The sequence below is a fragment of the Bacillus sp. N447-1 genome, from assembly GCF_022701035.1.
GTDB lineage: Bacteria > Bacillota > Bacilli > Bacillales > Bacillaceae_G > Bacillus_A > Bacillus_A cereus.
On record NZ_CP065509.1, the window covers coordinates 3222481 to 3453166 of the forward strand.

Here is a 230686-nt window from a genome sequence, read left to right on the forward strand (position 1 = left end):
TGTACGTGATGGTTAAAGTTTTATCCATATTAGACTTATAACTACCAGCTAGTGTTACTTTGAATCCGTCAGCTGTTACATCAAGTGTGTAATCAGAGTCTAATTTCAGTTCAGTTGATCCATCAGTAATTTTGAAACTATCTTTTTGTAATGTAAGTCCACTATAGTCAAACGTATCAGTGATAACAGCATCATTTAACACGTAATTGTTATCATTTACAATAATTGTCCATTTCGTTGTTTTCTTATTGTAATCTGTATCGTTTGCATTTTTATTATGTTTCTTTATGATGTTTTGTTGTTGTAATGTAACTTTGTTTGTTTTACTCCATTTTCCATCTGCAATAATTGTATTTTCGATTTCGCCATCTTGTATAACATCATTCTTGGCTTTCGATGTATAAGTAATCACATAGGCACTATTAATATCTTCATTAAATTGTAAATCAAATCCCTCATCGGTTTCTTTTACAGTAAAGTTTGTGGCGTTGTCACCTGTAACAAGTTTTCCGTTATTATCATAAGAAGCATTTTTAACCACGATAGAACTTGCATCAACTTTATGAGATTTGTCCAAGATGTCTTTTAAAAGCGCATCAGATTGTTTAATATCTCTTTGGTCACCGTTGAAAGTAATTGTCCATTCAATTGTTTGTGTTTTTGGATTATATTTACTAGTTTTCTCTAGATGTGTACCGCGTGAAACAGTTACAGTTGCATTTGCGGATACATCTCCTTGATTCTTGCTGGATACTTTTGCTTCATTTTTGAAACTAGTAACACTTTCGTCAGTAATTTTTGTCGCATATTCAATTTGATATGCTTTTTTCGTTTCATTTTTAAAAGCGATATTTAATTTATCGGAGGATGAAGTGAGTGTATATTCTTCTTTACTAACTTCGGCTCCACGAGTCGTTTTCCCGTTAATATCTACTTCTAACTCATAAACCTTAATAGAATCTTCATTGAGACTGGCTCCATTTGGAATATTGTCTTGGAAGACAGCGTTTGTAAGAATGTCTTTTGTTTTGTTCATTTCGACTGTCCAATTGATTTGATTCGTATTAATCGGTCTATCAGGTATACCTTTTTTATTCATAGATTTCTTTACATTAGGTTTGAAATCAAGCTCGATAATAACGTCTTGTTCTTTAATTGGGAAAGGAATTTTTTGTTCCGTAGTCCCTTTAATTTTTGTTTTATTGAATTCCGTACCAACTTTTAAATGACCATCTATATTAGGATTGTCTTCAACGTACTCGTTAAAAGTCATAGTTACTTTTCCGTTTAAGTCAACAACGAACGTCCCAATTTCATGTCCTGTTCCATCAACTAAAGGCTGTGTAATGGTGTTGTGGACGATAAAATATTCCGGAAGTTGGAAAATATAGTAATCTCCCTTTTTTACTTTTAATGATTCTAAAACTTCCCATGTAAAATCGATATTGGCAGCAGAATCAGGATTTGGACGATTATCTGTATCATTAAATGGTTTTCCGTCTTTATCTGTTAATTTTACGCTTGTTAAAATATTTTCTTTAATTTGCTTAGGTGATGGGTCTGGATTTTCAACAGGTTGCCCTGTTGTGTTATCACCAGGGTTCTCAGTAGGTTGCTGTGTCCCGCCATCTTTTGGCTGTTCAGTAGGCTGCTGAGGATTCCCGTCTTTCGGCTGTTCCGCAGGTTGCTGAGTGTTCCCGTCTTTTGGTTGTTCCGCAGGTTTCTGCTGTGTCTCACCATCTTTTGACTGTTTCGCAGGCTGCTGAGGATTCCCATCTTTTGGTTGTTCCGCAGGTTTCTGCTGTGTTTCACCATCTTTTGGCTGTTCAGTAGGTTGCTGTGCGTCACCGTTCTTTTGCTCTTCGGTAGTCTGCTTAGCATCATCACTATTAATAGTAGGTGAAGTAGGGTTATCTACTTGAACAGGAACTGAGATAGTCTTAGCTACTGTACCTAGAGGGAAAGTGAGTGGGACGGCTTTTATGCCAGGTTTTAAATCTGGATTGAATACAGTGTCAAATTTAATTTTTCCCTTAACACCTTTTGAATCTTTTACTGAATTGTTAAAGACTATTTTCATTTTGTTATCGTTTGCCGTAACAAAATATTGACCAATAATTTGTTGATCTGCCATCAAGTTTCCTTGTTGGTCATTTTTTACTTTTAATGCGTTAGGTATTTGAAGAACTGTTGCATCTTTTTCTTGTGCAATTTGATGATCTTTTATTGACCAAGCATATTCTAGGTGAATGATTGATCCTGCATTTATTAAGTTTTTAGGATTTAATGCTTCGTCAATAATATGATTCGTTGCATCTTTCATTTCAACAGTGTCAAATAAGGAATCTCCTGTTAAGGTTTCCGCTTTTACTTGATTGTATGGAAAACTAGCAAGTTGCGAAAATAGTACGAATACAATTAAACATACATTGAAAAGTTTTTTCATTTTTCCTCCTCTGAACATTCATTTGTCCATTGGGGACTTATTCCACATGAACAAATGGAATATTAAAAGTATTTGTTATAAGCTATTTATTTTTGCTATCCCTCCGTTTCTATACGCGTTCTCAGACAAACAGGATTATGTTCAAAGTAAAATTGTTTAACGTAAAACAAAATGTATATTTACACAGTTCTATGGAAATATACACAATTCGACAAAAAATGTCGAAAAAAATACTGATATAAAGAATGATATCAGACCTTTATATGTGAGATAGTTTTCATGTATATCTAGTAAAAAAGAATGGTTATAAAGGTAAGTTTTACGATACATACTAACCAATGTAGTGTATCCCTTTGTGAAGGCTTATTTTTGCCTTAAAGTTATGTGGAGATAAAAAGCTAGATAGGGTTGGTTTTGGTCAGAATGAAGACAATACGTACTTTGAAAATAGTCATTTATTTTGTCTAAAGAGAGTTGTGCGATTAGTGGACCGAAGTTGAAAGATGATAGTTTCTTACATTGTTAGAGGAATATAAGGATTACAGAATATTCGACTAACACGTTACTACGGTCATTTTTGAGACTGTTTAAACAATAAGAAAGAAGGTGTTTTTAGTTACAATATCTTTTTAGTAAAGATAAGCTTAAGTAACCTCCGCTAAAGATTATATACTTAAATGATAAAGAGTTCAACAGTAGTTCACATATTTTCCCAAAAATAAAAACGGCTGTTTTATGTGGAATAAATCTACAAAACAGCCGTTTTTGGTATTAGATTTCTGTTAAAATTATTGGTTCGCCGCGCGTTACGACAACCGTATGTTCACATTGTGCAACAAGACTTTTATCGGGTGTAACGAATGTCCAGCCGTCGTCACCACGTTCAATAATATGATCAGCTTTCATAGAGATGAACGGTTCTACAGCGATAACAAGACCGTCTTTTAGAAGCGCATTATCCATTGGATCATAGTAACTTAAAATGTGATTTGGTGCTTCATGTAAGCTAAGACCAATGCCGTGACCAGTTAAGTTTTGAATAACATTGTATCCACTTTTATGTGCGAAGTTTGAAACAGCACGACCAATTTGATTTTGTTTTGAGCCAGCTCTAACCTTTTTCATTGCTGCCCAAAATGCATCAACCGCTGCTTGGCAAAGCTTTTCTTTTGCTTCGTCTTCTCCAAGAACAAATGAGATACCTGTATCTGCATAATAGCCATCAAGTGCAGCAGATACATCGACGTTTACTAAGTCGCCTTCTTTTAATACGCGATCTCCTGGAATACCATGAGCAACTTCCTCATTTACACTAATGCAAGTTACACCTGGGAAATCATATTCTTTTTCAGGTGCAGAAATAGCACCATGCTCATCTAATACTTTTTTACCGATCAAATCAAGCTCTTTCGTTGTCATACCTGGCTTCGCTTGTTTTTTCATTTCTTCACGTGCAAGCGCAACGATGCGGCCGATTTTTCGTAAGCCTTCTAAATCTTGTTCATTACGAATAATCATGAAAACCACTGTCCTTCCTCGAATATATATCTTATCCGATTGTATCATGTTTATTTTCGTCCTGCTACTCGCTTGCGGTATGCGGGTTGATTCCTCTCATAAAGAATACATGACAATTGTCATATCGATGTCATGACGCATCATACTGTTTCCTAAGTTTTCCAAGTAATACAATGTAAATATAAGAAACAGCGGGGGTGGAGAGATGGAAAAGATTATTGAAGTAAATGGTGTTTCTAAAACATTTAAACATAAAAACGCAGTAAATAATGTTTCATTTCATGTAAATAAAGGGGAAATAGTAGCGTTACTTGGTCCGAATGGTGCGGGGAAAACAACGACGATGTCGATGATGCTTGGATTAAAGGACCCGACAGAAGGTAAGGTCTTTATATTTGGAAAGAGTCCAAAGCATAGAGATGTTCGTAATAGCCTCGGTGCGATGCTGCAAGAAGTAAGTGTCATTGATAGTATTACGGTGGAAGAGGCAATCGAGTTATTCCGTAGTTATTATACGAATCCTATAGCGAAAGAAACGTTACTGCAGTTATCAAATTTAGAACCAGAGCGAAAGCAAAGATGTGAGAAGTTATCAGGTGGGCAAAAAAGAAGGTTGAATTTTGCGCTTGCACTTGCGGGAAATCCAGATTTGTTATTTTTAGATGAGCCGACAGTCGGAATGGATATTACGTCTCGAAGAATGTTTTGGGAAACGATTCGAAAGTTAGCAAGTGAAGGGAAAACAATTATTTTAACGACGCATTATTTAGAAGAAGCAGATGCTTTAGCAAATCGTATCTTATTATTTGCGAACGGAAAGATTATCGCAGATGGTACACCAGACGAAATGAAAGCGACGATTTCGCGAAAAACAATCACATTTTACTCGAAGGAAAGCATTCCTACAAAATTACTAAAGGAATTACCAAATGTAACAGAAGTAAAGTCAAGCGAAGGACGCTTCATTTTAACAACGGAGGATACGGATGCAACTTTAAAAGCCATTTATCAAAAGAGTTTACCTGTAACAGATGTTTCAGTTGAACGTGGAAGTCTTGATGAAGCATTCGAACAGTTTGTCGCAAATCAGAAGGAGGAAATCGCATGAGAGCATTATGGATGCAATGCAAAATAGAAATTTTACGTACATTCCGCAATAAATTATTTATCTTTTTCTCATTATTAATGCCTGTTATGTTTTACTACATTTTCACAAATGTTGTTCAAGTACCACAAAACGGAGATGCGTGGAAAGCACATTATTTAATTTCGATGGCAACTTTCAGTATTGTAGGGACTGCACTCTTTAGTTTCGGTGTGAGACTTTCTCAGGAAAGAGGGCAAGGATGGACACATCTTCTAAAAATTACACCGCTTCCAGAGGGAGCATATTTAACAGCAAAAATTATCGCTCAAACAGTAGTAAATGCTTTTTCAATATTAGTTATTTTTATTGCAGGAATACTAATTAATCATGTTGAGTTAACGGTAGGGCAATGGATAGGTGCGGGATTATGGTTATTGTTAGGGGTAACACCATTTTTAGCGTTAGGAACAGTAATAGGTTCCATTAAGAAGGCGGACGCAGCTGCTGGCTTAGCAAATATTTTAAATATGAGTTTAGCTATAGTTGGCGGGTTATGGATGCCGATTGAAGTATTCCCCAAAATATTAAGAACGATTGGTGAATGGACACCGACATACCATTTCGGAAGTGGTGCGTGGGATATTGTAGCTGGAAAATCAATTGGATGGGAAAATATCGCGGTATTAGGAGGTTATTTCCTTATATTTGTTGTAGTATCAATATATATAAGAAAAAGACAGGAAGCGGTATAAATGATAGAGAAGAAGAGGATTGAGATTTTTCCGAAACATATGGGATTCTTCCCGTATATGTGGTTTGTTTATCTGTTATTTCCAATTTATCACTTAGCGCAGGCATCAGGATGGAAGCTTGTAATAGGAAGCGGTATGTTGATAATTTTTATCGTCACATACCGTCAGCTTTATTTTGTTCAGAGGACGTTTGTTTTTTGGGCGTGTATTCAAATGGTACTCATCTTTTTATTTGCTTTATTTTATAATCCTTTTATGATATTTTTTGGCTTTTTCACAGCAAGTGCGATGGGATTTGCGCCAAATAAGAAAGTATTTCGAGTGCTGTTATGTTCGTTAGTTATCATGCTTGGAGCATTTTTATTTGTAAATATGAATCAACTAACAACTACAAGTTTAGTAAATATCGTTCCAATGTTTATTTTAATGCTTCTTACGCCATTTGGTATGCGCAATTTTAATCAGAAAAAGATGTTAAGAAATCAATTGGATCAGGCGAACGAGCAAATTAAAGACTTAGTAAAACGTGAAGAACGGCAGCGGATTGCAAGAGATCTTCATGACACATTAGGGCATACGTTATCTCTTATTACTTTGAAAAGCCAGCTTGTAGAGAAGTTAATTGTGAAAAATCCAGAGCGTGCAAGTGCGGAAGCGAAGGAAATTACACAAACGTCTCGTACAGCCTTAAAACAGCTGAGAGAATTAATTTCTGATATGCGTATGATTACGGTAGAAGAAGAGCTAGAGCAAATAAAAGCGATCTTACAAGCAGCTAATATTGAATTAGAAGTGAGGCAAGAAGCAAGATCGAGCTCGTTATCACCAATTGAACAAAATATTGTCGGGATGTGTTTACGTGAGGCCGTTACAAATGTTGTAAAACATAGTAAGGCAACGCGGTGCGCAGTTTCTGTATTAGAATCACAAGGTGAACTGATTTTGAAAGTAGAAGATAACGGAATCGGTTTAACAGATCAAAATCATGATGGAAATGGTATTCGCGGCATGAAAGAACGAATTGCTCTTATTGATGGATTTGTTGAACTAGGTACAATCAATCCAGGGACGTTATTAACGGTAAAAGTTCCAGTTGTTATTAGAACAGGAAAAGATGAGGTGAGGGCATGATTCGAATTATTATTGCAGAAGACCAGCGGATGCTTCGTGGTGCATTAGGGGCCCTGCTTGATCTAGAAGATGATATCGAAGTAATTGGGCAAGCTGCGAACGGGGAAGAGGCGTTAGAATTAATTGAATCGTTAAAGCCAGATGTAAGTATTATGGATATTGAAATGCCGATTCAAAGTGGATTGGATGTCGCTGAGACTTTAAAGAAAGAAAAATCATCATGCAAAGTAATGATTTTAACAACATTTGCACGGCCGGGATATTTTGAAAGAGCAATGAAAGCTGGTGTGCACGGCTATTTATTAAAGGATAGCCCAAGTGAAGATTTAGCGGCAGCAATTCGTAATGTAATGAAGGGGAAACGAGAGGTCTCCCAAGATTTAATGTTTGGCTTATGGCAGGAGCAAAATCCGTTGTCAGATCGCGAAAAGGAAGTATTGTTGCTTGCGAAAGAAGGAAAGACGGCAAACGAAATTGCGAAGGCACTTTATCTTTCGCCGGGTACAGTACGTAATTATATTTCTGAAGTATTAGCGAAGCTTGATGCGAAAAATAGAATTGAGGCAATTACAATTGCGGAAGAAAAGGGTTGGATATAAAAAGAAGGTTACCTATGAGAGGTAACCTTCTTTTTATAATTATTGTACTTCTATTACTTGATTTACTTTTTGTAACGGTTTGTAACCGTGTGCTTCAAATGCCTTTGCAAATTCATTTGATACGGCAGTGCCATATAAATCTTTTGCAGCTTGTACGATATGAGATTGAAGTGATTCAAAGTCTTCAGCGGAAGTTGCATAATTTTGCAATGCACGCATAACAACTTTACTTACTTTTTCATTTCCTTGTTTTTGAACAGCAACACCGTTATATGTTTTACCTTCAGCTAATTGATATAATACGTGACTGATAATACCAGAATTCACGTGTGATTCTTGATTATTACCATCGTTATAGAAATCTTGTAAATTTGTATATAGTTTATGACCGCCGTCACCAATTTCCCTTGGGATATCACGAATTGTTAGGCCACCTAATGTATCGCCCATAATCCAGTTTCCTTTATCTTTCTTTACGTAATATTCGATTTGTGTACCCCAGAAATCCGCTAATCCCTCGTTTAGTGCAGATGTTTCAGCGCTTGGATATCTCACGACTTTATTTTTCGTCGTGCCACTGAATACAGCATGTCCAAATTCATGAGCTGTTACATCAAGAGCGGATGTTAGTTTTCCGTCTAAACCATCACCAAATACCATTTGGTTCCAAGCGGGATGCCAAAATGCATTTACATAGTCTTCTTTTACACCATCACTAACTTCAGTAGAATCAAAACCGTGTACACTAGCAACAACTTTTGAATCTTTATTGTCGTAACTTTTTAGATTATGTTCTTTCTTAAAGTAATCGTAAATATCACTCATGTTCTTCATAGCGCCCGCGGCTTCTTTATCTGCAAAATTAGGAGTACTACTTGAAATTAGTGTCCCTGGATAACCAGCTTGACTATATCCTCCAAGGGAATCGGCGTAGTTTGCATTATAAATATAAATACCATTTCCGCGTGATAAATCCGCTAAATAAAATTTTCCATCAGTTCCTTTGGCAATATTGAAAGAGATGTTTTCTTGAAGTGCATTTTTCCCAGTTCCTTGCTCACTTGCAGGGGATAATCTAGGTGATGTTACTTGATTTATAGTCTTATTCTCTTTGTTTTTAATGAACTTTTCTTGGAAAAGTACTTCTCCAGTTTTTAAATCAACGATAGCATTGCCGTTTATAATTTGTTCATTGTTTTCATAAGTAAATGTAATAACAGTTGCGAATGTATAATAGCCATCTTTTTTCTTATAAACAACGGTTTCGCTAGAGAATTCTGTCTCAACTGCATCGCTTGGAATTTGAACTATATCGCGTAATTTAGATTTTACTTCATTTTTCGACAAAAAATTTGTTATAGTAAGATTAGGTTGTTGATTTAAATTTTGAACAACTTTACCACTAACAGTTGTGATTACTCCATTTTTATCTACTTTTACAATGAGATCTTGGCCATATACTTTATAGTTTTTATATGTTTGTGCAAGGCGAACTTCGGTTTGATTTTCTTTGGTTTCTTTATTTGTAGGTTGGAAATCTACATTTTTTTCAGTAGTGACTTGTTCTTGTTGAGCTTTCGCCCCATTTACCTCACCTTTTAAATACTTTTTAGCAATATTTTCTTTCGTATCATTTTGAGGTTGTGTTAATTTCCCGATTGTTAAACCAGGCTGAGCAATTTCAACTTTGACTGCACTTTTGTCTAATTCTTGAGCATGAATAGCTTCTGTTGATAAAGGGCAAAGAAGACCGAATGTAACGAAAGCACTAGCAAGTTTTCTATAATTCATCTATAACACTCCTAATCTATTATTGTATGTGAGATGAATTGTATGAAAAATTTGCCGAATTTTATATATATTATGCATTATTTCATATCAAAAATTGTCGAATTCACATTATTGTAGTGGTATGACAACTCAAAAAATTAGATTGTTCTAATGGGATGGTGAGTAAGTATGCACGCAGAAAAATTAGGAAGTGAAATTAAGAAAATTAGGGTGATGAGAGGATTAACACAGAAACAGTTATCCGATAATATATGTCATCAATCGGAAGTGAGTAGAATTGAATCGGGTGCGGTATACCCAAGTATGGATATATTGCAAGGTATCGCAGCAAAATTACAAGTTCCTATTATTCATTTTTATGAGGTACTCATTTATTCCGATATTGAAAGAAAAAAACAGTTTAAAGATCAAATCATTATGCTTTGTAAGCAAAAAAGATATAAAGAAATTTATAATAAAGTATGGAATGAGCTGAAAAAGGAAGAATATCATCCTGAATTCCAGCAATTTCTTCAATGGCAATATCATGTAGCAGCTACATATTAAAGAAAATCGATTACGAATATTGTATTTTAGAATTAAAAAATTGTTAAATCAACAGTTAGCTGGAATAGACGTATACCAAAATCTTTATATAGAAAATGCGATTGCAAATATTTATGCTGAAAATAGCTATTTTAAGAAGAGTATTGAGTTATTTGAAGATATATTAAAACAATTAGAGGTATTGCATGATAATGAAGAATTTGAAGTGAAGGTAAGATATAATCATGCGAAAGCATTATATTTAGATAATCAATATGAAGAGTCACTTTATCAAGTAAATAAAGCGATTGAAATATCATGCCGAATTAATAGTATGGCATTAATTGGACAGCTATATTATCAAAGAGGTGAATGCCTAGGGAAGTTGGAGTACGATGGGGCAGAGGTTGAAGATGCATATAAAAAGGCAAGCTTCTTTTTTGATATATTAGAAATGCATACATATAAAGAAGCTCTCGTAAATAAAATCAGTAGATAAATATCCTAAAAAATGGGTATGCATAATTGCATATAATAGAGATAAATTTTCATGATATATTAAAATAAAAAATGTGGGTGATGGAATATGAAGAAATTACTTATTGGTAGTTTATTAACGTTAGCGATGGCATGGGGTATTTCATTAGGCGATACGGCATTAGAGAAAAGCCATATAATTTCTCATAACGATCAAGAGGTACAATTAGCTAAAGATTTACCTTTTGAATATTAAAAAACAACCGTCTTACTTAGGCGGTTGTTTTTTTATGGAGTAACATCCAAACGTCTTTACTAGAAACAGGTTTGCTAATAAAGAATCCTTGAATGTGATCACAATTTTGTTTATGTAAAAATTCCCATTCTTCTTCCGTTTCTACACCTTCTGCAATCACTTCTAAATTTAGTTGTTTTGATAGTGTAATAATGGAAGAGACAATTGCTTCTTCTAAAGGGCTAGTTGTAATTCCACAAATAAACTCTCGAGCGATTTTTAATGTGTTGATTGGATATTTTGTTAAATAAGCTAAAGAACTATAACCAGTTCCAAAGTCGTCGATTGAAATTTGAATACCGAGATTTTGAAGTTGTTCTAGTTTTGCAACTACAGATTGATTTTGATTAATTGCGATGCTTTCCGTAATTTCAATATCTAGTGCTTCTGGTTTCAGTTCTGTTTCTTCCAATACCTTTGAAATAGTTGGAATTAAATCTGCATGGTTAAATTGAACAACAGATAAATTTACACCAACTTTTAAATGAGAGAAACCTTGATTATGCCATCTTTTTGCCTCTAAACAAGCAGTACGTAAAATCCAATTGCCAAGTTCAATAATAAAACCAGTTTCCTCTGCTAGAGGGATAAATTGGGCAGGAGATACGATACCGAGTTTTGGATGCTTCCAACGTATTAATGCTTCAAAACCGATAATTTGTTTTGTTTTTGTGCTTACTTGTGGCTGGTATTCAAGGAAAAATTCATTTTGTTGTAATGCTTTTGAAAGTTCACCTTCTAAGAATTGAATTTCATTTTGAGCGATACTCATTTCTTTTGAGAAGAAAACAAATCTGTTTTTTCCATTTGCTTTCGCACGATACATAGCCATATCAGCATTTTTCATTAACTCATTTACATCAGTTCCATAATCAGGGTACATCGCAATTCCGATACTTGGTGTAATAGAGAGTTCTTCGCCTTGAATGAAGAATGGTTTGTTTAAAATAGTTAAAATCTGTTCAGCTATAAAAATTGCACTTTTTTCTGAGTACATTTCTGGTAATAGAATTGTAAACTCATCTCCACCTTGGCGAGCGACGATATCTTTTGAACGCAAGCAACCGCGTAATCTTTTTGCTACTTCAATTAATAATAAATCTCCGACGTCATGACCAAGTCTATCGTTAATTTTTTTAAATCGATCTAAATCAAGGAATATGACGGCGACATCATTTGCGTTAGTTTGAGCTGTATTTAAAATGGCTTTTAAATCTTTTTCGAACTTTCGACGATTTGGTAATCCAGTAAGTGCATCGTGAAAGGCTAAATGTTCTACTTGTTTTTGTTTTTCATATAAAGTGGTAATATCACGCGCTATCCCAAACATTCCGACCACTTCTTTGTTTATAAAAGTAGGGATAAGTGTAATATGGAGATAATAATAATAGCCTTCTTGTTCTTTTGTACGAACTTCTAACGTTTGTGGCCTACCTTCCTTTGTAATTTGTAAAGCCTTCTTTAGTAGTTCGTGGTCTTTTGAATCAATGAAGTGTACCAGAGAATAGCTTGCCACTTCGCAATAATAGGCAGTAAATAAGCTTTCGCACGCCTTATTAGATTGTTGAAAAATGCCATTCATATTTAAAGAGAAAACGGCATCGGGATGGTCCTCGAATAAAGATTTATAACGTTGTTCACTTTTTGATAATGCAAATGCACCTTCTTCAACTTCGTCCTCTAGTTGTGTAGTCAACTGTTCATATGTATGAATTAGTGCTTGATTATCTTTCCACATGTAAAGTTGCCGCAAGAATAACAAAATAAGTGATAATACGAGACCGATTAACATGAATTTATCATCCCAAGGTTGAATGATAATAAAGGCAAAAGTAATAATTATACTAAAATAAGGTAGTATAAAACGTACATAATCGAATCGGTAATATTTTGCTTTCGTTTCATGCTGCATTGGTTTATCTAAAATATATAGTATGGAAGAAAGTCCAATTAATAAAATAGAAGCAGTGTGTATTAAATAATTAATTTCAGCAGAAGTTTTCATCCCAAAATTCAATTGAAACAGATGAATGTAACCGTATACGAGTATAATAGTGAAACCGATAATTAATGCAATTCTACTAGAAGAATATTGTTCTCTTCTATATAGGCTAATAACGGCGTAAATTACTAATGATTGTGCAATGAAATACCCAATTAAAATCCAAGTATCCTTTGTTAACATGCGGAAGCTTGAAAGGTCTAAGATAAAAGTTAAGGTGAAATAAATGTTCATAATAATAATAAAGATGCTATCGAATGAAAATTGAGAAAGCCCCTTAATAGAATAATTTTTATAAACTTTATAGCAAATCCAACAAAGAGCAAAATATATTGTATGATAAAAAAGGTAATGCTTTATATGAAAATATAGATTGATCATGTATAGAAAGTGAACTAAGAAATAGGGTTATCTCCATAACTAACCCACATAGGCAAGTACATAGTAATAAAATCCAAAATAGTTTATCACTGCGTTTCATTCTCTTAATAGCTTTATATAAACAGTGACAAGAAAAAGTGCAGCGAAACAGAATAAGAAAAGAATTCCAATCTCCTTTATATGCGACTCATTTGGAATAAAGAGTATCCAAAGAGCAAATATAGATATGTATATTATGACAAATTGTACATATTTTTTTGATTAATCATATTATGACTCTGTTTCAATAAAGTTGAATCTTGAGGAATGCTAATTTAAATAATAGCATATAAAATAGGATGTTTTTACTATAAAATTACTTTTTTGAAAAAATGGTGCAAAGTTACAATTTACCACTGTAACATTGCACCACTTATTCTTTTAATTCCTCTTATAGCAGAAAGTTCATCTATTAATTGGAATAATGCTAAGTCTTTTTGTTTACTTTCAATCATAATATCGAAATTATGATTGTGTTTTTTTGCAATGTGTAAGAAAGGCTTAATAAACTCTAAATCGATATATTCAGCATGAGCCCTAAATTCTTTTTCCGATCTCGGGGAGGAAATGTGAACTTTAGGAGAGATATTTGTATGTGACCAAGTTTCAAAAATTGCAGGAAGCAACTCTTCTAGTGGTTCCTCGCAAAGATTGGCCATATGATGATGATAATCAAATACAAATGGAATATTTTCTTTTTGGCAAATTGATAAAGTTTCAGCGGTTGTATAGGTTTTATCATCATTTTCAAGAGTCATTTGTTTTTTTATATGTGTAGGAAGTTTTTTTATGTTTTCATGGAAGCGCTCAATTGCCTTTTCTTTATTTCCATAGGCTCCACCTACATGAATATTAATGTAAGAAGAATCTGCAATGCCTATAGCATCCAATATTTTATAATGATAAGTCATATCCGTAATAGCGTTAGTAGTAATATGTGGCTTGTCGCTTGTAAATAGCGTAAATTGATTTGGATGAAAACTTATTCGTAAATTGTGTTCTTTAATTAAAGCCCCTATTTTACGCCAAAGTGGTGTGAATACCCCAATATAGTCAAACTCGACTTCGGGATGTGTTGCAAGTGGGACGATGGAAGACGATAGGCGATATAGTGGGATTTCATGCGCTATATTGTAATGAAGGATACGTATTGTGTGCTCTAAATTTTGCCTTATAACATGGTACAGTTTGTCTTCTCGCTCTTGCTTGCTGAGTTTCTTAAAGCTTGTAAACGTCATTGTTTTGGCAGGAGAACAGTCCCAGAGTGCCATTGCATGTGAGACATATCCAAACCGTATAAGCATATGAGATACACCTCTTTTATTCATTGTCTTTCCTATAAAAAGAAAGCAAACATTGTTCCAATCCATTCCTTTCCTCTATCGATAAGAGAAGGCGGGTTTACATCGCTATAGGAAAGTACAGATGCATTCTCTAGATCTTCATGGAATTTCTTTTTTACTGTTTGAATGAAATGTTTATTATATAACAGGCAGTTTATTTCATGGTTAATATATAAACTTCTCATATCAAAGTTTGCTGTTCCGATATCGCAAATATCATCGTCTACTATAATAATTTTGGCGTGAAAAAAACCTTGTTGAAATGCATAAATATTGCAACCAGCCTGTATTAATTTTCGGCAGTACGGAAATTTGGCTTCTCGAACAAGAGGGTGATCAGCTTTTTCTGGAACAAGAATTGTGATTTGAACCCCTCTTTCTCTTGCTTTTAATAAGGCATTCATAATTTTTTTTCCAGGAATGAAATATGGTGTACCGATACAGATTTCTTTTTTTGCCGCGTTAATTAAATGTAAAAAAGTATGCTGTAAATAAGCCCCATCAGTCGGAATAAATTGATGCAGGATGGTACCTGGGTTTTGTTTTGGAAAATAAAGAGAAGCATCTAATACATTTTGTTTCGTATCATCAAACCAGTCATGCAAAAATTGCTTTTGTAAATCTTGAACCCCTTCTCCTGTAAGACGTAAATGGTAGTCTCGCCATAATCCTAAATATTCATTATGCCCTAGATACTCTTCACCGATATTAAATCCCCCGATATAGCCGGTTTTCCCATCAATCACTGTAATTTTCCTATGATTTCGTTGATTGGCAGAAAAGAAAGGCAGAGGAAATTTTACCTTATGACAAAATGAAAAAGATACACCATGTTTTTGCAGGGAGCGAATAGCTTCGTTTGATAAAGAATGGCTGCCAAATCGATCAAGTAAAAGTCGTACTTCAATTCCTTCCTGAGCCTTATCAATCAGCAATTTTAAAAATTCACGACTGATTTTATCGTTTTTTACAATGAAGAATAAAATATGAATGTGATGCTGTGCTTGTTTTATATCAGTAAATAAAGCGTCATACAAATCTTTCCCGTATGTATAAAGGTGAAAATCACTTTGACGTAAAGGGAAAGTGCGAGAGCTTACTCGTTTTAAATGAAGAAGTCTCCCGTATGAAAGGTCAATTGTAATCCAAAGAGCAATGGATATTAACAAAAGAGATAAGTAGAGCATTAGTGAATTCCCTCCTTCGCATTCTTTTCACCTTCAGTGTGTTACAAATGATACGGGTAGCACGGCTGTTATTATAAATTTCTTTAGAGGATAGATCTTGTACTGGTTAAAGTTTCACTTTATCCCGTTTTAACGGGCAGTAAGCTTCCTATTTCAAAAATTGATGAATAAGCAGAAGCTAGTTTGGAAATCAACTGCCCGTAAAAGCCCGATTGGTTCAACTAATAATCAGCGGGGGATGAACCACCCCTGCTGATTAAAGTTTCACTTTATAGTTTCACCGAAATAAACAGCTTTATGAAAAAATGTGTTGTTCTATAACAAAAAACTGTTGACTGAATGCTCACTCATTATATAATGGGGATAGGGGATATAATTCAGAAAATTATATATTTTTGAAGATTCAAAAAAGAAAGAGGGCTTACAAAGAGAGGGGTAGCATAAAAATGAATAGCTTACTGATCATTAATTGGCTGGCTGCCATTGCTGTTATTGCTTATGCAGGATATTTGTTTGTATATCTTATACGGACGAGAATGGCCTACATACAATTAGGAAAAAAAATTGAATTTGACCGTCGTTTTAAAGAGCGTTGGGATCTCCTTAAGGTCAATGTTTTCGGTCAAAAAAAGCTGCTGAAAGATAAGAAAAGCGGCATCATTCACGTTATGTTCTTTTACGGATTTATTCTTGTCCAATTTGGAGCAATTGACTTCGTTTGGAAAGGACTCGCACCAGGATCACATCTTCCACTTGGACCACTATACCCTGCATTTACATTCTTCCAGGAAATTGTCACACTTGTTATTTTAATTGCAGTATTTTGGGCTTTTCATAGACGTTATGTAGAAAAGCTTGTTCGTTTAAAACGTAACTTCAAATCAGGTCTTGTTCTTATCTTTATCGGTGGCTTAATGATTTCTGTGCTACTTGGTAACGGTATGGGACTTATATGGCATGGCGAGGAGCTTTCATGGAGTGAACCAATTGCTTCTGCAATCGCTTACGTTTTTAGCGGGATAAATGAAACCGTAGCCATTTCAGTGTTCTATTTTTCTTGGTGGGTGCATTTACTAATTTTGTTAACGTTTTTAGTGTATGTTCCACAATCAAAACATGCGCATTTAATTGCAGGACCAGCTAATGTATTCTTCGGTCGTCTTTCAAACCCAGGGAAGCTTGAAAAGATTGATTTTGAAGATGAAACGCAAGAAACATTTGGTGTTGGTAAAATTGAAGACTTTAGACAAAATCAACTTATTGACTTATACGCTTGTGTAGAGTGTGGCCGTTGTACAAATATGTGTCCGGCAACAGGAACAGGAAAAATGTTATCGCCGATGGACTTAATTTTAAAACTTCGCGATCATTTAACTGATAAAGGAGCTGCGGTAACATCAAAAGCACCGTGGGTTCCAGTAGTTGCCTTCAATAATACACAAGGAAATCAGTTAGCGATGATGGCAGCTGGAAAAGGACAACAAGAATCAGCGTCTACAACGCTCGCTTACGATCCGAGTTTAATCGGAGATGTTATTACAGAAGAAGAGATTTGGGCATGTACAACGTGTCGTAACTGTGAAGATCAATGCCCAGTTATGAATGAGCATGTTGACAAAATTATTGATTTACGTCGATATCTCGTTTTAACAGAAGGAAAAATGGACGCGGAAGCACAACGCGCGATGACAAATATCGAGCGTCAAGGGAATCCGTGGGGTCTGAACCGTAAAGAGCGTGAAACATGGCGCCAAGGTGATGACGAAGTAACAGTTCCAACTGTAAAAGAAAAATCAAAAGCTGGGGAGGAATTCGAGTATTTATTCTGGGTTGGTTCAATGGGATCATACGACAATCGTAGTCAGAAGATTGCGATATCGTTTGCGAAGTTAATGAACGAAGCAGGTATTTCATTCGCAATTCTCGGTAATAAAGAAAAGAATTCTGGAGATACACCACGCCGCCTCGGAAATGAATTTGTATTCCAAGAGATGGCGACAAAGAATATCGAAGAATTTGAAAAGGCAGGAGTGAAGAAAATCGTTACGATTGATCCTCATGCTTATAACACATTTAAAAATGAGTATCCGGACTTTGGCTTGCAAGCAGAAGTCTATCATCATACAGAATTGTTAGCTCAGTGGGTGAAAGAAGGGCGCTTAAAGCCTGTTCACGCTATTGAAGAAACAGTTACGTACCATGATTCCTGTTATTTAGGAAGATACAACGAAGTGTACGAAGCGCCACGTGACATTTTGAAAGCGATTCCTGGAGTGAATCTTGTAGAAATGGCACGTAACCGTGAAACTGGAATGTGCTGTGGCGCAGGTGGTGGCTTAATGTGGATGGAAGAAACAACAGGTTCTCGTATTAACGTTGCTCGTACAGAACAAGCATTAGCTGTACAGCCATCCATTATCGGTACAGGTTGTCCATATTGCTTAACGATGATCAGTGATGGAACGAAAGCGAAAGAGGTAGAAGAGAAAGTTCAAACTCTTGATGTGACAGAGATTTTAGAACGATCTGTTATCGGACAGAAAAAAGAAGCAATGTAGTTTGTAAGAATGTATACAACTTTAGAAGGAGGTGCAATGATTGCACCTCTTCTCAACGTAGGGATACCGAGCGAGCGCTCAGTGTTAAAAAATGAAATGGGGGAAAGAAACATGAGTAAAACAGTTATTTTAAGTGCTGCAAGAACACCAGTTGGAAAATTTGGAGGATCTTTAAAGGATGTAAAAGCGACGGAACTTGGAGGAATTGCAATTAAAGCAGCACTTGAAAGAGCAAATGTTGCGGCTAGTGATGTTGAAGAAGTTATATTTGGAACGGTTATTCAAGGTGGGCAGGGACAAATTCCATCGCGCCAAGCTGCGAGGGCTGCTGGAATCCCTTGGGAAGTGCAAACGGAAACAGTGAATAAAGTTTGTGCATCAGGGCTTCGTGCGGTTACGTTAGCGGATCAGATTATTCGTACTGGCGATCAATCACTGATTGTAGCTGGCGGTATGGAGTCGATGAGTAACAGTCCTTACATTTTACGTGGAGCAAGATGGGGATACAGAATGGGCAACAACGAAGTTATTGATTTAAACGTTGCTGACGGTTTAACATGCGCATTTTCAGGTACACACATGGGCGTTTATGGTGGAGAAGTTGCAAAGGAAGATGGAATTTCTCGTGAAGCACAAGATGAATGGGCATATCGTAGCCATCAGCGTGCGGTTTCAGCGCATAAAGAAGGGCGTTTTGAAGAGGAAATCGTGCCAGTAACGATTCCGCAAAGAAAAGGCGATCCTATTGTCGTTGCAAAGGATGAGGCGCCACGTGAAGATACAACGATTGAAAAGTTAGCAAAGTTAAAACCTGTATTTGATAAGACAGCGACGGTGACAGCTGGTAATGCGCCGGGACTAAACGATGGTGGTGCCGCACTTGTATTAATGAGCGAAGACAGAGCGAAGCAAGAAGGAAGAAAGCCATTAGCGACAATTTTGGCGCATACAGCAATTGCAGTGGAATCTAAAGATTTCCCAAGAACTCCAGGTTATGCAATTAACGCATTGCTTGAAAAAACAGGAAAGACAATTGAAGACATTGATTTATTCGAGATTAATGAAGCCTTTGCAGCGGTAGCAATTGCAAGTACAGAAATCGCAGGAATTGATCCGGAAAAATTGAATGTAAATGGCGGCGCGGTAGCGATGGGACATCCAATTGGAGCAAGCGGAGCGCGCATTATCGTTACACTAATCCATGCACTTAAGCAGCGCGGCGGCGGAATTGGAATTGCTTCGATTTGTAGCGGTGGCGGTCAAGGGGACGCAGTGATGATTGAAGTTCACTAATTAAAGTTCGAGGGTATAAAATTTATTAACAATTAAGGGGGAAGAAAAAATGGGTGTACAAAACATTGTTGTAATTGGTGCAGGGCAAATGGGATCAGGAATTGCACAAGTATGTGCAATGGCAGGATATGACGTGAAGGTACAAGATTTAAAGCAAGAGCAATTAGATAGAGGATTGGCTATCATTACGAAAAACTTAGCACGGCAAGTAGAAAAAGGACGTATGAAGGAAGAAGAGAAGGAAGCCATATTAAATCGTCTTACAGTAACGCTTGATTTAGATTGTGTGAAAGAAGCGGATCTTATTATTGAAGCAGCTGTTGAGAAAATGGATATTAAAAAGAAAATCTTTGCGAATCTAGATGAAATTGCTCCAGAACACGCAATTTTAGCAACGAATACGTCATCTCTGCCAATTACAGAAATTGCAGCGGTAACGAAGCGTCCGGAAAAAGTAATCGGTATGCACTTTATGAATCCAGTTCCAGTTATGAAGCTTGTTGAGATTATTCGTGGTTTGGCTACCGATGATGCGGTATATGAAGCAATTGAAGATATTACGAAAAAAATTGGGAAAGTACCAGTTGAAGTGAATGATTTCCCAGGTTTTGTATCAAATCGTATTTTGCTACCGATGATTAACGAAGCAATTTATACGTTATATGAAGGTGTAGCGACGAAAGAAGCAATTGATGAAGTCATGAAGCTTGGTATGAACCATCCGATGGGGCCTTTGACACTCGCCGATTTTATCGGTTTAGATACGTGTTTATACATTATGGAAGTGTTGCATGAAGGATTAGGAGATAGTAAATATCGCCCATGTCCGTTATTACGTAAGTATGTGAATGCAGGATGGTTAGGGCGTAAAACAGGTCGTGGATTCTACGTTTACGAATAAATGCCCCCTTTGTTACAACATAGTGGTCTTACCAAATTATTTAAAGGATATATAGCAAATGGAGGCGGAATATATGAACTTTCGTTTTAATGAAGAGCAGCAAATGATGAGGAAAATGGTTCGGGATTTTGCACAGAAGGAAATAGCTCCCTTTGTTCCTAGTATGGAACAAGGGGTGTTCCCGAAAGAGATTTTGCAAAAGATGGGTGAGCTTGGATTAATGGGTATTCCAGCGCCTGCAAAATACGGTGGGGCAGAAATGGACTTTATATCTTACATTCTAACAATTGAGGAAATCTCAAAGGTAAGTGCAACAGTTGGTGTAATTTTAGCTGTACATACGTCAGTTGGAATGAATCCGATTTTATATTTCGGAACAGAAGAACAGAAGAAAAAATATGTTTCTAAACTTGCAACTGGGGAATATTTAGGTGCATTTGCTTTAACAGAGCCAAATGCAGGATCAGATGCAGGGAGTTTGAAATCAAGAGCTGTGAAAAAAGGTGATCATTATATTATTAATGGATCGAAAGTGTTTATTACAAATGGTGGTGAAGCAAGTACATACATTGTATTCGCTTCTACAAATCCAGAGGCAGGAAAAAGTGGTATTTCTGCATTTATAGTAGAGAAAGATACACCTGGTTTAATCATCGGAAAAGATGAACATAAGATGGGACTTCTCGGTTCTCGTACAGTACAACTTACTTTTGAAGATATGAAAGTACCAGCTGAGAATTTACTTGGGGAAGAAGGACAAGGATTTAAGGTGGCAATGGCGAATTTAGATGTTGGGCGAATTGGAATCGGTGCGCAGGCGTTAGGAATTGCTGAAGCGGCGCTTGGCTGTGCAATTGATTATGCAAAAGAAAGAGAGCAATTCGGGAAGCCAATTGCGGCGCAGCAAGGGATTGGCTTCAAGCTTGCAGATATGGCAACAAGTGTCGAAGCAGCAAGGTTACTCGTATATAGAGCGGCATCTCTTAGGGCACAGGGATTACCATGCGGTAAAGAAGCATCTATTGCGAAATTATTTGCTTCTAAGACAGCGGTTGAAGTCGCGATTGAGGCGGTGCAAGTGTTCGGTGGTTACGGTTATACGAAAGACTATCCAGTAGAACGATTTTTCCGTGATGCGAAAATCACGCAAATATATGAAGGAACAAGTGAAATACAGAAACTTGTTATTAGCCGTGCTTTATAAAAGGGCGAGGGGGAGACGGAGATGCATTTTAAACTATCAGAAGAACATGAAATGATAAGAAAAATGGTTCGAGATTTTGCTAAAAATGAAGTGGCACCAACAGCAGCTGAGCGTGATGAGGAAGAGCGATTTGATCGAGAATTATTTGATCAAATGGCAGAGCTTGGTTTAACCGGTATTCCGTGGCCTGAAGAGTACGGTGGAATTGGAAGCGATTACTTAGCGTACGTAATCGCTATTGAAGAATTATCCCGCGTTTGTGCTTCAACAGGCGTAACACTGTCCGCGCATACTTCACTTGCGGGATGGCCAATTTTTAAATTTGGGACGGAAGAGCAAAAGCAAAAGTTTTTACGACCGATGGCTGAAGGAAAGAAAATTGGTGCATACGGCTTAACGGAGCCAGGATCTGGATCGGATGCTGGTGGAATGAAGACAATCGCAAAGAGAGATGGAGACCATTATATTTTAAATGGATCAAAAATTTTCATTACAAATGGCGGTATTGCTGATATTTACGTTGTTTTTGCGCTAACTGATCCTGAATCAAAGCAGCGCGGTACGAGTGCATTTATTGTAGAAAGTGATACACCGGGATTTTCAGTTGGGAAGAAGGAGAGCAAGCTAGGGATTCGCTCTTCACCAACGACTGAAATTATGTTTGAAGATTGCCGTATTCCTGTAGAGAATCTACTTGGAGAAGAGGGGCAAGGGTTTAAAGTTGCGATGCAAACATTAGATGGAGGTCGTAACGGTATTGCGGCGCAAGCTGTTGGTATTGCACAAGGGGCTTTAGATGCTTCTGTAGAATATGCAAGGGAGCGCCATCAATTTGGAAAACCAATTGCGGCGCAGCAAGGGATTGGCTTTAAACTTGCGGATATGGCAACAGATGTAGAAGCGGCACGCCTTTTAACATATCAAGCGGCTTGGCTTGAATCAGAAGGGCTTCCGTATGGAAAAGAGTCAGCGATGTCAAAAGTATTTGCAGGAGATACAGCGATGAGGGTGACGACTGAAGCGGTGCAAGTATTTGGTGGTTACGGTTATACGAAAGATTATCCAGTAGAGCGTTATATGCGAGATGCAAAAATTACACAAATATATGAAGGAACACAAGAGATTCAGAGGCTTGTAATTTCTCGTATGTTAACGAAGTAGGAACGAAAGCGTAGGTATTTTCCTACGCTTTTTCCTTCCAAAAAATAATAGAGAGAGGTGAAGGGAATGGTTAAACATAATGTACATGCATCGGTGAAAGATGAAAAATTAGTTGCGTTAAGACGTGAGCAAATGATTAAAGGTGCGGTGCAACTGTTTAAACAAAAAGGATTTCCGCGTACAACAACGAGAGAAATTGCAAAAGCGGCTGGATTTAGTATAGGGACACTTTATGAGTACATTCGTACAAAAGATGATGTTTTGTATTTAGTTTGTGATAGTATTTATGAACATGTAAAAGAAAGATTAGAGGAAGTAGTTTGTACAGAAAAAGGGAGTGTAGAAAGTTTAAAGATAGCAATAACGAATTACTTTAAAGTGATGGATGAATTACAGGAAGAAGTATTGATAATGTATCAAGAGGTACGCTTTTTACCGAAAGAATCACTTCCGTATGTATTAGAAAAGGAGTTTCAAATGGTAGGAATGTTCGAGAATATTTTAGAACAGTGTACGGAAAATGGAACATTTACATTAAATAAAAAAGAAATACAGCTTCTTGCCCATAATATTTTTATACAAGGACAGATGTGGGGATTTAGACGCTGGGCGCTGCAAAAACTGTATACGCTCGAAGAATATACAGAAATGCAAATTAGGTATGTATTGCAAGGGGCCCATATGCTTCCGAAATAAGGAACAGACAAATTATAATTTTACTACCCTATAAAAGTTTCCCGTTTTTTTTGTAGCATATTTGTGCGACTTTTGTTTATAATGAATAGTATGGATTTTTTTAAGCAGGCCGTTATATATAAGGTTATATTTGATGAAAGGAAGTGCCGCATAAGTGGATTTTAAGCAATATTCACCAGAAGAGCTAAAAGAATGTTCAATGATTGAAGTTGTACATAGCGTTTTAGGGGATAAAAAACAAGCAACGACATTCAACGAGTTGGTTCAAGAAATCGCTCAAGTGCTGGGACTATCTCAAGAGCAAGTTAATGCGAAAATCGCACAATTTTATACAGACTTAAACATCGATGGACGTTTCATTAATTTAGGAGAAAATCGTTGGGGGCTACGCAGCTGGTACCCATACGAGCAAATTGATGAAGAAATCTTGCCTCAACCAAAACCGAAGAAGAAACGTAAAGTTGAAGAAGACGGTTTTGATGACTACATTGAAGAAGATGAAGATGACTTCGACGATGCAGATGTAAATGAAGACGAAGATGATGATGTAGAAGATTTGGACAAGGTTCTTGAAGAAGAAGACGGAGATGACGACGATCTTGATGATTTAGACGAAGATGACGACGACTTCGCTGAAGAAGAACTTGAGTATGACGAAACTGAAGAAGAAGAAGAGGAAGAACTGTAGTTCTTGACTTTTCATTATCGTCCATGTAGAATCATTTTTGGGCTCTTTAAAAAAGGACGATAATACTTTTAAAGTGTAAATATAAAAGAAAATTGCTCCCTACTTATTACTTTTTGTGATGAGGGGAGCAATTTTCTTTTTTGTTTTTTGTTTAGAAAATAAAAAGAGTCTAACAATAAGATGGATACAGTGTTATCTACATACGTTGCGCTTTGCAACGGTGATTATATAACAGCAAAATAGAAGGGAGCTTTTTCATGACTAAGTATATTTTTGTAACAGGCGGTGTAGTATCGTCTTTAGGAAAAGGTATTACAGCAGCATCTCTTGGAAGACTTTTAAAAAATCGTGGTTTAAACGTAACGATTCAAAAGTTTGATCCATACATTAACGTAGACCCAGGGACTATGAGCCCATATCAACACGGTGAGGTATTCGTAACAGATGATGGCGCAGAAACTGACTTAGACCTTGGTCACTATGAGCGTTTTATCGACATTAACTTAAACAAATACAGCAACGTAACAACAGGTAAAATTTACTCTTCAGTTCTTCAAAAAGAGCGTCGCGGTGAATATTTAGGAGGAACAGTTCAAGTTATTCCTCACATTACTAACGAAATTAAAGAACGCGTATATCGTTCTGGTCGTGAAACAAATGCCGATGTTGTTATTACAGAAATCGGTGGAACTGTTGGTGACATCGAGTCTCTACCATTCTTAGAAGCAATCCGTCAAATTAAGAGCGACATCGGTCGTGACAATGTAATGTACATTCACTGTACGTTAATCCCGTACTTAAAAGCAGCGGGTGAAATGAAGACAAAACCAACACAACATAGTGTTAAAGAACTTCGTAGCTTAGGTATTCAACCAAACATTATCGTTGTTCGTACAGAAATGCCTGTTTCTCAAGATATGAAAGACAAGCTTGCATTATTCTGTGACATTGATACAAAAGCGGTTATCGAAGCTCGCGATGCAGATACTTTATATGCGGTTCCATTATCTCTTCAAGAACAAAATATGGACCAAATCGTTTGTGACCACTTAAAATTAGACAATCCAGCTGCAGATATGACAGAGTGGACTGCTCTAGTTAACAAAGTGCGTAATCTTTCTAAGAAAACAAAAATCGCTCTTGTTGGTAAATATGTAGAACTTCAAGATGCTTATATTTCTGTTGTAGAAGCACTTCGTCATGCTGGTTACTCATTCGACACAGATGTAGAAGTAAAATGGGTAAATGCTGAGCACGTAACAGCAGAAAACGTAAAAGAATTAGTTGGCGATACAGACGGTATCCTTGTACCAGGTGGCTTCGGCGATCGTGGTGTAGAAGGTAAAATCGTTGCGATTCAATATGCTCGTGAAAACAAAGTTCCATTCTTAGGAATTTGCTTAGGTATGCAACTTGCATCAATCGAATTCGCACGTAATGTATTAGGTTTAGAAGGTGCTAACTCTTCTGAAATCAACCCTGACACACCATATGCAATCATCGACTTATTACCAGAACAAAAAGATGTAGAGGACCTAGGTGGTACACTTCGTCTTGGTCTATACCCATGTAAGCTTGCTGAAGAAACAAATGCTTACAATGCTTATAATGAGCCGGTTGTATATGAGCGTCATCGTCATCGTTATGAGTTCAACAATCAGTTCCGTCCGGATATGGAAAAAGAAGGATTTGTATTCTCTGGTACAAGCCCAGACGGTCGTCTAGTTGAAATCATTGAATTAAAAGATCATCCTTGGTTCGTGGCAGCACAGTTCCACCCAGAACTTGTTTCTCGTCCAAACCGTCCACAACCATTGTTCCATGACTTCGTAAGAGCTTCTATTACGAATAAAGAGAGCAAGTAATAAAAAAAGCGCCTGAAATAAGGCGCTTTTTTTAATATTCATTTAACATTTCATCGATTGTAAATTTAATCCCGTGATAAGCAAATAAAGCTACTATTAAACTTGGGAATCCGTAGCGATTACCTTCATCGTCTGGAATAAGACCTTTTAACAGTTTTGTATCAATATGTACGTCTGTATATCGTTCCAGTGATTCTGTCCCTTCTTGAAGAGCAGAAATGCCCACAATAGAGTGTCCCTCTTCTTGTAGTTTTTTTGCAATTTCTACAACCGCTTCATCTGTTGAAAAACGGCTAATAAGAAGTACACGATCCGCAGAGGTTACTTCTGCTTCTTTACCATTTTCAAATAAGCGTTTTGCTTGCTTCATTGGTTCAGCACCGAATAGTGCCTCGGCAACAACGCCCTCCATTTCATTTGTACCATGTAAATAAATGAAACCATCGCCAACTAGTGCTTGAGCAAGTAAACGAGCGCTATCTTCTATATTCATTTCTTCTTTTTGAGAAACTCTGGAGAAATAACCACTTAATTGAGTTGAAAAAATTTTTAACATAATGTTACTCCCTTCGTACGTGTTTGCCGGCTTTCATTATAATTTATTTTTTTAGAAAGGTGAAATCGTAGGGTAGCATAACAAAATAGGAAACGGTAAAATAAGAAAGAATAGGAAGGAATTTGCCAAAGAATAGCGAAATTAAATCGTTAAGATATAAGAAGCTTTAAATCTTGTACTTACACAGAAAGGTTGGGAATTATGGAAGGTAAAATTTTAATCGTTGATGATCAATATGGGATTCGTGTGTTATTACATGAAGTGTTCCAAAAAGAAGGTTATCAGACATTCCAAGCAGCGAATGGATTTCAAGCTTTAGATATCGTGAAAAAAGATAATCCAGATTTAGTAGTGTTAGATATGAAAATTCCAGGCATGGATGGTATAGAGATTTTAAAGCATGTAAAAGAAATTGATGAGAGTATTAAAGTAATTTTAATGACTGCTTATGGAGAGCTTGATATGATCCAAGAAGCAAAAGATTTAGGAGCTTTAATGCATTTTGCTAAACCATTTGATATTGATGAAATTCGTCAAGCTGTGAGAAATGAGCTCGCTGTAGAGGCATAAAAATGAATTTTTTATAAAAAATATGGAAAAAAGCGTTTACATGGACTATTGTGCAGGTGAATACGGTTGAGTTTTTGAGTACAAGTTGTTATCCTATTGAGTGTAGAAAAAAGTCCGGTATGTAGATATACATATTTTACCTTATTCTGGTCATACTACCAGCGATAAGAACTTATCGGATACAAAAAACGTTTTTTAGGAGGATTCACCATGCCTTTAGTTTCTATGAAAGAAATGCTAAACAAAGCACTAGAAGGAAAATACGCAGTTGGTCAATTCAACATGAACAACTTAGAGTGGACTCAAGCTATCTTAGCTGCTGCGGAAGAAGAAAAATCTCCTGTAATCCTAGGTGTATCTGAGGGTGCAGCTCGTCATATGACTGGTTTCAAAACAGTTGTAGCTATGGTTAAAGCTTTAATCGAAGAAATGAACATCACTGTTCCTGTAGCGATTCACCTTGACCATGGTTCAAGCTTCGAAAAATGTAAAGAAGCAATTGATGCAGGTTTCACATCTGTAATGATCGACGCTTCTCACCACCCATTCGAAGAAAACGTTGAAACTACTAAACAAGTAGTAGAATACGCACACGCTCGTAACGTATCTGTTGAAGCTGAGCTTGGAACAGTTGGCGGACAAGAAGACGACGTAATCGCTGAAGGCGTAATTTACGCTGACCCAGCAGAGTGTAAGCACCTTGTTGAAGCAACAGGTATCGATTGCCTAGCTCCAGCTTTAGGTTCTGTACACGGTCCTTACAAAGGTGAGCCTAACTTAGGATTCGCTGAAATGGAACAAGTTCGTGACTTCACTGGCGTACCTTTAGTATTACATGGTGGTACTGGTATCCCAACTGCTGATATCGAAAAAGCTATCTCTTTAGGTACTTCAAAAATCAACGTAAACACTGAGAACCAAATCGAGTTTACAAAAGCTGTTCGTGAAGTATTAAACAAAGACCAAGAAGTTTACGATCCTCGTAAATTTATCGGACCTGGCCGCGACGCTATCAAAGCAACTGTTATTGGTAAAATTCGCGAATTCGGTTCTAACGGTAAAGCGTAAGAATAAAATTCCGTTTTGGAAACCGTCTAGTCTTTTAGACGGTTTCCTTTCGTTGTATAATGAAAGCGTGAACAAGTCTAAAGATTTTATCATTTTTGGTTTTTAAATAGAAAATAATGTGCATAGTCCTATTAATAAATGTGATAACGTATCTAAATTGATAAAGTAAATTCGATGAATAGTTGATCTTTATCTATTCGTGCTACAGGAGAAATGAAGATAATGGTTTCCTATTTATTGAGTTTTGGGATGGAAAGAGTAATTGAGATTCTTAAGGGGAGCTTTCTATAAAAAGATAGAAAGTAAATACATTCACAAGAAGGGAGCTCAATATGGAAAAATTGCTAATTGAAGGCGGAAGAGCTTTAAATGGAACAATTCGAGTAAGTGGTGCAAAGAACAGTGCCGTTGCATTAATTCCAGCGACAATTTTAGCAGATACTCCAGTAACTATTGGTGGTGTCCCTAATATTTCGGACGTGAAAATGTTAGGAGACTTACTAGAGGAAATTGGAGGGAAAGTAACTTATGGACAGGAGGAAGAGATGGTAGTCGATCCTTCTAACATGGTTGCAATGCCTTTGCCAAATGGAAAAGTGAAAAAATTGCGCGCTTCTTATTATTTAATGGGTGCAATGCTTGGCCGTTTTAAAAAAGCTGTTATTGGGCTTCCGGGTGGATGTCATTTAGGACCGAGGCCGATTGATCAGCATATTAAAGGGTTTGAAGCGCTAGGTGCACATGTTACGAATGAACAAGGTGCCATCTATTTAAGAGCAGATGAGCTACGCGGGGCACGTATTTATTTAGATGTTGTTAGTGTAGGAGCTACGATTAATATTATGCTAGCAGCTGTACGAGCGAAAGGTAGAACTGTTATTGAAAATGCAGCGAAAGAGCCTGAGATCATTGATGTAGCTACATTGTTAACAAGCATGGGAGCACGTATTAAAGGTGCTGGTACTGACGTAATCCGAATAGATGGTGTTGACTCTTTACATGGTTGTCACCATACTATCATCCCAGATCGTATTGAAGCTGGTACGTATATGATTCTAGGAGCTGCATCAGGAGGAGAAGTAACGGTTGATAACGTTATTCCTCAGCATTTAGAATCAGTTACTGCAAAGCTAAGAGAAGCTGGTGTTCAAGTTGAAACGAACGATGATCAAATTACGGTAAACGGTAATAGAAAGTTAAAAGTAGTTGATATCAAAACGCTTGTATATCCAGGTTTTCCAACGGATTTACAACAGCCGTTTACGACGCTTTTAACAAAGGCACACGGGACGGGAGTTGTAACAGATACAATTTACGGTGCCCGTTTTAAACACATTGATGAATTACGTCGTATGAATGCTCAAATTAAAGTAGAGGGTCGTTCGGCAATTGTAACTGGTCCTGTGTTACTGCAAGGTGCAAAAGTGAAGGCGAGTGATTTACGAGCAGGAGCGGCACTTGTTATTGCAGGGTTAATGGCAGATGGAATTACAGAAGTAACAGGACTTGAGCATATTGATCGAGGTTATGAGAATATAGTGGACAAGCTTAAAGGGCTTGGTGCAAACATTTGGCGAGAACAAATGACAAAGCAAGAAATTGAAGAAATGAAGAACGCATAAGTGATACTTCCGCAAGGGGGAAGCGAAGCATCACTACTTGCGGAAGTACACTTTATAGAAAAACACGGTTCACAAAATACGGCAGAAATATAAAGGCTTAAAGGAGAGGGATTATCGTGGAAAGAAGTTTATCTATGGAGTTAGTACGTGTAACAGAGGCTGCAGCTTTATCATCAGCGCGTTGGATGGGGCGCGGGAAAAAGGATGAGGCAGACGGTGCAGCAACATCAGCTATGCGTGATGTATTTGATACAATTCCGATGAAAGGTACAGTTGTAATTGGTGAAGGTGAGATGGATGAAGCACCAATGCTATATATCGGAGAGAAATTAGGTACAGGATATGGACCACGTGTAGACGTTGCGGTTGATCCTTTAGAAGGGACAAACATCGTAGCAGCTGGTGGCTGGAATGCTCTTGCTGTCATTGCAATTGCAGACCACGGTAATTTGTTACATGCCCCTGACATGTACATGGATAAAATCGCGGTTGGCCCAGAAGCAGTTGGGGCGGTCGACATTGATGCGCCTATTATTGATAACTTACGTGCAGTTGCGAAAGCGAAAAATAAAGATATTGAAGATGTTGTAGCGACAGTTTTAAATCGTCCACGTCATCAAGAAATTATTGAAGAAATTCGTAAAGCTGGTGCGCGCATTAAATTGATTAATGATGGAGATGTAGCTGGAGCGATTAATACAGCGTTTGATCGTACAGGTGTAGATATTTTATTTGGATCTGGTGGAGCACCTGAAGGTGTATTAGCAGCAGTTGCTTTAAAATGTTTAGGTGGAGAAATTCACGGAAAACTATTGCCACAAAACGAAGCTGAATTAGCACGTTGTAAAAAAATGGGCATAGAAGACATTAATCGTATCCTTCGCATGGAGGACTTAGTAAAAGGTGACGATGCAATCTTTGCAGCAACAGGCGTAACAGATGGAGAACTATTACGCGGTGTTCAATTTAAAGGTAGCGTAGGAACAACGCAATCCCTTGTTATGCGCGCAAAATCAGGCACAGTTCGCTTCGTAGATGGTCGTCATAGCTTAAATAAAAAACCGAACTTGGTTATTAAGTAAAAGGTGGAAGCGGCTCGCTCAGAATCGCAGGAAACTTTCAACTCTCGACCTTGAAGCGCTCTTTGCTTCGAGTGAGAGAGTAAAATGACCGGAGCTGGATTAAATAAAAAGCGTAAGCAGCTCCTTCAGAAAGGTTAAAATGGTCGATCTTTCTAACTATCGGAGCTGGAACTAAATTAAATAAGAAGCGAAGACAAATTTTCTTGTCTTCGCTTCTTGTATTTGTGTTCCAACGTATTGATTAAAACTAGATAAAAGGGTTACAATAGTGAATATTACCCTACTTGAACTTATTGCCTTTCATTATTAATTATTTGCCTTCCGTATTTTTTCCCTTTACCCATGAAAAAAGAGAATAACGTTAAAGTGTGGTGTCTGAATGAATTTGTCAATTGCAGCATTAGAAAACATGAAATTAAAAGAGTTATACGAGCTTGCGAAAGAATTTAAGATTTCGTATTATAGCAAGTTAACGAAAAAAGAGCTGATTTTTTCTATTTTGAAAGCTCGAGCAGAAAAAGAAGGTTTCTTTTTCATGGAAGGCGTATTAGAAATTATTCAATCAGAAGGATTTGGATTCCTACGTCCTATCAACTATTCTCCAAGCTCAGAAGATATTTATATCTCAGCTTCGCAAATTCGTCGTTTCGATTTACGTAATGGAGATAAGGTTTCTGGTAAAGTACGACCTCCGAAAGAAAATGAACGCTATTTTGGGTTATTACAAGTTGAAGCTGTAAACGGAGATGATCCAGATTCAGCAAAAGAGCGTGTGCATTTCCCTGCATTAACACCATTATACCCAGATCGCCAAATGAAATTGGAAACGGAACCGAAAAAGTTACCGACACGCATCATGGATTTAATCGCACCAGTTGGATTTGGACAACGTGGTTTAATTGTTGCGCCTCCAAAGGCTGGTAAAACAAGTCTATTAAAAGAAATCGCGCACAGTGTTACAACAAATCATCCGGAAGCAGAACTAATTGTACTTTTAATTGATGAGCGTCCAGAGGAAGTAACAGACATTGAACGTTCTGTTAAAGGAGATGTTGTAAGTTCTACTTTTGATGAAGTACCAGAAAATCATATTAAAGTAGCTGAGCTTGTGTTAGAACGTGCGATGCGTCTTGTAGAGCACAAGAAAGATGTTATCATTTTAATGGATAGTATTACCCGTTTAGCTCGAGCTTACAACCTCGTTATTCCACCAAGTGGTAGAACATTATCAGGTGGTATCGATCCAGCTGCCTTCCATAGACCGAAGCGTTTCTTTGGAGCTGCACGTAATATTGAAGAAGGCGGTAGCTTAACAATTTTAGCAACAGCCCTTGTTGATACAGGATCACGTATGGACGATGTTATTTACGAGGAATTTAAAGGAACTGGAAATATGGAACTTCACTTAGATCGTTCATTAGCTGAACGTCGTATCTTCCCAGCGATTGATATTCGTCGTTCTGGTACACGTAAAGAAGATCTATTAATTCCAAAAGAACATTTAGACAAGTTATGGGGCATTCGTAAGACAATGCGTGATACACCAGACTTTGTTGAAAGTTTCTTACGTAAGCTTCGTCAAACGAAGACAAATGAAGAGTTTTTACAAAACATTGTTGCAGACTCGAAAAGGTATGTAACAACTAAGTAAAGGGAAAAAATCAAGACTCGCTTATTTTATAGTAAGCGAGTTTTTTATGCTGTTTAGGTGATATTAAAGAGAGAAATAAGTGAAAGAACCTGAGTTAGTCAGAGCTGGATGAGCTCCCTCCAGCGGCTAGAATGGTCGGTGGCTTCGCGTCTTCCTACAAGGTAAAAAGCACCTCTACGTCAGAAGCTCCATCCCCTCCCATTCTGAACGAGCCGCTTCTGCTTTTAAATTGTATCTAGTTCCGACGGCTAGCTCTTCGTGTCTAAGAACCTCTCGCCCTAAAGGTAAAAAGCACCTTTAGGGCGAGAGAACCTTAGCCGGTCAGAGCTAAACGAGCCGTCTACACTTTTAATTTCAAAAGACAAAAACAGGTAGTTGCAAAATGAAGTTAGCCTTGTTATAATTTCATCATATGTGTTTCATCAATATAGTTGTGTATGCAGCTGAAGATGAAAAACTCTGTTTCGAAAATGATTCAGGGCGGAAGGAGATGAAAAGAATGAAAGCAGGAATTCACCCAGATTACAAGAAAGTTGTATTCATGGACACAAACACAGGCTTCAAATTCTTAAGCGGATCTACTAAAGGATCTAACGAAACTGTTGAGTGGGAAGATGGTAACACTTATCCATTACTAAAAGTTGAGATCAGTTCTGATTCTCACCCATTCTACACTGGACGTCAGAAGTTTGCTACTGCAGACGGACGCGTTGACCGCTTCAATAAGAAATACGGTCTTAAGTAATAAAAACATAAAACAGGCAAGTGTATGTATTCGCTTGTCTGTTTTTTTTGCGAAAATATTATACCTTTACCCTACTTTTAACTGAAAAGTAGATGAAAGGAGAGCTTCATGTACTTAATAAATCAAAATGGCTGGATTGAAGTGATTTGCGGTAGTATGTTTTCTGGCAAGTCAGAAGAGCTAATCCGCCGTGTGCGCCGTACGCAATTTGCAAAACAACATGCAATTGTATTTAAACCATGTATTGATAATCGATATAGTGAAGAAGATGTTGTATCACATAACGGATTAAAGGTAAAAGCAGTTCCTGTTTCAGCTTCAAAGGATATATTTGAACATATTACAGAAGAGCTGGATGTTATTGCAATCGATGAGGTGCAATTTTTTGATGGGGACATTGTGGAAGTGGTGCAAGTATTGGCAAATCGTGGCTATCGTGTCATTGTAGCTGGTTTAGACCAAGATTTCCGTGGTCTACCATTTGGACAAGTTCCTCAGCTGATGGCGATTGCTGAACATGTGACAAAACTACAAGCAGTATGTTCTGTATGTGGATCTCCAGCAAGTCGTACACAACGATTAATTGATGGAGAACCAGCGGCATTTGATGATCCAATTATTTTAGTTGGAGCTTCAGAATCGTATGAACCACGTTGTCGTCATTGTCATGCAGTACCTGCAAACAAAGATAAGTAAAACTCGCTGCGCAAGGCGGGTTTTTTTCAAAATAGAGAGAATGAGCGGTGTGAGCCGCTTGCGCTTTTAAATATATCTAGTTCCGGTGGCTAGCTCTTCGCATCTAAGAACCTTCCGCCCGAAAGGTAAAAAGCACCTTTAGGTCGAAAGAACCTTAGTTGGTCAGAGCTGAAAGAGCCACCGCCACTTTTAAATATATTATCTAGCTCCAGCGGCTAGAATCTCCGGCCATTTCGCTCTCTCGCTCGAAGCAAAAAGCGCTTCAAGGTCGAGAGCTCCAATGGCCTGCGATTCTGAGCGAGCCGCTTACGCTTTTAAATATAATTTGCGTTTTTTTGAGTAAGTACCATATACTATTTGTATTAGATACTAGGATGTAGAGGTGAATGATGTGTTAGATCGTTTGCAAGCTGTAGAAAATCGTTATGAGAAGTTAAATGAATTGTTAAGTGATCCAGCGATTATTAGTGATTCAAATAAGCTTCGTGAATATTCAAAGGAACAGTCTGATATACAGGAAACGGTAGAGGTGTATCGTGAGTATAAGGATGTTCGTGAGCAATTAAAAGATGCGAAAGCAATGTTAGAAGATAAGTTAGACGCAGAAATGCGTGAAATGGTAAAAGAAGAAGTTTCTGAGTTAGAATCACAAGATAAAACATTATCAGAGCGTCTGAAAATTTTACTTGTTCCAAAAGACCCTAATGATGATAAGAACGTTATCGTTGAGGTTCGTGGAGCTGCTGGTGGAGACGAGGCAGCTTTATTTGCTGGTGACTTATACCGTATGTATAGCCGTTACGCTGAGGTACAGGGCTGGAAAACGGAGATTATTGAGGCTAGCTATACAGAGTTAGGTGGATATAAAGAGATTATCTTTATGATTAATGGTAAAGGTGCTTTCGCGAAGCTGAAATTCGAGAATGGTGCTCACCGTGTACAACGTGTTCCTGAAACGGAATCTGGTGGACGTATTCATACATCTACAGCAACTGTAGCTGTATTACCAGAGGCAGAAGAAGTAGAAATTGATATTCATGAGAAAGATGTTCGTGTTGATACATTCGCTTCTAGTGGACCTGGTGGACAGAGCGTTAATACAACGATGTCAGCGGTGCGTTTAACGCATTTACCGACTGGTGTAGTTGTATCTTGTCAGGATGAGAAATCACAGATCAAGAATAAAGAAAAAGCGATGAAAGTATTACGCGCACGTGTTTATGATAAGTTTAGACAAGAAGCGCAAGCTGAGTATGATCAAAACCGTAAACAAGCTGTTGGTACGGGAGATCGTTCAGAGCGTATTCGTACGTATAACTTCCCGCAAAACCGTGTTACAGACCATCGAATCGGTTTAACGATTCAAAAGCTAGATCAAATCTTACAAGGTAAGTTAGATGATTTCATCAATGCCTTAGTGATGGAAGATCAGGCTCAAAAGATGGAGGCAGCTGAGTAATGCGTGTCTATGAAGCCCTGAAATGGGCTTCTTCTTTTTTACAGGAAAATGGACGAGATGAAAATGCGGGAGAAATTGTCCTTTGTCATGTATTAAAGGTGAACAGAACAGGATTACTTATGAATATGCGTGAAGAAATAACTGAGGAACAAGAGAAAAGCTTTACGGAGTTTATCCATAAGCATGTAGAAGGTATTCCTATTCAATATATGATTGGTTATGAAATATTTTATGGACGGTCTTTCTTTGTGAATGAAGAAGTATTAATACCAAGGCCGGAAACAGAAGAGCTTATAGTGGGAGTATTAGAAAGAATCGAGCGCCATTTTGGTGATGAGAAACTATATGTAGCAGATATAGGTACAGGTAGTGGAGCGATTTCTATTACGCTTGCTTTAGAAAATAAAAATCTTCATGTGTATACAGTAGATATTGCACAAGAGTCGATTGAAGTTGCAAAAGAAAATGCAAAAGCTTTAGGTGCAGAAGTAACGTTCTATCACGGTGATTTATTGTCACCATTTCATAAAACGGGTCAAAAGCTAGATGTTGTTGTTTCAAATCCTCCATATATACCGGAAGAGGATTGGCGTGGTCTTTCTCCTGTTGTGAAAGAGCATGAGCCGAAGAGAGCACTTGTTGGTGGTGAAGACGGATTAGATTTCTATCGCCGTTTTATGGAAGAATTGCCGAATGTGTTGCAGAAGAAAGCGATTGTGGCGTTTGAAATTGGAGTAGGACAAGGTGAGGATGTAAAAAGATTGTTACAACAAGCTTTTCCACATGCTCATGTTGAGGTTGTTTTCGATATTAACGGAAAAGATCGTATGGTATTTGCAGAGATGGAGTAAGGTTCACACCTTACTCTATTTTTTTGTGGGAAAATTCATATAGATTTTGAATTTAATAGTTTAGAAAGATGAAAGTCTGTCCACACTGTTTGTAGAAGGGACGGTGGAGGAAATGAAAAAACAAGTTATTGCTTATCTTCTTATACTATTAATTGGTGCACAGTTACTTGTGCAGTTTGGATATATGAAAGCTGATGCGAAAGGGCCTTCAGTTATTCCGAAAGAGGCCGTTCGATTACGAATTTTAGCAAATAGTGATTCAGATAAAGACCAGGCATTGAAGCGTAAAGTGCGTGATGAAGTAAAAGCACAAATTGATGGATGGGTAGCGGATTTAACTTCATTTGAAGAGGCACGCAAAGTAATTCAAAGTCATATTCCAGAAATCGAGAAAACGGTGGAAAATACGTTAAAAAGAGAGGGAAGTAAAGAATCATTTCAAGTGAAATTTAGTAAGAATGTAAAGTTTCCTACAAAGGTATATGGGAATTTTATTTATCCGGCAGGGGAATATGAAGCAGTCTTAATTACAATTGGGGAAGGTGAAGGGGCGAACTGGTGGTGTGTATTATTTCCACCGATGTGTTTCTTAGATTTTTCGAGCGGGACAGCTGTAAGAAAAGAAGAGCACGTTGTGAAGGCGGAATCTCCTGAAGAGGAGCAAGTAAAACAAATAGATAATGAAGAAGTAGTAAATGTAGAAGAGAAAAAAGAGGATGAGGTAAAAGAAACGAAAGTTGTAAAACAGGAAGTAGTAAAAAAAGTAACATCTTCTGAAAAGAAAGTAGTAAAAAATGAAACAAAAGTCGAAGAGCAGCCTGTAAGTAAAGAAGAAACAAAAAATGTGGAAAAAGTGGAGAAACCTGTGGAGAAAAAACAAGAACAGCAAAACGAGTATGTAAAAGTAGAAGAGGAAGAAGAAAAGCCAGAAGTTAAATTGTTTATTGTAGAAGCTTTTACATCTTTATTCTCTAAATAGTACTATTAATAAATCCCTCCTCATATATAAAAATGAGGAGGGATTTATTATGAAGAAAGTGTATTTTGCTACGAAAGCAGATGTGGAAAGATTACATTCTTTTTTCGGACAAGCTAATAAAAAAGATGATAAAATAAATGAGTTGTACGCACAATTTATGATTTTGGAAGAGGCGGAAGAAATACGAGCTGTAATTGGTTATGAACAAAGTGGGGAAGATGTACTTATTCGTTCTTGTTTATTCACACCTCATGTGGATAAACAGACTTTCTTATATTTTTTTGAAATGTTTTTGCAGTATATGAAAGAAAAAAGTGTTCAACAATTGTACTTACTAACAAATCATCCACAATCTGTACCGATCTTTCAGTTCTTTGACTTTTTTACTATAGAAAAGGATGAGGTTCCAGAGGGAATTCAACAGCTAGAACATTTTTGTAAAAATATAAAAGAGCAGAATGCAATAATACTAAATTGTCAGCTATTCACAAAGTTATCCACGGATTAATTAGGTTTATCCACATTTTGTGGATAAACCTTGTTTGTCTTTTGGATAAATCTCATAGTAAACTAAAAATAGACAAGTATTTAAGGCTAGAAAAGGACGTGGAAAAAAATGCATACAAATATGTGGGTTGTGGATAATGTTGTGGAAAGAAAAAAATATTATCCACAGTTACAAGAAGCAGCAAAATTATTAAGAGAAAATGAGGCGGTTGCTTTCCCTACGGAAACAGTATATGGGTTAGGGGCAAACGCGATGGATGATGAAGCAATCGCGAAAATTTTCGAAGCGAAAGGAAGACCGAGTGATAATCCACTCATTGTCCACATAGGTACAAAATCTCAGTTAGATGGGATTGTGAAAGAAATTCCACCAGTTGCAGAGAAGTTAATGGCACATTTTTGGCCAGGACCATTAACAATTATTTTGCCGAGAAAAGAAGGAATTTCAGAGAAGGTGACGGCAGGACTTAATACGGTTGGAGTAAGAATGCCTGATCATCCAATTGCACTTGCTCTTATTGAAGAGGCGAATGTACCTGTTGCGGCACCAAGTGCGAATCGTTCAGGGCGTCCAAGTCCAACATTAGCTTCTCACGTATATGAAGATTTGAATGGGAAGATTGCAGGTATTGTTGATGGTGGTGCAACTGGAGTAGGTGTTGAATCAACTGTAATTGATTGTACAAGCACGGTTCCAACAATATTACGTCCAGGTGGGATTACGAAAGAACAATTAGAAGCGGTGATAGGTACTGTTTCTTTAGATCCAGCTTTAAAGGATGAGAAGGAAAAACCGAAATCGCCTGGAATGAAATACACACATTATGCGCCGAAAGCACCACTTAGTATTGTCGAGGGCTCACGTGAGTTTATTCAGCATCTTGTGGATGAGAAAAAGAAAGAAGGATTTAAAGTAGGCGTATTAACGACAGAAGAGTATCAGCATGTATATAGTGCAGATGTTATATTATCTTGTGGTGTTAGAAGTGACTTAGCTAGCGTTGCGACTAAATTATATGATGTACTTAGAACATTTGATGCAAGTGAAGTGGATGTTATTTTTAGTGAGTCATTCCCTAATGAAGGAATAGGGAATGCAATTATGAATCGTTTAACAAAAGCGGCAGGACATCATATTATTATTGAATGATAAGGTAAGATTAGCAAACAGAATATTTCTCCTTGGATAAGCATATTGTGAAGTAGCACGTCCAAGGAGGGGCATGAATGACGTTTGAACAGCTAATACCTTTAATAATTATGGCATTCGCCTTAGGGATGGATGCGTTCTCGGTGAGTCTTGGTATGGGGATGATGCCCCTAAAGTTAAGACAAATCCTGTATATTGGTATGACGATAGGGATATTTCATATTATTATGCCGTTTATAGGAATGGTACTAGGTCGTTTTTTATCAGAGAAATATGGAGATATCGCACATTTTGCGGGTGCTATTTTATTAATCGGACTAGGGTTTTATATCGTATATTCGACCATTTTACAAAATGAAGAGACTAGAACTGCCCCTATTGGAATTAGTTTATTCGTATTTGCATTTGGCGTCAGTATAGATAGTTTCTCAGTAGGGCTTAGTCTTGGTATTTATGGGGCACAGACAATTATTACGATTTTACTTTTTGGATTTGTTAGCATGTTATTAGCGTGGATTGGTTTATTAATTGGGAGACATGCGAAAGATATGCTCGGTACATACGGTGAGATAGTAGGTGGTATCATTTTGGTTGGGTTTGGATTATATATCCTTTTTCCTATATAATTTTATGTAGGAGGGAATTATGAACAAGCTATTGGAATGGTATGTTAAATTTTTAAACTTCTTTCCTCGATGGCTAAGAAGACTTATAATTTGGGGTATTATTTTGCAAATTTCGATGTTAGGTTGGATTAAGTTAATTCGTGAATGGTGAGATAGTTCCTTTCTGTGAATATTTTGTTTGTACTATATTTATTACGCTAAAAATTACAGATATAGAAAGGATGAGATGAATGACGAGATTGAAGCAAGTTTTTGGTATTATTATTAGTTTTTTTGTTTTTTGGTTTAGTATGCTCGGTGTACAAATGTTTGCTGAGTTTTTAGATATTGAGTCATTGAAATTTGTTGCGGGAAAGACTGAGGCGGCGCGTGCTTTTTACTCTCCGTACCCGTTTTTAATTGTTTTTCTTATTACATTGCTTTCCCTATACTTCTTCGTAATTAAGCTAGGGAAGCCGAAAAAAGAGAAAATGCCTACTTTAGAGGAAAAGAAGGAAGAATTACAATGATAAAATCCCCTGCTAAAAAGCAGGGGATTTTATATTTGAGTGATGGGAGGAATCTAGCTGCCTCCGCTTTTAGATGTTATCCAGCTCCAGCGGCTAGAATGGTCGGTGGCTTCGCGTCTTCCTACGAGGTAAAAAGCACCTTTTGTGCGAGAGAACCTTAGCTGGTCAGAGCTAAACGGGCCACTTCCACTTTTAGATATTATCCAGCTTCAGCGGCTAGAATCTCCGGTCATTTCGCTCTCTCGCATGAAGCAAAAAGCGCTTCAAGGTCGAGAGCTCCAGTGCCCTGCGATTCTGAGCGAGCCGCTTCCACTTTTAGATTGGCCTAACTAATTCAAATTGTTCTCCTAATTTTGCATAGTTGTGTCCTGCTAGGCGGCTTATTGGTTTGAGTCCTTCTGCGTGAATGCGCCCTTTTTCATATAGATGTTCGGCAACGTGGAAACGAACGACGCGTCCAATTAGTAGATCACAAGCTGGTGAGTCTTCCGTTCCGCCAAGTGGAATTGCACGTTCTAATACGCATTCCATTCGAATATTTGCTTCTTTTACACCTGGAACAGAGATGACTTCACTTTCGATTGGTGTTAGTTTTGCTAGTTCAATTTCACTTTCATTTGGCGGGAGGTTAGCTGCTGTTTCGTTAATTGCTGCTACATATGATTCGTCAGAAATATGTACGACAAATTCTCCTTTTTCAATTGCGTTTCGGGAAGTGTCCTTTCTTTCTCCTGCTTTTCGTTGTACAGATACTGAGATAAGTGGTGGATTAGCAGCGACAATATTGAAATAACTATATGGTGCTCCGTTTAGTACACCTTCTTTTGTTACAGAAGTAACGAATGCGACAGGACGAGGGATGATACTTCCGGTAAGTAATTTGTAATTATCTTTTTCAGTTTGTTCATTTGGATTAATGGATAACATGCTTGTAATCCCCTTTCTAAATATGAATACTTATTGTTTGTTTACAAGATAACGATGAGAAAATCCTGCTGGAAATAATATTTTGTTTCATAAAAAGAACTTACTTCAATTGTAATGAAGTAAGTTCTTTTTCAAGAATCTCAAATTTGAGATAAAAATTAAAGTAAGACGTATGCGCCAGGTCCAATTAAAGCTACACCAACAGCGACAGCGATTAACATTAAGTTATATTCATATCCGTTTTGTGTTACCCAGTAACCATTTTTTCCGTGAACAGTGAAGATAGCCATTAACATTGTTCCAACGATAAATAATGAACCAACTACAATGAAAATACCTGATGCGAATAAGAAACCACCTAGTAATTCAGTTGCGCCAGCCATAAATGCCATAAATACACCAGGACGTAAACCGATTGACTCCATCCAGCCACCTGTTCCTTTTAAACCGTAACCGCCGAACCAACCAAATAATTTTTGAGCGCCATGACCCATGAATGTAATTCCTATAATAAGACGAATAATAAGTAGACCGAAATCCATCATTTTTAAAACCTCCTAAAAGTTATTAACTTACCTTACGTAAGTAATAATAAAATAGTTACTTACTATAGTCAAGTGGATTTTGAAAAAAGTTTGAATTAAATTTTACAAATTAACAACAAAAAATAAAATGTAGTAAAGACCTCTAGACAAGTTGGGCAAAAAAAGAGAAAATATAAATAGAAGTTAACTTCTTATTGTTATTCAGACAATCAGAATTGACTGGAATTTTGTGAAGCGCTACAATAAGAGTCTATTAGTAATGACATAATTTATTTCGAAAGCGTTTTTACAGTATAATATTCGAAGTATGAAGTCTTACATGTATCCCGAGTTTTACTAGGGATTGCCCTATAAACTTTTAGGTAAATTATAAGGAGGACTATCCTATGTTTAAAAAATTATTCGGTCTTGGTTCAAAAACAAATGAAGAAACAATCGTAGCTCCATTAACTGGAGCAGTGAAAAATATTGAAGAAGTACCAGATCCAGTATTTGCTGGTCGTATGATGGGTGACGGTGTTGCAATTGATCCTACTGAAGGTGTAGTTGTATCTCCAGTTGATGGTGAAATCGTACAATTATTCCACACAAAACATGCTATCGGAATTAAAGCGAAAAACGGTACAGAAATTTTAATCCACGTTGGATTAGAAACTGTAAAAATGGAAGGTGAAGGTTTCGAAGCTCACGTTTCTGAAGGCCAAGCTGTAAAAGCTGGAGATAAATTAATCTCATTCGACTTAGAATTAATCCGTGAAAAAGCGAAAAGCACAATTACTCCAATTGTTATTACAAACACAGATGCAGCTGAGTCTATTAAGACAACTGTAGGCGTAGCAGCTACAAAAGGTTCAACAGAAGTAATGAAAGTTACAATGAAATAATTGCAATATAAGAGGAATCCGTTTCGTATGAAATGGATTCCTTATTTTTGTTGCGTGTTCAGTATGTATGTTAAAATACTCTAGGCACTTGGAAATAGGGTTTCACATATATGTGGATAAGGCGCATTTTTCTTAGAAAAAATATAAGAGAAATGCGCCTTTTGTATATTCACATTTCTTTTGTTCTATTCTAATGTAAGTTATGATGAATGATAAGAAATCGAATATAGGGGTGGGTTTGAATGAAACGAGTGTTATTTGTTTGTACTGGCAATACATGTCGTAGTCCAATGGCTGAGGCGTTGCTTCGTCATCACGGAGGAGATAAGTTTGAAGTGCAATCTGCTGGTGTTTTCGCCTATCCTGGGAGCGATGCATCGGTACATGCGAAGGAAGCTTTAGCTGAAAAAGGAATTTCAATTGATCATGCGGCGCAGCAAGTAAATGAAACTTTGCTTGATTGGGCTGATATTGTCGTAACGATGACAGAAAACCATAAGCAAATTGTACTTGGGCATTATCCGAGCGTTGAAAAGAAATTAAATACGTTATATGGATTAACTGAAGGTATAGGCAAGGACATTTCAGATCCATTTGGAGGCTCGCTTTCTATTTATAAAGAAACGTTAGATGAGATGGAAAAACTTGTACAAACTTTACTGAAAAAACATTCAGTAGGTTGATGTTTCGTGTATAATACGATATTGGAGATCACTTCTTCCTATATGAGGTAGCGAGTGTGAAATGAAGATAATTGATTGAAACTTTGGAGGGGTAAAAATGAAAGTAGTAATAGCATCTGATCACGGCGGTATGAATATCCGCAAAGAACTTGTAAATTTATTAGAAGAGTTAAATATTGAATATATTGATTTAGGTTGTGAATGTGAAGCTGGTTCTGTTGATTACCCTGACTTTGCGTTTCCAGCAGCTGAAATGGTAGCGAATGGTGAAGTAGATCGTGGTATCTTAGTTTGTGGGACAGGCATTGGTATGTCAATCGCAGCAAACAAAGTAAATGGTATCCGTTGTGCGTTAGTTCATGATACTTTCAGCGCGAAAGCGACGAGAGAGCATAATGACACTAACATGCTAGCAATGGGCGAGCGTGTAATTGGTGCTGGTCTAGCGCGTGATATCGCGAAAATCTGGTTAACAACTGATTATGAAGGTGGTCGTCACGAAAACCGCGTAGGAAAAATTAAAACATACGAAACAAAGTAATAGATTCTAACTATCAGTAGTGTGAAATATAATTTGGTGAACCAACCTGTGAAAGGAAGAGGCGTAATGACAGAAATCGTAAAGGTAAGAGAACAGCTACAAATGTCGCTTTCTGATTTCCAAGAACAAGCTTCATTACAAAGCGGTCAAATTTTTGTAGTGGGTTGTAGCACGAGCGAAGTGCTAGGCGAAAGAATTGGAACATCAGGAACGATGGAAGTAGCAGAGGCGATTTTCTCTGAGTTAAAACAATTTCAAGAGCAAACAGGTATTGAATTAGCGTTTCAATGTTGTGAGCATTTAAACCGTGCTTTAGTAGTTGAGAGAGAAGTAGCGATAAAATATCAATTTGAAATTGTAACAGTTACGCCTGTTAGATCAGCAGGTGGTGCATTGGGGACATATGCGTATCACAATTTGAAAGATCCGGTAGTAGTTGAGTTTATTAAAGCTGATGCAGGAATGGATATTGGTGATACATTTATCGGTATGCATTTAAAGCATGTAGCTGTTCCGGTTCGTACAAGTGTGAAGGAAATTGGAAGTGCGCATGTAACGATGGCCAAAACACGTGGAAAACTAATTGGTGGAGCACGTGCTGTCTATGCGGCAGTGGAAGAGACTACCACTTGCCGTTAAATATGAGAAATTAGAAAGTCATATAGTACCTGTTTATCATAAGGTAAAAGGTATGTTGTCTGACTTTATAATAGTAGAAAGAAAAGACCGATTTTCGGTCTTTTTTTTCTTTTATGATATAGAAAGTCATGTTAGAATGTAGTTGAAAACATGAAGGTTCGAAAGAATTACAACCTGAATTTTCGTTTTTTCTGAATAAATAAGAAAAAACTGTTGGGAATCGATGTAATTCGTTCAGAAAAGGGGGATTTTGGTGGATCATTTAAAACGTCAAGATGAAAAGGTATTTGCTGCAATTGAGGCAGAACTAGGAAGACAGCGTTCAAAGATTGAGTTAATTGCTTCGGAAAACTTTGTAAGTGAAGCAGTAATGGAGGCACAAGGTTCTGTTTTAACGAATAAGTATGCTGAAGGATATCCTGGAAAACGTTACTATGGTGGCTGTGAACACGTAGACGTAGTAGAAGATATCGCACGTGATCGCGTGAAAGAAATTTTCGGCGCAGAGCACGTAAATGTTCAACCACACTCTGGTGCACAAGCGAACATGGCAGTATACTTCACGATTTTAGAGCAAGGCGATACAGTACTTGGTATGAACTTATCTCATGGTGGTCACTTAACACACGGAAGCCCTGTTAACTTCAGTGGAGTACAATATAATTTCGTAGAATATGGCGTGGATGCTGACTCTCACCGTATTAATTACGATGATGTATTAGCAAAAGCGAAAGAACATAAACCAAAATTAATCGTTGCAGGTGCAAGTGCATACCCTCGTGTTATCGATTTCAAGCGATTCCGTGAGATTGCAGATGAAGTGGGCGCTTATTTAATGGTTGATATGGCACATATCGCAGGTTTAGTAGCTGCTGGTTTACATCCAAATCCAGTACCACATGCACATTTCGTTACAACGACAACACATAAAACGTTACGTGGTCCGCGTGGTGGTATGATTTTATGTGAAGAGCAATTTGCAAAACAAATTGATAAATCAATCTTCCCTGGTATTCAAGGTGGTCCACTTATGCACGTAATTGCTGCAAAAGCTGTTGCATTTGGTGAAGCACTTCAAGATGATTTCAAAACATATGCACAAAATATCATTAACAATGCGAACCGCTTAGCTGAAGGTCTTCAAAAAGAAGGACTTACACTTGTTTCTGGCGGAACAGACAATCACTTAATCTTGATTGATGTTCGTAACTTAGAAATCACAGGTAAAGTAGCAGAGCACGTATTAGATGAAGTTGGTATTACAGTGAACAAAAATACAATTCCATTTGAAACAGCAAGCCCATTTGTAACAAGTGGTGTACGTATCGGTACAGCAGCTGTAACATCTCGTGGTTTCGGTTTAGAAGAAATGGATGAAATTGCGTCACTTATTGCTTATACATTAAAAAATCATGAAAATGAAGCTGCGTTAGAAGAAGTACGTAAGCGTGTAGAAGCGTTAACTAGCAAATTCCCAATGTATCCAAATCTATAATAGATTGAAGAAGACTGCCGAGACTTAATTGTTTTGGCGGTCTTTTTTTTGGACATATATTATTTTTAAAGTATGTATACAAATGATGAATAAATTTTGGCGATATAATGAAGGATACAGCTCCCATAATTGGTAAAGATACTAGATAGATTCATTGTAAAATCATGATTTTGCCAAATTTGCCCTTGAATATTAGTAGCGTTTTCTTTACAATCGTAAATAGTGTAAAAAAGCGTGCAAACGCATGAATATCATCTAAAGGAGAGATTCACATGGGAAAACTGTATGTATTTGATCACCCGTTAATTCAACATAAGATTACATATATTCGCGATAAGAATACAGGTACGAAAGATTTTCGTGAATTAGTGGACGAAGTAGCAAGCTTAATGGCTTTCGAAATTACTCGCGACCTTCCACTTAAGGACATTGAAATTGAAACACCTGTAAGCAAAGCGACAACAAAAGTGATCGCTGGTAAAAAACTTGGTTTAATTCCGATTTTACGTGCAGGTTTAGGAATGGTTGATGGAATTCTGAAATTAATTCCAGCAGCAAAAGTAGGACACGTTGGTTTATACCGTGACCCTAAAACATTGCAACCGGTAGAATACTATGTGAAACTTCCAACGGATGTAGAAGAGCGTGACTTTATCGTACTAGATCCGATGCTAGCAACAGGTGGTTCTGCGGCTGAAGCAATTAACTCTCTGAAAAAGCGCGGTGCGAAACAAATTAAATTAATGTGTATCGTTGCAGCTCCAGAAGGGGTAAAAGTAGTACAAGAAGAACATCCTGATGTTGATATTTATGTAGCAGCATTAGATGAGAAATTAAATGACCACGGATATGTAGTACCAGGTCTTGGTGATGCTGGTGACCGTTTATTCGGAACGAAGTAAGACAACTGACGAGCAGGGGAGATTCCCCAGCTCGTCTTTTTTGCTGTAAGCAAGTAGGGGAGGGGGAGAGGATAAATATACATCGTATATACAACATAAGTTGCATACACCTCACATATAATATAGAAGTCTTACGTCTGAGGAACACTATATTATGGAAGAAAAGCGTTATATCTCGAAAATATAATAGTGACAAACTTGTGAACATTTCCTTCTATTATAAAGAGAAAACTGTTAGAAATTGCATATATGTAACCAGTATTTAGAAGGGGAACGTTTTCATTTTTGGGAGGAAATGCCTAATACTCAAATTTTTAGATTTTTTACGATTTCTCGTTGACACTGTTAATACCCTATTGTATGCTAACAACGGGGATAGATGGTAGGGCTTTCAGTGACAAAATTACATCTATTCCGTGACGAAAATGTAAACTTTTTGTTTTGTATAGGATTTATGCAAAAAAATGAGTTATTATTAACACATCGTGAATGAGGGTTACATATTGGAGGGATGAATCCTTGCAAAAAAACGATCGCAGCCATATAAAAGCTTATGCTTTAATGTCAGGTATTCTTGCTCAATTAGTCGGTTCTATTCTTGTTGGAATCTTTGGTGGGCAGTGGATTGATAATAAGGTTGGAACGTTTCCGTTGTTTCTTATTATAGGGTTATTACTCGGACTAGGAACAGGGGTATACGCAATGATTCGACTCATTCGACATTACTATTCGGGAGAGCAATGATGATAGACGTACATGGACTTGTCCAAAGACAAAAGAAATATATGTACTACTTGCTTGCGCTTCTAGTGCTAGGATGGGGATTTACCTCTTACAAGGATGTATTTCTTGGACTGATTATCGGTACGATTTTCAGTTTTCTTAGTTTGCGCATCATTGCACGTAGAACAGACAAGCTGCTAGATCGCGTAACAAATGGAGAAAACGTGAAGTTCAAGGCAACAGCGGTAAGTACATATTCAAGATTCGCCACGATTGGGTTATTAATTTTATTTGCAGCCAAATATCAAGAGTTAATCGCGATGTGGGGCCTAGGTGTAGGATTGCTGACAGGATACCTTGTCATGATCATAGATTTTCTTTATTTAGAGTATAAGAGCAGGGAAGAGAGGTGAATTACTAGTGGAACACGGTAAATTAGTTGAATTTCTAGGTTTAACGTTCGATTTGTCATCAGTTATGATGGTTACTGTAGCAGCAGTTATTGTTTTCTTAATCGCTGTTATCGGAACTCGCAGCTTAGCTCTTCGCCCAACCGGGATGCAAAACTTCATGGAATGGGTGTTTGACTTCGTGAAAGGGATTATCAATAGTACGATGGACTGGAAAACAGGTGGACGTTTCTTAACGCTTGGCGTTACGCTTATCATGTTTATCATCGTATCGAACTTCCTTGGTTTACCATTCATGTATTCAGCAACTGAAGCTGGCGAACATATTGCATGGTGGAGATCACCAACGTCTGATCCAGCAGTTACATTAACATTAGCCGTGATGGTAGTTACCCTCACCCATTATTATGGAATTAAGATGAAGGGTACGAAAGAGTACGTAAAAGGTTATTTCCAACCTATGAAATTCTTATTCCCATTAAAGGTTATTGAGGAGTTTGCTAACACATTAACGTTAGGTCTTCGTTTATTTGGTAACATTTATGCAGGTGAGATCTTATTAGGATTACTTGCTAAGTTGGGCGGAGCATCAGTCCTTGGGGCATTAGGTGCGCTTGTACCAATGTTAGCATGGATGGGATTCAGTGTATTCGTTGGATCAATCCAAGCATTTATTTTCGTTATGTTAACGATGGTTTATATGGCTCATAAAGTAAGCCATGACCATTAATATAATTTAAGTAAGAAAAAATTTATTTTTTTATAATACAAAGGAGGACAAATTAAATGAGTTTAGGTGTAATCGCAGCTGCAATTGCAATTGGTTTATCAGCATTAGGTGCAGGTATTGGTAACGGTCTTATCGTATCACGTACAATCGAAGGTGTTGCTCGTCAACCAGAATTAAAAGGCGCACTTCAAACAATTATGTTCATCGGGGTTGCTTTAGTTGAGGCACTTCCAATCATCGGTGTAGTTATTGCATTCATCGTAATGAACAAATAAGGGAGACTCCCCTTACATAGATGGCGAAGAGTGTTTTTCCGAACTTTCTTCGCCATTGCTTTATGAACGAAACGTATGTCTTTTTTTTTCATATGATCAATTTAGATATTTTGAAGGGAGTGAATCCTTGTGCCAACTTTATTATTAGGAGCTTCCATTCCATTTGGAACGATTGCTTATACATTGTTCATTTTCTTACTTCTATTAGTAATGCTACGCAAATTTGCGTGGGGTCCTTTAATGGGAATTATGAAAGAACGTGAAGAGCACGTTGCTAATGAAATCGACGCTGCAGAAAGAAATAATGCTGAAGCGAAGAAATTAGTAGAAGAACAACGTGAGATGTTAAAACAATCGCGTGTTGAAGCACAAGAGTTAATCGAAAGAGCGAAAAAGCAAGCTGTAGATCAAAAGGATGTTATTGTTGCTGCTGCGAAAGAAGAAGCAGAATCAATTAAAGCATCTGCTGTACAAGAAATTCAACGCGAAAAAGAGCAAGCAATTGCTGCTTTACAAGAACAAGTCGCTTCTTTATCTGTTCAAATTGCTTCTAAAGTAATTGAAAAAGAATTAAAAGAAGAAGATCAAGTGAAGTTAATTCGCGATTATATTAAAGAAGTAGGAGAAGCGCGATGAGCAATGGGATTGTAGCAAAACGTTATGCTGTCGCTCTTTTTAAAATTGCAAAAGAAAAACACGTATTAGAAATGTTTGAAGAGGAATTACGCCTTGTACAAAACGTTTATGTAAAGAACGGAGAACTACATAGCTTTTTAACGCAACCGAACATTTCAAAGGAACAAAAGAAAACGTTTCTTGCAAACGTATTCGGATCTGTTTCTGAATCTATTTTAAATACGTTATATATTTTAATTGATAACAAACGCATTGATATCTTACCTGAAATTGCAGATGAATATGTTGTTCTTGCTAATGAAGAACGTAACGTAGCGGATGCAACTGTATATTCTACTCGTCTTCTATCAGAAGAAGAGAAGCTTAACATTGCTGAAGCATTTGCAAAGAGAACGGGAAAAGATGCAATTCGCGTGAAAAATGTTGTAGATGAAGATTTACTAGGCGGAATTAAAGTACGTATTGGAAATCGCATTTATGACGGAAGTTTACAAGGAAAATTAGCACGTATTCAGCGTGAATTAATGAAGAATAGATAGGGGTGAAGCACATGAGCATCAGAGCTGAAGAAATTAGCGCACTGATAAAGCAACAAATCGAGAACTATCAGTCTGAAATCGAAGTTAGTGATGTTGGTACAGTTATCCAAGTTGGTGACGGTATCGCGCGTGCTCATGGTCTTGATAACGTTATGGCTGGTGAACTTGTAGAGTTCTCTAACGGCGTTATGGGACTAGCACAAAACTTAGAGGAAAACAACGTAGGTATTATCATTTTAGGACCTTACACAGAAATCCGTGAAGGTGACGAAGTTCGTCGTACTGGTCGCATCATGCAAGTACCAGTAGGAAAAGAACTAATTGGTCGTGTTGTAAACCCATTAGGTCAACCAGTTGATGGTTTAGGCCCAATCAATACAACAAACACTCGTCCAATCGAAAGTCCAGCACCAGGTGTAATGGATCGTAAATCTGTTCATGAGCCACTTCAAACAGGTATTAAAGCGATCGATGCTCTTGTACCAATTGGCCGTGGTCAACGTGAGTTAATCATTGGTGACCGTCAAACTGGTAAAACAGCAGTTGCACTTGATACAATCATTAACCAAAAAGATGAAGACATGATTTGTATCTACGTAGCAATTGGACAAAAAGAATCAACTGTACGTAACGTAGTAGAAACACTACGTAAGCACGGTGCATTAGAATACACAATCGTTGTAACTGCATCTGCTTCTCAACCAGCTCCATTACTATACCTAGCTCCTTATGCTGGTGTAACAATGGGTGAAGAGTTCATGTACAATGGTAAACACGTATTAGTAGTATATGATGACTTATCAAAACAAGCAGCGGCTTACCGTGAGCTGTCATTACTATTACGTCGTCCTCCAGGTCGTGAAGCTTACCCAGGGGATGTATTCTACTTACATTCTCGCTTATTAGAGCGTGCAGCAAAATTAAGTGATGCAAAAGGCGGCGGTTCTTTAACTGCACTACCTTTCATCGAAACACAAGCAGGGGACGTATCAGCATACATCCCAACAAACGTAATTTCTATTACGGATGGACAAATCTTCTTACAATCTGACCTATTCTTCTCTGGCGTACGTCCAGCGATCGATGCGGGTACTTCTGTATCTCGTGTAGGTGGATCTGCTCAGATTAAAGCAATGAGTAAAGTATCAGGTACACTTCGTCTTGACCTTGCATCTTACCGTGAGTTAGAAGCGTTCGCTCAGTTCGGTTCTGACCTTGATAAAGCAACTCAAGCGAAATTAAACCGTGGTGCTCGTACTGTTGAGGTATTAAAACAAGGATTACACAAACCGTTACGTGTAGAGAAACAAGTTATCATTCTTTACGCTTTAACACGTGGATTCCTAGATGATATCCCAGTAGTAGATATCACTCGTTTTGAAGAAGAATTCCATGCTTGGTTAGATTCTAATGCGACTGACTTATTAGAAGAAATCCGCACAACTAAGAAACTTGCGGATGACGACAAATTTGCAGCAGCAATCAATGGATTTAAAAAAGTATTCGTAGCTTCTGAATAATAAAAGCGGAAGCGGCTCATTCAAGCCGCTGGAGCTAGATAGTATATATAAAAGGCATCTCGGGCTCTGAGATTGCTAAAGGTCATGTAAAGGAAAAGAGTAGGTGCACCTATTCTTTTCCTTCAATCATGAGCAAGAATATCTTGCAACGTAGATTAGGAAGAGGATTCTTACTAATCGTGCCAACTTCCGGAAAAAAGGTGGTGAAAACCTGTGGCATCTTTACGCGATATAAAAGCGAAGATTAACTCGACAAAGAAAACGAGTCAAATTACGAAAGCGATGGAGATGGTATCTGCATCTAAGTTAAACCGTGCAGAGCAAAATGCTAAATCTTTCGTTCCGTATATGGAAAAGATTCAAGAAGTAGTAGCGAGCATTGCGCAAGGAAGCAAAGGGATTAATCATCCAATGCTAAATGCGCGTCCTGTAAAGCGTACAGGATACATCGTTATTACGTCTGATCGCGGACTAGCAGGTGGTTATAACAGTAACGTATTACGTACAGTAAGTAACGTAATTCGTGAACGTCATAATATGGATTCAAACCAATATTCTATTATTGTGCTTGGACGACTAGGACGTGATTATTTAAAACGTCGCGGCTTTAACATTATTGATGAAGTAGTTGGATTATCTGACCACCCATCATTTACTGATATTAAAGACCTTGCTTCTCGAGCAATTGCGATGTTCGCAGATGGTGCTTATGATGAGCTGTACATTTACTACAACCATTACGTAAGTAAAATTTCACAAGAGGTAACGGAAAATAAAATTTTACCGCTTACTGATGTGGCGTCTGACAAACCGACGACAGCTTATGAATTCGAACCTTCTGAAGAAGAAATTTTAAAAGTACTATTGCCACAATACGCAGAAAGCTTAGTGTACGGTGCATTACTAGACGGTAAAGCAAGTGAGCACGCAGCGCGTATGACAGCAATGAAGAGTGCTACAGACAACGCAATGGAAGTTATCGATTCACTTACACTTTCATTCAACCGTGCGCGTCAGGCAGCGATTACGCAAGAAATTACGGAAATCGTTGGTGGAGCAGCAGCGTTAGAATAGTATTAAAAAGCGGAAGCGGTTCGTTCAGAATGAGAGGGGGATGGAGCCTTTTGACGTAGAGGCGATTTGTGCCTCGTAGGAAAAAGCGAAGCCACCGAACATTCTAACCGCTGGAGCTGGATTCAATAAAAAGCGGAAGCGGCTCTTTCAGGAGAGTCGCGTAAGCTAAACTAATAAAAAATTAAAAGCTAACCTCTCTGATAGAGGTAGCTAATTAAAAGAAAGCTAGGAGGGAACCCGATGAATAAAGGGCGCGTTACGCAAATCATGGGTCCGGTTGTAGACGTTAAGTTTGATGGCGGAAAGCTACCAGAAATCTACAATGCCCTTACGGTAAAACAAAGCAACGAAAACGGAAGCATGAACTTAACATTTGAAGTTGCACTTCATTTAGGTGATGATACAGTTCGTACAGTTGCGATGTCTTCCACAGATGGACTTGTTCGTGGCACAGAAGTAGAAGATACTGGTAAAGCAATCTCTGTACCAGTTGGTGATGCAACACTTGGACGTGTATTCAACGTATTAGGTGATGCAATTGACTTAGATGGTGAACTTCCTGCGGATGTACACCGTGATCCAATTCACCGTCAAGCACCTGCATTCGAAGAATTATCTACTAAAGTAGAAATTCTTGAAACTGGTATTAAAGTAGTAGACTTACTTGCTCCTTACATTAAGGGTGGTAAGATCGGCCTATTCGGTGGTGCCGGCGTAGGTAAAACAGTATTAATTCAGGAGTTAATCAATAACATCGCACAAGAGCACGGTGGTATCTCTGTATTCGCTGGTGTAGGTGAGCGTACTCGTGAGGGTAATGACTTATACCACGAAATGAGCGATTCTGGCGTAATCAAGAAAACTGCGATGGTATTCGGACAAATGAACGAGCCACCTGGAGCACGTCAACGTGTTGCATTAACAGGTTTAACAATGGCTGAGCATTTCCGTGATGAGCAAGGACAAGACGTACTTCTGTTCATCGATAACATCTTCCGTTTCACGCAAGCGGGTTCTGAAGTATCTGCCCTTCTTGGTCGTATGCCATCTGCGGTAGGTTACCAACCAACACTTGCAACAGAAATGGGTCAATTACAAGAGCGTATTACATCTACAAATAAAGGGTCTATCACGTCTATCCAAGCGGTATATGTACCAGCCGATGACTATACTGACCCAGCACCAGCTACAACGTTCGCTCACTTAGATGCAACAACAAACTTAGAGCGTCGTTTAACGCAAATGGGTATTTACCCAGCCGTAGATCCATTAGCATCTACATCTCGTGCACTTTCTCCAGAAATCGTAGGAGAAGAGCATTATGAAGTAGCTCGTCAAGTACAGCAAACTTTACAACGTTATAAAGAGCTTCAAGATATCATCGCTATCTTAGGTATGGATGAGTTATCTGAAGAAGATAAGTTAGTTGTACATCGTGCTCGTCGTATTCAATTCTTCTTATCTCAAAACTTCCACGTAGCTGAGCAGTTTACAGGTCAAAAAGGTTCTTACGTACCTGTAAAAAATACAGTTAGTGGTTTCAAAGAAATTCTAGAAGGAAAATATGATGACCTTCCAGAAGATGCATTCCGCTTAGTAGGTGGCATTGAAGAAGTTATTGAAAACGCGAAGAAAATGATGGCGTAAGGCCTTAGGAGGGACGAAGTATGAAGACATTTCCAGTCAGTATTGTAACTCCTGATGGACCGGTTTACGAAAAAGAAGTAGAAATGGTAAGTGTAAAAGCAGAGAGTGGGGAAATGGGGATCTTACCAGGTCACATTCCAACTGTTGCACCATTAAAAATTAGTGCAGTTCGTCTGAAAAATGGTGGACACACTGATTATGTAGCAGTAAGCGGTGGCTTTATCGAAGTTCGTCCAGATAAAGTGACTGTATTATCATCATCTGCTGAAGAAGCAAACCATATCGATATCCATCGTGCAAATGAAGCGAAGCGTCGCGCTGAGCAACGTCTGCAAGATAAACAAGCACATGTTGACTTTAAACGTGCAGAAATGGCATTACAACGTGCTGTGAACCGTTTGAACGTTTCCGATATGAAGTAAAAAAATCCGTAAGGGCTTTGCCTTTACGGATTTTTTTTTGTGTATTTTATGGATAATTTTACAAAACTGGTATAATTATATTGATGCTTGTATAAGTAGAAGTGTACAACAATTTATATTTCATAAAGGGGATGGATCAATGATTGGTGAAATGAAGCGAGAAGCATTGTACTCTTTAAAGGGAAAATGGGGACTAGGTGTTGGATCAACAATTTTATATTTTATTTTAAGTTATGTTGTTTCGCTGGCTGCAATGCTTATACTATTAATTCCAGGAATTATTATATTTCTCTCAGTTGTAAGCTTAACTGGATCATTTGAAGAGGAAACGATGTCAATTGGAGCAGGTATTACCTTTGGAATTTTTTATTGCATTATGATAATTTTGAGTAACGCATCGTATGGGATTACGTCATATGGTTATACAAATGTATTTTTACAGATTAGTAAACGAGAAGATGCTAAAGTAGATTACTTATTCGAAGGATTTCGTGGCTTTAAAAGAATGATGAAAACAATGTGGGCAATGCTTGCGATTTTGTTATATACAGGTACATGGATTCCGATGCTGTTAATAGGCTTATTTGCATTGTTAGGTGAAGAAGGGAATACGTCATTTGCAATAGCTTTCTTCGTACTATTAGCAATTTCAATTGTTGGTATGATTGTGATGTATTTTTCTTATGCACTGACGTACTATGTGATGATTGAAAATCCAGAATATAGTGTTTCGCAGGCGATGAAGGAAAGTAAGAATCTTATGAAGGGTCATAAGTTAGATTTGTTTCTTTTATGGCTGAGCTTCATAGGATGGGCTATTTTAGCGCTTCTTACTTTTGGAATAGGATTTCTTTGGCTTAGTCCGTATATGAGTACGACGACAGCACACTTTTATCGCTACATTTCAAAAGGTGAATTTCAATAGGAACATGCTATACTAATAGAATTATTGTGTATAGGAGGCGAGGCTACGCATGATTAGTGATTTAAAAGGAGAAGCACTAGATTCATTAGAAGGGAAATGGGGATTAGCTGTTGGAGCTACACTACTCATTTCAATTCTTATCACGGCTTTTAGTTTTAGTGTTGATTGGGGATTTTCTTTAATTTTCGGTTGGCAAAAAACAAATGGTTCACTTTCAACGAATATTCTTTCATTTTTTGTAACTGGACCGTTAACTTTAGGTGGATATTACCTTGGTTTAAATATCCTTCGTGAAAAGCAAGCTAGTATTGGTAATGTATTCATTTGGTTTTCAGAGGGAAAGAGATTTCTAAAATCATTTTTATTATATTTATTAGTAAATCTTTATCTTTTCTTATGGACGTTATTGTTCATTATTCCAGGTATTATTAAATCATTTTCTTATGCGATGACATACTTTATTATAAACGATCATCCTGAGTATTCACTGAACCAAGCTATTACAGAAAGTCGTCGTATGATGGATGGACATAAGATGGAGTATTTCATTTTATGTTTAAGTTTTATTGGCTGGTTTATATTAAGTTGTATTACGTTAGGGATTGGATTCTTATGGTTAATTCCATATTTCTATACGACATCTGCAGCTTTTTACGAAGAGATTGCAGAAGAATATTATGAGAAAAAAATTTAGCACTATAAAACCCCCAGTATGAATTATTTGTTCATACTGGGGTTTTTTTGTAGAAATTTTATAAATTGATTACTAGTAAGTGGTTTACTGAAATAGTAACCTTGCATATATTTACAGTTATGTTTTTGCAGAAACTTAAGCTGTTTTTCGGTTTCAATTCCTTCGGCAACGACTGAAAGATTTAAAGTATTTGCGAGGGAAAGTATTGTAGAAACGATGGCTCGTTCTTCAGGACGATGATCAGCTAATTGTGTAAATTCTCTCGGTACTTTTAATGTGTCGATTGGAAAAATTGATAAATAAGCAAGAGAAGAATACCCAGTACCGAAGTCATCAATGGAAGTTTGGATACCGTACTCTTTTAATTGCTTCAGTCTCAATAACGTTTCTTTCTCGTCAATCATTGCAATTCTTTCTGTTAACTCAAGGGTTACATATTTTGGGTCGACTTGCACGTCGTTTAATATTTGTGAAATGTTTTCGATTAATTGATCTTGCCGGAATTCTTTTGCGGATAAATTAACACTTATTTTTAAATTTTGGTAGCCAAAGGTATGCCATATTTTTAATTGGAGACAAGCTTCTTGTAATACCCAATGTCCAAGTGGGACTACTTGTGGCGTCTCTTCTACAATTGGAATAAACTCACATGGTGAAATGTCACCTAATAGCGGGTGTTTCCATCGTATTAAAGCTTCAGCACCGATAATTTTATTTGTTGTCGTATCAATTTGTGGTTGATAAACGAGATAAAATTCTTTGTTTACTAAAGCGATTGGCAAATCTTTTTCAATTCGAGCTTTTCGTTCCATTTTTTTATATAGTTCTTTCGTGTAAAGAGAGCTACCGTTTTTTCCTTTATTCTTTGCTTCGTACATGGCCATATCAGCATGCTGCAAAATGGATAGCGCATCTTCACCTGCTTCAGGATATATTGCAATTCCGATGCTCGGTGAGATTTGTAAATGTTGATTTTCGATTTCAAATGGCTCATTCATGGCCGCTACAATCCTATCAGCTATTTTTTGGACATCTGGCTTTTTTTTGTAATTCTCGATAAGGATTGTGAACTCATCCCCAGCTAGCCGCGCGAGTTTCATATTTGATGTTGCTATTCTTTCGAGCCTTTTTGCTACTGCGATGAGCAATAGGTCTCCTACTCGATGACCGAGGGTATCATTAATAACTTTAAAACGGTCTAGGTCGAGAAACATAACAGCAAAAGGCTTTTTCGATATTTTTGCTCGCGCAATTGCCTGTTCTAAATGTTGATGAAATGCACGACGATTTGCAAGCTCTGTTAAAGTATCATGGTATGCTAGGAAGTTGATTTGTTCTTGTTGTTGTTTGCTTTCCGTAATATCTTTAATCATTAAATAAACCCCAGAAATTTTCTCCTTTAAAAAGATCGGTACGGCGGTAACGTGCAAGTAGTAAATATCTCTGTTTTTATGGTAAGCCCGTATTTCTAAAGAAATCGAATATCCCTTTTTCACGCGATGAAAGGCGTTAATCATTTCTTCTAAATCTTCTTCGTATATGAGTGAATAGTAAGGCTGGTTTAATAATTCATTCGTTTGATAACCGAGTAAAGTAGTACCAGCGTTATTTACTTTGAGAAAATTACCGTACAAATCTAATGTGAAAATTGGATCTGGATGATGCTCGTATAAAGATTTAAACATTTGTTGATTATGATAGAGTTCATTTTTCTGTTCTACTAAATCTTCTGTACGTAGTTTAATTTGTTTCTCGAGTTCTGAGTTGAATTGCATTTGAGCGATCAATAATATTTTATTTTGTTTTCGAACTAAACTATGACGTATGAGAACGAAAGAAAAAGTTATTATAAGTCCGATTACTATAATAGGCGCAAAAACGTATTCAACTAATATAAAAACAATAAGCATTACTACAGAAATATACGGTAATGATAATCGGATTGATTCGCCAATTTTAGGTGTTAGTAGTACTTGTTCTTGTTTTTCAGGCTTTTTTGTATGGAGAATACAGGCGATTGCTACTAGTACTAAGGTTACTTGATAGAAAGGCGTAACTGTAAACATAGAATACTCTGGTATGAAGTATTTTATATAAGCATAAATCGCATCTGTAGTAGCATATAAAATTAAAGCACTGCCAAGAAGTGCACCGACCTTTTTAGGTAATAAGGATAGTGGTTTGAATAAAAGGTTGATTCCTATTAAGAGAAAGAGTAAATCAGCCATTGGATAGGTAAGTTGAACAAATATGTCGATATAGGATGTTGTAAAGATATGAATAGTTCGTTCAATAAGTAAGTAGTAACTTAAAGTAAATTGGGCTGTAACGATAATACAAATATCACATAGCATAAAAAGTTTTTCTAATAAATCTCGGTTATAAATGATTTCGTATAGAAAGGCAAACGTAAAGCTAACTAAAAAAAGTAAGTAAAAAAAGTCAGATGGATCAACGAACGTATAGAAGTCCTTTACAATTAAACGCTGATAGGCAACGACTATATCACCGATAAAATAAGAGAGAGCTCCAACAGATAATATGATCCAAAATAAACGAGATAGCCCTTCTTTCATGTTTGAAAAATAAAGTATATAACTACAAGCGATAATATCAATTAATAGGGTGCTCGTTCCGATTAATAGCTGAAAAGGAAATGAGTATTCATATACAAAAGGCATTGCTACATAGTGAAGCGTTATAGACAGCAATACAATGCTTATAAGAATACTTACATGTGTTTGTTTTTTCATTTATATCACCTACGGTTTCTTGAAAAGCATATATAAGTTTTATATTTATTTTGCACAATTATAGCAAGTTGTAAAGATAGATTTTAATAATTCTTGTTTCTGTCTCCCAACATATCGACATAGGAATTTGAAGTTTGCTATAATGATTAGAATAGTTGCATTATTTAGAAAAATTTAAAAATAATAATTACTGCAACTAGGACATATTGTTTACTATGTGAACTTGTTCTTAATTTAGGGGGGAGGGTTTCACAATGGCAAGTGTATATGAAAATAGTTATATGATCGTTTTGATTTTCTTGCTATTAGGTATATTGCTGCCGGTAGTGGCTCTTACATTAGGAAGGATGCTGCGCCCAAATAAACCAAGTGCAGCAAAGGCGACGACGTATGAGAGTGGAATTGAGCCTTTTCATGATGCAAATATTCGGTTTCATGCTCGTTATTATATTTTCGCTTTATTGTTTGTGATCTTTGATGTAGAAACTTTATTTTTATATCCTTGGGCTGTTGCGTATGACAAGCTAGGTTTATTTGCATTAATTGAAATGCTCATCTTTGTTGTAATGTTGCTAGTTGGATTAGCGTATGCTTGGAAAAAGAAGGTGTTACAATGGTTATAAATTTTGAGGAATTACATCCAAATGAGCGAGCAGAATTAGAACGAAATATCTTTTTTTCTACATTGGAACAGTTGAAAGGATGGGCGAGGAGCAACTCTTTATGGCCGATGACATTCGGACTGGCATGCTGTGCAATTGAAATGATGGGGGTAGGCTCATCACATTACGATTTAGATCGATTTGGGTCATTTTTTCGAACTTCACCAAGGCAATCGGACGTCATGATTGTATCGGGAACAGTAACGAAGAAGATGGCTCCTATTGTTCGGCGTTTATATGATCAAATGCCCGAACCGAAATGGGTTATTGCGATGGGATCTTGTGCGACAGCAGGTGGTCCGTATGTAAATTCATATGCTGTTGTGAAAGGTGTAGACCAAATCGTACCAGTTGATGTGTATATTCCTGGTTGTCCCCCAAATCCAGCTGCTTTAATCTATGGAATTAATAAATTAAAAGAGAAAATTCGTTACGAGGCAAAGACCGGAAAGCAGGTGACGAATAAATGAGTAATCCAAATAAAGATTTAGAGGATCTGAAAAAAGAAGCAGCTAGGCGTGCGAAAGAAGAAGCGAGAAAACGCCTTGTAGCGAAACACGAGGCGGAAATAAGTGAACTTGAGGAGGAAGATCAAGAAAAAGAGAAAGCGCTACCAAAAAATGATGATATTACTATAGAAGAAGCAAAACGACGTGCAGCAGCAGCCGCAAAAGCAAAAGCGGCAGCATTGGCAAAGCAGAAAAGAGAAGGGACAGAAGAAGTAACGGAAGAAGAAAAAGCGAAAGCCAAGGCGAAGGCAGCAGCAGCCGCAAAAGCAAAAGCGGCGGCGTTAGCGAAACAGAAAAGAGAAGGAACCGAAGAAGTAACGGAAGAAGAAAAAGCGAAAGCCAAGGCGAAGGCAGCAGCAGCCGCAAAAGCAAAAGCGGCAGCATTAGCGAAACAGAAAAGAGAAGGGACAGAAGAAGTAACGGAAGAAGAAAAAGCGAAAGCCAAGGCGAAGGCAGCAGCAGCCGCAAAAGCAAAAGCGGCGGCGTTAGCGAAACAGAAAAGAGAAGGAACCGAAGAAGTAACGGAAGAAGAAAAAGCGAAAGCCAAGGCGAAGGCAGCAGCAGCCGCAAAAGCAAAAGCGGCAGCATTAGCGAAACAGAAAAGAGAAGGAACCGAAGAAGTAACGGAAGAAGAAAAAGCGAAAGCCAAGGCGAAGGCAGCAACAGCCGCAAAAGCAAAAGCGGCAGCATTAGCGAAGCAGAAAAGAGAAGGAACCGAAGAAGTAACGGAAGAAGAAAAAGCGAAAGCCAAGGCAAAAGCGGTGGCGGCGGCAAAGGCGAAAGCGGCAGCATTGGCGAAGCAGAAAGCCTCGCAAGGTGATGGGGATTCGGGAGATGAAAAGGCAAAGGCAATTGCAGCGGCAAAAGCGAAAGCAGCAGCGGCTGCAAGAGCGAAGACAAAGGGAGCTGAAGGTAAGAAAGAGGATGAGCCGAAGCAGGAAGAACCGTCCGTAAATCAGCCGTATTTAAATCAGTATGTTGAGGCTATTAGGGAGAAGTTAGGAGAGGGTGCATTAGTAGATTCCTACATTAATAAACTGTCAAAGGATGTGCCAACTCTTGTGGTGGATCCAGAAAAGTATTATGAAGTGATGGAGTCACTGCGATTCCATGAGGGACTTGCTTTTGATTATATGTCAGAGCTACATGCGACGGATTTTGTGACACATATGGAAGTGTATGTTCATTTGTTTTCATATGGCAAGAAACAATCGGTAGCGGTGAAGGTAAAGCTAGACCGGGAAGCGCCGCAAGTCGAATCTGTGACAGCGCTTTGGAAAGGAGCTGACTGGCCGGAGCGAGAAGCATATGATTTGCTCGGCATTGTATTTAAAGGGCATCCGAATTTAACGCGTATTTTAATGCCAGATGATTGGGTAGGATATCCGCTTAGAAAAGACTATGAACCGTATGATGTGGAGGTGTAGCTATGATCCGCACGGAAGAGATGCTTTTGAATGTAGGACCTCAGCATCCGAGTACACATGGTGTGTTCAGGCTCGTAATTAAGATTGACGGGGAAATTATTAAAGAAGCTACACCTGTTATTGGATATTTGCATCGCGGGACCGAAAAGATCGCTGAGAGCTTACAGTATACGCAAATTATCCCTTATACAGATCGAATGGACTATTTATCAGCCATGACGAATAATTACGTCATTTGCCATGCTGTGGAGACGATGATGGGGCTTGAAATTCCGGAGCGTGCCGAATACTTGCGAGTACTTGCGATGGAGTTAGGAAGAATTGCGAGTCATCTCGTTTGGTGGGGGACGAATCTTCTTGATATAGGAGCGGTCAGCCCGTTTTTGTACGCGTTTCGTGAACGAGAGATGATTATAAATTTATTAAATGAATTATGCGGGGCACGGCTTACTTTTAACTATATGAGAGTTGGTGGTGTGAAGTGGGATGCCCCAGATGGTTGGATTGAAAAGGTGGAAGAGTTTGTTCCGTATATGAGGGAGCAATTAGCAGGTTATCATGATCTTGTTAGCGGTAATGAGATTTTCTTAAATCGTGTGAAAGGCGTTGGTATATATAGCGCGGAAGAAGCGATCTCGTATTCTTTAAGTGGAGCAAATTTGCGGTGCACTGGAGTAAACTGGGATCTTCGCAAAGATGAGCCGTATTCGATTTATGATCGTTTTGATTTTGATATTCCTGTTGGAAGCGTGGGAGATGCTTGGGATCGCTACGTTTGCCGAATGCAAGAAATCGAGGAGTCTTTAAAGATTGTTGAGCAAGCGGTTCAGCAGTTCCCGAAAGATGGAGCTGTGCTGGCAAAAGTACCGAAAATTATTAAGGCACCTAAGGGAGAAGCATTTGTACGTATTGAATCGCCGCGCGGAGAGATTGGTTGTTATATCGCAAGTGACGGAAAGAAAGAGCCGTACCGTTTGAAGTTTCGTAGGCCATCTTTTTATAACTTGCAAATTTTACCGAAGTTATTGAAAGGTGAAAACATCGCTAATTTAATTACGATTTTAGGTGGAGTTGATATTGTACTTGGGGAGGTTGATGGCTAATGATTGAGACGCTCTTACAATCACCTTCAAGCTGGACGAATTTCTTCATTTTTTTTGGATTAGCGGTACTTCTACTATTTGCAGTCCTTGGCTTCGTTACATATGGAATTTTGGCAGAACGGAAAGTGATGGGGTTTATGCAAGGGCGGATTGGACCAAACCAGGTTGGAGGCCGATTCGGTTTACTGCAAACGGTAGCTGATGTTTTAAAACTATTATTGAAAGAAGATAGTATTCCGAAAGCAGCAGATAAACCGCTGTTTATATTAGCGCCTGTCATTGCATTTGCACCAGCATTTATGGTGCTTGCGGTTATCCCGTTCACTGATAAATTTCAATTTGCAGATATTGGAGTCGGGCTACTTTATTATATTGCTGTTTCCGGTATTACGACGATAGGTGTTGTAACTGGGGGATGGGCATCGAATAATAAATATTCCCTTTTAGGAGGGATGCGTGCGGCGGCGCAAATGATTTCTTATGAGATTCCGCTCGTAATGAGTGTAATTGGCATCGTTTTGCTAGCTGGTAGTCTGAATTTAAATGAGATTGTAGCGGCGCAGGAGAAGGTCTGGTACATTTTCGTACAGCCAATTGGATTCGTCGTTTTCTTAATCGCAGCAGTTGCAGAGTTAAATAGGACGCCATTCGATTTGCCGGAAGCGGAGTCAGAACTTGTTTCTGGATATCATACGGAATACTCAGGTTTTCGCTGGGCGTTTTTCATGCTTTCAGAGTACGTATATTTCTTCGGGATGGCATCGTTAATTACAGTGCTCTTTTTAGGCGGATGGAATCCAGTCATGTTTCTTGGATTTATCCCAGGTGCCGTATGGTTTGCTTTGAAATTTAGCAGTGTAGTCTTTCTATTAATTTGGTTCCGCGTTACGTTCCCGCGTATAAGAGGTGACCAGTTAATGGAGTTTGGATGGAAAGTATTATTGCCGATTGCACTTGCAAATATTTTCTTAACGGCATTGATTAAGGAGTTATTCTTCTAATCTATGAGGGGGGTGCCAGTAAGAGATGAAAGGACTATTTAAAGGGTTAAAATATACATTAAGTAATTTGAGCAAGAAGAAGGTAACGTATGATTATCCAAATCAACCGTTGCCGTTGCCAGACCGTTTTCGGGGGATTCAAAAATTTTATCCGGAGAAATGTATTGTTTGTAATCAGTGCTCTAACATTTGTCCGACAGACTGTATTCAGTTAACAGGAAAGAAACATCCGGATCCTACGAAAAAAGGAAAAATTATCGACACGTATGATATTAATTTTGAAATTTGTATTCTTTGTGATTTATGTACAGAAGTTTGTCCGACAGAGGCAATTGTCATGACAAATAACTTTGAACTCGCGGAATATTCACGTGATGACTTATTTAAAAATTTGCAGTGGCTTGACGAAAACGACGAAAACGTCAGGAAGGAGAATAAGGCATGAATGGCGAGTTTGTAGCATTCTTTATACTATCCTTGTCTGCAATTATCGGCGGTGTTCTTATGTTGAACTTAACGAAAGTTATGCACATGATGCTAGCTCTCGTTCTGACATTTCTCAGCATTGCAGGTTTGTATTTTCTTTTGTCAGCCGAATTTATAGGCGTTGCACAAATTTTACTTTACTCTGGTGCAATCACAATTATTATGATTTTCGGCATTATGTTAACGAAACATAACGCGGAAAATGAATCGCGTCTTACTCTTCGAAAATGGATTATCTTCTTTGCAGTTGTAGCATTTGGAGCGGTTATGTATTTCGCTGTTAATAATGTTGATTTTGCAAATGAAAGCACACAAGGAAGTTTACCTCTCCATGAAAACAACACACTTCAAATCGGTACGCTTCTCTATTCAAAATATATTATTCCATTTGAACTAACTTCAGTTATTTTACTTGTAGCACTCGTTGGCGCAATTATACTTGCGAAAAAGGACGAGAAAGAGGAGGATTCCAATGAGTAGCGTTCCAGCTTCTGCATATTTAACACTTGCGATTATTTTGTTTTGCATCGGTCTATTTGGAGCTTTAACAAAGCGGAATACAGTAATCGTATTAGTTTGTATCGAATTAATGCTGAATGCTGCCAATTTAAACTTAGTGGCGTTTAGTAAATTAGGCTTATTTCCGAATTTAACAGGTCAAATTTTCTCACTGTTTACGATGGCTGTAGCGGCAGCGGAAGCGGCGGTAGGACTCGCTATTTTAATTGCTTTATATCGTAATCGTACGACAGTTCAGGTGGATGAAATGGATACGCTCAAAGGATAGCATTGTGACCGAAAAAGGGGGAAGGAAACAATGATCGATTATGCATGGCTCATACCGCTTTTCCCACTCGTTTCGTTTTTGTTACTTATTATATTCGGGAAGAAAATTAGAGAAGGAAGCAGCGTACTTAGTATTTTTTTCGTCTTTCTCTCCTTTATACTTGCGGTACTTGTGTTAATAGAAAGGTTTTCAGAAGCAAGCGTGAAGCATAAGTGGGTGTGGCTTAGAGCTGGAGATGTGGATATATCATTCGGCTTTGAAGTGACTGCATTAGGAGCTTTAATGTTATTTATCGTGACGCTTGTGAGTCTACTTGTACATGTGTATTCGAAAGGTTATATGAAAGGTGATGAACGATTACCGACCTTTTACGCATATTTAGGACTCTTTACATTTGCGATGTTAGGGCTTGTTATATCAACGAATTTATTACAACTTTATATATTTTGGGAATTAGTTGGCCTTGGCTCATTTTTACTTATCGGTTTTTATTTCTTTAAAGAAGAAGCGAAGGCTGCTGCAAAAAAGGCTTTTATTATGACCCGTATTGGGGATGTTGGTTTATTTATCGGGATGATTTTAATTTTTTGGTACGCAGGTAGTTTTGAATATGACGCAATATTTAGGGCGATTTATACAGGGGATCTACCTCCTTACATGATTACAATAACAGCGATATTAATTTTTATCGGGGCGATGGGGAAATCAGGTCAGTTCCCGCTTCATACGTGGTTGCCAGATGCAATGGAGGGGCCAACACCCGTTTCGGCACTTATTCACGCGGCGACGATGGTCGCAGCTGGCGTATATTTAGTAGCGACGATGTTCCCTCTATTTTCAGCAAGTACAGTGGCGATGCAGACAGTGGCAATCGTTGGAGCTTTCACTGCAATCTTTGCGGCCTCTATCGGTCTTGTGCAAACAGATATAAAGAGGGTGCTTGCTTATTCTACAGTTAGCCAGCTCGGGTATATGATGCTCGCGCTAGGTTCTGCCGGTTATGTAGCTGGTATATTTCATTTAACGACACATGCTTTTTTTAAAGCACTACTATTTTTGGCGGCAGGAAGTGTAATTCATGCTGTGCATACGCAAAACATTAATAAAATGGGCGGTTTACAGAAGAAGATGAAAGTAACTGGTACGCTATTTTTAATAGGTACCCTTGCCATTAGCGGTGTTCCGCTGCTTTCCGGTTTTTTCAGCAAAGATGAAATTTTAGCGGCGACGTGGATGAATGGCAATTACGTTTTATTTACTTTAGCAGTAATTGCGGCATTTTTAACAGCGTTTTATATGTTCCGCCTTTACTTTCTTGTCTTTACTGGAGAAACGAAGACGAAGGAAGAAGTGCATGAATCGCCTCGCGTTATGACGTATCCAATGATTGTTCTCGGCGTTCTCGCAGTAGTGGCAGGATATATAAATACACCATGGTTTGGGACGTTTCTCGGAGATTGGTTGACGAAAGATGTAGGGTTTAAGGTTGAAGAAACGCATGGACCAGTTTGGATTATGATTGTTGCGACACTCGTTTCATTTGCGGGAATCGCTCTTGCATATTTCATATATAGGAAGAAATCAATTTCTAGGAATTGGGCTGGGGGTACGGAAACATCGCTTTATAATCTTTTGAAAGAAAAATATTATGTGGATGAACTATACAACATGACGGTGATTCCTATTACGAAAGGAATCGCTCATGTGCTTCGCTTATTTGAAGTGTATGTAGTCGAAGGAATTGCAGTTTTAATTGCAAGTGTAGTGAGAGGCACAAGTAACCTTGGATCGAAACTTCAAAACGGGAATGTACAAGTGTACGGTACTGTAACGGCGGTTTCGCTCGCTGTACTCGTCATTATTTTGCTCTATACGGGAGGGGATTTACGATGAATGATTTGTTGTTAACGTTCTTCATTTTTTCCCCGCTTTTAGGAATTTTATTGCTTGTATTAACACCGAAAAAGGAATTGCGTACAGTGCGAGCGCTTGGCTTATTTGGAACGGCACTGCCATTTGGAATCGCTATCGTCCTCGCTTGTACATATGCTTCTGGAAAGAATTTGTCACTATTTGATGAAAAAGTGAAATGGATTAAGTTCGGCGATTTTACAGCGGTAGATAAAAGGTGGTTTTCTATTTATTACGAGCTTGGTATTGATGGTTTGTCACTTGTCATGATGGTACTGACGGCTCTTCTAGCGATGCTTGCAGCAATTGCAGCCTTTTCTATTAAAAGAAATTTAAAAGCATTTTATATGCTGTTACTCATGCTAGAAATAGGAATGCTCGGCGTCTTTGCTGCTCAAAACTTAATGTTGTTTTTTATCTTCTTTGAAATTACGTTGCCACCAATGTTCTTATTAATTGGAAAGTGGGGAAAATTGTCGAGTGAAAAGGCTGCGTATAGTTATTTAATATATAACGGTATTGGCTCAGCTATTTTGCTCATTGTTTTCTCAATTTTGTTCGCGAAAACAGGTACAACAAATATTGTGGAGCTGAAAGAGATATTAAGAAGCGTAAACGCAGAGGGAGCACTCGTCATCCCAAGTAATTTGCAGCTTAGTGTATTTATTGCCATAATGATTGCTTTTGCAATTAAACTACCTGTTTTTCCGTTGCACCGCTGGATGGTCAATGTACACATAGAAGCGCATCCAGCTGTAGTTATGCTTCATGCGGGTGTTTTGCTGAAGATTGGAGCGTACGGTATTATTCGCTTCGGGAAAGGGCTATTCCCGGAATATTTTCACGATGTTGCAACACTAATTGCGATATTAGGCGTAATTAATTTATTATACGGTGCCTTTTTAGCGCTCATCCAAACAGACTTTAGGAAAGTACTGGCTTACTCTAGTATTTCGCATATGGGAATTGTGTTAATGGGACTTGCGTCACTTAATGCACCTGGTACACAAGGAGCGTTATTCCAGGTTGTATCGCACGGTTTAATTGCAGCCTTGCTGTTTTTCTTACTCGGTGTTATAGAACAACGTTTCGGAACATCAGACATTACAGCGCTTGGTGGACTCGCAAAAAGTGTCCCAGTACTTAGCGGCTTCTTCTTAGCAGGAGGAATGGCATCGCTCGGATTACCAGGGATGTCTGGGTTTGTTAGTGAATTTCTTGCCTTTCTCGGTTTATTTCAAGGAGAGCCCGTCATTGCTGCAGTCGGTGTGATTGGCATCATTTTAACCGCTGTATATGTATTAAGGGCGACACTTCAAGTGACATTTGGAAAGAAAGAGTGGGAAGCAAAATCTGATATACACGGATGGGAGTATGTCCCTGTTTTACTACTTATCTTTTGTATTATTGCAATTGGAGTTATGCCAGAAATACTAGGGGATCCGCTTCAAAATACATTGAAAACATTGGGGGTGAAGTAGGATGGATATGAATACGTTATTTAGCTTATCGTGGCATCTAATGGTGCCAGAATTTATTATTCTCGGCGCCGCCATCCTCCTTTCCATATGTGATTTGTTTTTTAAGCTGAACCATAGATATGTAGCTCTTGGTGCGATTGCTGCCATCGTATTAGCAATCGTGTCATTAATTACTCTATATAGCGAACCGGCAGGAGATATTTTAAATGGATCGTTTGTGTTAGATGGATTTTCAAAAGGGTTTAAAACGTTGCTATTAGGTGCCTCAGCCCTCATTTTATGCACCGCAATGAGCGATGATAAGAAGAATCCAATCGAAGATAAAGGTGAATATTATTACTTATTTTTAATGGCACTTCTTGGTGCGATGTTCATGGCTTCTAGTGTAGATTTTATTACCCTTTTCGTTGGTTTGGAGTTACTTTCACTTTCTTCTTATATTTTAGTAGGAATACGAAAAAAGAGCCGTGCATCAAATGAAGCGGCAATGAAATACGTCATTAGCGGAGGAATTGGAACGGCGATTACGCTCTTCGGAATGAGTTATTTATACGGTATTACAGGTTCAACTAACATTGTAGATATGCAAAAGGTACTCACTGGGGAACTCGCTAGTGGTATTCAGTTATTGTTAGCTCTCGCATTTCTTTTATTGCTAGTTGGTCTCTCATTTAAAATTGCCACAGTGCCGTTTCATATGTGGGCACCTGATGTGTATGAAGGAGCGGCTACACCTGTTACTGCTTTTCTTGGAACGATTTCTAAAATTGCCGGGTTCCTACTCATTATTCGTTTGTTCCTTATGATCTTTGCAAGTGTATTAATACAAGGAGATATGCAATCTTTATATGGGCATATGAGTATATATATTGCGGTGCTAGCAAGTATTACGATGATTGTTGGGAATGTAGTCGCATTAAAACAATACAATATAAAGCGTTTATTTGCTTATTCGGGCATTGCTCATGCAGGATATTTACTCGTTCCACTTGTGGCATTATCACCATTTACGATGGATAGCATGTGGTTTTATATGCTGGCATACATGCTTATGAATATAGGCGCATTTGCTATCATCCACGGCTTAATCTTACAAAATAATGAGGAAAATATAACAATTTTCACAGGTTTATATAAAAGGTCGCCATTTACAGCGATAATGATGACAATTTTTATTTTATCGTTGGCTGGGATACCAGGAACGGCTGGCTTCATTGGAAAGATTAATATCTTTTTAGGCGCACTTCATGTAGAGCCAGCACATTACGTACTAGCTTCGATTATGATGGGTACGACAGTTGTTTCATTCGTATATTATTTCCGTATTTTACAACAAATGTTTTTCCGTACCGGAGAGACAGAAGAGAGAATACGGTTACCTTTAAATATAAAGGTTGTTATGAGTCTTTGTGCAATTTCGATTGTAATACTAGGGATTATGCCGATGATTGGGTACAATTTCTTTTATGAATATTTTCCATTAATGAAAGATTTCTTCTTCTTAGGGAACGTGGTACAATAGTGAAAATAAAAGGTGTGGAGTCAGTACTCTGCGCTTTTTATTTTGTGTTAACTTGTAATGTAGATATACGTTTTTGGAAAGAAAATCACGATGTAAAATGTAAGATGTCTATGTGCATTTGAAAAAGTGTAGCTCCTACTTATTATGGTATCGTTTTTATATTCTTTCATAAGTAGTAGCTGAGTAAAAAGGGGTCGATTTTTTGGCACAACTTTTAGGGCAACAAGCACTGATTGCCATTGTTTCGCATTTATTGTTTATTACCATTACGTGGTGGGCCTTACAAGGCATTCACATTGAGCGTTTAATGAAGTCCGGGAAAGTGCTGCAGACGCGAGTATTACTCATCTTAATTACAATTGCAATTGGGACATCTGTAAGTAACTTTTTCCTTGATTATTTAGGCTATTCGAAGAGTTTAACGTATTTAGTAAAGTAAGTGTATAGAACCTCAAATCTCCGTTAACAATGGGGATAGGAGGGGATGAAATTGAAGCTTAAAGCCATTCTTATTGTTGCACTTAGTGTTGTTTTATTTTTGGTTGGATATAGAGAGATGAAACCGATAAGCGATGAACATAAAATGGAGAGCATGATCAAGGCTTTAGAGAAAAATGATGCTAAAGTAGAAAAATGGTCATGGTTAGCGAGAGAAACAAAAACAATTTCTAACATACATACGTTTCAAAAGTTGTTAAACGATGTGAAGGAAAAGGCAAATATTCAAAAGTGGGAAGTAGAGCAATCTCCAGATGGATATAAAGCTACATCCTATAAAAAGCTTTCTTCTTATGAAGAACGAGTAGTAGTAACTTGGAGTAAAGAAAATACTAAAGAAAACACTTTCATTATCTTTGAAGTAAGTGGGGCGAAATGGGACCCGAAGTATGTTCAAAACATGAATAAAATTTTTAGTGAAAAACCTATAATTTACACTTGTGTTCAAGGTGTACTGAATGATAAGATTGAAGGTGTTTTGCAAAATAAAACCAATCAGGTTTTGAAAGATCTTTCAGCAAGAGCGATCGAACAAGTAGAAGAAAGAGCATTTGTGTCAGTCTCCGCATACAATAAAAAGTGGGATGACGCTCTTTCAACAAATAGAGAGAAAATAAATGTGCAAATAGCAATACGTTCTACAGACAACAAAGATACAATTGTGGTTGGCACACCGATCATAACTTCTGAGTATTGAGTGAATAGATACTGAAAAAAGGACACGGAGGGGAATAATTTGGAAAAGATCATCGTCCGTGGCGGAAAGCGGTTAAACGGCACAGTGCGTGTTGAGGGCGCAAAAAATGCTGTATTACCTATAATCGCTGCAGCCCTATTAGCGAGTGATGGAAAGAATGTACTATCTGAAGTACCAGTTTTGTCTGATGTATACACAATTAATGAGGTATTACGTCATTTAAATGCTGAAGTCGTATTTGAAAATAATCAAGTAACAATCGATTCTTCTAAAGAACTAAACATTGAAGCACCATTTGAATATGTACGTAAAATGCGTGCATCTGTTCAAGTAATGGGACCATTATTAGCACGTAACGGTCGTGCTCGTATTGCACTTCCTGGTGGATGTGCAATTGGTTCACGTCCAATTGACCAACATTTAAAAGGCTTCGAAGCAATGGGAGCAAAAGTACAGGTTGGTAACGGTTTTGTTGAGGCATATGTTGAGGGAGAACTAAAAGGAGCTAAAATCTACTTAGACTTCCCAAGCGTAGGCGCGACAGAAAACATTATGTCTGCAGCTACATTAGCAAAAGGGACAACAATTCTTGAAAACGCAGCGAAAGAACCAGAAATCGTTGACTTAGCTAACTTCTTAAATGCGATGGGAGCGAAAGTACGCGGAGCTGGAACTGGAACGATTCGTATCGAAGGCGTTGATAAATTATATGGTGCAAACCACTCTATTATTCCTGACCGTATTGAAGCGGGAACATTCATGGTTGCAGCAGCAATTACTGGTGGAGACATCTTAATTGAAAATGCTGTACCTGAACATTTACGCTCAATTACAGCGAAAATGGAAGAAATGGGTGTTAAAATTATTGAGGAAAACGAAGGTGTACGTGTTATCGGCCCAGATAAGTTAAAAGCGGTTGATATTAAAACTATGCCTCACCCAGGTTTCCCAACAGACATGCAATCACAAATGATGGCATTATTACTACAAGCTGATGGAACAAGCATGATTACAGAAACGGTATTCGAAAACCGCTTTATGCACGTTGAAGAATTCCGTCGTATGAATGCTGATATTAAAATTGAAGGTCGTTCTGTTATTATGAACGGTCCAAACAGCTTACAAGGTGCTGAAGTAGCAGCAACTGACTTACGTGCTGCAGCTGCATTAATCTTAGCTGGTTTAGTATCAGAAGGTTATACTCGTGTAACTGAGTTAAAACATCTTGACCGTGGCTATGTAAACTTCCATAAGAAATTAGCTGCATTAGGTGCAACTATTGAACGTGTAAACGAAAAAGTAGAAGAAGTGAAAGAACAAGAAGTTTCTGATCTTCACGCTTAATTAAAATAGTCTCTATGTCTTTTGACATAGGGGCTATTTTTTTTGGTTATTACTGTTATAGTCAATAAATTCTATACTTATGCACGTACCAGTAAAAATATTTAGAAAATTTCTGTTTTATACTCTTCCCCTTAAGTATGTTCTAAAAGAAAGAGTTGTTCCATAAGAATGAATGGAGTAAAGCTTTTATATTGGAGGAAAATAGGATGAAATTTTCAAAGCCACTTTTTATTACAGTAGCGCTCTTAATAGCGCTCGTTATCATTGTACCTGCAGCCCTTGTTATTCCATTTGCGAAAGCAAAAGTAGGGGAAGAAACGGCCTCTAAAACTCCTCCAGCGATAGAAAGCATACCAGCTCCAGGAAAAGTAGATACAGCTGTTCAAGTTGCTGTATATCGCGAAAAACAGAAGAAGGTAGAAACATTACCAGTGGAGGAGTATGTGACAGGTGTAGTAGCTTCTGAGATGAATGCCAGTTTTGAAATAGAGGCACTAAAGGCGCAGGCATTAGCAGCGAGAACATTTGTAGTACAACGTATGCTAAGCGGAGGAAAGAAAAATAATGCGGACGTGACAGATACGGTGAAAGATCAAGTGTACAAAAGCAAAGATGAATTGAAGAAGCAATGGGGTAATAACTACGAAAATAATTTGAAGAAAATCGAAGAAGCCGTTTCGAAAACAGCAGGACAAGTTTTAACGTATGATGGAAAACCAATTTCAGCATCCTTCTTTTCAACGAGTAATGGCCGAACAGAAAATGCAGCTGACTATTGGGGAAATGATTATCCGTACTTGAAAAGTGTAGATAGTCCGTGGGATCAAGCCTCTCCAAAGTTTACGAGCGAGCAAACATTTACAGTAGCTGATTTTCAAAAACGTCTCGGTGTGAAAGTGCTAGCAGACGGGAAGGTTGGCAATATTAAAGACCTTACGGAAGGAAAGCGCGTAAAGGATGTAGCTTTTCAAGGAAAAACATTAACAGGAAAAGAAGTTCGTGAAAAGTTAGATTTACGTTCTTCTGATTTTACGTGGAAACAACAAGGAGATAAAATCATCGTTACGACGAAAGGCTTCGGTCACGGCGTTGGTATGAGTCAATACGGGGCGAACGGCATGGCAGCGGAAGGAAAGAAATATACAGATATCGTCGCTCATTACTATAAAGGCGTTGAAATAAAGACGATGAATGATTATGAAGGAAAATTGATGGTGAAGAAATAGGTGTCAGAACTCTGGCATCTATTTTTTCTGTTTAAAATATCATAATTTTCCATTAACTGTTTGATATAATAGGATAAAAAGGCATTTGGGGGAAATGAAATGGCGTTACTAGAGTTGAAACAATTAGGGAAGGCGAACCAGTTACCGGAAATGGAGCTAAAGGTTGAAAAAGGGCAATGTATTGTTTTGCAATGCAATAATCATACAGCTAAAGTGTTACACCGCATTATTATTGGTCAAGAAGAAGCTTCAACTGGCAACGTACTGTTTGAAGGGGAAGCAATTGGAAAGAAAAATTATTCCCGCATAGGCTTTTGTTTTTTGAAGGATGAAGCATATGATCGTTTGAAGGTGAAGGAATACTTTAAGTTTTTAATAGGGCTTTATGAATCAAAGATAAGTATAGAAGAAGTTGTGCAGTCTGTTGGTCTCCTAGATAAGCTAAACGTTAAAGTAGAAAAACTATCATTTTCAGAGAAGCGTCGTCTTCATATTGGGCGAGTGATGATTCATAATCCGGATTTAATCATTTTGGAAGAACCGGAGCAAAATGTAGATATAGAGAGTACGGTTATTATTCGAAAAGCAATTATGAAAATGAAAGAGCAAGGAAAGGCAATCTTTATTACGTCATCATTTTTATCGGATGCCCTTTCGTTAACAGAGGATGTATACATATTAAACAATGATGGTGTGAAAAAGATAGAAATTGAGCAAGAGGAAGTGGAAGAAGTCGGTGAAGAAAAAGTCATTCAAATGATTCCGCAAATGAAGTTAGAAAGAATACCTGCGAAAGTGAACGATAAAATCATTTTACTTGATCCGATGGAAATCCATTTCATTGAAACGCAAAACGGAGTAACGCATATTCACGTTCGTGAAGGCGATTTCGTATGTGCATTAACATTAGGTGAACTAGAAGCAAGGTTAACAGGTTTTGGTTTCTTTAGATGTCATCGCTCGTACCTTGTGAATTTACAAAGAGTGCGAGAAGTGATTACTTGGACTCGTAACAGTTTTAGCTTAATTTTAGACGACGAAAGAAAAAGTTCAATCCCGCTTTCAAAAGGACGAATGGATGAATTAAAAGGTGTTATTGGGCTATAAAAAGTGCTCCAATAAGCTCAACATGCGATTCATTCACCGGTAAAAATACTCCTTTTACCGGTATTTTAATGCGCCTCCCCTTTGTTTTTCATATGATTGAGTCAAGAAAAGCGAAACAAACGAACGAAAAGCGCTAAAGCGACTTTCATCTATAAAGAAGAAAAACAAAGGGGATGAAGAAATGACATTGGCAATTGAAATGAAAGATGTAATGAAAAGTTTCAGTGGAAAAACGGCACTTCGAAATGTAAATATTGAGGTGAAGCAAGGAGAGATATTCGGATTCCTCGGACCGAGTGGATCTGGTAAGACGACAACAGTAAAAATTTTAACTTCTCAATTGCTTCATAGTGTTGGAACGGTAAGAGTATTAGGGAAAGATATTACAGGACCAAGTAGCATCGATTACAAACGAATTGGTATTTTAACAGATAACAGCGGCTTATATGAAAGACTTAGCATTTATGATAACTTACTATTATTTTGTGACTTATACGATTGCAAAAAAGAACGAATCGATGAAGTACTAACACAAGTAAATTTATTAGATGATAAAAAAACACCAGTAAAGAAATTATCAAAGGGAATGAAGCAACGCGTCACACTAGCGAGAGCAATCCTTCATAAACCAGATATCCTCTTCTTAGATGAACCAACATCTGCACTTGATCCAGTAAACGTACAAAACATTCATAAAATCTTAAAAGACTTAAATGAAGAAGGAACGACGATTTTCTTAACGACGCACAACATGGATGAAGCAGAAACGCTTTGTAACCGTATTGCCTTCCTTTGTGGCGGAGAAATTGTAGCACTCGATACGCCAGAGAACCTACGCTTACAATACGCTAAGGATCAAATAGAGGTCGTATTAAAAGGTAAACGAAAAGAAGTAGTGCAAAAAGATGAATTAGGCGCAAATCGTATTTCAGAATGGATGAAAAAGGGCGAACTGTTATCTATTCATTCACACGAACCAACGCTAGGCGATATCTTTATTGAAGTTACTGGGAGGGGATTATAATGACATTTTCAATGAGACGTGTATCAGCTATTTTTAGAAAAGAAGTACAAGATTTTAAGACAAATTCACAAGTGTTGTTAATGGCATTTTTACCAATTATACTTTCATTTTTGTTTAGCAGATTTGGAGTGGGAAAGGAAATGTTAGGTATTACTACTATAACGGCCTTCCTATTTGTCGCAGGCTTTGTTCAATCTATGGTAATTGCAGAAGAAAAAGAAAAACATACATTGCGTGTATTAATGCTATCACCGGCATCTTCGGTTGAAGTTCTACTTGGAAAGAGTTTATTAACATCGGGTCTGACGATGGTCATTTGTATTGCAAATTTATTCATTTTAGATCAGTTAAATATTAACCTTCCATTGGTAGGATTGATATTCTTATGCGGAACTATTTTGTTTATCGTACTTGGAACAATGATCGGATTACTTGCATCTTCTGTACCACAAACATCAATAATTGGAATGCCGATATTAATGACGATGTATTTGGCTGTACAGTTTGAGCCAATGGTTGAAAATAAAGTAATTAAGACGATGATTGGATATCTTCCAACATCTCATATTGTGAAAGCACTTAAAAGCTTAGTAGGTGGGGCGGGATTTAGTAGTATTAGTGGGCATGTATTAAATGTTGCAGTTTGGCTTATTATATCGCTCGTTGTATGTTTAATCGTATATAAAAAGAAACAATTAGACTAAAAACTGAGCCGAAACGCTCAGTTTTTTCTTTTTTCTATCATTTCCTCGGAAATTTTACAGTTCTTATACATATTTTTACAGATTTTGTCGAAAAGTAATTAGTTATACGTTGTATAGGATACGTGAATATTGTTCAAAATGATTGCTGAGGTGATGATGGAATGCGAGGAAGAAATAATAAAAAGTCGCAAAAGGTAGTACATTTATTTCAAAAAAGATGGGTGTTTCCGGCACTATACATTGCTTGTGCAGCGGTAATCTTAATGGTTGCGCTATGGTTCCAAGGAGCTAATCCGAAGAAGACTCCAAACCACGATCAAGCAACACCGTATACACAATCGGAAGATCCAGCAGTACCAGTAACGAAATCTTCAGAAGTAGTGAAAATGCCAGCTGCCGCGAATGCGGAAGTAGTCGTACAGAAGAAATTCTATGAAGATGCAGCAACTGAGGCGGAACAAGAAAAAGCACTTGTCTTTTATAACAACACATATTCCCCGAACAAAGGGATTGACATTGCTGCGAAGAATGGAAAAGAATTCAATGTTGCTGCTGCTTTAAGTGGTACAGTAACGAAAGCTGAAAAAGATTCACTTCTTGGTTATGTTGTAACAGTTGATAGTGGAAATGGTGTAGCGGTATCTTATCAAAGCTTAGGCAGTGTGAAAGTAGAAAAAGGTGCAAGAGTTGCACAAGGTGAAGTATTAGGAACATCCGGTCTAAGTGCAATGAATAAAGAGGCAGGCTCTCACGTTCACTTTGAAGTACGTAAAGACAATGTGGCTGTGAACCCTGAACGTTACTTAAATAAATCAGTAACAGAAATTAAAGCTGATGCAGGTGCTGCAAAGGCTACGAATGCTTCTGGTAAAAAAGCTGATGACAAATCTCAAAAAGAAGAGAAGTCAACGAGCACGAAACCAGAAAGTAAAACAGAAGACAAGTCTCAAAAAGAAGAGAAATCAACAAGCGGTTCAACTAGTGACAAAAAAGAAGAACCGAAGAAAGAAGAAAAATCAACAAATGGTTCTACAGAATCATCTAACGATTCTTCTTCACAAGAATAAGAAAGTGAAAAAATCAGTTCCCACTAGGGGAGCTGATTTTTTTATCTTTATATAAAAATACTCAATTTCGAGAAAAAAGTTGCAAAAACAAGGAAAAATGACGAGATTCTCGAATATATATTACAAAAGGGAGGGGATACTGTGTCATTTTTATTTGTTCTGTCGACTGCTATTATTTTATTGTTTGTTTTATTCACCTTATATTATTATATTGCCGGTAAGAAAGAGGTTCCCCACCATCAATTATTAGAAGAAGAGTTTGAAAGAGAAGAGTGACGCCTTATACATAAGGTGTCATTTTTTTTCGTCAAAATAGTCACTGTTAACGTATTTCTCACAAAAAAACGTAATTTTTCTTAACTTAGTCCGCAAAAATAGTGAACATGTAGCATATATCAGTAGTGCGGGCAATACAATGGTATAAACCAAAGCAAAGAGAGTGTTTGAGGTGAGAAATCGTGAATCATTTCATTATAAATCCAAGAATGTTTAACGCTTACAAACAGCACTCACACTTACTTCTTAGTCGTATGCAGCGAGGCTCATTTCACCCTTCTCACATCCAAATTAGGGAGGCGAGTGGTGTGCACGATTACATCAAAGAGAGAACTATCAAGATTGGTAAGTATATCGTGGAGACAAGAAAGACAGTGCGTGTCATTGCAAAGGAATTTGGGGTATCAAAGAGTACAGTCCATAAAGATTTAACAGAGCGTCTACCAGAAATTAATCCAGAGCTCGCAAATGAAGTGAAAGAAATTCTTGATTATCATAAGTCTATTCGTCATTTAAGAGGTGGAGAAGCAACAAAGCAAAAGTATAGAAAAGAAGATGTAGAGAAGCCTGTACGTCAATAATGTTACAGTAGCAAGCATTCCGTTCACATTCGGTAATATTTTTCAGAAGAATTCTTTTTGCGAATATTACGTTTCTGTTAAATTTATGATAAAATCAGAAATTAGGTGAAAAGAATTCGGGTGTAACCTGATTTTGAATATCGAGGAGGAAAAAACGGGAATGTTTGCGCGAGATATCGGAATTGACCTAGGTACGGCTAACGTATTAATTCATGTTAAAGGTAAGGGTATTGTATTAAATGAGCCATCTGTTGTGGCAATTGATCGTAATAGTGGTAAAGTATTAGCAGTAGGTGAAGAAGCGAGAAGCATGGTGGGACGTACACCGGGTAATATTGTAGCAATTCGTCCACTTAAAGATGGTGTAATCGCAGACTTCGAAATTACAGAAGCAATGTTAAAGTATTTCATTAACAAATTGGACGTAAAGAGCTTCTTTTCAAAACCTCGTATTTTAATTTGTTGTCCAACAAATATTACATCAGTAGAACAAAAAGCAATTCGTGAAGCTGCTGAACGTTCAGGTGGTAAAACAGTATTTTTAGAAGAAGAACCAAAAGTAGCCGCAGTTGGTGCTGGTATGGAAATCTTCCAACCAAGCGGTAACATGGTTGTTGATATTGGTGGAGGTACAACAGATATCGCTGTACTATCTATGGGTGATATTGTTACCTCTTCCTCTATCAAAATGGCTGGCGATAAGTTTGATATGGAGATCTTAAACTATATTAAACGTAAGTATAAGCTATTAATCGGAGAACGTACTTCAGAAGATATTAAAATTAAAGTTGGTACAGTATTCCCAGGTGCACGTAGCGAAGAGCTTGAAATTCGCGGACGTGACATGGTAACAGGCTTACCACGTACAATTACAGTATGCTCTGAAGAAATTACAGAAGCATTAAAAGAAAATGCAGCTGTTATTGTACAAGCTGCAAAAGGCGTATTAGAGCGCACACCACCAGAATTATCTGCAGATATCATCGACCGCGGTGTTATTCTAACAGGCGGTGGAGCTTTACTACACGGTATCGACATGCTTCTAGCAGAAGAACTAAAAGTACCAGTATTAATTGCTGAAAACCCAATGCACTGCGTTGCGGTTGGTACAGGTATTATGTTAGAGAATATCGACAGATTACCAAAGCGTGCTTTGAGATAATTTGAAAGAACTAAGGCTAATGCCTTAGTTCTTTTTTTTCGTTTTTATATTTTTTTATTTTGATTTTTTGCGAAAATGGAAGGAAAATAGAGAAATGTGAAGGAAACAGGTAAAATATTCATATATATGGTTAAATTTAATATTTCCTTAATTGAAAACGTTTATAATATAATGAGTCGAATACGACATTAAGGCAAATAATGTTTCAATACATATTGCCTTTCCCTAATTTGGGCATACACTCCTTTCCACCTCCGTGTCAGTTGCAAAAATGTGCAACTATTTTAATGGAATAGAGTGTGTGCATTTTTTTTTAGGAAGTTGTACTAAATATAAAATGTTACTTTGTAATGACAAACAATAAACAAAATGGGATAATAGCAATATGTCCAAGTGGTAAGACCAATATTACAAAAGGGGCGATTGTTATATGCTAAATATAGAACAAATTAAAGAAATCATTCCTCACCGCTATCCATTTTTACTTGTTGATAAAATATTAGAAGTAGATGAAGGTAAAAGAGCGGTTGGGATTAAAAATGTATCCGCAAACGAAGAATTTTTTAACGGACACTTCCCTGACTATGCAGTTATGCCTGGTGTACTTATTGTAGAAGCATTAGCACAAGTCGGAGCAGTTGCAGTATTAAAGAAAGAAGAGAACCGCGGAAGACTTGCTTTCTTTGCAGGTATCGACAATTGCCGTTTCAAAAAACAAGTACGCCCAGGTGATCAGCTTCGTCTAGAAGTAGAAATGACACGCGTACGCGGCCCAATTGGAAAAGGAAAAGCAATCGCAACAGTAGATGGTGAAGTTGCATGTGAGGCAGAAATTACATTTGCGATTGGTGATAAAAAAGAATAGAGAAAAATAAAAAATCTTCTTGTGAAAAGACAAGGAGATTTTTTGTTTACTGCTATATAACGATGAAAAGATAATATACAAACTAATCAGAAAATATCTTGTAAATAGATGGTAATTACCATATACTTACTTTATTGTTTATCTAGAAAATAGGATAAGTGATAAAGGTAATAAAGAAATAAGGGCATTGTCATATTGTTAAGGTACTTAAATAAGACAAAGTAGAATGTTATTGATTATGATGAAATGTGGGGAACTCAGCAAGAATATTAATTAGACGTATGAAATCGAGCATAAGAGAGAGAAAAGGGAAATGTCGCATTTCACAAAAGGAGATTATGAATATGTTCGGGAGAAAGAAAAGAAAACCATTACGACAATTAATTACACATAAAGAGCCTAAATCGCGTATTACAGAACAATACCGTAACATTCGTACAAACATTGAGTTTACATCTGTAGATAACCATGTTCGTTCTATTATTGTTACTTCAGCAGATCCAGGTGATGGGAAAACAACAACAATCTCAAACTTAGCAGTTGTTTTCGGACAACAAGGAAAGAAAGTTTTATTAATTGGAGCTGACTTGCGTAAGCCAACGATACAAAACTTATTTGCCATTCATAGTTCAAATGGGTTAACGAACTTATTATCAGGACAAGCAAAACTTATGCAATGCATTCAAAAAACAGATATAGAGAACGTATACTTAATGGCAGCAGGTCCAATCCCGCCAAACCCAGCAGAACTATTAGGGAGCCGGATGATGGACGAGGCGTTGCTAGAAGCATATAACATGTTTGATATTATATTAATTGACACACCACCTGTCCTTGCGGTTACAGATGCACAAATTCTTGCGAATAAATGTGATGGAATCGTACTCGTTGTACGCAGCGAAAAGACGGAAAAAGATAAAATCGTAAAAGCGAAACAAATATTAGATAAAGCATCAGGAAAACTACTTGGAGTCGTTTTAAACGATAAAAGAGAAGAAAAAGAGCAGTATGGTTATTACTAAAATATGAAAAAGCCAACAAAAAAATTTTGTTGGCTTTTTTGTTTTCTGAAAATTATTTATCAAGATATACATTGTAAAAAGCATGATATGATAAAATTTTTGGGAAATCATTGGAATGTGTTGTCATATTTAAGATTATTTTGTAAGATTAAACTTGTTTCTTGTGAACAAATATAGAACTGAATTATTAAAAATAAAAAATGTAAGATTTATATGTTATAATTTTTCCTATGTGTAAATTTTAGAAAGTTGGAGGAACTTATGGAAGAAACAATTAGTCTAAAAGAGTTATTTCATATCTTAAAAAAACGTTTAGCAATGATCCTCGTAATCGCATTTGGTGCAGCTATTGTAAGTGCTATCATTAGCTTTTTCTTCATGACACCAATCTATCAATCTTCGACGCAAATTCTTGTTAATCAGAAGAAGCAAGAAGGGGCAGCAATTCAGTACAATGAAGTACAAACAAATATTCAATTAACAAATACATATAAGGTTATTATAAAAAGCCCTGTTATTTTGGACCAAGTAAAAGAAAAATTAGGTTTGAACATAACAACACAAGAATTGAACAAAAAAATCGAAGTGGCTAATGAAAAAGATTCACAAGTTGTAGCGGTAACTGCACAAGACAAAGATCCGAAATTAGCTCGTGATATTGCTAACACAACTGCAGAAGTATTTAAAGGCGAAGTCGCGAAGATTATGAGTGTGGATAATGTTACGGTACTTTCTAAGGCTGAGTTATCAGAAGAATTATCACCAATTAAACCACGCCCAATGTTAAATGTGGCAATCGCTTTCGTTGTTGGTTTAATGGCTTCAGTTGGCCTTGCATTCTTATTAGAATACTTAGATAACACGGTTAAAAAAGAAGAAGATGTAGAGAACTTACTTGGCTTACCAGTGTTAGGTATTGTAGCTCGTATGGATGAAGAAACAATGAACGTGAAATCACACGCTCCATCATCAAGAAAAGTGAGGGGACAAACAATTGGCTCTTAATTTATTTAAAAAGAAAAAGAATCATCGTCAACGTCGTCAATTAATTGCTCATCAACAACCGAAATCACCAATTTCAGAACAATATCGTAATATTCGAACGAATATTGAATTTGCGGCTATTGATACGAATTTACATTCATTAATGGTCACGTCTGCAAACCCAAGTGAAGGGAAAACAACAACGACGGCGAATATGGCAGTGGTGTTTGCTCAACAAGGAAAAAAAGTATTATTAATTGATGCAGATATGCGTAAACCAGCAATGCATCAAATGTTCCAAGTAGATAACATTTTTGGACTAACAAATGTATTAACACATAGTGAACGTTTAGAAAAATGTGTGCAAACAACATTAGTTGATAATCTACACTTTTTAGCTTGTGGTCCAATCCCACCAAATCCGGCCGAATTGTTAGGTTCAAAATCAATGAAAGAGCTTCTTGGACAAGCATACAGTATGTACGACTTAGTTATTTTTGATATGCCACCTATTTTAGCTGTTACCGACGCACAAATTATGGCAAATGTATGTGACGCTTCTATTCTTGTTGTTCGTAGTGAATCAACAGAGAAAGAAACAGCGGTAAAAGCAAAAGGATTGTTAGAATCGGCTAAAGGTAAATTGTTAGGTGTCGTTCTAAATGACCGTGAACGTGAACAAGGATTATATTATTATTACGGTGCAAACTAATTAAAAGAGTGAGATATGGTTGAAACATATCTCCTTTTTTCCCTTGAATATGAGAAATCTCTCATATTCAAGGGAAAAAAGATCTTTATAGGAGAGAGGGAGGATGAAACAAATGATAGATTTACATTGTCACATTTTACCTGGTATCGATGACGGTGCACAAACAGTAACCGATAGTTTAGCGATGGCACAACAAGCCGCTTCAGAAGGAATACATACAATTGTCGCAACGCCGCATCATCAAAATGGAAAATATGTAAATGAACGTACCTCAATTATTCATCACGTAAAACAATTAAATGATGAACTACAACAACATAATATCCCACTTACTATTTTACCGGGACAAGAAGTCAGGTTATATGGTGATTTATTAGAAGACTATGAAGCTGGTAAAATCGTTACTTTAAATGAAACAAATAAATATATATTCATTGAATTTCCGTCGAATCACGTACCTCGTTATGCCGAACAATTATTATACGAATTACGTGTAAAGGGAATGATTCCAATTATTGTTCACCCAGAACGTAATGCCGAGTTAATCGAGCGGCCAGATAAGTTATATAACATTGTAAATAAAGGTGCATTAACACAAGTAACAGCAGGTAGTTTGCTTGGGAAATTTGGTAAAAAAATTAAAAAATTCTCACTACAGCTTGTGGAACATAATTTAACACATATGATCGCATCAGATGCACATAACACAACGTCAAGAGGATTTCATTTAGCAGAGAGCTATGAATTAATCGAGAAAGAATTCGGAATGAATGTTATGAGTGATTTGAAAGAAAATCCGTACTTAATAATTAGCGGGAAAGCAATTTATAAAGAAGATCCAGAACAAATTCGCCGTAAAAAATTGTTCGGTATTTTTTAATTGAAGAGTTTGGTGATGTCTCCTAACCGTTATCAACGGGGGCACTCGGTCGTGCTGTGGGTAGAAATTTTTATTTCGAGCCTACCTTAGACGCTTGTCGTCGGGAGTATGACGTGAGGGTGGGTTAGATGCCCATAATTTATTTATGTTAGAAACTCTACTTATGGAGTTGTAAAGACGACCCTATAAGTAGGGTTTTTGTTATTGCTACATATAAATATTTAAATGCGGAGGGTCATAATTGAAAAAAGTAAGAAAGGCAATTATTCCAGCGGCTGGTCTTGGGACAAGATTTTTACCAGCAACAAAAGCGATGCCAAAAGAAATGTTACCAATCGTCGATAAGCCCACAATTCAATACATAGTGGAAGAAGCAATAGAATCAGGAATTGAAGATATTATTATTGTTACTGGAAAAGGAAAGCGTGCCATTGAGGACCACTTTGATCATTCTTTCGAGCTTGAGCAAAGCCTTTTAGAAAAAGGAAAGTATGAAATGCTTGAAAAAGTACAAGCTTCCTCAAAAATTAACATTCATTACATAAGACAAAAGGAACCAAAAGGGCTAGGACATGCAGTATGGTGCGCACGTAAATTTATTGGAAATGAACCATTTGCGGTACTACTTGGTGATGATATTGTGCAAGCAGAAACACCATGTTTACGCCAATTAATGGATCAATATGAAGGTACACAGTCATCGGTTATCGGTGTACAAACAGTACCAGAAAACGAAACACATCGTTACGGCATTATCGATCCAATTGAACAAAACGACCGTCGTTATCAAGTGCGCCAGTTTGTTGAAAAGCCAGCGGTAGGTACAGCACCATCAAATTTAGCGATTATGGGTCGTTACGTATTAACACCAGAAATTTTTATGTTCCTTGAAAGTCAACAAACAGGTGCAGGTGGGGAAATTCAATTAACAGATGCGATTCAACGATTAAATGAAATTCAACGTGTATTTGCATATGACTTTGAAGGTATTCGTTATGATGTAGGCGAGAAGTTTGGCTTTATTAAGACGACAATAGAATTTGCCTTGCAAGATATAAATTTAAAAGAAGATATGATCACTTACATGAATGAAGTATTAAAAAATAGTAATTAAAAATAATTTAACTGGGGGAGTGTCAATTGAGTAAAACTTCATTGGCTAAAGTTGAAATTTTAGAAAATGAGGAAGTACATATAAAAAAGAAAAGTACATCCTATGTTTTTATTAAGAGAGCTTTAGATATTATAGGAGCTATTATTGGGTTAGTTATCTTCTCTCCATTTTTTCTAGTAATTCCATTTTTGTTTTTACTAGGAGAAAATAAGGGGCCTGTTTTCTTTAAGCAGGTAAGGATAGGCGAAAAAGGTAAAGAGTTCCGAATATATAAGTTTCGTACTATGATTGTAAACGCAGAAGAAAAATTAAAGAAAAATAAGGAATTATACAGGAAATATTTAGAGAATAATTACAAATTAGAACAACATGAAGACCCAAGAATTACTGGGTTAGGCCGATTTTTAAGAAAAACTAGCTTAGACGAAATCCCACAATTTCTTAATGTATTAAAGGGGGAAATGAGTCTAGTTGGCCCACGCCCAGTAGTTGTAGAGGAGTTAGAGGAGTACCAGGAGAAAGTACATGAATTTTTATCTGTAAAACCAGGGGTAACGGGTTATTGGCAGGTAAGTGGTAGAAGTGATGTAGGTTACCCTGAGCGTGTAGATTTAGAATTATACTATGTTTATAATGCATCTGTTTGGTTTGATATTAAAATTTTACTATTAACAGTAAAAAATGTTTTATTAAGTAAGGGTGCATACTAATTATTTAGTGTAAGGAGATTGGAAAATGAAAATATTAGTAGTTGGTACAGGATATGTTGGTTTAGTTTCAGGAGTTTCTTTGGCTGAAATTGGTCATAATGTTACATGTTTAGATATTGATGAAATGAAAGTTCATAAATTGCGAGAGGGTATTTCACCAATTTATGAACCAGGGATTGAAAAATTAATTAAAGATAATCTAGATAAAGGCACACTGTCTTTTGAAGTAGCGAATAATAATAGCTATAGAGATGCTGATGTGATTTATATTGCGGTTGGTACGCCAGAAAAAGAAGATGGTTCAGCAAATTTATCATATATTTATAAAGTTTGTGAGGATATTGCGAATTCAATTACAAAAAATGTAGTTATAGTAGTGAAAAGTACGGTACCAGTTGGTACAAACCATAAAATTAAAGCGTATGTCGAGGAGAATTTAAGCGATAAGGAACTAGTTGTTCAGATTGTTTCAAATCCAGAGTTTTTACGAGAAGGTTCTGCCATTGAGGATGTGTTTAATGGAGATCGTATTGTAATTGGAGCAGATAATAAAGAGGCTGGAAAGATAATTGAAGAAATTAATAAACCTTTTAATACACCTATCTATATGACGAATATAAATAGTGCAGAAATGATAAAATACGCATCAAATGCATTTTTAGCTACAAAGATTAGTTTTATCAATGAGATTGCTAATGTTTGTGAAAAAGTAGGGGCCGATGTAGAGAGCGTAGCATATGGAATGGGATTAGATAGCCGAGTAGGGAATCAGTTTTTAAAAGCTGGACTCGGATATGGAGGATCTTGTTTTCCAAAAGATACAAAGGCCTTAAGAAAAATTGCAGAAAATGTGGATTATGATTTTTCTTTATTAAGTGCTGTAATTGAGTTTAATAATAAACAGCAGAGAAGGCTTTTAAATCAAGCTATAGAAGATTTTGGAACTTTAAAAGGGAAGTCTATAGGAATATTAGGTCTTGCATTTAAACCAAATACGGATGATATTCGTGAGGCTGCTTCATTGGCAATTATACCAGAACTTATAGAAATGGGAGCAGAAGTAAAAGCATATGATCCTGTTGCTATTGAGAATGCAAAAAAAGTACTATCACCAAAAGTAAGATATTTTGAGGACCCAATTGAAACAATAAAAGATACTGACGCAGTGTTTATTTTAACTGAATGGAACGAGATTAAATCTTTAAGTATAGAAAGCTTCGTAGAAGAAATGAAAATACCAAATATATATGATGGTAGAAATTGTTTTGATTTAGAAAACATAGAAGAATATAAAGTGAACTACTATTCAATAGGTAGGAAAAACATTAGCAGAATAGACAGAGATATTTTGGTGTGAATATAAAATAAATAGATAAATTCCAATGATTTTTTGTTAAGTAATTATTGGAGATATAAGGAAGGTTTTAATGAATTATAAAGGATTAGTAAAGTATATAGATTATCTATTATTCATGATGCTTTTCTACTTGACATCAATAGGGATTATTAGGACGGTTTTTCCAAAAGATAGTATGATTTTACTAATCTATGGATACTATAGTGTTCGAATTATTTTATATATCTTTTTAGAAAAAGGAAAGATTTATTTTCTAAAAGTATAGTGTGTATTTTAATATATGCATTTGTATCTTTTATGTGGTCAAATTATCCAAGTGAAAGCTTTAAATCTGCAGTTTTTTATTTGATCATGCCTACGCTAATAATGTTTTTTTTAATTAGCGTATATAAGTTTAAAGAGATATTGCGCCTTATTTTTGTGGTAGGCTTGTTTATTACTGTTGTTTCACTATTCACTATTCAAATAGAACCAGATAAAGGTATTGCATCCAACGGTGAGTGGATTGGTGTGTTTGTACATAAAAATCCATTAGGCTTTTCAATGTTTTTATATGCTGTTCTCACATTTTTCTATTTTCTTGATTCTGAAAAAATGTATAAAAAAGGAATTTATTTATTGATAATGCTTGTCCAGGGAATAATTCTTTTTAACAGTGGTTCTGTAACTAGCTTAGTAATATTATTACTAGGTATTTGCTTAACCATAACTTTAGCCTTATACCGAAAGGTGAAAAATAATTATTTAAGAATGATGTTTACCTCGCTTACTTTAGGAGCAGTTTTTACCTTTGGGATTTATTTAGCTATGAATATTAATAATATATTCGGGTTATTAGGAAGAGATCTTACTTTTACTGGAAGAACGAGTATATGGAATGCTATTTTCACAATGATGAATAATCATTGGATATTAGGATATGGATTTGATAGCTTTTGGATTAAAGATAGTGCAACCAAAAATTATGTTGATTTTTATATGTACACAGATGTTCCACATGCACATAATAATTATATTGATATCGTTGCTAATATGGGGATTATTGGATTATTAGTAGTGGTACTAAGTTTTATTTGTTATGTAATAAATAATATGAGAATAAATGCAAATAAAAAGGAGCTAATGGATTACTTTTCAATTGTATTTTTGATTTTATTATTTATTCATGAATTTAATGAAAGTTATTTTATTAGGCCTATGACCGTAAGTAATGTTTGGTGTCTGTATGTTCTTATGTATATGGGAATTAAGTTGAAATTGAAAAATATTAAGGTCTATAGAAAAAAATAGTAAACCTAATGGCGATATTTAGTGCTAAGGAAGTTTTTAGAGTGCAGGGTTTTAAAGATGAGAACAAAAAATCTTTTATAAACATAATTTATAATTTGTCATTTAATTTTATTAATTTGTTTTTGGGTTTCTTTTCTAGGGCCATATTCTTACAGATTTTTAATACTGATTATCTAGGCTTAATTACTATCGTAACTAATATCATTGGCGTAGTAAGCTTAATGGAATTGGGTGTGTCTGCTGCTATTGCATACACACTTTATTCTCACCTTCAAGATAAGAATTTTAAGAAGATAAACGAGTTAATGAAATTTATAAAAATAACCTATAGTATTATAGGTTTTTAATATTAGGAGTTGGAGTTTTAGTAATTCCTTTTTTGATATTATTTTTAAATCCAATCTTAGTAGTATAGAGGTTTATGTAACGTATTTATTATTTTTAATAACTACAGCCTTTTCATACTTCATGACATATAAGCATGTATTAGCTATTTCAGATCAAAATGCTTATGTTATTACAAGAACAACGGGATAATAAGAATAGTAAAAACAGTTATCCAAATTACAGTAATACTATATACTAAGAATTTTTGGCATGGGTTATTTTAGAATGTTTAGGAAATGTAATTACTTATATTTTAATTAATAGAGAGATTGATAGAAAATATTCTTGGTTAAATCTTACATCATTAAAAAATATAAGGAATTAGCGAGAGATAATAAAGGTGTTTTAACTAATATAAAAAATATTATGGTGCACAAAATCTCGGGAACAGTTACTACACAAACTGATAGTATAATAATTTCAATTGTTTCAACTACAAGAGATATTGCATTATATTCTAATTATTTACTAATAGTAAATGGATTAACAACTATTATTTCGCAAATATTTAATGGGTTTACTGCTAGCATAGGTAATTTAATATCTGAAGGAAATAATAAAAATCTTATAAAGTATTTTTACAGTTATATTATTTAGAATTTTTTATTGGTATAAGTGCTTCATATACGTTTTATAAGCTAGCAAACGAGTTTATTGGGGTATGGATTGGAAAAGAGTATGTTTTTACTCAAGCATTAGTTTTTGTTATTGCGTGTAATTTCTTTATCCAAGTTACTAGAAGAACGGTAGATTATTTTAAAGACGGTTATGGGATTTTTTGGGACGTATATGCGCCATTGATCCAAGTTATTATAAATTTATTTGTTTCAATTTATCTTGGTGAAATGTATGGTGTTATAGGAGTGTACTTGGGGACTTTAGCGAGTAGTTTACCTATAATTGTATTTTGGAGGCCGTATATATTATTTAAAGCAGGATTCAAATGCAGTGTTAAGTCCTATTTTATGCACTTTACTTTATTAACAAGTATCTCTCTTGGAACTATAATCGTCGTGGAAAATATAATGAGTTGGTTCACTATTAAAGTGAATGGCATAGGCACTTTATTGATAAATGGAGTTATGATTTTTTCTTCTATAACGATTATATTGTTTATTTGCTTGTTGCCGATTTCATATTTTAGAGCAGTGATATTTAAAATTTTAAACTTTTTAGTTAAGCGTTAAGTTATGTATAACTTTTAGTCAGAAAAGACGGTGGTTAAGATGGAAAAAACATTAATAAGTGTGGTTGTACCTACTTATAATAGAGGGACTTGATAAGAAGGACAGTTGATAGTGTATTATCTCAAACATATTCTAATTTTGAATTAATAATTGTGGATGATGCTTCAACTGATAATACAGAAGAAATTATTAACAGTTATAAAGATAGCAGAATTAAATATATAAAGTTAGAAGAAAATACTCATGGCACTAGACCAAGAAATACTGGGATTCTGCAAAGTCAAGGTGAATATATTGCTTTATTAGATTCGGATGATGAATGGTTACCGAATAAGTTAGAAAAGCAAATGGATTTTATTAAACATAGTGGACAAACAGATAATATAGTTTGCTTCACTGGTTTAATAGTAAAAGATGATGAAAAAGAAACCCTTTCTACTAATAGAGATTTAGAAGAGCATGAGGATATTATGGACTATATGTTCATTAATAATAATGGTACTTGGGTTCAAGCAAGTACTTATATGTTTTCTAGTCAATTAGGCAAGAAAACATTATTTAACCCAGAATTAAGAAAGCATCAAGATATCGATTTTTGTTTGCGTTTAAGAAATAATGGAGCAAAATTTATAAATTTCAAGGAACATTTGACAATTTATCATCATGAGAAAAGGAAGGAAGGGTAGGAAATAATAATAAGTTCTACCTATCTATTGAGTGGGGAGAAAATGTAAAAAGACTTATCTATAAGGGCATACCACTCATTTTTATTGATGTTTGTAGTATATCATTTGCTAGCTAATGGAAGAAAAAAGAAGCGAGTAAGATTTATTATAAGGCATATAAAAGTAAAACAATTGATATCAGTACCTGTATTAAAGGTTTAATTAAATGTAGTATTCCGACAAAATTTTTAATGTATATATGGAATAAAAAGGAACGGAATTTACATAAAGATTTGAAAGAGAAAATATATAGCTAACTAATTAAAATGAGGTAAAAATAATGAAAAAGAAGTTTGTGCTGTTATTGTTTCTTATAATCCCGAAGAGAATATATATCAAAATGTGAAAAAATAAAAAATTTAATTGATTTCGTTGTAATAGTAGATAATGGAAGCTCTTCCGATCAGAGTAAACATCTGTTGAAAAAAATTGAGAGAGATATAGAGAACTGTACTATTATTTATAATGAAAAGAATTTAGGTATAGCTACAGCTTTAAACCAAGGGTGTGAATACGCTGAAAGAAATGGTTTTCAGTGGGCATTAACATTAGATGATGATAGTTCGGTACCTGAGAATATGATAGAGAATCTCTTAAAGGCATATAATGATAAAAAAGATGAAAAAATTATGATTTTAGCACCAGTTATCACTGATTATAATGGAAAAGGTAAAAATCGTGGTAGTGGATATATAGATGCGGCTATAACATCTGGTAGTCTTATTAATACAAAATCATTTTCTCTTGTTGGATGGTTTAAGGACGAATATTTTATCGATATGGTTGATATTGAATACTGTTTTAGATTGAAAAAAAATGGATATAAAGTTTATCAAGTTGAGGATGCTATTTTGCGTCATAGGTTGGGAAGAGAGAAACATATATTAAAAATCGGGAAAAAGAATGGAAAGCCCTTAATCATAATGAGATAAGAAAATATTATATTTATCGTAATACAGTTCAGTTATATAAAGAATACCTTTTAAATACCCAATTAGAGTATTTTTATCTACTAAAGGTGTTTTTAAAATTATGCTTGATACTATTGTCATTGAAGAAGACAAGTTTAAAAAATAAAAATGATGGGTAAAGGCTTTATTGATGGACTTCGTAATAATATGGGAAGTTTGAATAACAAGGAAATATCCAGATAGGGAGAATTGAAAAGTGAAAATCTATTTTTGTACACCGACTGGTAGAAGAGGTGCAAGTTCTAGATATAGAGTGTTTCAATTTCTGCCATATCTAAATATTCAATTGGAAAAAGAAACCTTTCAATTTTTAGATGATACTACATATAGTTTATTTAAGAGTAATAACTTATTTAGTGTCTTTTATCGCTTAATATTTTTATTGTTTAAGCCATTATCTTTAATTTTCAAGGTAAAAAGGGGAGACATTCTTTTGGTTCACAGGGACATATATCCCTTTGGATTATTTTGGTTAGAACGGTTATTAAAGCGAAAGGGAGCTAAAATTATCTTTGATTTAGATGATGCAATCTTCTTAGATGACACCTCAGAGATAAGTAATAAAAAAATAAGTTACTTTATAATCTGAAATATGGAAAGCGTTATGATAGGATAATTAAAATTTCAGACATGATTATTTGTGGAAATGAATTCTTGGAATCTTATTGTAAACAAATAAACTCCAATACAATTATTATACCGACTGTTATTGATTTGAACTGTGTAAAAATATAGATAGAGATTCAAGTTTAAAAGATAAGATTGTTTTTGGATGGATAGGAAATCCAGGAAACTCATCATACTTTAAAAAGATATTACCTATTTTTGACAAAACGGCTGATAAATATAAGAAGCAGATTGTATTTAGGTGTATAGGTGGAAATTTGAATTATATACCCAACTCACCATATTTTGTTGTAGAGGAGTTAGCTTGGTCCGAAGAAACCGAATATAAGAATTTAAGCCAAATTGATGTTGGAATCATGCCGTTGGAGGATTCAGATTGGTCCAAAGGAAAGTGTGGTTTGAAGATATTACAATATATGAGTGTTGGAAAAACAACTATTGCTGATGCAGTGGGTGTTAATACAAGCATAATTGATCATGGGAAGAACGGCTTTTTAACTCATAGTCTAGATGATTGGGAAAAATATATTGAGCTAGTAGTTAAGGAACACGAGACTAATATGTTAGAAGAAATGGGAATGCTCGCTGAGGAAAAACTTCAGGCTGAGTATTCTTTACAAGTACATGTTTCTCGCCTTAAAGAAGTAATTGATAAAGTTGCATCAAGTTAATTTTAAAATATAGTATTTTAAAAGAATAAATATTAAGTTGAAGGTAGAGGAGCGGAATTATGAAAGGTATTATTTTAGCAGGTGGAAGTGGAACGAGATTATATCCATTAACAATGGTTACAAGTAAACAACTATTACCGATATATGATAAACCAATGATTTATTATCCATTATCTACATTGATGTTAGCGGGAATTCGTGAAATTTTAATTATCTCAACACCTGAGGATACACCGCGTTTCGAAGCTTTATTAGGGGATGGATCTCAATTTGGAATTTCCCTTCAATATAAAGTTCAACCAAGTCCAGATGGATTAGCACAGGCATTTATTCTGGGTGAAGAATTTATTGGTGATGATTCTGTGGCTATGGTATTAGGGGATAACATTTATTATGGTAGCGGAATGAGAAAAATGTTACAGCGAGCTGCCCAGAAAGAAAGCGGAGCGACAGTATTTGGCTATCATGTACATGATCCAGAGCGTTTTGGTGTGGTTGAATTTGATGAGAATGGAAAAGTATTGAGCGTAGAAGAAAAACCAGAAGAACCAAAATCAAATTATGCAATTACTGGTTTATACTTCTATGATAATCGTGTAGTTGAAATTGCTAAGAATGTTAAACCATCAGCACGTGGTGAATTAGAAATTACGTCTATAAATGAAGCGTATTTAGAGAATGGTGAATTAGAAGTTGAATTATTAGGTCGTGGCTATACATGGTTAGATACAGGTACACATCAAAGCCTTGTAGATGCAACAAACTTTGTGAAAACAGTTGAAGACCATCAAGGAATTAAAATCGCTGCTCTTGAAGAGATTGGCTTTATTAATGGCTGGATTAATAAAGAAACTCTAATTGAATCGGGTGATCAATGTTCTAAAAATGGCTATGGTCAATATTTATTAAAAGTAGCAAACGGTGGTATTAAATACTAATTTGGAGTGAACATAATGAAAATTGTAGATACAAATTTGTTAGGTGTAAAGGTAATTGAACCAAAAGTATTTGGGGATCACCGTGGTTGGTTCATGGAAACTTTTAGTGATCAGGCAATGAGAGAAGCAGGTATTGATTTACAATTTGTACAAGATAATCAATCATTTTCTGCAACCAAAGGAACACTTCGTGGTTTACACTATCAATTAAATCCTAAAGCACAAACTAAGCTGGTACGTTGTACACGTGGTTCAATATTTGATGTTGCAGTAGATATTCGTAAGGGAAGCCCTACATACGGTCAATGGTTCGGTATTGAGTTAAGTGCTGAGAATAAAAAACAGTTATTAATTCCAAAAGGATTTGCACATGGATTTATGACATTAACAGATGATGTTGAGGTGCAGTATAAAGTTGATGAATTGTATGCACCTGAATGTGATCGAGGAATCATTTGGAACGATGCTGAGGTTGGTATAGAATGGCCAATGGAAATTCAACCGGTGCTATCTGAAAAAGACGAAAAAGCACCTTCATTAAAAGAAGCAGAAAAAAACTTTGTATACGGGGAGTAAAAAAATGAAAATTTTAGTAACCGGTTATAATGGTCAGCTTGGATATGACGTAGTAAAACGTGGAGAAAAGCAAGGGCTAGAAATGCAAGGTATTGGAATAGAAGATTTAGATATTACAAACGAAGCAGCGGTTTATGAATTTGTAGATAAAGTAAAACCAGATGCAATTATTCATTGTGCAGCATATACGGCTGTTGATAAATCTGAAGATGATAAAGAACTTTGTTGGAATGTGAATGTAGAAGGTACAAAATACCTTGCTACAGCAGCAAAAAAGTTAAATGCTAAATTTGTTTATATTAGTACAGATTATGTATTTGATGGAGAAGGAACTCATGCATTTGTAGAAACTGATGCGCCTAATCCGGTTGGGTACTATGGTTTAACAAAGCATGAGGGGGAAAAAGTAGTTAGAAGTTTAATAGATAACAACTTTATTGTGCGTATTTCATGGGTATTCGGTATTAATGGAAATAACTTCATTAAAACGATGCTTCGTTTAGGTGAGACACGTAATGAACTGAACGTTGTTGGGGATCAAATAGGATCACCAACTTACACATATGATTTAGCTCGGTTGTTAGTTGATATGGTTGTAACAGAGAAATATGGTACATATCATGCTACAAATGAAGGTTTCTGTAGTTGGGCTGAATTTGCGCAAGAAATCTTTGAAATAGCAGGACAAGATGTGAAAGTAAATAGTATTACAACAGAAGAGTATCCTACTCGTGCAGTACGTCCTAAAAATTCACGTATGTCTAAGCAGAAATTAATTGATAATGGATTTGAGCCATTACAAGATTGGAAGAAAGCAACAAAACATTATATTACACAATTACAACAAGAGGTGAAATAAGATGGAAAAAAAGAAAGTATTAGTAACAGGTGGCGCAGGTTTTATTGGAGGAAACTTTGTACAGTATATGGTAAATAAATATCCAGATTATCATATTGTAAATTTAGATGTATTGACATATGCAGGAGATTTAACAAAGCATAAAGATATTGAGAAAAAAGATAACTATTCATTCGCTAAGGTTGATATCGTAGACCGTCAAGCGGTAAACCAACTATTTGAACAAGAAAAATTTGATTATGTTGTGCATTTTGCTGCAGAGAGTCATGTGGATCGTTCTATTACTGAACCTGAAGTATTTATTAGTACCAATGTATTAGGGACACAAGTATTATTAGATGCAGCAAAAGCGTTTGGTATTACTAAATTTGTTCATGTATCGACAGATGAAGTATACGGTGAATTAGATTTTGATCCAACTACATTCTTTACAGAAGAGACGCCTCTACAACCAAATAGCCCATATAGCGCAAGTAAAGCTTCTTCTGACCTATTAGTTCGAGCGTATCATGAAACATTTGGTTTACCAATTAATATTACACGTTGCTCAAACAATTATGGACCATTCCATTTCCCAGAAAAATTAATTCCATTAACAATTTCACGTGTATTAAATGATGAAAAGGTTCCTGTATATGGAGATGGTAAAAATATTCGTGACTGGTTACACGTTATTGATCATTGTGCAGCAATTGATTTAGTTATGCATGAAGGCATAAATGGTGAAGTGTATAATGTTGGTGGGCATAATGAACGTACAAATTTAGAAGTAGTTCAAACAATTATTAGTACGCTTGGTAAATCAGAAGACTTAATCGAGTTCGTTCAAGATCGCTTAGGTCATGATAAACGTTACGCAATTGATCCAACAAAGCTAGAAAAGTTAGGTTGGAAACCAACTTATACATTTGAAACAGGAATTGCTCAAACGATTCAGTGGTATTTAGATAATGAAGAATGGTGGAAAGCGATTGTAACGGGCGAGTATCAAAACTACTTTACAAAACAATATTCATCATTGGAAAAGTAATAAAGTAATTAATTTATAGAGATAACACCTGACTAGTGTTATCTCTATATTTATTATTTGAATTATGAAGTGAATGTAAATTTACTTTGTAGTACAATAACTCATTATACTTTAATGATTTACAAGCCATATATATGGAAGTATAGTATTATAGGTTCATATGTGAATTATTAAAATTGTTAACCGAAAGAAGGAAAAACGATGAAGAAAAAGATTCTATTTTGGATTCTAGGTATCATTGGTGTTCTTGTTATTGCTGGTGGTGTATATGCATATACTGTTTACTCTAATGTATCTAATACGTTAAATACGGTGCATAAGCCTTTGGATCGCGATAAGTCTGATAAACGAGATAAGAAAGTAGACGTTTCGGATAATAAACCTATCTCTATTTTACTGATGGGTGTAGATCAGGAAGATAATGGGACAGGTAGATCAGACTCACTTATGTTATTTACCTTAAATCCAAAAACAAAATCTATGAAAATTACGAGTATTCCACGTGACTCTTATACGGAGATTGTAGGTAAAGGGAAAAAAGATAAAATCAACCATGCCTATGCATTTGGTGGTATTGATATGTCTGTAAAAACAGTTGAGAATTTCCTAAATGTACCGGTTGATCATTATATTGAAGTAAATATGGCTGGATTTAGAGATATTGTAGATGCTGTTGGTGGTGTTGATGTAAATAACGATTTGGAATTTACGTCAAGAGAGCAACATTTTGCTAAAGGGAATATCCATTTAAATGGTGAAACAGCATTAAAGTATACTCGTATGCGTTATGAAGATCCGCGCGGTGACTTTGGCCGTCAAATGCGCCAACGTCAAGTAATCCAAGCAGTAATTAAAAAGGGTGCTAGTGTTTCTTCATTAGCAAGCTACGGTGATGTATTAAAAGCAATTGAGAAGAACGTTAAAACAAGTTTAACTCAGGATCAAATGTTTGATATTCAAAAGAATTATAAAGATTGTATGGAGAACAGTGAAGAAATTCAAATCCCAGGCGACGGTCACAAAGCCGCTGATGGTATTTGGTACTACTATGTTCCGGATGCAGCGAAACAAGATATAACAAATAAGTTACGAGCACATCTTGAATTAACTAAGTAATACGTAATAACCCAACTCCTTTGGAAGGAGTTGGGTTTATTTTTGCATGGATTTATATTAGTATTATATATTGTGAGATTAATAGATGAGGTGAATCGATGAATAAGAAAGCAGTACTTGTCCTTGTTATTTTTGTATTGTTTGTAGCTTCGATTGTGAGCGGTAAATTGTACTGGAATAAGAAGATTGCGAATGCAACAGGACAAACGAGTGAAGTAACGAAAACAAAGGCTGAAGTGAAAGATAGCAGAGCCAAGAAAGAAGAGAAAAAGGAAGAGAAAAAGGAAGAGAAAAAACAAGATGCGAAGTCATCTTTTAATGAGGCATACGCGAAGAACTTGCCAGATGCAGTGAAAGAGAAGTTAAAGAAAGCTGCTGAGGATAAAAAGGCAGTAAATCTTGTTATTGTTGGTGATGAAGCTTCTTCATCCGAAAAAGGTGCTTGGGCAGCTAAGTTAACAACTAATTTAGAAACTGCTTACGGTAAAGGTTTATGGAATGTGACTGTAAAGGAATATAAGGGTGAAAGCACAGAAGAATTAATTGCGAATAAACGTGATAAAGAGATTGCGAAAGAGAATCCAGATGTGATTTTATTTGAACCACCATTTATTACTGATAATGGTAAAAGTGGTAACGGAAACTCTGTAGCAAATACACAGAAGTTCGTTCAAGCACTTTCTACTAGTGCAAAGGGTGCTACAATTATGATTCAACCATCAAATCCAGTGTATGGTGCGAAGAATTATCCAAAAGCGATTGAAGCATTAAAACAATTCGCGACGCAAAATGGTTATACATATGTTAATCATTGGGAAGCGTGGCCTGATGCATCTACAAAGGCGATTTTACCATATTTACAAGAAGAGTTTGGTTTCCCAAGTGCAAAAGGACATGAAGTTTGGGCGAAATATGTAACTGATTATTTTGTAGCTAAGTAATGAAGGAGAGATAAAAGGTGTACGAGTTCTCGTATACCTTTTCCTTTTATAATTAAGAGATTTGAAAATAGTAGGAGGAAAACAATGAACTCAATCCTAATCTGTGGCGGAGCTGGCTACATCGGTTCTCACGCTGTGAAAAAATTAGTAGACGAAGGCTTATCTGTAGTAGTAGTAGATAACTTACAAACTGGTCATGAAGATGCAATTACGGAAGGCGCGAAGTTTTATAATGGCGACCTTCGTGATAAATCCTTTTTAAGGGATGTTTTTAAACAAGAAAATATTGAGGCGGTTATGCACTTTGCAGCAGATTCTTTAGTTGGAGTTAGTATGGAGCAGCCCCTTCAATATTATAATAATAATGTGTATGGTGCACTTTGTTTATTAGAGGTAATGGATGAGTTTAAGGTAGATAAGTTTATTTTCTCTTCAACTGCGGCAACGTATGGTGAGGTAGATGTTGATCTTATTACTGAAGAAACGATGACGAATCCAACGAATACGTATGGAGAGACGAAGTTAGCAATCGAGAAGATGCTTCATTGGTATAGCCAAGCTTCAAATTTACGTTATAAGATCTTTAGATACTTTAATGTGGCTGGTGCAACTCCAAGTGGTATTATTGGAGAAGATCATCGCCCAGAGACGCATTTAATTCCTCTTGTGTTGCAAGTGGCGTTAGGCCAACGTGAGAAGATTATGATGTTTGGTGATGATTATAATACACCAGACGGTACTTGTATCCGTGATTATATTCATGTTGAAGATTTAGTAGCGGCTCATTTCCTAGGGCTTAAAGATCTACAAGGTGGCGGAGAGAGCGATTTTTATAACTTAGGAAATGGTAATGGTTTCAGTGTAAAAGAAATCGTTGATGCAGTTCGTGAAGTTACAAATCATGAGGTTCCAGCTGAAGTAGCACCTCGCCGTGCAGGCGACCCAGCGCGTTTAGTTGCTTCTTCTCAAAAAGCGAAAGAGAAGTTAGGATGGGACCCTAAGTATGTAAATGTAAAAACAATTATTGAACATGCTTGGAATTGGCACCAGAAGAAACCCCATGGGTATGAGAAATAAGGATTTAAAATTAAAATATAAGAAATTAATTTACTAGTTTAAAAGGTATGTGTTCTATGGCATACCTTTTAAATTTGAAATTGGAGGATAATAGAATGAATTGGAAACAAGAATTTAGTCGCTGGCTTTCTTACGCACAATTAGATGCAGAATTAAAAGAACAGCTAGAAAATATGAAGCAAGATGAGAAGAAAATCGAGGATAGCTTTTATAAAAATCTAGAGTTTGGCACAGGTGGTATGCGTGGTGAACTTGGTGCTGGTACGAACCGTTTAAACGTATATACAGTTCGTAAAGCAACAAAAGGATTAGCAAGCTTTATTGAAAAATTAGGTGAGGAAGCGAAAAAACGCGGTGTTGTTGTAGCCTATGATTCTCGTCATAAATCACCTGAGTTCGCAATGGAAGTTGCTGCTACACTTGGGGCACGCGGTATCACAACATATGTGTTTGAAAGCTTACGTCCAACGCCAGTACTTTCTTTCGCAGTTCGTCATTTACATACAGTAAGTGGAATCGTTCTTACGGCAAGCCATAATCCACCTGAATATAACGGATACAAAGTATACGGTGAAGATGGTGGACAGTTACCTCCAAAAGAAGCAGATGAGTTAATTAGCTACGTAAATGCAGTAGAAGATGAATTAACAGTTGAAGTCGCTGATGTAGAGCAATTAAAAGCTGACGGTTTATTACATATTATTGGACAAGAAGTAGATGATGCATATGCTGCAGAATTGAACAATGTCATCATTAATAAAGAAATGGTGCAAAAGGTCGGCAAAGACTTAAAAATCGTCTTTACACCATTGCACGGAACATCAAATATTTCTGTACGCCGTGGTTTAAAAGAAGTTGGATTTACAGATGTAACAGTTGTAAAAGAGCAAGAGTTACCAGATCCAAACTTCTCTACAGTAAAATCACCGAACCCAGAAGAGCACGCAGCGTTTGAGTATGCCATTCGTGATGGTGAAAAGGTAGGTGCAGATGTATTAATCGCAACTGATCCTGACGCAGACCGCCTTGGTGTAGCAGTGCGTAATCATAATGGTGAGTTCCAAGTATTAACAGGAAACCAAACAGGTGCATTAATGCTTGATTACTTACTATCTCAAAAGAAAGAAAACGGAACGCTTCCGGAGAACGGTGTCGTATTAAAAACAATCGTAACGTCTGAGATTGGCCGTACAATTGCGAAAGCATACGGTTTAGATACAGTTGATACGTTAACTGGATTTAAATTTATCGGTGAGAAAATTAGGCAGTATGAAGAAAGCGGACAATATGAATTCCAATTCGGTTATGAGGAAAGCTATGGTTATTTAATCCGCCCATTCTGCCGTGATAAAGATGCAGTACAATCTGTCCTATTTGCATGTGAAGTAGCTGCATACTACAAATCACAAGGGAAAACGTTATATGACGGTCTATTAGAAGTATTTGAGAAGTACGGTTTCTTCCGTGAAGACCTTGTATCGTTAACGTTAAAAGGAAAAGATGGAGCTGAAAAAATCCAAGAGATGATGGCAACGTTCCGTGAGAATCCGCCGAAAGAAGTAGCAGGCTTAACAGTCGTAGCAGTGGAAGACTATAAAGCAAGCATCGTTACATCTTTACAAGATGGACATAAAGAAGAGATTCACTTACCGAAATCAAATGTGTTAAAATATCAATTAGAGGATGGTTCATGGTTCTGCCTACGTCCATCTGGAACTGAGCCGAAGATTAAGTTTTACTTTGGTGTAAAAGATAGTTCTTTACAAAATAGTGAACAAAAGTTACTTACTATTAAAGAAGACATTATGAATCGTTTATAATAAATTGTGGAAGGATTTGGTTATGTGCCGAATCCTTCTTTTATAATAAAGTTGATTTATTTAATAGGTTGTATGCTGCAAGATAGGATATAAGCTATGACTTGTATAAGAGAGAGTATCGTCGACAAAATATGTTCGACAATACCCTCTCTTTTTTTATAGGATTTTTGCTATACTAAACTGTACTATAATACATGATGGAAGGAGGAGAATGATGAAAATACTTGTGGTTGATGATGAATCGAGTATTCGTAATTTGATTCGGATGCAGTTGGAGATGGAAGGTTATGAAGTATTGGCAGCGGCTGACGGGAGAGAAGCTTTGGAGCGATGGAATGAAGGGCCAGATGTATTGATTTTGGATGTTATGCTTCCGGATACGGATGGGTATGAGTTGCTTCGTTTGTTCCGTGAGAGGGATAGGGATATTCCGGTGCTTATGTTAACGGCAAAGAGTCAGATGAATGATAAGTTGCTGGGCTTGCAGCTTGGTGCTGATGATTATGTGACGAAGCCGTTTAATTATGCGGAGCTTATTCTTCGGGTTAAGAATATGGCGCGGCGTGTAAAGAAGACGGAGGCGGCTGTAAGTCATGAAGTAATTGAGGCTGGAGAGATCGTGATTTGTCCTAAGGAAAGAAAGGTACATGTGAGTGGACAGGAGATTCAGTTAACGTACCGAGAGTTTAATTTATGTCAGTTATTTGTTTCAAATCCGCAGCGTGTGTTTATGAGGGATGAGTTGCTTGAGAAAGTATGGGGATTTGAGTATATCGGAAATACGAGAGCAGTTGATATTATGGTGCAGAGACTTCGCAAGAAGCTTGGGACGAGCGGAGAATATATTAAGACAATTTATGGCGTTGGCTATAAACTGGATTGTTAAGTGGTGATGGTATGTCTTTAAAGCGAAATATGGTGTTTGGAATAGTTGGGCTGTTAATTCCGATTTTTGTTCTTTTATATGCAGTTGTTTATATTACGTTAGAAAAGAATATGTATCATAATGCAGCAGATTCTTTAGAAAAGTTAAGTGTAGAAGCACAAATTTATACGATGAATTATTTAGAGAAGGAAGCAGAAGTGGATACGCTTGGTCCGAATTCACTTTTAATTGCGTCGTATTTAGCGAAGCGTATGGATGTCCGTGTGCAGATGATTGGGAAGAATGGCGATGTTGTTGCAGATACACAAAAAGGAGCATTGCTTCACCGTAACATCGACATTGAGAGTTCTTTGAAGGGAAAGAAGTCTTATGTTTTTGAGGAGGCGGATCCAGCTCCTATTCTTTTGTTTTCAAGCCCGGTTTATTATGGAAACGATGTCATTGGAAGTATTCGTTTTATAAATGAGTTAACGGGTGAGAAGGAAGTTTTAACAAATGTGAGCTGGACTTTCTTAATGACGTCTCTTTGCCTAGTAGCTACCGGTATTTTCTTTGCAATTCGTTTGGCGAAGTCTCTTCATAAACCAATTGATCAGTTGAGACAAATGGCACAGAGGCTCGCGAATGGTGATTATAAGAGTAAGATTGAGTTAAATGAGTACGTGGAAATCGCTCAGCTTTCAGCATCTTTTAATGCGATGGCTGATGGAATTGAGCTGCATATTAAGCAATTGCAGGAGGAGAAAGAGAAGCAGAAAGATTTCCTAGACCGCATTACGCATGAGCTAAAAACACCGCTAACGGCAATTATCGGTTATGTTGATTTAATTCCGAAGTTACAATCGAAAGAAGATGTACAGGAAAGTCTTCGTTATGTGGCGGTGGAAAGTGAGCGTTTATTATCACTTGTAGAGGAACTGCTTAAGTCTTCGAAATATGGGACGAGTACGTTTGAGGTGTCTCCTACAGTTGTGAATATAAAGGAATTGGCAGAAGAAGCCGTTTCAATTGTGAAACCTCGTCTAAATCAGTTTGAAATTGAAGTGATAAATGAGTTAACGGATGTACATGTTGTTGCGGATTTTGATAAGACGAAGCAAATTTTCTTAAATGTGCTTGATAATGCAATTAAGTATAGTGATGCTTCGCACATTCGTATGAATGTAATTGTAAATGAGCATGAGGCGAAGGTCTTTATTCATGATGATGGGATCGGTATAGATGAAGAGGTGCTTGCAGAGTGGAATGAGTCTCCGAAAGGAAAGGCACTTCCTTCTAGTTATGGGAATGGTTATGGTTTGTATATTTGTCAGGAGATTATGAATAAGCAGGGCGGAAGCATGCGGATTGAGAGTAGTGAAGAAATAGGTACTACAATATTCATTACATTTTTGCTTCCGAGAAGGATGGAAGACATAAAAAACTTGAAAGCGGTTAAATGATACATTTATGAAACAATTATGCGGTATTTTCGAAACAACGTTTTTTTATCTTGGAGGTAGGCAGAAATGAAAAGGCTATCATTTCAAATTCTTATGTTTGTCATTTGTATGATTGTTTCTCTTGTTTTGTTTTATGTTATGGAGAAGCAAATCTATAATCGAATCAACATTGTAAATGATAAACAAGCCGTTTTACAAAGGGTGAATGAATCTCTTCCAATTGAAGTGAAAGTAAGACATGAAAAGTGGGGAGAAATTGTTGTAACGGATGAAGTTCGTTTGCATACGATTGTTTCATTCTTTGACCGAATTCGAATAGAGCCTGAGGACGTTAAGAGCCAAGAACAAGTATTTACTGGAGAAGTAACGTACTTGAATGGACATAAGCGTACTTTTGCAGTAGGTGACTTGTTCCAGTATGGGGAAAATGTATACGGAAAGAATGGCATGGATCCGATGATTTCAGCACTTCAAACGTATTTATTAAGCCTGTATTACACGCCAGAGCGTATTAGTGATTTCTTTGCTTCAGCAAAGGATGTCGTAGTACGTCAAGGTGATGTGGTACGTACTATCAATCTTACGCACATACTTGATTCTATTCGATACGCAAAGCAAATTACAGATTACGGAGAAATTCAGAAGTTATTACAATCGCAGAATGAACCGATTGCTTATATTACAGCTTATAAAACAGGTAAGCGTGTAAAGAATGATCGTGAAGATATTCTTACGATTTCTGTGTATCCATCGTACTTTGTTGTGCAATATCTCGGTGATAATAACGGAAATGTCATGTATATGAAAAGCTCTCTAGCAGAGTTATTTGTAAAGGAGAATGCGTCATGAGAAAGATAGCCTTTTTCTTCTTTTTGCTAGTAATTGGAGGAGCGATGTCTAGTTGCTCTCGAGATACAACCTCTATTAAATATAGTAAAAATGGTCTCCCTATTTTGGATGATCGTCATATTGTTGCGTATGTAGCGGCTCGTGAGGAAGTTGGTGAAGCGTTACTTTCATCATTTTGTAAGCCGCGCGGATGTACGTATGAATTTATTCGTCTTTCAACAGAAGAACTTCTTCGTAGAGTGGAAGAAGAAGCCGGAAATCCGAAGGCGGATATTATTATTGGCGGTACAGTAGATGCGCATCAAATGATGAAGCAAAAAAATCTTTCTATTCCTGTGATAAGCCAACATGCAAATCGTATTTCAAAAACTGTTAAAGATAAAGATGGTTATTGGTACGGTTATGAAGTGGAGAAGCTGGCAATTGCGATTAATAAAGAGCGGTGGAACGAGGAAATAGCGCCGCTCGGTCTCTCGTATCCGTTAAGATGGAAAGATTTATTGAATCCAGTATATAAAGGAAAGATTGTCATGCCCGATCCAAATGTTTCAGGTACAGCATATACGTTTTTTCAATCACTTATTGATATGTTAGGTGAAGAGGAAGCGAAGGGATATGTGAAGAATCTGGCGGAACAAGTTGGAGAAGTAACAGTGAATGGTTACATCCCAGCAGAACTTGTTGCGAGCGGTGAATATATGATAGGCATCAACTTTATGGGAGATCAGAGAATGCTTCAAAAACAAGGCTTTCCGATTTTAAGTAACGAACCTGAGCAAACAGGGTTATCTGTTAATGCGATTTCGAAACTAAAACGTGCACCGAGTGGTATTATTGCGGATTTATTTATTGATTATTGTTTATCAGAAGAAGCGGGGCATATTTTAGAAAAAGTGTCGTTTGGCGTACCAACGATGTTTGCGAAGAATGAGAAAGAAATAGAAGGACAGCCGGTTAGAAGAACAAACCAAAATATATCAAATAGCGGAATAATCGAGATATGGAATAGACAACGTCTCTCTCTGAAGTGAGAAAAGGAGACGAAAATATATGTTTAAATGGCTCAAGCCAGCACCTGCAATTGAAAGATTGCCAGCGGATATGATCGACCGTGTATATCGATTACTACGTATTCGTGTGTTAATCGGCATTTCAGTTGGATATGCTGCTTATTATTTAGTTCGTAGTAACTTTACGTTATCAAGTACGTATTTAGTACAAGAATATGGTTTTAGTACAGCTGAAATTGGTCTACTAGGTTCAGTAATGGCAATTGTTTATGGATTTAGTAAGTTCTTTATGGGGAATTTATCAGATAAAGCTTTCGCCCAGCGCTTTATCGCAGTCGGTTTATTCTTATCAGGGCTTGTAAATATTTGTTTCGGTTTTGCCTCATCATTTGGGATGATTGTTACATTACTTGTTGTTAACGGTATTGTGCAAGGTATGGGAGCACCACCTTGTAGTATTGTTATGACGAAATGGTTCTCGAAGAAAGAACGTGGTACGAAAACAGGTCTTTGGAATATTTCACATAACGTTGGTGGAATGCTTGTGCCACCACTTGTCGGAATTGGTGTAGGTATTTTCGGTGAAAATCATTGGCAAGGCGGCGTATTTATTTTCCCAGCGATTATCGCAATGGTAATTGCAGTTCTTGTTTGGATCAATGCGAAGGATACACCAGAATCTGAAGGTCTTCCTCCAATTGATGAGTATCGTAATGACTATGAAAATCTTGAAAAAGCAGATAATGCTAACAAGATGTCACCAAAAGAAATTTTAATGAAGTATGTAGTGAAAAATAAATTTGTATGGTTCTTATGTATTGCGAATGCTTTTGTTTATTTAATTCGTTTCGGTGTTATTAACTGGGTTCCACTTTATTTAACGACAGTTAAAGGATTTTCAAAAGCAGAAGCGCATGCGGCATATGCAATCTTTGAAGGTATGGCAATTCCAAGTTCATTAATCGTTGGTTTTTTAAGTGATAAATTATTTAAAGGAAAACGTATGCCATTATGTATTATTAGTATGGTTGGAGTTGTTATTGGTACGTTTATATATTGGCAAGCAACTAGCGTACTTGTTGTAAGTATTGCAGTTTCTATTATCGGTTGTTTAATTTATGTACCACAGTTCTTAATCGGTTTAAGTGCGATGGAATTAGTACCGAAATTTGCAGTAGGTACGACAGTTGGTATGTGTGGTCTATTTGGTTATGTAGGCGGAAGTCTTGTAGCTAACGCAGCAATTGGTGTTATTGTTGATAGTTCTGGCTGGGATGGTTGTTTCATCTTACTATTAACAGGAGCGGTTTTATCAACAATCTTCTTATTTATTGTTCAACGTGGACATGAGAGAAAAGACCCTAAAGTAGCATAATATTTTGTTTGAAAAAGCTATCCAATTATCATTTTGGATGGCTTTTTCTATATAATATAATCTTTCCTTAAATCTATCTTAAAAGATATAATGTCATATTTCTAATCATTGGAATTTTTGTTACAATATAAATGGATGTGTAAAACTTTGTAAAAAGATTGTAATAATATACAGTTTATTTTCAGAAAGTTTTATACAATTATGTTATTTATTAAACTATTAATTTATAAAGGGAGAGAGAATATGTTACCAAATACGGTTCGTACTCCAAACAAGAAGAAGAAATGGATTATTATTGGGGTTATTGCACTAATTGTTATTGTAGCGGCAATTAATATTTTTGTTATGCAAGGTAAGAAGAAGGGCGCATCAACAAATGCTGATGCTGTAAGTTTTGAGAAAGTGACAGAGCGTAAGCTGAATAATACGAAGTTAATTTCTGGTCAGGTGAAGCCTGGTAATATTGAAAGCTTCTATGCAGATCCGGCCAAAGGGAAAGTGAAAGATATTGAGGTAAAAGAAGGGCAAGAGGTAGAGAAAGGCACGAAGTTATTCTCTTATGATAATGAAGAGATTAACCTTCAAATGAAGCAAGCTGAGCTTGATCAGAAGATGGCGGATATGCGTTATGATCAAGGGAAAAAGAAGATTGATTCGTTGAAGAAAGAAATTAAGAAGGCGAAAGATAGCGGAGCGGGGAAAGAAGTAACAGATCCGATGGACGAGCAAGTAAACGAGTTAGAGATAGGACAAAAAACAATTGACCTTGAGAAAGAAAAAGGAAAGTTGCAGAAAGAAGAGTTAAGTAAGAAGCAGAAAGAACTTACGATTTATAGCAATTTTGCTGGTGTTGTTCAAAAGTTAGATAAAGATGCGGCACAAAGTTCATCTCAAGCGTTAGGTGGTCAAGGAAAAGCGTTTTTACAAGTAGCTTCTAAAGATCCATTCCAAGTTCAAGGTACGTTAACTGAGCTTCAAAAGTCACAAATCCAAAAGGATCAAACATTCACTGTAACTGCAAAAGCAAATAATAAGAAGAAGTGGACAGGTAAGATTACAGAGGTAAGTGAGTTCCCAACAAGTGCAGAGATGGCGCAAGCTGGCGGCATGGGTGAAGCAACTCAAAATATGTCTCAGTATACATATAAAGCTAGCCTTGATAGTCAAGATGGTTTATCTCCAGGTTATCACGTTTCTCTGCAAGTAAACTTAGAGAATAAGACGATGATTGCTGTTCCAAGTAAAAGCATTGTAGAAAAAGGCGATGATGCATTTGTTTATGTTGAGGAAAAAGGAAAGCTTCGTAAACAAAATGTGAAAAAAGGTTCTACTGATGGAGACTGGACAGAGATTACTGAAGGCGTAACAGTGGGGCAAAAGGTGGTTAAAAATCCTTCCGACGATGTGTATGACGGAATGGAAGTGAAAGAGAAATGATTACGTTAAATAATATTGCTAAAACGTATTATCAAGGAAAATTGGCAGTGCCGATTTTGCATGGTATTAGTTTAACAATTCAGAGCGGTGAGTTCGTTTCGATTATGGGACCGTCTGGTTCTGGTAAGTCGACACTTATGAATATTATTGGTTGCTTAGATCGTCCAACAGAAGGCGAATATATGCTGAACGATGTGAATATCTTAACAGCAGACGAGTCAAAGCTTGCTTTAATTCGTAATGAATATATTGGCTTTGTATTCCAGCATTTTAATTTACTACCTCGTCTTTCCGCAGTGGAAAATGTTGAGCTTCCGCTCGTATATGGTGGCGTGAAGAAAGCGGAGCGTCGCAAGCGTGCTTTGGAGGCGTTAGGTAAAGTTGGATTGGCAGATCGCGTGCATCATTTACCAAATGAGTTATCAGGTGGACAGAAGCAGCGTGTAGCGATTGCAAGAGCGATTGCAAATAATCCAACGTTCATTATGGCTGATGAACCGACTGGTGCACTTGATACGAAGTCTGGTGAGCAAGTTATGGATATTTTCACGAAGCTTAATGCAGAAGGTACGACGATTGTTATGGTTACGCATGAAGAGGAAGTAGCAGCGTATTCTTCCCGCCGCATTGTACTGCGAGACGGGAAAGTTACAGAAGATAGAAGGTGTGCGGTATGAGTTTACTAGATAGTATAAAAATTGCCCTATCTTCTATTTTAGCTCATAAATTACGTTCAGCTCTTACGATGCTCGGTATTATTATCGGGGTAGGTTCGATTATTACAGTCGTTGCAATTGGGCAAGGCGGAGAAGCGATGCTGAAGTCGAAATTCGCAGGTTCTGGTGGTAATAACCTTATGCCAATTCAATTTAAACCAGATATTAATGATGAGTTTGCTATAGGTGGATTTGAAATGCCGAAGTTAACGGAAGAGGATATTTTGGAAGTAAAACAAGTGAAAGATGTTTCACATGTTATTACGACAAACCAGACGACAGAGGTGCTTGATGTAAATGATAAAAAAGCAAATTTGAATGTTATTGGTCTTGATAATGAATATTTTGCGGTTAATAAAGTAAAGGTCGTAAAGGGACGTACTTTAAATGAATCAGATATTTCTCATGCAAATAACGTTGTGATGATTAGTACAAAAACAGAAGAGACGTTATTTAAGGGTGTAAATCCAGTAGGACAAATTATTGAGATGAAAGGACAACCGATGCAAATTGTCGGTGTGTATACATCTGATAATGAATTTATGGGATTTGAAATGGAAGAAGCGTTAATCCCTCTTACGTTATGGCCTGTTTTATACGGAACAGATGAAATTCAAAGTATCGCAATTCAAGCTAAAAATGTAGACGATTTAGAAGCAGCAGGGAAACAAGCTGTTGATGTATTAAATAGCCGTAAGCCAAGTGAAATTCCGGGTAAATATGAACTGGTTAATTTAAAAGAATTCCAAGAAAATGTTTCTAAAGTTACTAACATTATGACAATGATCATCGGTGGTATCGCTGGTATTTCATTAGTCGTTGGTGGTATCGGTGTTATGAACATCATGCTTGTATCTGTAACGGAGCGTACGCGCGAAATTGGGATACGTAAAGCGCTTGGAGCAACGCGTAGTAAAATTTTATTACAGTTTTTAATTGAAGCAGTTATGTTGACGCTTCTAGGTGGTTTAATCGGAATTGGCCTTGGGTATGGCGGAGCATATATCGTTTCTACATTCGCAAAATGGCCACCACTCGTTTCATGGGAAGTTGTCGTTGGAGGCGTACTGTTCTCGATGACACTTGGTATTATTTTCGGATTAATTCCAGCGAACAAAGCTGCGAAATTAGATCCAATTGAAGCATTGCGTTATGAGTAATTAATAGTGTAGTAGAACTACACATTACCGTTCTAGTGGGCGGTTCGTAGCCTCTTGCGTGAGGAAGTGAACCGCCCGTTAGAACGGGTTATATAAATAGAAGGAGGCGTTATAATGGAAGCTAATTTGAATACGCAAAAAGTTGGTGGAGAAAAGCCATCATTGTTCGGAATGATCACTTCTCCTGGAGTGCAGTTCGAAAGAATGAAAACGAGTAATGCAGTTTGGGGAGCGTTTTGGCTACTTGTTTTATTAGGTGGACTTATTGGGGGATTTGCTGCTTATGTATATTCTCTAACACCTGAAGCAATTGAGCTCAATAAGGAGTTAGGTGTTACTGTTTCAGCTGGAATGACATATGGTATGGGATTCGGTGTAGGTGCTCTTGGTATGGGATTTAGTTTCTTACTAAGTGCTGTAGTGTATAAAGTATTAATGGTGTTTATGAGCAATGATACTTCTTATAAAAAATTATTGGCGATTACTGTATATTCAAGTGTTATTTCATTAATTGGTGTATTAATAAATATAATTTTAGCTTATATTTTAGGTGGATCGGGTCAAGAAATGTACACTGGCCTAGGACCAATTTTCGCCTCGAGTAGTGGTGTTGTAAAAGGTATTGTAAGTAAATTTGAAGTGTTTACAATTTGGGGATATGTAGTTACATGGCTAGGTCTTCAAATTACAGCAGGTTTGACTAAAAAGCAGGCAACAATTATTACTATTGTTTTCTTTGTTTTAACTCTTGGAATCGGAGCTTTACAAGGTATGTTCCAATAAGGAAATAAGATAGAAAAAGGTGGCTCTTCCAAGAGTCACCTTTTTTATTTTTACCCTTACTTCAAATACCACCAACAGAATTTCAAATTCTACATAGTGTAATTTCAGATTCCGTCGGTAGTATTTGAAATGACTCACAGTGAAATCTTTTCTTTATTTTTATATTGTGAAGGTACCGCGGAATACTAGAAAGGTATACCTTTTAGAAACGGGTACTGTGTGAAGCCAGCGACTTTTAAAGAGGCAGTTGTTTTGTATGAAGGGATGATTGTAAATCAAATAAAGAAATTAGGTATTCGTAAAGATTATGAAGAGTATTATCAATGTGGTTTAATTGGTCTTTGGCATGCGTATGAAAGATTTGATGCAAAGAAGGGGTATTTCCCTGCATATGCAGTTGTAACGGTGCGTGGTTATATATTAGAGAGATTGAAGAAAGAGTTCGCAGTGCAGGAGAGATGTGTATGTGTAGGTGAGTATGAGGATATCTTTCATTTTGAGGATGTTGAAATAAGAGTGAAGGATTTTATGAGCGTGTTAGATGAGAAGGAGAAGTATATTATTTTTGAACGTTTTTTTGTAGGGAAGACGATGGGAGAAATCGCTTTAGAGACGGAAATGACATATTATCAAGTAAGATGGATGTATCGGCAAGCACTTGAGAAAATGCGAGATAGTGTAAGAGGATAAATATTAATATAAGAATGGAAGGCAAGAGATGTTGCTTTCCATTCTATTTGTTAGTTTAATGTAGTAAATGTAACAAGGGGTTTTTAAATTGTAGTGAATCTTGCATGTTCATACGAGATAGTATGTATCCAGCTTTTAATAATTGTTGCTGCAATTTATGGGGACTGATAGATATTGTTGTTGTAGTGCCATTTGAAAAATGTATTTTAGCCTTTTTAATCTTTTGGCAAAAGTCTATATCGTGTATGTGGTTATAAAATAGCCATATACAGTTTGGAGATGAAGGAGATTCTGTTGGAAAAGTACAAATGTATTCCCGATGATTAATTGGAATTGGAACGTTTTGTTTGAATCTAAAATTTGTTTGGACTGCATTACGTCTACCTTGATAAGTAGAGTGAATATGGGTTAAGCAAGATTTTTTGATAAGTTGTAATGCGGTTTGGCAGGAACGAAGATCATTTCCGCTACTGTCGATAAGTTTTGTACGATAATAAGGGTGATTGTATGGAGCAAGCATCATAGTAGAACTAGAAATAATAATGTTATTTTCATCATTCATGATTTTAAGTCCTCCCTTATGAAATTAATATTTCGAATATAATTATATACAGAATAAGTAAACTTGGTGTTAATATTTTGTTTTGTATTGTAAATTTTGGCTATTCGTTTACAATCAATAGGTGATAGTCTTTCTAATTTGCATCGCTTGTACATATATATGAAAATAGAAAAGAGTAGGCGGTGATATAGTATGAAGAAAAAGTATATTATTATGGCTTTAGTTGTCGTTCTCCTAGTATATTTAGCAAACAGTAATCCGAGTAAGGGCGAATATACAGAATGGGCAGCGAAGCAGTTTATGAAGCGTAATGATGTGAGTAAGAAGCTAGATGAAGTTCAAAAAGAGAATGAAGAGGGTCTCCTTGGCGACTTGGCATCGGCCGGTAAAAAGTTAGCGAAAAAGTATGTTGAGCCACAAGTTGGGTTATTAATTGATCATTATACGAAGCGAAATGATTATATATTCTTCTCAACATATACGACTGAGTTTGATATAGGTGAAGAACATTATAAGTACGTATGCGTCGGTTTCTCAAAGATTTTTATTCCGATTGAAATGCCGAAGAAAAAAGACGAATCTGCAAAATGATGCAGATTCGCCTTTTTCATTTTATAGAGTAATTGGAACTTCAGATACATTTTTTTCTACAAGGCGAGCTCCCTTTTTTCGTGTATTTTCATCAATGGATGAAAATACAGATGAGGCGAGGATTGTATCCATTACTTGATTTACGACTTGTGCATCGATTGGTGTGATGGGCGTATCGATAGAAAAAACGACTGTTTTTCCATCTTCTTTTGCGAAAATCAACTCTAGTACTTGCATGTGTTATTCCCTCCTTTGTATTTATCAAGCTATTTATGGGATTTGGGTCTGCCGGTTAAATTGCGGTCTAATACTCAGCGGGGATGAATAAAATCCCCACTGATCCGAGTTTTACTTTATAGTTTAGAAAGATCTGATGTGCTTACAAGTTGTACAGCGTGAAGTGGTGATGCTTGTAAGGAAGCTAGAGCATGAGCTACGTTGTGTACTTGATCTAAGCTCGCATTTGTTTTAACACGTTTAAATTGTTTGCTCTTGAAAACTGTTTTGCCGTTCTTATCTAATCCGTTGTTTAAGACAAGACGTAAAGTTAAATCCATTACGATTGTTTCAATTGCCATGTGTATCACCTCCTTTCACTTTATAAATAGGGTACAAATGTCATGTTTTGGCGTGAAATTTTTTCTTTTTTTTGGTACCCTTAAAAGATTAAGAGAGGAGAATTCTGGATAATGAATCGTAAATGGTTATTTTGGATTCCTGTATTACTATGGATGGGGCTGATTTTCTATTCTTCGGCACAACCATATAAAAAGCAGGATATGCGTTCAGATATTGAACAATATGTAAATGTTGAATTTGTGAAAGAGCATTTTTCATGGGTATCTATTGATTATGGTGGAGGAACCCCTGTTAGTATTGCGAATAAAGGTGTAGGCGGATTTATTGAGTTTTTCCTTCGTAAAGGTGCTCATTTTATGGTGTTCTTTATGCTAGGTTCATTGATTTATTACGCTTTTCATCGATCAGGTCATTCGAGGAAAAGATGTTTTATATATGCCCTTCTTTTCGTTGCGGGTTATGCAACATTTGATGAAATTCACCAATGGTATACGGGAGACCGCACACCAATGTGGCAAGATTCATTGCTTGATACGTGCGGCGGATTAACGGGAATTATAATAAGTAATTGGTTTTGGAATAGAAAAAAGCGCTAATCTCATTTGAGATTAGCGCTTTTTTTGCGGGGAGTAAAACCTCCACTGATTAAAGTTTCACTTTATACACCAAGTAATTCTTTTAGTTCGTCTGTTGATAGTTCAGTCATCCAGCTATCGCTTGTGATGACCGCATTGTTTAGAGATTGTTTTCTTTCTAGCATTTCATCAATTTTTTCTTCTAATGTTCCTGTTGTAATGAGTTTGTGAACATGAACAAATCGTTTTTGACCAATGCGATATGCGCGGTCTGTTGCTTGATTTTCCACAGCTGGATTCCACCAACGGTCGTAGTGAATGACATGGTTGGCAGCGGTTAAGTTTAATCCTGTTCCGCCAGCTTTTAAGGATAAGATGAAAATGTCATACGTTCCGTTTTGGAACTCCTCAATCATCTTGTCGCGATCTTTTTTCGGCACACTACCGTTTAAGAAGAGGACACGCTGGCCGAATTTTTCTTCTAGCACACGTTTTAGCATGTTCCCCATGCCGATGTATTGAGTGAAGATTAGGCAACTTTCATTTTGATCTTTTATATTTTCGATGAGCTCCATTAACGTTTTTGTTTTCATAGAGCGTTCAACGACATTTTGTGGCTCTTCTTCTTTTAAATAAAGAGCTGGATGATTACAAATTTGTTTTAGCTTGTTCAGCATAAGTAATATAAAGCCGCGTCTTTCAATTCCACTTAATCCTTCGACATTTTGCAGTGTATCTTGAACAAGTTGTTCATATAAGGAAGCTTGTTCACCAGTAAGAGGACAGTAAGCTTTTTGTTCTTGTTTATCTGGTAAATTTAATGCGACCGTTTGATCTTTCTTCGTTCGGCGCAGTAAAAATGGTGAGATAAACCGTTGAACTTGCTGGATTTTTCCTTCATCACGATCTTTTTCAATCGGTGTGACGAAGCGACGTTGGAATTGCCCTAAGCTTCCGAGATATCCATGATTAATAAAGTCGAAAATGGACCAAAGTTCAGCGAGGCGATTTTCCATCGGCGTACCAGTTAAAGCGATTTTGTGATTTGCTTGTAAGTTTCGTACTGCTTTGGACTGTTTCGTATGTGGGTTCTTAATATTTTGTGCTTCATCCAAAATAACAGCATCCCAGCATAATGAAGTTAGTTCTTCCTCATCGAGTTGAGCCAATGCATAAGATGTTAATACAACATCTGCTGATTGAAGGAAATCTTCAAAAGAATTGCCCTTATCTCTATTACTTCCGTAATGTAATTGAACACGTAAATTCGGTGCGAAACGCTCAAATTCTTTTTGCCAATTTCCAAGAACAGATGTCGGCGCTACGATTAATGCAGGGCCTGTTTTGAGATTATTTTCTTTTATATATAGTAAGTAAGAGATTGTTTGAATACTTTTCCCGAGTCCCATATCGTCAGCTAGCAATGCTCCAAATCCAAGCTTTCGTAAATATAATAACCATTCAATGCCGTGTTGTTGATACGGACGAAGTGTTGCGTTTAGTGAAGTAGGGACATCTACTTTTGGAATATCTCCAATATGAAGCAGCTTTTGGAATAGTTCCTCATAATATCCATCTAGTTCAATTTCAATATCAGTAAACGGACTATCATCTTCTACAATTTCTGTTTCAGCCGTATTTGATAAATGTTGCTGCAGGACATCTTTCATCTCTAGTCCGTATTTATCGGCACGGTTCATGAGTTTCCTTACTTCTTCGATAAAGGCTGGATCTAGTCGCATCCATTGACCGTTTATATTAAATAGACGTTTGTTTTGTTCAACGAGTTCAAAAAATTCGCTTTCTGATAAATCAATGCCGTTCGTCGAAATTCGCCAGTCAAAATTAACGAGCGTATTCATACCGAAGAACGATTGTGTTTGTACTGTATTTTGCTTCAGTTGAACACGTAATTTCGGTTTTGTTGCTTTTAAATTTTGCCACCATGATGGTAGTAAAATTGTAATGCCGGCTGCAAGTAATTCATCGCTTGCTTCTGTTAAGAAGTTCCAAGCTTCTGTTTCAAAGAGCTCATTTCGGAATGTATCTCCTTCTTTTAACCACGGTATGAGCTTACTAAAACCTTCTTGTGTTTCTGTAATCCGTTCTTCGTAATCGTGCCATCTTTTCGGTAAGGAATCGATGTTTTCATATACATATATGCGATGCGCCCCGCGCTTTGGTGTCACGATTGTTTCAAGTTTCCACATTTCAAATTCTTCTTGTGGTTCTTGCAGTCTTAGTCCGATTGTAAACGGAAGATCATCTTCAATATAACCAATTTTTCGAAGCCAATCTTCTTCATGTAGTGCTGTTTCCAATTGTCTTTTCGTAAAGTCGTAATGTTCATATAGTCTTTTAGCATCTTCCCAGCCGTCATTTGAGCGATTATCTTGTAATATGCTTTCATTAACTGCTGCTGAGAAAAGAGATGCTAATGTGTCATCTTCAATTGGCGTATTTTGAACTTTCCAAGATGGTTGTTTGGGCCAGTTCTCGATATCTGGTACGAAGCTACCACTCGTAAAGGCATCCCATAATTCATTTGCATCTTTTGTAAGTGCTGTAATAGGGCCGTTCAGTTGAATATGTGCAAAGGAATTCATCGGTTTGTTTGCAATGTATTCAAAGGCTTGTGCATTTGTTAGTAGCACACCTTGTTTTCCTTCGAAGGTTGCTTCTTTTAGAAACGTACCGTAGAAAGAAGTGGAGTGCCATGTGAATGCATGTCGTTTCCAACTTGTTACGGATAATGGAGTACCGCTGTCATCTTCTCCCCAAAGGAACCAACCTTGACTAACATGCTGGAGCCTAATTGTTACTTCAGTTTGATTGATCATCGATTAATTTTCCTTTCCGTAATTCCTCTTGTAGTGCACGCAGACGTGAATGGAGATTGGCGATGTGAATAATGAAAGCATCCCATTCATCGGTGCGTTTTAATCGTTTATATAATGTACGTAATTTCTTTAAGTAACGAACTGCGCGTCTATATGATTTACGATTTCGTTCTTCAATTGCTTCTACAGCAGCAAGATGATAAAGAGGAAGTGCTGCTTCTGGCGCTTCTTTTTCAATATCTTTCAGTGGTTCTTTTAACAGTTCAATTGCTTCAAACCCATATAAGAGATGGAGCTCTGCCCATGTACGATACTGTTTTTTCGCGAGTACGTACTGTTCATAGTTTGTGAAACTATACGGTAATAGTTCCTGCAAGATCATTTCAAAACCAGCTTGTTCATTTGTATGTGTTGCGTATGTTTCATACATGATTACAAATAGCCGAACGATATCTTTTATAAAAATCGTATTTTCGTGATCTTGGATCGTTTTCTTTACTTGTTTATACGTAAAGGAAAGCCAGTTTTTCGCACGATCCCACTGCATGGCACTTAATAGTTCTTCTAACCAATAGAAGTATAGACTCACAACAGAAGCAGGTTGTTTCTTTAGTAAGTCCATCGCTAGTAGATCTTCTTCATTTAAAAAGAGAAGGTGAGAAGACGCTAACGCTTTAGATAGTGGATTAATTTTCGTATCGATTCGTTTTTCTTCCTCTTGCATTTTCTCTTTATTGTTTAAAAGTTCACTCCATATGTGGCGATAAATGAAAAATCGCTCTTGCGTATAAGCGTCGGTAGAGAAGAATACTTCATGAACAAGACGAGCTGTTTCTTGCAAAATTATTTCAGATTCTGAAGGAATCGCTTCTGATTGTAAGTCCCGAACGATGGATTCCACTTTATCTACAAATAGGCGAACGACATTAACAGGTTGGTGATAAGAATACGTTTTGTTTGCTTCGAATGCCTGAATTTCTTCTAATAATTTTTGAAAGCAGTAAAGTACTGCATGTAACCTGAATAATTCATGTATGGCGATGACGCGCGGAGCTTTCCGCTCAAGTTTCGTATAGAAATCTGTAAAGATACTCATAAGAAAATACATTTGTTTATAAGTAAGGCGAGCTTGTTCTTTTTTAAATGATTCATATTCTTTTTCAAAATATGATTCCCAACTTTTATAATCCGTTTCTTCAAAAGCTGATGATTGCAATACTTGTCTTGCAGTTCGAATAGGAGGAAGGGAAGGTTTCGTATTATTTTTAAATAAAGTTAATACATCTCCTACTTGCCCGAAACTAGACGCTGCAGATAGTAATACAGCGAGCATATGCTCACATTGTGTTGGTGCGAAGCAATCACAATAACTTTCAGCGACATTACGAATCGGAATATGAACGCTATATACGTTGCCTTCCGCATCTACAGTTCCTGATAGTGTATAACCATCAAAGTCAACGTTGTAGACAACACCACTACGATATAGGTGCCGAGCTGTAGCGACATGTTCCTTATCAGCTGTTTGCTGTGGATCTAGTCCTTGAACGAACTCATTCGCAATCATCATAATTTCATCTTTCGTAATTGAGTGTTGCAGCATAATATTCCTCCGTACACATATTTCTTTCCTTTACCATTATAAACAAAAAATGCTCAAAACAGAAAAAATGAAATTTGGATTACATAACTTGAAAATCATGGTAATATATAAAATGTTAATTTCATATATAAATATATATGTATAGGAGGAGAAATGATTTGTCAGATTTACAGACGAAGTTAGGTAGTGGAATGAATAAGTTACAAGAAGGAATAGAACAAGGGAAAATGAAGTTGCAAGTTGCACAAGAAATTGCTCAATTGAAAAAGGGAATGCAAGTGCAAATGCAGAAAAAAGCAGAGGTTCTATTAGAGGTTGGACAGCAAGTGTATGTTCAATTAAGAGGAAGTGGAGTAAATGAAGCGAGCTTAAAAGAAATGATTGCTCCAGTTCAAGAATTTGATGTAGCTATTTATCAAGCAAGAAAGCGCATTGTTGAATTGCAAAAACAACAAGGTGAAAAAGCTACATGTGAATGTGGTGGACCTTTATCAATAAATGATAAGTTTTGTGGTTCGTGTGGAAAGCCTAACCCGATGTTAACAGTAGAAAATGAAGGTGAAACGGTAAATTGTATTTCATGTAATGAGCATATCGATAAAAACTCTACTTACTGTCCAGTTTGTGGAATTAAGCAAAGTGGGGAGTGAATTAAATGTATTGTCGCACATGTGGAAAACAACATGGTGAAGAAGTAAATTATTGCCCAAATGAAGGTAGTATGGAGATTGCAGGAGCTATAGATGCAGTAACATTAGAAAAAGATACTGCAAAATACTGCAGAGGTTGTGGCAGTGAAAATGCTCAAAAAAATTTATATTGTCAAAAGTGTGGGTATTCTTTATCTGTTGTGAAGAAAAAAGAACAAACTGTAAAATTGCCTACAATGGATGGTGCTCCTAAAGTTGAATTTAAAGCAGATAAAGCCGTTTTACAAAAAGGTTTTATTGGTGGGGCTGTTGCAAGTATTCTCATGTTAATTGCTGGTTGGATTGGTAGTTTATTATTTGCCTCTATGTTAAGTGAGATGTTTAGCAAATTTGCGAAAGAATTAGAAATGTTGCCAAGTTTTTATTCGAGTGCAACTTCTACGATGTTAAGTTACCATTTACTTGGTTTTACAGCTAACGATGATAGTGGATTGATATTTTCTTTATCTTGGCATACTCCATTTACATTATTATTAATCATTCCATTTATTATTTTCGCTGGTACAGGAATTTGGTTAGGGAAACAGCATGTTGCGAAAACGATTAAAGATCAAATCTTTATGGCAGCAACAGTTGGTATTATTTATGGAGTCTTTTTATTCATTATAAGTTTTATAGCATCACAATCTTTTGCAATCCCATTCTCAGAAGCAGGTAAGATTACGGTTGGCTATTCAGCGATGAAGAGTTTATTGAGTGGTTTTGTATGTGGGACATTATTTACCTTATTAGGATTTATTGCTCATACAAGCAAAAACAATATGGCAGCAGCATTTCAAGAGTTAATGCCATATGGAACGTCTGTTTATTACGGTGTTTCGGCTATGATAAAAGGACTTTTAGTAACAGCAGTAGCGGTTTGTATTATGGCGTTAGTAAGTAAGGAAGACGGTATTGAACCATTAAAAGAAATAACAACTTTAAAATCTGAAAGTACATTATTAGCATTAGAGTTAACACCTCAATTATGGAGTATGGCTCATTTTGCGCCGTTAGAAGTATCAAGTCCAGCACTTAGTAAGGAATTTACTAGAATTGGTAAGAAATCAAATGCACATGAGAGCACACTATCGTTTTCATTTATATCAGGCGTCTCTGTAAATGGCGTAGAGCTTAGAGAGATATTGATTTCAAAAGGAGCAAATGAGGAAAGCCTTGCAGAATTTGATAGAGTGAATAACGTATTCCATTATGGTTTATTACTGCTTATTATTCCATTGTTCTTTATGTTTAGAGCGGGAAGAAAGTTAGCTAAATTACCGACTGCCAATATATATATTACATTAGCGGTATGCAGTGGTTCTTACACAATTATGATGATTGTAATGAATATGATTTCTAAGTTCCAAATTAATGTTTCAGGAACTGTAACAAGTTTATTTGGAACAAGCGGAACAGTACTATCTATGCAAAATTCATTTACATATTTAATTTTGTTTAGTTTTATTGTGACATATGTAGCAGCATTTGCTGGAATGAAATTAGCTAAAAAATAGGAGGAGAGCACGTTGAAGTTTTGTGGAACATGTAAAAAGAACGTTGCAGACCATTTGAACTTTTGTCCTGAGTGTGGGAGTAAAGTAGAAGTAATCGTTGATAACACTGCTGCTTCATATACAGAATTACAAAGTGAGACAAAATCAGTGAAAAGTAAGAAAAATTTATTTTTAATCATTGGTTTTGCCATTATTGCTGCATTATTATTTGGGGCATATAAATTTGGAGCATATAAGTTTTCAAAAGAAAAGCAAGTAAATGTAATGATTGAAGCATTCCAAAAGAAAGATATTAATGCAATTGATGAGTTTGTAAAAGCAAATGATTCAAGCTTAAAGATTAAGACAGAGGATATTAAAGCGTACATGCGTTATTTAAAAGAGAATCCTTCTTACAACAAACAATTACTGTCTTATTTACAGAAAGAGACAGTAGATCAAAAGTTAACAAAAGATAAATCTTCATTTAAGGACGGGGAAATAGTAGAAGAGGGAAAAGAGTGGTTCTTATATCCAAAGTATAAGTTCAGCATGAAATCTTATTATATGAATGTAAGTACAACTGCAAAGAATGCAGAAATATATGTGAATGACAAAAAAGAAACAGAGCTTTCTAGTGATAAAAATTCGAAAGAGTTGGGGCCATACTTCCCAGGTACATATGTTGTAAAGGCAACGGCGAAGACAGAACTTACTGAATTAGAAACAGAGAAAGAAGTAGATTTAGCGGATGAACAGAGCGAGAAAGTGAAAGTGGATTTATCGCTTGAAGGCAAGTATGTAAGCATTTCTTCTGATGAAAGTGATGCAACTGTATTTGTGAATGGGAAAAAACGTGGAAAATTAAATTATGGAAGTTATAAGCTTGGCCCTGTATCCACAGATGAAACAGTAGAAGTACATTTAGAGAAAACTACTGATCTTGGTGTAATGAAATCTGAAAGTGTTAAAATTGGAGACCAAAGCACATATTACTTAAAATTCCCGAAAGAAACATCAAGTTCGGCAGTGGGCGAATTTGTAAGAAATCATATTTATGATAACGTACGTGCAATTTCATTAAATGATTTTAGTTTAATTGAAAATAATTATGATAAGGGCGGGAAATCGTATAAGGAAGACCGTGATTATATACAGTATTTACACAAAAAAGGAATTACAGAAGACTTATTAACGATGGAAGTTCGTAATGTAGAGCGTCAAAGTGCTACGAAATATAAAGTAACGACATATGAAGAGTATCATATTCGTTACGGTGATGGATCTGTGAAGTTCAAAAGTTTTAATAACGAACATATTGTAACTGTGAATGGAAATGGAAAGATGTTGTATCATTCTCTTGGTGCAAATAATACGTTGAAATCAGAAGATGTATCTGGTCCAACTCGTTAATATGAGAGAAGCTGTTCAATATTTGAACAGCTTCTTTTTTGTAGCTAAATCGATATTTCGTGTCGAACCGTTGATATATCGTAAGTTATGATAGATATAATCGAAAAATCGTTGATATATTGCGATTTATGATAGATATAATTGAAAAATCGTTGATATATTTTTTTACAATTATGAGTGTGTTTCCTTTAGTATCGCTTGTACATATGGATCATGTAATATTTGCTCTATAATTGGTAACATGTTTTGTTCAAATGGAATGTCGATAGGAAATGGCTTTTGAGAGCCTGGTTTTATTCCATATTGCACAATTTTGTAATGTGTATTGTTTTCAGACTTGAGCACAATTAACTTATAGCGGTTATCATCGCCAGCGAGTGAAAAATCAATAGAAGTAGCGTTATATGTCACTTCATCTTTATATATGTACGGTTTTGGCGTACCAATCCAGTCTACTTTTGCTTGTACATTCATGGGCGTAGCCTCCTTATATGTATTATAAATAAATAAAAGCCAGCTCTCAATAAAGAGAACCGGCTTGTAATTTAGCAGTCATTGGTTATTTTAAAATTTTCACTTTAACAGTTTTGCGTCCCCATTTTTGAGCAGCGCTATCCGATCCAAGTAAGATATCAATACGGTTACCTTTAATTGCACCACCAGTATCTCCAGCGATAGCTTCTCCGTAACCTTCTACCCATACTTTAGATCCTAATGGGATTACTTTCGGGTCAACAGCGATCATTTTCATGTTTGGATTCGCAGTTAAATCATGACCCATTGCAGTTAATACACGGCCGCCATATGTGCCACCGTTTTCGCTCGGGTGAGCTGTATATGCTGTAGCTACAACTGTTAACTCACGACCACCAGATGGTGTGCTAGTTTCAGCAGCTTTCACAGCAGGCTTAGCAGCTGGTTTTGCTTGTGCTACAGGTGCTTGAGCCTTAGCTGGTGCTGCAGCTTTAGCAGGAGCAGTTGTTTCTTGTTTCTCAATTACAGGTGCTGTACCTGTTAAGAAAGGAACATGAACATAAGCTGTTTTCCCGTTATATTCAAATTGTAACCACTCATTTTGTACTTGGTTCGTTGTTTCGATTACATCGTCTTTCTTCAACTTTCCAAGAACCTCTGAGTTTGTGTTCGCTTCAGCACGTACGTTTAATACGTTAGCTGTTACGTAGTAGATGCTTTTTGTGAACTCTGCACTTACGAATGCGTCTTTACCGTCTAAAGTAATTTTTGACCATCCGTTCTCTGTATTTTGAACATCTATTTTATTACCGTTTAGTAATTTACCGACAACTTTTGATTCAGTAGTAGGGTTTTCGCGTACGTTTAGTACGTCTGTTGTTACAACAGTTTCTGCATTAGCAGATGATGTGAAAATCCCAAGACCAAAAACTGCTGCTGTTGCTATACCAATTAATTTTTTCATGATAGCCTCCATTGCGTTTGTTTTCGTGTCCTCATTATAGCAACAGATTTTTTCGGATTTGGGGAAAACACACAATTACAAACCATTCGTAATAAGTCGTTAACATCCTGTAATATAACAAAAAATATAGGAAAGCGTTTTTCATTCTATATGACTCATAGGTTTCTAGTTATATTCAAAATATTTAATACAACATGTTTTTTTCGACGTAAATAAAAATGTTACAAGAATGTTACATGATGTTTACTAAACGATTACATTCCTTGAGTATTTTACCGTTTTATGGGTAATATAGTTATATAAACATAAACATTTTGTTTGTGAAGCTATAAACACGTGCTATATACTAGCAAAAAAACCGCATAATTGTTACAAAACGAAAGGGTTGCAAGGAAGAACTTTGCCCTTTTTTACATATGTAACACATCCTTTTTTAGGAAAATACATTCCTATCCGCGTTTTTCTCACACAATTTGACAGCAGTATTTCTAACTTGTAGCTCTTGCAGAGTGAAAAAGTTATACGAAAGGTAAGGCTGTCCATAAGAATTCGAATTGGTGAAGGTGAAAGTAAGAAAATCACCGCAAAATTATAGTTTTCTATCCGATTTTACATATCGGAATTTATGTTATTTACAAAAGCGAAACCTACGAAGGGGGATTTGATGAGGAAACTGACAAAAACATTCATCGTTTCATTAACATTATGTATTGCATTTACAATTTGGGGGATTATTCCCGAATCTATTATTGGAAAAGGTAGTTTAGGAAATGTAACAACCGCAATTCAAACTGCATTAGTTAGTAAGTTCGGGTGGTTTTATATTATTTCCGTGTCTATTATTTTAGGTGTTTCTATCTTTTTAATTGTTTCGAAATACGGTTCTATTCGTTTAGGTAAAGATGATGATGAACCTGATTATAGTTATATGACATGGTTTGCTATGTTATTTAGCGCTGGTATGGGTATTGGCTTAGTTTTCTGGGGCGTTGCCGAACCATTAAACCATTTATACGCACCTCCGTTTGGAGATAGTGCAACTGAGGAAAGTGCGCGCCTTGCACTGCGTTTTTCATTTTTCCATTGGGGATTACATCCTTGGGGACTATATGCGTTTGTAGCGTTATGTATTGCTTACTTTACTTTTAGAAAAGGAAAAGCAAGTACGATTAGTGCGACAGTAGGTCCGTTATTTAAGGGCGGGGAACACGGGCGTATTGCTCATTCATTTGATGTGTTAGCTGTTTTCGCAACTGTATTTGGTGTTGCAACGTCATTAGGTCTTGGTGCGAAACAAATTGCAGGTGGTGTTAGTTATTTAACATCTATCCCGAACTCATTAACGACTCAGTTAGTTATTATTGCAATCGTAACAGTATTATTTATGTTATCTGCGCAAACAGGTCTTGATAAAGGAATTAAATATTTAAGTAATACGAATATTATTTTTGCATTTGCACTTATGATCATTGTATTATTTGCAGGTCCAACAAACTTTATTATGAATTACTTCACTTCAACAATCGGTTCTTATATTCAGGAATTGCCAAGTATGAGTTTCCGTTTAAGTCCATTAGACGAAGGTGGGAATCAATGGATTCAGTCATGGACAATTTTCTATTGGGCATGGTGGATTGCGTGGTCACCGTTCGTAGGTACGTTTATTGCTCGTGTTTCACGAGGTCGTACGATTCGTGAGTTTGTTATCGGTGTGTTACTTGTGCCGACCGTAATTGGTGCACTTTGGTTCTCTGTGTTCGGCGGTACTGGTATTCATATGGAGCTGTTTGGTGATGCACATATCTTCGACAAAGTGAAAGAAATGGGAACAGAAGTAGGATTATTCGCTATGTTCGATCAGATGGGCAGCTTTGGATCAGCTTTATCAGTTTTAGGTATTTTACTTATTGCAACATTCTTTATTACATCGGCAGACTCTGCAACATTTGTTTTAGGAATGTTAACGACACATGGTAGTTTAAACCCACCAAATCGTATTAAAATGATTTGGGGTATCGTTCTAGCCGCGATAGCTTCTACGCTATTATATATTGGCGGATTAGAAGCCTTACAAACGGCAGCTATCATTGCAGCATTCCCGTTCGTCTTCGTTATTTTCTTTATGATGGCAGCATTATTTAAAGAGTTACAAAAAGAAGGGCGTATGAAGCGTCATTAATAATAGAAGGAAAAGAGCTGATTTCATATCAGCTCTTTTTTATTTCTCTATTTGCCTGTAAAAGTACAATTGGTGATGGCTAATGAAAGTTTCACTTTATATAGAAGGAATTTGAAATGCGGGTAGGGGAAATAAAATACTTTACCATATAAGTAGTATGCCTTTTATACGAAGAAAAAACGATAGATTTCGACAATATTCGATATCTTACGAATTCTATTCGTATTTTTGTCAAAAATATGTCGGAAATGTGTTGTCACGTTTATATATATGTGCTATATTATTTCCTGTAAGCGATTTCAAATAGTTTTAAAGCGCATTCAAGGGGGACATCTAGAATAATGAAACGTTACGAAAGAAAGTGGAAGCATATTTGTTTGAAACGTGTGGCACATCGTAGTGTCCAAGAAAGCACGGAACCTAAGACTGAAACGCGCAAAGAACAGCAAGAGAAGCAATTGGTTCTACAAAAATAGCAATCACTTTTTCGTATATAAATGAAGGTCGATCGTTCGTTGGGGGATGGACGTGAAATTACTTTCAGCTAAGGGGTATTGTCTGATATATAATTTATACGGCAATAAATAAGCACAGAGCATACGGCGCTCTGTGCTTATTGTTATTATTTCTCTTTTTTGAATCGAACTGTCTTATCCCAGCCAATGACTTGTTTCTTGCTCTTTGCACGTAAGTATAAGATTAAGCTACGAATAAATAAGTACGTAAAGAGCTGTGCGTACGTAAAGTACATAATAACGCTAATAAAAATATTAGTCGGTGTAAAGGTTCGTTCGACACTCTGGGCACTAAATAATTGAGAAACATATGTAATATATGCGACATACCACATAAATAGTAGCGGAATGCTATATTGAATTTGGAATATCCCGAGTAGCCCAATTACAAACCAAACGTTTGAAATGATTAGGAATAGCCAAAATACAACATACACTAGAACTTGTTGTAAGGAATGGACGAGAAGTTTTCCTTTAAAGAAACTTAATGACGAGAACATTTTTTCTAAAATGTATAAATTCCCTTGGAGCCAACGTGTACGTTGTTTAATAAGAATTTTTAAATGCTCTGGTTCTTGTTCCCAAGTAACTGATTCTGGGACGATTGGTAAGAGATAACCTTTTTGTGTAATTCTTAATGTTAATTCAGCATCTTCTGCAATTGCATAAGGGTCATAGCCACCAAGCTCTTCTAGTGCGGAGCGACGAAGAAGCATATTTGTTCCTGTCAGTGAGCCTGTTTGGAATAGTAACCAGCGTCCAGATTGCATAAGGAGCTGGAAGATTTGAAATTCCAGTGAAATCATTCGCGTCAGCCAGTTTCGCTTTTCGTTTACTGTACGAACATGTCCAACAGCTCCAACAGCATCTTCAGTTGTTTCAGCGTGCTCTACAAGCATTCGCAGTGCGTGTGGTTCAGGTTGGTTATCTGCATCGTACACACAGAAGTATTCACCATCTGAAATACTAAGCCCATAGTTTAGTACACGTGATTTACCCTTCGGTTCACCGGGGGGAACACGAATATGACGAATATGAGCATAAGCTTTGTCGAAATCATCGCCGATTTCAGGTGTTTCATCTTGAGAGTTATCATTTAATAAATAAATAGTTAGCTTTCCAGGATATTCAATCTTCGCCATCGCCTCTAAAGTATCTTTAATAACGACGCCTTCATTATGGGCAGGTATGAAAATATCGACGCTCGGATAATGTTCTAGCGTACGATCTTTTCGTTTGCTATTTCGATGAATTAAGCCCGCAATTGTTAAGAAAGAGTAGTAAACGAGTAAACCAGAGAATAGAAAGGCCGTAAAAATAAGTACATATTTAATTGAAAATGTGATACTAATCCAAAAAACGAGTACGCAAAACAGAAGGAATAAAAGAAGTATAACGAGAGTCATCATAACAGTGTCTGTCCTTTGTTTCCAATGTGCTCGCGTGAAATTTTTATATCTCGGATTGCTTCAGCAGCAAGCCATTGCTCCATTTTTGGCTTTAGGCGGTTCATTACAATGTCAGCACCAGCTTCATTTGTGTTTTGTAATAAAATAACTAGCGTATTATTATCATATTCAGCAGCAAGGTCAAAATCATTCCTTACCGTTTCAACTAATAAGGAAGCTACACGGTCCATAACACTTTCCTTCGTATATTTACTAAAGGAAGTGAAATCAAAGTAAATGATAACGCCTGTTTCATTACGACGATTCATTGCAGTTGTTAATAATGCTTGGCGTCTCTCGAATTCTTGTCTTGTTAGTAATTTTGATTCTCCAATATATTGTTCTAATGTTCTCACACGCTCAGTTAAAGTTTTATTTTCATGAATCACTTTTTTCAATAGGTGAGTTGTTATATATACAATGAAGAAGTTAGCTGCCATCAGGAAGTGGGTAATCATATATTGCCATTGATCTGATGTACTCCATAAATGAAGCCATGCTTGATAGAACAAATAAAATACGGAAATAATGGTTCCTAGTATGAAGAAAACAAATGCTGTTTTGTCAGCTAAAAATAAGAATAGTACATTTACGATTACGTATATTATTGTAAAAATGAGCGCATGCTCATATTTCGTCACATGTACAGTAGTAAAATAAAATACAATTTGTAAAATCCACATAGAGAGGATTTTATAGAACTTATCTTTCACAAAACTTTCCTCCTTAAAGCTATTTCATCCATAGATACTTGTAGTATGCACAATTATTAAGAAATTGACCATGTCGTTACATTCTTTTGAAGGGCAACGACAAGTAGTATCGCTATTTTCATTAGAAAAATAAAAAGACTTGAACATTATTGTATCATAATGTTCTTATATTTGGCATAAATTGATTAATAGATGCACAAAAGACGCTTGGATTGCATGAAAAAAGTCTCCTCTTGTAGAAAGAGAAGACTCTATATAAGTTTATAGGAACATCATACCTGCAACTGCTGCATTTAAGAAGTTCGCTAATGTACCAGCGATAACTGCTTTAATCCCTAATTGTGCAATTTGTTTACGGCGAGTAGGAGCTAACGTTCCTGTTACACCTAATTGAATTGCGATAGAAGAGAAGTTTGCGAATCCACAGATTGCGAATGTTAAAATTAGATTTGTTTTGTCAGAGAACTCTGCCATGTGTGGTCCTAAGTTTGCGTATGCAACGAATTCGTTGATTGCAAGTTTTTGACCGATAAAGCTTGCTGCTTGTACAGCTTCACCAGGAGAAACCCCGATTAAGATTGCAAATGGTGATAATAAGTAACCGAAGATTAAATCAAGGCTAAGTTTAATATCGAACCAAGAACCAATCAATCCTAATAATCCATTTAATAAAGCGATTAATGCGATGAAAGCCATTAACATTGCTGCTACGTTAATAACAAGTTGCATACCTTCAGATGCACCGCGTGCAGCTGCGTCGATAACGTTTGCGTCTTCACGTTCTGTAGAAAGTTCAACGTTATTATCTACTTTTTCTGTCTCAGGCATAATCAGTTTCGCAATTAATAAGCTTGATGGAGCTGCCATTATTGCAGCTGCTAATAAGTGCTCTAACGGAATACCCATTGCTGCATAACCGACGAGAACAGATCCAGCAACAGCTGTCATACCGCTTACCATAATAGCGAAGAATTCACTATTTGTTAAACGTGCTAAGTAAGGTTTAATTAAAATTGGAGCTTCAGTTTGTCCTAAAAATACAGTCGTTACTGAGTTTAAGCTTTCTGCTTTAGAAGTTCCAAGAAGTTTACTTAATGCGCCACCAACGACGCTAACAAATTTCTGCATAATACCAAAATGATATAAGATTGCTACTAATGAACTAATAAATACGATTGGAAGTAGTGCTTGAATAAAGAATACAAATCCCCAAGGTCCTTTTGCGTTGACTAAATCCCCAGCAACGAACTTAATTCCCTCGTAAGAAAAATTAATTAATCCTTGAACACCGTCAGCAGCGTGTTTTAAACCTGCTTTACCAGCATCCCATCGTAATACGATAAATGAAAATGACATTTGTAATGCTAGCGCGATTAAAATTGTGCGCCAATTAATAGCTTTGCGGTTGGAAGATAGTAAGAATGCAATTGCTAATACTCCAATCACGCCGCCAATTCCCCATAAAAGATTCATGCAGTGTATGCTCCTTCCTCATAGTAAAAACAGTGTATAAACCAGTTGTCTATACGTTTACGAATATAACATCTTAAGTAACTTATCATAATGGACATCGGAGGTCAAACGTCTAATGAAAAGTTTAAATAAAAAGAAAATTCTTCAAAAAAACACATATGAAATAAATAGACATGAAATAGGTTATGTTTTTTATGGGAATATATACATTATGATAACGTTATGCATTGTTTTTGCAGAATAAAGTGTATGAAATGGAAGAATGGATACATTATTTTTGTAGAGAGAAGGTAGGAGAAAGGGAGTAATATGTTGAACTCATAGCAAAAAAGCCTTCTAGTAAACTAGAAGGCTTTGAAACTATTAATTAAGGTGCTTTCGTGTATCCTAAGAAGTGGCTCTTCCAATAAGATTTACTTAATGAATCGATTGCTACACCGTTATCTCCAGCTTGGATAAATGATCCGCCCCCAAGGTAGATACCCATGTGAGAAGGACCAGATTTATAAGTGTTTTGGAAATAAATTAAGTCACCAGGTTGTGGACTTGAAGTTTTTGGTAGGCTACTCCAATATCCTGCAACACTTTGGCGGCTAATGTTATGACCAAATTTCTTAAATACGTGGTAGATGTAACCACTGCAGTCAACACCGTTAGCAGAACTTCCGCCCCAAACGTATGGTACACCTTGCATTGATTTTGCATATGCAAGTACGGAAGAACTGTCGCCGCTATTATTACCTGTATTATTATTGTTGTTATTGTTTTGATTGTTATTTTGGTTATTGTTAGGCTTATTATCTACTGCGCCTCCAACTGGTGTTTTAGATAGGTAACGTGTTCCGATATAACCAGTTTGACCGTTGTAGTTAATTTTGCTCCATCCAGAGTTTTCAGAGATTACTTGAACCTTCTGACCTTGTGGAAGTGCGCCTATGATTCTATAATTTGTACCTTCGCCGCTACGTACATTTAGTGCAGAAGCATTAATGTAATAGTCGCCAATTGCACCTTGGTTAGGTTTTTCAGGTTGTTTTGGTTGCTCAGGAGTAGTAGTGCCACCTTTAACGAATTTTACAAATTCGCTGCTAACAAAGCCTGTTTTTCCTTGGTAATTTACTTTAAACCAACCGTTTTCAGATCCAACTACGTTTAATGTTGTACCGTTTAAAACGCCACCAATTACACTATGGTAAGCGGCAGGGCCTGTACGAACACGTAAAGATGTAGCGTTAACTACATAAGAACCGCCAGTTTGAATAGTTCCATTATTGTTTTGCTCTTGTTTGTTGCCTTCTGTAACGTTTTCGTTAGAACCGCCTTTTGTTACGTAGTCTTTGCTTATATAAGCAGTTTGTCCTGCGTAATTGATTTTGAACCAATCTTGAACTTCGCCAACAACTTGTACTACTTGTCCTTTTTTGACAGAACCTACAGTTGTGTGAGAAGTGCTAGGACCTGTACGAACACGAAGGGAAGATACATTTACTGTATAGTTTCCGCTTGCTGGTTTTACTTCTTGGTTGTTATTATTCGTATTGTTGTTTGAAGAACCCCCAGTAGAAGAAACGCCAGATACGAATTCGCCACTTACATAACCTACTTGTCCATTATGGTTAATTTTCACCCAACCATTTTCTTGTCCAATTACGTTTAATGTTTGTCCTGCATATACACGTCCAGAAACAGAACTAGAAGTGTTAGGAGCTGTACGTACACGTAATACATCAGCGGTAACTTTATTGTTTCCACCTGTGCTTACATTGTTGTTTGCTGCTCCACTTTTTGATACAAATTCGCCACTAACAAAGCCTGTTTTTCCGTTAATGTTAATTTTGAACCAACCATTTTCTTCGCCAATCACGTTTAGTGATTGACCGTTATAAACGCGTGAGATGATGTCGTGAGAAGTGCTTGATCCCGCACGAACATGTAAGACGCTCGCGTTTACCGTATAAGATGAGTTGTTTGACGCAGAAGCTTGGACAGTTGTAGCAGCTTTTTGTGTATTTTGTTCAGGTGCAGCTTGAACACTATCAAGTGTAGGTGCTGCTCCTCCTGCTACAGACACTGCCGCAAGACCGGCAAGATACTTTTTCATAATTTGTCGATTCCTTTCTGTCTGTAATGTAGTGAAGAAATATTTACCAACTGTTAAAAATTCTAAAGAGCATGTCGATTACTGTCAAGGCTTATGTGGGAATCTGAATATGACAAAAAGATTACAAGAAAAAATCAAGGCATAAATTTACACCTTGATTTCCATTTAAATGCATATATTGAATGTGAAAGGACAGAAATTATTCGGGTTTAAGAAGATGCCATATTGGATTGTAACAAGATTTGATTAAATGATTTTTGCAGTTTTTTGGTGATAGGCCCAACTTGCCCATCTTGAATCGCGGTTCCATCAAGGTGGGTCATTGGTAAAATTTCAATCGTTGTGCCTGTAAAAAAGCATTCATCTGCTTGATAAACGTCACGAACGCTGAAAAGTTCTTCCTGTACAGGTATGTGAAGAGTATTCGCTAAAGAAAGGACATATTGACGAATAATGCCATTTAAAATAAGGTGATTGGCTGGATGTGTGTAAAGAGTTCCGTTTTTAATTAAAAAGAAGTTGGAATGGCTTCCTTCCGTTACAATACCATTCCTTACGAGAAGTGCCTCTTTACAGCCTTTTCGTTCAGCTTTCGTAGCAGCTAGTACGTTTGGTAATAAATTTAATGATTTAATGTCACAGCGTAGCCATCGAGTATCGGGTTCTGATATAGCGCGTATACCATATTCAATCCATAAGGCTGGTCTTTCTTTTTTTGTAATATAGGCATAAATTGTCGGAGGGGTGTCATATGAAAATACATGTGTGCGAGCTTGTACACCACGAGATACTTGCAAATAAATTGTGCCATCTTCGTGGAAATGGTTTCTTTCAATTAATTTGTAAAGTAAAGTGATGAGCTCAGCTTTTGAAAAAGGGAGCGATAATTCTATTTCTTCCATGGATCGATATAATCTCGTTATGTGCGGATCTAATAAGTGAAAGTTCCCTTTATATAGGCGAATAACCTCGTAGACACCATCTCCGAACTGCAAACCTCTTTCTTCAAGTTCTATGTACGTTTGTTGTTTTGTTGTATCAATAACTTCATCATTCCAAAGTACAAATTTTTCGTATGCCAATTTCCGTCCCATCCTTTCGTAAGTACGTAAGTAACGTGAAACTTTCATTCATGCGAGATAAAAATCACTATAGTAATTTTTATGTAAGCAATTCTCTACATATGACCGTATATGTATTTGTAAATCATAGAGAAGTAAGGATGGTTTACCCCGCATTAACGGGCAGTAAAACTCCTACTTAAAAATTCGGGTGGAGCAAAGAAGTGAATTGGGCGAATAACTGCCCGTAGCTGCCCGATTGGTGAGGGCTGATTAAAGTTTCACTTTACAGCATTTTGTATATACAAATTCGAAAATAAGAATGAGAATCCTGCTTTTAAATAAAAAAAAGCAACATTCTTATGGAATGCTGCACAAGGAGGGTAGCTATCTTTCATAGGGACATTGTCTCGTTGAATGTTTTGTGTATGGAAACAAAACATGTTGAAAGACAATTATAAGAAAGTAGAAACAAAAGATTTACACACTTCTTTAAGGGATCTTACGAAAGATGAGAGATAAGAAATATGTAGAACCTCGTTTACATATTTTATTATAGAGATTTTTCATTAACACTATGTGAATATTTGGTAAAGGTTATGTAATTTTAAAGTTAATGAATATAAGTAGTTGTATGGAAGAAAATAAAAAAAGAGGCTGAGATTACTCAGCACTCTTCTTTTCTTCTTTAATAACTGTTTTTACTTCACCAGTTTTGATCTTATTACTTTCAGAGAAGCGAAGTAAGTCACCTTCAATGATTTTATCAGACATGTTCAATTCATTTTGGGCGCGATCAATTAGTGGTTGAGATTCTTCTTTCGGTAATTGTACAACTTCGCCAGTAGCACGGTCATAGAATGTACTGTTTGTGTACATGTATTTATCTGTAACGAAGCTACCGTCACGAAGAACAACGAATCCTTTATTATCAGGTGAGAATACATCATGACCGAATCGAACGTCATTTGTAGAATCTACACCAAGTAAGTTTAGAATAGTTGGTTTAATGTCAATTTCACCAGTTGGTTTCGAAATTGTTTTACCTTCTTTTTGACCTGGAACGTGAATAAACATCGGTGTTTTTTGTAAGTTCATATGGTCAAATGCAGTGATTTCTTCTTTTCCTAAGAACTGTGCCATTGCACGGTTATGGTTTTCAGAAATACCGTAGTGGTCACCGTAGAATACGATTACTGAGTTGTCGTAAATACCTTCTGCTTTTAGACGCTCAATAAAGTGTTTCATTGCTTCGTCTAAGTAACGAGCAGTTACCATGTAACGGTCAAATACTCCATCACCAGAATTGTATTCGTCGATTAATTTTGTACTGTCATCGTAAGTGAATGGGTAGTGATTCGTTAAAGTAAGGAAGCGAGTATAGAATGGTTGCTTCACTTGTTTTAACATATCAATAGATTGATCGAAGTACTCGATATCTTTTAATCCCCAGTTTAATTTTGTTTCTGGCGTAATCTTGTAGTCAAGTTCGTTGTAGTAACGATCATAACCAAGTGCTGGATACATAATGTTACGGTTCCAGAATGTTGCGTTGTTTGCGTGGAATACCGACGTGTGATACCCTTGCTGACGTAAAATTTCTGGAGTTGCTGTATATTCATTGTTACCGTGTGTGAAGAATACAGCACCGCGGTCTAGTGGATATAACGAAGTATCTACTAGGAATTCAGCATCAGATGTTTTACCTTGACCAGTTTGATGGAAGAAGTTATCAAAGTAATAACTTTCTTTCGTAAATTGGTTTAAGAATGGTGTAACTTCTTGTCCGTTAACTGTTGCACCAATTAAGAATGTTTGTAATGACTCAAGAGAGACAACAATTACGTTTTTCCCTTTTGCAGTACCGAACATATTTGGATCTGGTTTACTTTGTGTTGTTTTTACGTAGTTTTCTGTTTCTTGTAATTTACTACCGTCAGCGAACGCTTTTTGTGAACTTGATTTTGCTTGTAAGCCAAGATCGTATACTTGGTGTACATATAATCCTAAGTTTTTAACAAGCATAACGCGGTCGAATGAACGTGTTAATAGTTCTGGGCGTTCAGCTTCTGCAAGTCCTAAGTTTGCGAAGAAAATAGCAACTGTTGATACGAAGTATAGAGAACGCATCGGGCGTGCTACACGCTCTGTAGGTGCAAAGTTCTTCATTTTCTTTAATAGAACGAAGAAAACGATAATGTCTGCAAATGCAAGGATAATTTTGTAGTTAAATAATTCTTTCACACTAGAACCTAAACTTCCGAAGTTAGATGTTTGTCCTAGCACCGGTAATGTAACGAAGTCATTGTAGAATCCGTAGAACATTACGTTACCAACAAGAACGATTGTTAAGACAAAATTAATTCCAAGTGCTATATAGTTACGTTTTTTCCCTTTTGCAAATAATGCAAGACCAACAAGCAGTAATGATGCTGCTAATGGGCTAAGGAATAAAATGAATTCTTGCATGAAAGATTCAAGTTTTAAGTCAAAGCTTGTGCGTGTAATAAGGTAAGTTTTCAGCCATAAGGCTAAAGCTACGAATACAGTGAAACGCACATTTTGAAATTGTGATTTCAAGGTTTCTTTCATTCATTTCCACCCTTTCTCTATCAGGCTTGGTCGATTTTGGAGCGAAAAATGCTAAAATAAAAAATACATAGTTTTCTTGGCCATAATTAAAGGTTCTATATTCACCCATATACGACTATAACTATGCATACCCTTTTGGTTTCTTTTGTTGCTCATAAGCATAACGTCATTTCTGTATTATACAACAAAATTCATTTCTGAGAAACACTATAACATTTTACATTTTTTGTATAAGATTTGTCACTACCAGAGAAAACTTTAACATTCGTTTATATGTCCGTCAACTAGAAAATATAACAAAGGTAGAGCAGAATGTTAAGTAGAAGTGAAAATTTTCTTTGTTGAGAAATAAGAAACGAAGATGGGTAAGGGTTATCTAGAAATCTATTATATGAAGGAAATCGTGTAAAAATTAACGAACACTTGTTCTTTTTTAGTTTGTTTGTTACAATAAAAGTTCATTGATAGGTTTTGTGTAATTTCCATGAACTTTTACTGATAACATATTGTAGCTTATTTCTTTTTAAAAATAGGGAGGCTTTTTACATGAAACAAAAATTTTCAGTTGAAGCGTTTTGGAAGAAAGTAAAACATGTTGCAAAGCAAGCAGGGCAGTCGGTCATTTATGCAAGTTTATTACTGTTTTACGTTTTGCAAAGACCAGATGTTCCAAAACGAGTGAAAATTATTGTAATTGGAGCACTTGCTTATTTTATTGCACCGATTGATGCGATTCCAGATTTCATTGCTGGAATTGGCTATACGGATGATTTAGGGGCGTTAACGGCCGCACTAATACAGGTGTCGTTATACGTCAATGAAGATGTGAAAGATAAGGCACGAGTGAAGTTGGCAGAATGGTTTGGTTCGGATATAGACACAACATTTATCGATCAGAAATTAGGTCAATAGGTGAAACCTGTCATAAGGTGACAGGACGAACGTAAGCGAGGAAGTGCATTATGCCATCAGGAAGAACGCATACGAAAATAAACTTAATATCCCTTCCGGTTGTTTTGTTTTTTCTCTTTTCGTATGGATTAACAAATTTTGATTTTTTATTAACTTTTGCAATTGGTTTTTTAGTAGGTACTTCATTTTTAACACCAGATTTAGATACGTACAGTAATGCTTATAACAAATGGGGTTTCTTACGTATATTTTGGTATCCTTATAAAAAAGTAATGCCGCATCGATCTTTCTTTACGCATACGATTATACTTGGTGATGTGATTCGTATTGCGTACATGTTAATCGTCTTTTCTCCATTTTTATTTCTATTAAATGTAATCGCACTGGATGGTAATTTAATAGAAATTGCGAAGAAACATGAGGTTGAAATTGTAACGTTCTTAATGGGAATTGTTGTGGCAAGTACGCTTCACATTATAGCGGATAAAGTGAATACACGCCGAAAGAAAATGATGAGAAAAAAGAAGAAACGCAGAAGATAAAGTGAACGAATTAGGAAAAGGACCCTTGCAATTTGCAAGGGTCCTTTTTTAAACAAACGTTTGTTTAAAATTAAGCTTTCAGTACTTTAATTCCTTTTACAATGTTCCAGATGAAGTAGTATAAGCTGATGATTCCGCAAATAGCTAAGACAATCATTGATCCAATTCCAAGTGTTACATCTGCTTGGTCAGATCCCATGCCCATAATTCCTAAAATGGCTACGCCGATAAATGTAGCAATACTTGGAATAATGTGTGTCCATAGAGCACGTTTTGCATGTGGCTTTGTTTCAGCGTCCCCCACAATCCAAACGATAATTGGGAATAAGATAGGGGCAAATAGTACACTAAAGTACGATAAAGCAGCTAATATTTTGTTTCCATTCATATATATCACCTCATAAATAATGTCCGTTGTTATACTATTATTATGCAATAAATTTTGCAAGCTTTCTATCGATGAACATTACAGGAACATGACGATTTTGTAAGATTTTTTCGTCAAATGATAAAATTTTCAAAAAAATCTTTTTTAATGGAAATTGTTATGGTACAGTATAAATGAAAGTTGTTGAAAACGTTTTCTTAAACGTTTTTTTATTTTAGACTTAAAGGTATGATGACCTGATAGTCTATTGATGAGGTTATTCTATTTAAAAGGGGATTCTTTAGGGGGAGAGAACAATGAACACATGGACACAAGTTTATGATCCATTCGGAAACATTTGGATTTCGGCAGCGGTAGCACTTATTCCGATTATCTTTTTTTTCTTAGCTTTAGCAGTTTTCCGCATGAAAGGGTATGTGGCAGGATTTATTACAGTTGTACTTACAGTTTTAGTAGCGTTATTCGCTTATAAAATGCCGTTCACGATGGCAATGGCAGCGACCGGATATGGTTTCTTATACGGATTATGGCCAATTGCTTGGATTATCATTATGTCGGTATTTTTATATAAAATTTCTGTGAAAACAGGTCAATTCGATGTGATTCGTGCATCGGTATTATCGATTACGAACGATCATCGTCTACTCGTTATTTTAATTGGATTTTCATTTGGAGCATTTTTAGAAGGAGCGGCAGGATTTGGGGCACCAGTAGCGATTACAGCAGCACTTCTTGCGGGGCTTGGGTTAAATCCTTTATACGCAGCAGGTCTTTGTTTGATTGCAAATACTGCACCAGTGGCGTTCGGAGCGATGGGAATTCCGATTACAGTTGCTGGACAAGTAACAGGTATTGATCCACATAAAATTGGACAAATGGCTGGGCATCAATTACCGTTCCTATCATTATTTGTGCCATTCTTTATCGTATTTTTAATGGATGGATTTAAGGGGATACGACAAACGTGGCCTGCGTTATTTGTAGCGGGTAGTTCATTTGCGATTACGCAGTTCATTACAGCGACATTTTTAGGACCAGAACTTCCGGATATTACATCGGCACTTGTAAGTTTAATTAGTTTAGCGCTGTTCTTAAAAGTTTGGCAGCCGAAAGAAATTTATCAATCCGGGCAAGCAAATAGTGAAGTAGCAGCAACAACGACAGTAGCATCGATGCCGAAATTAACGTTTGGAAAAGTAGTGAAGGCATGGTCTCCATTTATCGTATTAACGGTTATGGTAGTCATTTGGAGCCAAAGTTTCTTTAAGGCATTATTCGCTCCAGGAGGGGCTTTAGCAAGTCTTGTATTTAAGTTTGAAATTCCAGGTCTGCATAATCTAGTAATGAAAGCAGAGCCGATTGTAAATAAATCAACGCCTTACGAGGCAATTTTGAAGTTTGATGTATTATCAGCAACCGGAACGGCGATTTTAATTGCTTGTATCATTTCCATGTTTATTTTGAAAATGAATGTAAAAGATGCAGTAGTGACATTTAAAGAAACGTTAAGCGAATTAAAAATGCCAATTCTATCTATCGGATTCGTACTAGGGTTTGCATTTATCGCAAACTATTCTGGTCTATCTTCTACGTTAGCGTTAGCATTAGCCGGAACTGGCGGCCTATTCCCGTTCTTCTCACCATTCTTAGGCTGGATTGGCGTATTCCTAACAGGGTCTGATACGTCTGCAAATGCACTGTTCTCAAATTTACAAGCCATTACAGCGCAGCAAGTCGGCGTATCTGAAGTGCTTCTCGTTGCAGCAAATACAACAGGCGGTGTAACAGGTAAAATGATTTCCCCGCAGTCGATTGCGATCGCTTGTGCAGCGGTTGGTCTTGCTGGAAAAGAATCGGATTTGTTCCGTTTTACAGTGAAGCATAGCTTATTCTTCGTAATTATTGTTGGTATTATGACGTATGTGCAGGCGTATTATTTAACGTGGATGATTCCGTAAAGAGCAAAAGAAATAAGCTTTGAATTTTTCAGATTATGGTGTATGATGGGAAAGTATTGAAAATTAAATCAGTGATAAACTAGGGGTGCCTAACGTATGCGTAGGCTGAGAGAGAAGCGCGTGAACTTCTTAACCCTTTGGACCTGATCTGGCTCGTACCAGCGTAGGGAAGTTAACGGCTTTACATAATGATGTCTTTATGAGCCAGGTCCTTATTTTTTTATGGACCTGGCTCTTTTTATTTTGGCATACGCTGGCCATATCTCGTCCTTGTCACGTACAGGGGGGCAACAAAAATTATGAAACAATCTGTTTCAGCTGAGCAAATTGAATTGAAATCGAGTTTACCAGGGAGTAAGAAAGTATATGTGGATGGGCCACGAGAAGGCATGAAAGTACCGATGCGTGAGATTGAACAAAGCGAAACAAATGGCGTTCCAAATCCGCCAATTCGTGTGTATGATACGAGCGGCCCTTATACGGATCCTGAGTATAAAGTGGAGTTAGAAAAGGGGATTCCAACGCCGCGCCATTCTTGGATTATGGGGCGTGGTGATGTAGAAGCATACGAAGGGCGTGAAGTGAAACCAGAGGATGACGGTGTGAAAGTGGCTTCGAAACATACACCTGTTTTCCCGCAGATGAATCGCAAGCCACTTAGAGCAAAGCAAGGTGCAAACGTTACGCAAATGCACTATGCACGTAATGGCATTATTACGTCTGAGATGGAGTATGTTGCGATTCGTGAAGGGGTAGAGCCGGAGTTTGTTCGTAAGGAAATCGCAGAAGGCCGCGCTATTTTACCAGCGAATATTAATCATCCAGAAGCTGAACCGATGATCATCGGGCGTAATTTTCATGTGAAGGTAAATGCGAATATCGGAAACTCAGCTGTATCTTCTTCGATTGCAGAAGAAGTAGAGAAGATGACATGGGCAACGCGCTGGGGTGCAGATACGATTATGGATTTATCTACAGGTAAAAATATTCATACGACGCGTGAGTGGATTATTCGTAACGCACCTGTACCAGTTGGAACTGTACCGATCTATCAAGCGCTTGAAAAGGTAAACGGAATTGCAGAAGATTTAACGTGGGAAGTATATCGTGATACGTTAATTGAGCAGGCGGAGCAAGGCGTTGATTACTTTACGATTCACGCTGGTGTATTGCTTCGTTACATTCCAATCACGGCAAAGCGTACGACAGGTATCGTTTCGCGCGGTGGTTCGATTATGGCGCAGTGGTGTTTATTCCATCATAAAGAAAACTTCCTATATACTCACTTTGAAGAGATTTGTGAAATTATGAAGCAGTACGATGTTTCGTTCTCTCTTGGAGATGGATTACGTCCAGGGTCTATTGCAGATGCAAATGACGAAGCACAGTTTTCTGAGCTTGAAACACTTGGCGAATTAACCAAAATTGCTTGGAAACATGATGTGCAAGTTATGATTGAAGGACCTGGACACGTACCGATGCACTTAATTAAAGAGAATATGGAGAAAGAGCTTGATGTTTGTCAGGGCGCGCCGTTTTACACACTTGGGCCGCTAACGACAGATATTGCACCAGGTTATGACCATATTACATCTGCAATTGGAGCTGCGATGATTGGCTGGTTTGGAACAGCGATGCTTTGTTATGTAACGCCGAAAGAACATTTAGGTTTGCCAAACAAAGATGATGTACGCACGGGTGTTATTACGTATAAAATTGCAGCGCATGCGGCTGATCTTGCGAAAGGACATAAAACGGCTCATCAGCGTGATGATGCACTTTCAAAAGCACGCTTCGAATTCCGTTGGCGCGATCAATTTAATTTATCTTTAGATCCTGAACGTGCGATGGAATATCATGATGAAACGTTGCCTGCAGAAGGGGCAAAGACAGCTCACTTCTGTTCAATGTGTGGACCGAAGTTTTGTAGTATGAGAATTTCGCATGATATTCGTGAGTATGCAAAAGAAAATGATTTAGAAACGACAGAAGCAATTGAAAAAGGAATGAAAGAGAAAGCAGAAGAATTTAAAGAAGCTGGTAGTCATTTATATCAATAATATGTTACACCTCTTTACTTGATTGATCACACTGTAGTACCTAACTTTATTATAGAAGAAGCCCCATTTGCTAAGACGGTAGCAAATGGGGCTTCTGTTGTTTATAAGGCAAAGAAGAGATGTACCCAGTAGAATAAGAGGAATAGTGTGACGACTGTTGTGAGCGGGATAACGATAAGGGATACACTTAAATAGTCTTTCCATTTTACTTTAATTTTGTTTTGTTTCAGAATATACATCCAAATGAGTGAAGCTAGTGTACCAATTGGTAGTAATAGTGAACCGATGTCACTACCAATGATGTTTGCAAGATAGATTGTTTTTAATGTGACTGGATCTAGTCCCATTTCTGTTAATGTGATTGTACCAATCATAAGGGCAGGATGGTTATTGAAGACGTTAGAGAGGATGGATACAAGTCCGCCCATTGCAAAGCTAGCATAGAGTAGATGCTGATTCACAATTGGCTCGAGCCATTGTACAAGTGCAGCTGTTAATCCTGCGTTGTGGAGTCCGTAAATAATGACGTACATAGAGAAGGCGAAAATTAAAATGTGCCACGGTGTCTTTTTCAAAATGTCGACAGGATTTGTTCGTAAGTAGTACCATCTCCAAATGAGAAGAACGAGTGAACCAAGTACTGCAACGATTTCAATTGGGATGGATAAGAAGGATGCAACGAATAGAAGACAGCGCATCAGGAAGACGAAACCTAATACTTTTAACATGAATCTTGTCCGTTTTTGTTTCGTATCAACAGAATTATTTCCTTTTAGTGGATGGAAGTTTTTCGTGAAGAAAATTTCTTCAATATCATATGAAGAAACAGGTAATTTTTTCGGAAGTTTTTTCTTCAAAACTGTATACATGAGCCATGACATAAATAATAAGCCTAATGTTGCAGGTACAAACATCATAGCAGTATGCATATAAAGAGTCATATTAACGATATTTAATGCAATTAAGTTTACGATATTACTTACACCAATTGGTGCACTAGATGCGGTAGCGATTAAAGCTCCGCTTAATAAATAAGGAATTTGTTGATGTGGTTTTAATTGAAGGTTTTTTAGAAGAAGAATTAAAATGGGAGTTGTAATTAAAATACTACCGTCGTTATTAAATAAAAGAGTCATAAGAAAACATAATAATTGAATATACCAGTATAGACGGCGTCCAGAACCTTTCGCTAGATTTGCCAGTTTCGCTGCGGACCAATGGAAGAAGCCGAAGCTTTCTAATATAACTGCCATAACAATAGTTGCTAATATTGTTATGGAGGCCCCTCCTATTTTACTAACAATATCTATGACGTCTGGTTTTGACACAAGTCCAGTGATTAGGATAATGCCAGCACCAATTGCTGCTGGCCACGCCTCATTTAAACCGCGAGGCCGCCAAAAGATAACAATCATCGTTAAGAAGAATACAATAATAGTAATCCATATTTCAATGCTCATATTTTGCCTACCTTTCTATTTTCCCTTGAACAGATGTAGCTTGTCTCAAGTTTATATTGGTAGTATATTCAGCGAAAAATAAGAAGAACTAGACGTATAACGAGATGAACCGAATATGTGTTTTTCATGCTAAAGGACAAGTGTCACGAATAGTGAAATAACTATTATGAGAGGAATCTATAAATTATTGGGGCAGTAAAATAGTAAATGAAATTTATATGGGCAATTATGGAGATATATTGGCGCAACTTAAAATATATCAGCGATTATTGAAATATATTGGCGATTTTTAAAATATATCGACTTATCGACAAAACATGACAAAAGGAGTCTATTCCAAAATGCCTTTTGGGACAGACTCCAAGACTATATTATTTTTCCTTCAAAAAAGTACGATCCTTCAAGAATAAATTCCAGAAGAAAATAAATCCTGGTAATAAAATTGCAATCCCAATTGCGTATAGAATGAGCAGTGCATAGAACGTTTCTGTCGTTGTAAAGCTTGTAAATACAGTTACGTCAGGATAAATAATATACGGTAAATGGGCGACGCCGTAAGCGTAGCTTGCAAATGCATATTGAGCGACGACAGCTAAAACGGCAATGCGAGGGTATCCTAGTGTATTGTATTTTTTGTTTGTCCACCAAAGGGACGAGTATCCGATAACGAATAAAACAATAGAAACTGTAAACCACGGGAATTGCTTTATTAATCCTTGCATAAGCCAATGTGTTTCTGGATCCATTACAACGAGAGCGATGATCGCTGTAACGAGTGTTGCAGGACCAAGGATGATGGCATTTCTTCTATAAATTCTATACGTATCTTCTGAACTTTGTTCTCTCGCAAAATCAGCGAGAAAGAGAGAGGAGAGAAACAGTTCAGACGTTAGTCCGAAGAGCATATAACAGTAGATAACCGGGCTAGAAAGAAGTTTTCCATACAGGAGTACTTCTTTTCCTTCAGACATTGTAATATAGGCTCCCTCTGTAACGGGTAAAACGGTAATTAATAGTGCTGGAATTAAGAGACCAGTAATACCTGAAATAACCCGAAGAAGGTACTGATATTTTGGTAAGGAGTAAGCAAATACCATAAACGTACTACGTACTGCAACGAGCACTAAAATTAACATAACTGGTACGAACATTACTGTCGCAAGAGTAAAGGCCGCTTTCGGAAAGAAGCCGAGAAATGCGACAACGACGAAAACAAGAAACGTATTTGTTACTTCCCAAGTGGGTGATAAGTACCGATTCGCAAGTTTGGCAGCGAGAGTTGGATGTTTGGCGTATACCATGCCCCAAAAACCAGCTCCAAAATCGATGGACCCTAATATACTGTATACGAAAATAAGGGCCCATAAGATGATGATTGCAATACTTTCCTCATGCATGAGAATCGCCTCCTTGGTGTTGTAAATCATTCTTTAATGGATGTCTTCTAAAGAATGTCCGTAGAACAATGACTGTTAAAATAGCGAGTCCAATATATAAAATGATGAACAAAACAAATAAAGGACCGACGAAATCGGCGCGTGTAGATGCATCGACGGTACGTTGCATACCATAAATTGTCCATGGTTGACGACCGCTACAACTGAAAATCCATCCGAATTCAATACCGAGCATCATAATTGGTCCGCATGCGGCAGCCCCCCAAAGTAGCCACTTCGGTAGTTCTGTTCCCTTTTTTCGGTAAACGAAGTACCAATATAAGAGCACAATTGCTGCAACTGCAAAGGTAAACGCAGCAGTGCCGACCATTAAGTTGAACAGTGTATGTGTATAAAATGGTGGCCATGTTTCTTGTGGGAATTCATTTAGACCTTTTACGACAGTGCTAGGGTCTAGTCCCACTAATAAGCTAAGCATGTTTGGGATTTCAAGTGCATAGTTTAGTTCAAGTGTATTAGGATCCACAACCCCGCCAATGGATAGCGGTGCGTGTGATGTCGTTTCAAATAAAGCTTCAGCAGATGCAAGTTTTTCAGGTGAGTGTTTATGTAGGGCGATTGCCGATTCGTGCCCTGAAAGCCACATCGTAGCGCCTGTAATAAATGTCACGACAAGCCCTAATAGTAGCCCCTTTTTATGATAAGCAATTTCACGTGTACTTAAATTTTTCTTCAATAATTTAAAGCCAGCGATAGAAGCAATGACAGCCGCACCAGTTGCATAAGCCGTAATAACGACATGGAATGCACTTGTGCCAAAACTCGGATTAAAGAAAGCTTTCCAAGGATCAACGTTAAAAACAGATCCATCTGGATTCATTGAAAAGCCTGCTGGTGTATTCATCCATGTATTTGCTGATGTAATGAGCACGGCGGATGCCGTGGCACCAAGCATGACGAAAAATAGCGAGATTAATCTCATAAATGGAGGAAGTTTATCAGCTGCATATACGTAAATCGACATGAATAAAGCCTCCAAAAAGAAGGCAAAAATCTCAATTTGGAAGGGAACAGAAATAACTTGCCCAACAATTTTGGCGAAACCAGGCCAAAGAAGTGAGATTTGCACACCAACAATTGTTCCAGTTGGAATTGCTACACCGAGAAGAATAGCAAACGCCTTTGTCCATCTTTTCGCCATAATGGCATAGTCGGAGTCTTTCTTCCAGTGATAGAGTATTTCGCTTATAAAAATCATCAATGAAAGACCGACCCCAAGTGTTGCAAAGATAATGTGGAATGCTAATGAAGAACCAAAAAATGCTCTTGCTAATGTTACCGTATCCATATGTAAACTCCTCTTCTTTTTTGCCATTATTTTCTGATTGAATTGGAAGATTTATTCAAAAAAACTACCAAAAATATATATGTATTTAAAAAGTGAATATGATAATATAATGTTGTAATATTTTGAATAGAAAGAAATAAATAGTTGGTCATGTTTTGTTTGTTTTTTGCTCAGGAATCTTTTATAATCTTTTATGCGAACATAAGTTCTTTTTTTCGGAATCAAGAAGTTTATGTGAAATGGAGAGGGTGTTTTATGTATCCTGAAGTCATTAAAAAGATGGCATTTTCAAAAGAGCATAGAGATTTATTATTGAAGCTATATAATAAAGAAATTACACGTCGTGAATATGATCGACTTGTACAATCGCTATATAAACCTTCTAAAGAGGTTTGCGGGGGATAGAAATGCGGGAGACAATCTAATAGATTGTCTTTTTTAAATTTATGTATGTTCTGATAAAATTAAGGTTAGCCTTACTAGGGAGGTGAAAAGATTGCGGAAACGTTTATATATAGGGATTGGAGTTATCTTCTTAATCGCTTTAGGTGGAATTGTATTTTGGTCAGCTTTACAAGGAAACCGTACAGAAAATTTTATTTTAAGACATATGGTGAATGACAATGGAACACTTGCCACGTATCGTTTAGTAGATACTAAGGCAGGTACGGGTGAAGCTAAGGGACGTGAAGCTTTATCAGAATCGGCGGGATTATGGTTACAGTATACACTTGATAAAGATGATCAGGCGTTATTTGATGAGCAAGTAAAGGTTATTCAAGATAATTTCATATATAAGAATCATATCGTTTTATGGAAACTCTCTGAAAAGGGAGAGAGGCAGTCAGCTACAAATGCACTTATAGATGATCTTCGTATTATAGAACAATTATATCGTGCTTATGAAATGTATAAGGAAGAGCGTTATAAAAACCTTGCCGATCAATTAAGTGATGCTGTACTTCGTTATAATAAAAAAGATAATTATTATGTTGATTATTATGATGCAGATGCAGGAAAACAAAATAATTTTGTAACAACATCATACATAAATCCGCGTGCATTCTCCTATATGAAGAAGTACGGCAAAGTTTCTGCTCAGCAATATCAGGAAGTCGTTCAATTTTTAGCAGATTATCCAAGGCATGGCTGGGCATTCCCAAAAGAGTATAAAGAAGATGGTACATTTACGTACGATAAAGAAGTGAATCTTATTGACCAATCATACGTTGCATATCATCGAAGTTTAGGTGGTCTTTCATCAGCTGCTTATTTGGAATTTATAAAGAAGAAGTTCCAGGAGGATGGAAAGCTATACGGTCGTTACAATTTAGAAACGGGAAAACAAACTGTGAATTATGAATCGCCGGCCGCGTACGGACTAACGATTTTGTACGTACTACAAACAGGTGATACAAAGTTTGCGAAGGAATTGTATGATCATATGGCCACATTCCGAAATGACAACGTATTTAGTAGATATTACGGTGGATATGTAACAGGTGAAAATAATAATACGCATATTTTTGATAACGTATTGCCGCTTTTAGCGGAAATGGAATTAAAAAAGAGTGAACAATAAAAGGTGCCACCATATGAGGGTGGCACCTTTTATTTGTTCATATAATTTTATGTCCTAATATTAGAGAAGTAGTCAATCACGAATTCACGGAATTGCTGAGCTGTTTTTGATAAGTAGCGTTTTTTTGACCAACTTAATCCGATGGTTCGCTGACAAGTGGGTTCAATAATACGCAACTTGCTCGATGCTAAAGTAGAGTTTTTTAATAAAGTTAAACTTGGAACAAAAGCGATGCCGAGACCTTGCTTAATGAGGTCGCTAATTACGGTCGGTTCATCGACTTCAAAAGCAATATGCGGAGTGAAACCAGCTTCTTTACAAAATTCATCTGTTAAGTGCCGAAATCCGTAGCCAGTGTTCATACTAATGAACGGTTCGTCCTTTACTTCATGGAGGTGGATATTTTCTCGGCCGGATAAACGGTGGCCTGAAGGGACGACTAAGAAAATTTCTTCTGTAATAAGTGGTTCCCAAACAATCTCCTCACCTTCAATTGGCACAGAGGAGATACAAAAGTCAATTTCTATATTATCTAGTTGTCGTTTCATAGAAGGAGTAGATGCAAGAAATTGTTGAAATCGAACGTTAGGATGTTCTATTAAAAAAGAGCCAAGTAGTTCTGGTAATATTCTCGGAATAGAAACGGCCAGTGTAATAGAGCTTTGTTGTAATTCGGCTAAATCTTTAATTTCTCGTTCCCCTTCACTTAATTCATGAAAAATACGCTCTACTCGTTTTAAAAATACTTTTCCGAAAGAATTTAAAGTAATCTGTCGGCCTTGGCGATCAAATAAAGGGACGCCTAAATCCTTTTCGAGTCTAGCGATTGTTTTGCTGAGTGAAGGTTGCGCGATATGCAATTCTTCAGCTGCCTTTGTCATATGTTCTAGTCGTGCAACTGTCTGAAAGTATTTTAACTGGAGCAGTTCCATTTCGAATCTCCTTTCTATAGACCAAAAGGAATGAATTGATAATTAAAGATGTATTATACAGTATGGAAAGTGACGTGTATAGTAAATCTGTTAAACCATTCTAATGGTGTTAAATTCGGAGAAGGAGTATGTTTCATGAAGGGAATTCAACTTATATTTAAAGATTGGAAAGCGATGTGGCACCATAAACATGGACGTATCGCTTTAATTTTTTTATTAATCGTTCCGTTAATTTATTCAGGATTCTTTTTAGCTGGATATTGGGATCCGTACGGAAGGTTAGATAAATTACCTGTTGCAGTTGTGAACTTAGATAAGGGTGCTATGATGGATGAAAAAACAATTCATGCAGGAGACGATTTTGTTAAAAATTTAAAAGAGAATAAGGAACTAGCTTTTCATTTCGTATCAGAAAAAAATGCAGATGAAGGGTTAAAAGAAGATAAATATTATATGGTTGTTACGATTCCAGAGAATTTCTCTAAAAAGGTAAGTACACTTATGGATGAGAAACCAGAGCCGGCAAAGTTGCAGTACAAAGTAAATCCAGGTAAAAACTTTGTAGCAGCTCAAATTGGAACGACAGCTGTTGAAAATATGAAAACAAAAATCTCGAATAGTATTACGAAATCTTATACAGAAGGTGTCTTTTCAAAGTTTCAAGACTTAGCACAAGGGTTGAGTGATGCAAGTAATGGTGCTGAGAAGTTACATGAAGGAACGACCGATGCAAGAAATGGAGCGAATCAGCTTGCGGATGGTATTGATCGTTTAAGTAATGGGACATCGAAATTGAAAGAAGGAAGTGACAAGCTTGCATCCAGTCAATCTGCTTTAACCGGGGGAGCAAATGAGCTGAGTCAAGGAGCGACATCACTTCATAGTGGTATGGAATTACTAGCACAAGGTGAAAAAACGTTACAATCAGGAATTAGTGAATTAAGTGCTGGTACAAATGAATGGGTGAATGGAAATGAAAAACTTGCTGAAGGGCAAGCGAAAGCGGACAATGCGGCAAATAGTGTAAAACAACAATTAGAAGAGTACGTGAAAAATCATCCAGAAGTGCAGCAAGATCCCGCTTTTCAAAAAATTGTTGCTACGTCTGATGGACTAGCTAAAGCAACAAATACTTTAAATAATAGCCAACAACAATTGACACAAGGTGCGAAGAAGATTGCTGACGGTCAACATAAGATTGAAGAAGGCATGAATACATTCGGAGTTAAGTTAAATGAAGCTACTGCTGGAACGAAAAAGATAGCAGATGGTGCATCGAATTTGGCTGATGGATTTACGAAGTGGGGAAATGGGTTTACATCATTGCAAGAAGGTGTAAATCAGCTTGCGAGTGGTGGAACGGAGCTGAATAACGGTGCTGGTAAATTAACAAATGGACTTGTTAAACTTGATGATGGTGCGAAAGAACTTTCTACGAAATTGGGAGAGGGCGCAGAGAAGATAGCGGATGTTCGTAATGATGATGCACGTAATACGATGTTCTCAGAGCCAGTTCAGTTAGTGAAGTCAACAGTTTCTGACGTTCCTAACTACGGTTCAGGCATTGCGCCATATTTCTTATCACTTGCATTTTATGTTGGCGGAATTATGGCATCGAATATTTTACCTCTTGGCCGCAGACAAAATATGAAGGTAAGCGGAACGGTACATTTTATTAATAAACTAGGATTGGTATATTTAATTGGACTTATTCAAGCGCTACTCGTAGATGTAGTTGTGCTAGGTGTTATGAAATTAGAAGTCGCAAGTGTGCCACTCTTTGTTTTATCAAGTATTGTTATTTCCTTTACGTTCATGACATTTATTCTTATGTTAGTAACAGTATTTGGTCTTGTTGGAAAGTTCTTAGCGGTAACCCTTCTTGTCCTGCAATTAGCGACGAGCGGAGGTACTTTCCCAGGAGAATTAAACATAGCTGTTCTTAGCAAAATTGGACAGTTTCTCCCAATGTCTCATTCTCTTAGAGGATTACAAGATGTTATTTCTTTAGGAGATTGGTCGCAATTACAAATGCAAATTTTAATATTGTTATGTTATCTCGTTGTTGCCGGTGGAATTGCTTGGATCATGAGTCATATACAGCATAAAGAAACGAATGTAGAACAAGTTTCTTAAGATGAAATAAGCTATCCGATTTTTTCGGATAGCTTATTTTTTTATTTACGTTCCATTACTGCAAAGTAATTATTTTCATTATCAGCAAAGTTGAATGCTCTACCAGTAGGTAAATCTACAACCTGTCCAACTGTGACATTTTTCTCAGAAAGATCTTTATATAGACGGTCTAAGTCATTTGAGAAGAACATAAGTGAAGGTGTATTTAGGTTTAGTTCAGGTTGCATCTTCGCGATTAACGCTTTATCGTGAAGGACGATGCTTGTTCCTGCTTCTTTCGCCGGTGCAATTTCAATCCAGCGGAAGCCATTTCCGTTATTTTCTTCCGCAATGATTTGGAACCCTACTTTTTCTGTCCAAAATTGTACTGTTTCGTCTTGGTTATTTACATATAGCATAATTTGTCCAACTTGATTAATCATAGGTGTCTCTCGCTTTCTTTTTATATGCGTATCATTATATCAAATATATGGCTTGAATAGTTTTTTATGATTTTTTCGGAATACAACCTTCGTCCATTTCATCTTTGTTGTAGGAGAAGGACCTGTAATCCAAGTATGAAATGGTATTGTGCTACAAATGACCATTGTTGAAATAGAGATAATAGCCGTTAACACAAATAGTAATAGGCTATATAATATAGTATTTTCTTGCAGTGTGAATAAAGAAAGAAACTTTGTGCATAGTTGCAAGAAGAATAAGTGAGCTAAATAAGCACCATACGTGTAATTTCCAATGAAACGTAACGTTTTATATAAGAAACCACGACGCTGTACTATCATAATAGATAACACATACAGTATGATAATTTCGCATACGATATATAAAAACATAGATGGTTTTAAATAGGTAGAAACAGTTAAATGAATAGAGTTTGCTCCGTAAAAACTAAACAACTCATAATTGATGAATAAAAATAAGATGAAAAATAATATTGTTATAAGCGGGATATGTTTCATGACGAATAGACGCCAAGTTTTTAGTGCTACAGCGGCAATGCCACCCATAACGAAATAGAATGAGTAGAATAGAAATGATCGATCTGTATAATGTAAAATTGTTGAACTTGTTAATTTTTCTCCATTAAAAATATAGTGAGAAGAGAACCACATTAATAGAAAATATAGGCAAGCGAAAAAGGTCATATATTTATATATGTCTTTTTTATTTTCTGTTCGTTTTTGAAACCAATAAAAAAGTGTGCATAGTAAAGGGAACAATAAGTGAATTTGGAACATCATAATAACGTACCAAAGATGGGGCGCGGCTGTTCCGAGTAATAAACTTTTTATTCCGCCTTGTAATGTAATAAGATCATTTGTTGTTAATAAGTAAAGAATAGACCAAAAGAAATAAGGAATGAGTAAGTGTGTCGCTTTTTCAGAAATATATTCTTTATATACTAATTGCTTCGTATAGTGACGAATTAAGTGAAATCCAACGATAAATATGAATGCTGGTGCTGAGAATTTTGCAAGATTAAATAGCATGCCCATAATGAGGGATTGCTCAAGTAAGACATTTCCTTGATTCATTGTATATAATAAGGAACTTTGCAAAACGACAGCGAGAAATGCAATGCTTTGCAAAACTTTAAATTCAGGTGCGCTTTGTGTCATCGTTTCCATCTCCTTTTCCATACATGATTATAGTACGGAGAATGGATAATGGATGTGGAATATTTGTGAAGATTTTAACAAATTTGTGGCGAGAGAGAATGAGTGGTATCGACTAATCAATAAATAAAGACAAAAAGAGGATGCTCTAAACGAGCATCCTCTTTCTATTAAGCAAATTTGTTTTTGATCCAATTCTTACCTTCTACAAGGCGAGCTGTCATTACCGCACAAGCGTTATCTGCTGTTACGTTTAACATCGTTGCAGGTGGATCAATGATTGTACTAATTGCTGCGATAATTGGCAGTGCTTCTGGCGGGAAACCGTATAGAGATACGATTAACATTTCACCAATCATACCACCGCCTGGAATAGCACCCATTACTGTTCCTACTAATAAAGAAACAACAAGTGCGATTGCTAATGTTTTCGGCCCTTCGAATTCCATGTTGAAAATACCGAATAAGAAAGCAATTTTTAATACGCCACCTAAAACAGAGCCGTCTTTATGAAGTGTAGAACCAAGAAGGACAACTGTTTCACGAACGTCTGAAGAAATACCCATTTTCTTCGTTGCTTCTAAGTTCGCTGGAATACTTGCGGCACTACTACAAGTTGCAAGTGATGTAACTGTAGGAGAGACCATGTTCTTCCAAAATACTTGTACACCTTGCTTGCGACCTGCAAGGTATGCATAGAATGTGAAGAATACAAAGAAATAAATTAGAGAAGCTGGATAGTATACCATTGCCGCTCGGAAGTAAGTTCCAAGAAGTTGTGGTCCGAATTCACCAACTAATGCTGCGAAGTAAGCAGCAAGTCCGATTGGGGCGTAGTACATAATGAAAGATACAACCTTCATTGAAATCTCTGCACCAGCCTGTAGGAATGTAGCGAATGGCTTTCCTTTTTCGCCAACTGCTGAAGTTGCAATCCCCATTAAGATAGAGAAGAAAATAAGAGCTAACATATTTTCACGAGATAGTAACTTCGAGAAGTCAGATACTGTTAAAATACCGACGATTTGATCTGCAACACTAACAGCTTTGCCGGCTTTGTCAGGTTGTGTTAGTTCTAGTACAACACCTTGTGCTGGCGGGAATATTTTCACAACAATAATCATAAAAATAGCAGCTAAAATACTTGTAAATAAGAAAGTCCCAGCCATACTAGACATAATTTTACCGAAACGTTTTAATCCATCCATATTAGCAATAGACGATGCGATGCTAAAGAACACTAGAGGTACAACAATCGTAAACATTAAGTTTAAGAAAATGTCACCAAGCGGCTTTAAAGCAACTGCATCGGCACCCATGAAATAACCAATGAAACCACCAATTAGGATAGAAGATAATAAAATAAGTGGAAAGCGATATGCCTTCATAAATATATCCTCCTATCAATTAAAAAAAGTCATACTGAATCATTATAGCGAGTTAGAGTTCTCTTTACTAGGAGAATACGGATAGATGGAATAGCGCGAAAACCAAGAAATTTTTGTTTTTAAGCTCGGCATACAGCAGGAAATCTAGACATATATATTTGTAACCTAGTGGTGGCAAGGAGTGCACCATAATTTAGGTAGAGAAAAAAGGGGAGGGAAGCGGGATGAATATTTTACTTTGCTGTGCAGCGGGAATGTCTTCCAGTTTGATTGTTACAAAGATGGAGAAAGCAGCAGAGGCAAGAGGGATAGAAGTGAAAATCTGGGCAGTATCAGGTTCTGAAGTGAATAGTCATATTGATAAAGCTGATGTCCTTTTACTTGGACCGCAAGTACGTTATTTATTACCGAAAATGAAAGAATTATGTAAGGATAAAGGGATACCTGTTGATGTCATTCAATCCGTTCATTACGGACTTTGTAATGGAGAAGCTATCTTGCAAGCAGCTTTGTCAATGAAACCATGAGGAGAGTGGGATAGATGATACGGTTTTTAGAGAAGTACGTGATGCCAGTAGCAGGGAAGGTTGCAGAGCAGAGGCATTTACAAGCAATTCGAGATGGAATTATTTTAACGATGCCTTTCTTAATTATTGGATCGTTTTTCCTCATTATTAGTGCACTGCCAATACCCGGATATAACGAGTTTATGGCAGGTTTGTTTGGTGAGAATTGGCAGAGAGCTTTAGGGTATCCAGTTAGTGCAACTTTTAATATAATGGCTTTAATAGCTGTTTTTGGAATCGCTTACAGGCTTGGAGAGTATTATAAAGTGGATGCTTTAGCATCCGGGGCATTGTCGCTTGTGACGTTTTTACTTGCGACGCCATTTCAAGTTGCATATATTATACCAAGTACAAAAGAAAGTGTACTTGTAGAAGGCGCTATCCCAGCTGCATTAATGGGAAGCCAAGGGTTATTTGTAGCAATGATTATTGCACTTATATCTACTGAACTGTATCGATTTATTGTACAAAAAAAGATAATTATAAAGATGCCAGAGACAGTTCCACCAGCTGTCACGCGTTCATTTGCAGCACTTGTTCCAGGATTTATTGTTGTAACAGTTATTTGGATTTTACGCTTAATTATAGAAAATACTTCTTTTGGCAGTATCCATAATATTGTGGGACAAATTTTACAGGAACCACTTAGTGTACTTGGTGCTAGTCTTTGGGGCGCAATAATAGCAGTTATTCTCGTTCATGTTCTTTGGTCGTGTGGAATTCATGGTGCTACTATTGTTGGTGGTGTAATGAGCCCCGTTTGGTTGTCGTTAATGGATCAAAACCGAGTTGCTTTTCAAGCTGGGCAAGATGTACCAAACACGATTACGGCACAGTTTTTTGACTTATGGATTTATATGGGCGGTTCTGGTGCAACGCTTGCTCTAGTTGTTGGAATGTTACTATTTGCACGAAGTCAACAATTAAAAAGTTTAGGGAGATTGTCAATTGCACCTGGTATATTTAATATTAATGAGATGGTAACTTTTGGTATGCCGATTGTGATGAACCCACTTTTACTAATTCCATTCATATTAGTTCCAGTTGTGTTAACAATTGTTTCGTACTTTGCAATGGAATGGGGATGGGTCGCACGTCCGAGTGGGGCCGCTGTACCTTGGACGACACCTATTCTTTTTAGTGGATATTTAGGATCGGGCGGGAAAATTTCAGGTGTTATTTTACAACTTGTTAACTTTGCGCTAGCATTCTTCATTTATTTACCGTTCTTAAAAATATGGGATAAACAAAAACTGGCGGAAGAAAAGGGGGAGTAAAGAACTAAAATGGATACGATAGAGACGAAAGCTTTTCATTTAATCTTGCATGGGGGAAACGCGAGAAGTTGTTCAATGGAAGCAATTGATTGTGCGAAGCGTGGGGAGTTTACAGAAGCTGAAGCTAAATTACAAGAAGCACTAGAGGAATTAAAAGAGGCGCACCGTGTACAAACGGAGCTTATCCAGAAAGAAGCTGGTGGTGAAAAGACCGAAGTTACTCTTTTAATGGTACACGCACAAGACCATTTAATGAATGCAATTACGGTGAAAGAATTAGCGAGTGAGTTTGTAGAGTTATATAGGAAGATGTCGGTGGATGAATGAACCTTGCTTATGCAAGGTTTTTTTATCTCGAATTAACGGGCAGTAAAACTCCCACTAATTAAAATTTCATTTTATGTATGTGCCTGTACCATCAGTGGAATGTTCATCCCACTGATGGTATTTTACAATCCTCCTTTTTTCGGATGAGTAAGAGTTATAATTAATCGGCAGTAACAATTTCTCCTATACCACGAATTAATCTTTTTATATGCATCCGTTCCGGTTTTAATATATTTACGATATAATCAATCGCTATTTGTGGTTCAACGGTTGTACCGCAAGTATAACAGTCAATAGCCGCAAAATTTTGTTCCGGGTAAGTGTGAATGGAAAGATGGCTTTCTGATAATAACACTAATACAGTAACACCATATGGCTGGAACTCTTTTTTACTTACGTTTAAAACATGGGCACCAGAGCAATCTGCAGCGTTAACTAAATGGTATTCTAAAAAGTGAATATCATCTAATAGGGAAAAATCCACTCCCCATAAATCCACTATTATATGCTTGCCAAAGGTAGAGTATTCCATAGGGCAGCACTCCTTACTATTAATATCGTCAAAACTTCATTTCCTGTTTGTAGCATTGATGTAAGATAAGATTTGATTCTGAATTTAAAAGAGCGAGGTTACGTTGTTCTAGATGTTCTTCTTTAAATTGAAATAAAGGAAAAAGAATAGCAGGCAATGTTCGAGGAGTTGGTACTACATATAATTGTTCAATTTGATCGAGTACATGTGCAGAATTAGTAGCAAGATGAAATCCCCAGTCAGTTCCGAAAGAAGGAACGATTGTATGATAGCTTTTTACAGTTAATCCAGCGTGTTCAATTGTATTACCGATACTCCAATATACTAGAGGTGCATCAGCAGGTGAATTAGATTGACAGACGAAAGCACCATCTTCTGTTAAGAATGTAGCTATACGAGCAAATAGTTCGCTTGTATATAAAGTACTTAACAACTCTGTCGCTGGGTCTGGAAAATCAATAATGATTACATCGTATAAAGATGAAGGTGAATTTAGAAATTCTTTTGCATCGCATACGTGCACGTTCACTCGATTATCAAAAAAAGCATTTTTGTTTAAAGATACTATTTCTGGAACATTACGTGCCATATTAATCATCGCCTCGTCTAAATCAACAAGGTCTACATGTAGCACAGTTTCATATTTCAAAACTTCTCGTAAGGCAAGACCATCGCCACCACCTAATATGAGAACACGTTTTGGATCGATTACTTTTGACATAATTGGATGTACAAGTGCTTCATGATAAATTTGCTCATCGACGGAGCTGAATTGTAGTTGCTTGTCCAAGTATAAGCGAACATCGTTTACTTGGACTAAATTAATATTTTGGTAATTACTTTTTTCTTCAAATAGGTTCGTATGTTCACCAGCTTGTATTTCCTTTAGAGAAATTTCATCCCACACATCTAAGCTGTGTGAATCTGTAGGTACTATAATTACATTTTCCGATTGTACTTGCTTATCTTGCTTATTCTGCTCATCCTGTTTGTCCTGTTTATCTTGTTTTTTTTGTATATCATGCTTGTCCTGCTGTTCTAGTTCAAATTTGTCAGAGTCTAATTCAGAACGCTTGTCTTTTTTATAGCTTGTTATTCTATAAATCTTTATTTTGCTTTGTTTTCTATGTTTTGGCATAGGAATCCCCTTTCGAATTGTGTTATTTTATTCTATTTTATTTTATGTAATCTAGTAGAGTTTGCTTGGACAATAGAATAGATAGAAGACTGAGCTCAAGAAAATGTTGTTTTTTACTAGATTCCTACGATAAAAAAGTTTTTTAGTGTTTTTTCATATTAAACACAACTAGACAACTAAACACTAATCTATTTTCATACAGTTATGTGTTAAAAGCGTGTTGTTTTATAACACACTGTGTGTTTTTTGAACGACACACTAATTGAAAGCGTTAACACACAAAGAAAACAGTCGAAAAAGCACTGATTTTAGTGGTTTTAAAAAGTTGGCACGCTAATTGCATTAATAAATAGCGTAAAGAAAAATAAATAAAACATAAATTTTTTATACTACACAAGGGGGATTTTCAAATGAATATTTTATTATGTTGCTCAGCAGGGATGTCTACAAGTTTACTAGTTACAAAAATGGAAGCGGCTGCAAAAGCTCGCGGTCTAGAAGGAAAAATCTGGGCTGTATCTGGGGATGCAGTAAAAACAAATATCGATCAAGCAGATGTATTATTATTAGGACCACAAGTTCGTTACATGCTTTCTTCAATGAAAACGCTTGCTGATGAGAAAAACGTTGGAATCGACGTTATCAATCCAATGCACTACGGCATGATGAATGGAGAAGCAGTTTTAGATCATGCATTAACACTTAAAAAATAATTAGGGGGGAAGCGAAATGCAAAAATTTATTGCATTTATGGAGAAGTACATGGTTCCGATTGCTGGTAAAATCGGGTCGCAACGTCACTTAGCTGCGATCCGTGACGGATTTATTGCAGTTATGCCACTTATTTTAGTGGGTTCTATGGCAGTACTAGTTAATGGTTTACCAATTCCAGCATTCCAAGATTTTATGAAAGATTTATTCGGTGAAACTTGGACACAAATTGGTGGTGGCATGTGGACAGGATCCTTTGGGGTATTAGCTCTGATGGTTGCGGTTACCACAAGTTATAACTTAGCAAAATCTTACGGTGTTGATGGATTGTCAGCTGGTATTATTTCATTTGGTGCTTTAGTTATTCTTACACCAACAACACCAAAAGAGGGCGGTTTAAACTTAGCTTGGACTGGTGCACAAGGTTTATTCGTATCATTAATTGTTGCAATCTTAGTTACAGAGGTATTTAGATTCTTCGTACAAAGAAACATTACAATTAAAATGCCTGACGGTGTACCACCAGCAGTAATGAAATCTTTCGCTGCGTTAGTTCCAGCATTTGTGATTTTAACAGGTGTTGCAAGTATTCAATTAGCAGTAAAACTAGCAGGTACAAGTGTTCATGAGTATATCTTTAATACGTTACAAGTCCCATTACAAGGTTTAGCGGGTACGTTACCAAGTGCAATTGTTATTGCATTATTAGTACATGTACTTTGGTTCTTTGGTTTACATGGTCCAAATATTGTTGGGGGTATTATTGAGCCACTTTACTTACCGGCATTAGAGAAAAATATTAAGTTATTCCAAGATGGTACATCTGCATTTGATGTTCCAAATATTGTTACAAAACCGTTCTTTGATACTTTCGTATATCTTGGTGGTTCTGGTGCAACATTAGCATTCTTAGTTGTTGTATTAATTGTAGCGAAAAGTGCACAATTACGTGGTGTATCTCGCCTATCGATTGGGCCAGGTGCATTCAACATTAATGAACCAGTAATCTTTGGTACACCAATTGTTTTAAATCCAATTTTATTCATCCCATTCGTATTAACACCTGTTGTGTTAGTTATTACATCTTATACAGCAATTTACTTAGGATGGGTACCAAAAACAGTAGCGATGGTTCCATGGAACGTTCCACCAATTATTAGTGGATATCTTGTAACAGGTTTACATCCTTCTGGTGCGATTTTACAATTATTCAACTTTGTTATTGCAATGGCGATTTACTTCCCATTCGTTGTCGCATGCGATCGCTCAGTTATTCGTACTGAAAAAGCAGCACAAGGAAATAACAACTCTGTACCTATGTAACATAATAATTGTTCTCACAGACAACATGATCTGTGAGAACAATTACCTTTATATCATGTTCAAAAAGATGAAACTCATCTACAAGAACACCAAACTATCATTCATAAAATAATAATGTAATAGAAATGTTCAAACTGAAGGGGTATTTAAATCGGTTGAACCTTATAGAGAGGGCGGTAATTATGATGACTACAGCAGAACAAATTCCATTCCAATTGATTTTAAATAGTGGTAACGCACGAAGCTTTGCGATGGAGGCACTTCAATTTGCCAAACAGGGGAAAATGGTAGAAGCAGATGAAGCGATGGTAAAGGCAAAAGAAGCGATTAATGAAGCGCATCATTTCCAAACAGAGCTCATACAATCAGAAGCAAGAGGAGAAAAAACAGAGGTTAGTGTTCTTTTAATTCACGCACAAGATCATTTAATGAATGCGATTACAGTGAAAGAATTAGCAGCAGAGTTTATCGATCTTTATAAAAAGCTTGAAGCGAAAGGGGGAATAAAACATGACTGGAATTAAAATTGCTACAATCGGCGGTGGATCTAGTTATACACCAGAGTTAATTGAAGGATTTATTAAGCGTTATGATGAACTGCCTGTTCGTGAAATTTGGTTAGTAGATATTGAGGCAGGAAAAGAAAAGTTAGAAATCGTTGGTAACTTAGCGAAACGTATGGTGAAAAAATCAGGTTTACCAATCGAGGTACATTTAACACTTGATCGTCGCGAGGCATTAAAAGATGCTGACTTCGTAACAACACAACTTCGCGTTGGTTTATTAGAAGCACGTGCAAAAGATGAAGCAATCCCATTAAAATATGATGTAATCGGTCAGGAAACGAATGGTCCTGGTGGTTTATTCAAAGCGTTGAGAACGATTCCTGTTATTTTAGATATTTGTAAAGATATGGAGGAGCTCTGTCCGAATGCATGGTTAATTAACTTTGCAAATCCAGCTGGTATGGTAACAGAAGCTGTTCTTCGTTATACAAATATTCAAAGAGTAGTTGGTCTATGTAACGTTCCAATCGGAATTCGTATGGGTCTTGCAAAATTACTTGAAGTAGATGCGAGTCGTGTTCACGTTGATTTCGCAGGTTTAAATCATATGGTATATGGATTAGACGTATATTTAGATGGCGTGAGTGTAATGGATCGTGTGTTAGAGCTTGTGACAGATCCAGAAAAGCAAATTACGATGGAAAATATCGCAGCGCTTAACTGGGAACCAGACTTTATTCGAGGACTTCGTGCAATTCCATGTCCATACCACCGTTACTACTACAAAACACGTGAAATGTTAGAAGAAGAGAAAGAAGCTTCTGTTGAAAAAGGTACACGTGCAGAAGTAGTAAAACAATTAGAAAATGATTTATTTGAGTTATATAAAGACCCGAACTTAGATATTAAACCACCACAATTAGAAAAACGTGGCGGAGCTTATTATAGTGATGCAGCATGTAGCTTAATTACGTCTATTTACAATAATAAAGGTGATATCCAGCCTGTTAATACACGAAACAACGGAACAATTGCAAGCTTACCACATGATTCAGCTGTTGAAGTGAACTGTATTATTACGAAAGAAGGCCCAAAACCAATTGCAGTTGGAGACCTTCCAGTACCAGTTCGCGGTTTAGTACAACAAATTAAATCATTCGAGCGCACAACAATTGAAGCTGCTGTTACAGGGGATTATCATAAGGCGCTGCTTGCTATGACAATCAATCCACTTGTACCATCAGATAAAGTTGCAAAACAAATTTTAGATGAAATGTTGGAAGCACATAAAGAGTATCTTCCGCAGTTCTTCAAAAAGGTAGAGAAGTAAAAGCGGCGCTATTTAGCCCGCTTTTTTTATTCTATTAGGAGGTATTATGATGATTAAGTTAATTGTAAATGCAGATGATTTCGGTCTTACAGAAGGTACAAATTACGGCATTATTGATGGGCATATAAATGGACTTGTAAATTCAACGACGATGATGATGAATATGCCAGGAACAGAGCATGCGGTACGCTTAGCGAAAGAGTACAACCTACTCGGAGTAGGCGTACATCTCGTATTAACGGCAGGAGAACCACTGTTAAAGGATGTACCGTCACTCGTAGGGGAAAACGGATCGTTTCATAAACAAAGTGTTGTAAGGGAAGGGAATATAAATCCAGAAGAAGTTGAGAGAGAATGGACTGCTCAAATTGAGAAGTTTTTATCTTACGGATTAACACCAACTCATTTAGATAGTCATCATCATGTGCATGGTTTACCGATTTTACATGATGTTCTTGAGAGATTAGCGGCTAAATATAATGTTCCGATTCGTCGTTGTGAGGAAGATAGAGCGGTGCATCCATTTTCTGATGTGTTTTACAGTGACTTTTATGCGGATGGTGTGACGGAAGATTACTTTGTGAAGTTAAAAGAAAGAGTACAAGGTGAACAAACGGTAGAAATTATGGTTCATCCAGCATATATTGATCCAGAGCTTGTGAAGCGTTCTTCTTACGTAATGGATCGTGTGAAGGAATTGCGTATTTTAACAGAGAGTGAGTTGCCAGAAGGCATAGAGCTTGTGAAGTTTTAATAGAAAAAACGACGGCTACATCATGCCGTCGTTTTTTATTTATAAAATGGACAGAATATATCCGCCAAAGGCTCCCAGTATAACGATAACCCAAGGTGGTGTTTTCCAAAAAGCTAGTAAGCAAAAAAGAAGCGAAGCGAAAACGAAATCTGAAGCATTTATAACTGTACTCGTCCAAATAGGATCGTAAAAAGCGGCAATTAAAATACCAACAACTGCGGCATTAACACCAAGTAGTGCGCCTTGTATGAATGATATTTTTCTCACACTGTTCCAAAATGGTAAAACACCAATAACGAGTAAGAAAGCAGGGAGGAAAATCGCAATTGTTGCGAGTGTTGCCCCAAGCGTCCCGTTTAATACTGCTCCTATATAAGAGGCGAATGTAAATAGTGGTCCTGGTACTGCTTGTGTTAATCCGTATCCAGCTAGGAACTGTTCTTTCGTCATCATTCCGTTTTGTACGAACTCACCTTCAAGAAGGGGCAGCACGACGTGTCCTCCTCCAAATACAAGTGCGCCAGAACGATAGAAACTATCAAATAAAGCGATGTAATAAGAAAACGGTCTTAATATCGGTAGCAGCAGTAATAGTCCAAAGAATAAGACGAGACAAGAAACTGCTATCTTTTTTGAAATAGGTACTTTTATATTTTGAGATTGGCTAATTGGTTGGTTGCGATATAAAAACCAGCCGATAAAGCCACATATTATAATAAGGATGACTTGTGTCCAACTACTTGGCCATAATAAGGCAATTGCGGCAGTTACAATCGCAATCGTCGCACGGTTGCGATCTGGAGTTAACTTTCGGGCCATTCCCCATATGGCATGAGCGACAATAGCTACTGCTACAAGTTTTAGTCCATGAATCCAGCCAGCACTTCCAAGGTCGAACTGATTAAGGAATGAGGCGAAGAAAACCAAAACAAGTACAGACGGTAAAGTGAATCCAATCCATGAAATAATAGCTCCTAATAGTCCGCCTCTTAATAATCCAACCCCCATACCGACTTGACTGCTGGCAGGACCAGGAAGGAATTGACATAGCGCTACTAAATCTCCATAGCTTCGTTCATCCATCCATTTTCTTTTTTGCACGTATTCGTGGTGAAAATAGCCGAGATGAGCGACAGGACCGCCGAATGAAGTAAGTCCTAATTTAAATGAGACGAGAAAAATCTCTAATAATGTGTGAAAGATGTGTTTGTTTTTTTTCAAAATAACCTCCTATAATGTTTTTCTATGTGCATTATACAAGAGACTTTCAATCTACAGGAACGATTTTAATGTAAAGATTTTGTGAATCTTTTCTTTGTAATTAAAATTGAAAAAGTCATAAATGATTATGTCTAAACCATAAAGTAGTAGAAGTAGTGCTGGGAAATTTATATAAGGAGAATGCCTTATGACAACACATTTCTTTGCCAGGTTAACAGGTAAGAGGGAAGTGCCTCCTGTAAATACAGAAGCTTTTGGGGTAGCAGAGTTTATTTTTAGTGATGATTTAACGAAATTGCATTACAGAGTAATACTAAAAAATATAGAAAAGGTTACATCGTGTCAAATTCATTTAGGGAAGTCTACTCAAATTGGTCCTGTTGTTTTATATTTGTATGGTCCACTGGAGCAAGGGATTAGTTTGAACGAGGGAAGTATTACTGGTGTAGTGAATGTAGAGGATTTTGAGGGACCTTTACAAGGGAAATCATTTGTACATTTACTTCAAGAAATTATTCAAGCAAATGTATATGTTAATGTTCATACGAAATCACAAAAAAGAGGAGAAATAAGAGGGCGAGTTAGAAAAGTAAAGAAGTAGAGGAAAAGGCTGTCCATATGTTGGAACAGCCTTTTCTCATTATATAAGGTGCTAGTTTTAGCGATTATTGTCGGTAAATCGATATGTTTTGAAAATCGCCGATATAACTCACGTTACGGTCGATATTTTTAAAAACGGCCTCAATTAATTTTTAACAGGCTGATTTTTAATAAAGAAGTCCATAACGTAAAATACTTCGTCATCAGGTATTTGTATTTCAAATGTATTTTCAATCGGTTGCAATGCTTTTTTTACTTTCATATACATCCAGTATTCATCTTGTCTTCTTTTCTCTTTATCAGGGTGAGGAAGAAGGCTTTCTCCTTTTTGAAGACGGTCAACCATACAGCTCATATGCAGAATAACCCCCATTAAGCTATCAGGAGTTAGCTGTAAGGAAATTAATTCTTGAATTGTATTTAATGCGTAACGAATTGTTTTAATAAGTAATGCCCCATCGTTACGCTGCATTTGTTGTTCAAGAATATCCGCCATTTTTGCATATGTTTCTTCATACGTAATTAATTCTTGAATGGGCTGAATCGCTGTGTAGTTTACGATGTCTTGGAAATGATATGTTAAGCACGGCACTTGCACATCGAAATTCGTGACGATACAAATGATATTACGCTCTTTTTTTATGTTCTCGATCATTTTCGTTAAATCTTTTTCATGGACGATACTAATCGGAATAATTTCAATTAAGTCTTTATCAAATCGTAAATAGTTCTCTAACATTTTTTGAATAGCTAAAGCACTTCCTTCACCAGTTAAACAAGCTGTTAAAATAACAGATTTCATTGGAGAGAGAGGTTTTTTCTTTTCTTCTTGTACGTTTAAGTAAAACGGTGTTAAATTTTTTACTGTTTCATACAGCGCATCTAATGAATAACCGAGCTGAGCTTTTCGAGCTGCTTCTAGTGCATGTGGTGTGCTCGTCATCGAGAGAACACGTACAGGGATTTTGAACTCCGTTTCTAATATGTCACCGATATAAGCAAGTGACCCCATATCGACAAGTAAGAGAAGCCCATTTACATTTTGTAGTGTTTTCATATACACTTTCACACGTTCCAAGAAATCTTTCGGTGATTCGTGTAACGGCATATCAATACCGGTTACTTCCTCAATGCCGAGAAGTTCGTTTGCAACGTTTGCCATTTCAGTTGCGATGCCATTACCGTGTGCTAATATTAATACTTTTACTTCTGTTTGTGAGGCAGGAATTGGATCAACAACGAAGAACATTGTTAAAAAGCCAGCTTCATCAATAGGCATTGTTATTTGTAATTCTTCCTCCAGTAGTTGAATGCATTGCATAGCTACGGAAAAAGCTTCTTTATATTTCGTACGAATTTGATTTAATTGTGGGTGATGTATTTGTTTTCCGCTTTGTAAACGTTGTAGAGTTGTCTGTACATGTAAACTTAAAGCAAGAAATACTTTTTCATCAAACGTCTTAGATAAATGCTTTTCAGCAAGTTCCGCTATTTTTTCACATACGGAAACGATATTACGATCCACAATTTTAAAAACATTTTCATGGCTTGTTTTTTTGGATATTTGGTTAAAATATTGTACGAAAAAGCTTTGAACATCATTTTCTATTAGTAATTCTAATTCTTCCTCTTCAATACCACGTGCTTGAAGTTCTTCGTATTTATAGTCAATATAATCGTAAATAGAAGAGCGTTTTTCATCTTCTGTTTTATGATTACTCCAACCTTCCTCACCTGTAAATACAAATGTTTCATTTGGTATTTGGTATAAGTGACGGCTCTTCCTTTCAATGAACAACCCTTCTTTCATATACCAAGGTAGATCTGTACTTGAAACATAGACAGAATCACGTTTCTTTGTGACCAAATCAGAATAGGCTTTCGCACAGGCAATTTGAACATCTGTTTTTAATTGACCGATGTTATTGGGACAATTGTAAAAGACGAAAGCACGCATTGTATTTGGGCTAACGTGAATGTCTTTTCGCAGACGAATTGCTTCATTTGTGAAAAATAGCTGTAGTAAAGCAAAGCGCTCTTTATGTGTACGCTCACGAAGTGGTGGCAGCGTAACAGTCATCGGTATACGTCTTGTAAATGTTTTTAATAAAAATGAATTTGGTTCTTCTGTTGTTGCAGTAATGATTAATACTTGTGCTTTACGTTCGTTCTCTGTTTCTCCAAGGCGGCGGTATACTCCGCGGTCAATAAAGGTGAAAAGCATTTCTTGTCCCTCTGGAGGCAGGCGATGTACTTCATCTAAGAAAAGAATTCCTTCATGTGCTTTTTCAATTAACCCTTTTTGATCACTTGCTCCTGTATAAGCTCCTTTTTTAATCCCAAATAATTGCCCGAGTAGTAACTGTGGATTATTTGCATAATCAGCACAGTTAAAGACGATAAATGGTGCATCTTTGGGAAGCTGTTCAACTTCAATTGCATATTCGTGCATTAAAGAAGCAAACATAGACTTTCCGACCCCTGTTTCTCCCAGTAGTAAAGTATGCATACCGTTTGGAGGATAGAGAATAGAAGCTTTCGCTTTTTCAATTGCAATTTTAAGGCTCGTATTTTCAATTGCAAATGTATCTAATGAAGTTATGTCTTTTGAATGCGTTTCCAACGAAGTGTTCGTTTCTATGTAAAAACGAACAGGTCGCGTATTTGTTTTTAATAAACGTTTATCTTTTACAAGTTTGTTTAAATCGCTACTTACATTGGCGCGATCTAGTTGCAGAAATGTAGCGAGTTCTGATGCGGTTACACCTTCTGTATAATTGCCTTTTTGTATTGCGTTAAAAATGAGATCTATTCGTTTCATTTCTATTCACCTCGAAACTTCATCACTATTTAAAATTTTACACAAAAATGGGAAGGGTGGGAAGAGAAAAATAAAACAGCTTTAGCACATAGGCACTAAAGCTGTTACAATCTTGTGTCTTTCCAAAAATTTACCTTGAGATGAGAAGAAGGATTATAGGGAAGAAGTTTGTATCCTTGTGACTGTAAATAATCAATTACTTTTGGCAGTATTTGTACGGTTACACTCGAATCATGCATTAAAATGACTTCGACTTGTTCATCACTTTGATTACGTACTCTTTCGAGTATGGCAGAAGGATTGTCATAGCTTTTCCAGTCGTATGTATCGATCGTCCAATCCCACATTTTATACTGGGCCGATACAAGTGCGTCACGGTAATTCTTTTTTAAGTAAGGCATACTACCATATGGAACGCGAACGAGATGTGTATTTAATTTCGTAACTTGCTGGACAATGCTTTGTGTTTGCTCCATTTCTGCAATTAAAGTGGAAGGGTCACCAGTGTAAAGGCGTTTTACATCATGTGACATACTGTGAAGTCCGATATAATGTCCGTCTTTAATTAATCGTTGCATTGTCTTTTTATAATGTGGTACTTTTCCACCAATAACAAAGAAAGTTGCTTTTCCGTTCTTTTCTTTTAAGATGTTTAAAATTTGTGTAGTATATTTGTTTGGTCCGTCATCAAATGTTAAGTACGCAATTTTTTGTGTAGGAGAAGTTGTTCCAGTATTTGGATGATATTCAGCAGGAATAATAGTTGTTGCTTCAGTATTAGATGATACGTACATAGTAATCGTTAAAAATAAAATAATACATTGAAATACTCGCTTGATCATAACATTCACCCTCAGTTTGACAATCAAGATGTAAAAAAGAAAACTTGATACTTTTCTTATTATGTATATCTTTCTCCAATAGAGGAACTCTCAAACAATCTATATTTTGGAAATATAAAATGAGAATAAAAAATAGCATCCTCTTATAAGAAAGAGGATGCTATTTGAATATTTCATAATTGAAAAGGCTATACTACAATTAGTCTTCGCGTTTTTTCACTTTTTTATAAAAGGAAATGATTGGTTTGTAGCGTTCATGTACAAGCCCGATTATTTCAGCGATGATTTCTGTGAAGAAAATCAAAGCGAAAAGAAGAATAATGGATAACCATAACGTTGCAGTAGTAAAAATAATGGCATTTACACTAAAGAAAATACCGAATGCGTATATAATTAGTACCGTTTTGCGATGAGAGAATCCCATTGCAAGTAAGCGGTGATGTAAATGCGATTTATCTGGTGCTGAAATAGGTTTTTTATTTACGATACGACGGATGATTGCAAATATCGTATCAAATATAGGTACACCTAAAATGATAATTGGAACGATAAAACTGAATAACGTTACACTTTTGTATAATCCAAGTAACGATATAACAGAAATACAGTATCCTAAAAATAGTGCTCCTGTATCTCCCATGAAAATTTTTGCTGGATGGAAGTTGTAGAATAAAAATCCAATTGTACTTGCTAATATAATTAATGCAAGTGGCAATATAATAGCTGTTCCAGTACCCCATGGGCTAGTAAAGGCCATATATGCTAGCGTTGCAAGTACGATAGATGAAATCCCAGCAGATAATCCATCTAAGCCGTCAATTAAGTTGATTGCATTCGTAATACCTACAAGCCAAAATACTGTAATTGGATAAGCAAGCCATCCAAGTTCAGTATCCCCAAAGAATGGGATATATAATACTTGCACTAATAATCCACTTTTTACAATCATAATGGCAACTAACAGTTGTCCACCGAATTTTACTCTCGCAGATAACTCGTACATATCATCTAAGATTCCGATGATTACAATGATAATCGCACCTAGCGTTATCGATAACATTCTTTGCTCATATAAGCCGCCGACAACAAATCCTACAGCTACACCAATAAATATTGCCAACCCGCCAAGACGTGGCATAATCTTTTGGTGCACTTTACGTGCGTTTGGCTTATCTGTCGCTCCTATTTTAAAAGCTAATTTAATAACTAAAGGAGTAACGACGAGTACAGTGATGAAAGATGCCAAAATGGCATAAATCACTTGTGAGTCCATTAATACCCCACCCTTTATAGTCTAACGTATTTTTTTAATGTATTTATCTGAAAATTATGATGTTTATTTACAGGCTCATAACATATGGTATCACAAAAAGATTAGAATTCAATCTTTTTTTCTTTTTACGGTTAATGGAAGCGGATAGAATATATGACAATTGTATATAGAATGTTGGATCATATAAGAAGGTTAATCGTACTGGGCTTTGGAATGTAACATTTCCTCTTTTTCTTCAATAGTGAATACTTTTATTTCAGTATTATAAGTGTTGCACGTAGAAATGAGTAAGTTTCGTGTTAAAATGTGGGAATTTATCACGCGTGAACTGGCAGCCGGATTCTCACTGATTAAGTTTTACTTTATAGTGCATTTAATTTTACAAAAACTTTAAAAAAAGTAAGGGAAGTAATTCATATAATGAAGAAGGAAAAGGGTTTTCTCATTTTTAATATGAGAGGGGGAAGCGCAGGGAGAGTTCTATATTTCATATCTTTTCTATTGTAAATTCCTGTGCGAAAAGGAAATGAAAATTACGATAGTAGGTACTGGATATGTTGGATTGATTACAGGAGTAGGATTAGCAAAATTAGGGCATTCAGTTATATGTTTTGATATAGATGATGAAAAAATTGAACGGATAAAACAAGGGGATTTACCTATTTATGAGGTTAGATTACATGAATTAATAAATTATGCATATGAGAATAATGCTTTAACTTTTACATCAAATAAAGAAGAGGCATTTGATGATGTAGAGTTTATATTTATTGCAGTCGGAACACCACCCTTATTAGATGGGACGGCAGATTTAACGTATATTCAGAGTGCTTGTAACGATATTGGATTATATGCGACGAACGATATTATTGTTGTTACGAAAAGTACAGTTCCAGTAGGTACAAATGATGTAATGAAGGGATGGATTGAGGAGAAGTTAAAAGGGAGGCATACAGTACATATCGTATCGAATCCAGAGTTTTTGCGTGAAGGTTCAGGTATTTATGATTTCTTTCATGGAGATCGTATTGTAATTGGAGCGGATAGTGAGGAAGTAGCAAGAAGAGTAGAGAGTTTGTATAGTGAATTATGCTTAGAAACGTATGTTACAGATATTAAAAGTGCGGAGATGATTAAATACGCGTCGAATGCCTTTTTAGCTACAAAGATTAGTTTCATTAATGAAATTTCAAATATATGTGAGAAGGTAGGCGCGAATGTATTAGATGTTGCCAAAGGGATGGGAATGGATAAGAGAATCGGCGCATCTTTTTTAAATGCAGGCATTGGCTACGGAGGATCGTGTTTTCCGAAAGATACGAAAGCACTGGTACAAATTGCGGGAAATGTTGCTCATGATTTTCGTTTGTTAAAAGCGGTTATTGAAGTAAATAATAAGCAACAGCTGCTATTGATTGAAAAAGCGAAAAAAGTTATGAATATGAATAAAAAGCGGATTGCAGTTCTTGGCGCATCCTTTAAACCGAATACGGATGATATTAGAGAAGCATCATCTCTTATTATAATACAAGCATTACTTAATATAGGTGCAGATATTGTTCTTTACGACCCAAAAGCAATTCAATATGTGAAAAATATATTTGGAGATGCTATACAATATAGTAGATGTATAGATGAATCGATTAGAGATGCGAGTGCGGTTTTTATCGTAACAGAATGGGAAGATATTCAAGCTTATCCGTTAGAAAAGTACGTACAACTTATGAGGGAGCCTATTTTATTTGATGGGAGAAATTGTTATACTGATGAAGATGTTAAGAAACAAAAGATAGATTATTACTCGGTGGGAAGAAAAAGTATTTGTAATAGAAAAGTTTCTGTTATGCGTTAAAAAGGGATGTACTCATGTATATTTTTATATGTCATAATAGAAGCTGTAATTAGTGAAAGAAAAGAGGCAATCACATGACTGAACGTTTAAAAGTAATGACAATTTTCGGGACACGTCCAGAAGCAATTAAAATGGCACCTCTTGTATTAGAGTTGCAAAAACACCCAGAAAAAATTGAATCGATTGTGACTGTAACAGCACAGCATCGCCAAATGTTAGATCAAGTATTAAGTATCTTTGGAATTACGCCAGATTTCGATTTAAATATCATGAAAGACCGCCAAACTTTAATTGATGTTACAACGCGTGGTTTAGAAGGTTTGGATAAAGTAATGAAAGAAGCGAAGCCGGATATTGTACTTGTACATGGTGATACAACAACAACATTTATTGCAAGCTTAGCTGCTTTTTATAATCAAATTCCAGTAGGTCATGTTGAGGCGGGCCTTCGTACGTGGGATAAGTATTCTCCATACCCAGAAGAAATGAATCGTCAATTAACAGGTGTAATGGCGGATCTTCATTTCTCACCAACAGCAAAATCAGCAACGAACTTACAGAAGGAAAATAAAGATGAGTCACGTATTTTCATTACAGGAAATACAGCGATTGACGCGCTACAAACGACTGTAAAAGAAACATATAGTCATCCTGTACTAGAGAAACTTGGGGATGATCGTCTTGTACTTATGACAGCTCACCGTCGTGAAAACTTAGGTGAACCGATGCGTAATATGTTCCGTGCAATTAAGCGTCTTGTTGATAAGCATGAAGATGTACAAGTTGTGTACCCTGTTCATATGAACCCTGTTGTTCGTGAAATAGCAAATGAAATTTTAGGTGAACATAACCGTATTCATTTAATTGAGCCGCTAGATGTAATTGATTTCCACAATGTTGCAGCTCGTTCATACTTAATGTTAACGGATTCTGGTGGTGTACAAGAAGAAGCTCCATCACTTGGGGTACCAGTTCTTGTTCTTCGTGATACAACAGAGCGCCCTGAAGGTATTGAAGCAGGTACGCTGAAATTAGCAGGAACAGACGAAGAGACAATCTTTGGTCTTGCTGATGAGTTGTTATCAGATAAAGAAGCTCATGATAAGATGGCGAAAGCATCTAACCCTTACGGTGATGGTCGTGCATCAGAGCGTATTGTAGAAGCGATTTTACAACACTTTAATAAGTAAATAAAAAAAGGCCCAATCGGATAGATTGGGCCTTTTTTTACGGCTGATTGCGCATAATCCACTCTGCATGAGCATTTGTAGAAGGTGGCGGATCAGTTGGTGTGTTATTTTGGTTTGTCTCTTTTTTTGTTTGTTCGTTAGAGGTAGAACTTGAATTTGAATCAGGATTTGAGTTGTTTTTTATATTTGGATTTTTTGCTTTTTCTCCTAATTCTTTTTCAATTTCGTTACGCACCGTTTCTACACTGATTGGATCTGGAAGGAAGTAATAAATACCGCCTATCTTTTTGTCTTCGCCTTCAAGCTTTAACGTTTGCATTGTAGAAGGATCAAATCCAGAAAGTTTATTGTAAAGAGCAAGTCCGTCTGAAATAGGAATGTCGGTTTTTATATATTTTCCAACGACAGCTGTTAAATCTTTAATTTTAAATACAGTAGAGGTGGAGTTTAGTTTATGAGCAACAGCGGCCAGTAATTGTCTTTGTCTAGCAGCTCGACCATAATCGCCATTTGGATCTTGCTTTCGCATACGGACGTAAGCAAGTGCTTCTTCACCGTTTAAGTTTTGCTGTCCTTGCTTAAATTGAATTTTTTTGTAGTAATCCACGTCAGAGCGCTCCCAGAAATCGAAGGGTACGTCAACGGTAACGCCGCCAACAGCATCAACGATACCTTTAAAGCCTTGGAAATCAATTTTCAGATAATGGTCTACAGGAACTTTTAGAAAGCCTTCGACAGTTTTGATTGCCATTTCTTCTCCGCCGTAAGCATGGGCAGCGTTAATTTTGTCTTCCTTATTTTTGCCAACAATTTTAACTCGAGAATCACGAGGAATACTCATAAGTGAAATCTTTTGCGTTTTTGGATTGACTGTTGCAAACATTAATGAGTCTGTACGACCATTTTGACCATCTGTCGCATAATCTTCTATACCCATAATGAGAATTGTAAAAGGTTCTTTTGTAATTTCTACATCTTTGTTTCTTAAATCTGATTTTTCACGAGTAAAACCACTATACATCCCCATAAGAGAAGAGTAAGAATTTAACACATAAACTCCTATGCTGCCAAATAAAAATGCGAAAATAAGGAAGAAGAAAAGTTTCCTTCTTCGCTTCTTTTTTATTCTGCTATTTTGGAGATGATAATAACGTTCTTCCATATATAATCTCCTTAGTTCGTTAGTTCATTTGTAGGGAAGTAATTCACTACATTAATCTTTGAAGGTGATAAATGGGTTATGCTTAGATAACATCTTGTTCTAAGTACAACATATCTCCTTCTGTAATTGTACATTTACCGTTTGTTAATTCAATCATCCAATCTGTAAATGCTTGTTTGCCGTCTTCTTCTACATACGTATCAAATGTGACATTTTCTAGATAATGAATATCTTTAATGGCATATTTTGAATTGCGTAATTCATTTTCCACTTTGCCAAGTAATGTGTAATCAATCTCGGTTTGCATCACACGCATTAGTTTTCGCTGGACAACACCGACATGATTAATGCCTTCGCTTGTACACTTTCCATATGCACGAATTAATCCACCTGCACCAAGTTTAATGCCACCAAAATAGCGTGTTACAACAACAACGGTATCTTTTAGTCCACGTTTTTTAAGTACTTCCAGCATTGGTACGCCAGCTGTACCGCTAGGCTCGCCGTCATCATTTGCTTTTTGAATATGATCTTGTTCGCCAATTAAATAAGCGGAACAATTATGTGTTGCATTCCAATGTTGTTTTTTTATTTTTTGTATAAATTCTTGAGCCTCTTCCTCAGTCGTTGCTCGGCTAATATAACAAATAAATCTTGATTTTTGAATGACGATTTCGTGTTCGCCGTAGTCTTTGATTGTTAAATATTGTAATAGCACTTGTGTACGCCCCTATCTATCAAAATGACTAGTACTTTCCATTTTAAAAGCGAGCCTTTTTATATTCAAACATTTTTTCTAAATATGCTGAAGTTTTTGGTGAGTATTTTATCTTTTTGTTGTAATTTGTCGAGATGGTAGGTATAATTTCAACCGGCATTTTCATGTATGGATGCACCATTTGTAGTTTTCGTGTAAAATTAGGAAATAAAACTTTTTATAAGGCAGGTACGAAAATGAAAATAGCTATTGTTACTGATAGTACGGCATATATACCGAAGCAAATTCGTGATGAACTCAATATATATATGATTCCATTAAACGTTGTGTTTGGAACAGAATCTTATCAAGAAGAAGCTGAAATTTCAGCAGATGATTTTTATGTGAAAGTACGTGAACAAGAGGAACTTCCAAAAACTTCTCAACCAGCAATCGGAAAGTTTGTTGAGCTATATGAAGAACTAGCTAAAGATTATGATGCAGTTATTAGTATTCACCTATCAAGTGGAATTAGTGGTACATATCAAACATCAACGACAGCTGGACAGATGGTAGAGGGTATTGATGTATACACGTATGACTCTGAAATTAGTTGTGAAGTACAAGGATTTTATGTGCGTGAAGGTGCAAAGTTAGCAAGTGAAGGAAAGAACCCAAAAGAGATTATCGCTCGTTTTGATGAAATGAAGAAAACGATGGACGCCTATTTTGTAGTTGATGATTTACATCATTTACAACGTGGTGGTCGATTGAATAGCGCGCAAGCTTTCATCGGCAGTCTGTTACAAGTGAAGCCAGTTTTATATTTTAGAGATAAAATCATTATTCCGTTTGAAAAGATTCGTACACGTAAAAAAGCATTAAAACGTATCATTGAAATTTTTGATGAGCAAGCAAGTAAAGGTGTACCTATGGAAGCAGTTATCATTCATGCACAACGTGAAGAAGAAGCGAATGAATGGAAGAAAGAATTAGAAGCAAAATATCCTCACGTCACAATTCGTACAGGTTATTTTGGAGCTGTAATTGGTACGCACTTAGGTGAAGGTGCATTAGGTCTTGGATGGTATACGAAGTAATAAAGATATAAAAAGCTCTCTTTTTAAGAGGTTTTTTTTACGGGTATGTTACGTTTAGTTGACAAGTTAATATTTGGAAATGGTAAAGTGTACGTAAAATAAAATAATGAGGAAAGTTTTATAACTTACTTTTTACAAGAAACTATATTATAATAGAAGAGAGGTGAAACATATGGAGCATAATTCTTGTTTATGTCCAAAGTTTGAGTCAGCTTTTACTCTGCTTAGTAAGAAGTGGACTGGCTTAATTATTAAATCTTTGCTTGAAGAGTCGAAACGTTTTAGAGAAATCGCAGATATTATCCCAAATATGAGCGATCGTATGTTGTCAGAGCGTTTGAAGGAATTGGAAAGCGAGGGCATTGTAGTTCGTAATGTCTATCCAGAAGTACCAGTTCGAATCGAGTATGGCTTAACTGACAAGGGGAAAGCGTTAGAAAGTGTTATGGATGAGGTCCAAAATTGGGCTGAGAAATGGATGAAGTAGCATTTCATTTGTATTCGTATATTTAATAAAACGTAAGGGATTCCTTACGTTTTTTCTTTGTTTATAGAAGTAAGAAAAGTATGTAAATTTCTACACATACATACAAAAATATACGAATTTTGCGCTAGAGCTACATATAATATTACATTTGTTTTACAAAAACGTAACATTAGCAAAAAAAATCCCGAATTATGGTATAAATTTTATAGGTTATATACGGAAAAAGAAAAAAGAAAGCGGTGTAAAAAATAAAATGAAAAAGCTAAAAATGGCATCTTGCGCATTAGTTGCAGGGTTAATGTTTTCTGGGCTAACACCAAATGTATTTGCAGAAGATAAAATTTCTGACGTGAAATCACAAATTAATACACAAAATGACACTTTACATAAACAACAACAAGAACGTGATGAATTACAAAAGCAAATGAATGACTTAAACAAAACAATTCAAGGTTTAGATAAATCTGTTCAAGAGAATGCTGCAAAGCTTGATGAAACAACGAAAAAAGTTGCTGATACTGAGCAATTAATTGAAAAGAAAAATAAAGATATTGCAGAATTACAAACAAAGATTGCAAAACGTGAAGAACTATTAAGAAAGCGTTTAGTTGCACTTCAAGAACAACCAAATACGAACGTTGTAACAGAAGTTCTTGTAAACTCTAAAAACATTGCAGATTTAGTTGATCGTTTAACTTCTGTTTCTAAAATTCTTGAGTCTGATGAAGATATCATGAAAACACAACAAGAAGATCAAGCTAGTGTGAAAAAAGATGTTGCAACGGTAAAAGAGAAACAAAAAGAATTAAAAGAAGCACAAGCTCAAATTGAAACTGCTAAGAAAGATCTTGACGCTGAAAAAGCGAAAAAAGAAACTGCAGTAAATGATTTAAGCGGTAAAATGGAAACAGTTGTAACTACAATGACAAGTACGGAAAGCCAATTAAAAGAGCTTGAGCAACAGGCATTAAAATTACAACAAATTGCTGAAAAAGAAGCGCAAGAAAAAGCTGCACAAGAAGCTGCTGCTCAAAAGCAAGCAGAGCAAGCTGCTAAAGACGCGCAAGCTCAGCCAGCACAGCAACCAGCGGCGGCTCAACCAGCACAAACGCAAGCTCAACCAGCAGCTCCAGCAAATAATGCTGTACAAGCTCCAAAAGAAGAGTCTAAAAAAGAAGAACCTAAAAAAGAAGAAGCGAAAAAACCAGCACCAGTAGTAACAAATGATGGTGGCGGAAGACAAGATGTTGTTGAAAAAGCTAAAGGCTTAGTAGGTCTAAAATACGTATGGGGTAGTGCGTCAATTTCAAACGGTGGTTTTGACTGCAGTGGTTTAATCTCTTACGTTTACGGTTTAGGTCGTCAAGATACTAGAAGTCTATGGAGTTCTGTACAAAAAATCAGCCCATCTGAAGCAAAACCAGGAGACCTTATCTTCTTACAAGGCACATATAGAGCGGGCGTATCTCACGTTGGAATTTACATTGGTGGCGGTCAAATGATTCATGCTGCTGATGAGTCAACAGGCGTTGCTTATGGTAGCGTAAATAGCTCTTACAACCAAAAACATTTCTTAGGTTACGGAAGATTATAGAATTATAATTCAATAAAAAAAGTGTATAAAGTCGATAGCTTACTATTTTATAAGTAGGTTATCGGCTTTTTTGAGTTTTTACGAGATGATGAGAAAGGTTTATAGTAGTGCTGGAGGTGATTGTTGATGGTAGCGGGGAAACAGTTGCTATTAGAAGAACTTTCTTCAGATTTACAGAGGAAATTAAACGATTTGAAAAAGAAGGGAGAGATCGTATGTGTACAAGGTGTAAAAAAGAAGAATTCTAAATATATGTGCCAACGCTGTGGAAATGTAGATCGGCTGCTATTTGCGTCGTTTTTATGTAAAAGGTGCAGTAAAGTGTGCACATATTGCCGGAAGTGTATAACGATGGGGAGAGTAAGTGAATGTGCTGTACTTGTTCGCGGGATTGCTGAAAGAAAGAGAGAAAAGAATTCAAATTTGTTACAGTGGAACGGGACGTTGTCTACTGGCCAGAATTTGGCGGCGCAAGGAGTTATAGAGGCTATTAAGCAAAAAGAATCATTTTTTATTTGGGCTGTATGCGGGGCTGGGAAAACAGAGATGTTGTTTTACGGTATTAACGAAGCGCTTCAAAAAGGAGAAAGAGTTTGTATCGCAACGCCAAGAACGGATGTTGTTTTGGAATTAGCACCGAGATTACAAGAAGTATTTCCATATATAAAGGTAGCGGCTTTATATGGAGGGAGTGTAGATAAAGAAAAAGATGCAGTACTAGTCGTTGCGACCACGCATCAATTATTACGTTATTATAGGGCGTTTCATGTCATAGTTGTAGATGAGATAGATGCTTTTCCATATTGTGCAGATCAAATGTTACAGTACGCGGTAAAACAAGCGATGAAAGAAAAAGCGGCGCGTATTTATTTAACTGCGACTCCAGATGAAACGTGGAAGCGAAAATTTAGAAAAGGTGAACAAAAAGGTGTTATTGTTTCTGGACGATATCACCGTCATCCGTTGCCAGTTCCTCTATTTTGCTGGTGCGGAAATTGGAAGAAAAGCCTCAACCGTGAAAGAATTCCTCGAGTTTTACTACAATGGTTAAAGATGTACTTAAACAAAAAGTATCCTGTTTTTTTATTCGTTCCCCATGTACGATATATAGAAGAAATAAGCTCGTTATTGAAATCATTGCATAATAAAGTTGAAGGGGTACATGCAGAAGATCCGATGAGAAAAGAGAAAGTCGCAGCGTTCAGAAAGGGAGAAATCCCATTATTAGTTACAACGACAATTTTAGAGCGAGGCGTAACGGTGAAAAATTTGCAAGTTGCAGTTTTAGGGGCGGAAGAAGAAATATTTTCAGAAAGTGCGCTCGTACAAATTGCGGGCCGAGCAGGGCGGAGCTTTGAAGCACCATATGGAGAGGTCATTTATTTTCACTATGGCAAGACAGAGGCGATGGTGCGCGCGAAAAAACATATTCAAGGTATGAATAAAAATGCGAAAGAACAAGGATTGATCGATTAATGCATTGTTTACTTTGTGATGAGTGTTTTGTAGAAAAGGTTAGTTGGTACACTTTTTTTGTAAAGTGTCATAGAAAATATATATGTGATAGATGTGAGCAGAAACTTTCCTATATTATAGGAGAAATTTGCATGGAGTGCGGGCGACCTTTAGAATTTGTTCCTGCCTCATTTCAAGAAGACGGTATTTGTATAGATTGTATAAGGTGGATGAAAGAGGAGAAGTATCGTTCTTTTAAAAACCGTTCGTTATATATGTATGATGATGAGATGAAAGAAATAGTAGCGCAGTTTAAGTTTCGGGGGGATGCAGAGTTAGTGCACATTTTTTATCGTCCTTTTCGAAGTTTATTTCAAAAGTGTTTTGCCAATGTTTCAACTGTTATCGCTGTTCCGCTTAGTAAGGAAAGGGAAATTGAACGTGGTTTTAATCAAGCTGAGTTATTAGCAACTTGTTTGCCTGTCAAAATTTCTTATCCATCATTAAGAAGAAGGGAAACAGAAAAGCAAAGTAAGAAGACACGTAAAGAAAGGGTGTCAGGAAGCAATCCTTTTTATTTTCAGGGAGAAGAGATGTTTTCTGGGCAACATATTTTACTCGTTGATGACGTGTATACGACAGGGATTACAGTTAGGCAAATCGGAAGTTTGTTATATGAAAGAGGGGCAAGGGAAGTATCTAGTTTGACACTTTGTAGAAGTTAATATGACAGTGTCGAAAGGGATAATAAAAAGGCGATAAGTCTTCTTTGACTTCATATGTTGTCATTCGTTATAGTCAAAATATGGGGCGAATGCCCTGATTTTTAGAGTGAAGGGAATGGAATGAACATGCAAGGAAGAGTGAAATGGTTCAATGCAGAAAAGGGATTTGGGTTTATTGAGCGTGAAGATGGTGACGATGTATTTGTCCATTTTTCTGCTATTCAACAAGATGGGTATAAGTCATTGGAAGAAGGGCAACAAGTAGAGTTTGACATTGTAGATGGAGCACGTGGACCACAAGCAGCTAATGTTGTGAAACTGTAGGGTATATTGTTTTGGGAAGAGAAAGCTGCGTTTGTGGCAACGTTATATATATGTAGTAGAACCTCTTGTTTTTCGCAAGGGGTTTTTGTTATAGGGTAAGTTGTCAAAAAGTTGTTTCTTTTCTGTAACGAATTGTCCACAGAAATATTCGTTATTCACGATGTTAATAGGATAAAATAAAGATAGAAACGATGCATCTTTTCATTTCAACAAAAAACGATAAAAAAATCGCAATTCCACTAATTTTTTTAAAAAAGTTAGAAGGAGTTTTTAAGCCAATGTCGAAATTATAGTACATAGGCTTGAAAGGAGGAATTCATCTATGAAATTCAACATTCGTGGTGAAAATATTGAAGTAACTCCAGCATTAAAGGAATATGTAGAGAAAAAACTAAGTAAGTTAGAGCGTTATTTTGATACATTCCCAGAGATTAAAGTTAATTTAAAAGTATACTCTGACAAGCAACGTGTCGAGGTAACAATCCCATTTACTGATTTATTACTTCGTGCAGAAGAAACTAATAGCGATATGTACGCTGCTATCGATTTAGTAGTTGATAAAATTGAGCGACAAATTCGTAAACATAAAACAAAAGTAAATCGTAAGTTACGTGAGAAAGGTTCTATAAAAACGAACTTTATCCTTCCGGAAGCAGTAGCTGTTTTGGATGAGGTAGAAGAAGATGAATTAGAACTTGTACGTACAAAACGATTCGATTTAAAACCGATGGACGTTGAAGAGGCAATCCTACAAATGGATATGCTAGGACATAATTTCTTCGTCTTCACAAATGCTGATACAAACGAAACTAATGTTGTATATGGCCGTAAAGATGGGAAATACGGTTTAATCGAAACTAAATAATAATTCGAAAGCGTAGCCGAAATGGCTGCGCTTTTTTGTATTGAGATTTTGAATGTGATTATCTCCGTAAGTATGTACTTGTTAGGAGTATACTAATTTTGTTTAATTTAGCAATATTTTATAATTGTAAATAAAATATTAAGTTTTCTGGAATCAATTGATAGTGTATTTTGCTTTTGTTATCTTAAAATTTCATTATATAGATTTAGTTTGTTTCTTTAGTAAAAAAATAAAATCAATATAATGCTACAAATTATCGGAGGTGCTTTTAGTGAGCATTAAGAAAAAAAGTCGTTTTATGTTTGGATCTGTTTTATCGTTAGGTATTTTAGCTAGTACTTTTGCTTTAACCGAACCTGCTAAGGCTGATACAAAGGATGATCATGTAGAATTTACCTTTAGACTTTGGAATGCATATGATTTTACTAATGCACGTCCTAAAGAGACACCTACTTCTATGTATATGCGTGTAAAGAGTAGTGAGAAGGGCGGTGGTTCTTTTAACGTTTGGACAGAAGCTGATAAAAATAAAGGTAAAGGTAATAGAGATTGGGTAAATGTTTCAGGTGAGTCGGGTAAGCATGAAGGAACGGTGAAACCAGGTAAAACGTATCTTTTCCAAAATTACGCATATGAAAACTATGGAAAAAATGTACCTGTGAGATTTGGTGGTTATTCTAGAGAAAATAATGCTTATCCTACTGCTTGGAGTCCTGATAGTGTAAGACCAAGTGGACCTTACACTGAATATTGATTTAGAAATTATAAATTGAAATTATTTATTGTGTAGTACTAGAAAAAGTCGTATAGTTCAGAGTCTTGATTATACGGCTTTTCCTGCTATTTCATTTTTAAAATAGGTGGAGTTGTAATGAGGTTTATCTCAAGATATATTTTAGTTTGTTTTTTATATTGAGTATTAGTTTCTTAGTTTCTTGTCAAAAGAAAGTAGATGAACCGATTGTAAATATTGAAGATACTTTAACGGAAAAAGATAATTTGAAAAGTATTCAGTTACAAGAAATTAAGAAAAATACTATTGTTGAACAAGTGTTTTTAAAAAGTGAAAATGGTCATGATTTCTTTCAAGGTCAAATAGAAAGAAATGATAGCTTAATAGAGGATAAGCTTTCAAATAAAAAATTAAAGTCAGGAGTGATACCAGAAAATTATTATGTTTTCTTAACGGGTGTGACGAATAAGAAAAAACCAACGTATCTTTTGGGACGGATTGAACAAATTGATGGAAAAATAATTCAGTGGAAACAAGAAGTTAAGAGTGTAAAAAGAAAAGGTACAAATGATGTTTATCAGTATGAAGTTGAGTTTCCTAAATTTGAAGGAGAGAGAGCAAATGTTTCTTTTCGTTACATTTGGTTAAATAAAGAAAATAAATGTTATGGTGTTGCGGATCAATTGTTCATATTAAAAAAGATTTAAATTTAATGGTTTATGGAGGAGCTATAGATGAGTTACTTTTTAGGAAGGATTTTAAAAGGTAGGATGTTTTGGTTGTCTGTATTTATTATGTTAGTAATTGTTATTGCTCAATATATTGCTATGTTTGTGACAACTAAAGGATTTAATGATGCTGGGATTATAAAGGTATCTCCATATTTATCTAACATTTTACATTTTAATAGATTACCATTTTATAGTGAATTTTATCTACTTATATTTCCTATGATTTCTGCAATGGCTGTAGCTGGGATTTATAGAATTGATAAAAATTATGGATTTATTTATCCTGTCATTTCTAAGATGGGAACGCGTCATTATTTTAGATTACTTTATTGTATTAATTTTATAGTATCTTTTTTTATTATAAGTGTCCCTTTACTATTTCATTTTTATTTATATGCGATGACTTATCCGACAGTTGCTCCGCATCCGATATTAAATTATATGGCGGCTACTGTTTCACCAACAGCTCAATTTAATACGGTTTATTATGAGTATCCTACTTTATATTTTCTAATGTATGTATTTTTAAATAGTTTATACGGTGCAGTTTTTTCGAGTTTAGCTTTATCAGTTTCGTTTTTTATAAAACGAGTTTATTTTGTTTATTTAGTTCCATTTATTTTACATATTTTTGGCTTGGTATTGGAAAAGGGATTCTCAATCCTAAAGATTATTTAATTAAAGATTTTGGCTTTTTGAATTACAAATTTTTCTTAGTGTACTGTTATGTATTTGGTTTTGTTCTGTAGTTCTTTATTTACGGGGAGTAGGAAGCATGTTCTTTTATAATGTTATGAAAGAAACTATAAGGATGAAATATGTTTGGTTAAGTATTCTCTTTTACTTAATGTCAGTATCATTGGTTGTTTGTTCAATTATTTTGAAACCGGAATTATAAAAGAGAAAATGAACGAATTGGAAGTTTTGTATAAGGTTATGTCGTTTTATAATTTATCGACTATATTTATTCCTTTAACTATCGTTTTTCTGTATATTCTATGTCGAATTTTTTAGTATTTATGTTGTTTACAGAGTGAATAATGCATTGAAATTAGTTTCCATATATTATTTGAAGCTATTTGTTTTGTTTACTTTTTGCTGGGAGTATGATTTTACAGTTGTTTTTGATGTCAAATATGATGGCTGTAACTAGTGTTGATGTAAATTATCCATTATTATTTTGCATTCAATTATTTGCGAGTGTTTTTATATGTATGATAAGTGCTGTATTGCAATTATTTTTACCTAGTTTACTTGTAATAATATGTATGATTACTGCTGTTTTATTAGATAGATTTATATTACATGGATTTTTATTTACAAATGCTTTTATATAAATGTCTTTGAAGATGCTACTGGTATATGTATACGCTTATTTGTCTGTCTTTTTATCTTTTTATAAGTGTATGGATTTTATCTAAAAAAGTTATATTTCTATGAATGATGAGACAGAGGTGATCTAGTTTACATTATGATCTTATATTATTTGTTAAAAAGAGATTTACATGTAAGGTTTCGAGATTCCATCAAGATAATGGCTTTTTTATTCTTAATTTATGCTATTATTGCAATTGCTTTTTTTTACAATCAGCCTCTTAGTAATGGTAAAGAATCTGTATTAGTAGATGTTACCTTTTATCGATTTTTTCATGGAGTAGACTTTGTGGATTTATCTTATTTTTATAAGGAGGGGCGATTTTCTATCCCTTTTTATTGGATATTCTTTCAAATCACTCCTTTGTTGCTTGTAGGCAATTTTGCTTTTTCAGATATTCAACAGAATGGTGTTTATTTATTTCCTCGTGTTAAGAAGAAGCATTTTCTGTGGTTAACGAAAATGCTATCTTTGTTTTTTTACATAGTTTGTATTTGGGTTGTTATGTATTTTATTTGGTTTACGGTGTACTATTTGCTTACTTTTGGCGAGAGTTCTTTATATAGTCAATTTTCTTATAAAATATTAGGTACTATGCTAATTCAAATAATTATAAGTTTTTATTAGCTTTGATTTTTGAGTTTTTAACTTTTTATATACCGATAACTATTGTTTTTGTACTAATGTTGTTGTACCTATTTTTGTCTATTTTCTTTCATAGTATTTATTTTTAGGCTCTTTTGTTATGCCAAATCGTTGGTATTTTGTTGATCACAGTTCAATTCAATTGACTTTAGGTAATAATCAATCTATTCAATGGAATGATTTACTCCTAATAGGGGTAGTAATTGTTGTTGTAATGATTTTATTAGGTAGTTTTTGTTTTAAAAAACTAGATGTGATAGGTGAATAATTTATGGACAATTATATTAAATGTGAATGTATGACGAAAAGATTAAAAGGAAATGTTGTGTTAGATAATATTAATTTGTCAGTAAAAAAAGGCGAATTTTTAGTTTTGAAGGGGCATAATGGCTCTGGTAAAACGATGATTTTACGCGCTATCTCAGGGTTAATGCGTTTGAATTCTGGAGTTGTTTATATAGATAATGAAATAATTGGAAAACAAAAGCAATTTCCTGATTCTATGGGAATATTGATTGAATATCCAAGTTTTATTCCAGGGTATACTGGTTTTCAGAACTTGAAATTTTTATCATCGATTAACAATAAAATCTCCGATGAGGAGATTTATAATATTATTCAAAGGGTTGGGCTTGATAAAACAGATAAGAGAAAGTATAAAAGATACTCTTTAGGTATGAAACAACGTTTAGGGATAGCGCAAGCTTTAATGGAACAACCAAAATTACTGTTATTAGACGAGCCAACTAATGCTTTAGATAGTGATGGGATAAAAGATGTTTTAGATATTTTGAAAGTAGAAAAAGCCAAGGGAACGACTATTGTTGTAGCCAGTCATGATTTGCATGTTCTAGATAATGAAATGGTAGATCGTATTGTACATGTTAATAATGGAAAGTTGGTAGATTAAGAGTGACGAGAAAACATATCTTAATAAGTATTGGATTGTGTCTGTTGCTATGTATATTTGCTAGTTTATTAAGATTTAAAACATTAAATCTTAATAATGAATCTTATAAAGTGGTAAAAGATGAGTTTTTATCTAATAGAACTTTTGAAGATGGGCAAGGAGTTACGTTTCATGCACTTAATCCTCTTGATCCTACAAAAGTTTATGACCCCTATGAAGACCGTGAAGTAGTGACGTATGTTTTACCTTTAGATATTACAAATACAACAAATCGAGATATTAACTTGCTTAGTAATAAGTCTATTTCCGATACAATGTTTTATTCTAAAATAGGTGAGTTTTATAATTTAATCCCTTATTCAATGGAATTACCTAAAAAATATCAGTTTGATCCTGTAATACCTGCTGGTAAAACAGTACGAGGGTATATAGGGACAAATTATTTTATAGGAGATGACCCTTATAAAAATTATAAAAACTTTTCAAATGAATCAACTAAAGTGAAATTCATTTCGTGTATAAAAGATAAGGAAGGAAATATCATGAATTAGAAATACCGATAAATTAATAAAATTTATGATTGATACAGCTATATTTTAATGTTGTTTGTAGATCTTGCAACATAACAATATCTTTTAAAGTCGGGGTTTTTTTGTAGGTGTAAGTATCTATGGATGCTACACCTGCGAAGTTTCCGGCTTTTTGTAATTGTTGATTTAGATTTTATTAAGGAATTTTTGGTAGTCATATTCTTTAAAAGGAAACTTGAAAGAATATGACTTAGATTTAATACGAAATTTGTAACGTGAAATTGAAATAGCGAGACAGAGAAAAGGAACGTAACAAATGAAATAAAAACTTTTTCTGAATATGAGGCCCGACATCTTGCCGATTGTTGTCATAGTTATAAGACAAGTGTTACAATTATCATTAGGTATATACATTTTAGTTTTTTTAATTAGGAGAAAAATTGGCATAACATACATTTGATTTTTATAACGACTGATTGTAATAGAGAAAAAGAAAAACAATCGGAAGTTTTATTTTAATAAAAAGAGGAGCGTATTTCCTATGATCGGTATTTTAAAAAAGGTGTTTGATGTAAATCAACGCCAAATTAAACGTATGCAAAAGACAGTTGAGCAAATTGATGCATTAGAGTCATCTATTAAGCCACTAACTGATGAACAATTAAAAGGAAAGACGCTTGAATTTAAAGAACGTCTAACAAAAGGTGAAACAGTAGATGATTTACTACCTGAAGCTTTTGCAGTTGTTCGCGAAGCGGCAACTCGTGTTCTTGGAATGCGTCCATATGGCGTACAGTTAATGGGTGGTATTGCCTTACATGAAGGGAATATTTCTGAGATGAAAACGGGTGAAGGTAAAACGTTAACATCTACATTACCTGTATATTTAAATGCTTTAACAGGAAAAGGTGTTCACGTTGTTACAGTCAATGAATATTTAGCACAACGTGATGCGAGCGAAATGGGACAACTTCATGAGTTCCTTGGCTTAACGGTAGGAATTAACTTAAATAGTATGTCACGCGAAGAGAAACAAGAGGCTTATGCTGCTGATATTACGTATAGCACAAATAATGAGCTTGGATTCGATTACTTACGTGATAACATGGTTTTATATAAAGAGCAATGCGTTCAACGTCCACTTCACTTTGCTATTATCGATGAAGTCGATTCTATTTTAGTCGATGAAGCACGTACGCCGCTTATTATTTCAGGACAAGCTCAAAAATCAACAGAGCTATACATGTTTGCAAATGCATTTGTTCGTACGTTAGAAAATGAAAAAGATTATTCATTTGATGTGAAAACGAAAAATGTAATGCTAACAGAAGATGGTATTACGAAAGCAGAGAAAGCTTTCCATATTGAAAACTTATTCGATTTAAAACATGTAGCACTTCTTCACCATATTAATCAGGGGCTTCGTGCACACGTTGTTATGCATCGTGATACAGATTATGTTGTACAAGAAGGCGAAATCGTAATTGTAGACCAATTCACTGGTCGTCTTATGAAAGGTCGTCGTTATAGCGAAGGATTACACCAAGCGATTGAAGCAAAAGAAGGTGTAGAAATTCAAAATGAAAGCATGACGCTTGCAACAATTACATTCCAGAACTACTTCCGTATGTATGAAAAATTATCTGGTATGACTGGTACAGCGAAAACAGAGGAAGAGGAATTCCGTAACATTTACAATATGAACGTTATTGTAATTCCGACAAACAAACCGATTATTCGTGATGATCGTGCCGATTTAATCTTTAAATCAATGGAAGGTAAGTTCAATGCTGTTGTTGAGGATATTGTAAATCGTCATAAAAAAGGACAACCTGTTCTTGTAGGTACAGTTGCAATTGAAACTTCAGAGCTTATTTCAAAAATGTTAACGCGTAAAGGTGTACGTCATAACATCTTAAATGCGAAAAACCATGCTCGTGAAGCAGATATCATTGCAGAGGCTGGTATTAAAGGTGCTGTAACAATCGCGACGAACATGGCAGGTCGTGGTACAGATATTAAGCTTGGAGACGATGTGAAAAACGTTGGTTTAGCAGTTATCGGTACAGAGCGTCACGAAAGTCGTCGTATTGATAATCAGTTACGTGGTCGTGCTGGTCGTCAAGGGGACCCTGGTGTTACGCAGTTCTACTTATCGATGGAAGATGAATTAATGCGCCGATTTGGTTCAGATAATATGAAAGCAATGATGGACCGCCTTGGTATGGATGATTCTCAGCCGATTGAAAGTAAAATGGTTTCTCGTGCGGTAGAATCTGCACAAAAACGTGTTGAAGGAAATAACTATGATGCACGTAAGCAGTTACTGCAATATGATGATGTACTTCGTCAGCAACGTGAAGTTATTTACAAACAGCGTCAAGAGGTAATGGAGTCTGACAACTTACGCGGCATCATTGAAGGTATGATGAAATCTACAGTAGAACGTGCTGTTGCTCTTCATACACAAGAGGAAATTGAAGAAGATTGGAACATTAAAGGTCTTGTTGACTACTTAAATACAAACCTTCTTCAAGACGGAGATGTAAAAGAAGAAGAATTACGTCGCCTTGCTCCTGAGGAAATGAGCGAGCCAATTATTGCGAAATTAATTGAGCGATACAATGAAAAAGAAAAGCTTATGCCAGAAGAGCAAATGCGTGAGTTTGAGAAGGTTGTTGTATTCCGCGTTGTAGATACAAAATGGACAGAGCATATTGATGCGATGGATCACCTTCGTGAAGGTATTCATTTACGTGCTTACGGTCAAATTGATCCACTTCGTGAGTACCAAATGGAAGGGTTCGCGATGTTCGAGTCAATGGTTGCTTCTATTGAAGAGGAAATTTCTCGTTACATTATGAAAGCTGAAATTGAACAAAACTTAGAACGTCAAGAAGTTGTTCAAGGTGAAGCTGTTCATCCTTCTAGCGATGGCGAAGAAGCAAAGAAAAAGCCAGTTGTAAAAGGTGACCAAGTGGGCCGCAACGATTTATGTAAATGTGGTAGTGGTAAAAAATATAAAAACTGCTGTGGTATCGTTCAGTAATATAGGACGGTAGCTTTGGCTGTTTTGCAAACTTTTATATCAAAAATGTATAATTAAGAAGGATTAAACTCTCTCCGTAATAAGTGGAGAGAGTTTCCCTTGTTTTCATACGAAAGTAACAGCAATTACATAGAGGTGAAGGAAATGGAATTAGTAGAAATTAGACAGGAATTAGAGAAAATGGCTAAGCGATTAGCGGCTTTTAGGGGGTCTCTTTGACCTCCCTACTAAGGAGAAACAAATTGCAGAATTAGAAGAGAAAATGATGGGCGCAGGATTTTGGGATGACCAACAAGGAGCACAAGCTGTAATTAATGAAGCGAATGCGTTAAAAGATATGGTTGGAAAGTTCCGTCAGTTAGATGAGACGTTCGAAAATTTAGAAATCACGCATGAGCTTTTAAAAGAAGAGTATGATGAAGATTTACATGAGGAATTAGAATCAGAAGTAAAAGGCTTAATTCAAGAAATGAATGAGTATGAGCTTCAGTTACTATTAAGTGATCCTTATGATAAAAATAATGCGATTTTAGAATTACATCCAGGTGCAGGTGGAACTGAGTCACAAGACTGGGGTTCTATGCTATTACGTATGTACACACGCTGGGCTGAAAAACGCGGATTCAAAGTAGAAACGGTTGACTATTTACCAGGTGATGAAGCTGGTATTAAGAGTGTAACTTTATTAATTAAAGGTCATAACGCTTACGGTTACTTAAAAGCAGAGAAAGGTGTACATCGTCTTGTACGTATTTCACCATTCGATTCTTCAGGGCGTCGTCATACATCATTCGTATCTTGTGAAGTTGTACCAGAGTTCAATGATGAAGTTGAAATCGAAGTACGTACAGAAGATTTAAAAATTGATACGTACCGAGCAAGTGGAGCTGGTGGACAGCACGTAAATACGACAGATTCAGCAGTTCGTATTACACATACACCGACAAATACGGTTGTAACATGTCAGTCGGAGCGTTCTCAAATTAAAAACCGTGAGCATGCGATGAAAATGTTAAAAGCGAAATTATATCAAAAGAAACTAGAAGAGCAACAAGCAGAATTAGATGAAATTCGCGGAGAGCAAAAAGAAATCGGATGGGGTAGCCAAATCCGTTCTTACGTATTCCACCCGTATTCTCTTGTAAAAGACCATCGTACAAATACGGAGGTTGGTAACGTACAAGCTGTTATGGATGGAGAGATTGATCCATTTATTGATGCTTACTTACGTTCTCGCATCTAATAAGCGAAAAAAAGCCAACGAAATTGTTGGCGCATGCTGAGGACAATAGAGGATATAAAGAATTTGATTTTATTTTTATAGATGAAGTAAAGAGGAAGAGAAGTTGGAAACGACAACTTCTCTTTTTGATGGGATTATATGTAGATTACAATGCTGTATATTGTTTTGTAAAAAGTAGAGAATAGTAAAATAGAGCGGTAATATGGTAAAGATTTATATAGAACTTTCTAATTTTCCTTTTAAAAAGGATGCTTTATAGGAGTATTTTAAGTTGTTCACAGAATTGAAACAACTTATGAAAGCATTATTTTATCAAGGTTCTCACTGTATTTTTGAGGAATATGAAATACACCTTAGTTTTTCTATATAAAGATAATGCTTATAATGAAAATGAGTGTGTTAGGAATAAAAAGAATATCAACAATGGGGAGCGATAGAAGTGAAAAAGAAATTGTTGGCTATTGCGCTAGGGACATCGGTTGTTTTTGCTTTAGGAGCATGCGGAAATAAAGAAGAGAGTAAGTCTTCGAAACAGTCTGCAAGCACAGACAGCGCAGAACAAATTTTCCAAAGAAGTTGTGCGGGATGTCACGCAACAGATTTATCAGGGGCAACTGGACCTGATTTAAGAAAAGTAGGCGGTAAGTACGACGCTGCAGATATCGAAGAGATTATTAAAAAAGGCCGCGGTTCAATGTCACCAGGACTTATTCAAGGTGAAGATGCGAAAAAAGTGTCTGAATGGTTAGCTGAACATAAATAAAAAAGGTGAAATGGACGAGTTGATAATATAGTCAACTCGTTTTCCTTTTTTCTGGTATGTAACATAACTGTAACAAAAATGTATCCAAATTGGAAACCGTTTGATGTTACAATGGGGTTTGTAGAATTTTGCTGAAATATATTACATAGAGTGGTATTGCTTATGAGAAAGCATAAGTAAACTATCTTCAACAAGGATGACTAAATGAAAATGAAGGATGTCTTTTGTTTTCAGATGTACAGAAAAGTATTTCGAAAAAAATCATTAAGTATTGGGTGATAAATAATGATAAAAATGACGAATGTTTATAAGGAGTACCCGAATGGTATGAAAGCCATTGCTGGTCTTACAGTTAACATTAAACAAGGTGAATTCGTATACGTAGTTGGACCGAGTGGAGCCGGAAAATCTACATTTATTAAAATGATGTATCGTGAAGAGAAACCATCTACAGGATCTATTAATGTAAATGGACTTACTATCGAAACATTGGCAGAAAGAGATGTTCCGTATTTCCGTCGTCAATTAGGCGTGATTTTCCAAGATTTCAAATTGCTACCTAAATTAACGGTATATGAGAATGTTTCGTTTGCTTTAGAAGTAATTGAAGAAGAACCGGATGCAATTCGTGAGCGTGTAACAGAAGTTCTAGGTCTTGTAGGCCTTGAAGATCGTGCAGATGCACTTCCAAGTGAGCTTTCGGGCGGGGAGCAACAACGTGTGGCTATTGCAAGAGCAATTGTAAATAGACCAAAGGTTGTAATTGCCGATGAGCCAACAGGTAACTTAGATATTGAAACAGCTCTTGATATTATGAATATTTTTACTCGCATTAATGAGCGCGGCACAACGATTGTTATGGCGACGCATAATGCAGATATCGTAAATACAATCCGTCATCGTGTAATCGCGATTGAAGGCGGAAAAATTGTTCGAGATGAGATTGAGGGAGGATACGGATATGAAGGCTAAGACCCTTAGTCGACATTTGCGAGAAGGTGTAAAGAATCTATCACGTAACGGATGGATGACATTTGCTTCTGTTAGTGCAGTAACAGTTACATTATTACTTGTAGGTGTCTTTTTAACAGCGATTATGAATATGAACCATTTTGCGACGAAAGTAGAGCAAGATGTAGAGATTCGTGTACACATTGATCCAGCTGCAAAAGAAGCGGATCAAAAGAAATTAGAAGAAGATATGAGTAAGATTGCAAAAGTAGATTCTATTAAATATTCTTCTAAAGAAGAAGAGTTAAAACGTTTAATTAAAAGCTTAGGTGATAGTGGAAAAACGTTTGAGTTATTTGAACAAGATAACCCACTTAAAAACGTATTCGTTGTAAAAGCGAAAGAACCAACCGATACAGCGACAATCGCGAAGAAGGTTGAAAAAATGCAGTTTGTTAGTAATGTTCAGTACGGAAAAGGGCAAGTTGAACGATTATTTGATACTGTAAAAACTGGTCGTAACATTGGGATTGCGTTAATTGCTGGTCTTTTATTCACAGCGATGTTCTTAATCTCTAATACAATTAAAATTACAATTTATGCTCGTAGTACAGAAATTGAAATTATGAAACTTGTTGGTGCAACAAACTGGTTTATTCGTTGGCCATTCTTGCTAGAGGGATTATTCTTAGGAGTATTAGGATCAATTATTCCAATTGGCCTAATTCTAATTACGTATAATTCGTTGCAAGGTGTGTTTAATGAAAAACTTGGCGGAACAATTTTCGAGCTTCTACCATACAGTCCATTCGTATTCCAATTAGCTGGTTTACTAGTGTTAATCGGTGCTTTAATCGGTATGTGGGGAAGTGTAATGTCAATTCGTCGCTTCTTAAAAGTATAAAAAGTTGCAAACATAATTCGTACAAGCTTATCATATAGTAGAAATAGGTAAAGGCATCACACACTGTGTGATGCCTTTTGCTACACCACCTGTGTGTTTTGGAAAGGGGAATTCCGCATTGAAACGTAGAGTTGCAATTATTGGAATGGTTGTTGCATTTTTAATTGGTGCTGGCGGAATGTTTGCAGGCATGTCTGTATTTGGGGTTAACCCATCAGAAGTAACGCAAACAATTTCGAGTGGGAATGCTAGCACTGCGCAAGGGAATTTGGCAAAAATTAATGAGGCGTATGCACTAATTGATTCACGTTATGTGGAAGACGTGAAAGATGAAAAGTTAGTTGAAGGTGCAATACAAGGTATGTTGTCTACGCTGAAGGACCCTTATTCCACGTATATGGATAAAGAAACAGCCAAGCAGTTTAGTGAATCGCTTGATCCCGAATTAGAGGGGATTGGGGCTGAGGTGAACAAGACGGACGGTAAGCTTATTATCGTATCGCCAATTAAAGGTTCACCAGCAGAAAAGATAGGAATTAAACCGAATGACCAAATTTTATCTGTAGATGGAAACAGTGTGAAAGACTTATCACGTGAAGAAGCAGTATTAAAAATTCGTGGTAAAAAGGGAACGACTGTCGCAATTGAAATTAAACGTGCGGGAGTAACTGATCCGATTGTATTTAAAATTAAGCGTGAAAAGATTCCGATCTTTACAGTGTTTAGTTCTGTGAAGCAAGAGAGCGGAAAAGATATCGGTTATATGCAAATCACTTCTTTTGCTGAAAATACAGCGAAAGAATTTAAGGATCAGTTAAAAGAGTTAGAGAAGAAAAATATAAAAGGTTTAGTTATTGACGTGCGTGGTAATCCTGGTGGCTACTTAAATAGTGTAGAAGATATACTAGGGGAAATTATGACGAATAAAAAGCCGATGCTACAAGTAGAGCAGCGAAATGGTGAGAAGAAGAAATTCTCTACGGAACTGAAAGAGAGAAAACCATATCCAATTTCAGTATTAATTGATAATGGAAGTGCTTCTGCTTCAGAGATTTTAGCAGGTGCGTTAAAAGAAGGAGAAGGATACGATTTAATTGGTGAAAAGACATTTGGTAAAGGTACTGTCCAGCAAGCTGTTCCATTTAAAGACGGCAGCAACATTAAATTAACGATGTTTAAATGGTTAACACCGGATGGGAACTGGATTCATAAAAAAGGAATCGCGCCAACAGTAGAAGTGAAGCAACCAAATTATTATCATGCGACACCAATTCAAATTGAAAAAACACTTTCATACAATTCAAATGATGTACAAGTAAAACATGCTCAGGAAATGCTTAAGAGCTTAGGTTATGTACCAGGTCGTGAAGATGGATACTTTAGTAAAGAGACAGAATCGGCTCTGAAAGCATTCCAAAATGCAAATGAAATGGAAGCGACAGGACAGCTTGATAAAAAGACAGCTGAAGCGATTCAAACTAAAATTATCGAAAAAATCCGTTCTGGAGAAAATGATCTACAATTACAGTCAGCATTAAAATTAATGGCAAAATAAGAAGAAATACAGGCAGTTTGCTGCCTGTATTTTTTTGTGTTAAACAAACGTTTGTTTAGTTATGATAATATAAAAAGAAAGAATGATATAAATGGTGGTGAATGGGTTCATGGAGGCATGGATTTTTGAAATAATGCGGGCAGTTGGACGTTTTTTCTTACACCCTGCTGTCTATATATTTGTAATAAGTAGTATCTTCGTTGGATACTTACGTATGTTAAGAGAACGAAAAGATTTTTCTTTTAAAGTTTATGATATTTGGTTTGAACTGCGAACCTCTCTATTTGCAGGGATTGGATACGGATTAGTAGTATCTATTATTACGATTGGGCTTGGACTTGTTGTTTCTAAAGCAAGCTTATGGGCCATTTTAATTTGGACGTTACTATTTGGATTAACGGCTATGTATCGATATTTATCGGCGGCTTATACATTTAGCATTGCGATTGTATGTGTTCTATTATCTTCTAAGCTACCAGTTTCCTTTTTACAGCTTCGAGAAGGTGAAGAGAGTACCATTGTATCCCTTGTTATTTTACTAGGCGTTATGCTTATTGTAGAAGGCTTATTGATTTCTAAAAACGCAGTAGGATATTCGACGCCGAGGATTAGGCAGGGGAAGCGTGGATTAAAGATTGGTTTACACGAATCAAAGCGTTTATGGATCGTTCCTATTTTTATTCTTGTACCGGGTGATGCGGTAACGCAGTTTATTTCATGGTGGCCTGTCGTTTCAATAGGTTCAAATACATATTCTCTATTCCTCGTTCCATTTTTAATTGGATTTATGAGAAATATTAAAAGTTATGAGCCGACGGAAGCTTTATTATTTACAGGAAGACGTGTTTATGGGTTAGCAGGACTTGTGCTCGTTTTAGGAATCGCAAGTTACTGGTGGCACGTACTTGCAATTATCGCGATGGGAGTCGCTATGCTTGGGCGTTTCACAATTTCGATGCAAGAAAAAATTGCCGATGAAACAAGACCAGCGTATTTTGCTGCACGCAATGATGGGCTCGTTGTACTAGATACAATTCCAAATACAATTGGAGCAGAGCTGAAATTACTGCCTGGAGAAATTATTACGAAAGTAAATGGAGTCATTCCAAAAAGCGCCGAGGAATTTTATGATGCGCTTCAAACGAAGACGACAGGAGCATTTTGTAAATTAGAAGTATTAGATACAAATGGTGAGCTTCGTCTTGCACAAACTGCATTATATGCTGGTGGACATCACGAATTAGGTATTGTATTCGTTGAACAGGAGCATGAGTGGGATTCGGAAGCGATGTAATAGAAGGAATGGTATCACCTTGTGGTGGTACCTTTTTTGTTTTTGGGGATGGGAGAGTAGTTAGTAAATGAAGTTTATATCAGCGCAACTCGAAATATATCGGCGATTATTCGAATATATCGACTTTCCAGCAAAAAACGACAACTATCGCAAAGCTTATTTTCAGTTTCATAGACGGATAACTTGAATAATTATTTGATAATGGTTATCATTTAGGGAGTCTTTTTAATTTTGGAAAATGGAGGTAAGATATGCTGCGTAAATTTTTCTCGTACTATAAACCGTATAAAGGTTTATTTATACTCGACTTTTCTTGTGCGGTTGTCGCAGGATTATTAGAACTCGGCTTCCCGCTTATCGTAAATCAATTTATTGATAAGTTATTGCCAGGGCAAAACTGGACGCTTATTTTATGGGCTTGTTTCGGTTTACTCGCAGTTTATATGTTAAATGCAGGTTTACAATATGTCGTTACATATTGGGGACATATGCTTGGTGTTAACATTGAAACAGATATGAGGCAGAAATTATTTGATCATATTCAAAAGCTATCATTCAGATTTTTTGATAATAATAAAACAGGTCATTTAATTTCACGCCTTACAAACGATTTAATGGAAATTGGGGAAATTGCTCACCATGGACCAGAAGATTTATTTATCGCCGTAATGACTTTAGTTGGGGCATTCTCATTTATGATGATGATCAACTGGAAGTTAGCGTTATTAACGTTCTTCGTCATTCCATTCCTATTATGGTTAGCGCTGTACTTCAATAAAAAAATGACAGGTACATTTAGACGTTTATTCTCAGATGTTGCTGATTTCAATGCATGTATTGAGAACAACGTTGGTGGTATTCGCGTTGTACAAGCATTCGGAAATGAAAAGTTTGAGAAAGAGCAATTTGCTGTGAACAACGCTCGTTTCCGTACAACGAAATTAATGGCGTATAAAATTATGGCGTTAAATTCGTCGATTAGTTATATGCTCATGCGTCTCGTAACGCTCTTCGTCTTAATATGCGGTACATGGTTTGTTCTGCAAGGAGAATTAACGTACGGTGGATTTATCGGATTCGTTCTATTAACGAATATTTTCTTCCGCCCAATTGAAAAAATTAACGCGGTAATCGAAAGCTATCCGAAAGGAATCGCCGGTTTTAAGAGATATGTAGAGCTTCTTGAAACAGAGCCTGACATTGTAGACTCTAAAGATGCAATGGAAGTGAAGCATGTACACGGTGATATTCAATATAACAACATTACGTTTGGATATGAAAACAAAGAACCGATTTTAAATGACATTAGTTTGAAAATACATGCAGGTGAAACAGTTGCGTTCGTTGGACCATCAGGAGCTGGGAAAACGACGTTATGTAGCCTATTACCACGTTTTTACGAGCAATCATCTGGATCGATTCAAATTGATGGAATTGATACGAAAGATATGACATTATCTTCACTTCGTAAGCAAATTGGAATTGTGCAGCAAGATGTGTTCTTATTCTCAGGAACAATTCGTGAAAATATCGCTTACGGAAATTTAAAAGCATCAGAAGCTGAAATTTGGCAGGCAGTAAAACGTGCGCAGTTAGAAGATTTAATTTACTCACAGCCGGACGGTTTAGATACTGTTATCGGTGAGCGCGGCGTGAAACTTTCAGGTGGGCAAAAGCAGCGTCTAGCGATTGCTCGTATGTTCTTGAAAAACCCGCCAATTTTAATATTGGATGAAGCAACTTCTGCGTTAGATACAGAGACGGAACTTGCGATTCAAAAATCGCTTGCGGAGCTATCTGTTGGTCGTACAACATTAGTTATCGCTCACAGACTAGCAACGATTAAAAATGCAGATCGCATCGTCGTTGTAAATAAAGATGGTATTGCAGAACAAGGTTCACATAATGAATTAATTGAGCAAGGCGGAGGATACAGTAGGTTATACGAAGCTCAGTTTAGTTCGTAAATATAATTTGTACTGAATTAGTGCACCATAAGTAGGTAAAAATCTCATATGGGAGGCTGTATAGTATGATTGTAACAACAACTTCTACAATTCAAGGGAAAGAGATTATTGATTATGTCGATATCGTGAATAGAGAAGCGATTATGGGTGCAAATATCGTTCGTGATCTTTTCGCTTCTGTCCGTGATGTTGTCGGTGGTCGCTCAGGCGCTTACGAAAGCAAATTGAAAGAAGCACGTGACATCGCAATGGAAGAGATGAAAACTCTTGCAAGACAAAAAAATGCGAATGCCATCGTTGGTATCGACGTGGATTACGAAGTAGTTCGCGAAGGGATGCTAATGGTTGCTGTGAGCGGGACTGCTGTCCGTATCTAAAGTGAGAAGCCGTGCTGATGCACGGCTTTTTGTATGCTATGTCGAAGATTCAATATTTCTTGGGAAATGCGGAAGGTCCCGTCGATATATAGGGAAGACATTAGAGTGCTTCTTTACATTTCCGGATTTTAACTAATAATGTTTCGTATTCTTGTTCGAGAGATGAGATATCATTGTGATGATTTGGTATGGAAATTCGGCCGATGACTTCTGTTAATTTTGTTTGTAATCGTAACAACTCTTGCTCAGTAACGTTTACAGAATCTCCGGTGGTTCTTTTTGTGTATTGCTCGTAATTACCGTGGAATACTCTAGGTTCACTCTCATCTACTTGTAGAATATGGTCTGCAACAGAGCGAATAAAGGCACGGTCATGGCTAATGAAAAGTATTGTGCCAGGATATTCTTGTAACATGGTTTCTAATTCTTCTTGCGTTGCTAAGTCTAAATAGTTTGTCGGTTCATCTAGCAGAAGCATATTATAGTTTCCTAAAAATACTTTTGCGAGTGCAACCTTCATTCGTTCCCCCCCGCTTAGAACGTGCACAGGTTTATGAACATCCTCACGGCGGAATAGAAGTCGTGCAAGTATTGTGCGAACGAATGCTTCTGTATAGTTTGTTTCTTCTAGAACATTTTCTAAAATGGTTTTATCTGTTTTTAAAATAGATAATGTTTGTTCGAAGTATCCAATTTTACAACTTTTTGATAGCTGCATGCCACGCTCGTTTGTGAGAAGCATGTTGAACAAAGTGGTTTTGCCGCTTCCATTTGCCCCTAAAACGGCAAGCTTTGCGCCAGGGGCAATAGTTCCATTCATATTTTTAAATAGTATACGGTCGCCTATTTTCTTTGTTGCTTTATTGAATTGTACTGCCACCTTACTATGAATGGGGGTATGGTATTGCACGTCAAATTGAGCTTGAGAATGATCCTTTGGCTTTTCCTTCTTTTCTAGTTTTTCGAGACGTGTCTCTAATGCTTTCGCTGCTTTACTAACCTGTTCTTGGCCATGAGCCCCACTTAACCTATAAAGTCTAGATTCAGATGAACTGAACCGTGTTGGGATTTTTTTCATGTTAGAAGCACGTTGCTTTCTTTGTAGAATGGACTGTTCTAAACGATTTTTTTCTTGTATATATTGCTCATATTCTGCTTGTTTTTGTATTCGTTCACGTTCTTTTTGTTTTCGATAGTTTGAATAATTACCTTTGTACTCTTGAATAATACCGTCTTCAATTTCAATAATTTTGGTACATATATTATCTAGAAATTCACGGTCATGCGATATTAAAACAAGTGCCCCTTTATAAGATGAAAGTGCCTTTTCTAATTGCTCTGTACCGACCATATCTAAGTGGCTTGTTGGTTCATCAGCGAATAAAATGCCTGCATTTTGTTCGAGAGCATGCGCAATCTTTAGTCGCATTCGTTCACCGCCGCTCATTGCGTCGGTAACGTTTGAAATACTCCATTTTCCTTTTGCGAGAGAAGAAGCGGTTTCCGGTAGTTCTTCGCTGAGCTGAGGAATGATGGCGATAGAACTATGATGAGTTACTATGCCTCTGTCAGCTTCTATTTCTTTACTTAATATTTGCAATAACGTAGATTTACCAGCTCCGTTGACTCCGACAATTCCTATGCGATCCTGTGCTTGAATTTCCAGTGATGGTAATGTAAATAGTGTGCGATCACCAAAGCTCTTTTCAATATTACGTGCGAATAAAATAGTCATAAAAAAACCTCCCTAGTTTCACTAGAGAGGATAAACGTCGCCCTTGTATGTAAAAAATCGTACATAAATAAACGATTTTTTACATGATCGTTTCGAAAGAAAGTATCGACAAATGGACAGACTAATCCCCTGCTAGTTTTCATCATTTTTGTTCACTATTTGTGATGGATGAAATAAATAAGAGAATTAGAACTTCATTGGTCAAAGTACCTTCCTTTCATAATATCACTTTTATTGTATGCGCATACAAAAGGGTTTGTCAAACTTATTTCTGTTCGCTATTTTTAAATTTATTATTATACAATTGTGCTTTTGCCAGCGCCTCAGCATCGTTTTTAATTTCATCCAGTCCATTCGCATCTCCAATAACATAACCTTCAAATGAAGAACCAACAAAATCAAAGATATATTGGAATTGAGCAATAAGCGGTAATGCTTTTAGCTTTGGATTATCCCCGCCAACGATGACAACATACATTTTTTTGCCTTTCATTTTTTCTTTGAAATGAAGAGATGTATCGCGCAAGCTTTGTGACCAGCGATCAACAAAGTTTTTCATATGTCCACTCATTCCGTACCAATATAATGGTGTAGCAAAGATAATCGTGTCGTGCTCTAGCATGCGTTTGGTTAACTGCTCATAGTCATCATTTACGGATTGGAATCCTTCTGCATCATGACGGTGGTCTGTAATAGGATAGACGGTATGATCACGCAAATAAATTTGTTCTGTTTCAATGTCCTCTATCATCATATGTGTTAAAGCTTCTGTATTTCCGTTTTGTCTTGAACTGCCATGTATAACAAACATGTAATCATTCCTTTTCTTTTGCTTGTTTTAGGAGTGAAACGTGTTTTTGCAAATTCGCTTGGATGTTGGAAAGTAATGTGATTTGCTTTGTTACTTCATTGAGTTTATCTTCGTAAAGCGTAAGGATACTGCTACACGGATTGTCGTACAGGTGCGGTTCAATTTCAAGGCAGCGCAGCATCCTTGCCGTCTCTTCTAAATTTAAGCCAATTTGTAAGTACATTTGAATAAGCTCCACTTTTTCGATGGCACTTTCATCAAAATCACGGTAACCATTTGCAAGGCGCTTAGTAGGGAGTAAGCCCTTTTCTTCGTAATGTCTTAGTGATCTTTCACTAACGCCAGTTTCTTTTGATAATTCTCCAATTCGCAATGCGTTTCACTCCTTCTACATGTATTGTAAACCTTCACACTAATGTGAGGGTCAACTCTGTTTTTTCGCAAAAGAATCTACATGATTTAAGAACACTTGAATGGCTTTAGATAGAATGAAATATTTACCGCGTACGATGGAAAACGGACGGATTAGTTGTTCATTTGGAACTTCGACGTGGAATAGTTCTTTTGCTAATAGCTCTTTCCGTACAGTCCAATCAGAAAGGATAGCGATGCCAAGCCCGGCACTAACAGCTTCCTTTACGCTTTGGATACTACTGAATGTAAAGAATCGTTTCATTTTTAAATGGTGTTGATGAATAAAGCGGTCACTATAAGCGCGTGTACCAGAACCATTTTCTCTTAGTACCCATACTTGATCTTGGAGTGTGCTTTCATTTATTTCCTTTGTGCGGAGTAGTGGATGATTTGGCGGAACGACGAGCTTCATTTCATCTTGCATAAATGTTTCAACGTTAACATCAGCGTATACGACTTGCCCTTCCACTAAGCCGATATCAATTTGATTAGAGCGAAGACTTTGCAAAACTTCTTCTGTATTTGAGATAAAGGTATGCACTTCGACGCGTGGATTTTCATTCGCATAGTTAGCGAGTATTTTTGGAAGTAAGTATTCACCAATTGTAAAACTAGCACCGATGCGAAGTGTTCCTGTTACAACGTTATGTAGTTCATTAATTTCTTGCTTAGCATCTTCGTAAAGAGAGAGCATTTGCTTTGCATGTATATATAATATGTTTCCAGCTTCCGTAACTTGGACATGCTTCGGGGAGCGTTGAATAAGTGTAGTGCCAAATTCGTTTTCTAAGTTGCGTATATGCATACTTACTCCGGGCTGTGAAAGGTTTAATAATTCTGCTGCACGGGAGAAGTGTTTCTGTTCAACGACAGTAACAAAAATTTTTAAAATGTCTACGTTCATATAATGGGCTCCTTTCTTTTCTATCATCTTATCATAAGTATTTCTGATGATAGAGATTCGGTATTGGTATTAAACTTATTATAGAAACTCTCTTATAATGTAAGTAGAAAGAACATGCATGTTCCAATACGATTATTGGGGTGGTACAAGGTGGAACAAACACTTGTTATACAAAAGAAGAAGGGCTTTGGATTTTCGCAAGGAATTGGGATTACATTATTAATCGCAATTGCCGCGAAATATTTAGCGGAGCTTCCATTTTTAAATATTATGGGACAATTAGTAATTGCTATTCTAATTGGGATGGTTTGGCGCGCTGCAATTGGAGTTCCTCATGATGCGATTGCAGGAACGAACTTTGCGAGTAAGAAGTTACTGCGCTTTGGGATCATCTTACTTGGAATGCGATTAAATCTTGTTGATATTGCGAAGGCGGGGCCGAAAGTATTGGTCATCGCGGCGGTTGTTATTACATTTACTATTTTTGTTGTATACGGACTAACGAAAGTATTTAAAGTAGAAAAGAAACTTGGGATTTTAACAGCATGCGGTACGGCAATTTGCGGCGCGGCCGCGGTCGTGGCAATTGCACCGCAAGTGAAAGCAAAAGATGACGAAACAGCAGTTGGAGCAGCGATCATCGCGATTTTAGGTACAATATTTACGCTTATTTATACGTTATTATATCCATTGCTTGGTTTATCTCCATACGGATATGGAGTGTTCTCAGGGGCGACACTGCATGAAATTGCTCACGTAATTGCGGCTGCGGCGCCAGGAGGAAGCACGGCTGTAGATATCGCAGTTATCGTGAAACTAACGCGCGTTGCAATGCTTGTACCAGTAGCGATTTTAATCGGATTATGGTTTGGTAAGAGTGAAGGTAGCGAGGAAAAAAGATCATGGCGCGACCTTCCAATTCCATGGTTCATCTTCGGGTTCTTAGCGATGAGTGCAGTGCATTCGCTCGGGATTATTCCAGAAGTTGTTGCGGGATACATTGTTGTTCTTGCTTACATGCTTATCGCAATGGCGATGGCAGGGCTCGGTTTAAATGTAGAGTTTAAAACGTTCCGTAAATTAGGAAGTAAAGCATTTGTGGCGGGGCTGATTGGCTCGGTTTGCTTATCGGTTCTTGGATACGTTCTTGTATATGCGTTAGGATTTATGTAGTAGAGGAGAAAGCTGTTCCCGAAGGTGCTTGGGGACAGCTTTTTCTTATGTTTATAGTAGCGCTACGGATGTCGATATATTTGGAAAATCGCCGATATAAATGGAGTTGCGCTGATATATTTGGGAAATCGCCGATATATTTCAAGTTGCGCTGATATATTTAGAAAGTCGCTGATATAAATTGAATTACTCTTGTACTTTGTTAGAGTAGATGTTCAATGAAACATTTTTCTAAAATTTGTAAAGATATCTTTACTTATAACTGGAAAATATTTATAATTTAAGTAAAGATATCTTTACTTTTGAAGGTGGATCCTATGGGTGTGAAAAATAAAATAAAAGAGTTAAGAAAGCAAAATCATATAACACAAGTTGAAATGGCAAAGGCGATGCAGGTGACGCGGCAGACGATAGTGGCGATTGAAAATCATCATTACAATCCGAGTCTAGAGTTATCTTTAAAAATTGCCAAATATTTTGGGGTGAAGGTGGAGGAAATCTTTACGCTGGAGTAAGGAGAAAGAAAATAAATGATAAGCTTGAGAGATTTCAATTAGAGTAAACGTTTAAATATATAAGGATTGGTTTTGATTTATTAATTAGTATCGCATCAACGAGTGTGTTAGCAACAAGGAATAATAGATAGAAAAAGGGGAACTGGGATGGGATTACCGGTGTTATGTGTCGCTACAGCTATATTTTCGCTTCTTTGGGGAATGCAAAACTTTTCTCGTAATCCAGTGCCGAGTATTTGTATTATGATTGGTACTGTAGGTTTATCGTATTATTTATTATTATTAGCCCATTATCATAAAACGGCAACGAGTGTTGTTGTTGGAGCACTTATTTTATTTTGTGGGCGCGCCATACAAAAGGGGTTATTTCCATAAAAGCTGTTTATACATTTTGTATAAACAGCTTTTTGTATTTTTTTTACAAAAAGATTGAAAGTTACGTAACGTCATCTTTTATAATGAAAGGGAAGAGGTGATGGTAGTGATTTCAATACAAGAATTGACGAGAGAAACAGGGGTTACAGTACGTACACTACGTTATTATGATCAAATAGATTTATTAAAGCCGAGCGGAAAAACAGAGGGTGGACATCGGTTATATAGTGAAAGTGACGTTATTCGTTTGCAACAAATTTTATTTTTAAAAGAAATGGGATTTTCATTAAAAGAAACTGCGAATATGTTAGTAAAAGGTGAGCTGGATTTAAAAAATTCGCTTGAAAAACAACTTCGGTTTGTACAGGAAGAACAAAAGAAATTTAATCGAATGGAGAGTGTTTTACAAGCAGTTGTTTATTCGGTAGATGTGGAGGGAGAACTCGATTGGAAAGTTATGTTTGAACTGATTCAGCTTTCGAAGCAGTCTCCTCGTATACGTGAAATATTTCAAAATGAAGTATTTTCAAAGGAAGAACAAAAATTGCTTCATAATTTACCAAACATGAGTAAGGAAGATCCGAATGTTTTAGAATGGGTAGATTTATTAAAGCAATTACGCACTTTTATGAAAGACGGTAAAGAAGCTGCTAGTGATGAGGTACAAGGGGCAATGAAGAGATTAATGCAGAAGTGTTTAGAAATGGCCAATGGTGATGAAGCGTTTTTAGATAAGTTATGGGAAGTTAGAAAATCGAAGGAAGATTCACAGAAAATGAGCATGTATCCAATTGAAGAAGAACTTTTAGTGTATATGGATGAGGCTTTTCGTATTTATGATGAAAGGGAGAAGGATAAATGAGCATACTCGCAGAATATCGTTGGTATTTTTTAATTGGGGCAGAAATTGTATTTTGGTTATCAGCTATCGGTTTCTTTTTACTTCGCTACGGATTCCGTTTGAAAAAGGCGAGTTTTATTATGGGAATTGTACTCCTCGTAAATGAAGTGTTTATTTTAACTTTAGGAGTAGTGGACTATTATCAAACAGGAAAGTTCTCTAACTTTCAAATTATTACTGTAATTATTTTATTGTATGCAGTTTTCTACGGGAAAAAGGATTTGAAGAAGCTTGATATATTTGCACAAAAATCAGTTGCGAAATGGCGTAATGAACCGGCGCCTATTATTGAAGAACAGGTAGAATTAACAGGCATGGCCTATGCAAAGCAGGAAATAAAAAATTGGGTATTACATCTTGTTTTATTCGTTGGTGTGCACATATTCTTTTTCTTCGCGTATGGATTTATTCCATTTGAACAATGGGGTAATTGGTTAGAATCGGGAATCGTTTTAAATAAAGCTGCAAGTCGCGTGAGCCAAGTGTGGGCGATTGTATTTTTAGTTGATACAGCAATTTCATTTTCATATGTGATTTTTCCGAAGAAGGAGAAAGGAAAAGAAAAGCTACTTTCATAGTTGAAAGTAGCTTTTCTGGTATACAAATAATTTTTATAGGAGAGGATGACAATAGAAAAAAGAATCAGCTGTATATGTCTATTTCTCTTTAGTTTAGTAGCATGTTCACCATCTAGCACTACAATTGATAAGAAGAATGATGTCATTGTAAAGGGAGTAGGAACTTCCAATCTAGATAAATTCGAACAGTTCGTTATGAACGTTGATCAAGGGGAAGTTGATAAAATAAGAATTGTACAGTATACCGATGAAGGTGACCCGGTTTTTCAAACGTTAGAGCATAGTGGGAAAGATATCCTTTATGTGTTAGATAGTAGACAAGACAAGTTTGCTGGTGACCATAAAGGATTACATAAAGATAGTTGTAAAAGTATTGTTAAAGAGCAGCGCGAATCAGAAAGTACTTATCGGTTAACGGATTGTATGAATGAAGATGGACGCAATGGATATGACTTATTATATGTATCAAAAAAATAGAGTTAGTAGAGGAAGGAAGTATTTACTCCTTCCTTTTTCTATGTGTATATTGTCGAAAACTTTACCGAATATCTGTTCGTTTTTTTAGGTTTTTTATAGGTATTCGTGGTAAAATAATAATACAGATTTTTATGAGGAGGTCGGATTTTCTTGGAACGTCAATTTGAAATTGTCTCAGCGTATTCCCCGCAAGGTGATCAGCCGGTAGCTATAGAGAAGCTTGTAGAGGGAATTAATAGTGGAAAGAAAAAGCAAGTGTTGCTTGGAGCAACAGGAACGGGTAAGACATTTACGATTTCAAATGTCATTAAAGAAGTGCAAAAGCCAACACTTGTTATGGCTCATAATAAAACGTTAGCAGGGCAGTTATATAGTGAGTTGAAAGACTTTTTCCCGAATAATGCAGTTGAATATTTTGTTAGTTACTACGATTATTATCAGCCAGAAGCGTATGTACCACAAACAGATACGTTTATTGAAAAAGATGCGCAAATTAATGATGAAATTGATAAATTGCGTCACTCGGCAACGTCTGCATTATTTGAACGGGACGATGTAATTATTGTTGCGAGTGTTTCGTGTATATATGGCTTAGGTTCTCCAGAAGAATACCGCGAGCTAGTTGTTTCGCTTCGAGTTGGTATGGAAAAAGACCGTAATCAATTGCTTCGTGAACTTGTTGATGTACAGTATGGACGTAATGATATTGATTTCAAGCGTGGTACATTCCGTGTGCGAGGAGATGTAGTTGAAATCTTCCCGGCATCACTTGATGAGCATTGTATTCGAATCGAATTTTTCGGTGATGAAATCGATCGTATTCGTGAAGTAAATGCGTTAACAGGTGAAGTATTAGCAGAACGTGATCATGTAGCAATCTTCCCAGCATCTCACTTCGTTACACGTGAAGAAAAGATGAAGGTCGCTATTGAAAATATCGAAAAAGAATTAGAAGAGCGTTTAAAGGAATTAAATGATAACGGCAAGTTGTTAGAAGCGCAGCGTATAGAACAGCGTACACGTTATGATTTAGAAATGATGCGCGAGATGGGATTTTGTTCAGGTATTGAAAACTACTCCCGTCATTTAACACTTCGTCCAGCGGGGGCAACGCCGTATACGCTATTAGACTATTTCCCGAAAGATTTCTTAATCGTTATGGATGAATCGCACGTATCAGTACCGCAAGTAAGAGCGATGTATAACGGGGACCAAGCGCGTAAGCAAGTGCTTGTGGATCATGGATTCCGTCTGCCGTCAGCTTTAGATAATAGACCGCTCACATTCGATGAGTTTGAAGAGAAAACGAATCAAGTTATTTATGTTTCAGCAACGCCAGGACCGTATGAGTTAGAGCAGTCGCCAGAAGTAATAGAACAAATTATTCGTCCAACAGGGCTTTTAGATCCACCAATTGATATACGACCAATTGAAGGGCAAATTGACGATTTATTAGGAGAGATTCAAGATCGTATTGCAAAAAATGAACGTGTATTAATTACGACTTTAACGAAGAAAATGTCAGAGGATTTAACGGACTACTTAAAAGATGTAGGAATTAAAGTTAACTATCTTCACTCTGAAATTAAAACGTTAGAACGTATTGAAATTATCCGCGATCTTCGCCTCGGTAAATTTGATGTACTGGTCGGTATTAACTTATTACGAGAAGGATTAGATATTCCAGAAGTATCACTTGTAGCGATTTTAGATGCTGATAAGGAAGGGTTCTTACGTTCAGAACGTTCATTAATTCAAACAATCGGTCGTGCCGCGCGTAATGAAAACGGCCGCGTTATTATGTACGCAGATCGTATAACGAAATCTATGGGAATTGCGATTGAAGAAACGAAGCGTCGTCGTAGTATACAAGAAGCTTACAATGAAGAGCATGGTATTACGCCGAAAACGATTCAAAAAGGCGTTCGTGATGTTATCCGTGCAACGACAGCTGCTGAAGAGACAGAAACATACGAAGCAACTCCTGCTAAGAAAATGACGAAAAAAGAGCGCGAAAAGACAATTGCGAAGATGGAAGCAGAGATGAAAGAAGCAGCAAAAGCGTTAGACTTCGAGCGTGCAGCTGAACTAAGAGATTTACTATTAGAATTAAAAGCGGAAGGGTGAAAAAAGTGAGTAAGAGCAAGGATTTTATCGTTGTAAAAGGTGCTAGAGCACATAACTTAAAAAATATTGATGTAACCATTCCGAGAAATCAGCTTGTCGTTGTAACGGGATTGTCTGGTTCGGGGAAATCATCATTAGCATTTGATACGATTTATGCAGAAGGGCAGCGCAGATACGTAGAATCGTTATCTGCGTATGCGCGCCAGTTTTTAGGACAAATGGATAAGCCGGATGTGGACACGATTGAAGGATTGTCACCAGCAATTTCAATCGATCAAAAAACGACGAGTCGTAACCCACGTTCAACTGTCGGAACGGTAACGGAGATTTATGATTACTTACGTTTATTATTTGCACGAATTGGTACGCCAATTTGTCCGAATCATGGCATTGAAATTACGTCACAAACAGTAGAGCAGATGGTAGACCGCGTTCTTGAATATCCTGAACGTACGAAATTACAAGTGTTAGCGCCTATCGTTTCTGGGCGTAAAGGTGCGCATGTAAAAGTACTTGAAGATATTAAGAAGCAAGGATATGTTCGTGTTCGCGTTGACGGTGAAATGCTTGATGTATCTGAAGATATTGCGTTAGATAAAAACAAGAAGCATTCCATTGAAGTTGTAATTGACCGTATTGTTGTAAAAGAAGGAATCGCAAGCCGTCTTGCTGATTCACTTGAAAGTGCATTAAAGCTTGGCGGGGGACGAGTGTTAATCGATGTTATGGGAGAAGAGGAACTTCTGTTTAGCGAACATCACGCTTGTCCGCATTGTGGTTTTTCAATTGGAGAATTAGAGCCGCGTATGTTCTCATTCAATAGTCCGTTCGGAGCATGTCCTTCTTGTGATGGACTTGGTTCAAAGCTAGAGGTAGATTTAGAGCTTGTTATTCCTAACTGGGATTTATCATTAAATGAACATGCGATTGCGCCTTGGGAACCAACAAGTTCACAATATTACCCACAACTTTTACAATCTGTATGTAATCATTACGGCGTTGATATGGATGTGCCTGTAAAAAATATACCGAAAGATTTATTTGATAAAGTGTTGTACGGAAGCGGGGAAGAGAAAGTTTATTTCCGCTATGTAAATGAATTTGGTCAAGTAAAGGAAAATGAGATTTTATTTGAAGGTGTTATTCCAAACATTGAACGTCGTTATCGTGAAACGAGTTCCGATTACATTCGTGAGCAAATGGAAAAGTATATGGCAGAACAAGCTTGTCCAAAGTGTAAAGGTGGACGCTTAAAGCCTGAGAGTTTAGCTGTATTTGTTGGCAATAAAACGATTGCTGACGTAACGAAGTATTCAGTTCAAGAAGTACAAGAATTCTTCTCGAATGTAGAGCTAACGGAGAAGCAACAAAAAATAGCTCATTTAATTTTAAGAGAAATTCAGGAGCGCGTTGGGTTCTTAGTGAACGTTGGTTTAGATTATTTAACGTTAAGTCGTGCGGCTGGTACGTTATCAGGTGGTGAGGCGCAGCGTATTCGCTTAGCGACGCAAATTGGTTCTCGTCTAACTGGCGTACTTTATATTCTTGATGAGCCTTCAATTGGTTTACACCAGCGCGATAACGATCGTCTTATTCGTACATTGCAAGAAATGCGCGATTTAGGTAATACATTAATCGTTGTTGAGCATGATGAAGATACGATGATGGCTGCTGACTATTTACTTGATATAGGGCCTGGTGCAGGTATTCACGGTGGACAGGTCGTTTCAGCGGGGACACCGGCTGAAGTTATGCAAGATGAGAATTCATTAACAGGGAAGTATTTAAGTGGTAAAGAGTTTATTCCAGTTCCACTTGAAAGACGTAAAGGTGATGGACGTAAAGTAGAGATTGTGGGTGCAAAAGAGAATAATTTAAAGAACGCGAAAATGTCATTCCCGCTTGGTACGTTTGTAGCGGTAACGGGTGTATCTGGTTCTGGTAAAAGTACGATGATTAATGAAGTATTATATAAATCGTTAGCACAAAAGTTATATAAAGCGAAAGCAAAGCCAGGTACTCATAAAGAGATTAAAGGTCTTGAGCATTTAGATAAAGTAATCGATATTGATCAATCGCCAATCGGACGTACACCACGTTCAAATCCAGCAACGTATACAGGTGTATTCGATGATATTCGTGATGTGTTTGCCCAAACGAATGAAGCGAAAGTGCGCGGATATCAAAAAGGACGTTTCAGCTTTAACGTAAAAGGTGGCCGTTGTGAAGCGTGCCGTGGTGATGGAATTATTAAAATTGAAATGCATTTCCTACCAGATGTGTATGTTCCGTGTGAAGTTTGTCACGGTAAACGATATAATCGTGAAACGTTAGAAGTGAAATATAAAGATAAGAATATTTCTGAAGTGTTAGGGATGACAATTGAAGATGGGGTAGAATTCTTCGCCAATATTCCTAAAATTAAGCGTAAACTTCAAACGCTTGTAGATGTTGGGCTTGGTTATATGAAATTAGGTCAACCAGCAACAACGTTATCTGGTGGGGAAGCACAGCGTGTGAAATTAGCTTCTGAATTACACCGTCGTTCTACAGGTCGTACGTTATACATTTTAGATGAGCCAACGACTGGTTTGCATGCGCATGATATTGCACGTCTTCTAGAAGTGCTGCAACGTCTTGTTGAGAGCGGTGAGACGGTACTTGTAATTGAACATAATTTAGATGTAATTAAAACAGCTGATTATATCGTTGACCTTGGACCAGAGGGCGGAGATAAAGGTGGACAAATCGTTGCTTCAGGAACGCCAGAGCAAGTAGTGAAAGAAGAACGCTCATACACAGGTAAGTATTTAAAAGAGATTTTAAATCGTGATAAAGCAAGAATGAAAGAGAAAATAAAAGAAGTAGAGTTATCGCAATAAGTTTATTGATGAAAACCGAGTGGAAATGACGCTCGGTTTTTATTTTACGAGGAAAAACTGGTAAGCATGTTAGTAGGTATACAAGCATGAAAGATAGAATAAGTTGATATAAGTGTTTGTATCATACTTGCGTTTATTATCTATTAGCGTATGATGAAATATATATGTTTAAAAGGATGTGTAACGAAATGAGATGGATTGTATCACTTCTTGTAAATAGCGTTGTGTTAATCGCTGTATCGGGACTTTTAAAAGGGATTGCACCAGATGCATTTTACGTAGCAAATATACAAACTGCAATTATTGCGAGTATTATATTGGCGGTTTTAAATGTGTTCGTAAAGCCATTTTTAATTTTAATTACGCTACCAATTACTGTTGTAACTTTCGGCTTCTTCTTAATTGTTATTAATGCGATTACGTTAAAAATAGCAGATTCATTATTAGGAGATGCTTTTAATATATCAGGATTTGGTGTAGCGATTGTTGCGGCAATTTGTATTTCAATTTTTAATATGATAATTGAAAAGGCAATTGTTGAACCTCTATATGAAAAAAAGAGAAAGTGACAAAAAGAAAAACATTTCATTATTCGTATGAAATGTTTTTTTCTATTTATTAGAAACCGTATTTCTTGTTTCCAGAAAAAAATGGTACAATATCCGATAGAATGGAATTTTACATCAAACGAGACTGAACCCGCAGCGGAGTGGAGGTTTATACATATGCCGAAAGTAAGGACAAAAGATTTAATTGAACAATTTCAATTGGAGTTAATCAGTGGTGAAGAAGGCATTCATCGTCCGATTGATACAAGTGATTTATCACGACCTGGAATTGAAATGGCAGGATTTTTTACATATTATCCAGCAGATCGTGTGCAGCTTCTTGGAAAGACGGAGCTTACGTTCTTTGACACGTTAACGTCAGAGCAAAAACAAGAGAGAATGAAAGCGCTTTGTACTGAGGAGACGCCATGTATTATTGTAACTCGTAATCAAGATGTACCAGATGAGTTATTACAAGCATCACGTGAATCAGGTATGCCTTTATTACGTTCTTCTCAAACGACAACTAGATTATCAAGTCGTTTAACAAACTATTTAGAAGGTAAGTTAGCACCAACAACTGCTGTTCATGGTGTGTTAGTAGATATTTACGGTGTTGGTGTTTTAATTACAGGTCAAAGTGGTGTTGGTAAAAGTGAGACAGCTCTTGAGCTTGTAAAGCGTGGTCACCGTCTTGTTGCGGATGATAGTGTAGAAATTCGTCAAGAAGATGAAGACATGTTAGTCGGAAGCTCACCAGATTTAATCGAGCATTTATTAGAAATTCGTGGTCTAGGTATTATTAACGTTATGACGTTATTCGGTGCAGGGGCAGTACGAAATTATAAGCGTATTACACTTGTTATTAATCTTGAAATTTGGGATCAAAAGAAAAATTACGATCGCTTAGGTCTTGATGAAGAGAAGATGAAAATTATTGATACAGAGCTTACGAAGATTACACTTCCAGTTCGTCCTGGTCGAAACTTGGCTGTTATTATTGAAGTAGCAGCGATGAACTTCCGTTTAAAACGTATGGGAGTCAATGCAGCACAGCAGTTCTCTGAACGATTAATGAGTGCAATTGAGTTAGGAAATCAGGAGTAAACTTTGGAGAGGGAGGTCATATACATATGCTGTTAGCTTCTGTACCACAGCTTGACCGTGTAGCTATCCAACTTGGGCCATTTCCTGTGTATTGGTACGGGATTATTATCGGTACAGGTGTGCTATTAGGTCTTTGGCTGGCAACTCGCGAGGGAGAAAGGCTAGGTATTCCAAAAGATACATTTGTTGACCTTGTATTAATTGCAGTACCGATCGCTATTCTTTTTGCGAGAATGTACTATGTTATTTTTGAATGGGAATATTACGCACAAAATCCGAGTCAAATTATTAATATTCGTCAAGGTGGTTTGGCGATTCATGGTGGTTTAATCGGGGCTGTTATTACAGGTGTTCTTTTTGCGAAACGACGCGGACTTTCTTTCTGGAAGTTGGCTGATATTGCTGCACCAAGTATTTTACTAGGACAAGCAATTGGCCGATGGGGAAACTTTATGAACCAAGAGGCGCATGGTGATGAAGTAACGAGACAGTTTTTAGAAGGTCTTCATTTACCGGATTTTATTATTAATCAAATGTATATTGAGGGTGTGTACTATCATCCGACGTTTTTATATGAATCATTATGGAATTTTGCAGGCGTAATTTTACTACTTGCATTAAGAAAAGTGAATTTACGTCGCGGGGAGTTATTCTTCACATATTTAATTTGGTATTCAGTAGGACGCTTCTTCGTAGAAGGCTTACGTACAGATAGTTTAATGCTAGGACCACTTCGTATCGCACAAGTAATGTCAATTGGACTTGTTGTTATTTCTATTATTTTCATTATTGTGAGACGAAAAATGGGGCAAGCTGATAAAAGATATTTAGAAAATTAGAGACAAGTAGCATCTTATTATAAGATGCTGCTTCTTTCATATTCAGGAAGGCGAAAGGACTAAGGCGATGAGAATAAATACAGTTTTATTTGATTTAGATGGAACTTTAATTAATACAAACGAACTTATTATTTCTTCTTTTTTACATACTTTAAATACGTATTATCCAAATCAATATAAGCGTGAAGATGTATTGCCATTTATCGGTCCATCTTTGCATGATACTTTCAGTAAGATTGATGAAAGTAAGGTTGAAGAGATGATTACAAGTTATCGCGAATTTAACCATGATCATCATGATGAATTAGTAGAAGAATATGAAACTGTATATGAAACAGTTCGAGAGTTGAAGAAGCAAGGTTATAAAGTTGGTATTGTTACAACGAAAGCGAGACAAACCGTTGAGATGGGATTACAGTTGTCAAAGCTTGATGAATTTTTTGATGTTGTCGTGACAATTGATGATGTAGAGCATGTGAAACCACATCCAGAGCCACTTCAAAAAGCGCTTGAATTATTAGATGCAAAACCAGAAGAAGCATTGATGGTTGGGGATAATCATCATGATATTGTCGGTGGTCAAAATGCGGGGACGAAAACAGCTGCGGTTTCATGGACGTTGAAAGGTAGAGCGTATTTAGAGGCTTACAAGCCGGACTTTATGCTAGATAAAATGAGTGATTTGCTACCGATTTTGTCTAATATGAACCGTTCATAAAGGTCCAAGTAAGTTAGTAGAGGAGCGAGCTAAGTGCGACGGACAACGCGCTATCCTGTTTCAGGAGAAAATTCATTATGGAATGTGTATAAAACAGTGTCTTTTTGGAAGGTAATGAAAAACTTTATTATTATCCAAATTGCACGTTACACGCCATTTTTATCTGTGAAGAATTGGTTGTACCGCACTTTTTTACGGATGAAAGTAGGAAAGAAAACATCATTTGCGCTTATGGTAATGCCGGATATTATGTTCCCAGAAAAGATAACTGTGGGAGAGAATTCGATTATTGGCTATAACACAACGCTTTTAGCACATGAATATTTAATTCGTGAATATCGACTTGGGGAAATCGTCATTGGAAATGAAGTGATGATTGGAGCGAATGTAACAATATTACCAGGTGTGAAAATTGGAGACGGTGCGACTGTCTCAGCTGGCACACTTGTTCATAGAGATGTACCGAGCGGTGCTTTCGTAGGTGGAAATCCAATGCGTATTATTTATACGAAAGAGCAAATGACCGCCAGAGAAGGTTCATGGTGAAAATGTAACATTTCTCCTCTTTTTTTATGAATAAAAAGGAAATAATTGAGTATAATATACTGTTTTGTTTTTTACGGAATCGTTTATACTTATAGATAGAAGAATGTGTGAACGAAGAAAACAAAAAACTGGAGGATATATGGGGAAAAATCAAAGGATATATAAGGAGAACGGACAAGTTATCTCTTTTAATCAATTAGCGGACTTCTTTTATAAAAAAGGGATGAGAGCTTACAAAGGACAAAAATTGCAAGATGCAATTAAATATTTTCGAAGAGCGGCACAAAGTGAGAAGGAGCCGTTTATTTTATGTCAATTAGCAACAGTATTATCTGAGGCTGGTGAATATCAAGAGTCGAATCAAACCTTCTTAAAGTTAGTTAGATCTAATCCTGAACTTGAACAGTGCTATTATTTTATTGCAAATAATTATGCATATATGGGGTTATTTCAACAGGCGAAGAAATATGCGGATCGCTATTTAGAAGTTGCAAAAGAGAAGGAATTCGTAGAAGATACATTAGAACTTCTAGAGATTATGGAAGAAGAAGCAATGGGTGCGGAAGAGATTGAAGATGAAGATGATTTAATTGTTATGCAGGAAGAAGCGAATCGTTATATTCGTAATGGACAATTAGAAGAAGCAATTGCTACATTAGAAATTGTTACGAAAGATTATCCGGAATTTTGGTCAGGTCATAATAATTTAGCCATTGCACATTTTCAATCGGGTAATGTAGACAAAGCGCTGAAGTTAACAGAAATGATTTTAGAGAAAAATCCTGGTAATATACATGCGCTTTGTAATACACTTATTTTTCTATATTCAATTGGAGAGCATAAACAAGTAGAAGCATTAGCGGGACAGCTAGTTTCAGTATATCCAATTTCATTTGAGCATCGTTTGAAACTGGGAACTACACTTGCAACAATTGGTTATTTCGAGCATGCATATAAATGGTTCAAACTATTAAAGCGTCAAGGATATGAGGGGGACGTTAGTTTTTATTATTGGTTTGCATATTCTGCTTATATGGTGAAAGATCAGCAACTAGCTGAAAAAATGTGGCAATATGTCGTGGAATTGCATCCTGATAAAAAGGGAAAAGAACCGTGGAATGCGCTGAATTTAGCAGATGAAGGACAAAACGTGTTATTTGAAGAATTACGAAAATCATTTCAGCAAAGTGCGACGCTAGAAGAACAAATGCTAGCTTTATATTTAATGAATGAATTGTCAACGCCGGAGAAGGTGGGATTCTTCTTTGATATAACGCAAGCGAAGAACGGTGTTCCCATCGTATCACAACTTGCAAAGTACTTCTTTTTACTTAATAGTCATAAGAGTATTCCAGCTGATTTACAGCAATTTGAGCAGTGCGCGAGAATCGCGGATGCATTATACAATTATACGAAAAAAGATGATGAATTAATTGAAGAGTGTTTACACTTTTGGTTTTGTACGTTCATACGTTTATATACATCTGGAGACATATTTACAAATGTGTACGGCTGGTCAGCTGCGATTGAATACATTGTACGCGGCGAACAAGGAAATAAAATGACACAGTCGGAGCTTGGAGATGTATATAATGTATCTGTAGCGACTGTCCGAAAGTATGTGCAAGCTGTTAAGCGTACGCACACATAAGATAAGCAAATCATTGGGAAAAAAATGATGCTAACAGTATAATGAGGGTAACTTAATTGTGTAGGAATGGATAGGAGTGAATAGTGTGTCAGAAGAAAAAATTTATGATGTCGTTATTATTGGTGCAGGACCAGCTGGTATGACAGCTGCAGTATATACATCTCGTGCAAATTTAAGCACATTAATGCTTGAGCGTGGTATTCCAGGTGGCCAAATGGCAAACACGGAAGATGTAGAAAACTACCCAGGTTATGAGTCTATTTTAGGACCAGATTTATCAAATAAAATGTTCGAGCATGCGAAGAAATTTGGTGCTGAATATGCATACGGTGATGTGAAAGAAGTCATCGATGGTAAGGAATACAAAACAATTATTGCTGGTAAAAAAGAATATAAAGCACGTGCAATTATCGTTGCAAGCGGTGCAGAGTATAAAAAAATTGGTGTACCGGGTGAAACAGAACTTGGCGGCCGCGGTGTATCATATTGTGCAGTATGTGACGGAGCATTCTTTAAAGGAAAAGAACTTATCGTAATTGGCGGCGGAGATTCTGCTGTTGAAGAGGGTGTGTTCTTAACGCGCTTCGCATCAAAAGTAACGATCGTTCACCGTCGTGACACGCTTCGTGCACAGAAAATTTTACAAGACCGTGCTTTCCAAAACGAAAAAGTAGATTTCATTTGGAATCACACGATAAAAGAAATCAACGAAGCAAGTGGTAAAGTAGGAAGTGTAACACTTGTGGACGTAAATAGTGGAGAAGAGAAAGAAGTCAAAACTGACGGCGTATTCGTATACATCGGTATGTTACCTTTATCAAAACCATTTGTTGAACTAGGTATTACAAATGAAAATGGTTACCTTGAAACGAACGAGCGTATGGAAACGAAAATTCCTGGTATTTTCGCAGCTGGTGATGTTCGTGAAAAAATGCTTCGTCAAATTGTAACTGCAACAGGTGACGGTAGTATTGCAGCGCAAAGTGCACAACATTACGTAGAAGAATTATTAGAGGAATTAAAAACTGTATCAGAAAAATAAGGGATAATATACCTTGTGAGAAGAAAGCTACCGACAGGAGCTTTCTTCTTTTTTTGTGTGAAAATGTCAAAGTTTTGTCAAAAAATATAAGGATTATAAGCTTTCTTATTGATATACTGGACTTTACGGAAAAAATCACTATAAGAAATGAGGAATTTATTCAGTATGGAATGGCGTAATATATATCGTGGATTTTGTATGGGCGTTAGTGATTTAATTCCTGGTGTGAGCGGCGGTACAATCGCTGTTGTGTTAGGGATTTATGAACAATTGCTTGCGGCAATTAGTGGATTCTTTAGTCGTGAATGGAAAAAACATTTAGGATTTTTAATTCCACTTGCAGCTGGTGTGGCAGCGGCATTTTTAACGTTAAGTCACGTTATTAAATATTTACTTGCAAATCATTATGAACCGACTCAATTTTTCTTCCTCGGTTTAATTATTAGTATATTACCGATGTTAATGAGGGAAGCTGATGCAAAGTCGTCGTTTAAAGGTAAGCACATCGTTTTATTAATAGTTGCAGCAATTCTTGTTGCGATTACAGCTTTCTTTAAACCAGATAAGGCAGCAGATCCAATTACGACGTTAACAATTTTAAATGCAATTGGTTTATTTTTCGCAGGATGGATGGCTAGCATGGCCATGCTGCTTCCTGGAATTAGTGGATCGTTTATTTTATTAATTATTGGTGTGTATCCAACAGCAATTAACGCTTTAACTACACTTAACTTACCTTTAATCGTGGTTATCGGTGCTGGTGTTATGGTTGGATTTGTTGTAAGTAGTAAAGGCATTAGTTTTTTATTAGATCGTTATAAAAGTATGACATTTGCGGCAATTATTGGACTTGTAATCGGTTCGATTGTAATTGTATTCCCTGGGATTCCGACTGGTGGATTTTCAATTATAAGTTCAATCATTACCTTTATTTTAGGATTTGCGATTGTTACTTATTTCGGTAAGAAATAAGGGCTTTAATCCCCTTGGCGATAAAAATCGTTAAGGGGATTTTTTCATGCTATTCATTCAAAGTATAAGCATTTACATTGCTTGTTATAGAAAGCTTTTTTAAAATTGCTGAGTAGTATATGCTTAGCGAAAGAGGACTGGCTCCTTCGTTGTAGCAAACTGTTTTTGATAGTATAATGAAAGAAGTATGCAGTGAGAAATTTTACTGCAAGTAGCTGAGGTGAAGAAACATGCAAAGAGTGACAAACTGTGTGTTAATTAGAGATAATGAAGTACTCTTACTCCAAAAACCTCGCCGAAATTGGTGGGTTGCACCAGGCGGGAAAATGGAGCGTGGTGAGACTGTAAGAGATTCCGTTGTTCGCGAGTATCGTGAAGAAACAGGTATTTATTTGAAAAACCCAGCGTTAAAGGGGGTCTTCACCTTTGTCATCCAAGAAGGTGATAAAGTTGTTTCTGAATGGATGATGTTCTCCTTTTTAGCGACAGATTTTGCAGGAGAAAACAAACTAGAGAGCGAAGAAGGCATCATTGGTTGGCATACATTTGATAAAATTGATGATTTAGCAATGGCGCCAGGAGATTATCACATTATTGATTATTTAATTAAAGGAAATGGCATAATCTACGGTACATTTGTATATACCCCAGATTTTGAGTTGCTTTCATATCGATTAGATCCGAGTTAAACCGTCAAGGAGAGGATACAATGACAGAGAATAATGATATAAAAATGGTAATTATTACAGGGATGTCTGGAGCCGGAAAAACAGTAGCTTTACAAAGTTTTGAAGATTTAGGATATTTTTGTGTGGATAATTTACCACCGATGTTATTGCCAAAGTTTATTGAGCTTATGGCGGATTCAAAAGGGAAAATGAATAAAGTGGCACTTGGTATTGATTTACGTGGCCGCGAGTTTTTCGAACATTTATGGGGAGCACTTGATGATTTATCAGAACGTACATGGATTATTCCTCATATTTTATTTTTAGATGCGAAAGATAGTACGCTTGTAACTCGTTATAAAGAAACGAGACGTTCGCATCCACTTGCACCAACTGGTTTGCCGTTAAAGGGAATCGAAGCAGAGCGTAATTTATTAACAGATATGAAGGCACGAGCGAATATTGTGCTTGATACATCGGATTTAAAACCGAAAGAATTACGTGAAAAAATTGTTCACTTGTTCTCAACAGAAACTGAGCAAGCATTTCGTGTAAATGTTATGTCATTTGGATTTAAGTACGGTATTCCAATTGATGCAGATTTAGTATTTGATGTTCGTTTTTTACCAAATCCATATTACATTCCACATATGAAGCCATTAACAGGACTAGATGAAGAAGTTTCTTCGTATGTACTGAAATTTAATGAGACACATAAGTTTTTAGAGAAGTTGACGGATCTGATTACTTTCATGCTGCCTCATTATAAAAGAGAAGGCAAAAGTCAACTTGTAATTGCAATTGGATGTACAGGTGGACAGCATCGTTCTGTTACGCTTACAGAATACCTTGGGAAACATTTGAAACCAGAGTATAGTGTTCATGTATCTCATCGTGATGTGGAGAAGAGAAAGGGCCATTAAGGGATGAAAAAAGAGAGAAAGCCTAAAATTGTCATCATGGGAGGCGGAACTGGACTCTCTGTTTTATTAAGGGGATTAAAGCAATATCCTGTTGATATTACAGCAGTTGTTACAATTGCTGATGATGGTGGCAGTTCGGGTAGATTACGTGATGAGCTAGAAATTCCACCTCCAGGTGACATCCGTAACGTACTTGTTGCGTTATCGGATGTAGAGCCACTGGTGGAAGCTTTATTTCAGCACCGTTTCACAACAGGAGACGGACTGAAAGGTCATGCGTTAGGAAATCTATTGTTGGCAGGTATGACCTCGATTACAGGAGACTTTTTCCATGCAATTACAGAAACAAGTAAAGTATTAAATGTCAGAGGACGTGTATTACCAGCAGCGAATCAAAGTGCGGTACTTCATGCGGAACTTGAAGATGGGGAAATTGTAACAGGTGAATCAAAGATTCCTTATTACGGAAAGAAGATTAATCGTGTCTTTTTAACGCCAGAAGATGTAGAGCCATTGCATGAAACGTTGGCTGAGATTAAACGAGCTGATTTACTTGTTTTTGGTCCTGGAAGTTTGTATACGAGTATATTGCCCAATTTAGTTGTTAACAAAATTGGAGACGCTGTTCTTGCTGCAAAGGCGAAGAAGGTATATGTATGTAACGTTATGACACAAGCGGGTGAAACGATGGGATATACTGCTTTTGATCATGTGCAGGCGTTACACGATCATTTAGGGCAACCATTTATCAATACTGCAATTGTAAATAACCGTGAGATTCCTTGTGAATTACGCAAGTCATATGAGGAAGAAATGTCTACACCAGTTGTAGTGGATGAAGAACGTTTTGTTGAAAATAATATTGATGTTATTCAAGAGGGATTAGCGAAGTATGATGATCATGTTGTAAGGCATGATACGTTAAAGTTAGCGTCCATTTTATATTCATTGTTATAAATATGCGTTGCCTCGTTTGAGGTAGCGCTCCTCATTCATATAGGACAAGAATTTTGTTCCATAATAATCGTATAAGGAGGTGTTGACTGTGTCATTTGCATCAGAAACAAAGAAAGAGTTGACGAATCTTGAGATGAAGGAATGCTGTGAGAAAGCAGAATTATCAGCGTTACTTCGAATGAACGGGTCGCTTTCTTTTTCAAACCGTCGTCTATCTATCGATATTCAAACGGAAAATGCGGCAATTGCAAGAAGGATTTATACGCTTTTGAAAAAAGGATATGACGTGACGGTAGAATTGCTTGTCCGTAAAAAAATGCGCTTGAAGAAAAATAATGTATATATTGTGCGGCTTGTTGAGAAGTCTCGCGAAATATTAGCTGATCTTCATATCGTTCGAGATGACTTTTCATTTATTCGAAATATATCACAAGAATTGATTGAGAAGAAATGTTGTAAACGATCGTACTTACGTGGCGCATTTTTAGCAGGTGGTTCAGTAAATAACCCAGAAACATCATCTTATCATTTAGAAATCTTTTCGTTATATAAGGAACATAATGATGCTATATGTGAACTGATGAACGGATTTGATTTAAATAGTAAGACGTTGGAAAGAAGAAAAGGGTACATTACGTATTTGAAAGAAGCAGAAAAAATTACAGAGTTTTTAAATATTATAGGTGCTCATAATGCACTTTTAAGATTTGAAGATATTCGAATCGTACGTGATATGCGTAATTCTGTAAATCGTTTAGTGAACTGCGAAACAGCTAATTTAAATAAAACAATTGGTGCAGCACTAAGACAGATTGAAAATATTCGTTATATTGATGAGACAGTTGGTCTTGATATTTTGCCGGATAAATTACAAGAGATTGCACAATTACGAAGAGATTATCAAGATGTAACATTGAAAGAGTTAGGTGAGATGGTATCCGGGGGGAAGATTAGTAAGTCGGGTATTAATCATCGTTTGCGTAAAATCGATGAAATCGCAGAGAAATTACGCGCGGGGGAAACGTTAGTAAAAAAATAAGAGGTTAAAGGGGAAATGGAGCTGTGGTTCAAAAACGAGTTCAGGTTTCATTAAAAAACGGTTTACAAGCACGTCCGGCTGCGTTGTTTGTACAAGAGGCAAATCGCTTTCATGCAGATATCTTCATCGAGAAAGATGGAAAGACAGTAAATGCAAAGAGCATAATGGGGATTATGAGCTTAGCAATTGGAACTGGAAGCATGATAACAATTACAACAGAAGGTTCAGATGCAGAAGAGGCTTTAGAAGCATTAGCTGCATATGTACAATAAAAAGCTATCGCGTATATGCGATAGCTTTTTTGTTTTGTTGTTTGTGCGGATTAGCGGGGAGGGGTATTTAGCTGGTTTGTCCTTGTCGGAGATTGTCGGTAAATCGATATGTTGTGTCGAACCGTTGATATATTAAAAAAATCGTTGATATAATTTAAGTTTTGTTCGATATAATTGAAAAATCGTTGATATATTTAGGTGAATACCAGGGTGGGTATCCAGAAGGAGGTGCATGATAATAAAAAAGCACCCTGTAATAGGGCGCTTTTTTATGTATCCAGCTCCAGCGGCTAGAATCTCCGGTCGCTTCGCCCCTTCATTCGAGGCAAAAAGCGCCTCGGAATCAGGTGCTCCATCGCCCTGTGATTCTGAACGAGTCGCTTCCGCTTTTAGTTATTAACGATTTGTAAAGATCTTATCGATTAAACCGTATTCTAAAGCTTTTTCTGCTGTCATGAAGTTGTCGCGGTCTGTGTCGCGTTGTAGTACTTCAAGTGGTTGACCAGTGCGGTCAGCAAGAATTTGGTTTAGTTTTTCACGTAAGAATAGGATACGTTTTGCAGCGATTTCGATTTCAGTCGCTTGACCTTGTGCTCCACCAAGTGGTTGGTGAATCATTACTTCACTGTTTGGAAGTGCATAACGTTTTCCTTTTTCACCTGCTGCAAGTAAGAATGCACCCATAGATGCAGCCATACCGATACAGATTGTTGATACTTGTGGTTTAATAAACTGCATTGTATCATAGATTGCCATACCCGCTGTGATAGAACCACCAGGGCTGTTGATGTAGATGTGAATATCTTTTTCTGGATCTTGAGATTCCAAGAATAAAAGCTGGGAAACGATTGAGTTAGCTACGTTGTCATCAATTGCACTACCAAGCATAATGATGCGGTCTTTTAATAGTCGAGAGTAAATATCGTAAGCGCGTTCTCCACGATTTGTTTGTTCAATTACTGTAGGAATTAAATTCATCTGTTATTTCCTCCTTATAAAGCTTTCTTAGTCTTATAATACAATTATGGTCAATAAAGGTCAAACGAAACCACTTTAAATCAAAAAAATATGTAGTTGTACCATGAAATATTCGCTATGTTTTCGAAATTCCCTGCTTATGTATCTTCAACATCATAACCGAATTACATAAATTTAAACGTTACGAAAACTGGAGAAAAAAGAAAAGAACGCCTTTTAACTGAAGCGTTCTTTCGATAATTAGTCTTTTAAAAGATAGGTTACTTTATTTAAAATCTTTTCGATTTGTTTCGCGTTTTTACTATACATTTCGCTTGCTGACTTCGACTTTGTTTCTAGGGAAAATAGTTCAAGATCAGCATGACATTTTTTTAAAGATGCTAATAATAAAGGTTTGTTTTGAGGAGAAGGCATTTGGAGTTTGTCATTGTAAATGTCGATAGTAAGTTGTCCGTATGAATCCACTTGACCGAGGAAGACATTTTCAATAACAACACCGATTTTTTCTAATTCTGAATGTAGCCAAGCGCGGTTATGTCCGCTTGCTGAAAGAGGTTCATCTAGTACATTTCCATCCATAATAACAGTTTGTGGTTCTTTCTCGTTTGGTACTTTTAAACCGATGTCTTTTGCTGTAAGTGGCTGAGAATCTTTCTTTAATAGTACATTTAATTCTCCGCTCGGTTCTAAGACAGCAAATTCGACTTCCGCTATACTGAATGCACCATTTCCTCTAAGAAGTTCAAGTAACTCATCACTTGTATATTTCTCTTTCTTTAAGTTATCCTCAAGTACTTTTCCGTCTTTTATTAGCACTGTCGATTTTCCTTCAAAGAAATCTCTAGCGGCTTTGTTTTTTAAGGAAAGAATGCCAACAAAAAAAGGTACCGAGGCGAAAATAAGTATTGCAAAGACGCCGTGGAAAAATTTTGAATCAAGCCCTGTAGATACTTGGGCAGCGATGTCACCGATTGTCATTCCCGCTATGTATTCAAAAAAGGAAAGTTGAGAGATTTGCCTTTTTCCTAAGCACTTTGTAATAGTGAATAAAATAATTAATATGAATACAGAGCGAAGGATGACAAGTGTCCATTCCGGTAGGTGAGACATAGTCATTTCCTCCAGTCTACTTAAAACCCTTTATATTGAGGTTCTTCACGTTCTAATACTGAAACTCTATCCTGTAAATCAGCGATGACACTGTCCATTTCTAACATACATTCATGAAATACGCGTTTTGCTTCATCGTCTGTAGAGTTTAGCGAAAGGGAACTTAAGCTTGCTTGAGCTCCCCTTACACTAGCAAGGCAAGTTTTTACGCTAGCGATAACAGTCATATAAACACCTCTTATCCTTTCGGTTTGAATAACAACGCTCCAATGAAGCCGAAAATAATAGCTGCTGATACACCGGCGCTCGTTACTTTAAACATGCCGGTAATAACGCCAACGATGCCATGTTTTGCAGCTTCTTCCATTGCGCCATGAACGAGGGCATTACCAAAGCTTGTAATAGGTACAGTTGCCCCGGCTCCAGCGAAATCAATTAATGGCTCATACAAATTAAATCCATCTAATATAGCTCCAGCAACAACGAGTGTTGCCATTGTATGAGCGGGTGTTAGTTTGCCGACATCAAACATAAGTTGGCCGATTACACATATGAGTCCGCCAATGACGAAAGCCCAGAAAAAAATCATTGCGTTGCACCTCCAAATTCAATCGAAACGGCATGAGCGATACACGGAATCGTTTCTTCTTGTTGGAATGTAAGTGGAGATAGTAAAGCGCCTGTCGCAACGACAAGTATTTTTTTGAACTCTCCTCTTTTCATTCGGTTTAATAAATGACCGTAAACGACTGTTGCGGAACATCCAGGCCCGCTAGCACCAGCTATGACAGGTTGTCCTTCTCTATAAATGATAATTCCGCAATCTTGAAATTGTTTGCTCGTTACTTTCGTTCCGTGTTTATGTAGTAAGTCATAAGCAATTTCGCGTCCTACATGTCCGAGATCGCCTGTTACGATTAAATCGTAGTAAGAGGCATCAATTTGGCGTTCACGTAAATGGGCTTCAATTGTATCAACTGCAGCTGGAGCCATTGCGCCTCCCATATTAAACGGATCCGTTAATCCCATATCAACCACTCGTCCGATTGTTGCAGAGGTTACTCTTGGACCGTGTCCAGTATCGCTTAAAATAGCGGCTCCTGCTCCGGTTACTGTCCACTGTGCAGTAGGCGGCTTTTGTCCACCGTATTCGGTAGGGTAGCGGAATTGTTTTTCTACAGCAGTATTATGGCTTGAAGCTCCAGTTAATAAATATTTTGCACCTTTTGCATTTACGATACTTGCTCCAAGTGCTAAACCTTCCATAGAAGTAGAGCAAGCCCCGAATAGTCCGAGATAAGGAGTGCCAAGTGTGCGGCAAGCAAAGCTTGTTGGAGTGATTTGATTAATTAAATCTCCTGCGAGTACGAATTGAATATCGTCTTTACGAAGTTCTGCTTTTTCAGTAGCGCGGCTACAAGCTTCTTCGAATAAAATTTTATGTGCTTTTTCATAGGAATCTTGTCCAAGCCATAAATCTTCATGAAGGATATCGAAGTCTTCTGGGATGTTCCCCTTTGCTTCAAATGGTCCACCGACAACCCCTGTTGAGATAATGACTGGTTTGTTTTCAAATACCCACGTTCGGTGTCCTTGTAACATTTATAGCCCTCCCCATTGAACGAGAATCGTTTTAATAAGTGCGATGACGAAAGCGGAAAATACACCAAATAAAATAACAGAACCCGCTAGTTTAAACATATTGCCGCCAACGCCAAGGACAAATCCTTCCGTTCGATGCTCAATACATGCTGCAATAACAGAGTTACCAAATCCAGTAACAGGTACAGCTGTGCCAGCACCAGCAAACTGCCCAAAACGATCGTATATACCAAATCCAGTTAGTAACATAGAAATGAAAATAAGAGTTGCGACTGTCGGATTTCCTGCTGAGCGTTCAGTGAAATCAAAATATGTGATATAAAAAGTAGAAATGAGTTGTCCGATGAAGCAAATAAAACCACCGACGAAAAAGGCTTTTATACAATTTTTTAAGACAGGTCTTTTCGGTTCGCGTTCTTGTTCGAATTTTTTATACTCCTGTTGTACAGGGGTTAAGTTTTTATCTTTACTAGACATTGCAATCCTTCCTTTTCTTTTAAAAAGCGTTAAGTGTTAGACTCCATTTTTTTACCAATGAATTTTAATTGTTTATTAATTTCATCTTTAGATACTTCTTTTTCCTTAATTTTTCTTTCGAGTTTTTCGAGTAACATAAAGATTTTTTTATCTGTACTGACACGAACATCGAAAGTAGGATGCTCATCACTTAGCTGCTTTTGAAGCTTCTTACGAAGAGGTTTTAATCCAAACCTTTCGTGATGCTCAGGTGTAACTGCTATGTAGAGATCTAAATTTGAATTCACTGCTGTGCTTTTTATAATTTCATCCATAGCGAGAGCTCTTTTCTTCGCTCCTTGTGATATAGATTGATTAAAGGATTCCGTACTCGTCTTTGTTAACTTTGGACCTTTTTCTTTCTCCGTTCGTTTTGCTTCTTCTTTCACTTTTTTATCTAAAGGACTATTATCACATCCGGTAAAAGAGCTAAATAGAAGTGCAAATAATGCGGTTATGAGGCCGAGTTTTCGCATAATTATCATTCCATTTCTATTGCAATATGTAATGTGATAGAAAAAGGATGACTGCATATCATCCTTTTTCTATTTCACAGCAAGACTGATTTGTTATTGCTGTGAGTATTGTGGTTCTTCTTGTTGGACTTCTTCAACGCGTGGGTTTAAAGAATCGATAATCGTTTGTGTTTGCTGCGCAGCTGTTTGGAAAAGTTGCTTCGCTTGTTGGTTATCCGTATCAAGAGCGAATCCCTCTAAGCTAGCTTGTGCACTTTTTAATCCAGAAACAGTTTGCTTTAGTTTCGTAATTACAGTCATTGAATGAAGCCCCCTTTGGAATATCAATTCAAAGATTATAATTTGTGAGTTGGGGTGAATTTATGATTGGAAAATTTAGGGGTGAAATAGATTTTATATGCTTTTAGCTAAGATGCATAAGGTATTACGGGGATATTTTTATTGATTTAGATGGATTTTATTGCTATTATTATGAGAAGAAAATGAAGTGTTTTCTATAATCATGCGCCCATAGCTCAGTCGGATAGAGCGGTGGTTTCCGGTACCACGTCTGCCGGGGGTTCGAATCCCTCTGGGCGCGTCAAAAAGTCCTAACTTACGTTTTGTAGGTTAGGACTTTTTTGTTTATCTCATTATTTGAGGGTTAAACAAAACAAACTGATGGAAGTCTCATTTTATATGTGTACTTTCAAAATGCCTTGTCTCATTGCTTCTGTTAAAGCTTCGGAGCGTGATCCTACTTTTAATTTTTTGAAGATTTTTGTTAGGTTGTATTCTACAGCTCTTGAACTCATGTACAGTTCATCAGCAATTTGTTTATTGCTACTTCCTTTAGAGACGGATTCTAAGATTTCTAATTCTTTTTGTGTAAGAAGAGCGGTTTTATTTTCAAGTTGTTGAGTCGTTATATCGTCTGTACGTAGTTGACGTAATAACGAAATAGGAAGTAAAGTATATCCGTTTACAGCTGCACGAATTGCCATTAATAGCTCTTGCTGAGAAGCTGATTTACTAATAATGCCGCTGATACCAGAGTTTATTAATAAATTGAATTGGGATACGTATTCAAAACCTGTATATAAAATGATTTTTGCATCTGTTTGAATATGTAATATTTTCTGGGCGAGTTCAATACCACTGCAATTGGGCATATTCATATCCAAGAGGTATACGTCAAAAGGTGTAGCATCACTTTTTATAAGTGCTTCCTGTTCATTTAAAATATATTCTGCTTGCATATCTTCTTCTAATTCAATCATGCTCTTTGTTCCTTCGCCTACAATTTGATGATCATCTACAATTAATACTCGAATCATTATTTACCACCTCGGAACTGTAATGTTTATTTGAAGTCCTTTTTTTGCTTCGGATACTATATGTATTTCTCCACCAATTGATTGAAGCCTTCCTTTTATACCGGAAAGCCCCATATGCTGCTTAGGAGAGTGGGGAGTGTCTATATTAAAACCTTTGCCGTTGTCTCGGTAGTCTAGGAAAATACAGTTATTCTCTTCCCATAAAAAAATCGATACGATGGTTGCCTCGGAATGTTTATCTGCGTTTGTTAGTAGTTCTTGAATGATGCGATATAAAGATAAAATTTTGTCAAAATCGTAATGATGTTCTTGAATTGATTCATGATCAAATTGAATTTGAAACTGCACACGTAATTGTGTTTGGGCTAGCAATTCTCTTAATGCACCAATTAAACCAGCATCTGATAAAAGTGATGGACGCAATTCATTACATGTGTCGCGAATTTGTTGTATTACATCGTGCATACCGAAGTGGATTTTTTTTAGTTCATTTTTTAATTCTAGTGGAACGGATTTGTTTTTTAGTAAAGAGTCTAGTTTGCGGTACCATACAATTTGATCTTGTAATGCAGAGTCGTGTAAATCTGAAGCAAGTCGGCGCCTTTCTTGTTCAGAAATTTGAAAGAGTAGGCGTGATAAGCTTGCAGAATTTGTTTTGGATTCTAAACTCTCCTGCTCTAGAGAATGAATAATTTCATTAATGGTATACAAGTTTTCGTAAATAAGACGGACGTATGTCGTGACAGTGATGAACCATGATTTTTCATGCGTATTATATTTAATATTATTCACTTTTGTTCCAATCCAGATGTAGTGTTTTATATGTTTAGTAGAGTATAAGTAAATACCGATGCATCCATCATCCTCTAATAAATCATTAATTAGTAATGCTGCCATACTCCATTTTTTCTTTTTAGAAAGTGTGAAATCTTTCGTTTGTCCATATCCGTTGCATCGTGTATATGTGTTTTCTTTCATATCATATTGAACAAATTGAATAAAAGAAGGTTTCAACATCGAAACGATTTCATTAGTGAATTTTTTCTCTAACTCTTCTGTTTTCATAATAGATGATAGCTGTGCGGTAAACTGTTCAATATTTACGTATAAGTTTGTTTTAGTCCGAAAGAGGTGATTACGAAATGTAAAATCTAATCTTTCTTTTAATATGAGAAATAGAATATTTAACGGAAAAATAATAATAAAACTTTGCAGCAGTCGAGAGAGAAAATTGTCTTTGTAATAAATGCTCCAGCTCGTAATGATTGCAATTAATAGAGTTGGGATTAATGACAGAAATGCGTAATACCGTAAACGATCAAATACAAAATCTACATCAAAAATCTGCTTCGTCGCTACTAAATAAAAATAACCGATTGGAAGAGCGATTAGGAACATAGCTCCAATATCTGCTGAGAGAATCGGTGTACTGAATATTGCATCTGGAAGGGCATAGAGTGTAACGAACGGAAAGAAGGCAATGGAATGAATCGTGAGCATTAATTTTAAAAATGGTTTATGTACTGTATTGTGATATTTGATATAGGCACGGATTAAAAAATATATGCAAAAGATAATATTTATTGAAAGGTAAATTAGTTCTAATCCATCGGTATTAACTACGGGAAATGGAATGAACATCGTTAAAATAGAGAGTGATAGTAAAATAATGCCAATTGCAATATCGATTTTTAGAAATCTCATAGAAATGACGTATAGTTGCTTTTTCTTGAATAACTCATTCAATAATAAAATGAGAGACATAGGTGTACCTTGAAATACAATACTTAAAATAATGAGGGCGATAAAATCACCTTTACCAGATTCAACTGCGATTAGAAGACTTGAGGAAGTCATGAATAGAAACGTAATCAAAAAGAATGTTTCCCGGCTCAAAGGCTTCTTTGTATAAAGAAAAATAGATAACCCTAAACAAATAAAAGCGAGTAGGAAGGGAAAGTATATAGAAATAATTTTGTCACGAGAATCAATAAAATGTTGTGTTCCTTTATAAGTTTGGATGATATCGCCTTTTTTAACTTGTATTTCAGATGCATTTAGTGATTGGTTTTGATATCCAGGAAGTATTCCTAAATGAGGCTTTTCTTTATTTATCGAATAGATTATATCGCCTTCTTTTAAGTCCGTATGAAAAGCCCAACCGGAGGATTTAATTTTTGCTATTGTGTATGTAGCTGAGTCTGTTTTAGAAATAAGAACTCCACTATATGGTTGGTTTATTTTATATAAGATATAGCCTTGTAAACAAAAATACAGGATAGTTACACATAAAATGAAAACGAAGTTACGTTGTATCTGCAACGGTTTGGACACCTCTCTTTGTAGGTATATCGTTTAATTTCTGAATATTTTTATAATAACATTTAAGAAGTTTTCATACAATCAACTTCATCTGTTGAAATTGCGGTGAACCACATAAGAGTGGTTCGCTTTTTTTACGGTAAATACAGTACGGATTGCGGACAATAGCATCAGAAAGAAGTCTATGATAAAGATACAACTTAACAAGTCAATGAAGGAGGAAATAGTTATGAAAAAGTTTTTGTTGATGGTAGGCGGGATGGTATTAGGAATGGCGGTTATTTATTTCGTAAAAAGCTAAAAGGAGCTGTTATGGATGGCATTTGAAATTCAAGGATTAAATAAAACATTTGGTGAATATAAAGCCGTTAATGATTTAAATATACGTGTAGAAGAAGGTGGAATTTTAGGGATGCTGGGCCGAAATGGTGCTGGTAAGACGACAACGATTCGTATGATCTTAGATTTAATCAAACCGGATAGCGGCCAAATTCTATGGAATAATCGCCCTTTTTCAAAGAAAGACCTATCTATTGGCTATTTACCAGAAGAGCGTGGATTATACCCGAAAATGAATGTAGTGGAGCAATTGGTGTATTTCGGCAAGTTAGAAGGAATGCCAGCTAATCTTGCAAAAAGGCATGCGTTACAGTGGCTAGAAAAATTAGAAATGACACCACATTTAAAGAAGAAAACAGAGGAATTGTCAAAGGGAAATCAACAAAAAATTCAATTGATTTCAGCGATATTGCATAATCCGGAATTCATCATACTAGATGAGCCATTTAGTGGATTGGATCCTGTAAATGCAGAGATGTTAAAAAATGTTGTACTTGAGTTAATCGCGCAAAGAAAAACGATTATCTTTTGTAGTCATCAAATGGACAGTGTAGAAACGTTCTGTGAGGAAATTTGTATTATGAAAAACGGTCAAATTGTATTATCGGGTGCCTTGTCAGATATTAAGAAAAGTTATCAATACAAATATATGACGTTGCAAACGGAAGGGGATATTGAACCGATTCTTAAGAAGAAAAATTTCAATTTTGAAAAAGTTAATCGTACGTTCATGATTAAAGTTAATGATGGAGAGGATGCATTTTCGCTGCTTGAAGACATTAAAACTAAACAATATATCCGAGATGTTTCT

At 36.5% G+C, this 230686-nt stretch carries 217 protein-coding genes, 1 tRNA gene, 8 pseudogenes and 1 riboswitch (2 of these 227 running past the window's edge); of the genes and pseudogenes, 171 read left to right on the forward strand and 55 right to left on the reverse strand.

The annotated features are described in order from the left end of the window. Together IQ781_RS16285 and map are read right to left on the reverse strand one after the other, a co-directional pair. A protein-coding gene (locus IQ781_RS16285; protein ID WP_139847020.1) for a SpaA isopeptide-forming pilin-related protein crosses the window boundary here: on the reverse strand, positions 1 to 2446 show its beginning. The gene continues 6956 nt to the left of window position 1, outside the view; only the first 2446 of its 9402 coding nucleotides appear in the window; the start codon lies at positions 2444 to 2446; the stop codon falls past the left edge of the window. Positions 2447 to 3217: 771 nt separating this feature from the next. Then, positions 3218 to 4012: a type I methionyl aminopeptidase gene (gene map, locus IQ781_RS16290; protein ID WP_003313889.1), complete on the reverse strand. Its 795-nt coding sequence runs from the start codon at positions 4010 to 4012 to the stop codon at positions 3218 to 3220. 157 nt (positions 4013 to 4169) lie between these two features. Here map and IQ781_RS16295 point away from each other — a divergent pair, with 157 nt between their 5' ends. From IQ781_RS16295 to IQ781_RS16310, 4 genes are read left to right on the forward strand one after another with little or no spacing between them, the layout of a single operon-like run. Then, on the forward strand, positions 4170 to 5072 hold the full coding sequence (locus IQ781_RS16295; RefSeq protein WP_050229091.1) for an ABC transporter ATP-binding protein: 903 nt from the start codon (positions 4170 to 4172) through the stop codon (positions 5070 to 5072). Beyond that, complete coding sequence (locus tag IQ781_RS16300; protein ID WP_001202431.1) at positions 5069 to 5803, forward strand: ABC transporter permease; 735 nt, start codon at positions 5069 to 5071, stop codon at positions 5801 to 5803. The genes IQ781_RS16295 and IQ781_RS16300 overlap by 4 nt, the downstream gene beginning before the upstream one ends. After that, complete coding sequence (locus IQ781_RS16305; RefSeq protein WP_000570607.1) at positions 5804 to 6934, forward strand: sensor histidine kinase; 1131 nt, start codon at positions 5804 to 5806, stop codon at positions 6932 to 6934. Beyond that, the gene (locus tag IQ781_RS16310; protein ID WP_000619237.1) at positions 6931 to 7533 is read left to right on the forward strand and encodes a response regulator transcription factor; all 603 of its coding nucleotides are present in this window, start codon (positions 6931 to 6933) and stop codon (positions 7531 to 7533) included. Before IQ781_RS16305 ends, IQ781_RS16310 begins: the two co-directional genes overlap by 4 nt. A gap of 39 nt (positions 7534 to 7572) precedes the next feature. Here IQ781_RS16310 and IQ781_RS16315 read toward each other — a convergent pair whose 3' ends face one another. Beyond that, the gene (locus tag IQ781_RS16315; RefSeq protein ID WP_001109512.1) at positions 7573 to 9324 is read right to left on the reverse strand and encodes a M4 family metallopeptidase; all 1752 of its coding nucleotides are present in this window, start codon (positions 9322 to 9324) and stop codon (positions 7573 to 7575) included. Between the two features lie 168 nt (positions 9325 to 9492). Here IQ781_RS16315 and plcR point away from each other — a divergent pair. After that, positions 9493 to 10348 (forward strand): annotated as a pseudogene (gene plcR / locus IQ781_RS16320) (transcriptional regulator PlcR). 87 nt (positions 10349 to 10435) lie between these two features. After that, complete coding sequence (locus IQ781_RS16325; protein WP_000734730.1) at positions 10436 to 10582, forward strand: quorum-sensing peptide PapR; 147 nt, start codon at positions 10436 to 10438, stop codon at positions 10580 to 10582. A gap of 16 nt (positions 10583 to 10598) precedes the next feature. On the opposite strand, the gene IQ781_RS16330 is transcribed toward IQ781_RS16325, so the two are convergent. The 4 genes and pseudogenes from IQ781_RS16330 to cls all read right to left on the reverse strand — a co-directional run bounded on the left by IQ781_RS16330 (position 10599) and on the right by cls (position 15573). Next, positions 10599 to 12905: a DUF4084 domain-containing protein gene (locus IQ781_RS16330; RefSeq protein ID WP_481748670.1), complete on the reverse strand. Its 2307-nt coding sequence runs from the start codon at positions 12903 to 12905 to the stop codon at positions 10599 to 10601. A gap of 19 nt (positions 12906 to 12924) precedes the next feature. Continuing rightward, positions 12925 to 13241, reverse strand: a pseudogene (locus tag IQ781_RS28470) (DUF4084 domain-containing protein). Between the two features lie 152 nt (positions 13242 to 13393). Continuing rightward, a complete protein-coding gene (gene uvsE / locus IQ781_RS16335) occupies positions 13394 to 14347 on the reverse strand; it encodes a UV DNA damage repair endonuclease UvsE (protein WP_011110499.1) in 954 nt (317 codons plus the stop codon). Between the two features lie 32 nt (positions 14348 to 14379). Then, entirely contained in the window at positions 14380 to 15573 is a 1194-nt protein-coding gene (cls, locus tag IQ781_RS16340) for a cardiolipin synthase (protein WP_065382212.1), read from the reverse strand. 446 nt (positions 15574 to 16019) lie between these two features. Here cls and IQ781_RS16345 point away from each other — a divergent pair, with 446 nt between their 5' ends. The 8 genes from IQ781_RS16345 (at position 16020) to pyrG (ending at position 25939) form a co-directional block, all read left to right on the forward strand. Then, complete coding sequence (locus IQ781_RS16345; RefSeq protein ID WP_001086776.1) at positions 16020 to 18131, forward strand: (Fe-S)-binding protein; 2112 nt, start codon at positions 16020 to 16022, stop codon at positions 18129 to 18131. 9 nt (positions 18132 to 18140) lie between these two features. Next, on the forward strand, positions 18141 to 19424 hold the full coding sequence (locus tag IQ781_RS16350; protein ID WP_002195957.1) for an acetyl-CoA C-acetyltransferase: 1284 nt from the start codon (positions 18141 to 18143) through the stop codon (positions 19422 to 19424). Positions 19425 to 19473: 49 nt separating this feature from the next. Continuing rightward, complete coding sequence (locus tag IQ781_RS16355) at positions 19474 to 20325, forward strand: 3-hydroxybutyryl-CoA dehydrogenase (protein WP_048656349.1); 852 nt, start codon at positions 19474 to 19476, stop codon at positions 20323 to 20325. A gap of 73 nt (positions 20326 to 20398) precedes the next feature. Then, on the forward strand, positions 20399 to 21529 hold the full coding sequence (locus tag IQ781_RS16360; protein ID WP_050228936.1) for an acyl-CoA dehydrogenase: 1131 nt from the start codon (positions 20399 to 20401) through the stop codon (positions 21527 to 21529). Between the two features lie 21 nt (positions 21530 to 21550). Further along, entirely contained in the window at positions 21551 to 22690 is a 1140-nt protein-coding gene (gene acdA, locus IQ781_RS16365) for an acyl-CoA dehydrogenase AcdA (RefSeq protein WP_000545544.1), read from the forward strand. A gap of 66 nt (positions 22691 to 22756) precedes the next feature. Next, a complete protein-coding gene (locus IQ781_RS16370) occupies positions 22757 to 23386 on the forward strand; it encodes a TetR/AcrR family transcriptional regulator (protein WP_000238605.1) in 630 nt (209 codons plus the stop codon). Positions 23387 to 23540: 154 nt separating this feature from the next. Continuing rightward, complete coding sequence (gene rpoE / locus IQ781_RS16375; RefSeq protein ID WP_000346278.1) at positions 23541 to 24074, forward strand: DNA-directed RNA polymerase subunit delta; 534 nt, start codon at positions 23541 to 23543, stop codon at positions 24072 to 24074. Between the two features lie 257 nt (positions 24075 to 24331). Beyond that, positions 24332 to 25939: a CTP synthase gene (gene pyrG / locus IQ781_RS16380; protein WP_000170460.1), complete on the forward strand. Its 1608-nt coding sequence runs from the start codon at positions 24332 to 24334 to the stop codon at positions 25937 to 25939. A 31-nt stretch (positions 25940 to 25970) separates the two neighbouring features. On the opposite strand, the gene IQ781_RS16385 is transcribed toward pyrG, so the two are convergent. Next, entirely contained in the window at positions 25971 to 26495 is a 525-nt protein-coding gene (locus IQ781_RS16385; RefSeq protein ID WP_000912402.1) for a DUF2529 domain-containing protein, read from the reverse strand. A 201-nt stretch (positions 26496 to 26696) separates the two neighbouring features. Between IQ781_RS16385 and spo0F the strand changes: the two genes are divergently transcribed. The 15 genes from spo0F to IQ781_RS16455 all read left to right on the forward strand — a co-directional run bounded on the left by spo0F (position 26697) and on the right by IQ781_RS16455 (position 40010). After that, positions 26697 to 27065, forward strand: a complete 369-nt coding sequence (spo0F, locus tag IQ781_RS16390) for a sporulation initiation phosphotransferase Spo0F (RefSeq protein WP_000398594.1) — start codon at positions 26697 to 26699, stop codon at positions 27063 to 27065. A 210-nt stretch (positions 27066 to 27275) separates the two neighbouring features. Next, positions 27276 to 28133: a class II fructose-bisphosphate aldolase gene (locus IQ781_RS16395; protein WP_001131855.1), complete on the forward strand. Its 858-nt coding sequence runs from the start codon at positions 27276 to 27278 to the stop codon at positions 28131 to 28133. Between the two features lie 332 nt (positions 28134 to 28465). Then, complete coding sequence (gene murA, locus IQ781_RS16400) at positions 28466 to 29755, forward strand: UDP-N-acetylglucosamine 1-carboxyvinyltransferase (RefSeq protein WP_000413254.1); 1290 nt, start codon at positions 28466 to 28468, stop codon at positions 29753 to 29755. A gap of 116 nt (positions 29756 to 29871) precedes the next feature. Next, positions 29872 to 30837 (forward strand): class II fructose-bisphosphatase, encoded by a 966-nt coding sequence (gene glpX / locus IQ781_RS16405; protein WP_000442340.1) that lies wholly within the window; start codon positions 29872 to 29874, stop codon positions 30835 to 30837. Positions 30838 to 31216: 379 nt separating this feature from the next. After that, entirely contained in the window at positions 31217 to 32488 is a 1272-nt protein-coding gene (rho, locus tag IQ781_RS16410) for a transcription termination factor Rho (RefSeq protein WP_001053903.1), read from the forward strand. Between the two features lie 499 nt (positions 32489 to 32987). Further along, positions 32988 to 33233 (forward strand): type B 50S ribosomal protein L31, encoded by a 246-nt coding sequence (locus IQ781_RS16415; RefSeq protein WP_000643433.1) that lies wholly within the window; start codon positions 32988 to 32990, stop codon positions 33231 to 33233. 108 nt (positions 33234 to 33341) lie between these two features. After that, on the forward strand, positions 33342 to 33929 hold the full coding sequence (locus IQ781_RS16420; RefSeq protein WP_000280859.1) for a thymidine kinase: 588 nt from the start codon (positions 33342 to 33344) through the stop codon (positions 33927 to 33929). Between the two features lie 391 nt (positions 33930 to 34320). Next, positions 34321 to 35388 (forward strand): peptide chain release factor 1, encoded by a 1068-nt coding sequence (gene prfA / locus IQ781_RS16425; protein ID WP_000887064.1) that lies wholly within the window; start codon positions 34321 to 34323, stop codon positions 35386 to 35388. After that, entirely contained in the window at positions 35388 to 36239 is an 852-nt protein-coding gene (gene prmC / locus IQ781_RS16430) for a peptide chain release factor N(5)-glutamine methyltransferase (RefSeq protein WP_050228901.1), read from the forward strand. Before prfA ends, prmC begins: the two co-directional genes overlap by 1 nt. Before the next feature lie 112 nt (positions 36240 to 36351). After that, a complete protein-coding gene (spoIIR, locus tag IQ781_RS16435) occupies positions 36352 to 37218 on the forward strand; it encodes a stage II sporulation protein R (protein ID WP_050228903.1) in 867 nt (288 codons plus the stop codon). 49 nt (positions 37219 to 37267) lie between these two features. Next, complete coding sequence (locus IQ781_RS16440; RefSeq protein ID WP_000758437.1) at positions 37268 to 37726, forward strand: GNAT family N-acetyltransferase; 459 nt, start codon at positions 37268 to 37270, stop codon at positions 37724 to 37726. Positions 37727 to 37834: 108 nt separating this feature from the next. After that, positions 37835 to 38875, forward strand: coding sequence for an L-threonylcarbamoyladenylate synthase (locus IQ781_RS16445; RefSeq protein WP_000557353.1), 1041 nt, complete (start codon positions 37835 to 37837; stop codon positions 38873 to 38875). Between the two features lie 77 nt (positions 38876 to 38952). After that, on the forward strand, positions 38953 to 39501 hold the full coding sequence (locus tag IQ781_RS16450; protein ID WP_000142475.1) for a manganese efflux pump MntP: 549 nt from the start codon (positions 38953 to 38955) through the stop codon (positions 39499 to 39501). Positions 39502 to 39520: 19 nt separating this feature from the next. Further along, a complete protein-coding gene (locus tag IQ781_RS28180) occupies positions 39521 to 39652 on the forward strand; it encodes a hypothetical protein (protein ID WP_256413595.1) in 132 nt (43 codons plus the stop codon). 79 nt (positions 39653 to 39731) lie between these two features. Beyond that, positions 39732 to 40010: a DUF3935 domain-containing protein gene (locus IQ781_RS16455; RefSeq protein ID WP_000197472.1), complete on the forward strand. Its 279-nt coding sequence runs from the start codon at positions 39732 to 39734 to the stop codon at positions 40008 to 40010. Between the two features lie 315 nt (positions 40011 to 40325). Here IQ781_RS16455 and IQ781_RS16460 read toward each other — a convergent pair whose 3' ends face one another. Next, positions 40326 to 40937 carry a flavin reductase family protein gene (locus IQ781_RS16460; RefSeq protein ID WP_000949054.1) on the reverse strand — a complete coding sequence of 204 codons (612 nt, stop codon included), beginning with the start codon at positions 40935 to 40937 and terminating at the stop codon, positions 40326 to 40328. Between the two features lie 158 nt (positions 40938 to 41095). Further along, positions 41096 to 41482, reverse strand: coding sequence for a DoxX family protein (locus tag IQ781_RS16465; protein WP_000968616.1), 387 nt, complete (start codon positions 41480 to 41482; stop codon positions 41096 to 41098). Between the two features lie 386 nt (positions 41483 to 41868). Here IQ781_RS16465 and IQ781_RS16470 point away from each other — a divergent pair, with 386 nt between their 5' ends. The 19 genes from IQ781_RS16470 to IQ781_RS16560 all read left to right on the forward strand — a co-directional run bounded on the left by IQ781_RS16470 (position 41869) and on the right by IQ781_RS16560 (position 56221). Further along, a complete protein-coding gene (locus IQ781_RS16470; protein WP_000473665.1) occupies positions 41869 to 42366 on the forward strand; it encodes a PTS sugar transporter subunit IIA in 498 nt (165 codons plus the stop codon). Between the two features lie 242 nt (positions 42367 to 42608). Beyond that, on the forward strand, positions 42609 to 43049 hold the full coding sequence (locus IQ781_RS16475; protein WP_000832373.1) for a low molecular weight protein arginine phosphatase: 441 nt from the start codon (positions 42609 to 42611) through the stop codon (positions 43047 to 43049). Positions 43050 to 43146: 97 nt separating this feature from the next. Then, the gene (gene rpiB, locus IQ781_RS16480) at positions 43147 to 43590 is read left to right on the forward strand and encodes a ribose 5-phosphate isomerase B (RefSeq protein WP_000869538.1); all 444 of its coding nucleotides are present in this window, start codon (positions 43147 to 43149) and stop codon (positions 43588 to 43590) included. A gap of 66 nt (positions 43591 to 43656) precedes the next feature. Then, positions 43657 to 44229: a TIGR01440 family protein gene (locus IQ781_RS16485; RefSeq protein ID WP_000136379.1), complete on the forward strand. Its 573-nt coding sequence runs from the start codon at positions 43657 to 43659 to the stop codon at positions 44227 to 44229. A gap of 253 nt (positions 44230 to 44482) precedes the next feature. Then, positions 44483 to 45724 carry a serine hydroxymethyltransferase gene (glyA, locus tag IQ781_RS16490; protein WP_000349806.1) on the forward strand — a complete coding sequence of 414 codons (1242 nt, stop codon included), beginning with the start codon at positions 44483 to 44485 and terminating at the stop codon, positions 45722 to 45724. A gap of 272 nt (positions 45725 to 45996) precedes the next feature. After that, complete coding sequence (upp, locus tag IQ781_RS16495) at positions 45997 to 46626, forward strand: uracil phosphoribosyltransferase (RefSeq protein WP_000517539.1); 630 nt, start codon at positions 45997 to 45999, stop codon at positions 46624 to 46626. Between the two features lie 379 nt (positions 46627 to 47005). Further along, complete coding sequence (locus IQ781_RS16500; protein WP_000232962.1) at positions 47006 to 47119, forward strand: DUF4024 domain-containing protein; 114 nt, start codon at positions 47006 to 47008, stop codon at positions 47117 to 47119. A 26-nt stretch (positions 47120 to 47145) separates the two neighbouring features. Continuing rightward, the gene (locus IQ781_RS16505) at positions 47146 to 47370 is read left to right on the forward strand and encodes an AtpZ/AtpI family protein (RefSeq protein WP_001171223.1); all 225 of its coding nucleotides are present in this window, start codon (positions 47146 to 47148) and stop codon (positions 47368 to 47370) included. Further along, complete coding sequence (locus IQ781_RS16510) at positions 47370 to 47762, forward strand: ATP synthase subunit I (RefSeq protein WP_000567600.1); 393 nt, start codon at positions 47370 to 47372, stop codon at positions 47760 to 47762. Before IQ781_RS16505 ends, IQ781_RS16510 begins: the two co-directional genes overlap by 1 nt. 7 nt (positions 47763 to 47769) lie before the next feature. Next, the gene (atpB, locus tag IQ781_RS16515; RefSeq protein ID WP_000399871.1) at positions 47770 to 48489 is read left to right on the forward strand and encodes a F0F1 ATP synthase subunit A; all 720 of its coding nucleotides are present in this window, start codon (positions 47770 to 47772) and stop codon (positions 48487 to 48489) included. Between the two features lie 56 nt (positions 48490 to 48545). Further along, positions 48546 to 48764 (forward strand): F0F1 ATP synthase subunit C, encoded by a 219-nt coding sequence (gene atpE / locus IQ781_RS16520; protein WP_000052064.1) that lies wholly within the window; start codon positions 48546 to 48548, stop codon positions 48762 to 48764. 129 nt (positions 48765 to 48893) lie between these two features. Then, positions 48894 to 49400 carry a F0F1 ATP synthase subunit B gene (gene atpF, locus IQ781_RS16525; RefSeq protein ID WP_001142624.1) on the forward strand — a complete coding sequence of 169 codons (507 nt, stop codon included), beginning with the start codon at positions 48894 to 48896 and terminating at the stop codon, positions 49398 to 49400. Beyond that, positions 49397 to 49939, forward strand: a complete 543-nt coding sequence (atpH, locus tag IQ781_RS16530; protein ID WP_000064683.1) for a F0F1 ATP synthase subunit delta — start codon at positions 49397 to 49399, stop codon at positions 49937 to 49939. Before atpF ends, atpH begins: the two co-directional genes overlap by 4 nt. An 11-nt stretch (positions 49940 to 49950) precedes the next feature. Continuing rightward, positions 49951 to 51459, forward strand: coding sequence for a F0F1 ATP synthase subunit alpha (atpA, locus tag IQ781_RS16535; protein ID WP_000027518.1), 1509 nt, complete (start codon positions 49951 to 49953; stop codon positions 51457 to 51459). A 213-nt stretch (positions 51460 to 51672) separates the two neighbouring features. Beyond that, on the forward strand, positions 51673 to 52533 hold the full coding sequence (atpG, locus tag IQ781_RS16540; protein WP_000157696.1) for a F0F1 ATP synthase subunit gamma: 861 nt from the start codon (positions 51673 to 51675) through the stop codon (positions 52531 to 52533). 240 nt (positions 52534 to 52773) lie between these two features. Beyond that, positions 52774 to 54180, forward strand: a complete 1407-nt coding sequence (gene atpD / locus IQ781_RS16545) for a F0F1 ATP synthase subunit beta (RefSeq protein WP_001032595.1) — start codon at positions 52774 to 52776, stop codon at positions 54178 to 54180. A 20-nt stretch (positions 54181 to 54200) separates the two neighbouring features. Continuing rightward, a complete protein-coding gene (gene atpC / locus IQ781_RS16550) occupies positions 54201 to 54602 on the forward strand; it encodes a F0F1 ATP synthase subunit epsilon (RefSeq protein ID WP_000847211.1) in 402 nt (133 codons plus the stop codon). 139 nt (positions 54603 to 54741) lie between these two features. After that, entirely contained in the window at positions 54742 to 55527 is a 786-nt protein-coding gene (locus tag IQ781_RS16555) for a DUF975 family protein (RefSeq protein ID WP_000578820.1), read from the forward strand. A 49-nt stretch (positions 55528 to 55576) separates the two neighbouring features. Then, positions 55577 to 56221: a DUF975 family protein gene (locus IQ781_RS16560; protein WP_000622462.1), complete on the forward strand. Its 645-nt coding sequence runs from the start codon at positions 55577 to 55579 to the stop codon at positions 56219 to 56221. Positions 56222 to 56244: 23 nt separating this feature from the next. Here IQ781_RS16560 and IQ781_RS16565 read toward each other — a convergent pair whose 3' ends face one another. Beyond that, entirely contained in the window at positions 56245 to 58974 is a 2730-nt protein-coding gene (locus tag IQ781_RS16565) for an EAL domain-containing protein (RefSeq protein ID WP_063220191.1), read from the reverse strand. A 254-nt stretch (positions 58975 to 59228) separates the two neighbouring features. Between IQ781_RS16565 and nuoA the strand changes: the two genes are divergently transcribed. The 53 genes from nuoA (at position 59229) to IQ781_RS16830 (ending at position 111756) form a co-directional block, all read left to right on the forward strand. Beyond that, a complete protein-coding gene (nuoA, locus tag IQ781_RS16570) occupies positions 59229 to 59597 on the forward strand; it encodes an NADH-quinone oxidoreductase subunit NuoA (RefSeq protein ID WP_000179273.1) in 369 nt (122 codons plus the stop codon). Continuing rightward, the gene (gene nuoB / locus IQ781_RS16575; protein WP_000236331.1) at positions 59588 to 60106 is read left to right on the forward strand and encodes an NADH-quinone oxidoreductase subunit NuoB; all 519 of its coding nucleotides are present in this window, start codon (positions 59588 to 59590) and stop codon (positions 60104 to 60106) included. Before nuoA ends, nuoB begins: the two co-directional genes overlap by 10 nt. Continuing rightward, the gene (locus tag IQ781_RS16580; protein WP_050292763.1) at positions 60103 to 61572 is read left to right on the forward strand and encodes an NADH-quinone oxidoreductase subunit C; all 1470 of its coding nucleotides are present in this window, start codon (positions 60103 to 60105) and stop codon (positions 61570 to 61572) included. The genes nuoB and IQ781_RS16580 overlap by 4 nt, the downstream gene beginning before the upstream one ends. A 2-nt stretch (positions 61573 to 61574) precedes the next feature. Next, positions 61575 to 62675, forward strand: coding sequence for an NADH-quinone oxidoreductase subunit NuoD (gene nuoD / locus IQ781_RS16585; protein WP_000621434.1), 1101 nt, complete (start codon positions 61575 to 61577; stop codon positions 62673 to 62675). Further along, the gene (gene nuoH / locus IQ781_RS16590) at positions 62675 to 63676 is read left to right on the forward strand and encodes an NADH-quinone oxidoreductase subunit NuoH (protein ID WP_000573426.1); all 1002 of its coding nucleotides are present in this window, start codon (positions 62675 to 62677) and stop codon (positions 63674 to 63676) included. The genes nuoD and nuoH overlap by 1 nt, the downstream gene beginning before the upstream one ends. A 25-nt stretch (positions 63677 to 63701) precedes the next feature. After that, on the forward strand, positions 63702 to 64121 hold the full coding sequence (gene nuoI / locus IQ781_RS16595; protein WP_000677191.1) for an NADH-quinone oxidoreductase subunit NuoI: 420 nt from the start codon (positions 63702 to 63704) through the stop codon (positions 64119 to 64121). Beyond that, a complete protein-coding gene (locus IQ781_RS16600) occupies positions 64118 to 64642 on the forward strand; it encodes an NADH-quinone oxidoreductase subunit J (protein ID WP_001012812.1) in 525 nt (174 codons plus the stop codon). Before nuoI ends, IQ781_RS16600 begins: the two co-directional genes overlap by 4 nt. Next, entirely contained in the window at positions 64635 to 64949 is a 315-nt protein-coding gene (nuoK, locus tag IQ781_RS16605; protein ID WP_000100079.1) for an NADH-quinone oxidoreductase subunit NuoK, read from the forward strand. Before IQ781_RS16600 ends, nuoK begins: the two co-directional genes overlap by 8 nt. A gap of 30 nt (positions 64950 to 64979) precedes the next feature. Beyond that, positions 64980 to 66842, forward strand: a complete 1863-nt coding sequence (gene nuoL / locus IQ781_RS16610; protein WP_016125745.1) for an NADH-quinone oxidoreductase subunit L — start codon at positions 64980 to 64982, stop codon at positions 66840 to 66842. Continuing rightward, positions 66839 to 68341: an NADH-quinone oxidoreductase subunit M gene (locus tag IQ781_RS16615; protein WP_050228876.1), complete on the forward strand. Its 1503-nt coding sequence runs from the start codon at positions 66839 to 66841 to the stop codon at positions 68339 to 68341. The genes nuoL and IQ781_RS16615 overlap by 4 nt, the downstream gene beginning before the upstream one ends. Positions 68342 to 68348: 7 nt before the next feature. Then, positions 68349 to 69863: an NADH-quinone oxidoreductase subunit NuoN gene (nuoN, locus tag IQ781_RS16620; RefSeq protein ID WP_016125743.1), complete on the forward strand. Its 1515-nt coding sequence runs from the start codon at positions 68349 to 68351 to the stop codon at positions 69861 to 69863. Positions 69864 to 70065: 202 nt separating this feature from the next. Further along, a complete protein-coding gene (locus IQ781_RS16625) occupies positions 70066 to 70302 on the forward strand; it encodes a DUF1146 family protein (protein WP_000057889.1) in 237 nt (78 codons plus the stop codon). Between the two features lie 51 nt (positions 70303 to 70353). Beyond that, positions 70354 to 71058: a YwmB family TATA-box binding protein gene (locus tag IQ781_RS16630; protein WP_000767900.1), complete on the forward strand. Its 705-nt coding sequence runs from the start codon at positions 70354 to 70356 to the stop codon at positions 71056 to 71058. Positions 71059 to 71097: 39 nt separating this feature from the next. Beyond that, on the forward strand, positions 71098 to 72402 hold the full coding sequence (gene murA, locus IQ781_RS16635) for a UDP-N-acetylglucosamine 1-carboxyvinyltransferase (RefSeq protein WP_000411274.1): 1305 nt from the start codon (positions 71098 to 71100) through the stop codon (positions 72400 to 72402). Between the two features lie 206 nt (positions 72403 to 72608). Then, positions 72609 to 73628: a stage II sporulation protein D gene (gene spoIID, locus IQ781_RS16640; RefSeq protein WP_000672663.1), complete on the forward strand. Its 1020-nt coding sequence runs from the start codon at positions 72609 to 72611 to the stop codon at positions 73626 to 73628. Between the two features lie 99 nt (positions 73629 to 73727). Further along, positions 73728 to 74735: a LytTR family transcriptional regulator DNA-binding domain-containing protein gene (locus tag IQ781_RS16645; protein ID WP_139847021.1), complete on the forward strand. Its 1008-nt coding sequence runs from the start codon at positions 73728 to 73730 to the stop codon at positions 74733 to 74735. 181 nt (positions 74736 to 74916) lie between these two features. Next, a complete protein-coding gene (locus IQ781_RS16650; RefSeq protein WP_000170866.1) occupies positions 74917 to 75759 on the forward strand; it encodes an ABC transporter ATP-binding protein in 843 nt (280 codons plus the stop codon). Beyond that, positions 75759 to 76463 (forward strand): ABC transporter permease, encoded by a 705-nt coding sequence (locus IQ781_RS16655; RefSeq protein ID WP_000144450.1) that lies wholly within the window; start codon positions 75759 to 75761, stop codon positions 76461 to 76463. Before IQ781_RS16650 ends, IQ781_RS16655 begins: the two co-directional genes overlap by 1 nt. A gap of 161 nt (positions 76464 to 76624) precedes the next feature. Further along, positions 76625 to 77530, forward strand: coding sequence for a stage II sporulation protein SpoIIQ (gene spoIIQ / locus IQ781_RS16660; protein WP_001214926.1), 906 nt, complete (start codon positions 76625 to 76627; stop codon positions 77528 to 77530). Between the two features lie 141 nt (positions 77531 to 77671). Then, positions 77672 to 77806 (forward strand): hypothetical protein, encoded by a 135-nt coding sequence (locus tag IQ781_RS16665; protein ID WP_000008901.1) that lies wholly within the window; start codon positions 77672 to 77674, stop codon positions 77804 to 77806. 308 nt (positions 77807 to 78114) lie between these two features. Then, positions 78115 to 78387 carry a sporulation transcriptional regulator SpoIIID gene (gene spoIIID / locus IQ781_RS16670; protein ID WP_000544012.1) on the forward strand — a complete coding sequence of 91 codons (273 nt, stop codon included), beginning with the start codon at positions 78115 to 78117 and terminating at the stop codon, positions 78385 to 78387. Between the two features lie 160 nt (positions 78388 to 78547). Further along, positions 78548 to 79549: a rod shape-determining protein gene (mreB, locus tag IQ781_RS16675; protein WP_000457978.1), complete on the forward strand. Its 1002-nt coding sequence runs from the start codon at positions 78548 to 78550 to the stop codon at positions 79547 to 79549. Between the two features lie 430 nt (positions 79550 to 79979). Next, positions 79980 to 80414 (forward strand): 3-hydroxyacyl-ACP dehydratase FabZ, encoded by a 435-nt coding sequence (gene fabZ, locus IQ781_RS16680; RefSeq protein WP_000931959.1) that lies wholly within the window; start codon positions 79980 to 79982, stop codon positions 80412 to 80414. Positions 80415 to 80758: 344 nt separating this feature from the next. After that, positions 80759 to 81436, forward strand: a complete 678-nt coding sequence (locus IQ781_RS16685; RefSeq protein WP_000467957.1) for a CpsD/CapB family tyrosine-protein kinase — start codon at positions 80759 to 80761, stop codon at positions 81434 to 81436. 261 nt (positions 81437 to 81697) lie between these two features. Then, positions 81698 to 82441, forward strand: a complete 744-nt coding sequence (locus IQ781_RS16690; protein WP_060634685.1) for a YveK family protein — start codon at positions 81698 to 81700, stop codon at positions 82439 to 82441. Then, a complete protein-coding gene (locus tag IQ781_RS16695; protein WP_016099316.1) occupies positions 82431 to 83132 on the forward strand; it encodes a CpsD/CapB family tyrosine-protein kinase in 702 nt (233 codons plus the stop codon). The genes IQ781_RS16690 and IQ781_RS16695 overlap by 11 nt, the downstream gene beginning before the upstream one ends. A gap of 112 nt (positions 83133 to 83244) precedes the next feature. Beyond that, positions 83245 to 84012, forward strand: a complete 768-nt coding sequence (locus IQ781_RS16700; RefSeq protein WP_050293046.1) for a tyrosine-protein phosphatase — start codon at positions 83245 to 83247, stop codon at positions 84010 to 84012. Between the two features lie 241 nt (positions 84013 to 84253). After that, positions 84254 to 85126: a UTP--glucose-1-phosphate uridylyltransferase GalU gene (galU, locus tag IQ781_RS16705; protein ID WP_075676672.1), complete on the forward strand. Its 873-nt coding sequence runs from the start codon at positions 84254 to 84256 to the stop codon at positions 85124 to 85126. A gap of 56 nt (positions 85127 to 85182) precedes the next feature. Beyond that, on the forward strand, positions 85183 to 85836 hold the full coding sequence (locus tag IQ781_RS16710) for a sugar transferase (RefSeq protein ID WP_371862108.1): 654 nt from the start codon (positions 85183 to 85185) through the stop codon (positions 85834 to 85836). Between the two features lie 25 nt (positions 85837 to 85861). Further along, positions 85862 to 87193 carry a UDP-glucose dehydrogenase family protein gene (locus IQ781_RS16715; protein ID WP_139847022.1) on the forward strand — a complete coding sequence of 444 codons (1332 nt, stop codon included), beginning with the start codon at positions 85862 to 85864 and terminating at the stop codon, positions 87191 to 87193. Positions 87194 to 87490: 297 nt separating this feature from the next. After that, positions 87491 to 88483: an O-antigen ligase family protein gene (locus IQ781_RS16720; RefSeq protein ID WP_236784248.1), complete on the forward strand. Its 993-nt coding sequence runs from the start codon at positions 87491 to 87493 to the stop codon at positions 88481 to 88483. Positions 88484 to 90146: 1663 nt separating this feature from the next. Then, positions 90147 to 90743 carry a glycosyltransferase family 2 protein gene (locus IQ781_RS16725; protein ID WP_242808136.1) on the forward strand — a complete coding sequence of 199 codons (597 nt, stop codon included), beginning with the start codon at positions 90147 to 90149 and terminating at the stop codon, positions 90741 to 90743. A gap of 458 nt (positions 90744 to 91201) precedes the next feature. After that, positions 91202 to 91714, forward strand: a complete 513-nt coding sequence (locus IQ781_RS16730) for a glycosyltransferase (RefSeq protein WP_242808137.1) — start codon at positions 91202 to 91204, stop codon at positions 91712 to 91714. A gap of 235 nt (positions 91715 to 91949) precedes the next feature. Then, positions 91950 to 92342 carry a hypothetical protein gene (locus IQ781_RS16735; RefSeq protein WP_242808138.1) on the forward strand — a complete coding sequence of 131 codons (393 nt, stop codon included), beginning with the start codon at positions 91950 to 91952 and terminating at the stop codon, positions 92340 to 92342. A gap of 295 nt (positions 92343 to 92637) precedes the next feature. After that, entirely contained in the window at positions 92638 to 93051 is a 414-nt protein-coding gene (locus IQ781_RS16740) for a glycosyltransferase (RefSeq protein ID WP_242808139.1), read from the forward strand. 59 nt (positions 93052 to 93110) lie between these two features. Continuing rightward, positions 93111 to 93989: a glucose-1-phosphate thymidylyltransferase RfbA gene (rfbA, locus tag IQ781_RS16745; RefSeq protein WP_075676656.1), complete on the forward strand. Its 879-nt coding sequence runs from the start codon at positions 93111 to 93113 to the stop codon at positions 93987 to 93989. Between the two features lie 15 nt (positions 93990 to 94004). Next, positions 94005 to 94565, forward strand: coding sequence for a dTDP-4-dehydrorhamnose 3,5-epimerase (gene rfbC, locus IQ781_RS16750; RefSeq protein WP_000706172.1), 561 nt, complete (start codon positions 94005 to 94007; stop codon positions 94563 to 94565). A 4-nt stretch (positions 94566 to 94569) separates the two neighbouring features. Beyond that, positions 94570 to 95424: a dTDP-4-dehydrorhamnose reductase gene (gene rfbD, locus IQ781_RS16755; protein WP_048568638.1), complete on the forward strand. Its 855-nt coding sequence runs from the start codon at positions 94570 to 94572 to the stop codon at positions 95422 to 95424. 1 nt (position 95425) lies between these two features. Beyond that, positions 95426 to 96454, forward strand: a complete 1029-nt coding sequence (gene rfbB, locus IQ781_RS16760; protein WP_139847025.1) for a dTDP-glucose 4,6-dehydratase — start codon at positions 95426 to 95428, stop codon at positions 96452 to 96454. A 201-nt stretch (positions 96455 to 96655) separates the two neighbouring features. Then, positions 96656 to 97570, forward strand: coding sequence for a polyisoprenyl-teichoic acid--peptidoglycan teichoic acid transferase TagU (gene tagU, locus IQ781_RS16765; protein ID WP_050292989.1), 915 nt, complete (start codon positions 96656 to 96658; stop codon positions 97568 to 97570). A gap of 98 nt (positions 97571 to 97668) precedes the next feature. Further along, positions 97669 to 98511, forward strand: a complete 843-nt coding sequence (locus tag IQ781_RS16770) for an SGNH/GDSL hydrolase family protein (RefSeq protein ID WP_057619679.1) — start codon at positions 97669 to 97671, stop codon at positions 98509 to 98511. Positions 98512 to 98595: 84 nt separating this feature from the next. Further along, a complete protein-coding gene (galE, locus tag IQ781_RS16775) occupies positions 98596 to 99588 on the forward strand; it encodes a UDP-glucose 4-epimerase GalE (protein ID WP_050292812.1) in 993 nt (330 codons plus the stop codon). Positions 99589 to 99683: 95 nt separating this feature from the next. Beyond that, complete coding sequence (locus IQ781_RS16780; RefSeq protein ID WP_001104221.1) at positions 99684 to 101408, forward strand: phospho-sugar mutase; 1725 nt, start codon at positions 99684 to 99686, stop codon at positions 101406 to 101408. A 214-nt stretch (positions 101409 to 101622) separates the two neighbouring features. Then, positions 101623 to 102294, forward strand: a complete 672-nt coding sequence (locus IQ781_RS16785; protein ID WP_000699553.1) for a response regulator transcription factor — start codon at positions 101623 to 101625, stop codon at positions 102292 to 102294. An 11-nt stretch (positions 102295 to 102305) separates the two neighbouring features. Continuing rightward, positions 102306 to 103736 carry a HAMP domain-containing sensor histidine kinase gene (locus IQ781_RS16790; RefSeq protein WP_075676739.1) on the forward strand — a complete coding sequence of 477 codons (1431 nt, stop codon included), beginning with the start codon at positions 102306 to 102308 and terminating at the stop codon, positions 103734 to 103736. 66 nt (positions 103737 to 103802) lie between these two features. Next, the gene (locus tag IQ781_RS16795; RefSeq protein WP_075676741.1) at positions 103803 to 104585 is read left to right on the forward strand and encodes a DUF3919 family protein; all 783 of its coding nucleotides are present in this window, start codon (positions 103803 to 103805) and stop codon (positions 104583 to 104585) included. Continuing rightward, positions 104582 to 105616 (forward strand): ABC transporter substrate-binding protein, encoded by a 1035-nt coding sequence (locus IQ781_RS16800; protein ID WP_048655547.1) that lies wholly within the window; start codon positions 104582 to 104584, stop codon positions 105614 to 105616. Before IQ781_RS16795 ends, IQ781_RS16800 begins: the two co-directional genes overlap by 4 nt. A 19-nt stretch (positions 105617 to 105635) precedes the next feature. Next, the gene (pgtP, locus tag IQ781_RS16805) at positions 105636 to 106970 is read left to right on the forward strand and encodes an MFS transporter (protein WP_000477602.1); all 1335 of its coding nucleotides are present in this window, start codon (positions 105636 to 105638) and stop codon (positions 106968 to 106970) included. Between the two features lie 243 nt (positions 106971 to 107213). Next, the gene (locus tag IQ781_RS16810) at positions 107214 to 108407 is read left to right on the forward strand and encodes an efflux RND transporter periplasmic adaptor subunit (RefSeq protein ID WP_000937319.1); all 1194 of its coding nucleotides are present in this window, start codon (positions 107214 to 107216) and stop codon (positions 108405 to 108407) included. Next, positions 108404 to 109084, forward strand: coding sequence for an ABC transporter ATP-binding protein (locus tag IQ781_RS16815; protein ID WP_000631624.1), 681 nt, complete (start codon positions 108404 to 108406; stop codon positions 109082 to 109084). The genes IQ781_RS16810 and IQ781_RS16815 overlap by 4 nt, the downstream gene beginning before the upstream one ends. Further along, complete coding sequence (locus IQ781_RS16820) at positions 109081 to 110283, forward strand: ABC transporter permease (RefSeq protein WP_000054365.1); 1203 nt, start codon at positions 109081 to 109083, stop codon at positions 110281 to 110283. The genes IQ781_RS16815 and IQ781_RS16820 overlap by 4 nt, the downstream gene beginning before the upstream one ends. 114 nt (positions 110284 to 110397) lie before the next feature. Continuing rightward, positions 110398 to 111066, forward strand: a complete 669-nt coding sequence (gene yknW, locus IQ781_RS16825; protein WP_000387955.1) for a YknW family membrane protein — start codon at positions 110398 to 110400, stop codon at positions 111064 to 111066. 219 nt (positions 111067 to 111285) lie between these two features. Next, a complete protein-coding gene (locus tag IQ781_RS16830) occupies positions 111286 to 111756 on the forward strand; it encodes a sigma-70 family RNA polymerase sigma factor (RefSeq protein ID WP_002026588.1) in 471 nt (156 codons plus the stop codon). Between the two features lie 55 nt (positions 111757 to 111811). Here the strand turns inward: IQ781_RS16830 and IQ781_RS16835 are convergent, their stop codons facing one another. Then, a complete protein-coding gene (locus IQ781_RS16835) occupies positions 111812 to 112318 on the reverse strand; it encodes a competence protein ComK (RefSeq protein WP_086395704.1) in 507 nt (168 codons plus the stop codon). Positions 112319 to 112510: 192 nt separating this feature from the next. Here IQ781_RS16835 and IQ781_RS16840 point away from each other — a divergent pair, with 192 nt between their 5' ends. Next, positions 112511 to 112909: a DUF4359 domain-containing protein gene (locus IQ781_RS16840; RefSeq protein WP_000731405.1), complete on the forward strand. Its 399-nt coding sequence runs from the start codon at positions 112511 to 112513 to the stop codon at positions 112907 to 112909. Positions 112910 to 112930: 21 nt separating this feature from the next. On the opposite strand, the gene IQ781_RS16845 is transcribed toward IQ781_RS16840, so the two are convergent. Both IQ781_RS16845 and IQ781_RS16850 read right to left on the reverse strand, forming a co-directional pair. Next, positions 112931 to 113146, reverse strand: a complete 216-nt coding sequence (locus IQ781_RS16845; protein ID WP_001197593.1) for a DUF2922 domain-containing protein — start codon at positions 113144 to 113146, stop codon at positions 112931 to 112933. A gap of 116 nt (positions 113147 to 113262) precedes the next feature. Continuing rightward, positions 113263 to 113487, reverse strand: coding sequence for a DUF1659 domain-containing protein (locus IQ781_RS16850; protein WP_000963861.1), 225 nt, complete (start codon positions 113485 to 113487; stop codon positions 113263 to 113265). A 111-nt stretch (positions 113488 to 113598) separates the two neighbouring features. On the opposite strand from IQ781_RS16850, the gene IQ781_RS16855 reads away from it, so the two are divergent. Then, a complete protein-coding gene (locus tag IQ781_RS16855) occupies positions 113599 to 114084 on the forward strand; it encodes a VanZ family protein (RefSeq protein ID WP_001080707.1) in 486 nt (161 codons plus the stop codon). A 62-nt stretch (positions 114085 to 114146) separates the two neighbouring features. Here IQ781_RS16855 and IQ781_RS16860 read toward each other — a convergent pair whose 3' ends face one another. Both IQ781_RS16860 and IQ781_RS16865 read right to left on the reverse strand, forming a co-directional pair. Next, positions 114147 to 116903 (reverse strand): DEAD/DEAH box helicase, encoded by a 2757-nt coding sequence (locus IQ781_RS16860; protein ID WP_060634719.1) that lies wholly within the window; start codon positions 116901 to 116903, stop codon positions 114147 to 114149. Further along, positions 116887 to 118506: an SWIM zinc finger family protein gene (locus IQ781_RS16865; RefSeq protein WP_139847064.1), complete on the reverse strand. Its 1620-nt coding sequence runs from the start codon at positions 118504 to 118506 to the stop codon at positions 116887 to 116889. The genes IQ781_RS16860 and IQ781_RS16865 overlap by 17 nt, the downstream gene beginning before the upstream one ends. Positions 118507 to 118664: 158 nt before the next feature. On the opposite strand from IQ781_RS16865, the gene IQ781_RS16870 reads away from it, so the two are divergent. From IQ781_RS16870 to IQ781_RS16880, 3 genes are read left to right on the forward strand one after another with little or no spacing between them, the layout of a single operon-like run. After that, a complete protein-coding gene (locus tag IQ781_RS16870) occupies positions 118665 to 119156 on the forward strand; it encodes a zinc ribbon domain-containing protein (RefSeq protein WP_001281754.1) in 492 nt (163 codons plus the stop codon). Between the two features lie 5 nt (positions 119157 to 119161). Beyond that, positions 119162 to 120712 (forward strand): zinc ribbon domain-containing protein, encoded by a 1551-nt coding sequence (locus IQ781_RS16875; RefSeq protein WP_139847063.1) that lies wholly within the window; start codon positions 119162 to 119164, stop codon positions 120710 to 120712. Between the two features lie 12 nt (positions 120713 to 120724). Continuing rightward, positions 120725 to 122104, forward strand: a complete 1380-nt coding sequence (locus tag IQ781_RS16880; RefSeq protein ID WP_139847062.1) for a zinc ribbon domain-containing protein — start codon at positions 120725 to 120727, stop codon at positions 122102 to 122104. Positions 122105 to 122275: 171 nt separating this feature from the next. Here IQ781_RS16880 and IQ781_RS16885 read toward each other — a convergent pair whose 3' ends face one another. Both IQ781_RS16885 and IQ781_RS16890 read right to left on the reverse strand, forming a co-directional pair. Then, positions 122276 to 122578 (reverse strand): DUF3910 family protein, encoded by a 303-nt coding sequence (locus IQ781_RS16885; protein WP_001102539.1) that lies wholly within the window; start codon positions 122576 to 122578, stop codon positions 122276 to 122278. Between the two features lie 85 nt (positions 122579 to 122663). Next, positions 122664 to 123542 carry a cell wall-binding protein EntA gene (locus IQ781_RS16890; protein WP_000733328.1) on the reverse strand — a complete coding sequence of 293 codons (879 nt, stop codon included), beginning with the start codon at positions 123540 to 123542 and terminating at the stop codon, positions 122664 to 122666. Positions 123543 to 124206: 664 nt separating this feature from the next. Here IQ781_RS16890 and opuD point away from each other — a divergent pair. Then, positions 124207 to 125721, forward strand: coding sequence for a glycine betaine transporter OpuD (opuD, locus tag IQ781_RS16895; RefSeq protein ID WP_001229103.1), 1515 nt, complete (start codon positions 124207 to 124209; stop codon positions 125719 to 125721). Between the two features lie 622 nt (positions 125722 to 126343). Here opuD and IQ781_RS16900 read toward each other — a convergent pair. The 6 genes from IQ781_RS16900 to IQ781_RS16925 all read right to left on the reverse strand — a co-directional run bounded on the left by IQ781_RS16900 (position 126344) and on the right by IQ781_RS16925 (position 135624). Next, the gene (locus IQ781_RS16900; RefSeq protein WP_000988752.1) at positions 126344 to 127645 is read right to left on the reverse strand and encodes a glycosyltransferase family 2 protein; all 1302 of its coding nucleotides are present in this window, start codon (positions 127643 to 127645) and stop codon (positions 126344 to 126346) included. Continuing rightward, on the reverse strand, positions 127642 to 128397 hold the full coding sequence (locus tag IQ781_RS16905) for a diguanylate cyclase domain-containing protein (protein ID WP_000653222.1): 756 nt from the start codon (positions 128395 to 128397) through the stop codon (positions 127642 to 127644). Before IQ781_RS16905 ends, IQ781_RS16900 begins: the two co-directional genes overlap by 4 nt. Positions 128398 to 128658: 261 nt before the next feature. Then, complete coding sequence (locus IQ781_RS16910) at positions 128659 to 129870, reverse strand: NupC/NupG family nucleoside CNT transporter (RefSeq protein WP_050292948.1); 1212 nt, start codon at positions 129868 to 129870, stop codon at positions 128659 to 128661. A 367-nt stretch (positions 129871 to 130237) separates the two neighbouring features. Then, the gene (locus tag IQ781_RS16915; protein WP_059304240.1) at positions 130238 to 131971 is read right to left on the reverse strand and encodes a C40 family peptidase; all 1734 of its coding nucleotides are present in this window, start codon (positions 131969 to 131971) and stop codon (positions 130238 to 130240) included. A 209-nt stretch (positions 131972 to 132180) separates the two neighbouring features. After that, positions 132181 to 133065 carry a D-amino-acid transaminase gene (locus IQ781_RS16920; protein ID WP_002026582.1) on the reverse strand — a complete coding sequence of 295 codons (885 nt, stop codon included), beginning with the start codon at positions 133063 to 133065 and terminating at the stop codon, positions 132181 to 132183. Between the two features lie 630 nt (positions 133066 to 133695). After that, positions 133696 to 135624, reverse strand: coding sequence for an LTA synthase family protein (locus IQ781_RS16925; protein ID WP_000665358.1), 1929 nt, complete (start codon positions 135622 to 135624; stop codon positions 133696 to 133698). Positions 135625 to 136170: 546 nt separating this feature from the next. Between IQ781_RS16925 and IQ781_RS16930 the strand changes: the two genes are divergently transcribed. Together IQ781_RS16930 and IQ781_RS16935 are read left to right on the forward strand one after the other, a co-directional pair. Continuing rightward, complete coding sequence (locus IQ781_RS16930; protein ID WP_000810369.1) at positions 136171 to 136536, forward strand: YkvA family protein; 366 nt, start codon at positions 136171 to 136173, stop codon at positions 136534 to 136536. 50 nt (positions 136537 to 136586) lie between these two features. Then, positions 136587 to 137078: a metal-binding protein gene (locus IQ781_RS16935; RefSeq protein WP_001139056.1), complete on the forward strand. Its 492-nt coding sequence runs from the start codon at positions 136587 to 136589 to the stop codon at positions 137076 to 137078. A gap of 70 nt (positions 137079 to 137148) precedes the next feature. Here the strand turns inward: IQ781_RS16935 and IQ781_RS16940 are convergent, their stop codons facing one another. Further along, complete coding sequence (locus IQ781_RS16940) at positions 137149 to 137466, reverse strand: magnetosome magnetite crystal formation protein family (RefSeq protein WP_001014096.1); 318 nt, start codon at positions 137464 to 137466, stop codon at positions 137149 to 137151. A 296-nt stretch (positions 137467 to 137762) separates the two neighbouring features. Here IQ781_RS16940 and lldP point away from each other — a divergent pair, with 296 nt between their 5' ends. Together lldP and thiC are read left to right on the forward strand one after the other, a co-directional pair. Next, on the forward strand, positions 137763 to 139424 hold the full coding sequence (gene lldP / locus IQ781_RS16945) for an L-lactate permease (protein ID WP_016125704.1): 1662 nt from the start codon (positions 137763 to 137765) through the stop codon (positions 139422 to 139424). A 71-nt stretch (positions 139425 to 139495) separates the two neighbouring features. After that, positions 139496 to 139611, forward strand: a riboswitch (TPP riboswitch). A gap of 112 nt (positions 139612 to 139723) precedes the next feature. After that, positions 139724 to 141484, forward strand: a complete 1761-nt coding sequence (thiC, locus tag IQ781_RS16950) for a phosphomethylpyrimidine synthase ThiC (RefSeq protein WP_050252075.1) — start codon at positions 139724 to 139726, stop codon at positions 141482 to 141484. A gap of 101 nt (positions 141485 to 141585) precedes the next feature. Here the strand turns inward: thiC and IQ781_RS16955 are convergent, their stop codons facing one another. From IQ781_RS16955 to cydA, 3 genes are all read right to left on the reverse strand, one after another. Beyond that, positions 141586 to 142944, reverse strand: coding sequence for an arsenic transporter (locus IQ781_RS16955; protein ID WP_000021127.1), 1359 nt, complete (start codon positions 142942 to 142944; stop codon positions 141586 to 141588). A gap of 371 nt (positions 142945 to 143315) precedes the next feature. Further along, complete coding sequence (locus IQ781_RS16960) at positions 143316 to 144341, reverse strand: cytochrome d ubiquinol oxidase subunit II (RefSeq protein ID WP_000544187.1); 1026 nt, start codon at positions 144339 to 144341, stop codon at positions 143316 to 143318. After that, on the reverse strand, positions 144334 to 145689 hold the full coding sequence (cydA, locus tag IQ781_RS16965; protein ID WP_050292775.1) for a cytochrome ubiquinol oxidase subunit I: 1356 nt from the start codon (positions 145687 to 145689) through the stop codon (positions 144334 to 144336). The genes IQ781_RS16960 and cydA overlap by 8 nt, the downstream gene beginning before the upstream one ends. Positions 145690 to 145944: 255 nt before the next feature. On the opposite strand from cydA, the gene IQ781_RS16970 reads away from it, so the two are divergent. Both IQ781_RS16970 and IQ781_RS16975 read left to right on the forward strand, forming a co-directional pair. Beyond that, positions 145945 to 146094, forward strand: coding sequence for a hypothetical protein (locus tag IQ781_RS16970; RefSeq protein ID WP_000283180.1), 150 nt, complete (start codon positions 145945 to 145947; stop codon positions 146092 to 146094). Positions 146095 to 146185: 91 nt separating this feature from the next. Next, on the forward strand, positions 146186 to 147271 hold the full coding sequence (locus IQ781_RS16975; RefSeq protein ID WP_001231662.1) for a hypothetical protein: 1086 nt from the start codon (positions 146186 to 146188) through the stop codon (positions 147269 to 147271). Positions 147272 to 147318: 47 nt separating this feature from the next. On the opposite strand, the gene IQ781_RS16980 is transcribed toward IQ781_RS16975, so the two are convergent. Then, positions 147319 to 148203, reverse strand: a complete 885-nt coding sequence (locus tag IQ781_RS16980) for a LysR family transcriptional regulator (RefSeq protein ID WP_000421923.1) — start codon at positions 148201 to 148203, stop codon at positions 147319 to 147321. Positions 148204 to 148338: 135 nt separating this feature from the next. Between IQ781_RS16980 and IQ781_RS16985 the strand changes: the two genes are divergently transcribed. Further along, a complete protein-coding gene (locus tag IQ781_RS16985; RefSeq protein WP_242808140.1) occupies positions 148339 to 150339 on the forward strand; it encodes a YhgE/Pip domain-containing protein in 2001 nt (666 codons plus the stop codon). A gap of 41 nt (positions 150340 to 150380) precedes the next feature. On the opposite strand, the gene IQ781_RS16990 is transcribed toward IQ781_RS16985, so the two are convergent. From IQ781_RS16990 to IQ781_RS17000, 3 genes are all read right to left on the reverse strand, one after another. Next, positions 150381 to 150761: a VOC family protein gene (locus IQ781_RS16990; RefSeq protein WP_000610162.1), complete on the reverse strand. Its 381-nt coding sequence runs from the start codon at positions 150759 to 150761 to the stop codon at positions 150381 to 150383. 39 nt (positions 150762 to 150800) lie between these two features. After that, positions 150801 to 151958, reverse strand: coding sequence for an acyltransferase (locus tag IQ781_RS16995; RefSeq protein ID WP_000194332.1), 1158 nt, complete (start codon positions 151956 to 151958; stop codon positions 150801 to 150803). 167 nt (positions 151959 to 152125) lie between these two features. Then, positions 152126 to 153343 carry a dicarboxylate/amino acid:cation symporter gene (locus IQ781_RS17000; RefSeq protein WP_000649362.1) on the reverse strand — a complete coding sequence of 406 codons (1218 nt, stop codon included), beginning with the start codon at positions 153341 to 153343 and terminating at the stop codon, positions 152126 to 152128. Between the two features lie 224 nt (positions 153344 to 153567). Here IQ781_RS17000 and IQ781_RS17005 point away from each other — a divergent pair, with 224 nt between their 5' ends. Genes IQ781_RS17005 through IQ781_RS17015 form a run of 3 tightly spaced genes read left to right on the forward strand, consistent with a single transcriptional unit; the run spans position 153568 to position 155513 of the window. After that, entirely contained in the window at positions 153568 to 153870 is a 303-nt protein-coding gene (locus tag IQ781_RS17005; protein WP_001023543.1) for a PTS sugar transporter subunit IIB, read from the forward strand. Between the two features lie 14 nt (positions 153871 to 153884). Next, positions 153885 to 155186: a PTS cellobiose transporter subunit IIC gene (gene celB / locus IQ781_RS17010; RefSeq protein WP_000617789.1), complete on the forward strand. Its 1302-nt coding sequence runs from the start codon at positions 153885 to 153887 to the stop codon at positions 155184 to 155186. Between the two features lie 9 nt (positions 155187 to 155195). Then, complete coding sequence (locus IQ781_RS17015; protein WP_000379645.1) at positions 155196 to 155513, forward strand: PTS sugar transporter subunit IIA; 318 nt, start codon at positions 155196 to 155198, stop codon at positions 155511 to 155513. A gap of 160 nt (positions 155514 to 155673) precedes the next feature. Here the strand turns inward: IQ781_RS17015 and speD are convergent, their stop codons facing one another. Next, a complete protein-coding gene (speD, locus tag IQ781_RS17020) occupies positions 155674 to 156045 on the reverse strand; it encodes an adenosylmethionine decarboxylase (protein ID WP_000456814.1) in 372 nt (123 codons plus the stop codon). Between the two features lie 28 nt (positions 156046 to 156073). Then, positions 156074 to 157183, reverse strand: a complete 1110-nt coding sequence (locus IQ781_RS17025) for a polyamine aminopropyltransferase (protein WP_050229106.1) — start codon at positions 157181 to 157183, stop codon at positions 156074 to 156076. Positions 157184 to 157593: 410 nt separating this feature from the next. On the opposite strand from IQ781_RS17025, the gene IQ781_RS17030 reads away from it, so the two are divergent. From IQ781_RS17030 to chbG, 5 genes are all read left to right on the forward strand, one after another. After that, positions 157594 to 157896, forward strand: a complete 303-nt coding sequence (locus tag IQ781_RS17030) for a PTS sugar transporter subunit IIB (RefSeq protein WP_001023567.1) — start codon at positions 157594 to 157596, stop codon at positions 157894 to 157896. A gap of 16 nt (positions 157897 to 157912) precedes the next feature. Then, positions 157913 to 159217, forward strand: coding sequence for a PTS cellobiose transporter subunit IIC (celB, locus tag IQ781_RS17035; protein WP_001168855.1), 1305 nt, complete (start codon positions 157913 to 157915; stop codon positions 159215 to 159217). Between the two features lie 182 nt (positions 159218 to 159399). Further along, the gene (locus IQ781_RS17040) at positions 159400 to 159741 is read left to right on the forward strand and encodes a PTS lactose/cellobiose transporter subunit IIA (RefSeq protein ID WP_242808141.1); all 342 of its coding nucleotides are present in this window, start codon (positions 159400 to 159402) and stop codon (positions 159739 to 159741) included. Further along, entirely contained in the window at positions 159728 to 161053 is a 1326-nt protein-coding gene (gene celF, locus IQ781_RS17045; protein ID WP_000145750.1) for a 6-phospho-beta-glucosidase, read from the forward strand. The genes IQ781_RS17040 and celF overlap by 14 nt, the downstream gene beginning before the upstream one ends. Positions 161054 to 161102: 49 nt before the next feature. Continuing rightward, a complete protein-coding gene (gene chbG, locus IQ781_RS17050) occupies positions 161103 to 161807 on the forward strand; it encodes a chitin disaccharide deacetylase (protein ID WP_000593496.1) in 705 nt (234 codons plus the stop codon). A gap of 39 nt (positions 161808 to 161846) precedes the next feature. On the opposite strand, the gene IQ781_RS17055 is transcribed toward chbG, so the two are convergent. Beyond that, complete coding sequence (locus tag IQ781_RS17055; RefSeq protein WP_000739648.1) at positions 161847 to 163028, reverse strand: chromate transporter; 1182 nt, start codon at positions 163026 to 163028, stop codon at positions 161847 to 161849. Positions 163029 to 163215: 187 nt separating this feature from the next. On the opposite strand from IQ781_RS17055, the gene exsM reads away from it, so the two are divergent. Continuing rightward, positions 163216 to 163629 carry an exosporium regulatory protein ExsM gene (gene exsM / locus IQ781_RS17060; RefSeq protein ID WP_000207046.1) on the forward strand — a complete coding sequence of 138 codons (414 nt, stop codon included), beginning with the start codon at positions 163216 to 163218 and terminating at the stop codon, positions 163627 to 163629. Positions 163630 to 163773: 144 nt separating this feature from the next. On the opposite strand, the gene IQ781_RS17065 is transcribed toward exsM, so the two are convergent. The 3 genes from IQ781_RS17065 to IQ781_RS17075 all read right to left on the reverse strand — a co-directional run bounded on the left by IQ781_RS17065 (position 163774) and on the right by IQ781_RS17075 (position 168564). Further along, positions 163774 to 166449, reverse strand: a complete 2676-nt coding sequence (locus IQ781_RS17065; protein WP_139847060.1) for a sigma-54-dependent transcriptional regulator — start codon at positions 166447 to 166449, stop codon at positions 163774 to 163776. Between the two features lie 104 nt (positions 166450 to 166553). Beyond that, complete coding sequence (locus IQ781_RS17070; RefSeq protein ID WP_000597148.1) at positions 166554 to 167291, reverse strand: polysaccharide deacetylase family protein; 738 nt, start codon at positions 167289 to 167291, stop codon at positions 166554 to 166556. A 199-nt stretch (positions 167292 to 167490) separates the two neighbouring features. After that, the gene (locus IQ781_RS17075) at positions 167491 to 168564 is read right to left on the reverse strand and encodes a glycosyltransferase family 4 protein (protein ID WP_006917642.1); all 1074 of its coding nucleotides are present in this window, start codon (positions 168562 to 168564) and stop codon (positions 167491 to 167493) included. A 526-nt stretch (positions 168565 to 169090) separates the two neighbouring features. On the opposite strand from IQ781_RS17075, the gene IQ781_RS17080 reads away from it, so the two are divergent. Both IQ781_RS17080 and wecB read left to right on the forward strand, forming a co-directional pair. Then, the gene (locus IQ781_RS17080; protein WP_139847059.1) at positions 169091 to 170416 is read left to right on the forward strand and encodes a UDP-glucose dehydrogenase family protein; all 1326 of its coding nucleotides are present in this window, start codon (positions 169091 to 169093) and stop codon (positions 170414 to 170416) included. Positions 170417 to 170490: 74 nt separating this feature from the next. Further along, the gene (gene wecB / locus IQ781_RS17085; RefSeq protein ID WP_139847058.1) at positions 170491 to 171606 is read left to right on the forward strand and encodes a non-hydrolyzing UDP-N-acetylglucosamine 2-epimerase; all 1116 of its coding nucleotides are present in this window, start codon (positions 170491 to 170493) and stop codon (positions 171604 to 171606) included. Between the two features lie 37 nt (positions 171607 to 171643). Here the strand turns inward: wecB and IQ781_RS17090 are convergent, their stop codons facing one another. Continuing rightward, positions 171644 to 172768, reverse strand: coding sequence for an LCP family protein (locus IQ781_RS17090; RefSeq protein WP_050293011.1), 1125 nt, complete (start codon positions 172766 to 172768; stop codon positions 171644 to 171646). Between the two features lie 82 nt (positions 172769 to 172850). Further along, positions 172851 to 173486, reverse strand: a complete 636-nt coding sequence (locus tag IQ781_RS17095; RefSeq protein ID WP_000926669.1) for a YigZ family protein — start codon at positions 173484 to 173486, stop codon at positions 172851 to 172853. 236 nt (positions 173487 to 173722) lie between these two features. Between IQ781_RS17095 and IQ781_RS17100 the strand changes: the two genes are divergently transcribed. The 14 genes and pseudogenes from IQ781_RS17100 to IQ781_RS17165 all read left to right on the forward strand — a co-directional run bounded on the left by IQ781_RS17100 (position 173723) and on the right by IQ781_RS17165 (position 184977). Further along, positions 173723 to 174565 carry a DegV family protein gene (locus tag IQ781_RS17100; protein WP_000684725.1) on the forward strand — a complete coding sequence of 281 codons (843 nt, stop codon included), beginning with the start codon at positions 173723 to 173725 and terminating at the stop codon, positions 174563 to 174565. Positions 174566 to 174737: 172 nt separating this feature from the next. Then, on the forward strand, positions 174738 to 175052 hold the full coding sequence (locus IQ781_RS17105) for a winged helix-turn-helix transcriptional regulator (RefSeq protein ID WP_000400857.1): 315 nt from the start codon (positions 174738 to 174740) through the stop codon (positions 175050 to 175052). 148 nt (positions 175053 to 175200) lie between these two features. Next, positions 175201 to 176646, forward strand: a complete 1446-nt coding sequence (locus tag IQ781_RS17110; protein WP_000499476.1) for a C40 family peptidase — start codon at positions 175201 to 175203, stop codon at positions 176644 to 176646. Positions 176647 to 176772: 126 nt separating this feature from the next. Next, positions 176773 to 178122: an ATP-dependent helicase ComFA gene (gene comFA / locus IQ781_RS17115; RefSeq protein WP_050228965.1), complete on the forward strand. Its 1350-nt coding sequence runs from the start codon at positions 176773 to 176775 to the stop codon at positions 178120 to 178122. Further along, positions 178122 to 178826, forward strand: coding sequence for a ComFC family protein (locus IQ781_RS17120; protein ID WP_013142274.1), 705 nt, complete (start codon positions 178122 to 178124; stop codon positions 178824 to 178826). Before comFA ends, IQ781_RS17120 begins: the two co-directional genes overlap by 1 nt. Positions 178827 to 178952: 126 nt before the next feature. After that, positions 178953 to 179150 (forward strand): cold shock protein CspC, encoded by a 198-nt coding sequence (gene cspC, locus IQ781_RS17125; RefSeq protein WP_001990088.1) that lies wholly within the window; start codon positions 178953 to 178955, stop codon positions 179148 to 179150. Positions 179151 to 179472: 322 nt separating this feature from the next. Then, a complete protein-coding gene (gene hpf / locus IQ781_RS17130) occupies positions 179473 to 180015 on the forward strand; it encodes a ribosome hibernation-promoting factor, HPF/YfiA family (RefSeq protein WP_000671185.1) in 543 nt (180 codons plus the stop codon). Positions 180016 to 180286: 271 nt separating this feature from the next. Continuing rightward, positions 180287 to 180769, forward strand: a complete 483-nt coding sequence (locus tag IQ781_RS17135; RefSeq protein ID WP_000023374.1) for a hypothetical protein — start codon at positions 180287 to 180289, stop codon at positions 180767 to 180769. Positions 180770 to 180886: 117 nt separating this feature from the next. Next, positions 180887 to 181455, forward strand: a pseudogene (locus tag IQ781_RS17140) (hypothetical protein). Between the two features lie 27 nt (positions 181456 to 181482). Beyond that, positions 181483 to 182268 (forward strand): annotated as a pseudogene (locus IQ781_RS17145) (hypothetical protein). Next, positions 182255 to 182942 (forward strand): annotated as a pseudogene (locus tag IQ781_RS17150) (hypothetical protein). Before IQ781_RS17145 ends, IQ781_RS17150 begins: the two co-directional pseudogenes overlap by 14 nt. A 71-nt stretch (positions 182943 to 183013) precedes the next feature. After that, positions 183014 to 183767: pseudogene (locus IQ781_RS17155) on the forward strand (hypothetical protein). Positions 183768 to 183770: 3 nt separating this feature from the next. Next, entirely contained in the window at positions 183771 to 184409 is a 639-nt protein-coding gene (locus IQ781_RS17160) for an ATP-binding cassette domain-containing protein (RefSeq protein WP_000371033.1), read from the forward strand. Positions 184410 to 184450: 41 nt separating this feature from the next. Beyond that, a pseudogene (locus tag IQ781_RS17165) lies at positions 184451 to 184977 on the forward strand (hypothetical protein). Here IQ781_RS17165 and IQ781_RS28475 read toward each other — a convergent pair. After that, positions 184974 to 185123 (reverse strand): annotated as a pseudogene (locus IQ781_RS28475) (tyrosine-type recombinase/integrase); the annotation flags it as partial. The pseudogenes IQ781_RS17165 and IQ781_RS28475 overlap by 4 nt on opposite strands. 357 nt (positions 185124 to 185480) lie before the next feature. Here IQ781_RS28475 and secA point away from each other — a divergent pair. The 9 genes from secA (at position 185481) to IQ781_RS17210 (ending at position 197042) form a co-directional block, all read left to right on the forward strand. Next, positions 185481 to 187988: a preprotein translocase subunit SecA gene (gene secA, locus IQ781_RS17170; RefSeq protein WP_000579385.1), complete on the forward strand. Its 2508-nt coding sequence runs from the start codon at positions 185481 to 185483 to the stop codon at positions 187986 to 187988. A gap of 144 nt (positions 187989 to 188132) precedes the next feature. Further along, positions 188133 to 189231, forward strand: a protein-coding gene (gene prfB, locus IQ781_RS17175) for a peptide chain release factor 2 (protein WP_096001716.1) whose coding sequence is annotated in 2 segments (ribosomal slippage) — positions 188133 to 188204 and positions 188206 to 189231 — 1098 coding nt in all. Because the reading frame shifts where the segments join, the coding sequence is not laid out codon by codon here. 439 nt (positions 189232 to 189670) lie between these two features. Then, on the forward strand, positions 189671 to 189994 hold the full coding sequence (gene cccB, locus IQ781_RS17180) for a cytochrome c551 (RefSeq protein ID WP_000727971.1): 324 nt from the start codon (positions 189671 to 189673) through the stop codon (positions 189992 to 189994). A 327-nt stretch (positions 189995 to 190321) separates the two neighbouring features. Then, complete coding sequence (ftsE, locus tag IQ781_RS17185) at positions 190322 to 190966, forward strand: cell division ATP-binding protein FtsE (protein ID WP_001986924.1); 645 nt, start codon at positions 190322 to 190324, stop codon at positions 190964 to 190966. Next, a complete protein-coding gene (ftsX, locus tag IQ781_RS17190; protein ID WP_000645027.1) occupies positions 190956 to 191849 on the forward strand; it encodes a permease-like cell division protein FtsX in 894 nt (297 codons plus the stop codon). The genes ftsE and ftsX overlap by 11 nt, the downstream gene beginning before the upstream one ends. Positions 191850 to 191967: 118 nt before the next feature. Next, positions 191968 to 193404: a S41 family peptidase gene (locus IQ781_RS17195; protein WP_000830313.1), complete on the forward strand. Its 1437-nt coding sequence runs from the start codon at positions 191968 to 191970 to the stop codon at positions 193402 to 193404. Between the two features lie 109 nt (positions 193405 to 193513). Next, positions 193514 to 194698 carry a PDZ domain-containing protein gene (locus tag IQ781_RS17200; RefSeq protein ID WP_000388606.1) on the forward strand — a complete coding sequence of 395 codons (1185 nt, stop codon included), beginning with the start codon at positions 193514 to 193516 and terminating at the stop codon, positions 194696 to 194698. A 251-nt stretch (positions 194699 to 194949) separates the two neighbouring features. Then, the gene (locus tag IQ781_RS17205) at positions 194950 to 196665 is read left to right on the forward strand and encodes an ABC transporter ATP-binding protein (protein ID WP_000944620.1); all 1716 of its coding nucleotides are present in this window, start codon (positions 194950 to 194952) and stop codon (positions 196663 to 196665) included. Between the two features lie 65 nt (positions 196666 to 196730). Continuing rightward, positions 196731 to 197042, forward strand: a complete 312-nt coding sequence (locus tag IQ781_RS17210) for a YbjQ family protein (protein WP_050234136.1) — start codon at positions 196731 to 196733, stop codon at positions 197040 to 197042. A gap of 100 nt (positions 197043 to 197142) precedes the next feature. Here IQ781_RS17210 and abc-f read toward each other — a convergent pair whose 3' ends face one another. From abc-f to IQ781_RS17230, 4 genes are all read right to left on the reverse strand, one after another. Further along, on the reverse strand, positions 197143 to 198777 hold the full coding sequence (abc-f, locus tag IQ781_RS17215) for a ribosomal protection-like ABC-F family protein (RefSeq protein WP_050292771.1): 1635 nt from the start codon (positions 198775 to 198777) through the stop codon (positions 197143 to 197145). A 265-nt stretch (positions 198778 to 199042) separates the two neighbouring features. Then, the gene (locus IQ781_RS17220) at positions 199043 to 199588 is read right to left on the reverse strand and encodes a flavodoxin family protein (RefSeq protein ID WP_050252090.1); all 546 of its coding nucleotides are present in this window, start codon (positions 199586 to 199588) and stop codon (positions 199043 to 199045) included. A 4-nt stretch (positions 199589 to 199592) separates the two neighbouring features. Then, positions 199593 to 199961: a MerR family transcriptional regulator gene (locus IQ781_RS17225; protein ID WP_001219225.1), complete on the reverse strand. Its 369-nt coding sequence runs from the start codon at positions 199959 to 199961 to the stop codon at positions 199593 to 199595. A 51-nt stretch (positions 199962 to 200012) separates the two neighbouring features. Continuing rightward, a complete protein-coding gene (locus tag IQ781_RS17230; protein ID WP_050228976.1) occupies positions 200013 to 200906 on the reverse strand; it encodes a LysR family transcriptional regulator in 894 nt (297 codons plus the stop codon). Positions 200907 to 201056: 150 nt separating this feature from the next. Between IQ781_RS17230 and IQ781_RS17235 the strand changes: the two genes are divergently transcribed. The 21 genes from IQ781_RS17235 to IQ781_RS17335 all read left to right on the forward strand — a co-directional run bounded on the left by IQ781_RS17235 (position 201057) and on the right by IQ781_RS17335 (position 221216). Next, positions 201057 to 202079 (forward strand): YeiH family protein, encoded by a 1023-nt coding sequence (locus tag IQ781_RS17235; protein ID WP_050228977.1) that lies wholly within the window; start codon positions 201057 to 201059, stop codon positions 202077 to 202079. A gap of 317 nt (positions 202080 to 202396) precedes the next feature. Then, a complete protein-coding gene (locus IQ781_RS17240; protein WP_000538364.1) occupies positions 202397 to 202594 on the forward strand; it encodes a helix-turn-helix transcriptional regulator in 198 nt (65 codons plus the stop codon). 147 nt (positions 202595 to 202741) lie between these two features. Continuing rightward, the gene (locus IQ781_RS17245; RefSeq protein ID WP_000524139.1) at positions 202742 to 202969 is read left to right on the forward strand and encodes a hypothetical protein; all 228 of its coding nucleotides are present in this window, start codon (positions 202742 to 202744) and stop codon (positions 202967 to 202969) included. 100 nt (positions 202970 to 203069) lie between these two features. Next, the gene (locus IQ781_RS17250; RefSeq protein ID WP_031312723.1) at positions 203070 to 203831 is read left to right on the forward strand and encodes a MerR family transcriptional regulator; all 762 of its coding nucleotides are present in this window, start codon (positions 203070 to 203072) and stop codon (positions 203829 to 203831) included. Further along, positions 203828 to 204448, forward strand: a complete 621-nt coding sequence (locus IQ781_RS17255; RefSeq protein ID WP_000025211.1) for a hypothetical protein — start codon at positions 203828 to 203830, stop codon at positions 204446 to 204448. Before IQ781_RS17250 ends, IQ781_RS17255 begins: the two co-directional genes overlap by 4 nt. Positions 204449 to 204493: 45 nt before the next feature. Further along, positions 204494 to 204925, forward strand: coding sequence for a DUF4362 domain-containing protein (locus IQ781_RS17260; protein WP_050229123.1), 432 nt, complete (start codon positions 204494 to 204496; stop codon positions 204923 to 204925). Positions 204926 to 205075: 150 nt separating this feature from the next. Continuing rightward, positions 205076 to 207052 carry an excinuclease ABC subunit B gene (uvrB, locus tag IQ781_RS17265; protein WP_000441059.1) on the forward strand — a complete coding sequence of 659 codons (1977 nt, stop codon included), beginning with the start codon at positions 205076 to 205078 and terminating at the stop codon, positions 207050 to 207052. Between the two features lie 5 nt (positions 207053 to 207057). Beyond that, positions 207058 to 209934, forward strand: a complete 2877-nt coding sequence (gene uvrA / locus IQ781_RS17270) for an excinuclease ABC subunit UvrA (protein WP_000045572.1) — start codon at positions 207058 to 207060, stop codon at positions 209932 to 209934. A 188-nt stretch (positions 209935 to 210122) separates the two neighbouring features. Further along, positions 210123 to 210503 carry a phage holin family protein gene (locus IQ781_RS17275; RefSeq protein ID WP_001267308.1) on the forward strand — a complete coding sequence of 127 codons (381 nt, stop codon included), beginning with the start codon at positions 210123 to 210125 and terminating at the stop codon, positions 210501 to 210503. Between the two features lie 156 nt (positions 210504 to 210659). Next, the gene (gene hprK, locus IQ781_RS17280; RefSeq protein ID WP_001127250.1) at positions 210660 to 211589 is read left to right on the forward strand and encodes an HPr(Ser) kinase/phosphatase; all 930 of its coding nucleotides are present in this window, start codon (positions 210660 to 210662) and stop codon (positions 211587 to 211589) included. Positions 211590 to 211615: 26 nt separating this feature from the next. Further along, positions 211616 to 212428, forward strand: a complete 813-nt coding sequence (gene lgt / locus IQ781_RS17285; RefSeq protein WP_000922849.1) for a prolipoprotein diacylglyceryl transferase — start codon at positions 211616 to 211618, stop codon at positions 212426 to 212428. Positions 212429 to 212495: 67 nt separating this feature from the next. After that, on the forward strand, positions 212496 to 213146 hold the full coding sequence (gene ppaX, locus IQ781_RS17290; RefSeq protein ID WP_001222403.1) for a pyrophosphatase PpaX: 651 nt from the start codon (positions 212496 to 212498) through the stop codon (positions 213144 to 213146). 33 nt (positions 213147 to 213179) lie between these two features. Next, positions 213180 to 213692, forward strand: coding sequence for an acyltransferase (locus IQ781_RS17295; protein ID WP_001255070.1), 513 nt, complete (start codon positions 213180 to 213182; stop codon positions 213690 to 213692). Positions 213693 to 213831: 139 nt separating this feature from the next. Then, positions 213832 to 215343, forward strand: coding sequence for a tetratricopeptide repeat protein (locus IQ781_RS17300; protein WP_000517741.1), 1512 nt, complete (start codon positions 213832 to 213834; stop codon positions 215341 to 215343). Between the two features lie 85 nt (positions 215344 to 215428). Then, a complete protein-coding gene (gene trxB, locus IQ781_RS17305; protein WP_001288078.1) occupies positions 215429 to 216385 on the forward strand; it encodes a thioredoxin-disulfide reductase in 957 nt (318 codons plus the stop codon). Between the two features lie 165 nt (positions 216386 to 216550). After that, on the forward strand, positions 216551 to 217357 hold the full coding sequence (locus IQ781_RS17310; RefSeq protein ID WP_000455196.1) for a DUF368 domain-containing protein: 807 nt from the start codon (positions 216551 to 216553) through the stop codon (positions 217355 to 217357). Positions 217358 to 217587: 230 nt separating this feature from the next. After that, positions 217588 to 218046, forward strand: coding sequence for an NUDIX hydrolase (locus IQ781_RS17315; RefSeq protein WP_001190080.1), 459 nt, complete (start codon positions 217588 to 217590; stop codon positions 218044 to 218046). A 20-nt stretch (positions 218047 to 218066) separates the two neighbouring features. Then, a complete protein-coding gene (gene rapZ / locus IQ781_RS17320; RefSeq protein WP_000138459.1) occupies positions 218067 to 218948 on the forward strand; it encodes an RNase adapter RapZ in 882 nt (293 codons plus the stop codon). Between the two features lie 3 nt (positions 218949 to 218951). Beyond that, the gene (locus tag IQ781_RS17325; protein ID WP_000712188.1) at positions 218952 to 219905 is read left to right on the forward strand and encodes a gluconeogenesis factor YvcK family protein; all 954 of its coding nucleotides are present in this window, start codon (positions 218952 to 218954) and stop codon (positions 219903 to 219905) included. 88 nt (positions 219906 to 219993) lie between these two features. Continuing rightward, positions 219994 to 220944: a DNA-binding protein WhiA gene (gene whiA, locus IQ781_RS17330; RefSeq protein WP_000006558.1), complete on the forward strand. Its 951-nt coding sequence runs from the start codon at positions 219994 to 219996 to the stop codon at positions 220942 to 220944. A gap of 23 nt (positions 220945 to 220967) precedes the next feature. Further along, complete coding sequence (locus tag IQ781_RS17335) at positions 220968 to 221216, forward strand: HPr family phosphocarrier protein (RefSeq protein ID WP_000250307.1); 249 nt, start codon at positions 220968 to 220970, stop codon at positions 221214 to 221216. Between the two features lie 396 nt (positions 221217 to 221612). Here the strand turns inward: IQ781_RS17335 and clpP are convergent, their stop codons facing one another. The 8 genes from clpP to IQ781_RS17375 form a co-directional block, all read right to left on the reverse strand. Next, complete coding sequence (clpP, locus tag IQ781_RS17340) at positions 221613 to 222194, reverse strand: ATP-dependent Clp endopeptidase proteolytic subunit ClpP (RefSeq protein ID WP_001049162.1); 582 nt, start codon at positions 222192 to 222194, stop codon at positions 221613 to 221615. Between the two features lie 240 nt (positions 222195 to 222434). Further along, entirely contained in the window at positions 222435 to 223304 is an 870-nt protein-coding gene (locus IQ781_RS17345) for a DUF421 domain-containing protein (protein WP_016125686.1), read from the reverse strand. A 20-nt stretch (positions 223305 to 223324) separates the two neighbouring features. Further along, a complete protein-coding gene (locus tag IQ781_RS17350) occupies positions 223325 to 223531 on the reverse strand; it encodes a DUF1657 domain-containing protein (protein ID WP_000215916.1) in 207 nt (68 codons plus the stop codon). 11 nt (positions 223532 to 223542) lie between these two features. After that, positions 223543 to 223893: a stage V sporulation protein AE gene (gene spoVAE, locus IQ781_RS17355; protein ID WP_000575919.1), complete on the reverse strand. Its 351-nt coding sequence runs from the start codon at positions 223891 to 223893 to the stop codon at positions 223543 to 223545. Next, entirely contained in the window at positions 223890 to 224906 is a 1017-nt protein-coding gene (gene spoVAD, locus IQ781_RS17360) for a stage V sporulation protein AD (protein WP_000938975.1), read from the reverse strand. Before spoVAD ends, spoVAE begins: the two co-directional genes overlap by 4 nt. After that, positions 224907 to 225383 (reverse strand): stage V sporulation protein AC, encoded by a 477-nt coding sequence (gene spoVAC, locus IQ781_RS17365; protein ID WP_000095399.1) that lies wholly within the window; start codon positions 225381 to 225383, stop codon positions 224907 to 224909. Between the two features lie 29 nt (positions 225384 to 225412). Further along, positions 225413 to 225898: a YhcN/YlaJ family sporulation lipoprotein gene (locus IQ781_RS17370; RefSeq protein ID WP_001228545.1), complete on the reverse strand. Its 486-nt coding sequence runs from the start codon at positions 225896 to 225898 to the stop codon at positions 225413 to 225415. A gap of 93 nt (positions 225899 to 225991) precedes the next feature. Next, positions 225992 to 226198, reverse strand: coding sequence for a DUF1657 domain-containing protein (locus tag IQ781_RS17375; protein ID WP_000216166.1), 207 nt, complete (start codon positions 226196 to 226198; stop codon positions 225992 to 225994). Between the two features lie 204 nt (positions 226199 to 226402). On the opposite strand from IQ781_RS17375, the gene IQ781_RS17380 reads away from it, so the two are divergent. Next, positions 226403 to 226478 (forward strand) — tRNA-Arg (locus IQ781_RS17380). A gap of 94 nt (positions 226479 to 226572) precedes the next feature. Here IQ781_RS17380 and IQ781_RS17385 read toward each other — a convergent pair. Together IQ781_RS17385 and IQ781_RS17390 are read right to left on the reverse strand one after the other, a co-directional pair. Further along, entirely contained in the window at positions 226573 to 227214 is a 642-nt protein-coding gene (locus IQ781_RS17385) for a response regulator (RefSeq protein WP_000621765.1), read from the reverse strand. Positions 227215 to 227217: 3 nt separating this feature from the next. Then, positions 227218 to 229536, reverse strand: a complete 2319-nt coding sequence (locus IQ781_RS17390; RefSeq protein ID WP_065381877.1) for a sensor histidine kinase — start codon at positions 229534 to 229536, stop codon at positions 227218 to 227220. Between the two features lie 316 nt (positions 229537 to 229852). Here IQ781_RS17390 and IQ781_RS17395 point away from each other — a divergent pair, with 316 nt between their 5' ends. Further along, positions 229853 to 230686, forward strand: the 5' portion of a protein-coding gene (locus IQ781_RS17395) for an ABC transporter ATP-binding protein (protein ID WP_000863489.1). Its footprint extends 51 nt past the window's final position; only the first 834 of its 885 coding nucleotides appear in the window; its start codon is at positions 229853 to 229855; its stop codon lies off the right edge, out of view.

Excerpts from the sequence above, each read along its gene's own strand:
- IQ781_RS17120 (WP_013142274.1), top strand. The coding sequence starts at position 178,122 with ATGCATTGTTTACTTTGTGATGAGTGTTTTGTAGAAAAGGTTAGTTGG.
- IQ781_RS16955 (WP_000021127.1), bottom strand. The coding sequence starts at position 142,944 with ATGAGCATTGAAATATGGATTACTATTATTGTATTCTTCTTAACGATG.
- nuoK (WP_000100079.1), top strand. The coding sequence starts at position 64,635 with ATGAGTAGCGTTCCAGCTTCTGCATATTTAACACTTGCGATTATTTTG.
- cspC (WP_001990088.1), top strand. The coding sequence starts at position 178,953 with ATGCAAGGAAGAGTGAAATGGTTCAATGCAGAAAAGGGATTTGGGTTT.
- IQ781_RS16915 (WP_059304240.1), bottom strand. The coding sequence starts at position 131,971 with ATGAAAAAGTATCTTGCCGGTCTTGCGGCAGTGTCTGTAGCAGGAGGA.
- IQ781_RS16770 (WP_057619679.1), top strand. The coding sequence starts at position 97,669 with ATGAATAAGAAAGCAGTACTTGTCCTTGTTATTTTTGTATTGTTTGTA.
- IQ781_RS16855 (WP_001080707.1), top strand. The coding sequence starts at position 113,599 with ATGAATCGTAAATGGTTATTTTGGATTCCTGTATTACTATGGATGGGG.
- IQ781_RS16820 (WP_000054365.1), top strand. The coding sequence starts at position 109,081 with ATGAGTTTACTAGATAGTATAAAAATTGCCCTATCTTCTATTTTAGCT.
- IQ781_RS17375 (WP_000216166.1), bottom strand. The coding sequence starts at position 226,198 with ATGACTGTAATTACGAAACTAAAGCAAACTGTTTCTGGATTAAAAAGT.
- IQ781_RS17160 (WP_000371033.1), top strand. The coding sequence starts at position 183,771 with ATGGACAATTATATTAAATGTGAATGTATGACGAAAAGATTAAAAGGA.
- nuoA (WP_000179273.1), top strand. The coding sequence starts at position 59,229 with ATGGCAAGTGTATATGAAAATAGTTATATGATCGTTTTGATTTTCTTG.
- IQ781_RS16900 (WP_000988752.1), bottom strand. The coding sequence starts at position 127,645 with ATGATGACTCTCGTTATACTTCTTTTATTCCTTCTGTTTTGCGTACTC.
- IQ781_RS17275 (WP_001267308.1), top strand. The coding sequence starts at position 210,123 with ATGAGATGGATTGTATCACTTCTTGTAAATAGCGTTGTGTTAATCGCT.
- pyrG (WP_000170460.1), top strand. The coding sequence starts at position 24,332 with ATGACTAAGTATATTTTTGTAACAGGCGGTGTAGTATCGTCTTTAGGA.
- cydA (WP_050292775.1), bottom strand. The coding sequence starts at position 145,689 with ATGGATACGGTAACATTAGCAAGAGCATTTTTTGGTTCTTCATTAGCA.
- IQ781_RS17065 (WP_139847060.1), bottom strand. The coding sequence starts at position 166,449 with ATGAAACGAATAGATCTCATTTTTAACGCAATACAAAAAGGCAATTAT.
- IQ781_RS17350 (WP_000215916.1), bottom strand. The coding sequence starts at position 223,531 with ATGACTGTTATCGCTAGCGTAAAAACTTGCCTTGCTAGTGTAAGGGGA.
- IQ781_RS16800 (WP_048655547.1), top strand. The coding sequence starts at position 104,582 with ATGAGAAAGATAGCCTTTTTCTTCTTTTTGCTAGTAATTGGAGGAGCG.
- IQ781_RS16615 (WP_050228876.1), top strand. The coding sequence starts at position 66,839 with ATGAATGATTTGTTGTTAACGTTCTTCATTTTTTCCCCGCTTTTAGGA.
- nuoN (WP_016125743.1), top strand. The coding sequence starts at position 68,349 with ATGAATACGTTATTTAGCTTATCGTGGCATCTAATGGTGCCAGAATTT.
- rho (WP_001053903.1), top strand. The coding sequence starts at position 31,217 with ATGAATTTGTCAATTGCAGCATTAGAAAACATGAAATTAAAAGAGTTA.
- upp (WP_000517539.1), top strand. The coding sequence starts at position 45,997 with ATGGGAAAACTGTATGTATTTGATCACCCGTTAATTCAACATAAGATT.
- IQ781_RS16445 (WP_000557353.1), top strand. The coding sequence starts at position 37,835 with ATGCATACAAATATGTGGGTTGTGGATAATGTTGTGGAAAGAAAAAAA.
- nuoI (WP_000677191.1), top strand. The coding sequence starts at position 63,702 with ATGAAAGGACTATTTAAAGGGTTAAAATATACATTAAGTAATTTGAGC.
- prmC (WP_050228901.1), top strand. The coding sequence starts at position 35,388 with ATGCGTGTCTATGAAGCCCTGAAATGGGCTTCTTCTTTTTTACAGGAA.
- atpC (WP_000847211.1), top strand. The coding sequence starts at position 54,201 with ATGAAGACATTTCCAGTCAGTATTGTAACTCCTGATGGACCGGTTTAC.
- IQ781_RS16470 (WP_000473665.1), top strand. The coding sequence starts at position 41,869 with ATGTTTAAAAAATTATTCGGTCTTGGTTCAAAAACAAATGAAGAAACA.
- IQ781_RS28180 (WP_256413595.1), top strand. The coding sequence starts at position 39,521 with ATGAACAAGCTATTGGAATGGTATGTTAAATTTTTAAACTTCTTTCCT.
- IQ781_RS16500 (WP_000232962.1), top strand. The coding sequence starts at position 47,006 with ATGGTAGGGCTTTCAGTGACAAAATTACATCTATTCCGTGACGAAAAT.
- IQ781_RS17240 (WP_000538364.1), top strand. The coding sequence starts at position 202,397 with ATGGGTGTGAAAAATAAAATAAAAGAGTTAAGAAAGCAAAATCATATA.
- wecB (WP_139847058.1), top strand. The coding sequence starts at position 170,491 with ATGACTGAACGTTTAAAAGTAATGACAATTTTCGGGACACGTCCAGAA.
- IQ781_RS17070 (WP_000597148.1), bottom strand. The coding sequence starts at position 167,291 with ATGATCAAGCGAGTATTTCAATGTATTATTTTATTTTTAACGATTACT.
- thiC (WP_050252075.1), top strand. The coding sequence starts at position 139,724 with ATGAAACAATCTGTTTCAGCTGAGCAAATTGAATTGAAATCGAGTTTA.
- opuD (WP_001229103.1), top strand. The coding sequence starts at position 124,207 with ATGAGGAAACTGACAAAAACATTCATCGTTTCATTAACATTATGTATT.
- IQ781_RS16715 (WP_139847022.1), top strand. The coding sequence starts at position 85,862 with ATGAAAATATTAGTAGTTGGTACAGGATATGTTGGTTTAGTTTCAGGA.
- IQ781_RS16455 (WP_000197472.1), top strand. The coding sequence starts at position 39,732 with ATGACGAGATTGAAGCAAGTTTTTGGTATTATTATTAGTTTTTTTGTT.
- ftsX (WP_000645027.1), top strand. The coding sequence starts at position 190,956 with ATGAAGGCTAAGACCCTTAGTCGACATTTGCGAGAAGGTGTAAAGAAT.
- IQ781_RS17250 (WP_031312723.1), top strand. The coding sequence starts at position 203,070 with ATGGTAGTGATTTCAATACAAGAATTGACGAGAGAAACAGGGGTTACA.
- IQ781_RS16650 (WP_000170866.1), top strand. The coding sequence starts at position 74,917 with ATGACATTGGCAATTGAAATGAAAGATGTAATGAAAAGTTTCAGTGGA.
- IQ781_RS17005 (WP_001023543.1), top strand. The coding sequence starts at position 153,568 with ATGAATATTTTACTTTGCTGTGCAGCGGGAATGTCTTCCAGTTTGATT.
- spoVAD (WP_000938975.1), bottom strand. The coding sequence starts at position 224,906 with ATGTTACAAGGACACCGAACGTGGGTATTTGAAAACAAACCAGTCATT.
- IQ781_RS16700 (WP_050293046.1), top strand. The coding sequence starts at position 83,245 with ATGATAGATTTACATTGTCACATTTTACCTGGTATCGATGACGGTGCA.
- tagU (WP_050292989.1), top strand. The coding sequence starts at position 96,656 with ATGAAGAAAAAGATTCTATTTTGGATTCTAGGTATCATTGGTGTTCTT.
- exsM (WP_000207046.1), top strand. The coding sequence starts at position 163,216 with ATGACAACACATTTCTTTGCCAGGTTAACAGGTAAGAGGGAAGTGCCT.
- atpA (WP_000027518.1), top strand. The coding sequence starts at position 49,951 with ATGAGCATCAGAGCTGAAGAAATTAGCGCACTGATAAAGCAACAAATC.
- IQ781_RS17345 (WP_016125686.1), bottom strand. The coding sequence starts at position 223,304 with ATGTCTCACCTACCGGAATGGACACTTGTCATCCTTCGCTCTGTATTC.
- spoIIR (WP_050228903.1), top strand. The coding sequence starts at position 36,352 with ATGAAAAAACAAGTTATTGCTTATCTTCTTATACTATTAATTGGTGCA.
- IQ781_RS16510 (WP_000567600.1), top strand. The coding sequence starts at position 47,370 with ATGATAGACGTACATGGACTTGTCCAAAGACAAAAGAAATATATGTAC.
- IQ781_RS16345 (WP_001086776.1), top strand. The coding sequence starts at position 16,020 with ATGAATAGCTTACTGATCATTAATTGGCTGGCTGCCATTGCTGTTATT.
- celB (WP_001168855.1), top strand. The coding sequence starts at position 157,913 with ATGCAAAAATTTATTGCATTTATGGAGAAGTACATGGTTCCGATTGCT.
- map (WP_003313889.1), bottom strand. The coding sequence starts at position 4,012 with ATGATACAATCGGATAAGATATATATTCGAGGAAGGACAGTGGTTTTC.
- IQ781_RS17080 (WP_139847059.1), top strand. The coding sequence starts at position 169,091 with ATGAAAATTACGATAGTAGGTACTGGATATGTTGGATTGATTACAGGA.
- IQ781_RS16310 (WP_000619237.1), top strand. The coding sequence starts at position 6,931 with ATGATTCGAATTATTATTGCAGAAGACCAGCGGATGCTTCGTGGTGCA.
- IQ781_RS16655 (WP_000144450.1), top strand. The coding sequence starts at position 75,759 with ATGACATTTTCAATGAGACGTGTATCAGCTATTTTTAGAAAAGAAGTA.
- IQ781_RS16785 (WP_000699553.1), top strand. The coding sequence starts at position 101,623 with ATGAAAATACTTGTGGTTGATGATGAATCGAGTATTCGTAATTTGATT.
- IQ781_RS16350 (WP_002195957.1), top strand. The coding sequence starts at position 18,141 with ATGTATACAACTTTAGAAGGAGGTGCAATGATTGCACCTCTTCTCAAC.
- IQ781_RS16300 (WP_001202431.1), top strand. The coding sequence starts at position 5,069 with ATGAGAGCATTATGGATGCAATGCAAAATAGAAATTTTACGTACATTC.
- comFA (WP_050228965.1), top strand. The coding sequence starts at position 176,773 with ATGGTAGCGGGGAAACAGTTGCTATTAGAAGAACTTTCTTCAGATTTA.
- celB (WP_000617789.1), top strand. The coding sequence starts at position 153,885 with ATGATACGGTTTTTAGAGAAGTACGTGATGCCAGTAGCAGGGAAGGTT.
- IQ781_RS16440 (WP_000758437.1), top strand. The coding sequence starts at position 37,268 with ATGAAGAAAGTGTATTTTGCTACGAAAGCAGATGTGGAAAGATTACAT.
- speD (WP_000456814.1), bottom strand. The coding sequence starts at position 156,045 with ATGGAATACTCTACCTTTGGCAAGCATATAATAGTGGATTTATGGGGA.
- IQ781_RS16560 (WP_000622462.1), top strand. The coding sequence starts at position 55,577 with ATGATTAGTGATTTAAAAGGAGAAGCACTAGATTCATTAGAAGGGAAA.
- IQ781_RS16970 (WP_000283180.1), top strand. The coding sequence starts at position 145,945 with ATGTATCCTGAAGTCATTAAAAAGATGGCATTTTCAAAAGAGCATAGA.
- spoVAE (WP_000575919.1), bottom strand. The coding sequence starts at position 223,893 with ATGATTTTTTTCTGGGCTTTCGTCATTGGCGGACTCATATGTGTAATC.
- murA (WP_000413254.1), top strand. The coding sequence starts at position 28,466 with ATGGAAAAATTGCTAATTGAAGGCGGAAGAGCTTTAAATGGAACAATT.
- IQ781_RS17300 (WP_000517741.1), top strand. The coding sequence starts at position 213,832 with ATGGGGAAAAATCAAAGGATATATAAGGAGAACGGACAAGTTATCTCT.
- IQ781_RS16415 (WP_000643433.1), top strand. The coding sequence starts at position 32,988 with ATGAAAGCAGGAATTCACCCAGATTACAAGAAAGTTGTATTCATGGAC.
- IQ781_RS17200 (WP_000388606.1), top strand. The coding sequence starts at position 193,514 with ATGGAGGCATGGATTTTTGAAATAATGCGGGCAGTTGGACGTTTTTTC.
- IQ781_RS16935 (WP_001139056.1), top strand. The coding sequence starts at position 136,587 with ATGCCATCAGGAAGAACGCATACGAAAATAAACTTAATATCCCTTCCG.
- IQ781_RS16305 (WP_000570607.1), top strand. The coding sequence starts at position 5,804 with ATGATAGAGAAGAAGAGGATTGAGATTTTTCCGAAACATATGGGATTC.
- celF (WP_000145750.1), top strand. The coding sequence starts at position 159,728 with ATGACTGGAATTAAAATTGCTACAATCGGCGGTGGATCTAGTTATACA.
- IQ781_RS17025 (WP_050229106.1), bottom strand. The coding sequence starts at position 157,183 with ATGCCAAAACATAGAAAACAAAGCAAAATAAAGATTTATAGAATAACA.
- IQ781_RS16450 (WP_000142475.1), top strand. The coding sequence starts at position 38,953 with ATGACGTTTGAACAGCTAATACCTTTAATAATTATGGCATTCGCCTTA.
- clpP (WP_001049162.1), bottom strand. The coding sequence starts at position 222,194 with ATGAATTTAATTCCTACAGTAATTGAACAAACAAATCGTGGAGAACGC.
- IQ781_RS16910 (WP_050292948.1), bottom strand. The coding sequence starts at position 129,870 with ATGAATCTTTTATGGGGAATTGGCGGCGTGATTGGAGTATTAGCAATT.
- nuoL (WP_016125745.1), top strand. The coding sequence starts at position 64,980 with ATGATCGATTATGCATGGCTCATACCGCTTTTCCCACTCGTTTCGTTT.
- spoVAC (WP_000095399.1), bottom strand. The coding sequence starts at position 225,383 with ATGTCTAGTAAAGATAAAAACTTAACCCCTGTACAACAGGAGTATAAA.
- IQ781_RS16720 (WP_236784248.1), top strand. The coding sequence starts at position 87,491 with ATGTGGTCAAATTATCCAAGTGAAAGCTTTAAATCTGCAGTTTTTTAT.
- IQ781_RS16465 (WP_000968616.1), bottom strand. The coding sequence starts at position 41,482 with ATGATGGATTTCGGTCTACTTATTATTCGTCTTATTATAGGAATTACA.
- uvsE (WP_011110499.1), bottom strand. The coding sequence starts at position 14,347 with ATGCTTATACGGTTTGGATATGTCTCACATGCAATGGCACTCTGGGAC.
- IQ781_RS17075 (WP_006917642.1), bottom strand. The coding sequence starts at position 168,564 with ATGGACTCACAAGTGATTTATGCCATTTTGGCATCTTTCATCACTGTA.
- nuoD (WP_000621434.1), top strand. The coding sequence starts at position 61,575 with ATGATCCGCACGGAAGAGATGCTTTTGAATGTAGGACCTCAGCATCCG.
- IQ781_RS17105 (WP_000400857.1), top strand. The coding sequence starts at position 174,738 with ATGGAGCATAATTCTTGTTTATGTCCAAAGTTTGAGTCAGCTTTTACT.
- ppaX (WP_001222403.1), top strand. The coding sequence starts at position 212,496 with ATGAGAATAAATACAGTTTTATTTGATTTAGATGGAACTTTAATTAAT.
- IQ781_RS17260 (WP_050229123.1), top strand. The coding sequence starts at position 204,494 with ATGACAATAGAAAAAAGAATCAGCTGTATATGTCTATTTCTCTTTAGT.
- IQ781_RS16930 (WP_000810369.1), top strand. The coding sequence starts at position 136,171 with ATGAAACAAAAATTTTCAGTTGAAGCGTTTTGGAAGAAAGTAAAACAT.
- IQ781_RS17040 (WP_242808141.1), top strand. The coding sequence starts at position 159,400 with ATGATGACTACAGCAGAACAAATTCCATTCCAATTGATTTTAAATAGT.
- IQ781_RS16960 (WP_000544187.1), bottom strand. The coding sequence starts at position 144,341 with ATGCATGAGGAAAGTATTGCAATCATCATCTTATGGGCCCTTATTTTC.
- IQ781_RS16985 (WP_242808140.1), top strand. The coding sequence starts at position 148,339 with ATGAAGGGAATTCAACTTATATTTAAAGATTGGAAAGCGATGTGGCAC.
- IQ781_RS16875 (WP_139847063.1), top strand. The coding sequence starts at position 119,162 with ATGTATTGTCGCACATGTGGAAAACAACATGGTGAAGAAGTAAATTAT.
- mreB (WP_000457978.1), top strand. The coding sequence starts at position 78,548 with ATGTTTGCGCGAGATATCGGAATTGACCTAGGTACGGCTAACGTATTA.
- IQ781_RS16600 (WP_001012812.1), top strand. The coding sequence starts at position 64,118 with ATGAATGGCGAGTTTGTAGCATTCTTTATACTATCCTTGTCTGCAATT.
- atpE (WP_000052064.1), top strand. The coding sequence starts at position 48,546 with ATGAGTTTAGGTGTAATCGCAGCTGCAATTGCAATTGGTTTATCAGCA.
- IQ781_RS17220 (WP_050252090.1), bottom strand. The coding sequence starts at position 199,588 with ATGTTTGTTATACATGGCAGTTCAAGACAAAACGGAAATACAGAAGCT.
- IQ781_RS16940 (WP_001014096.1), bottom strand. The coding sequence starts at position 137,466 with ATGAATGGAAACAAAATATTAGCTGCTTTATCGTACTTTAGTGTACTA.
- IQ781_RS17230 (WP_050228976.1), bottom strand. The coding sequence starts at position 200,906 with ATGAACGTAGACATTTTAAAAATTTTTGTTACTGTCGTTGAACAGAAA.
- rfbD (WP_048568638.1), top strand. The coding sequence starts at position 94,570 with ATGAAAATTTTAGTAACCGGTTATAATGGTCAGCTTGGATATGACGTA.
- acdA (WP_000545544.1), top strand. The coding sequence starts at position 21,551 with ATGCATTTTAAACTATCAGAAGAACATGAAATGATAAGAAAAATGGTT.
- lgt (WP_000922849.1), top strand. The coding sequence starts at position 211,616 with ATGCTGTTAGCTTCTGTACCACAGCTTGACCGTGTAGCTATCCAACTT.
- ftsE (WP_001986924.1), top strand. The coding sequence starts at position 190,322 with ATGAAAGCCATTGCTGGTCTTACAGTTAACATTAAACAAGGTGAATTC.
- abc-f (WP_050292771.1), bottom strand. The coding sequence starts at position 198,777 with ATGACTATTTTATTCGCACGTAATATTGAAAAGAGCTTTGGTGATCGC.
- nuoH (WP_000573426.1), top strand. The coding sequence starts at position 62,675 with ATGATTGAGACGCTCTTACAATCACCTTCAAGCTGGACGAATTTCTTC.
- IQ781_RS17385 (WP_000621765.1), bottom strand. The coding sequence starts at position 227,214 with ATGATTCGAGTATTAATTGTAGATGATCATCAAATTGTAGGCGAAGGA.
- IQ781_RS16645 (WP_139847021.1), top strand. The coding sequence starts at position 73,728 with ATGGCGTTACTAGAGTTGAAACAATTAGGGAAGGCGAACCAGTTACCG.
- atpD (WP_001032595.1), top strand. The coding sequence starts at position 52,774 with ATGAATAAAGGGCGCGTTACGCAAATCATGGGTCCGGTTGTAGACGTT.
- IQ781_RS16990 (WP_000610162.1), bottom strand. The coding sequence starts at position 150,761 with ATGATTAATCAAGTTGGACAAATTATGCTATATGTAAATAACCAAGAC.
- IQ781_RS17210 (WP_050234136.1), top strand. The coding sequence starts at position 196,731 with ATGATTGTAACAACAACTTCTACAATTCAAGGGAAAGAGATTATTGAT.
- IQ781_RS16325 (WP_000734730.1), top strand. The coding sequence starts at position 10,436 with ATGAAGAAATTACTTATTGGTAGTTTATTAACGTTAGCGATGGCATGG.
- fabZ (WP_000931959.1), top strand. The coding sequence starts at position 79,980 with ATGCTAAATATAGAACAAATTAAAGAAATCATTCCTCACCGCTATCCA.
- IQ781_RS16925 (WP_000665358.1), bottom strand. The coding sequence starts at position 135,624 with ATGAAAGAAACCTTGAAATCACAATTTCAAAATGTGCGTTTCACTGTA.
- IQ781_RS16790 (WP_075676739.1), top strand. The coding sequence starts at position 102,306 with ATGTCTTTAAAGCGAAATATGGTGTTTGGAATAGTTGGGCTGTTAATT.
- IQ781_RS16355 (WP_048656349.1), top strand. The coding sequence starts at position 19,474 with ATGGGTGTACAAAACATTGTTGTAATTGGTGCAGGGCAAATGGGATCA.
- IQ781_RS16885 (WP_001102539.1), bottom strand. The coding sequence starts at position 122,578 with ATGAATGTACAAGCAAAAGTAGACTGGATTGGTACGCCAAAACCGTAC.
- IQ781_RS17100 (WP_000684725.1), top strand. The coding sequence starts at position 173,723 with ATGAAAATAGCTATTGTTACTGATAGTACGGCATATATACCGAAGCAA.
- IQ781_RS16555 (WP_000578820.1), top strand. The coding sequence starts at position 54,742 with ATGATTGGTGAAATGAAGCGAGAAGCATTGTACTCTTTAAAGGGAAAA.
- rapZ (WP_000138459.1), top strand. The coding sequence starts at position 218,067 with ATGACAGAGAATAATGATATAAAAATGGTAATTATTACAGGGATGTCT.
- atpH (WP_000064683.1), top strand. The coding sequence starts at position 49,397 with ATGAGCAATGGGATTGTAGCAAAACGTTATGCTGTCGCTCTTTTTAAA.
- nuoB (WP_000236331.1), top strand. The coding sequence starts at position 59,588 with ATGGTTATAAATTTTGAGGAATTACATCCAAATGAGCGAGCAGAATTA.
- IQ781_RS16360 (WP_050228936.1), top strand. The coding sequence starts at position 20,399 with ATGAACTTTCGTTTTAATGAAGAGCAGCAAATGATGAGGAAAATGGTT.
- pgtP (WP_000477602.1), top strand. The coding sequence starts at position 105,636 with ATGTTTAAATGGCTCAAGCCAGCACCTGCAATTGAAAGATTGCCAGCG.
- IQ781_RS16835 (WP_086395704.1), bottom strand. The coding sequence starts at position 112,318 with ATGAATGATGAAAATAACATTATTATTTCTAGTTCTACTATGATGCTT.
- IQ781_RS17245 (WP_000524139.1), top strand. The coding sequence starts at position 202,742 with ATGGGATTACCGGTGTTATGTGTCGCTACAGCTATATTTTCGCTTCTT.
- rfbB (WP_139847025.1), top strand. The coding sequence starts at position 95,426 with ATGGAAAAAAAGAAAGTATTAGTAACAGGTGGCGCAGGTTTTATTGGA.
- IQ781_RS16980 (WP_000421923.1), bottom strand. The coding sequence starts at position 148,203 with ATGGAACTGCTCCAGTTAAAATACTTTCAGACAGTTGCACGACTAGAA.
- chbG (WP_000593496.1), top strand. The coding sequence starts at position 161,103 with ATGATTAAGTTAATTGTAAATGCAGATGATTTCGGTCTTACAGAAGGT.
- IQ781_RS16370 (WP_000238605.1), top strand. The coding sequence starts at position 22,757 with ATGGTTAAACATAATGTACATGCATCGGTGAAAGATGAAAAATTAGTT.
- yknW (WP_000387955.1), top strand. The coding sequence starts at position 110,398 with ATGGAAGCTAATTTGAATACGCAAAAAGTTGGTGGAGAAAAGCCATCA.
- lldP (WP_016125704.1), top strand. The coding sequence starts at position 137,763 with ATGAACACATGGACACAAGTTTATGATCCATTCGGAAACATTTGGATT.
- IQ781_RS16795 (WP_075676741.1), top strand. The coding sequence starts at position 103,803 with ATGAAAAGGCTATCATTTCAAATTCTTATGTTTGTCATTTGTATGATT.
- IQ781_RS16920 (WP_002026582.1), bottom strand. The coding sequence starts at position 133,065 with ATGGGACGGAAATTGGCATACGAAAAATTTGTACTTTGGAATGATGAA.
- hpf (WP_000671185.1), top strand. The coding sequence starts at position 179,473 with ATGAAATTCAACATTCGTGGTGAAAATATTGAAGTAACTCCAGCATTA.
- IQ781_RS16580 (WP_050292763.1), top strand. The coding sequence starts at position 60,103 with ATGAGTAATCCAAATAAAGATTTAGAGGATCTGAAAAAAGAAGCAGCT.
- IQ781_RS17090 (WP_050293011.1), bottom strand. The coding sequence starts at position 172,768 with ATGGAAGAACGTTATTATCATCTCCAAAATAGCAGAATAAAAAAGAAG.
- rpiB (WP_000869538.1), top strand. The coding sequence starts at position 43,147 with ATGAAAGTAGTAATAGCATCTGATCACGGCGGTATGAATATCCGCAAA.
- IQ781_RS17325 (WP_000712188.1), top strand. The coding sequence starts at position 218,952 with ATGAAAAAAGAGAGAAAGCCTAAAATTGTCATCATGGGAGGCGGAACT.
- IQ781_RS16475 (WP_000832373.1), top strand. The coding sequence starts at position 42,609 with ATGAAACGAGTGTTATTTGTTTGTACTGGCAATACATGTCGTAGTCCA.
- IQ781_RS16395 (WP_001131855.1), top strand. The coding sequence starts at position 27,276 with ATGCCTTTAGTTTCTATGAAAGAAATGCTAAACAAAGCACTAGAAGGA.
- IQ781_RS16860 (WP_060634719.1), bottom strand. The coding sequence starts at position 116,903 with ATGATCAATCAAACTGAAGTAACAATTAGGCTCCAGCATGTTAGTCAA.
- IQ781_RS17255 (WP_000025211.1), top strand. The coding sequence starts at position 203,828 with ATGAGCATACTCGCAGAATATCGTTGGTATTTTTTAATTGGGGCAGAA.
- rfbC (WP_000706172.1), top strand. The coding sequence starts at position 94,005 with ATGAAAATTGTAGATACAAATTTGTTAGGTGTAAAGGTAATTGAACCA.
- hprK (WP_001127250.1), top strand. The coding sequence starts at position 210,660 with ATGCCGAAAGTAAGGACAAAAGATTTAATTGAACAATTTCAATTGGAG.
- IQ781_RS16460 (WP_000949054.1), bottom strand. The coding sequence starts at position 40,937 with ATGTTATCCATTAATCCAAATGAACAAACTGAAAAAGATAATTACAAA.
- IQ781_RS16840 (WP_000731405.1), top strand. The coding sequence starts at position 112,511 with ATGAAGAAAAAGTATATTATTATGGCTTTAGTTGTCGTTCTCCTAGTA.
- secA (WP_000579385.1), top strand. The coding sequence starts at position 185,481 with ATGATCGGTATTTTAAAAAAGGTGTTTGATGTAAATCAACGCCAAATT.
- IQ781_RS17310 (WP_000455196.1), top strand. The coding sequence starts at position 216,551 with ATGGAATGGCGTAATATATATCGTGGATTTTGTATGGGCGTTAGTGAT.
- IQ781_RS16420 (WP_000280859.1), top strand. The coding sequence starts at position 33,342 with ATGTACTTAATAAATCAAAATGGCTGGATTGAAGTGATTTGCGGTAGT.
- IQ781_RS16850 (WP_000963861.1), bottom strand. The coding sequence starts at position 113,487 with ATGGCAATTGAAACAATCGTAATGGATTTAACTTTACGTCTTGTCTTA.
- IQ781_RS16685 (WP_000467957.1), top strand. The coding sequence starts at position 80,759 with ATGTTCGGGAGAAAGAAAAGAAAACCATTACGACAATTAATTACACAT.
- IQ781_RS16385 (WP_000912402.1), bottom strand. The coding sequence starts at position 26,495 with ATGTTAAAAATTTTTTCAACTCAATTAAGTGGTTATTTCTCCAGAGTT.
- rfbA (WP_075676656.1), top strand. The coding sequence starts at position 93,111 with ATGAAAGGTATTATTTTAGCAGGTGGAAGTGGAACGAGATTATATCCA.
- IQ781_RS16315 (WP_001109512.1), bottom strand. The coding sequence starts at position 9,324 with ATGAATTATAGAAAACTTGCTAGTGCTTTCGTTACATTCGGTCTTCTT.
- IQ781_RS16815 (WP_000631624.1), top strand. The coding sequence starts at position 108,404 with ATGATTACGTTAAATAATATTGCTAAAACGTATTATCAAGGAAAATTG.
- IQ781_RS17030 (WP_001023567.1), top strand. The coding sequence starts at position 157,594 with ATGAATATTTTATTATGTTGCTCAGCAGGGATGTCTACAAGTTTACTA.
- IQ781_RS16780 (WP_001104221.1), top strand. The coding sequence starts at position 99,684 with ATGAATTGGAAACAAGAATTTAGTCGCTGGCTTTCTTACGCACAATTA.
- IQ781_RS17315 (WP_001190080.1), top strand. The coding sequence starts at position 217,588 with ATGCAAAGAGTGACAAACTGTGTGTTAATTAGAGATAATGAAGTACTC.
- IQ781_RS16845 (WP_001197593.1), bottom strand. The coding sequence starts at position 113,146 with ATGCAAGTACTAGAGTTGATTTTCGCAAAAGAAGATGGAAAAACAGTC.
- IQ781_RS17000 (WP_000649362.1), bottom strand. The coding sequence starts at position 153,343 with ATGAAGGCATATCGCTTTCCACTTATTTTATTATCTTCTATCCTAATT.
- IQ781_RS16890 (WP_000733328.1), bottom strand. The coding sequence starts at position 123,542 with ATGAAAAAATTAATTGGTATAGCAACAGCAGCAGTTTTTGGTCTTGGG.
- IQ781_RS16295 (WP_050229091.1), top strand. The coding sequence starts at position 4,170 with ATGGAAAAGATTATTGAAGTAAATGGTGTTTCTAAAACATTTAAACAT.
- IQ781_RS16565 (WP_063220191.1), bottom strand. The coding sequence starts at position 58,974 with ATGAAAAAACAAACACATGTAAGTATTCTTATAAGCATTGTATTGCTG.
- IQ781_RS16810 (WP_000937319.1), top strand. The coding sequence starts at position 107,214 with ATGTTACCAAATACGGTTCGTACTCCAAACAAGAAGAAGAAATGGATT.
- IQ781_RS17370 (WP_001228545.1), bottom strand. The coding sequence starts at position 225,898 with ATGCGAAAACTCGGCCTCATAACCGCATTATTTGCACTTCTATTTAGC.
- IQ781_RS17205 (WP_000944620.1), top strand. The coding sequence starts at position 194,950 with ATGCTGCGTAAATTTTTCTCGTACTATAAACCGTATAAAGGTTTATTT.
- IQ781_RS17015 (WP_000379645.1), top strand. The coding sequence starts at position 155,196 with ATGGATACGATAGAGACGAAAGCTTTTCATTTAATCTTGCATGGGGGA.
- IQ781_RS16995 (WP_000194332.1), bottom strand. The coding sequence starts at position 151,958 with ATGACACAAAGCGCACCTGAATTTAAAGTTTTGCAAAGCATTGCATTT.
- spoIID (WP_000672663.1), top strand. The coding sequence starts at position 72,609 with ATGAAATTTTCAAAGCCACTTTTTATTACAGTAGCGCTCTTAATAGCG.
- IQ781_RS16690 (WP_060634685.1), top strand. The coding sequence starts at position 81,698 with ATGGAAGAAACAATTAGTCTAAAAGAGTTATTTCATATCTTAAAAAAA.
- cls (WP_065382212.1), bottom strand. The coding sequence starts at position 15,573 with ATGCTCTACTTATCTCTTTTGTTAATATCCATTGCTCTTTGGATTACA.
- IQ781_RS16865 (WP_139847064.1), bottom strand. The coding sequence starts at position 118,506 with ATGCTGCAACACTCAATTACGAAAGATGAAATTATGATGATTGCGAAT.
- spo0F (WP_000398594.1), top strand. The coding sequence starts at position 26,697 with ATGGAAGGTAAAATTTTAATCGTTGATGATCAATATGGGATTCGTGTG.
- IQ781_RS16485 (WP_000136379.1), top strand. The coding sequence starts at position 43,657 with ATGACAGAAATCGTAAAGGTAAGAGAACAGCTACAAATGTCGCTTTCT.
- galE (WP_050292812.1), top strand. The coding sequence starts at position 98,596 with ATGAACTCAATCCTAATCTGTGGCGGAGCTGGCTACATCGGTTCTCAC.
- spoIIQ (WP_001214926.1), top strand. The coding sequence starts at position 76,625 with ATGCGAGGAAGAAATAATAAAAAGTCGCAAAAGGTAGTACATTTATTT.